A 187,347-nucleotide genomic window follows, 5' to 3' on the forward strand; every position below is an offset into this window, starting at 1 on the left:
GCCCGCCCCAGCACCCGCGCATAAACCTCGCCGACAATCCCGCGCCGAAACACCAGCACGCAGACCATGAAGATAAGCCCGGTGGCGATGGTCACGGGGAAACCGGAGGTGGCCAGCGTGTTTTCCAGGCCGACGACGAGGCTGGCGCCGATGATCGGGCCGACCATGGTGCCGATGCCGCCGAGCAGCGTCATCAGGATCACCTCGCCCGACATCTGCCAGGTGACGTCGGTGAGCGTGGCGAACTGGAAGACGATCGCCTTGAGCGAGCCTGCGAGCCCGGCTAGCGCCGCCGACATGACGAAGGCGCCGAGTTTGTAGCTGGCTACGGAATAGCCGAGCGAAATGGCGCGGTTCTCGTTTTCGCGGATCGAGCGCAGGATCATGCCGAAGGGCGAATTGACGATGCGCCAGATGGCGAAGATGCCGGCCAGGACCACGGCAAGCACGAAATAATAGATGTTCATCGGGGCGTTGAGGTCGAGGACGCCGAACAGGATGCCGCGCGGCACGCCCTGGATGCCGTCCTCGCCTTGCGTGAAGGGCGCCTGCACGCAGAAGAAGAAGAACATCTGCGACAGCGCCAGCGTGATCATGGCGAAATAGATGCCTTGCCGGCGAATGGCGAAGAAGCCCATGACGAGGCCGAGCAGCGCGGCGCCCGCCATGCCGAGCAGGATGCCGGCTTCCGGCGGCCAGCCCCAGACCTTGACGGCGTGCGCGGTGAAATAGGCGGCGCCGCCGAAGAAGGTGGCGTGGCCGAAGGACAGGAGGCCGGTATAGCCGAGCAGGAGGTTGAAGGCGCAGGCAAACAGCGCGAAACACAGCATCTTCATCAGGAAGATCGGGTAGACGAAGAAGGGGGCCGCCAGCAGCGCCAGTATGCCGAGCCCGACCAGCACCCATTCAAGCCGTGCCCAGGGTCTGGCCGATGTCTCACGCAACGAAAGCTCTGCCATGTCGGATGTTTCTTCCGCCATGTCAGGCGTCCCTTCCGAACAGGCCGGCCGGCCGGACCAAAAGCACGATCGCCATGATGACGAAGACCACCAGGTTGGAGGCCTCGGGGTAGAAGACCTTGGTCAGGCCTTCGGCGAGGCCAAGCATGTAGCCGGTGACGATCGCGCCGAGGATGGATCCCATGCCGCCGACCACGACGACCGCGAAGACGACGATGATGAGATCCGATCCCATCAGCGGGCTGACCTGATAGATGGGTGCGGCCAAGATGCCGGCGAGGCCGGCGAGCGCTGAGCCAAGGCCGTAGGTGAGGGTTAAAAGCAACGGCACGTTGACGCCGAAGGCCTGGACGAGACGGGGATTCTCGGTTGCCGCGCGCAGATAGGAACCGAGCCTGGTCTTCTCGATCAGCGCCCAGGTTCCGAAGCAGACGACCAGCGAGGCGACCACGACCCAGCCGCGATAAATAGGCAGGAACATGAAGCCGAGATTGGTGCCGCCCGCCAGCAGCGGCGGCACGGCGTAGGGGTTTCCCGACACGCCGTAATAGTAGCGGAAGATGCCTTCGAGCACGAGCGCGAGGCCGAAGGTGAAGAGCAGGCCGTAGAGCGGATCGGTGTCGTAGAGCCGCGACAGCGCCAGGCGTTCGACCACGACGCCGAACAGCCCGACGATCAGCGGCGCCAGGATCAGCGCCGGCCAATAGCCGATGCCGAGATGGGTGAACAGGAGATAGCCGATGAAGGCGCCCAGCATATATTGCGCGCCATGGGCGAAATTGATGACGCGCAGCAGGCCGAAAATCACGGCCAGGCCGAGGCTCAGCATGGCGTAGAAGGAGCCATTGATCAGGCCGACCAGCAGCTGGCCGAGCAATGCCTGGACGGGGATGCCGAAGATCATCGTCATGGCGCCATCATACACCCAGAATTTCGTGGAGCAGCGTCATGCGGTCCGCCAGTTCGCCGGTGGGGAAACCGGCCACGACCTTGCCGTGCTCCATCAGGTAGAAACGGTCGGCGACACGGCTGGCGAAGCGGAAATTCTGCTCGACCAGCAGGATGGTCATGCCGCGCTGCTTCAACGTCGCCAGCAGCTCGCCGATGCGCTGGACGATGACAGGCGCGAGGCCCTCGGTCGGTTCGTCCAGGAGCAACATCTTGACTCCGGTCCGCAGCATGCGCGCTATCGCCAGCATCTGCTGTTCGCCGCCGGACAGCCGCGTGCCCGGGCTGTTGCGCCGCTCCTTCAGATTGGGGAAGAGATCGAAGATTTCCTCGACGCTCATGCCGCCCGGGGCAACGACAGGCGGCAGCACCAGGTTCTCATCGACAGTGAGTGTCGAGAAGATGCCGCGTTCCTCCGGCACGAAGCCGATGCCCTGGTGCGCGGTGCGGTGCAGCGGCAGCCGCATCAGGTCGGCGCCGTCGAAAACGACCTTCCCGGTTCGCCGGCGGATCAATCCCATGATGGCGCGCAGCGTCGTCGTCTTGCCGACGCCGTTGCGGCCGAGCAAGGTCACCGTTTCGCCGGCAAACACTTCGAGGTCGACGCCGTGCAGCGCATGGCCCTCGCCATACCAGGCGTTGAGACCGCGGACCGCGAGCATGGGCGAAGCACTAGTCATCGGCAGTGCCCATATAGGCCACCTTCACGCGTTCGTCGCGGCTGACGGTGGCGTAGTCGCCGGCCGCGAGCACCTCGCCGCGCTGCATCACCGTTATCCAGTCGCAGAGATCGGCCACCACGGTCAGATTGTGCTCGACCATCATAACCGCGCGGTCGCTCGCCACCGACCGGATGAGGGCGGACACCGTGGCCACGTCCTCATGACCCATGCCGGCCATCGGCTCGTCCAGCAGCAGCACTTTCGGGTCCAGCGCCAGCGTCGTGGCGATCTCGAGCACGCGCTTCCTGCCGTAGGAAAGATCGCCGGCCAGCCTGTTCGTGGCGTCGTCGAGGCCGACGGAACGCAGCAGCTCCATGGCGCGCGGCGTCAACCGGTCGAGCGCCGCCAGCGAGCGCCAGAACTGGACGCCGAGCCCGGCCGGCCGCTGCAGCGCGACGCGCACATTGTCGAGCACGCTGAGGTGCGGAAAGATCGCCGATATCTGGAACGAGCGCACCAGACCCATCCGCGCCACCCTGGCCGGCGAGGTGCGGGTGATGTCGTGCCCGAGCAGCTCGATCCTGCCGCTGGTCGGCGCCAGGAATTTGGTCAGCAGGTTGAAAACGGTCGTCTTGCCGGCGCCGTTGGGTCCGATCAAGGCATGGATGTTGCCATGGAGGACATCCAGGTCGACATTCTTGACGGCGACGAAGCCGGCAAAGTCACGTCGCAGGCCGCGGGCGGAAAGCACGACCCGCGGCTCTTCCGCGTTCAGGTCAGGCGGCACCATGGCCGCGCCGGTCACTGGGCGGCCGTCGGACAGCCGCTGTCCTTCTCGCTGAGGAAGGCCTCCTTGCCGGGAATGGTGGCGAGGTATTTGTAATAGTCCCAATCCTTGGTGCTCTCGCTGGGCGCCTTGACCTGGTAGAGATACATGTCGTGGACCATGTTGCCGTCGGCCTGGACCTTGCCGCCGGTGATGACGGCGTCGTCCACCGGCAGCGAATGGAGCTGCTTGGCGACCGCTTCGGTCTCGTCGGTGCCGGCCTTGTCGATCGCCTTCAAATACTGCGTCACCGCTGAATAGGTCGCGGCCTGGATCATGTTCGGCATGCGGTTGGTGCGCTTGAAGAAGCGCTGCCCGAATTCGCGGCTCTTGTCGTCGCGGTCCCAGTAATAGCCCTCGGTCAGCACGACGCCTTGTGCCGCCTGCAGGCCGAGCCCATGCACTTCGGCCAGCGTGAACAGGAGCGCGGCCAAGCGCTGGCCGCCCTGCACGATGCCGAACTCGGCTGCCTGCTTGATGGAATTGGAGGTGTCGAGGCCGGCATTGGCGAGCCCGATGACCTTGGCGCCCGACGATTGCGCCTGCAGCAGGAAGGACGAATAGTCGGTCGCGCCGAGGGGATAGCGCACCTCGCCCAGCACCTTGCCGCCATGGCTCTCGACGAATTTGGCGGTCTGCTCCTTCAGCGAGTAGCCGAAGGCATAGTCGACGGTGACGAAGAACCAGCTGTCGCCGCCCTGCTGCACGAGGGAGCCGCCGGTGCCCACCGCCTGCGAATGGGTGTCGTAGGCCCAGTGGAAGCCGTAGGGCGAGCACTGCTTGCCGGTGAGGTCCGTGGTCGCCGCACCGGTGACGATGTCGATCTTCTTCTTTTCCTTGGAAATCCCCTGTACGGCGAGCGCGACCGAAGAGGTCGTCAGCTCCATGATGGCATCGACCTGTTCGGTGTCATACCACTGCCGTGCGATGTTGGAGGCGATATCGGGCTTGTTCTGGTGGTCGGCGCTGATGATCTCGACCGGTGCTCCCTGCACCTTGCCGCCGAAATCCTCGACCGCCATTTTGGCTGCCTCGACCGACCATTTGCCGCCGAAATCGGCATAGACGCCGGATTGGTCGTTGAGGATGCCGATCTTGACCTTGCCATCGGAAATCTCGGCGGCCGAGGCGGTGGTGGCCGCAAGGAGCGCGGCGGAAACGACATAGCATAGCTTCATGAGTCTACTTCCTCCCAGTGTGGATGAATCCGGCCGCCCCCTACGGTCGTCATCCGCAAGCACCAAGGAACATTAGGAAAATCAGGCGGAAGGGCAAGGGGCGGCCGCGGATTTCATGACGGCAAGGCCGATCCGATAGCGTGACGCCAGCGGGAAAGCTCAGGACGGGACACGAACATGTGAAGCTCGATCGGAGCACGCCGAGCTTGTTTGAACCACATCCCGGGCAGCTTCAGCCCTCGGTAGCGACGAGATGGCCGTTGCCGACATCGCTCAGCGCCAGTTTCAGCGGTGCCTCGCCGATCCGGCGGGTGGCGCTGGGTATCTCCTGATCGAGGCGGGCAAAACGGCTTCTGCGCTGCGCGGGATCGGGCACCGGCACGGCTTCGATCAGGCGCTTCGTGTAGGGGTGGCGCGGGTTCGAAAAAACCTGGTCGCGCGTGCCCATCTCGACGATCTGGCCGAGATACATGACGGCGACACGGTCGGAGATGTTCTCGACCACGGCCATGTCGTGCGAAATGAAGAGATAGGCGACGCCGAATTCGCGCTGCAATTCCTTCAAGAGGTCAAGCACGCGCGCCTGCACCGAGACATCGAGGGCCGAGACGCTTTCATCGGCGATGATCAGTTTTGGCCTGAGCGCCAATGCCCGGGCGATGCAGACGCGCTGACGCTGGCCGCCGGAGAATTCGTGCGGATAGAGCTCCATCTGGTCTGATGACAGGCCGACGCGGTCGAACAGGGCCGCTACCCGCTCGCGACGCTCTTCCTTCGAGGCGATGCCGTGGATGACCAGCGGTTCGGCGACGAGGTCGCCGACGCGCATGCGCGGGTCGAGCGAGGCGAAAGGATCCTGGAAGATCATCTGCACGTCGCGACGCACCGCCTTGCGCTCGTCGCGGCCGAGACCGGACAAATTGCGGCCGCCAACAACGATGTCGCCGCTATACGGCACCAGCCCGGCCAGCGCCTTGGCGGTGGTCGACTTGCCGCAACCGGATTCGCCGACCAGCGCCAGCGTCTCGTTGGGCGCGATCGAGAAGCTGACGCCCTCGACGGCGTGGACGCGACGTGTGACCCGACCGAGAATGCCGCCGCGCAGGTCGAAGCGGACATGGAGGTCGTTCACCTCTGCGACATTGGCCGGCATTGCGGCTTCGGCGACCTTCTTCAATTGCTGGCGGCCGGCGCCACTGCCGATGCGCGGCACGGCGGCCAACAGCTCGCGCGTGTAGTCGGCTTGCGGGCGGGCGAAAATGTCCGATGTCTTGCCTTCCTCGACCATGCGCCCATGCCGCATGATGATGACGCGGTCGGCCATTTCGGCGACCACGCCCATGTCGTGGGTGATCAGGATGACGCTGGTGCCATGCTTATGCTGCAGGTCGCGCAGCAGTTTCAGCACCTCGCCCTGTACGGTAACGTCGAGCGCCGTGGTCGGCTCGTCGGCGATCAGCACGTCCGGTTCCAGCGCCAGCGCCATGGCGATCATCACGCGCTGGCGCATGCCGCCCGACAGTTCATGCGGAAATTGTCTTAGCCGGCTTTCGGCTTCCGAAATGCGCACCGCCTTCAGCGCCTCGACGGCACGCTGGCGGGCCTGGCTGGGCGACAGGCTGGTATGCGCCTCGATGGATTCGGTGAGCTGGCGGCCGATCGACAGCACCGGGTTGAGCGAGGTCATCGGTTCCTGGAAGATCATGGCGATGCGGTCGCCGCGAATGCGCCGCATCCGGCGTTCGTCGAGGGCGGTCAGCTCGGTCTCGCCCAAATGGACCGTGCCGGCGGAGATGCGCGCTGCGGGCTGCGGCAGGAGCTGCATGATGGCCAGCGCGGTCATCGATTTGCCCGAGCCGGACTCGCCGGCGATGCACAGCGTCTCGCCGCGGGAGAGCGTCAGGGAGAGGTTGGAGACGACCTCGCGGGAGCCCTCCTCGCCGCGCACGGAGACGGAGAGGTTGGTTATGGTGAGGATGCGGTCTGGGGTCATTGCGAGGACAGGATTCTGAGAAGTTTGTTGCGGCACGCCCCCCTCTGTCCTGCCGGACATCTCCCCCTCAAGGGGGGAGATTGGAGGGGGAGATGCCCGGCAGGGCAGAGGGGGGTGCGGCGCTGACCCAACCTCATTCAAACACGCAACGGGGAAAATAGAACGACACCACCCAGTTCGGTATGTCGACAATCTCGCTGATGCGGAGATCGCCGCAGACCGAAGCCAGCATGTAGGCTTCGACCGGGTCGATCTGGTAGTGGCCGGCGAGCAGGTCGACCATCTGGGTAACCGCTTCCTTCGCGCCACTCATCAGGTCCGGACCGATCCCCGTCGTCACCTCATAACCCTTGGCATCAAGATGCCTGGTCACCGGCCCCGGCGTGGTGAAGCGCGGCGTCTTCAGCCGCGCATCTTTCACCAAATCGAGTTTCAGCACGACATCCATCGGACTTTCGATCGCCGTGCCGCAGACCTCGCCGTCGCCTTGCGCGGCATGGGTGTCGCCGACCGAGAACAGCGCGCCCGCCACCTCCACCGGCAGATAGAGCGTGGTGCCGGCGGCGAGATCGCGAATGTCGAGATTGCCGCCGACGCGGCGCGGCGGCACCACCGAGTGGTGGCCCATCTCGGCCAACGCATTGCCGATCGTGCCGGCGAAGGGTTTCAGCGGCACGCGCGCATTTTTGCCGAACAGCGCCGGTTCGAGCGAGACGGCGTCGTATTTCCAGATGTTCAGCGCCGGCTCCTTGAAGTCGTCGGCGAGCAGGCCAAAACCCGGAATGTTCGCCGTCCAGCCGAAGCCGGACGGCTTGAACATGTCGATCGTCACCTTCAGCGCGTCGCCCGGCTCGGCACCCTCGACGAAGATCGGCCCGGTGACCGGATTGATCTGACCAAAGTCGAGCTTGGCAATGTCGGCGGCGGTGCTATCCGGCTTCAGCTGGCCACCGCCGGCATCCAGGCACCGGAACTCGATGGTCGAGCCGGGCGCCACACGCTCAGCCGGGACAAACGAATTGTCCCAGCCGAAATGGTGATGGCGCCCGTGGATGGTGTAGTCGCAGTTATTGCACATCTTTTACGTACACATTGTCGTAGTTGATCGGGATATGGACCGGGTCGACATAGAGATTGTCGGCGCCGCCCATGCGGGCCGATTTCATGGTGAAGCGCTGCTCGTTGAAGACCGGCGCCCAGGGCGCGTCCTCCATCACCTTGTCGTAGATGGCGCTCCACATCCTGTCGCGCTCGGGGGCCTTGGCCGGGTCGACCACCGAGTCGGCCTCGGCCGCCTTGGCATCGAGATCCTTGTTGCAATACCACGACCAGTTCCAGCCGCCGGGAACCGCGCCGGCGCAACCGAGGATCGGGCCGTAGAAGTTGGACGGATCGGGGAAGTCGGCGATCCAGGCCATGCCGCCCGACCAGATCATAGGCGCGCCGGCCTTGTCGCCGCCGGCGGCAATGACATTGGCCTGCGCCAGCGACTGGATGCTGGCCTTGATGCCGATCGCCGCCAGGTCCTGCTGGATCGCCTGGGCGATGCGCGGGTTGGGGTCGGTGTTCATGGCGAACAATTGCGTCTCGAAGCCATCGGGATGGCCGGCCTCGGCCAGCAGCGCCTTGGCCTTGGCGACGTCATAGGGATAGCCTTTGTACTCCTTGTCGTAGCCCGGCATCGACGGCGGCAGCGGCTGGTTGGCCGGCACGGCGCGACCGTTGATGATCTGGATGATGCGCGCCTTGTTGAGCGCCATGTTGACGGCCTGGCGCACCTTCACATTGTCGAACGGTGCCATGGTGGTGTTCATGGTGACGTAGCCGGTGTGCAGCTGGCCGCCTTCGACGACGCGCGCCTTCTGCTCGGGATCGGCCATAACCTCCTGGAATTTTGCCGGCGGAATGCCGTCGCCGGGCACGTCGATCTCGCCCTTCTGCAGGCGCAGCAGCGCCACGATCGGCTCCTGGCCGATCTCGAAGGTGATCTTGTCGAGATGCGGCAGGCCCTTGTGCCAGTAGTCCGGGTTGCGCTCGAAGACGATGCGCTGGCCGAGCGTCCACTCGGCCAGCTTGAAGGCGCCGGTGCCGACAGGGTGCTTGCCGAAATCGGCGCCGTATTTCTCGACCTCCTCCTTCGGCACGACATGCGAGAAGTTGATGGCCATGACGTGCAGGAAGGTGGCGTCCGGGCGGGTCAGTTCGAACTTCACCGTGTAGGGATCCACGACGGTGACGCCGGACAACGTCCCGGCGTTGCCGGCGGCGACATCCTCATAGCCCTTGATCGAGCCGAAGAAGCCGGCGCCGGGGCTCTGCGTCTTCGGATTGGTGACGCGGTCGAGCGAATATTTGACGTCGTCGGCGGTCATCTCGCGGCCATTGTGGAACTTCACGCCATGGCGCAGCTTGAAGGTGAAGGTCTTGCCGTCGGGCGAAATCTCGTAGCCCTCGGCGAGGTCGGGCTTGAGGTTGGTGGTGCCGGGCTCGTAGTCCATCAGCCCGTCGAACAGGCTCTTGATCATCGACCAGTTCTGCCAGTCATAGCCGATCGCCGGATCGAGGGTCGCGACGTCGTCCTTGTAGGTGATGGTGATGGCGCCGCCCTGCTTGGCGTTGGGATCGATCGTGTCCTCGGCCCGGGCGCTCGTCATGCCAAGCATCAGCGCCAGCGCCGATGCGGCCACGGTCGATGCGAGAAACTTTTTCATTGTTATGTTCCCTTTCTCTGTTTGTGTTCTTGGTTTCATCCGAGCCTGATGCTCATCTCAGTTTGATACGGGGATCGATGAAGGGCGCGATGATGTCGGCCAGGAGGTTGCCGAGCACGATGGCGAAGGCCGAGACCAGGGTGACGCCCATGATGATCGGGATGTCGACGCGCTGGATGGCTTGCCACGCCAGCTGACCGATGCCGGGCCAACCGAACACGCTTTCGACGACGACGATGCCGCCCATGAAAATGCCGATGTCGATGCCGATCATGGCGATGACCGGCAGGATGGCGTTGGGCAGAGCATGGCGGAAGATGATGGCGCCGCGCGCGATGCCTTTCGCACGCGCGGTGCGCACATAATCCTGGCGCAGCACGTCGATCATCGACGAGCGCATCATGCGCGCGTACCAGCCGGCGCCGAGAATGCCCATGGTCAGCGAGGGCAGCACGAGGTGGCGCCACGTGCCGTAGCCGCCGATCGGGAACCAGCTGAGCCGCACGGCAAAGACATAGAGCAGCAGCAGACCGACGACGAATTGCGGCGCCGAGACGCCGACGAAAGAGGCGACCATCAAGGTCTGGTCGGTCGCGGTGCCGCGCTTGACGGCGGCGACCAGGCCCATGGATAGGCCGATCAGCAATTCGCACAAAATGGCGCCGAGCATCAGAAGCAGGCTCGCCGGCAGCCGCGAGACGATGAGCTCGGTCACCTCGGAGCGCTGGATATAGGAGCGGCCAAGATCGCCGCTGACGAGCTTGGTCAGGTAATGCCAGTACTGGACGATGAAGGGCTGGTCGAGGCCGAGCTGCTGGCGGATGTTCTCGACCGTCTGCGGCGTGGCGCTGCGGCCGGCGATCTGGCGCACCGGATCGGCGGGCAGGAGATAGAGCAGCGCGAAAGTGATCAGCGAGACGCCGAGCAGGATCAGCAGCGACTGGATCAGGCGGCGGCCGAGATAGGCGATCATGCCCGGCCCCTCTGTGTCGGGTCGAGGATGTCGCGCAGCGCATCGCCGATCAGGTTGAAGGCCAGCGCCAGCGCCAGGATCGCGGCGCCGGGGAAGAACACCAGCCAGGGTGCAGCCTGAAAGTAGGTCTGGTTCTCGAAGATGATGTTGCCCCAGGACGCCGTCGGCGGCTGCACGCCGATGCCGAGGAAGGAGAGCGTGGCTTCGAGCAGCACGGTGGTCGAGATGCCGAGCGTGCCCCAGACGATGATGGTCGGCAGGAGATGCGGCAGGATGTGGCGAAGCAGGATGCGCGGCGCGCTCGCCCCGATGGTACGCTCGGCATCGATGAACTCTCGTTCGGCGAGCGAAGACGTTTCGGTGTAGATGACGCGGGCGGTCTGCACCCAGTTGACCAGGGCGATGACCATCGCAACGATCCACAGGCTGGGCTGGAATACCGCCGCCAGGCAGATGGCGAGCAGAAGCGCGGGAAAGGCCATCATCAAATCGGTGAAGCGCATCAGCGCGCTGCCCATCCAGCCGCGGAAATAGCCCGCGGTGACGCCGACAAGCGTACCGATGAACAGCGCCACGCCATTGGCGACGATGCCGATGATCAGCGAGGTGCGCGCGCCATAGAGAATGCGGGTCAACAGGTCGCGCCCGAGCAGGTCGGTGCCCAGCCAGAATTTTGCGCTCGGCGGCAAGGGCGAGCCCTCTATGGTCAGGCCGTCGAACATCTGTTCGTTGGGATCATAGCCGGTCAGCCACGGCGCCAGGATCGCGCCCGCGACGACGACGGCGACGATGATCAGGCCGAGCAGCGCCAGGCGGCGCTTGACCAGCCGGCGCCAGACGCCGGCGCGCGGCTTGGCCGGCATGCGCCCGGCCGTGAGATCAGGCGCGATGGGACTGGTCATCGCCGCTCTCTTTCCCGGTCTTGGCCTCTCCCGTTACTTCCTCGGTCATCGCCACAATACGGCGCGCGGCGTCCTCGACGCTGATCTGCCAGCTCATCGCCAGCGAGCGCAGCTGCGCATAGGCGCGGTCGTCGTCGCTGCCTTTCGACAAGGCCGAGACAGCCCGCACGATGGTCTGGCGTTCGGCGACTCGCTGGCGCAATGCGGAAATTTCGCCGGCTAAATGTTTTCTCGCCTCGAACCCCTGGCGTGCGATGAGCAGCGCGCTGTAGACGCCGGCATTGCCGACCGGCTTCAGGAGCTGGGCGTCGGCCTTGTGCGACAGCGCCCATTCTATGCGGCCGGGCGCCTCGGAGCCGATCAACGCCACCAGCGGCATCGGCGCCTCGCCCGGCTTCCAGGGGAATTGCTCGTCGAAACCGAGATCGGCGTCGAAGAAGACGAAGTCGGCAGCCAGCGCCTCCGGCGCCAGTTCCGGCCAGCAGTCGACGGTGACCAGGCCGATAGCCGACAATTGCCTGGTGATCGCCTGTACCGTCGGGTGCGGGCGATGCAGGACGAAGGCCCTGGCGCCGCCAAGGTTGGGGATGCGCGGGGTCCGGGTCACGACACCACCCGCAGGCGCGGCCGCCCGAATGTTTTTGCGGGGTCGTAGCGCGACAGATAGGGGTCCGGCGCGACCTCGTCCTCGCGGCTGACGACTTCGAAGAACCCGTCCGCGATCCGGCCGATGATGACAGGCAGCGTGGCGTGCTGGGAATGCGCGTCGATGGCGATCGGGCCGAGCCGGGTGGAGAAGCGCCGCTCGGCGAAGGTTTTTGAAAATTCCGCCGGACCGGCGTCGGGATTACGCGACAGCACATCGGCCATCACTTGCACCGAGGCATAGGCGGAGGCTTCGAATGAGGACGCGAAGGCGGCCGGCCTTGGCGCGAAATAAGGCCCGACCGACAGATGGCCCCTGCCCGTTTCCCCGATCGCCGGCAGTTCACCCTCGGTGAGGTTGCAGGAGATCACCGGGCAAGACTCAGGACTGAAAGCCGCATCCTCGCCCGCCAGATCACGATAGGCCGCCAGGAAGGCATAGGACGAGGTGCCGATCAGATTGTTGAGGATGAAATTGGGGCGCGTCGCCCGGATCTCGGCGATCAGCCGCGACACGTCGGTCTCGCCGATGCGCAGATAGCGCTCGCCCAAAACCTTGCCGCCGGCGTCGGCGATCAGGTCGCGCGCCACGCGGTTCATCTCCCAGCCCCAGATATAGTTCGAGCCGAGCAGAAAACCGTTGGCACCGAAGCGCGGCACGACATGGGCCAGCAGCGGCACCAGATGCTGGTTGGGGCAGGCATGCATGTAGACGACATGCTCGTTGGCCTCGAAGCCTTCATAGGGGCAGGCGTACCAGAGCATGCCGCCGGCCTTTTCCAGCACCGGAATCGTCTCCTTGCGGCTCCAGGAGGTGACGCAGCCGACGACGTGGCGCGCGCTGCTGGTCCTGAAAATGTCCTCGCACAGCGTCGCGTAGCGATCGGCATTGCTTTGCGGGTCGCGCTCAACCGGCACCAACTCGATGCCCGAGCTCCTGTCGGCATTGATGTCGGCGATGGCGCGCATGGCGCCGATGCGGCACGCATCGGAAACGAGCTGATAGCTCCCGGAGCGGGAATAGAGGATGCCGATCTCGATGCGCCGTTTCAAACAGAACCCCAGAAATGACAATGCCCCGCAGCCAGCGCCGGGAAAGGCGAGGCATACGAGGCATGTTTGCCGCCCGGCGATCAGAGCCGGTATTTGCCTTAGCGTATTCGGTCCGGCGGCTCAGTCAAGCCCTCAACGCCATCCGCGTCAAACACCGAGTGTCCGGCCCTCGCTGGTTCCCGCGAAATCCGCTGTCGCTATTTGGCCGCCGGCCTGTGTTGGCGGGCATAGGCCACGCAAGCATCCACGGTGCTGACACAAAGCGCGTCGCGCTTGTTCGGCAGGTTGTTGTCGCCGGCGTAGGCAACTTCGGCGACGCGGCCGTCGACCATGCGGACCTGCGTGTCGCAGTAACCGCCGGGAGCGACATTGACGGAACCGCCGACCGTCGGGATCGCCCCCACGGCCAAGGCAGGAACGACGACGCTGAGATTGCCGCGCTGGACGACACGCTTATAGGTCCAGATCTGCCCGGACTGGCCGACATCCGCGGTGGCGGTCGGAAACCCCGCGCACATTCGAACGTCGGCTTCGCTGAGACCGACCATCTCCTTGCGAGCCGCCGCCGCGGTGGGATCGACCTTGGTCATGCGCGACGTATCGTCGGGAACGACGCAGGAAGACTGGACGACGACGATGAGGCCAGAAAGGGCAAGCTTTCGAATACAGGGAAATGTCATACCGATTAGTTGAGATCGCGTGGCGCCCGGCCGCCCTCTCTACCTAGGCAAGCAGACCGCCGGATCAACCCGCACGCCTTCACGAAAAGGTGGCTGAGCAAACCGCGGAGCTTTTTGCACTTCCGCTCGCCATGGATGAACCCGCCGGACGAAGGACGTCCATCATTTCCGGGCGATGTCCTCGAAGCGCGTCCTGTGCTCCCTTCCCCGGAATTTTTGAGAGAATATTTCCGGCTTCGCCGAGAATGGCGAAACGTGTTCTTTGATAAAATCGATAGGATTTATGACGATGTGATCAAGGCTGGGTAATCCGCCTTGCTGCCATGACTTCACAACCGCAGAGATCAATCATGTCCGACTTCAACACCACTTCGTCTTTTTCCCCCAGGTCAACCCTGAACCGCCGCAGCGGCCTGGCTCTGCTGTTCGCCTCGGCTGTCGCGATCGGCAGCCTGATGGCACCGCATGCGTCGTTCGCCGAGGACAAGAAGGCAATCAAGGTCGGCATCATCAGCGGCGAGGACGAGGATGTCTGGCGCGTCGTGGTCGCCAAAGCCGCCGAGAAGGGCCTGAGCATCGAGACCGTGGTGTTCAACGACTACACCCAGCCCAACGAGGCGCTGGAGCGCGGCGAGATCGACGCCAACGCCTTCCAGCACCAGCCTTATCTCGACAACCAGATCAAGACGCAGGGCTACCATATCGTACGCGTCGGCTATACCGGCGTGTGGCCAATCGGCCTCTACTCAAAGAAGTACAAAAAGGTCGCGGACCTGCCGGAGGGCGCGGTGATCGGCCTGCCGAACGACCCGTCCAACGAAGGCCGGGCGCTGCGCGTGCTGCAGAATGAGGGCGTGATCAAGTTGAAGGACGGCACCGGCATTCTCGCCACCACCGCCGACATCGCCGAAAATCCCAAGAAGGTCGAGATCAAGGAACTCGACGCCGGCATCGTCGGCCGTTCGGTCGAGGACCTCGACGCCGCCGTGGTCAACACCGACTGGGCGCTGAAAAGCGGCCTGACGCCGGAAAACCGCATCGCCCAAGAGCCTATCGCAGGCAATCCCTACCGTAACTTCATCGCGGTGAAGGCCGGCAACGAAAACGAGGCCTGGGTGAAGACGCTGGTGGCATCCTACCAGAACGACGCGGTCAAGGCCGAGTTCGACAAGGTCTACAAAGGCACAGGCCTCAGCGCCTATTAAGACCATCCGGGCACTGATGTGCCTTTGACCGGGACAGCGGCCCGCGCAATGCGCGGGCCGCGATCGTATTTTCAGGATCCGCCTATGAACCAGCATTTCACCGCAACCACCGAGCCCGGGGATCAGGCCGCTACACAGGACGTGCTGCGACTTGTCGACCTGAAGCGCCGTTTCGGCGCGACGGCGGCGCTCGACGGCATTTCCTTGACGGTGCGCAGGGGAGAGATCCTTGGCATTATCGGCCGCAGCGGCGCCGGCAAATCGACGCTGATCCGCTGCCTGAACGGGCTGGAGCGTCCCGATTCCGGCGAGGTCTTCATCGAGGGCCGCGAGATCAGCCGGCTTGGCGAACGCGACCTGCAGCCGCTGCGGCGACACATCGGCATGATCTTCCAGCATTTCAACCTGCTGTCGGCCAAGACGGTCGAGGACAATGTGGCGCTGCCGCTCAAGATCGAGGGCCGGCCGAAGGCGGTGCGGCTGAAGCGAGCGGCAGAACTGCTCGATCTCGTCGGCCTGTCGGAGAAGGCGAAAGCCTATCCGGCGTCGCTGTCCGGTGGCCAGAAGCAGCGTGTCGGCATTGCCAGGGCGCTTGCCGCGCGGCCAGCGCTACTTCTGTCGGACGAGGCGACCTCGGCGCTCGACCCGGAGACGACCCGCTCCATCCTTGCCTTGCTGAAAGATATCAACCGGCGGCTCGGCCTGACGATCGTGCTGATCACCCATGAGATGGAGGTGATCCGCTCGATCGCCGGCCGCGTGGCGGTGATCGACGCCGGGCGCATTGTCGAGGAAGGGCCAGTCTGGTCGGTGTTCGCCGATCCACGTTCCGAGATCACCCGCAGCCTGCTCGGCGCCATCCGCCCGCAGCTTCCGCCGGAGCTGGCGGCGCGGCTGCTGCCGGCGGGCGGCACCGAAACGATCTTGCGCGTCGACGTGGCAGGCGAGGCCGCGCGGGCGCCGCTGCTGTCCGACCTCGCCGCCGCCGTGCCCGGTGCTTTTCGCCTCATCCATGGCGGCATCGACCATATCCAGCAACAGCCGGTCGGAACGCTGTTCCTCTCCATCCCCGGCAATCACGCAAGCCACCTCGCAGAAGTGATCACATTCCTGAAGTCCCGCCAGGCGCGGGTGGAGGTACTTGGCCATGTCGCCGATCCTGTTTGAGCTTCTGTTGCGATCGATCTGGGAGACGGTGCTGATGACGGCCGCCTCCGGCCTGATTTCCCTGGTCTGCGGCCTGCCGCTCGGGCTGGCGCTGATTGCCACCGAACGCGGCGGCATTGCCGAAAGCCCGTGGGTGAACCGCGTGCTCGGCGCCGTCATCAACGGCTTCCGCTCGGTGCCCTTCATAATCCTTCTGGTGGCGCTGATCCCGGTGACACGGCTGATCGTCGGCACGTCGATCGGCACATGGGCGGCGATCGTGCCGCTGTCGATCGCCGCCACGCCCTACTATGCGCGCATCGCCGAAGTGTCGCTGCGCGAGGTTGACCACGGCCTGATCGAGGCGGCGCGCGCCATGGGCGGCAACCGCTGGACGATCATCCGCGAGGTGCTGGTGCCGGAAGCGCTGCCTGGCATCGTCGCCGGCTTCACGGTGACGCTGGTCACACTCATCGGCGCCTCGGCGATGGCGGGCGCCATCGGCGCCGGCGGGCTGGGCGACCTCGCCATCCGCTACGGCTATCAGCGGTTCGAGACGTCGGTGATGATCGCCGTGGTGATCGTGCTGATCATCCTGGTCTGCGGCATCCAGTGGGTGGGTGACCGGCTGGTGGCGAGACTGGATCGGCGGGGGTGATGAGCCGGCTGAACGTTGACCGGAGCCTCCCCAATTTTCGTCATACCAGGGCGGAGCAGCCGCGAAGCGGCGTCGCGGAGACCCTGGTATCCATGCCGGGACCTCGACCGAAAGTGCAGCGGATCAGATTCTGCGCCGTCGCAACGCTCTGAGGTCGCGGGTCTGCGCCGCGTCGCTACGCTCCTTGCTCCGCCCGCGGATGACGAAGACGTTTCGGCTAATCGCCAAGGCAGTCCATCGACGCAACCGGGCTAGCCTCTCAATCTTATCCCTTCCGGGTCGAAGAATGGCATCGGCGCGACGACCGCGCGTACTGGCTTGCCGTCTATGTCGATGCTGAGTCCGGTTCCGACCGAGGTGAACGGCAACCGCAAATGCGCTGTCTTTCCGATCGTCGTCGGAGACGGAAACGACATGTGCTGCGGCGATCACGGCGCGGTGAGGAACCGGCACAAGGATCGACAGTTTTAGCCGGCGCGTTGCTTTTCCGTTGCTTCGCGATCGACGACTCCTGCCGACAGCACGACGCCGAATTTTTCCCAGGCTTGCCGTGGGGTATAGTACCCCAGGGCCACATCGCGCAGCACCTGATCGGCATCGCGCTCACGCGGATCGCCATAGCCGCCACCGCCCGGCGTGCCGACGCGCACGCGGTCCCCGGTCTTCAGCGGAATGTCCTGCTCCTTGGAGAGGTGCGGCGGTATGTGCTGCTCGCCATTGCGGAAGACGATCACCCTGTTGGGCTCGCCATCCCCACCGCCAAGGGCGCCCTGCGGGCCGAAGCGGCCATGGTCCATGACGAAGGAGGCACGCGCCTCGCCGCGCAGGATCTCGACCTCGTAGGCGAGGCCAAAACCGCCGCGATGCTTGCCGGCGCCGCCCGAGCCTTCGCGCAAGGCATAGTGCCGGTAAAGCACCGGAAAGGCCTGCTCCATGATCTCGACCGGCGGCGACTTGGAGATGCCGATGGTCGAGCAGCCATTGGTGAGGCCGTCATGGCCTGAATTGCCGCCATAGCCGCCGCCAGAAATCTGGTACATGACGTAGTCGCGGCCGCGCGCGGGATCGTTGCCGCCGAGCGCGAAATTGCCGCTGGAGCCGGCTGGAGCCGCCGTCACCTTGTCCGGCAACGCCTGCACCATGGCCGCGAACACCGCCTCGGCGATGCGCTGCGACACCTCGGCCGCACAGCCCGATACGGGGCGCGGATACTTCGCGTCGAGGAAGGTGCCTTCCGGCCGCTTGACGATCAGGGGCTCGAAAGCGCCGGCGCTGATCGGCACATCGGGGAAGATGTGGCGCATGGCGAGATAGACCGAGGACAGGGTCGTCGCCAGCACGCTGTTCATCGGCCCCGCACAGGGCTTTGACGACCCTGAAAAGTCGAAAGTCAGCGTGTCGCCCTTCTTGTCGACGGCGAGCGCGATGGTCAGCGGTTCGTTGACCACCCCGTCGGAATCGACAAAGGCCTTGGAGCGATAGGTGCCGTCGGGAATGGCCGCTATGTTGGCGCGCATCTGTTCGGCGGCACGGCGGCGCAGTTCAGCGATCGCTTCGACAACCGTTTCATCCCTGTAACGATCCAGGATTCCATTGAGCCTGTCCTGGCCGATCAGCAGCGCGGCGGCCTGGGCCCGGATGTCGCCGATGCGCTGGTCGGCAACCCGGATGTTGGAGCAGATGATGGCGTAGATTTCGGGATCGAGCACGCCCTTCTTGAACAGCTTTACCGGCGGCAGCCGCAGGCCCTCCTGCTCGACCGCGGTGGCCGAGGCCGAAAAGCCGCCCGGCACCGAACCGCCAATGTCGGGCCAATGGCCTGTGTTCGACAACCAGCAGAAGATCTTTTCACCCCTATAGACCGGCATGACGAAGCGCACATCCATCAGATGCGTGCCGCCGAGATAGGGGTCGTTGACGATATAGATGTCGCCCGGCTCAGGCGGCAGGCAGCGGCCATCGGCGATCATCTCGATCACCGTCCTGGTCGAATATTGCATGACGCCGACAAACACCGGCAGGCCCTGGCTGCCTTGTGCGATCAGCGAGCCATCGACGGCCGAATAGATGCCGTCCGAGCGGTCATTGGCCTCGGCGATCACCGGCGAGAAAGCGGCGCGGGAAAAGGTCAGGTCCATCTCGTCGCAGACCTGCTGCAACGCGGCCTGGAGAACCGAAAGGGTAATGGCGTCGAGCTTCATTTCAGGCCTCGCCAATGTCGATGATGATGTTGCCGTCGGCGTCCGATCGCGCGCGGTCGCCGGGTTCGAGCACGGTCGTCGCGTCCATCTGTTCGAGGATCGCCGGGCCTTCGATGACCGCGTCGAGCGGCAGCTTTTCCCTGATATACACCGGCGTGTCATGCCAGCGCCCGCCATACCAGACCGGCCTGATCTCGCGCCGCGCCTCATCGAGCGTCTTTGCCCGCCCGACCGGATCGATCAGGCGTGACAAGTCGATCGCCGGACGCACGCCGGTGACCGAGGTGTTGAGGTTGACGAGATTGGCGCGGATTTCCGGCAGCTCCACCTTGAAGCGGGCGAAATAGGCTTTTTCGAACAGGGACTGCAATTCGTGCCGGGTAACCGACGAGGACGGCAACGGCACGTTGATGATGTGGGTCTGGCCGACGAATTGCATGTCGGTGGAGTGGGTGACGCGGATCGTTTCCGGCCTCACCGCTTCCTTGGCAATCAGCGCCTCGCCTTCGTTACGGTGCCGTTCCAATGCTCGGTGGAGCTGGCTTTCATCAAGCACGGCCACGGGTTGGTTGATGGTGTTGACGAAGTCATGGCGCAGATCGGCGACGACGCAGCCGAGCGCATTGGTGATGCCGGGACGCGCTGGCACCAGTACTTTGGGCAGGCCGAGTTCGCGCGCGAGCGCCGTCGCATGCAGCGGCCCGGCGCCGCCGAAGGCGAACAGCGCGAAATCGCGGGGATCATGGCCGCGCGATACCGAGACCATGCGGATGGCGCCGGCCATCTTCATATTGCCGAGCCTGAGCACCGCGCCCGCCGCCTCGACACCCGACAGGCCCGTCGCCTTGCCGATCCTGTCCTCGAAGATGCCGGTGACGCGCTCTGATGTGACCGGATTGTCGACGGCGAGCAGCTTCTTCGGCGCCAGCCTGCCGAGTACCAGATTGGCGTCCGTGATCGTCGGCTCGGTCCCGCCGCGCCCGTAGCAGATCGGGCCGGGATTGGCGCCCGCACTTTCCGGACCGACCTGGATTAGGCCGGCCGCGTCGACGCGGGCGATCGAGCCGCCGCCGGCGCCGACCGTGTGCACCGCCACCATCGGCACATGGATCGGCATGGCATATTCGATCTCGATCTCGTTCGAGACCGCCGGTTCGGCGTTGCGGATCAGCGCCACGTCGGTCGAGGTGCCGCCCATGTCGTAGGTGACGAGATTTTCGAAGCCGGCGCGCTTGCCCGTATAGGCGGCGGCGATGACGCCGGAGGCGGGGCCCGACATGACCGTCTTGGCCGATTCACGTGTGACGAAGCGCGCCGAGATCATGCCGCCATTGCCATTCATGATGAGAAAATCGCGGGCATAGCCCTTGTCGGCCAATTCCGTGCGCAGACGCTCGACATAGCGCTCCAGGATCGGCTGCACCGAGGCGTTGACCGAGGCGGTGACGCCGCGCTCGAATTCGCGCGCTTCGGACAACAGCGCGTGGCCCGTGGTGATGTAGCCGTTCGGCCAGAATTCGGCGGCGATTTCGGCGGCGCGGCGCTCATGCGACGGGTTGGCGTAGGAATGCAGAAAATGGATGACGAGGGATTCGCAGCCGGCCGCGATCAGCGCCTTTACCGCCTCGCGCATCTCGGCCTCATCAAGCGGCGTGCGGACGGCGCCTGATGCCTCGACGCGTTCGGACACCTCCAGGCGCAGATTGCGCGGGATGACCGGAACGAACGTGCCCGTCATGCCGTAGGGTTGCGGCCGCGTGCGCCGCCCAAGCTCGATCACGTCGCGAAAACCGCGCGTGGTGATCATGCCGGTTTTGGCCAGCCGGCGCTCCAGCACCGCATTGGTGGTGGTGGTCGTGCCATGCACGATGAGGTCGATGCCGTCGATCGGAAAGCCGGTGGCGCCGAGCGCCGAAACCACGCCAAAGGCCTGGTTGTCGACCGTGGTCGGGGTCTTGGCCAGATACACCTTGCCACCGTCCTTGCCGTCGATCAGGAGCAGGTCGGTGAAAGTTCCGCCGACATCGATACCGGCGACGACGCTGCCCAGGGAATCCGGCGGCTGCACCGAAAAATTCTCTTTCATTGTCGAAACCCGAAATGCTGGGACTACGGATATGCCACAGTTTGGAAAGGTGTTTTACGGCGGCATCTTGACGCAAATATCGTTTGTATACTAATAAATTCCGGACACAAGAGCTTACCGCTTCGGTAGTGTGCATGGCACGCCGGAACCTGAATGGTTCGGGCGCGCACGGGAAAGTTTGGCGCCCGGGTCTGTAACTGGGCGAGAAGGTTGGAATTGATGAACACCACGCCCGCGTTCAATACCGCTGAAGCCCGCCCGCTGCAGTTTCCGATTCCGGCCAATGTCTATGCCGAGACGGTCGTCTCGGTGAAGCACTACACCGACCGGCTGTTCTCGTTCCGCATCACGCGCCCGCAGTCGCTGCGCTTCCGCTCGGGCGAGTTCGTGATGATCGGCCTGCCCAATGCCGAGAAGCCGGTATATCGCGCCTACTCCGTCGCCAGCCCGGCCTGGGACGAAGAGCTGGAATTCTTCTCGATCAAGGTGCCGGACGGCCCGCTGACCTCGGAACTGCAGAAGATCCAGGTCGGCGACACGGTCATCATGCGCCAGAAGTCGACCGGCACGCTGGTTGTCGACGCGCTGACCCCGGCCAAGCGCCTGTTCATGATCTCGACCGGCACCGGCATCGCGCCCTTTGCCAGCCTGCTGCGCGACCCCGACACCTACGAGAAATTCGATCAGCTGATCCTGACCCACACCTGCCGCGACAATGCCGAGCTAATCTACGGCCAGGAGTTGGTGGCGGCACTGGAAAGCGACCCGCTGATCGGCGAGCTGACCGCCGGCCGCGTCACGCTGTACAATTCAACGACCCGCGAGGAGTCGGCATGCATGGGCCGCATCACCGCGCTGATCGGCTCCGGCAAATTCTACAGTGATCTCGGCATTGAGAAGCTCGATCCCGAGACCGACCGCATCATGATCTGCGGCTCGATGCACATGTTGAAGGACGTCAAGGAGCTGGCCGAAAGCCTCGGCTTCCAGGAAGGTTCGCTCAGCCACCCCGCGAGCTTCGTCGTCGAGCGGGCCTTCGTCGGCTGAGACCAGCGCGTCTCCCGGAAACCTGATTTTGACCTTCCGGTCAAAAATCAGCTGCTTTCGCGGCCTTTTTCAGCTATCCCTCGCCTGAGGACTCGTGAAGCGCGGCTTCGCGGGTTATCGTCGTGCGTGTCGCCCAAAAGTGTCTAGGTTTTGGGAGAACGATGCGCACCAAGAGCGCACGCCGCTGAACGAAAGGGCAGGAGATGAGCAGCACAATCCGCGAAGCCGATCTTGGCACCAAGGTGACGCCGCTGCCGGCACGCGCAGCCGCCAATACGCCGGTGCCGCTGGACCATCACATCGCGCGCAATCCGGGCCTGAAACTCGACCTCGGTTTTCTGGAATCGGTGCGTAGCGTCAACCGCTCGGCGCTGGAGCGCCGCGTCGCCAGCCTGACCAAGCGGCGCTCGATCAAGGCCGACAACCAGGCCGCCTGGCTGCTGCGGGCGATCGCCTGCATGGACCTGACGACGCTCAACTCCAACGACACCGAGGAGCGGGTGCGCCGGCTCTGTGCCAAGGCGATCAACCCGCTGCGCCGCGACATCATGGAAGGCCTCGGCATTGCGGGCGAATCCATCCGGCCGGCCGCCGTCTGCGTCTACCATCCCTTCGTCGCCACGGCGGTCGACGCCGTGCGCGGCACCGGCATCCACGTCGCCGCCGTCTCCACCGCGTTCCCGCATGGTCTGGCGCCGCTGTCGACCCGGCTGCAGGAGATCGAGGCCTCGGTGAAGGACGGAGCCGACGAGATCGATGTCGTCATTCCGCGCGGCCTGGTGTTCGGCGCCAAGTGGCGCGAGCTTTACAACGAAATCGTTTCGATGCGCGCCGCCTGCGGTGACGCGCATCTGAAGGTCATTTTGGGAACCGGCGATCTCGCCACGCTGCGCAACGTCATGCTTGCCTCGATGGTGGCGATGATGGCGGGCGCCGATTTCATCAAGACCTCGACCGGCAAGGAAAGTGTCAACGCCACATTGCCCGTCGGGCTTGCCATGGTGCGCGCCATCAGGGCCTATTTCGAGGAGACCGGCTATCTCATCGGCTTCAAGCCGGCCGGCGGCATTTCCACCGCGAAAGTGTCGCTCGACTGGCTGGTGCTGATGAAGGAGGAGCTCGGCCGGCCGTGGCTGGAACCGGAGCTGTTCCGCTTCGGCGCCTCGAGCCTGCTGACCGACATCGAGCGCCAGCTCGAGCATCATCTGACCGGGCATTATTCGGCCAATCATCGCCACGCGATGGCCTGAGGCAAGCGAGGCTTTGAACGTGGAGCCATACGCAACGCCTGCCCTGACAACTATCTGGAGCGCTTCATGAACATTCTCGAACGCTATCACGCCATGGAATACGGCCCGGCGCCGGAAGCTCGTAATGAGGCGGACGCCTGGTTCGCGGCGCGCGATTTCGGCAAGGCGCTGTTCATCGGCGGCGATTGGAAGGCGGCGAGCGGCGGCAAGACCTTCGACACCAGCGAGCCATCTTCCGGCAAGCTGCTGGCCAAAGTCTCCGACGCCAATGCCGCCGATATTGACGCCGCGGTTTCCGCAGCAGCCAAGGCGCTGCCGAAATGGAGCGCCAGCACCGGCTACCAGCGCGCGAAAGCGCTCTACGCCATCGGCCGCGCCATGCAGCGCCACCAGCGCCTGTTCGCGGTGCTGGAGACAATCGACAACGGCAAGCCGATCCGCGAAAGCCGCGACATCGACGTGCCGCTGGCGATCCGCCATTTCATCCATCATGCCGGCTGGGCGCAGGCGCTGGACCGGGATTTTCCCGGCCACAAGGGTGTCGGCGTCGTCGGCCAGATCATCCCGTGGAACTTTCCGCTGCTGATGCTGGCCTGGAAGATCGCGCCGGCGCTTGCGGCGGGCTGTACCGTGGTGCTGAAGCCCGCCGAATTCACGCCACTCACCGCCATCTTGTTCGCCGAGATATGCGAACGCGCCGGTGTGCCGAAGGGCGTCGTCAATATAGTCCAGGGCGGTCCGGAAGCCGGTGCTGCGATCGTCAATCACCCCGGCATCCAGAAGATCGCCTTCACCGGCTCGTCCGAGGTCGGCAAGATCATCCGCAAGGCCACGGCGGGGTCAGGGAAAAAACTGTCGCTGGAACTCGGCGGCAAGTCGGCCTTCATCGTCTTCGAGGACGCCGATCTCGATAGCGCCGTGGAAGGGCTGGTCGACGGCATCTGGTTCAATCAGGGCCAGGTCTGCTGCGCCGGTTCGCGCCTGCTGGTGCAGGAAGGCATCGCCGACGCCTTAATCGCCAAGGTCAAGGTCAGGATGAGCCGACTGCGTGTCGGCAGCCCGCTCGACAAGAACACCGATATCGGCCCGCTGGTCGACCTGACCCAGCTCGACCGCGTCAAGGGACTGATCGCCGAGGGCGCCAGGCAGGGCGCCGTCTGCTGGCAGCCCGATGCAACGCTGCCGTCGTCGGGTTACTATCATCTGCCGACGCTCGCCACTGGCGTTTCGCCGGCTAATATCCTGGCGCGGGAAGAAGTGTTCGGGCCTGTGCTCGCCACCATGACCTTCCGCAACACCGAGGAAGCGATCGAGCTCGCCAACAACACGCGCTATGGCCTGGCGGCCTCGGTGTGGAGCGAGAACGTCAATCTTGCCCTCCATGTCGCACCGCAGCTGAAGGCCGGCGTGGTCTGGGTCAACGGCACCAACATGTTCGACGCCGCCTGCGGCTTCGGCGGCTATCGCGAAAGCGGCTTCGGCCGCGAAGGCGGGCGCGAGGGCATGTTCGAATATCTCGCGGCGAAACTGCCGCTCGGCCCGGTCATCAAACCGGCGACATCCTCCGCGCAGCCCGTCGAGCAGGCCGATGGCGTGGCAATCGACCGCACGGCAAAGCTGTTCATCGGCGGCAAGCAAGTGCGCCCCGACGGCAATTACTCGATTGCCGTCGCGACGGCCAAGGGCAAACTCGCCGGCGAAGTCGGGCTCGGCAGCCGCAAGGATATCCGCGATGCGGTTTCGGCCGCCCGCGCCTGCAAGAGCTGGCCGGAGGCGACCGCTTATAACAGGTCCCAGGTGCTTTATTACCTGGCCGAGAACCTTTCCGGCCGCGCAAGCGAGTTTGCCGCCCGCCTCACCGAACTAACCGGGGCCAATGCCAAGGCCGCGCGCGACGAGGTGGAGCTCTCGATCGAACGGCTGTTTCTCTATGCCGGCCTCGCCGACAAGTTCGAGGGCCGCGTCCACCAGCCGCCGGCCCGAGCCGTGACGCTGGCGCTGCATGAGCCGGTCGGTGTCGTCGGCATCGTCGCGCCGGACAATCAGCCCCTGCTCGGCTTCATCTCGCTGGTCGCGCCGGCGCTGGCCATGGGCAACACGGTGATCGCCGTGCCATCCGAGCGCTATCCGCTGCTCGCCACCGATCTCTATCAGGTCATCGAATATTCCGACGTGCCGGCCGGCGCCATCAACATCGTAACCGGCCGCAGCGCCGAACTTGCCGGCGTGCTGGCCAAGCACGACGACGTCGACGGGCTCTGGCTGTTCACTGACGCCGAGACCTGCGCCAAGGCGGAAGCCGCCTCCATCGGCAACCTCAAGCGCGTCTGGAGCGGCAATGGCCGCAGCCTCGACTGGGCCTCGGAAGAAGCCGCCGGCGATGCCTTGCTGCGCCGCGCCATCGAGGTGAAGAATGTCTGGGTGCCTTACGGGGACTGATGTTTGCGGTTGGTGATCGCGTTCGGGCTTGACGCCCGAACATATGTTCTTTAACGAGAAAAAACATCTTTATCAGTGAACTGGCATAGGCCGGACGATCGCGCCTGACTGGCACATGACGCCTTCGCCGGCCGCCGATAAAGGCAATTGACCCAAGCAGGCGAGGAAAAGATATGGCGAATCTGGCAGGCAAGGTCGTTGTCATCACGGCGGCGGCGCAAGGCATCGGCAAGGCAAGCGCGCTGGCCTTCGCCAAGGCCGGCGCCACCGTCCATGCCACCGACATCAACGAGACGCTGCTGGCGGAACTCGCCAAGGCCTCCGGCATCAAGACCCGCAAGGTCGACGTGCTCAACGACGAGGCGGTCAATGCCGCCTTTGCCGAGATCGGCGCCGTCGATGTGCTGTTCAACTGCGCCGGTTTCGTCCATTCGGGCTCGATCCTGGAGATGAAGGACACCGATCTCGATTTCGCCTTCAATCTCAATGTACGCGCCATGATCCGCACCATCCGGGCGGTACTGCCCGGCATGCTGGAGCGCGGCGACGGATCGATCATCAACATGGCTTCGCTCGCGAGTTCGACCAAGGGCGTGCCGAACCGCTTCGCCTATGGCGTCACCAAGGCGGCGGTCATCGGCCTGACCAAGGCGGTCGCCGCCGACTATGTCGGCAAGGGCATACGCTGCAACGCCATTTGCCCCGGCACCGTCGAAAGCCCGTCGCTGCAGGACCGCATGCACGCCCAGGGCGATTACGACGCCGCCCGCGCCGCCTTCATCGCCCGCCAGCCGATGGGCCGGCTCGGCACGCCGGAGGAAATCGCCGATCTCGCTGTCTACCTGGCCGGAGCCACCTACACATCGGGTCAGGCCTATAATATCGACGGCGGCTGGTCGATCTGAGCGCCGTCTGGAGACAATCGCGGGTAACCGGACGATCGGACTTGATGAAGGATCGGGAAGTCTGAAAATCCCGCTCGCCGGCTGTCAAAACACGCTGTCCACGCTTGTCGTGAAGCAGGCCGGTGGCTACGGTCCGCCCGGTTCCAGAGGGGCTGATGCCTCGGCGGAGAGTTTGTAGAACGGCCACGAGGCCGCAATCAGGAGAAGATGCATGAAACTGCTGCGCTATGGCGAGATGGGGAGCGAACGTCCCGGCCTGCTCGATGCGGATGGAACGATCCGCGATCTCTCCGCCCATGTCGCCGATATTGCCGGCACCACGCTTCATCCGGCCTCGCTGGATATGCTGTCGAAGCTCGACGCGAAGTCGCTGCCGGTGGTTTCCGGCAAGCCGCGCCTTGGCGCCTGCGTTGCCGGCACCGGCAAGTTCATCTGCGTCGGCCTCAACTATTCCGACCATGCCGCAGAAACCGGCGCCACCGTGCCGCCTGAGCCGATCATCTTCATGAAGGCAAGCTCGGCCATCGTCGGCCCGGACGACGACGTGCTGATCCCGCGTGGTTCCGAGAAGACCGACTGGGAAGTCGAGCTCGGCGTGATTATCGGCAGAAAAGCCAAATATGTCAGCGAAGCCGATGCGCTCGACTACGTCGCTGGCTATTGCGTCGCGCACGACGTGTCGGAACGCGCCTTCCAGGCCGAGCGCCAGGGCCAGTGGACGAAAGGCAAGAGCTGCGACACGTTCGGCCCGACCGGCCCGTGGCTGGTGACCAAGGACGAAGTGGCCGACCCGCACAACCTTAAAATGTGGCTGACGGTCAACGGCAAGACGATGCAGAACGGCTCGACCAGGACCATGGTCTATGGCGTTGCCTATCTCGTCTCCTATCTTAGCCAGTTCATGTCGCTGCACCCCGGCGACATTATTTCGACAGGCACCCCGCCCGGCGTCGGCCTCGGCATGAAGCCGCCAGTGTTCTTGAAGGCCGGCGATGTGGTGGAGCTGGGTATCGAGGGGCTGGGACAGCAGAAGCAGACGTTCAGGGCTGACGTTTAAGCGCGCCCTTCCCTTCTCCCACAACAACAAGGGGAGAAGGCAAGAAGCGTTGGCGCGTCCTACTTCAGCACCTTCCCATCCGGCCCAAACCGATACGTCTTCGCCGGATCGGGCGTCGTATAAAGCGTGGCGCCGGGTTCGGCGTCGTAGACACCGAAAATCCGCACGGTGATCAGGCCGGCCTTCTCGCAATCCAGATAAAGATTGGTGTCGGCGCCGAGATGCTCGGCATGGACGACAGTGCCCTTCCAGGCGCCGGATTTCGGATCGACGGTCAGGTGCTCGGGCCGCACGCCGATGGTCTTGGCTGTCTCGCCGAGCCGGGCGCCGTCGACGAAATTCATCTTCGGCGAGCCTATGAAGCCGGCGACAAACTCGTTTGCCGGCGAATTGTAGAGCTCCATCGGGCCGCCGATCTGCTCGATTCGGCCCGCATTGAGCACAACGATTTTGTCGGCGAGCGTCATCGCCTCGACCTGGTCGTGGGTGACATAGATCATCGTCGCCTTGAGCCGGCGATGCAGCTGCGCTATTTCCAGCCGTGTGTTGACGCGCAACGCCGCATCGAGGTTCGACAAGGGCTCGTCGAACAGGAACAGTTTTGGCTCGCGCACCACGGCGCGGCCGATGGCGACGCGCTGGCGCTGGCCGCCGGAGAGTTCCGCCGGCCGTCTTTCGAGATAAGGTTCCAGCGACAGCATGGACGAGGCAACACCGATGCGGCGATCGATTTCCGCCGCCGGCGTGTTCGCCTGCTTGAGGCCGAGGCCCATATTGTTCTTCACCGTCAGATGCGGATAAAGCGCATAGGTCTGGAACACCATGGCGATGCCGCGTTTTGCCGGCGGCGTGACGGAGACGTCGTCGCCATCGATCAGCACCCGGCCCGAGGTCGAATCCTCCAGCCCGGCGATGACGCGGAGCAAGGTCGACTTGCCGCAGCCCGAAGGCCCGACAAAGACAACGAACTCGCCGTCCGTCACTTCGAGGTCGATGCCCTTCAGCACCTCGACCGGCCCAAAGGCCTTCTTCACGTTCTCGATCTTCAACGAGCCCACGGCAGTCCTCCAAATTGATGCGTGGGCGCGAAAGCACCCCCCTCTGGCCTGCCGGCCATCTCCCCCTCAAGGAAGGAGGTTGGCAGCATCGACCCAGGCTTTCTTCTTGCAATGTTGGTGATTGGCGAAGGCAACCGAGACAGTCGATCTCCCCCCTTGAGGGGAAGATGTCCGGTAGGACAGAGGGGGGCGCCGTAGGGCGCTGACGACGACAGCCTGGTCACAGTCGCACCGCCTTGCCGCTGCGCACGCTCTCGTCGGCGGCAAGGCAGACGGCGAGCGACCGCACCGCGTCGTCCATGTGTCTGGTGAGATCGATGTCCTCGCGGATTGCCTTGAGGACAAAAGCCTGTTCGAGATCGCAGAGATCCTGATGACCGGGTTCGCCTTCCATCGACAGCATCTCGTCCGGCTTGGCGAATCTGCCGTCCGGCCCGGTCGCGGCGCTGTGCAGACGGATGGTCGAAGTCTTGGTGTGGGTGTCGATATCGTCGGACCTCACGCCCTCCTTCATGACGATCGACACGCAGCCCTTGGGCGACATGACATCCTTCACGAAGAAGGCTGTCTCGGAAATCATCGGACCCCAGCCGGCCTCGTACCAGCCGACCGAGCCGTCATCGAACAGCACCTGCAGATGGCCGTAATTGTACATGGAGGGCACCACCTCGTCTGTCAGCCGCACGCCCATGCCACGCACCTCGACCGGTTTGGCGTCGGTGATCTGCAGCATGACGTCGAGATAGTGCACGCCGCAATCGACGATCGGCGATGTCGTCCGCATCAACTGCTTGTGCGTCTCCCAGGTATGCCCCGAGGATTGCTGATTGAGGTTCATGCGGAACACGTAAGGACCGCCGAGCTTGCGCGCCTCGGCGATCAGCCTGATCCAGGACGGGTGATGGCGCAGGATGTAGCCGATCACCAGTTTCTTGCCATTGGCCTTGGCTGCGGCGACGACGCGCTTGGCGTCCGCCACCGTCGTTGCCAGCGGCTTTTCGACGAAGACATGGCAGCCGGCCTCGAACGCCTTTACCGCATAATCGGCATGGCTGTCCGAATAGGTGGCGACGCAGGCGACGTCGGGTTTTTCCTCGCGCAGGGCGTCGTCGAATGAGCGCCTGATGCCATAGCCGGACAGCCCTCCAGGCAACGGCACGTCGGAGCGATTGACCAGCGCCGCGATCTGAAAACCCGGATTGGTGTGATAGGCCAGCGCATGGCTGCGGCCCATATTGCCGAGGCCGGCGACGATTACTCGGAGGGGATTTGGGACGCGAAGGGGTGATTCTGAACTCACTTGACGGCTCCGGAAGTAATGCCGCGGATCAGCTGCCGCGAGAAGATGACGTAGAGGATCAGCACCGGCAGGATCGCCAGCGAGAGCGCGGCTAGGATGGCGTTCCAGTTGGTGACGAATTGGCCGAGGAAAAGCTGGGCGCCGAGCGTCACCGTCTTGGTCTCTTCCGACGGCGCCAGGATCAGCGGGAACCACAGATCGTTCCAGATCGGAATCATGGTGAAGACGGCGACCGTCGCCATCGACGGCCGCACCAGCGGCACCACCAGGCGGAAGAAGATGGTGTATTCGGACAGGCCGTCGATGCGGCCGGCGTTCTTCAGGTCGTCGGAGACCTGCTTCATGAATTCGGACAGGATGAAGACGGCCAGCGGCAGGCCTTGCGCGGTGTAGACCAGGATCAGCGCCGTCAGCGTGTTGACCAGCCCGCTCGCTACCATCAATTGCAGGATGGCGACGGTGGCGAGGCGGATCGGGATCATGATGCCGAGCGCCAGGTAAAGCCCCATCAGCGTGTTGCCGCGAAAGCGGTACTCCGACAGCGCGAAGGCAGCCATGGCGCCGAACAGCAGCACGAAGAACAGCGAGCCGACGGTGACGACGAGACTGTTCTGGAAATAATGGATGAAGTCACCCTGGCCGATCACCGTGGTGTAGCCGATCATGTCGAAGGTTTTCGGCGTCGGCGGCGTCAGCGGCGCGCCGAAGATGCCGGCGCGCGACTTGAACGAATTCATGATGACCAGAACCACCGGGAAAAGCGCGATAGCCGTGTAGGTCAGCAGAATCGCGTGGGCGCCGATGGTGCGCGGGAGTGAACGGGTGGCGATGCTCATCTCTTGCCCCTCAGAACTGGTAGCGACGCAGGCGCGTCTGGATGAGGAAGAGGTAGACGCAGACACCGCCGAGGATGATCAGGAACATGATCGTGGCGATGGTCGCGCCCATGTTGGGGTCGCCGACCTGCAACTGGAAGCCGAAGAAGGCGCGGTAGAGGAAGGTGCCGAGGATATCGGTCGAATAGTTCGGCCCGGCGAGCGCGCCTTGCGCGGTGTAGATCAGGTCGAAGGCGTTGAAATTGCCGACGAAGGTGAGGATCGAGATGATGCCAATCGAGGGCAGGATCAGCGGCAACTTGATCTTCCAGAACTGCGACAGGCCGGTGATGCCATCACATTCGGCGGCCTCGATCACCTCTTCGGGGATCGACAGCAGCGCTGCATAGATCAGCATCATCGGGATGCCGATGAACTGCCACACGGAGATCAGGCTGAGCGCGGTCAGCGCGTACTGCTCCTTGCCGAGCCACGGCGTGAACAGGCTCTTCAGGCCGACGAAGTCGAGCAGATGCGGCGCCACGCCCCACAGCGGCGACAGGATCAGCTTCCAGGCGAAGCCGACGATGACGAAGGACAGGATGGTCGGCACGAAGATCGCGGTTCGATAGAAGGCCGAGAACCGGAGCTTCGGGCTGGACAGGAGCGCGGCCAAAAGCACGCCGACCGGGTTTTGCACCAGCATGTGGATGATGAAGAACCAGACGTTGTTGCGCAGCGCGTTCCAGAAATTCACCGACCAGTTCGGGTCGCCGAACAAAGTGCGGAAATTGTCCAGGCCGACGAAGATCTGGGACTGGTCGACGTTGCGGAACAGCGAAAGCTGCAGCGTGCCGGCCAGCGGCAGGATCATGATTGCCGTATAGACCAGCACCGCCGGCGCCAGGAAGACGGCGATATGCCAGCGGAACGGTCTTTTCGGTCGTGTTTGTGCGGCCATGAGTTCGGTCCCCGCCGTCTCTCGGTTCCAGGCGATGTGATGCTAGGTGATGCCTCGATGCATGACCCAACCTTGCCCGGCGCGGCAAGACAAGGCCTGCGACTGATCAGCTAGCCTTCCCCAACAAGAGCAAGGGTAAGGCCGTGAGGCAGAGCCGACAATCGCAATATGGAACAGGATAATCCGGAACCGGCCGGGCACGCGCCCAGCCGGCTCCGTTGCCTGAGCTCTTACTTGGCCGGCTTATACCAGCTGTCGAGGCCGGTCTGCAGCTTCTTGGCCGCGGCTTCGGGCGTATCGGTGCCGTTGATGACGTTGGCCGATTCAACCCAGGTCTCGTTTTCGAGGTTCGGCGTGCCGCGCGACAGGATCTGGTAGGTCGAGCGGATCGTCGACTTGCACTTGCCGCGCCAGGAGACGAATTCCTGTGCCAGCGGGTCCTGCATCTTCACCGGTGCTGAGTTCAGACTGAAGAAGCCCGGCAGCGCGTTGGCGTAGATGGTGGCGAAGTCAGGCGAGGCCACCCAGGACAGGAAGGTCTTGGCCGCGTCCGCATGCTTGGAAGCCGCATTCAAGCCCATGCCGATATCGGTATGGTCGGAGATGTAGCAGGTGTCGCCGGCCTTCTCGACCGGCGGCGGGAAGGCGCCCATCTTGAACTGGGCCTGCGTGTTGAACAGGCCGATTTCCCACGAGCCGGCCGGGTAGATGGCGGCGCGGCCGAGCGTGAACAGGTTCTGGCTGTCCGGATAGGTCTGGGCTTCGAAGCCGTCGCCGAGATAAGGCTTCCACTTGGCCAGTTCCTCAAAGGGAGCGACCCAATCCTTGTCGGTCAGCTTCTGATCGCCCTTGATCAGCGCCTTGCGGCCGTCCTCGCCCTTCCAGTAGTTGGGGCCGATGTTCTGGTAGCCCATGGTCGCGGCTTCCCAGAGGTCCTTGGTGCCCATCGCCATCGGGATGTAGGTGCCGTCGGCCTTGATCTTGTCGAGCGCGGCGAAGAACTCGTCGCGGGTCTGCGGCACCTTGATGCCGAGCTTGTCGAACGCGTCCTTGTTGTAGATGAAGCCGTGGATGACCGACGCCATCGGCACGCAGAAGCTCGCCTTGCCGTCATCGGTCTGCCAGGCGGACTTGGCGACGGGCGAGAAGTTTTCCATGCCGGGCAGCGCGGAGAGATCGGCAAGGTTGCCCTTCTTGAACAGTTCGAGCGATTTGTCGAACGGGCGGCAGGTAATCAGGTCGCCCGCCGAACCGGCGGCGAGCTTGGCGCCAAGCGCGGCGTCATATTCGGTCGGAGCCGAGGGGGCGAACACCACCTTGATGCCGGGGTTCTTGGCTTCGAAGGCCGGGATCAGCTTGTCCTTCCAGATGGCAAGGTCGTCGCCGCGCCAGCTTTCGATGTTGAGCGTTACGTCCTCGGCATGAGCCAATCCGGCCGAGCCGAGAATGCTTGTGCCCAGAAGCAGTGCCGTCAGTAGTTTCGTTGTCATGCTCATTCTCCCTGTTGACCTTTTTCAGGTTCGGTTTTGATGAGAACCTAGGCTTTGGAGCCCTTGTTCCCCTCGATCGCGGAAAGGGCTGGCCGCAGCTTATGGCCCGTCCGTTCCAGTATCTTCTGCGCCGCGTCGGCGCTGTCGGCGCCGGCGGCGAGCAGAATGGCGGTCTTGACCGCGCCGCCGCTCTTTTCGAGCAGGCTGGCGGCCTCTTCGTGGCCGCGGCCGCTGACGGCGGCAACGATGCGCGCCGCCCGGTCGCGCAGCTTCATGTTGTCGGCCATGAGGTTGACCATGTAGCCGTCATGGACATGGCCAAGATGAATGGCGGTGAGCGTCGACAACATGTTGAGAGCGATCTTCTGCGCCGTGCCGGCGCCCATGCGGGTGGAGCCGGCGATGACTTCCGGCGGTGTTTCGAGCAGGATGGCGGTGTCGGCCTGCCGGAGCAGAGCCGAGTCCCTGTTGTTGGCGATGCCGATGGTGGCGGCACCCCGGCGCCGCGCATCCTCGATAGCGCGCACCGCATAAGGCGTCGTGCCGCTGGCGGAAAGAGCGATCAGGCAATCGCCCGCGCCGATGCCGGCATTGGCGACCGCGGTCGACGCCTCCTCGGTATCATCCTCGGGCCCGCCGGCCAGTGTCCTGAAGGCTTCGTCGCCGCCGGCGATCAGAATGGCGATGCGGTCGCGCTGGATGCCGAACGTGCCGGGCAGTTCCAGCGCGTCGGCCAGCGCCATCAGGCCGGAGCTGCCGGCCGCGGCATAGGCAAGCTTGCCGCCGCTGCTCAGGCAGCCGGCAATGATCTCGGCTGCCCTGGCGATGGAGGGAATGGCGTTGCGGACGGCCTTCGCGGCCTCGACCTGGGCATCGGCCAGCGAGCCGAGGATCGCTTCGGGAGCCTGGATATCCAGCCCCTCGGCATTCCCATGCAGCGCTTCGGTGCGCGTTTCGGCCATCCCAGTTCCTCCAATCCACAAAACAATACCAAAAAAATACCACTTGTCCACACGCATTAACGAATTCGTGGACAGGAAATCGCTGAGCCGACGAATTTCCCAGTTTTCTCAATCAAATGCGGCTTAATCTTTTTGAAGCGGAAATTAACCCTTGGCTATTGGTATTTTATTGGTATTATCCGCCCGGAGGAGAAATCGCGTGAAATTCGTGCTCGGCATCGATGGCGGCGGCACCAGCTGCAGGGCCGCACTGGCTACAGCGGAGGGCGTTGTCGTCGGCCGCGCCAAAAGCGGCGCCGCCAATATCCGCACCGACCTCACCGGCGCCCGTTCGAACATCGTCGATGCGGCGCGGCAGGCTTTTATCGCCGCCGGGCAAGATCCCGAGCTCATCCCGCAAACACCGGCCATTCTCGGCCTTGCCGGCGCCAATGTCGGCACCTACCGGCAGCAGCTCGAGGCGATCCTGCCGTTCAGCACCAGCCGCGTCGAGACCGATGCGGAAATCGCGCTCGAAGGCGCGGTCGGTTCGGGTGACGGCGCGATGGCGATCCTTGGCACCGGCACAGCCTATATGGCGCGCAAGGATGGCAGATCTCGTGCCATCGGCGGCTGGGGATTCCAGGTCGGCGACCAGGGCAGCGGCGCCCGCATCGGCCGCGACCTCCTGGAACAGACATTGCTCGCGCATGATGGCGTGCGCCAGGCCTCGCCGCTGACCGACAGCATGATGGCCGTTTTCCGCAACAATCCCGAGGACGTGGTCGAATTCACCACCAACGCCAAACCAGGCGATTTCGGCGGCTTCGCGCCGAAAGTGTTCGAACACGCGCAAAAAGGCGACATCGTCGCCAACTGGATCCTCGACAAGGCGGTCGCCGATGTCGAGGCCTCGCTCGGCGCGCTCGAGCTCGCGGCCGGAGCGCCGCTCTGCCTGCTCGGCGGACTGGCACCGCTCTACGCGCCGCGCCTGTCGGCGCGCTACCGCGCCCTGCTGAAGGAACCGCTCGACGATGCGCTAGGCGGTGCGGTGCAGATGGCGGCGCGTCTGTTCGCCAGGACAGAGGCCGCACGATGAGCGATGCCGCCGACCAGATCTTCGCCGCGCTCAAACAATCCTCGCAAAGCGGTGCGCCGCTTTATCTGCAGCTGCGCAAAAGCATCGAGGACGCCGTCAATCGCGGGCTGATCGGCCCGGGCGACGCGCTGCCTTCCGAGCGCGACATCGCCACCAAGGCCGACATTTCGCGCGTCACCGTGCGCAAGGCGGTGCAGGACCTGGTCAAGGGCGGCATATTGGTGCAGCGGCACGGCTCCGGCACCTTCGTGGCGCCGCGCATGGAACGCGTCGAGCAGTCGCTGTCGCGGCTGACCTCCTTCACCGAGGACATGGCGCGGCGCGGCATGGCGGTGCGCTCGGCCTGGCTCGACCGCGGCCTCTACGCGCCGTCGCCCGACGAGATGATGGTGCTCGGCCTGTCGTCGAACGAGCTGGTGGCACGCGTGGCGCGCCTGCGCATCGCCAACGACACGCCGCTGGCGATCGAACGCGCCTCGCTCTCGGCCAGCGTGCTGCCCGACCCGGCCGGCATTGGCTCCTCGCTCTACGCGGCACTGGAACTGACCGGCAACCGGCCGGTGCGCGCCGTGCAGCGCATCTCCGCCGCCAATCTCGGCGATGGCGATGCGCGCCTGCTCGAAGTGCCGCCAGGCATTGCCGGCCTGCACATCGAGCGTATTTCTTATCTGGCGAGCGGCAAGGTGATCGAGTTCACCCGCTCCATCTACCGGGGCGACGCCTATGATTTCGTCGCCGAGCTGCGGCTGACAGGGCCAAGCGAAGAGGGCCGACCATGATTGCCAACACCACTCATATGCAGCGCGAGATCGAGGAGATCCCGCAGGCGGTGGCTCGCCTGCTCGACGGCTCGGGAGCGGTGCTGGCCGAAGCCGGGCGCGGCATCAGGGAACGCGACCCGCATTTCGTCGTCACCGTGGCACGTGGCTCGTCCGACCATGCCGCCACCTTCATGAAATATGCCGTCGAGCTGACCGCGGGCCTTGCCGTCGCCTCGGTCGGGCCCTCCATCGCCTCGATCTACGGCCGCAAGCTCCGGCTTGACGGCTCGGCTTGCCTGGCGATCTCGCAATCGGGCAAGAGTCCCGACATCGTCGCCATGGCCGAAACCGCCCGGGCCGGCGGCGCGCTGACCATCGCGGTAACCAACACCGCTGATTCGCCGCTCGCACGGGCCTCGGATTTCGCCATCGACATCCTGGCCGGCCCCGAGCGCAGCGTCGCGGCAACCAAGACCTTCATCAACTCCGCCGTTGCCGGGCTCGCCCTGATGGCGCATTCGACCGGCGACGAAGCGCTTCTCGCGGCACTTGCCCGCCTGCCCGAGCATTTCGGCAAGGCGATCGCTTGCGACTGGATGAGCGTTCTGGCCGAAACGATCGAGAAGCAGAAATCGCTGTTCATCCTTGGCCGAGGGCCGTCGGCGGCAATGGCCAACGAAGCGGCGCTGAAGTTCAAGGAGACCTGCGGCATACATGCCGAGGCCTACAGCGCGGCCGAAGTCATGCACGGTCCGCTGGCGCTGATCGGCCCCGACTTTCCGGTGCTGGCGCTGGCCGCGCGCGACGCGTCCGAGCCATCCGTCGCCGAAGCCGCCGACAGCCTGGCGGCCAAGGGCGCGCCGGTGTTCGTCACCTCGGCACTCGCCAATCGTGCCACGCGCCTGCCGCATGTCGCCACCGGTCACCCGCTGACCGATCCGCTGACGCTGATCGTCTCCTTCTACATGTTCGTCGAGGCCTTTGCCCGGCATCGCGGCCTCGATCCGGACGCACCACGGAACCTTCGCAAGGTGACGGAGACCGTATGAGCGATCGTTTTGCCCTGACCGGCGCCCGCATTTTCGACGGCGACGACTGGCACGAAGGCGCAGCCCTTGTCGTGCGCAACGGCCTCGTCGAAGCCATGCTGCCGCAAGGCGCCCTTCCCGGGGATATCCGCGCCATCGACACCGGTGGCGGCATGCTGGTGCCGGGCTTTGTCGATATCCAGGTCAATGGCGGCGGCGGGGTGATGCTCAACGACCATCCCGACGTCGCCTCGATCGAAACCATCTGCCGCGCGCACGCGCCGTTCGGCACGACGGCGCTGCTGCCGACGCTGATCACCGACACGCCCGCAATCACCGCCGCCGCGATCGCCGCCGGCGAAGCGGCAGCGCTGCAGAAGGTGCCGGGTTTTCTCGGCCTGCATCTGGAAGGTCCGCATCTGTCGATCGCCCGCAAGGGCGCTCACGATCCGGCGCTGATCCGGCCGATGACGGACGCCGACCAGGCCATGCTGATCGCGGCACGCCAGAAGCTGCCGGTGCTGCTCACCACGATCGCGCCGGAATCCGTCGACGCGGCCCGCGTCAGGGCGTTGGCCAAGGCCGGGATCATCGTCAGCCTCGGCCATTCGGACACGGGCCATGCCACGGCAAAAGCCTTCGCCGAGGCCGGCGCCAGCGTCGTTACCCACCTCTTCAACGCGATGAGCCAGATCGGCAATCGCGAGCCCGGACTGGCGGGCGCGGCCATCGACATCGGTACCTTGTCGGCCGGGCTGATCGCCGACGGCATCCATGTCCATCCGGCCACGATCAGGATCGCGCTCGATGCCAAGCAGGGACCGGGCAGGATCGTGCTGGTCACCGACGCGATGGCGACCATCGGCACCGATATGAGCTCGTTCACGCTCAACGGCCGCACCATCTACCGCAAGGACGGGAGCCTCAGGCTTGCCGACGGCACGCTGGCTGGCGCCGACCTCGACATGATCTCTGCAATCCGGTTCATGCACCGCACCGTTGGGCTCGAGCTGTCCGAAGCCCTGCGCATGGCCTCGCTCTATCCGGCGCAGGCGATCGACCAGTCGCACCGGCTTGGCCGCTTCGCCAAGGGCACGGCGGCGGACATCGTTGCGCTGTCGGACGATCTTGGCATAGGAAGCGTCTGGATCGGCGGCGACAAGGTGTTCGAGGCTGTCGCTCCCCGCTGAGAGCGAGGCCATGCGGACAATCGATTGTGTCGTCGCCGGAGCAGGCGTCGTCGGGCTGGCCATTGCCAGGGCGCTTGCCTTGCCGGGCCGCGAGGTGGTGGTGATCGAAAAGGCCGACGCGATCGGTACGGTCACCAGTTCACGCAATTCGGAAGTCATCCATGCCGGGCTGCATTATGCGCCTGGCAGCCTGAAGGCCCGGCTGTGCGTCGAAGGCCGCCGGCTCCTCTACGCCTACTGCGCCGAACACGATATCGGCCATCGCCGCGCCGGCAAGCTGATCGTCGCCAGCGAGCCCGGCCAGGCGGACAGGTTGCGGGCGATCGAGGCCAATGCGAAGCGCTGCGGGGTCGACGATCTCCAGCTTTTGACGCGCGGCGAGGCCGAGCGCCTGGAACCGGCGCTGACCTGTGCCTCCGCGCTGCTGTCGCCATCGACCGGCATCATAGACAGCCATACGCTGATGTTGTCGCTGCGCGGCGACGCCGAAGCGGCCGGCGCGTCCTTTGCGTTCCTCACTTGCGTTGCCGGAGCGGCGATCGAAGCCGACGCGATCCGGATCGACACGCGCGATGCCAACGGCGAGACCTTCGCCTTGGAGGCCGGCGCTTTCGTCAACGCCACAGGCCTCGACGCGCAGGCGGTGGCCAGCCGGATCGACGGTTTCCCAAGGAGGCTCGTCCCCCGGCAGTGGCTGGCGCGCGGCAATTATTTCGCGCTTCCGGGGCGGTCGCCGTTTTCGCGCCTGATCTATCCGGTTCCGGTCGAAGGCGGCCTCGGCATCCACCTGACGCTCGACCTCGCCGGCAACGCGCGCTTTGGCCCCGACGTCGAATGGATCGACGGCGTGGATTACACGGTCGACCTCGGCCGAAGCGCCGTCTTCTACAAGGCGATCCGCCGCTATTGGCCCGACCTGGCCAATGACGCCCTGCAACCCGCCTATGCCGGAATCCGGCCGAAGCTTTCGGGCCCCGGACAGCCCGCCACGGACTTCGTGATTCAGGGACCGGCCGATCATGGCGCGGGCCGGATCGTCAATCTGTTCGGCATCGAGAGCCCCGGCCTGACGGCGAGCCTGGCGATCGCCGACCATGTCGTCGAACTCTTGTACCCGACCTGAACCGGCACGTCGCGCCGGGCCGGAGCGGGACATCTGCTTAGCCGATTTTGGTTGAGGCGTAGAGATCCTTGTAGCTGTCGCGAAGCAAGTTCTTCTGCACCTTGCCCATCGTGTTGCGCGGCAGTTCGTCGACGAAGATCACCCGTTTGGGGTGCTTGTACTTCGCCATACGGCCGGTGATGGCGTCGAGGATTTCAGCCGCGGTGATCCGCGACGCGGGCGAGCGCACGACGACAGCGGTGACGCCTTCGCCGAAGTCCGGATGGGCAAGGCCAATGACGGCGCTTTCCAGGACGCCGTCGAGCGCGTCGATCTCGCTTTCGAGTTCCTTCGGATAGACGTTGTAACCGCCTGAGATAATCAGGTCCTTGCCGCGACCGACGATGTGGACATAGCCGTCGGCATCGATCATGCCGAGATCACCGGTGATGAAGAAGCCGTCGGCGCGGAATTCCGCCTTGGTCTTTTCCGGCATGCGCCAGTAGCCGCCGAACACGTTGGGACCCTTGACCTCGATCATGCCGACCTCGCCGTGGCCAACAGGCTTGCCGGAATCGGGATCGGCAATGCGCAGCGATACGCCAGGCAAGGGGAAGCCGACCGTGCCGGCGCGCCGCTCGCCCTCATAGGGGTTGGAAGTGTTCATGTTGGTCTCGGTCATGCCATAGCGCTCGAGGATGGCGTGGCCGGTACGTTCGCTCCAGGCCTTGTGCGTCTCGGCCAGCAGCGGCGCGGAACCGGATACGAACAGGCGGATGTTTTTCGCCGCCTCGCGATCCAGCCCCTCCTGTTGCAGCAGCCTGGTGTAGAAGGTCGGTACGCCCATCAGCGCGGTGGCGCGCGGCAGCAGCGAGACGATGCGGCCAGCGTCGAATTTCTGCTCGAACAGCATCGAGGCGCCGGCCATCAAGACGACATTGGTGGCGACGAACAGGCCGTGCGTATGGAAGATCGGCAGCGCGTGGATCAGCACGTCGTCCCTGGTAAAGCGCCATTGCTCGACCAGCACCCGCGCGTTCGAGGCGAGGTTCTCGTGGCTGAGCATGGCGCCTTTCGAGCGGCCGGTCGTTCCCGACGTGTAGAGGATCGCCGCAAGGTCGTCGCCGCCGCGCTCGACATCGTGGAAATCGGAGGACTGGCGCGATGCCTGGTCCGCAAGGGATCCCCGGCCATTGCGGTCGAGCGTGACCACCACGGCACCGGACGGGTCGACCATCCCACGGATATCCGCCGACCGTGCCGGATCGCAGACGATGACCCGGGGTGCCGCATCGTGGAAGAAATAGCCGAGCTCGGCCAGCGTGTAGGCGGTGTTGAGCGGCAGGAAGACAGCACCGGCGCGCACACAGGCGAGATAGAGCAAAACCATCTCCGGGCTCTTCTCCACCTGCACGGCGACCCGGTCGTCGGGCGCGACGTCCATTTGCAGGAGCGCATGCGCGAACTGCGCCGACCGCGCCAGCATGTCGCCATAGGTGAGCGAGCGTCCATCATCGGTTTCCATCAACAGATGCCCAGGCGCTGGCATCCGGGACCGGAACGCATCGAACAGATGATTGCTCATGAAATCTTCCTGGGTGACGGCAATTGGGGGGTGACGGTAATTGGGGGTGACGGCAATGTCGACGCCGGCTGTGGGTCGGCACGCGGGGAAGCGTTCGCGTTTCCCGGCCCGGCCGTCAAGCCGCAGACGGCTGCCGGCGCCTGGCGAAGAGATCCGTCAGCAGAGCGCGCCGATCAAACAGCCGTCAACGGTGGGCGCGCTGGCTCGGACCGGCGGCGACCTGTGGTGCCTCGCCTTGCTTGAAGCGTTCCATGCACATGGCGGCGGTCAGCTGGTAGTGATCGATCAGGGCCTGGACGGCGCCATCCGCGTTTCCGTCCAGCGCATTTTCAGCAATCAGCCGGTGTTCGGCGAAATCGTCGCGCTGGATCCTCTCGCCGTCATTGGCCATCTGGCGATAGCGGTAGGCGTGATCGGACAGCTGGTCGCAGAAGCCCACCAGCCAGTGCGACCGGCAGGCCGAGATCAGCACCCGATGGAAAGTGCGATGCAATTTCTCCCAGTCCGGATTGAGCGACGAGGTACTTTGCGGCGAAAGCCGTGAGGCGCGCCCCAGGCGATGCAGCGCCAGCACCAATTGTTCTTCCCATTCGGCGGTGCGGTGGGCGATCGATTCGCGCATCGCCCGCTCCTCGAGCCAGCAGCGGGTGCGCGTCAGCTCCTCGAGTTCGGCCGCACTGACCGGCATGATGAAGAAGCCGCGCTGGTCATGGCGGCCGAGGAGACCTTCGGAGGCAAGGCGATTGAGAGCTTCGCGAACCGGAGAGGCACCGGCGCCATATTTGGAAACGACCCACTCGACGCGCAGCTTGCTTTCGGCTTCCAGAGCGCCGCCGAGAAGATCATCACGCAATTGATGATAGACCGTGCTGGCAAGCGTACTCTTGGCGCCCGTGCCGTCGTCGTTCAGATTGGCAGCTCCATATGTCAAAGCGACTCCTTGTCCCCAACTGTCGTGTTGGGCAATTCGAGTCAGAAATTCCCCTCTGTACATGTACCATACAGCGCCACGCTTCCGCCGCTCAAGCAGAAGATCGCGTTATTGTACTTTAGAACAAAGAAATATACCCAATCGGCGCGCCGATCGCGGGAATTCGAATATCTCTACAACCAGCAGAACCTTAAAGCGTTTTGTATGCACGCATGGCCATCTGTTTCTTGTGTCCCCATGCGAGCATCTTTTCTGCCGCGCGCAAAGACAGTCGCGGTTTGGTCGGTTCAGGCCGATCGGGCTGCGTTAGCCGGCGGCTTTTTCGGCCGCGGTCCTGATCGCCTCGATGTTGGCGCGGTACGCTTCGACGCTGCCGCCCCTGAAGATGGCGGCACCGGCCACCAGCACGTCGGCGCCGGCAGATGTGACCAGCGGCGCGGTTTCCGGCGAGACGCCGCCGTCGATCTCGATGCGGATCGGCCGGTCGCCGATCAATGCCTTGACCCTTTTCACCTTGTCGACCATCGCCGGGATGAAGGCCTGCCCGCCGAAGCCCGGATTGACGGTCATGATCAGGATCAGGTCGAGCCGGTCGAGCACATATTCGACGGCGCTTTCCGGCGTCGCCGGATTGAGTGAGACACCGGCCTTCTTACCGAGATTCCTGATGGTCTGCAGCGAGCGGTCGAGATGCGGTCCGGCCTCGGCATGCACCGTCATGCCGTCGCAGCCGGCCTCGGCGAAGGCGGCGAGGTAGGGGTCGGCGGGCGCGATCATCAGGTGGCAGTCGAAAAAGGCCTGGGTGCGGTTGCGGATCGCCTTGATGACAGGCGGGCCGAAGGTGATGTTCGGCACGAAGTGCCCGTCCATCACGTCGAGATGGATCCAGTCGGCACCGGCCGCCGCCACCGCCTCGACCTCGTCACCGAGCTTCGAGAAATCCGATGCCAGCACCGACGGTGCGATCAAGGTTTTTTTGCTCATCTCGCAGCCTTTCCGGGCGCCCTTTCCATACGGACGCCCCGAACCGACTGCCTAAAGCGCTCCCGGCGACTTGTCGAGGGCGCAAGTACAGCGGTTCCACAGGGAGGGTAACGTCGCGGCGCTCGCCGATCCTGTTGCCGTCAATCACCGCCTGACCTGGTCACAAAGAAAAACCCGCCGGATTGCTCCGGCGGGTGGTTCTCGTTTGGCGTCGCGCGGATGGTTACTGCTGCTGGAGTTTCAGGACCCTGTTTGGAACCGGATCCTGTTGCTGGTCGATCTGCTGCCTGCGCCGCGGCAGCAATTGCAGCAGCTGACCCGGATCGATTTCCAGCGACGGCTGCCCGCGTATCGGCCTGCAGTTCGGGTACCGCCCGATCGTACCCTCCGGGCAGTGTCGTCTGAAGATCGGCTGGCACTGGCCGTTGACCATCTGCGAGCCCGGCGCGCATTCGCTCTCTTGCCTGGGCTTGCGGCATGCGCCGTCGATCACCTCGGTCCCACGCGGACAGACGCATTCGCCGCGCTTGTTGTGGACCTGGCCGCGTATGTCGCACTGCTGCATGTCAGGCTGCTTGCGCCGGCAGGCATTGCCTTGCACCTCCGTACCCCTCGGGCAGACGCAATTGCCATCGGAGTCATGGACCTGGCCACGAATGGTGCACTGATCAGGCTGCGGCCGGATCGGACGGCAGGCGCCGTCGCGCACCTCGGTGCCTTGCGGGCAGACGCAGTCCCCGTTCGCGTTGTGGACCTGGCCACGGATGCTGCACTGCTCGGGCTTCGGCCGAGTTGGGCGGCAGGCGCCGTTGCGCACCTCGGTGTCTTGCGGGCAGACACAGTCGCCGTCGGCATTGCGGAACTGGCCAGGGATGCGGCACTGCTGTGGTTTTGGCCGGATCTGACGGCAGGCGCCGTCCCGCACCTCGGTGCCGCGCGGGCAGACACAGTCGCCGTCGGCGTCGTGGACCTGACCACGGATGGTGCACTGCTCGGGCTTGTCGGTCCTGACGCATTTTCCGTTCTCCAGCTCCGTGCCGCGCGGGCAGACGCAATGTCCGTCCTCGGTGCGGATCTGGCCTTCGAGCAGCACGCAGCGCGGCGGCGGTGGCAACGGCAGAACATTGGTGCCGCCGCCCGTGCACTGGCCGTTGCGGAAGGTGGTGCCTTCCGGGCAGGCGCAGCGGCCGGCGTCGTTCATGACAAAGCCCGGCGAGCACTCATTCTTCACCTCATGCGTGATGATGAACGGATGGCACGCATAGGCCTTGCCGCGATCGCCCTCGACGTTGGTTGCATCCTTGGACAGGACGTCGGCGCCGCCCTGTACCCGTGTGTCGGGAGAGAGCACGCCAACGCAGTTCTGGCCATTGACGTTGCCCTGCAGATTGGCAAGACGCCCGTCGTCGGGGATGACCACTGTCACACGGTGCGACTGGCTTTCGCCGGCGCCGAGGGTCAGGTTGGCGATGCAGGAGGCCGGCAAGGTCGTCGGTTCCGGCGAGCAGCCGAAGGGCGGGTCGATCGAGGTGATCGCAACGCCTTCCAGTCGGCCAAGCCCCTCCACCCCGATCGCATCACCGATGCGGACCGGACCCGAGAAGGGGCTCGTCCCGTCATTTGTGACGGTGATGTCGAACGAACAGGGCCGGCCGAGCCTGCATTCGCGGTCGCCGGTCTTCTCGACACGGATGGTCGAGGAGCCGCCGCCCTTGGCGCAGGCCTGGCCGATCGGATAGACGACGTCGTCGCCCTGCGCCGGGCCATAGGAGCCCCGTGCGCAGTTCTCGAACTCGCCATTGGCCGAAACCGTCACATCGAAGTGCCTGGAGGTTCCGGGCGTCATGACGGCGCCGGGAATCTGGCACGACAGAGTGTTGGCCGGGACCGGTCCGCACGCCCATTCCGCACCGTCAGGGGTGACGGTCTGGATCTGCACGGGCGCTCCGCCCGACACCAGAGTGGCGGCATCGTTGACCCGCACCGGACCGGTGGGGGCAGCCGTGCCGACGCTGCTGACGGTGATGCGGCAGGAAACCAGCGCCGCACCAGCCAGCGAGCCGTTGCACACCTTGGTGATGCGCAATGTCGGCTGGCCGCCATTGGGGTGGCGGATGCGTTCCTTGGCGCAGGCCCTGTTGTTGGTGAGATCGACCTCACCGGGGATGGCCTTCACCTCGGCGCAGTTCTCGACCATGTCCGACCGATAGCTGGCCGGCACCACCGCCTTGACGAAGATCGGCGTCGAAGCGCCCGCAGGCAGCGAGATGCCGGCATGGTCGCAGCGGAACTGGCCGGGGCCGTTCGGGCCGCAGGTCCAGGGCGGGCTCGGTCCGAAGGTCGAGGACGTCGGCGCGCCGCTTGGGTAATTGTCGATCACCGTCAGCGGTCCGTTATAGGTCGATGTGCCGTTGTTGATGATGTCGATGATGAAGGTGCAGACGCCATCGGCGGTGCAGACTTCGGTGCGGGCACGCTTCTTGAGGATCAGGTCCACCTTCTTCTCGACCGGCGGCTGGCAATCCGGGTTGCGGTCGCCGCGGCGGCAGATCGGGATCGACGCGCAGCCCCGGTCATTGGCCTGGCTGCCGAAAAGCGGCTTGCCGCTGGCGCCGTAATTATAGGTGGCGCAGTTGCGCAGCACGCTGCCTTGCCAGCCTCCGGCCGGCCTGAAGCCGAGCTTGAGGTCGACAAAGGCCCCCGGATTGAGCGTGGTCACCGGGTAGGTGCACGTCATGGGGGTGGTTCCCGGCGCGCAGACCCAGGGCGGATTGGGCCCTGAACTCAGCGTCGAGCCGGCCGGCAGCGTCACCTCGTCGAGCACGATCTTGCCATTGTAGGGCCCCGTGCCGACATTGGTGACCCGGATGGTGAAGTCGCAGCCGCCGGCCATGGTACAGCGTGTGACGTCGGCATGCTTTTCAACCTTGAGGTCCGGTTCCTTGTCCCTAGGTGGGCACCTCTGGTCACGCGGGATGACGATGTCGATGGTTTGCGTGCAGCACAGGCCCCAGCCCTCCTTCGGTCCGGCATAGGTCTCGATGCCGGTGACGATGAGGTGGATGACGTCGCCGGGTGACGCGCCGACGATCTTCCAGTTGAGCACCCCGCCGCCCGCCGGCACCTTCTGGGTGTCGGGGATGATGGTGATGCCTGATGAGGTCGTCGACACCTGCGCCCACTTGCCGCCCATCTCCGGGCCGACAGGCATGTGATAGATGAAGGCACCACCGCCGGGCACGCAGTCGACCGTGCCGCGCTCGACCTTGAAGCACTCATGGTCGGTTGGGGGCGGAGGTTGCTTGTCGCATTTGGTGAGGTCGATCCGGATCGAGGTCTTTTCGCCGGTCGCGATGTTGCCATCGTCCGGCTTGCCCGGATCCTGCGAGGGGATGATGGTTCCCGTGCCGATGCCGCCGGTGACCTTGATCAGGCCCTGATTGTCGACATTGGCCGGCCCTGGAAACGCGGCGTGGTCGATCTTGGCCGTGATGCGGAAGGTGATGACGCGTTCGTTCAGTGCCCCCGAGCCATCCAGATCGCTGGCGGACATCCGGAAATCGGAAACCGTTGCCGTATCGTTGGGTCCGGCCGAATTGCTGATGGCGGCGGCAGGCAAAGGCCCACCCGACGCATCGGTGCCGTCGCCGGAGACCGTCACGTTGACGATGGAAAGACCGTGCGGAAGCTGGTCCTTGAACTCGAGCTGGGCTTTCTTCAGCGCCGCCTCGAGGCCCGGATCGGCAAAGCCCTGCGGATTGCCGCGCAGGCCGAAGGTCAAGGTGTAGAAGACATAGTCGCAGCTGCGCTGGCCGCCGGTCTTGGTGAAGAACGGCACGACACGTCCGGGCTCCGGATTGATGATGCGCGGATTGTCGAGCTGCAACGGCTGCACATCTGGGCTGGTGACAGCCTGGACGGTCTGGGAGGCGGATGCCGGCAGTGCGGGCGCAAGGGCGACCGCGATACCGGCCGCCATCAACCAGCGCGCACCGCGCCTGGCATATGACAGGGGGTTCATGATCGTCTCCATGACGGCTTTTTGCGTTTGGGTCGCGAGCGGGGATGGGGCAAGACTGTTCATCTTCGCCTCCTCAACGTTCGCAGCTGACGGCTGGGGTCCGGAGCGGCAAGGTCATCTTGCAGCAAGGGTAGTAGCCACCCTTGTCCTTGTCGGACTTCCTGTAGAAGCAAAGTCCAACATCCACTCTGTCGCCCGGATAGTGGCCGGTGATGTCGATCGTGTACGGCTTGCCCGGCGCATGCGACATGGGTGAGGTCACCCCGACGCCTGGCGTCCTGGACTGGGCCTTGATCGAATCGCCGCCGAAGCCGGCATGGTCATGGAGATAGAGATCGGCCTCGAGGCCATGCGGCGTGCAGAAATACCGCACGTCCTCGACATCGAGACACGGAGGCAGATTGCCGGGCGGTGGGAAGTCCGGCGGGTAGAAGGGGGGCTCATAGCCGCCCGGTATTTCCTCATAATAGCCGGCACGGCCCTCGCAGGGGCGCCAGACGGCGACGTCGCCGACATGGCCTTCCACTTCAGGATCCTCGAAATAGCCGTCGAAATCGACGAACCAGGAGCCGAAGGGCGGCACGTTGGCCGGTTTGACGACGTCCTTGGGCGTGATCTGCACGCCATGGACGGCAAGCGGCCCGCCGGCAGCGAGCTTTTCGGCGAGCTCGGGGTTGTCGCGCAATTTGTCGCCGGTGTTGACCAAGGTCTGGGTGCAGACCGAGGTGTCGAGATTGCCGTCGGCGTCGTAGCCGTATTGCAGGTCGAGGCCGCCGGCCGACTGCCTGTTGCCTTGCGGGAAGCCGACCGCATATTCCTGCGGCGCTTCCACCCAGATCGATTCCGTCGAGGGATCGTCGGGGTTTTCCCTGAAGTAGCGGATGACCTCGCCCTTGCCGGAATCGGCGAAGCGGCTGTAGTCGTAGCGGTTTTCGGTCGGGCCGCGTTGCGCAAGGTACATGAAGCCGCTGTTGTCGAAGGCGATGTCGGTGACGGCGTAGTCCTTGTCGGCCTTGACCGTCAGTTCCCAACGCGGATCGCCGGCGAAGGTGCCGTCGCGGGCAATGCCCACCGACCAGATTTCAGACTTTTCGCCGACCGAATAGTAGAGCCGGCCGCCATGATAGGAGACGGCCCAGACGCGGCGCTCGTCCTGGGTGTAGCCCCAGGTCTCGGCGTCTTCGGTGTCGAAGGCGGCGCCCTGTATGTCCATCACCGCGCCATCGTCGGCGACGGGAGCCAGCCCATGCGCCGGTCGCCCTGCGACGCCATGATCGAAGGTGTCGATCGGTCCGCCGTCGGCGTCGATGCGATGGATCAGGCCGGTGTCGAGGTCGGAGGCGAAGAACTGGCGATGGACGGGATCGAAGGTGAGGTTGCCGATGCCGGGACCGCTGTTGGTCTCGATGTCGGCGAATTTGGCGACCTGGCCGGTGATGCCGTCGATCTTCCAGATGGTACCTGGTCCGCCGCCGTTTTCGGTGCCGAACTGGCCCTCCATGAAAGTGGCGCCCGCCGTGCCGCGGCGCTGCCGCTCCGGCCTGCCGTCCTTGTCGGCGTCCGGGGTGACGATCTCGACGCCATGCAGCGAGGTGGCGGCGGCATAGAGGTTGGGAATGCCCGATGGCACACCGTCGCGCACGCCGTCATCATAGGCGAGGCCGAACACCTCGCCGATCTGGCCTGATGTCACCTCGAAAGGCGGCGGCGTGAAGACGAGCTGGCCGGAGGCCGGGCCGCCCAGGTGCGAAGCATCGAACACGCGCAAGCTGGCGCGCGAAGTGTCGATGAAGGTCTCGTCGACCGGATCGACGCCGGGCGGCAGGCCCTCGTCGAAATTCGGGATGATGGTGCCGGGAAAGCCGGTGACCGCCATCGAGCCGGGATAAATGATCTGGGTTTCCTGCGCCTGGGCGGCGCCTCCAAGCCACAGGCTGGCGGCAAGTGCCAGCACCAGCAAGCTGCTGCCTGCATGCGCAGCTCGTCGCAAGCCGCCGGCAAAATGGAGAGAAGACACAAACGTGCCGTGGACGCGAGACATGAAGCTACCCCCGTTAGCCACGGGAGAAACACCCGGCATCGCCGCGCAAATCAGGGCAAGGCGCGGTGGTCCGGCACGTTCTTCCCTGATCGAATTGTCTGCTTTCCTCATAGTCACGATACGCCTGCTCCTGCGCAGGGTCAACGGAATCAGCGGAAAGCCCAGCGCATCGACCCCGTCCCGAAGGCGGTGGTCGCGCCGAGCTCCTGTTGGTCCCGGAGACCATGGAGTCTCTGGGTTGCTGGTCATGGGGGCTTCCTTTCCGGGGCCGCACCGTGCGGCACCTGGACATCAGTCGCGGGCGGAGGTGGAAAGGTTCATGGAAGCCTTGCGCAGAATGCTTGCGCGCGATGCCGCCTGTTCTTATATACGCGCCAAGCCGTGCGGCGCCGGAGGACCGGTGGCCGGACGGGATTTCTTGTGAACAGGGGCTTTCGTCGGAACGCCTTACCGGGTCCTGAGAGCCTGCTTAGCGGAGAGACTAGAAAAATGGCAAAAGTAATCGGTATCGATCTCGGCACCACCAACTCCTGTATCGCCATCATGGATGGCAAGGAGCCGAAGGTAATCGAGAATGCGGAAGGCGCGCGCACGACGCCTTCCATCGTCGCCATCTCGGGCGATGGCGAACGTCTAGTCGGCCAGCCGGCCAAGCGCCAGGCGGTCACCAATCCTGAAAACACCATCTTCGCGGTCAAGCGCCTGATCGGCCGCCGCTATGACGATCCGGTGACGGAGAAGGACAAGAAGCTCGTCCCCTACAAGATCGTCAAGGGCGACAATGGCGATGCCTGGGTCGAGGCCGGCGGCAAGAAGCAGTCGCCCTCGCAGATCTCGGCCATGATCCTGCAGAAGATGAAGGAAACGGCGGAGGCCTATCTCGGCGAGAAGGTCGAGAAGGCGGTCATCACCGTTCCGGCCTATTTCAACGACGCCCAGCGCCAGGCGACCAAGGACGCCGGCAAGATCGCTGGCCTCGAAGTGCTGCGCATCATCAACGAGCCGACCGCGGCAGCACTTGCCTACGGCCTCGACAAGAAGGAAGGCAAGACCATTGCCGTCTATGACCTTGGCGGCGGCACGTTCGACATTTCGGTGCTCGAGATCGGCGACGGCGTGTTCGAGGTGAAGTCGACCAATGGCGACACCTTCCTCGGCGGCGAGGATTTCGACATGCGCCTGGTCGAGTATCTGGCGGCCGAGTTCAAGAAGGAACAGGGCATAGACCTGAAGAACGACAAGCTCGCCCTGCAGCGCCTCAAGGAGGCGGCCGAGAAGGCCAAGATCGAGCTGTCGTCGACGACGCAGACCGAAATCAACCTGCCCTTCATCACGGCCGACGCGACCGGACCGAAGCACCTGACGCTGAAGCTGACGCGCGCCAAGTTCGAAAGCCTGGTCGAGGATCTCGTCCAGCGCACCATCGAGCCGTGCAAGGCGGCGCTCAAGGACGCCGGCCTGAAGGCCGCTGAGATCGACGAAGTGGTCCTGGTCGGCGGCATGACCCGCATGCCCAAGATCCAGGAGATCGTGAAGCAGTTCTTCGGCAAGGAGCCGCACAAGGGCGTCAACCCGGATGAGGTCGTCGCACTCGGCGCCGCCATCCAGGCCGGCGTGCTGCAGGGCGACGTCAAGGACGTGCTGCTGCTCGACGTGACGCCGCTGTCGCTCGGCATCGAGACGCTGGGCGGCGTGTTCACGCGACTGATCGAACGCAACACGACGATCCCGACCAAGAAGAGCCAGGTGTTCTCGACGGCCGAGGATTCGCAGTCGGCCGTGACCATCCGCGTCTTCCAGGGCGAGCGTGAAATGGCCGCCGACAACAAGGCGCTCGGCCAGTTCGATCTGGTCGGCATTCCGCCGGCGCCGCGTGGCGTGCCGCAGATCGAAGTCACCTTCGACATCGACGCCAACGGCATTGTCAACGTCTCGGCCAAGGACAAGGGCACCGGCAAGGAGCACCAGATCCGCATCCAGGCGTCGGGTGGTCTTTCGGACGCCGACATCGAGAAGATGGTCAAGGACGCCGAGGCCAACGCCGACACCGACAAGAAGCGTCGCGCCGTGGTGGAGGCCCGCAACCAGGCCGAAGCCCTGGTGCATTCGTCGGAGAAGTCGCTGAAGGAATATGGCGACAAGGTCTCCGAGGCCGAGCGCACCGCTATATCCGATGCGATCGCGGCGCTGAAGACCGCTGCCGAGGGCGACGATCCGGCCGACATCGAGGCCAAGAGCCAGGTGCTTGCCGAAGCCTCCATGAAGCTTGGCCAGGCCATGTACGAGGCCTCGCAGAAGGAAGCGGCGGAAGCCGATGCCAAGGCGGATGCCGCCAAGGACTCCGATGTGGTCGACGCCGATTTCGAGGAAATCGACGAGGACGACGACAAGAAGAAGTCGGCCTGAACGGTCTGACGGCAAGATAATGCGAAAAGCCCGGCGCAAGGCCGGGCTTTTTTGCAACCCTCGCTGAAAAAAATGCGAGCGCTGCCGAAAAAATCACTGAAAACCACGGACAAGTTCGCGCCGGCCCTAGCATACGGGCAGCACCGCTCCTAAATCGAACAACGTGCCGGCAAACGACGCACACCATGCATCAAGACGTTGATCCGGAACTGCGGGAAAAAATGAAAGCTGATTTCTACGAAACGCTGGGCGTGCAAAAGGGCGCCGACGACAAGGAGCTCAAGAGCGCTTTTCGCAAGCTCGCCATGCAGTTCCATCCCGACCGTAATCCCGGCGATCATTCCTGCGAGCACAAATTCAAGGAAATCAATGAAGCCTACGAGACGCTGAAGGACCCGCAGAAGCGCGCCGCCTATGACCGTTTCGGCCACGCCGCCTTCGAGCAGAGCGGCATGAATGGCGCGCAGGGCTTTGGTGCGGGCGGCTTTGCCGATATCTTCGAGGATATTTTCGGCGACATGATGGGTGGCCGCCAGCGCCGCTCTTCCGGTGGCCGCGAGCGCGGCGCCGACCTGCGCTACAACATGGAGATCTCGCTGGAGGAAGCCTTCGCGGGCAAGACCGCGCAGATTCGCGTGCCGGCTTCGATATCCTGCACGGAATGCTCGGGCAGCGGCGCGAAGCCCGGCACCCAGCCGGTCACCTGCTCGATGTGCAACGGCCACGGCAAGGTGCGCGCCACGCAAGGGTTTTTCTCGATCGAGCGGACCTGCCCGCAATGCCAGGGGCGCGGCCAGACGATCAAGGATCCGTGCCCGAAATGCGCCGGCCAAGGCCGCGTCACCGAGGAACGCTCGCTGTCGGTCAACATCCCGGCCGGCATCGAGGACGGCACCCGCATCCGCCTTGCCAATGAGGGCGAGGCCGGGCTGCGCGGCGGGCCGTCGGGCGACCTCTATATCTTCCTGGCCGTCAAGCCGCACGAATTCTTCCAGCGCGACGGCGCCGATCTCTATTGCAAGGTGCCGATCTCGATGACGACGGCGGCCCTTGGCGGGTCGTTCGAGGTGACGACGCTCGACGGCACACAGACCAAGGTGAAGGTGACCGAAGGCACGCAGAACGGACGCCAGTTCCGCCTCAAGGGCAAAGGCATGCCGGTGTTGCGCCAGCCCAATGTCGGCGACCTCTACATCCAGACCGCGGTCGAGACGCCGCAGAACCTGTCGCGCCGCCAGCGCGAATTGCTGGAGGAGTTCGAACAACTGTCCTCGCAGGACAATTCGCCCCAATCGAGCGGCTTTTTCGCCCGCATGAAGGACTTTTTCGAATCTTTCGGCGAGCGTTGAGACGCGACCAGAGCTATCTTATCCACGACACAGGCAGGGCAGCGCCTTGCCTTGCGTCATCCAGGTGTTAAGTAGCTTCCAAGGGGAGCGCTGAGGAGAGCTTGCATGGCACGTGGTCACGGACTGCGGAAGGCGTTTGCCGAGAAGTTCGACGACGAACTCAAATTCTTCAAGGGCTGGATCGACAAGCCGAAGACGGTCGGCTCCATTGTTCCGACCAGCTCGATCACCGCCCGCAAGATGGCTTCGATCGTCAACCCGAAGTCCGGACTGCCGGTGCTCGAGGTCGGTCCCGGTACCGGGGTCATCACCCGCGCCATCCTCGCCCAGGGCGTGCGGCCTGAAAACCTCTACGCGGTCGAATATTCCACCGATTTCGTGCGCCACCTGCGCCAGCTCTATCCCGGCGTCAACGTCATCGAGGGCGATGCCTTCAACCTCAACGCCACGCTTGGCGAGAGAAGCGGGATGATCTTCGATAGCGTCGTTTCCGGAGTGCCGCTGCTCAACTTCCCGGTCGCCCAGCGCATCGCCTACATCGAAAGCCTGCTCGACCGCATCCCGGCCGGACGGCCGATCGTGCAGCTGACCTATGGTCCGATGTCGCCGATCCCGGCCGGCCGCGGTGACTACACGGTCAAGCATTTCGACTTCATCTTCCGCAATATCCCGCCGACGCAGCTCTGGATCTATAGGCGCGGCAGCGGCGATTGACGCGGATTCTCGCCCGGTATCCCGCCTGCTTCGCCGGGAAAACGAATTTGGTGATTTATCGCCGTTCGGTATCATTTGATATTTAATTGCAGGTATAGAGAAACTGCTGATCGGTATAGCGTGGGCTCCGGATGCATAAGGAGCTACCCCTTGCGCCTCGTATGTTCCCTATTGTTGTTTTTTTCTGGATTTCTGGCAACGGCGCCATTGGCCGCCGAGCCCATCTCGCTTCGAGGACAGTGGCGACAAGTCGCCTCCAATGCCGGGGCTTGTGGCAATTGTCGTGTATCGATCGAGCAGCACGGTAATGCGCTTTTGGTGACAGCGAATAACGGATGGACGGCAACAGTTGTTCCAGATCAGGCTGGCGGTCGATTCGCGAAGGGAGAAGGGCGATGGGGTTCTGACTCTGGTGGTTCCTATAAAGGACAGCCTTTTCAGATTCTTGTTGCCTCGAAAGATGGCGGACGGATGTGGATGGCCATGTCCGTGAGATCGGCAAAAGGTAGGCAAGCAGTCATCCAAGCGGTCTTTGAACTAGAGAACCCCGCCGATACTGAACTTTGAAATCGCCGCGCCTCCAACGTCCATGATGCGCCTCCGTGTCTAGCGACAATATGAGCTCAGCTATTTGATTCAGTCCGTGCATCGCCTATAGCTGCCGCGACAGCATGGGAGACTCGATGCCGATCATCCCGAAAATCCTCGTCTTCGCCGGCTCGGTGCGCAGCGGCGCCTATAGCGGCAGGACCGCCGACGTGGCGCAGAAGGAACTTGCGGTGCAAGGCGCCGAGGTGACCCGCATTTCGCTCGCCGATTATCCCTTGCCGATCCTCGACGAGGACCTGGAAAGGGAAAATGGCATCCCTGAAAACGCCCAGAAGCTGGCGCGATTGATCGCCGTCCATGATGGGCTGCTGATCGCGACGCCTGAATATAACGGCTCCATCCCGCCGTTGCTCAAGAACACGATCGACTGGGTGAGCCGGGTGCGACGGGATGGCGGCCGGTCGGTCAGGCCGCTTGCCGGCAAGGTCGCCGGCCTCTGCTCGTCCTCCAAAGGCCATTTTGCCGGCATCCGCTGCATCAATCATCTGCGCGCCGTGCTGGTGCGCTGCCAGATGGAGGTGGTGACGCCGGAATGCTCGGTGCCGGAGGGCGGCGACGCCTTCGACGGGGACGGCCATTTCCGTGACGAAAGACTGCACAAATCGATGGAGCACCTATGCCGCACGCTGATCGAAACCTCACGCATGCTGTCGACCAGGGTCGAGGCGTGACTGCCGCTACCATGCAGGCTCACCCCATGCAGGCCAAATCCATGCAGGAAAGATTGATCGTCGGCCTCGACGTGCCGACCGTGACGGAGGCCGAGCAGGCGGTGCGCGAGCTCGACGGTGTCGTCTCCTTCTACAAGATCGGCTATCAGCTGGCCTTTGCCGGCGGGCTCGACTTCGCCAGGGAGCTGGCCAGCGGCGGAACGAAGATCTTCCTCGACATGAAGCTGCTCGACATCGACCACACGGTGGCCAAAGGCGTCGAGAACATCGTCAAGATGGGCATGACCATGCTGACCATACATGCTTATCCCAAGGCGATGCAGGCGGCGGTGGAGGCAGCGCGCGGCAGCGAGCTTTGCCTGCTTGCCGTCAGCGTCCTGACCTCGATGGATGAGCAGGACATGATCGATGCCGGCTATGAATATGACCCGCACACGCTGGTGCTGAGGCGCTCGGAACAGGCGCTGCATGCCGGCATGGGCGGCATCGTCTGCTCGGCCGCGGAGGCCGAAGCGGTGCGCCGCCTCGTCGGCCCCGACATGGCGGTGGTGACACCCGGCATACGCCCCGTGGGCAGCGATCATGGCGACCAGAAGCGCGTGATGACACCTGCGCAAGCCATTCGCAGCGGCTCCAGCCATCTGGTCGTCGGGCGCCCGATCGTCGCTGCGGCGGACAGACGCGCGGCGGCTGAAGCCATCCTCGACGAAATGCGCTCGGCATAAGGAATAGGGAGAAGAAGAATGCCCAAGGGATACTGGATCGCCCGCGTCGATGTGCGCGACGCGGAAGGCTACAAGGATTACGTCGCGGCGGCGAAGCCGGCTTTCGAGCGCTTCGGCGCGAAATTTCTGGCGCGTGGCGGCGAACACGAGAAAGCCGAGGGCCTAGGGCGCGCGCGCAATGTGCTCATCGAGTTCGAATCGCTCGCCGTCGCGCATGACTGCTACCATTCGCCGGAATATCAACGCGCAGTGGCGATCCGCCAGAAGGTGGCCGACGGCGAGATCGTGCTGGTGGAAGGGGTCTAGCGAAAGAGCCTGTTCGCCGCGGTTTCCGCCATCGCGTCGACGAGTTCCAGCCCCCATTGCTGGCGGCAATAAGCGCGGAAATCGAAACAGGGCAGGCCGGGGCAGACCTCGAACTCGATGAGATGAACCGTATCGTCGGCCTCGACGCGCGCGTCGACGGAAAACACGTCGCGCAGGCCGAGCCCGTCCATCAACCGTTTGGCAATCGTGCGGATTCTGGCATCGGCCACCGGCTGACTGTTTGCGACCGGAGCGAGTTCGGGTTCGGCATAATGCCCGGCGGCCTTCGCGGCTTCGCCGGTGTCGCCATAAAGCGCCAGGCTGTCGGCCATCGTCTGGAAATCCGCGCCTGACTCGACAAAGGCGATGCCAAGCGCCTCGGCACCGGTTTGCGGCGTCAGCCCGAGGAAGCTGGCGCGCACATTGCGGCCCGCGACATAGGGCTGGACGACGACATCATCGCGATAGGCCGCGAAAACACGCCGGCTAAGCTCCAGCGCGTGACCGAGATCGGTTACGCGCGAATCCGGCCAGATGCCGATCTTGGCGCCGAGCCTGTTGGGCTTGACGAACCAGCCGGCGGCGGAGGCCGGCGGCTCGACCAGCCATTCGCCATTGCGCGCAAAACCCGCCGACGGCACCGGCAGGCCGAGCGCGCCAAGCACGGCGCCGGAACGGAACTTGTCCTGGCAGAGAGCGATCAGCGCATCGTCCGCTCCGATCGTTCTCATTCCGTTGAGCCGCGCCAGCGCGGGTGCGGCGCCGCCACGGAAATAGGCGATGCCGTCGGTCAGCGTCCAGACCAGCGTCGTGGAAGGATCGGCTTTGGGAAGCGCCCTTGCGGCATGGTCCAGCTCCACCGCCGCGAAGATGAGGCCACGCCTGTCACAGGCGGCGGCCAGCGCATCGAATTCGGGGGCGAGGTCGGTCGATTGCGCCAGATAGGACGATATCTCGGCCGCGCGCTGCGGTGCGTGACCGTCGGCGACCAGGCGGTCGAAGCAGGCCTTCTCCGGCTCGTGAACGAGGATCAGCTTTGGCTTGTGACTCGACATGAGACGAACATTCCCGGCCGTGCGATCACCTAGCATCGCACGGTCGACGCAAACGGCTTTCGCGAAACCGACTCAAGCCGGACGCCTGCGTGACAGCACCACGATAGATTGCGCGGAGCCGATCGCCCGGCCTGTTCAGGCGATCAGCACGCGCGGCTCGAAGCGGCCGTTGACGGGAATATCTAGGACGAACGTCATGCCTGCCTGCGGATCGAGCTGGCGCTGCTTGTCGTCCTTGCCTTTCCACGCCGACGTCACCGCCAGCCGGTCGGCGTTCCTGCCGACAAAGGCCGGGCACGAGGGCTGCGTCACCGGCATCGCAACCTCGCGCAGCAATGTTCCGTCGGGCGAATAGGCCTTGACCGCCTTGCCGCCCCAGACGGCGTTCCACAGCACGCCGTCGCGGTCGACGACCGATCCGTCGACATAGCCCTTGGACGAGCGGTGATCGACGAACACTTTTGGTTCTCCAGAGGGGAGGCCGCTCGCCGGATCGCAGGCGACGCGCATCAGCAGGCCGGTCGAGGTGTCGGTATAATAGGCGAGCGCGCCATCGCCGGAGAAACAAATCGAGTTCGACACGGTGATGCCGGAGAACAGCTTGCGCAGTTCACCCCTGAAGAACCAGTAGATCGCACCGGCGCCCTTTGCCTCGCTCTTGCCCATCGTCCCCATCCACAAGGCGCCGCAGGGATGGACACGGGAATCGTTGGACCGGGTAAGGGGGTTGTCCGCCTCGACAGGCGTATGCAGCGTCATCTGGCCGGTCGCGACATCGCGGACGAAGAGGCCGGTCTCGGTGGCGATCAGCTGGCGCTTGTCATCGATGATGGCGATGGCGCTCGCCATCTGGCCAAGCTCATGGATCTTCAGCGCACCACCGGCCACGAGCTTTTCCAGGAGCTGGCCGTTGACGATATCGAACCAGAACAGCGCGTCGGTGGCGGGATCGTAGCTTGGCCCTTCGCCGAGCTCGCAGACATGATCGGAAAAAACCGAAACCTTGTTCATCATGCGTCTCCGAATGCTACGTCCCAGGCAGCGACGGCGGCGTGAGCGCGCGCCGCCACGTCATCGACGCTCATGCCTGGCTTGAACAGGCTGGAGCCAAGCCCGAAGACCGTCACTCCAACCGCCTTGTAACCGGCAAAGTCCTTGTCCGAAACGCCGCCGACCGCGCCGACCAGCATCTGCGCCGGCAGCACGGCCCGGATCGCGGAAATGCCTGATGCGCCGAGCACGCTGGCGGGAAAGAATTTCAGCGCCGAGGCGCCGAGCCGGATCGCCTGGAAGGCTTCCGTGGGGGTAAACACGCCGGGCATGGTGACCATGCCGTATGCCCTGGCACGGCCCATGACCTCGGCATCGATGTTGGGGCTGACCAGCAGCCGGCCGCCGGCCTGGTGAAGATTGTCGACGTCGGCCCCCGTAAGCACCGTGCCGGCGCCGACCAGGGCGGTTTTCGGCAGCACTTCGACAATCCTGGCGATCGACGAGAACGGTTCGGGCGAGTTCAGCGGCACCTCTATGGCCTCGATGCCGGCGTCGAACAGCGCCTGGCCCATGGCTATCGCTTCGGCCGGCTTGAGGCCGCGCAGGATAGCGACCAGGCCGCGCTTGAGTTTTGGAAAGGGTGCGGTCTGGCTCATATGGCGGCTCCACTTCTGGCAATCATGCCATTCTCCCGCGCGGCCTCGATCAGGCCGGCGCGTACAGCCTCGTCCGCATCGACTGTCCGCACACCAAGCCCGGCAAGGCTAAGGGCGGCCTGGTAGAGCCCGGCCAACGCGCCCGAGGCAATCAGCACGACCGATGTCGCGCCGGCGCCATGACGGCGCCGGGCAGAGGCGATCTCGCCGCCGATCAGCAGGCCCGACAGGCAGGCGGCCGCATCATCGGCCTTGAGATCCTGGAGCAAGCCGGCAGCGCGGATGGCAAACAGCCGCGAGGTGACATCACCACCCTCGTCCAGTGCTGTTTCGCACCAGCGGCGGAAGAACGGATTGTCGGGAGCAACCGGGCTGGGATGTTCGCCCATCGAATGGCGCAGGATCGAGTGCGCGGCAAGCACGGAAAACAGCTCGCCCGTCGGCCAGGTGCCGAAGCCGGCGACGGCGCCGTCCTCGACCAGCACCCATTTCGAATGGGTGCCGGGCATGCAGACCAGTTCGCGGCCTCTGGCAGGCAGGCCAGCGCCGGCAAGCTGCGTCTCCTCGCCGCGCATGACGTCGGGCGCGTCGGCCAGGCGCTGGGCAAGGCCGGGGACGATGCGGATGTCGCGTTTCTGATCTGGCACCCGGGCGGCGCCGCCAAGAATGGCGCCGAGCGGCGACGGCACGCTGACATAGGGCGCCTCCAGCCAGCCCTGGCGGGAACCGGCCATGCCGCAGATGATGACGGGCAATGCCTCCGGCGCGCCCATCGCTGCCAGATGGCCCTCCAGGACGTTGGCGAAGCCCTTTTCGCGCGCGGTGATCAGGCCATCGTCGCCGCGACGTTCGGCAAGCACCTTGCCGCCGCCGTCGATCAGCCAGGCCCGAAGCCGGGTCGTGCCCCAATCGAGTGCGGCGACTGCCGGAACGTTGCTGGCAAACCCTGGGCTCACAGGAAGCCTCCATCGACGATCAGCATTTGCGCGGTCAGCATGCGCGAGGCATCTGAGGCCAGGAACAGCACCGTGCCGACCATGTCGTCCGGCCGCATGACGTCCCTGATGCATTGCTTGGCGACATGGGCGGCAAGTGCCTCTTCCGTCACCCAGCGCTCCTGCTGCCGCTCGGTGATCACCCAGCCGGGCGCGACGGCGTTGACGCGGATGCGGTCGGGACCAAGCTTGCCGGCCAACCCCTTAGTGAGGCCGAGTATGCCCGCCTTGGCGGCGGTATAGGCCGGCATGTCTGGATGATTGATCAGGTAGGAGGTCGAGGTGAAATTGATGATCGAGCCGCCGCCGGCCCGCTTCATGCCTGGTGCCACGGCCTGCGCGGTGAAGAAATGCGGTCGCAGGTTGATCGCGAGGTTGTTGTCCCAGAAATCAACGGTAACGTCCTCGACGGCATGGCGTTCATCCCAGGCGGCATTGTTGACCAGCACGGTGACGTCGCCATGCGCGTCGGCGACCCTTGCCGCAGAGGCGCGCAGCGCCTCGACGTCGCGCAGATCGGTCTTGAGGTAGAGCGGTCGGTGGCCGAGCTCCTTCTCGATGCGACCGGCGAGCGCGGCGCTCGGCGCGTCGGCGATGTCGAGGAAGGCGACCTTGGCGCCCTGGCGCATGAACCCTTCGGTCAACGCCGCGCCGATGCCGGAGCCGCCGCCGGTGATCAGCACCGAAGCGCCTTCGAGGTCGGCAAAACGCGCCGATGGCATCATGATTTTCGTCTCCCGGGTCAGCCGGCGCGCATCCTAGCCAGACACGTCCGGCGGGCAAGGGCGAAAAGACGCTATTTCGGCCTTATGTCGGACAAAAAGGCGATGGCGATGGCGCGAGACCGCCAGGCGGCATCGCCGCATGGCCGGCAGCGCCGAATTTCGCCGCTCAGATCGCCTTGGCGCGCAAGGCGCCACGAAAGGAATCGCGGAGGTAGCCCAATGTGGCGTCGGCATCGGCCGGCTTGCCGAAGAGATAGCCCTGCCCGCCGGCGCAACCGAACTGGACCAGCCGGTCGGCCTGCGCCTCCTCTTCGATGCCTTCGGCAACCACGTCCATGGCGAGCCCTTCGCACATGGCGAGAATGGCGCGGATGATGTGTTCGGACGGCCGGTCGTCGAGAATGGAGGAGACGAAGGCGCGGTCGATCTTGAGCTTGTCGAAATGAAACTCGCGCAGGCGGCCGAGCGAGGACTGGCCGGTGCCGAAATCGTCGAGCGAGATGCGGATGCCGACACGGCGCAGATCCTCGACGATCTGCGCGGCCGAGGCAGGGTCGTTCATCAGGCCGGTCTCGGTGATCTCGATCTCCAGCCGGCGCGGATCGAACCCGGTGCGGTCGAGGATCGCCAGTATGTGCAGGCCGGTGTTCTGGTCGACGAGCTGCGAGGGCGACAGGTTGAAGGACAGGAACAGGTCCTTCGGCCAGCTCCTGGCGGCTTCCGTCGCCTTGCGCAGCACCAGCTGCGACAGCGGGCCGATGATGCCGCGCTCCTCGGCGATCGGAATGAAGACGGTCGGCGGCACCGCGCCGAGGTCGCGGTCGGTCCAGCGCGCCAGCGTCTCGAAGCCGATGGTGCGGCGCGTGGTGAGGTCGACGATCGGCTGGAAATGCGGCTCCACCTCGCCGGCGGAGACGGCGCGGCGCAGCGCCTGCTCGATGCGGGTGACGCGCTTGGCGGCCTCTTCCATCTCGCGGGTGTAGACGACGACGCGGCCACGGCCGGAGCGCTTGGCATGGTAAAGCGCCGTTTCGGCCTTGTTGATGAGGATTTCGGTGGTCTCGTCGCCGGAATAGAACAGCGAGCAGCCGACAGAGGCAGAAAGTCTGGCGGTGCGTTCGCCGACATCATAGGGCGCCGACAGGATCTCGATCAGCATGCGGGATTTTTCCGCCGCCGCCTCCTCCGAGAATACCAGGGGATAGAGGAAGGCGAATTCGTCGGCGCCGATGCGGCAGACCGTCGAATGGCCGTCCATCGAGGCGCGCAGCCGCATCGCGACCTGGATCAGGATGTCGTCGCCTGCCTTGTGGCCGAACAGGTCGTTGATCGGCTTGAAGCCGTCAAGGTCGAGAATGCCGACGGTGAAGGGCGCGGGATCGTCGGCGCGGTCGCTGATCAGGCGGTCGACCTTGTCGAAGAAGCGGCGATGATTGCCAAGCCCGGTCAACGGATCGGTGAACGCCAGATCCGTGCTTTCCCTGTTTGCCTGACCGGTGCCAAACGGAGTTTGCATCGGTGTCCCTGCTCGTCCCTGCTTTTGTCGTCGGAATTTATTTCGAGACTGGCAGTAAACCCTTTAGGAAACGTATCGCTTGAATCGATTTTTCGAGACTCGCGAACGATCCCATGACGCTATCTGAAGCGCTGCAGGTGATCGACAAGTGCGCGCAGCTTCGGCGCCATGTTGCGACGGCCTGGATAATAAAGAAAGAAGCCGGCAAAGCGTGGGCAGTAGGTCTCCAGGATGGGCACCAGAACACCGACCGGAAAATCATGGCTCAACCAGCGCAAAGCCATCTCTATGCCGGCATGTGGGTGACAGCCGATGGCCATGTCCGTCACAAGCTGCTTCCAAACGGCCGCTACGACGAAGCGCGTGGGATCCGGGAAAGCGCGTATCGGGGGCGTTACGAAGTTCGGGGGCAATCACATCGACTATTGGGACGATACCGGATTCACCGCCGATGGCACGTTCGTCGACGGCGTGCTGCATCACGGCGGCATGATCCTATATCGGAAGGAGTAGCGGCTGCCGGTCGGATCAGCCGCCGAGCCGGACGCGGTAGAGTTTCAGGGGGCTGCCCCTGGTCTCCGCCACCGGCTCCAGCCATTCCGGCACGTTGCCGCGCATCAGACCGGCCAGAAAACCGTCCGGCGCCCTGGCCGCGAACAGCCGGCTTTCCGGGTTGCCGCGGCAGAGCGCGACAAGGCCGACATGGTGGCTTTCGACGACGGCTTTCGCGTCGGTGGCCGAGCCCAGCAAGGCGTCGAACACGAGCAGGTTACCGGCGACGTTACGATGATAGGGTCCGGCGAACACGCGATGACCGGTAAAGGCGAGGATCGGCGAGCCAAGATTGGAGATGGCAAGCACCGTGGTGGGGGCCATTGCGCCAAGCGCGGCGAACGAAGCCTTGCTGTTGCAGGGCGCATCGATGCCGGCGTCCCTGGCGGGAGCAGCGGCTGCGAAGGCGCTCGATGCCGCTTGAGCTGCGCCCGACCAGATCGCGTTGACCGAGATCAGCCAGGCCGCGGCCATCCTGAGCACGGAACCACTGGACGGGCTGGCTTCTGCCCGCTGCCGCCATTTGGCGATCCAGGCCGAAAGCGGGATCACCGCGAAGACGATGGAGAAGGTCGAGCCGCGCACTTCCCAGGCACTGACCAGAAGCGCCACCACCAGCAGCGCGGTGACGAGGCTGTCCTGCCGCCGCCAGCCGCCATGGCTGAAGCGGAGCGCCATCAGAACGATCGCCACCAATGGCGTGGCAAAGCGCGCCACCGCCCTTGCCGGATCGTCGGCGACAAGCTGGACGATCGACTGCGCCTCCTCGATATAGCCGAGCCACATTTGCTGCAGGCGCGGATCGAGATGAGCATAGGGGGCCGCCAGGCATTGCGGAAACAGGAGCCCCGCGACGAGAGCGAGAGCGACGGCCAGCAGGCCAAGCGACATCAGGCGCCGGGCGGCCGTCGCGTTGGCGGCCTTCCATGAAGCAATGATTGCCAGACCGGCGCCGGCGAGCCCGGTGACGGCGAACTGCACGACCGAGAACGTGTCGCATTGGGCCTGACCCCAGGACGAGACGGGGATGGTTGCGGCGAAGGCGAGAGCCGAGCCGCCGGCGACGCCGAGGCCGAAATCCCTGGCGATCAGCCTTTCACCCTCCCGATTGCCGAGAAACAGCAGCGCGACGACGGCGCCGAGGGATCCGGCATAGGGCGCGCTTTCCATGCCGATGGCCAAGGTCAGCGTGGCGCAGAGGCCCGCGACGAGAGCAGCCGGCCGATGCGTTGGCGCCTCGAGCAGCAAGGCGAGGCTCGCCAGCGTCAGCATCAGTTGGACATTGTGATGATCGAGCGCGCCGGGAGAAAAAATCCCGATGTAATACAAGGCCGCCCCGCCGACGACGGCGGCGGGCAGCACCGCGTGCGGGCCGGCGAAAGCGCGCGCGGCGCGGACGATGAAGAAGATCGCGAGCCAGAACTGCAGCGCGGGCCAAAGTATTTGCACGATTTGTTCGGCCAACGCGGTGCTGCCCGTCAGGGCCGAAACGGCAAGGATGCTCAGTGCCAGCGGCGCGTCGAGCAGCCGCGACCAGTGCATGACGAAGCCGCCTTCGAGACCCATCCTGTACTGGTGCAGGTCGAACCAGCCCTGGCCCGCCAGCAGGTCGCGGACTTCGACCAATTGCAGCAGGCTGTCATTGTCGCCCGCCGGATTGGCCAGTTGCGGGAATCCCTGCTGGGCCTCGAGCGCCAGCAGCAGCAAGGCTGCAAACAACGCAAATGCGATATCGGACTTCCAGGTGGAAGTTCCCCTTGCCGTGCCCATCCCGATCGCCCTTGGCGTGAATGCCGGGCCTTTCCAGGCCAATCGACACTCGTGAAGTCGGTCTTAAACCTAGCCTTAACGGCTTCAATAAATAGTAAAACCGCCTGAACGCGGCCGGTTTCCGGAGCGCGGCCGCATGGTCGACAAGGCATTCGGAGACGAAAATGCCCCAAGACATCAGCCGTGAACCCACCATCGCCGTGCTCCTGCCTTGCTACAATGAGGAGCTGACCATCGCCGAGGTGGTACGGCGGTTCCGCGAGACGCTGCCTGCGGCAACCATCTATGTCTACGACAACAATTCGAAGGATCTGACCGCCCTGCGCGCCCGCGCGGCCGGCGCCATCGTGGTTCGCGAGCCGCGCCAGGGCAAGGGCAATGTGGTGCGGCGCATGTTCGCCGACATCGACGCCGACATCTATCTGATGGCCGATGGCGACGGCACCTACGCGCCCGAAGACGCGCCGCAACTGATCAACACGCTCTTGACCGAACGTTGCGACATGGTGGTGGGCACCAGGCGCGGCGTCAACGACGATGCCGGCCGCGCCGGCCATGCCTTTGGCAACCGTGTCTTCAACAGCCTCTACAAATGGCTGTTCGGCGACGATTTCACCGACATCTTCTCCGGCTACCGCGTCTTCACCAGGCGTTTCGTCAAGAGCTTTCCCGCCGTGTCCGGCGGCTTCGAGATCGAGACCGAAATGTCGGTGCACGCCTCGCAGCTCAAATTGCCGGTCAGCGAAATCGCGCTCGACTACGGACGCCGGCCGGAAGGCTCGTCGTCGAAACTGTCGACCTTCCGCGACGGCGCCAGGATCCTGTGGATGTTCGCCATGCTGATGAAGGAGACGCAGCCGCTGCGCTTCTTCGGCGCCTTTTCGCTGTTCTTCCTGGCCTCAAGCCTGTTCCTGATGGCGCCGGTGCTGGTCGAATTCGCCGAAACCGGTCTCGTTCCGCGCATGCCGACATGGGTGCTGTCGGTCGGGCTGCTGCTTCTGTCCATGCTGGCGGCGGTGACCGGACTGATTCTTGATTCGGTCTCGCGTGGGCGCGCCGAACAGAAGCGGATCTTTTATCTCTCCATGCCTTCGGGCCGTGTCGAGCGCCGCACGGGCGATGTGGTTCAGAAGCCGGAACGGGGGAAGGCCTCGCGCGCGGCCTGAACGATGCAACGCGTCGTCCGCTTTGTCGTCGCAGGCGGCATCGGTTTCGTCGCCGACGCGGCGGCACTCTGGCTGCTGCTCGCCGTCACGCCGCTCGGGCCCTTCGTCAGCCGCATGCTCTCGATCGGCTTTGCGCTCTGCGTCACATGGCAGATCAACCGGCATCTGACCTTCTCGCCGTCGAGCAGGGGATTGACACAGGAAGGCGCCCGCTATGGCGGCGTCGGCCTCGCCACCAGCATCGTCAACTATGCCGTCTACTCGGCCATCCTGCTGGTGCTGCCGGCAGCGCCACCATTGGGCGCGCTTGCCATCGCTTCGCTGGTGGCCATGACGCTGTCCTTCGTGGGTTACTCGCGGCTGGTCTTCGACCGTTAGCGGCGTGGCCCGATTGGCAGAAGGCGCCGCGACCCTTATATCGCATGCGTTGACTGCGTTGGGGATCCACCATGAAGCTGAAAATCGCCGTCCAGATGGACCATGTCTCCACCGTGTCGATCGCCGGCGACACCTCGTTCGCGCTGTCGCTGGAAGCGCAGCGGCGCGGCCATCAATTGTTCCACTACACCCCAGACCGGTTGTCGCTGCGCGACGGCAAGGTGTTTGCCCGCATCGAGGAGATGCAGGTGCGCGATGAGAAGGGCAGCCACTACTCGCTGGGCGAAAAGGTGCGCACCGACCTGTCGGAGATGGACGTCATCCTGCTGCGCCAGGACCCGCCCTTCGACATGAACTACATCACCACGACCCATATCCTCGAGCGCATCCATCCGAAGACGCTGGTCGTCAACGACCCGGCCTGGGTGCGCAACAGCCCGGAAAAGATCTTCGTCACCGAGTTTCCCGACCTGATGCCGGACACGCTGATCACCAAGGATCCGCTTGAGGTGGCCGCCTTCCGCAAGGAGTTCGGCGATATCATCGTCAAGCCGCTCTACGGCAATGGTGGCGCCGGCATCTTCCATCTCTTGGAAGCCGACCGCAACCTCGCCTCGCTGCTCGAAATGTTCGGCCAGCTGTTTCGCGAGCCCTATATCGTGCAGCGCTACCTGAAGGATGTACGCAAGGGTGACAAACGCATCATCCTGATCGACGGCGAGCCGGTCGGCGCCATCAACCGGGTGCCGGCCGAGCACGATTCCCGCTCCAACATGCATGTCGGCGGCCGCGCGGAGAAGACCGAGTTGACCGAACGTGAGCGCGAAATCTGCGCCCGCATCGGACCGTCGCTGAAAGAGCGCGGCTTCATCCTGGTCGGCATCGACGTCATCGGCGACTACATGACCGAGATCAACGTCACCTCGCCGACCGGCGTGCGTGAAGTGCAACGCTTCGGCGGCGCCGACATCGCCAGCCTGTTCTGGGACGCGGTGGAAGCGAAACGGGCATAATCCGTTTCCACTTTGTGTTAACCATGTTCCGCTTTTGCAGCCGGGTACAACCGGGGCGCAACCTGTGCGGCTACCGGGTTCCCCCGATGTTCCTGATTTGACCGAGGACTCTTCAGGCCCCGCGCTGTTCGCGCGCCCTGACATCAGCGGTCTCGGCCAGTACCCAGTCCCTGAACAGCCGGATCTTCGGGGTGTTGCGGCGGCCTTCGGAATGCACGAGCCAATAGCCGTCGCCGTCGGACCCCAGCGCCTCGAACGGCTGGATCAGCTGTCCTGTCGTCAGCAATGAGGAGTAGAGATTGCGGGTGAGGATGGCGACACCCTGGTCCGTCAGCGCCGCCATCGCGTCATAGGCCTGTGTGCCGAGCTCCGGACCGGCTATGATGCGATCCGGCTCGAAGCGGGCACCGGCTGCCTCGAACCAGATCTTCCACCAGGGATCGCTCGAACAGCATAGTGGCAGCTTGTAGAGATCCTGCGGGTGGCGGATGCCTCCCACGCTCCGCACCAGCCTTGGGCTGAGCATCGGCGTGTAGTCTGCCTTGAACAGGTAGTGGGCTCCCAGGCCCGGCCATTTCCCGGTGCCGGTGCGAATGCCGATATCCATGCCGTCGCGCCCAAAATCGGCCAGCCGGGACGATGTATCGACTTTCACGGCAAGGTCCGGATGCATCAGCTGGAATGCTCCAAGGCGCACGGCGAGCCAGGTCGAGGCGAAAGTCTGGACCGTGGTGACGGAGAGCACACCGGTGGCGCCGCCCTTGGTCGCAACCCATGCGTCGGCCAGCGCCGAGAACGCGCCCGATGCGTGCGGCGCCAGCTGCTCGCCGGCCTCGGTCAAGGCGATCTGTCTTGTTTTTCTTGTGAAAAGCGGCGTTCCAGCGCGTTCTTCCAGCACCTTGATCTGATAGCTGGCCGCCGACTGGGTCATGCCGAGTTCTTCGGCCGCCTTGGTAAAGCTGCCCAGCCGCGATGCGGCTTCAAACACCCTGATGGCCCCCAAGGGCGGCAGGTCCCAGCTCATCATGCATCAATCCTGTTGATGCATGATACGCGACGTTCGATTGGAAACCAAGGGCGCACCGGCGCACACTCAAACCATCAAACTAACCCGAAAGGACATGGCAATGAACACCTCGGCTCAGCACGTCACGGTCCGTCATCCGATCCTCGACCTCTTCGTCGCTCCCTTCAGATCGCGGTCGCGCCGCCTGCTCGACCAGCGCGCGCTGTCCGACCATTTCAAGCGCGATATCGGCCTGCTCGACGGCCACGCGCCTTATGGCAGTATCCGCTAGGCGCGATTTGGCGAACAGGGACAGGAGGGAACGATGAAGGTACCTGCAGAGGCCCTGGCGAAGAGCCGCCGGACGATCGAATCGTATGAGGATTATGCGGTCCGTTATGACGAGATTGTCGGGCATATCCCGCATCCGAACGACCGGGCCGCGCTCGAGCGCGCCGCGGCGATCGCCGGGCCGGGCGGCCAAGTCCTGGAGATCGGGTCCGGACCGGGCCGCGATGCGGATTTCCTGGAGGGCCTTGGCGTCAAGGTGCGCCGAACCGACGCCACGCGGCGCTTTCTCGACCTGCAGGCGGCGCGCGGCAAGACCGGCGAACTCCTCGACGTGATCACCGACGAGCTTGGCGGTCCCTACGACGCGGTTGTGGCGCTGGCAGTGCTGATCCATGTGCCTCGCGACCAGATCGACCAGGTCCTGGCGAAGATTGCGCGTTCATTGCGGCCCGGCAGTGCCTTTGTCGTCTCGATGCGCGACGGCGACGGCGAAACGGGCGGCAGATATCTTACGGTCGACTGGCGCAAGGACGCCTTCGCCGCGCGCATCGAGGCCGCCGGCATGGAGCTTCTCAGTCATAGTTTCCGCATCGGCAGGAAGCAGCGAGGATGGAACACCTTCCTGGCGGTGAGGCCGTCGTGATCCGGCGCGGGTTGCCGTGCGTTCGCCCTCATCCCGTGCCGCTCAATCCGGGACGTTGCGAACACCGGAAGACCCTCGCACAAGGCAACAGGTTGAGGCGGACGACAAGTGAGCCCATCCGACCGTATGCACCCGTTTGCCTTTGTTCTTGTATTGTTCTTGCCTAAGCCTGAAATCTGTGGTTGTCTTGAGCTGACGTCGCTCGTGGATTGTTCACAAGGGCTGGGGGCGAGCCGGCATCGGGGGCAGAATATGGTGGCGCGGGTTCGTACGGTCGCTTTCCAGGGCATCGAGGCCGTGCCGGTCGACGTGCAGGTGATGATCGCACCCGGCAAGGTCAACATGCACATCGTCGGCCTGCCGGACAAGGCGGTGGCCGAGAGCCGCGAGCGGGTCCAGGCGGCCCTTCATGCTTCCGGCCTGTCGATGCCGTCGAAAAAAGTAACGATCAATTTGGCGCCCGCGGATTTGCCCAAGGAAGGCAGCCATTACGATCTGCCGATCGCACTCGGCCTGATGGCGGCCCTCGGCGCCATTCCGGGCGACATGCTGGCCGGCTATGTCGTGCTCGGCGAACTGTCGCTTGACGGGACGATCACGGCGGTCGCCGGTGCGCTGCCGGCGGCGATCGGCGCCAATGCCGAGGGCAAGGGCCTGATCTGCCCGTTCGCCTGTGGGCCGGAAGCGGCCTGGGCGGGGCGGGAATTCGACATTCTGGCGCCGCGCAGCCTGATTGCCATAGCCAACCATTTCCGCGGCACGCAGGTGCTGTCGCGCCCGGAGGCCGGCATCCACGCCTCGGCACGCGACCTGCCCGACCTTGCCGACATCAAGGGCCAGGAGACGGCGAAGCGGGCGCTGGAACTGGCGGCCGCGGGCGGCCACAATCTCTTGATGATCGGTCCTCCGGGCTCGGGAAAATCGATGCTGGCGCAGCGTCTTCCCTCGATCCTGCCGCCGCTGGCGCCGAAGGAATTGCTCGAAGTCTCGATGATCGCCTCGGTGGCGGGCGAGCTCGGCGAAGGCAAGCTGACCGACCGGCGGCCATTCCGCGCCCCGCACCATTCGGCCTCGATGGCGGCTATGGTGGGCGGCGGCATACGCGCGCGGCCGGGCGAAGTGTCGCTCGCCCACCACGGCGTGCTGTTCCTCGACGAGTTCCCCGAATTCACGCCGCAGACGCTCGATGCGCTGCGCCAGCCGCTTGAGACCGGTGACTGCATGATCGCGCGCGCCAACCACCGCGTCACTTATCCGGCACGAATCCAGCTGGTGGCGGCGATGAACCCGTGCCGCTGCGGCATGGCCGGGGAACCCGGCTATCGCTGCCTGCGCGGCGAGCGCTGCCGCACCGACTACCAGGCGCGCATCTCTGGCCCGCTGCTCGACCGCATCGATCTTCGCATTGAAGTGCCGGCGGTCTCGGCCAGCGACCTGATCCGGCCCGACCGGGCGGAAAAGAGCGCCGATGTGGCGCTGCGCGTCGGCCGCGCGCGCACCCTCCAGCGCGAGCGCTTCGAACGGCTCGGCGTCAGCAGCGCCACCACCAACGCGCATTGCTCTCCCGCAGTCATCGAAGCGATCGCCATGCCGGACGCCGCCGGCCTGTCGCTGCTCAAGGACGCCAGCGAAAAACTCGCCTTTTCCGCACGGGCCTACCATCGCGTGCTGAAAGTCGCGCGCACGCTCGCCGATCTCGACGCCAGCGAGGCCGTCGGCCGCATCCATCTGGCCGAAGCGATTTCCTACCGCATGAGTTCGGAGCGCATGGCGCAGGCGGCGTAGAGTTCGCCCGGCGGCCGGCATCCCGCCTCGGCACCTGGCCCTGCCGACCTCGCCGGCGGAGAGATGGTCAAGCGGGGAGTTTGAACGGCGGCCGGCGGCCCTGCTCATTGATCCAATTCAGGACAAAGCGGCAAAAGTGACCCTTCAGGTCATGGCCGCAGCCCTCGCCGGAACCAGCTCGATGAGACGCCGCAGGCTCAGGCGCTCTCCCGCGCCTTCAGCTCCAGCCGCCGCTTATGCAGTACGGGCTCGGTGTAACCATTTGGCTGGCTTGTTCCCTTGAACACAAGGTCGCAGGCGGCCTGGAAGGCGATCGAGCTGTCGAAGTCCGGCGCCATCGACCGGTAGAGCGGATCGCCGACATTCTGCAGATCGACGATCGCGGCCATGCGCTGCAGCGAATCCCTGACCTGGATTTCCGAGCAGACCTTGTGACGAAGCCAGTTGGCGATGTGCTGCGAGGAGATGCGAAGCGTGGCGCGGTCTTCCATCAGGCCGACATCGTTGATGTCGGGAACCTTGGAGCAGCCGACGCCCTGGTCGATCCAGCGCACGACATAGCCCAGAATGCCTTGCGCGTTGTTGTCGAGCTCGCGCTGGATTTCGTCGGGCGTCCAGTTGGGCCGCACGGCCACCGGCACCGAGAGGATGTCGTCGAGTTTCGCCTTTGGCCGGCTCTTCAGCGCCGCCTGGACGGCGTGGACATCGACCTTGTGATAGTGCGTGGCGTGCAGCGTCGCCGCTGTCGGCGAGGGCACCCAGGCGGTGTTGGCGCCGGCCTTGGGGTGGGCGATCTTCTCGACCAGCATGGCTGCCATCAGATCGGGCATCGCCCACATGCCCTTGCCGATCTGGGCGTGGCCGGCGAGACCGCATTCGAGCCCGGTGTCGACATTCCAGGCCTCGTAGGCCGAAATCCATGCGGCCTGCTTCATGTCGCCCTTGCGGATCATCGGGCCGGCTTCCATCGAGGTGTGGATCTCGTCGCCGGTGCGGTCGAGGAAGCCGGTGTTGATGAACACCACGCGCTCGCGTGCGGCGCGGATCGCCTCCTTGAGATTGATCGTCGTGCGCCGCTCCTCGTCCATGATGCCCATCTTGATGGTGTTTGGGGCCATGCCGAGCAGCGCTTCGACACGGTCGAAAATCTCGACGGCGAAGGCGACTTCCTCCGGCCCGTGCATCTTGGGCTTCACGACGTACATCGAGCCGGCGCGGGAGTTCATCCGCCGCCCCTTCGGCCCAACGTCGTGAAGCGCGATCAGGGCCGTCATCGCCGCGTCCACGATGCCTTCCGGTACCTCGTTGCCGTCGCGGTCCAGGATCGCCGGATTGGTCATGAGGTGGCCGACATTGCGCACCAGCATCAGCGAGCGGCCGGGCACGGCCAGCGTGCCGCCGGCAGGGATGGTGTAGACGCGGTCGGGGTTGAGCTTGCGGGTAAAAGTCTTGCCGCCCTTGGTGATTTCCTCGGCCAGGTCACCCTTCATCAGGCCGAGCCAGTTGCGGTAGACGACGACCTTGTCCTCAGCATCCACCGCCGCGATCGAATCCTCGCAGTCCTGGATGGTGGTCAGCGCCGATTCCAAGATGACGTCGGCAATGCCAGCCGGATCGGTGCGGCCGATCTGGTTGGCGCGGTCGATGACGATCTCGATATGCAGCCCGTTCCTCACCAGCAACACGGTTTCCGGGTTGGCGGCATCGCCGCGATAGCCAACGAACTGTTTCGGGTCGGCGAGCGTGGTGGAGCCGGCGCCTTCGCCGAGCCGCAACGCGCCGTTGGCCACCGACAGGCCATTCACCCCTGCCCATTTGCCAGAGGTGAGCGGCACCGACTGGTCGAGAAAATCCTTGGCCCAGGCGATCACCTTGGCGCCGCGCGCCGGGTTGAACCCCTTGCCCTTCTGCGCGCCATCGGTTTCGGGAATGGCGTCGGTGCCGTAGAGCGCGTCATAGAGCGAGCCCCAGCGCGCATTGGCGGCATTCAGCGCATAGCGCGCGTTCATCACCGGCACGACAAGCTGCGGCCCGGCGACGACGGCGATTTCCGGGTCGACATTGGCGGTCGAGACGCTGAAGGCCGGCCCTTCCGGAACGAGATAGCCGATCTCCTTCAGGAACGCCTTGTAGGCGTCCATGTCGATTGGCGCGCCATTGTCGCGATACCAGCCGTCGAGCTTTTCCTGCATGGCATCGCGTTTTGCCAGCAGCGCCCGGTTCTTGGGCGCCAAATCATGGACGATGGCCGAAAATCCGTCCCAGAAGCGCGCCGCCTCGATGCCGGTGCCGGGCAACGCTTCGTCGACGACGAAGTCATGCAGCTCGCGGGCAATGCGCAATCCGGCGATCTCGATGCGATCGGTCATCAGGCTACTCCAGATGAAAGGCTTTGCGGGGCGTTTGGCATGTTTGAGGTTGCGGGGTCAATTCAGCTTAGGGTGAAGGTGGGGCATTTTGGGCGGTTGGCCAACCTACCCCCTCGTGGGGGAGACGCCCGGCAGGGCAGAGGGGGGCGCGAAGGATCGCCGACGTTGCCCACTTTTGCCGTGGGACTCATCCCAACCAGAATATAGGAGCGAAGGGAGAACGGAGATGCTGGCGGGACAGCGCCCCCCTCTGGCCTGCCGGCCATCTCCCCAACGAGGGGGGAGATCGCTCTTCTTCCTCAAACCGCGATCCTTGGCCTGCCGGAGGCCACCGCCACGACATGCGCTTCGATGAACATGCGCTGCGCTTCGACAGTCGAGACCCGGAACTCCGTCGCCACGTCGATCTCGGCGCTGTCGGTGCCGGCATCAAGGGCCCGCTGGGCGACAATGGCGCGGACATCCGCCTCGGCGGCTGCTATCGCCGCCGCCTCGTCGAGGAAATCGCGCACCGTTTCACCCGAGGCAAGCCGGAACAGGCCTTCCTTGGGCTGGCTGACGCGCGCCTCGGCCGAGACCCTGACCTGGCCGACGACGGCACCAAGCGCGTTGGCGACATCGGTATCCCGGGGCACCACGCACTCATTGCCGACCAACGGCGCCAGGCCGGCATAGTGCAGGGGGGCCGAAGCGCCGAGCCCGATGACCGGACGGTCGAGCGCGACGCTGAGGCGGGCGATGCCGGGGTGGGCGTCGACGGCGCGCTGGACCAGCGCGTGCGCCACGGTCGCCGCGCCATCGAGCCCGTCCTCGGCAAAGGCGGTTTCCAGGATATATTCGGCCGACCAGCGCGTCAGCGTCACCAGCACTCGTTCCGAGATCGCTTCCGGGGAGGCCGCGATCGCCTGGCCACGGCCATCGCGCCTGCGGGCGAACAGTTCGGCGCCTAAGCGGGCGGCGGCGGCATCCCAGGTCGCCTGCTTGCCGAGCACATGCGCGGCATCCGACGGCGTGAAGCCTGAGACATGCACTAACCCGCGCGAGACCAGCCGGTTCAGCGTGGCATTCTGGGCATTCGAGGTCAGCAGCCTGTCGAGGGCGAGCGGGGTCGCACCGATTGCCTCGTAGAGCTTTGCCTCCGGTGCGGTCAGCCCCGCGGCGAGCCGGTCCGGCACGCCGGTGCGGACCGCGAAGCGGCCGTCCATGCGGCCAGTGTTGGGGGCGCGCAACTGGCGTTCGAGTTCCGCCGTCACCGCCTCGCCATGCGCCATGCCGGCCAGCGCCAGCGGCACCAGGCGGCGCGGCCCAAGCAGGATCTTCGGATTGAGCGCGCCGTCCTCCAGCGTCACTTCGGAATCGCCGCCGAGGCCGAAAGTGCGCATGGCCACCGCCTCGACCATGGTGCGGAAGCCGCCGACGGTGGCGCCTTCCGGATCGAGCCGCGGCCGGCCGCCGTCGAGCACGGCGACATCCGTGGTGGTGCCGCCGATATCGGAGACCACCGCGTTGTCGAGCCCGGTCATGTGGCGGGCGCCGACCAGGCTGGCGGCGGGACCGGAGAGGATCGTCTCGATCGGCCGCTGGCGGGCAAACTCCGCCGAAACCAGCGCCCCATCGCCGCGCACCACCATCAGGGGAGCGGCAATGTTGCGCGCCTGAAGGAACCCCTCGGTCGCCGCCACCAGCCGGTCGATCATCGAGATCAGTCTGGCATTGAGCAGTGTGGTGAGCGCACGGCGTGGCCCGCCGAGCTTGGCCGACAATTCGTGGCTTGATGTGACCGGCAGGCCGGTCCTGTCGCGGATCAGCTCGCGGGCGGCGATCTCATGCGCGGGATTGCGGGTGGCGAAATAGGCGCAGACGGCGAAACCGGACACCGACGCGCCGAGTTCCGGCAGCATCGCCTCCAGCCCGGACAGGTCGAGTTTTGCCGCGTTGCCGTGCACATCATGGCCGCCCGGACAAAACACCACCGGGTCGGTGCCGAGTGCCGTCTTCAGCCCATCACGGGCAAGATCGGCCTCGGAAAAGCCGATCATGACCAGCGCCACCCGGCCGCCCTGCCCCTCGACCAGCGCGTTGGTGGCGAGCGTCGTCGACATCGAGACCAGCTTGATGTGAGCCGGATCGGTGGCCGCCTTTTCCAGGACCGCGTCGACGGCACCCGAAATGCCGACGGCCAGATCATGCCGCGTGGTCAGCGCCTTGGCCTTGGCCAGCACCTTGCCCTTGTTCGGCCCCTCTTGCGGACCTTCGGTCTCGGACCACAGCACGGCATCGGTGTAGGTGCCGCCGGTGTCGATGCCGAGGAAGAGAGGGGCGGGCTTGGTCTTGGCGGTCATTCTTTGGTGGATCCGGGACGGGAGGCGTTCTTTTCACCCGTGCCCTTAGCCGAAACGGGCCGGCCGATAAAGCAGCGTGAGATGGGCCACGGTGTCGTGAACCCACCGGAAGGTCGGTGCGCCGTCCCGCCAACGTATGTGGGGGTTCCTCGTCGCCACGAGGGGGGAAATTGGCAGCGTGGACGCGCCGCCTTATCCGACAAACCCAACCTTCTTATGACTGCCATCGCAGAACGGTTTGTTCGCCGAGTGGCCGCAGCGGCACAGGAAGACCTTCGTGGTGCGATCGACCGTGTGGCCGGTGCCGGTGACGATCTCGACATTGCCTTCGAGCTTGAGCGGGCCGTTGGTGGTAGGCGTCGCCTTCAGCGGGCCGTCACGGGCCTCCAGCGCGGGCGCGTCCTTCAGCGCCGGTTCGCCGGTGGCGGCAAAGCCCGCCTTGATGTGGCTGTTGTCGCAGAACGGCTTGTTCTGCGAGGCGCCGCAGCGGCAGAGCGTGGCGCGGAAGAATGTCTCGTCGCCAAGCACGATCTCGGCATGCACCGCCAGCGGACCGTTTTCGCGCAACCGCACGGTGTTGACCACAGGCGGTTTTTCCTGCGGTCCGCCATCCTTGCGCATATAGGTGATGGCGCCCGAGGGGCAATTCTCGGCCAGCGCGACGATCTTTTCGACGCTGGCCGCCTCGGGATGGATCCATTGTCCCGGCGCGTTGGGCACGAAGACATTTGGGTCGCCGAGCACGCAATTGCGCGAGTGGATGCAGCGTTTGCCGGAAAATCCGACGTCGATTTTGTCGCTTTCGACCATGCCAGCCATTGCCGTGCTCCCTGTGTGCCTGGAGCACACCGCGCCTGATTGCACGCGGCGTGCCTTGGGTGTTTGGGCTATGGTCCCCAGCGGGAAACCCGTCAAGCTGGCAAACCGGTCAGGGGACCAGATCGATCTCCTCGGTCTCGCCGCCGCTGCAGGTATAGCAGCAATCCTCGCATTTTTCCTTGTTGCCGGGGCCGACGCCCCAATAGGTGCCTTCGTCGCCGTCAACCCAGGCGCCGTAGCAGATCGATTCGCCTTCATTGCAGGATATCGGCAGCTGCTTGGTCTCGCCGTCATCGAGATAGAAATCCTTGCCATCGCCCGGCCAGACATAGTCGCGGTCCTGGCTGTAGAGCTCGAGGCGCATGGCGTTGGGGTGGCTGTTCTTGACGGCGAAGGTGACGTCGCCGGCTTGGGCGGTCGATACAAACAGGACGGCAAGCGAAAACGCGGCGGCGAGCCGGCGCGCTGATGTGAAAGACATGAAAACCCCCGATGTAGAATCGGCCCCCACGGCCGATGGGGCATCATGACATGACGCGGGCGGGCACTAAAGGGATGATGCCGGCAATCCCGTCCAAATCATCGCGACATTTCGCCTTATCGCTGCCAGAAGGGCAGTTTGGCGATTTCTTCCTCTACCTGTGGCGTCGTCAAACCGATGTCGTCGATCAGATGTGGGCTGACCTCCGACATTCGCTTGAGGTCCCAGCGAAAGCGTGTCCGCTCGCGCCAGGCCGCGATGGTGTTTCGCAAGACCGCCAGGCGCCGACGCGGCGCTTGCTTGGGACTTGCGGGCTGCCGCACTGCCGGCGGAACCGAAACAAGGATATGGTTCATAACAACCTCCGTGGGGCCGGAGCCCTCGAGCTGAAAGAGGTTGCATTCTGCGGGACGCGAACGCCGCCGTAATTAAGGCCCGCCAAATAGTTCTCAAAAGTTCCAAACGGCGTCTAACTCTTTGTTTTCATCCAATTTCCTCCAGGGAAAGCGCTATGCGCTTCTCCGGGGCACCGCTTCGCACTTTTCCTGGAATTGCTCTATAGATGCGCCATGCAGGGAGAGCGCTTTGCCTTTGGCCCGTTCATGCTCGATGCCGGTGCGGGAACGCTGCTCCGGAACGACGTCCCCGTAGCCATCGGTTATCGCGGGCTGAAGCTGCTCGCGGCGCTGGTCGCAAGGGCCGGCGAAATCCTTGAGAAGGCCGAACTCATGGACGCGGCGTGGCCGGGCACGGCCGTCGAGGAAGGCAACCTCACCGTCCAGATCGCGCAATTGCGCAAGCTGCTCGGTCCACCCGGCATTGCTAGTGAAGGAGGCGGCGAATGGATCGCCACCGTTCCACGCGTCGGCTACCGCTTCACGGGAGCCGTCGAACAGCTCGCCGGCGCCAAGCGAAAACCGTTGCCGCTGCCTGACAAACCATCGATCGCGGTGCTGCCCTTCGTCAATTTCAGCAACGATGCCGGGCAGGACGCTTTCTGCGACGGCTTGACCGAAGACCTGATCACCGACCTGTCGAGGATCTCCGGCCTGTTCGTCATCGCGCGCAATTCGACCTTTGCCTATAAGGGAAGGGCGATGGATGTGCGCGAGATCGCCAGGGAACTTGGCGTCCGCTACCTGCTGGAGGGCAGCGCGCGGCGTGACGCGGGGCGCGTGCGCATCAACGCACAGCTGGTCGACGCGGCGAGCGGCGACCATCTCTGGGCGGAACGCTTCGACCGCGGCCTGGACGATATCTTCGCCGTCCAGGACGAGGTGACCGCCAAGATCGTGGAGGCGTTGCTCGGCCGGCTGCGCGCGCCGCCGCCACGCAACAGGCCCACCAATCTCGATGCCTACGATCTGTGCGTGCGGGCGCGCAAGCTGATCGACGATTCGCCGCAGACGGCACGGGAAGCGCATCTGATGCTGACGCGCGCGGTTGCGCTCGACCCCGACTACGCCGAGGCCTATCGCTGGCTCGCCATGAACCACTGGATGGGATGGGTGCACTGGGGCGAGCCGATCGACCCTAACCGCCGCATTGCCCTGGACCTGGCGCGCAAGGCGGTCGCGATCGATCCGAACGATGCCGGCTGCCACTGGGTGCTCGGCAATTTGCTTGCCTATGAGCATGATTTCGCCGAGTCGGATGCCGAATTCGCCAGGGCGTTCGAACTCGACCCCAACGAGGCCGATGCCTGGGCGACATTGTCCGATATAACGACGCTCGCCGGGCGGGTGGAGGAGGGCCTGCAGCAGATCCGCAAGGCGTTCCGGCTGAACCCGTTTCCGGCAAGCTGGTACTATCTGACGCTCGGCCAGGCGCAATATGCGGCGCGCGACTACGCTGCCGCCGTCGAGACGCTGCGCCGGGACGAGACCTACCGCACCAGCTCACGCCGCTTCCTTGCGGCAAGCCTTGCGCAACTTGGCCGGCTCGACGAGGCGCGCGCGGAGGTCGAGCTGTTCCTCGTCGGCAACCCGCATTTCACGACCCGCCACTGGGTGATGACCGAGCCGTTCCGCGATGACGCGACGCGTGAGCATTTCATCGAGGGCTTCCACAAGGCCGGCCTCCCAGACTGACGCCCGGAATGACTGCCTGGACGGGATCCCCGATCACGGCACCAGGTCGATCGTCTCGGTCGCGTGCTCCACGCAGATGAAACAGCAGGTATCGCAGGGCTGGTCGTTGTCTGGGCCGACGCCGGCGGAAATCTTGTCATTGCCATCGACCCAGGCGCCATAGCAGATGCGTTCGCCCTGGTTGCAGGAGATCGGCACTGATTTCTGCGAGTCCGGATCAACAAGGAACACCTTGTCGTTGCCCGGCCAGACGGTCTCACGGTCGCGGCTGAACAGCTCGACCGCGACCGCCTCCTTGCGCAGGTTCTTGACGAAAAAGGCCATATCGGCGGCATCGGCCGAATTGGCCAGGACCAGTGCCGCCAGCGCAACCATGCGAAACAACGTCACCGCCGACCTCCCCCGAATCATCGCGGGCAGGTTCGCACGGCCGCCCGGAACTAGGAAGACACGCGGCCCTCCGCAGTGATCTCACGCCCCAGCCTCACCGCTTCACGCACCAGCAGATCGAGATCGTCGCGGCGGGTGCGATGATTGGTGATCGCCACACGCAGCCAGTGCTCGCCATGCACGGTGGTGTCGGAGAGTGCCGCGATGCCTTGCTCCTGCAGCCGCAGCATGATCTCGGTGTTGAGCGCCTTCAGCGCTTCGCCCGCCAAACCGGGTTGGTAGCGGAAGCAGACGATGTTGATGGTCGGCGCTGCCGCCAGTTCCAGCGAAGGCTCGGCCTCGATCAGCCTGGCCAGATAGGAGACCTGCGCGATGTTCTGGTCGATCAGGCGGCCTAATTTTTCGATGCCATGCTCCTTCAGCGCCATCCACACTTTCAGCGCGCGAAAGCCGCGCGAGGTCTGCAGGCCATAGTCGTGCAGCCATTCGCCGGATGCGAGGCCGCGCGGCGTCGATTCCAGATATTCCGGCGTCACCGCGAAGGTCCGGCGGTGCGCTGTGGCATCCCTGACCAGGGCACAGCCGACCTCGAACGGCGCGTGCAGCCATTTGTGCGGATCGAGCGCGATCGAATCGGCCCATTCGATGCCGGCGACGCGGTGGGCGTTTTGCGGCGCTATCGCGATCAGCGCGCCAATACAGCCATCGACATGAAACCAGAGTCCTTCCTCGTGCGCGAGTTTGGCAAGCGCCCTGAGATCGTCGATCGCGCCGGTGTTGACCGTACCGGCATTGCCGATGACGCAGGCCGGCGTGACGCCGGCTGCCCGGTCCTCGGCGATCGCCGCGCGCAAGGCCGATATGTCGATGCGCAGCCCGGCATCCGTCGCGATCCGGCGCAGCGCCCGGTTGCCGAGCCCAAGCGCTTCCATCGCCTTGCGATGGCAGGAATGGATCTGGTCCGAGCCGTAGAAGCGCAGCGGTTTTTCGATGGCGGCGACGCCGTGTTCGCGCACATCGATGCCGGCCTTGGCGTTGCGCGCCACGGTCAGCCCGATGATATTGGCCATCGAGCCGCCGCTGACCAGCGTGCCGGAGGCCGATGCCGGAAGGCCCAGCATCTCCTTGCACCAGTTCACCACCTGGTTGTCCATCAGCCCCGCGGCGTGGTTGCCGCCGCCGAGATTGGAGCCCTGGATCGCCGCCAGAAAATCGCCGATCGCGCCGGTGAAGTTGCTCGACCCCATGTACCAGGACCAGAAGCGCGGATGGATGTTGCCCATGGGATAGGACATCACGGTGCGCGAGACCTCGCCGTAGACGGCGGCAAGCGGTGCCGGCGAGCGCGGCAACGGGGCGGTGAAGAAGTCCCGCACATCGGCCGGCATCTCCCGCCACACCGGGCGGTCGCGCACGTCGCGCAGATAATCGACGGCATCGTCGACGACCCGGTGCGACAAGGCCTGCACATCGGCCCAGTCGGCGGGGTCAAGCGTTTCCTCGGCCACCATGCCGACGGTTTCTCGCGCGACGTCCATGACTGCCTCCGTCAAACCGCCGGAAACTGGCAGCCGGGCGTCGAGCGCGACAGCGCCAGCTCGTCGGCATCCATTTCGGCCTCGATGCCGTCGAACAGCGGTGTCGACATGTAGCGCTCGCCAGTGTCGGGCAACATGCACAGGATCACCGATCCCGCCGGCGCCTTCTCCGCGACCTGCCGCGCCACGGCGAAGGTGGCGCCGCCGGAAATGCCGGTGAAGATGCCTTCCTTCTGGGCTAGCGCCCGCGCCCATTTGATGCCCTCTGGCCCTGCGATCGGCATCACCTCGTCATAGAGGCTGGCGTCGATCGCTTCCTGCAGGACATTGGGGATGAAGTCCGGCGTCCAGCCCTGGATCGGGTGCGGCTCGAAGACCGGATGGCTGGCGGCGGGGGCGCCACGGGCACCGCGCAGCTGCGTCTTGCCGCTGCCGATCAGTTGCGCATTGGCCGGCTCGGAGAGCACGATGCGGGTATCGGGCCGTTCGCGGCGCAAGACTCGCGCCACGCCGACGACGGTGCCGCCGGTGCCATAGCCGGTGACGAAGCAGTCGAGCCGCGAGCCGGCGAAATCGTTGATGATTTCGCGCGCCGTCGTCGCCTCGTGGATGGCGGCATTGGCGGCCGTCTCGAACTGGCGGGCGAGGAACCAGCCATTGGCCTCAGCCAGCTCGACCGCCTTCTTGTACATGCCAAAACCCTTTTCGGCGCGCGGCGTCAGCACCACCTTGGCGCCGAGCATGCGCATCAGCTTGCGGCGCTCGACCGAAAAGCTGTCGGCCATGGTGACGACCAGCGGATAGGCTTTTTGCGCACAGACCATGGCGAGGCCGATGCCGGTGTTGCCGCTGGTCGCCTCGACCACGGTCTGGCCCGGCTTCAGCGCGCCGCTGCGTTCCCCCTCCTCGATGATGTTGAGCGCCAGCCGGTCCTTCACCGAGGCGCCCGGGTTGAAGAACTCGGCCTTGACGTAGATGGTCGCATGGGCCGGCGCGAGATTGTTGATGCGCACCGCCGGCGTGTCGCCGACAGTGTCGAGAATGCTGTCGAAAAGGCGGCCGCGCCCAGCGGTGGTCCTGATTTTCTGTTTGTTCAACATCATTGATCTCCTTGATCGTGTTCATCTTCACGGGCCGGTTACGAAGCGGCGGCCCGAGCGGCGAGGTCTCGAGACCTTGCCGCGCTAGGACTGACGTTGTCGGCTATGCGGCATGATCGCTGCCGGCGCGAAATTCGCCGCCGATGCGCCAGATCGTGTTTGGTGATAAAGCAGGGGCCGACAGGCCAGCGTGGGAGCAGGCGTGGGAACGGACGTGGAATCCGCACCATCGAGCCAGGACGGCGGTATGCCGGGCCTGTCCGTGCGCCTGCTCGGCCAATTGGGGATCACGCGCAACGGTGTGCCGATGGCACTGCCGGCCTCGCGCAAGCTGCGGGCGCTGCTTGCCTATCTGGCGCTGGCGCCGCACCCGGTGGGGCGCAGCCGCCTGTGCGAACTTCTGTGGGACGTGCCCAACGATCCGCGAGGCGAGCTGCGCTGGTGCCTGAGCAAGTTGCGCGGCGCTCTCGACACGCCGGACCAGCGCCGTGTCCGTACGCAGGACGATACGGTCGCGCTCGATCTCGGCGGTTGCCTTGTCGATGCGCTGGAGATCAGCCATGCCGCCGCGCACGGGATCGACAAGCTCGATGCCGAGCGGTTGCGAGCGCTGGCAGAACTCTTCGCCGGCGATTTTCTCGACGGGCTGGAACTCGAACGCAATCCGCACTTCAACAGCTGGCTGATCGGCCAGCGCCGCCGTTTCCGGTCCGTCCACGCGGCGGTGCTGGAACGACTCGTCGCGAGCCTGCCCGCTGATTGCGACGAAGCGACCGCCCATCTCGACAGATGGGTGGAACTCGCGCCTTTCGAGGGGCGCGCGCATACGGCGCTGCTGGCGAGCCTCGCCCGGCGCGGCGAGATCGCCGCGGCCGAGAAGCATCTGGCGGTGGCGGCACAGCTGTTCCAGTCGGAAGACCTGGATTTCGTCCCGCTCCGGACAGCCTGGCGGGTGATCCGCGACCAGCAGTCGGCTGCCTCGCCGCGGCCGCAGCCGGCCTGCCAGTTCACAGCATCGCAATTGAGGTCACCTGGTCCGCCCGACTCCGGTCCACTCGGCTCCGGTCCACTCGAGCCGAGCCATGCGTCGCTGGCGGTGATGCCGTTCGTCGAGGAATCCGGCCTGCGCGGCGGGCTGGCCGATGGCCTTACCCACGACATCATCACCCGTCTCGCCAAGCTACGGGATTTCTTCGTCATCGCGCGCGGATCGGTCTTCGCACTGGCCGACAAGGGCATCGCACCCGAGGAGGCCGGTCGCCGGCTGAAGGTCGACTATGTCGCCACCGGCACGGTGCGCAGCATGGCCGGCCGCCTGATCGTCGGCGTCGAACTCGTCGAGGTGCGTACCGCCAGGATCATCTGGGCCGAGACGTTCGAGCACCGTCTGGACGACATTTTTGCCGTGCTCGACGACATCGGCGACAGCATCGTGTCGTCGATCTCGGTGGAGGTCGAGACCGTCGAGCGTAACCGAGCCCTGCTGAAGGCGCCCAACTCGCTCAACGCCTGGGAGGCCTACCACCGCGGCCTCTGGCACATGTATCGCTTCACCCAGGCCGAGAACGAAACGGCGCGGCATTTCTTTGCCAGGGCCTTGCAGCTCGATCCGACCTTCGCCCGCGCCTATGCCGGCCTGTCCTTCACCCATTGGCAGAACGCCTTCCAGCGCTGGGGCGACCGCGACCGGGAAAGCGCGCTGGCGTTCGAGAGCGCCGGCCAGAGCCTGCTGGTCGACGACCACAATCCGGCCGCACACTGGGCAATGGGGCGGGCGCTGTGGCTGCGCGGCGAACAGGAGGGCTCACTCGGCGAACTGGAACAGGCGGTCAAACTCAGTCCCAATTTCGCGCTCGGCCATTACGCGCTGTCCTTCGTCCACTCGCAGTCGGGCGACCCGAAAGCGGCAATAAGCTCCTCAGACCATTCGCGCCACCTCAGCCCTTTCGACCCGCTGCTGTTCGGCATGCTGGGCGCGCGGGCGATGTCGCATGTCCGTCTCGGCCAGTTCGAGGAGGCAGCCGTATGGGCGCTGAAAGCGGCGGCGCGGCCGAACGCGCACGCCATCATCCTGGCGATCGCGGCACATTGCCTGGCGCTGGCGGGGCGGCTCGACGAGGCGCGCGGCTTTGCAGCCGCGATCCGCAAGACGTTGCCGGATTACCGCGCCGACGATTTCATCGGCACGTTCCGCTTCGAGTCCGACGCCGAAGCGTTGTTCCGGCAAGGCGCCAGGCGGATCGGGCTCGGCTGATTTCAGGCTTGAATCGCCTGCGTTAACGAAGTCGGAAGGAGTTGCTTAACCGTTCACGGCTATGTGACCTCGGGGGGCCATGGCAAAGTGAGTATGATGAGCAACAGCCCCGACAAGCGCAGCGAATGGCGCGCCATTCTTCATATACAGGCCCGCGTCGCCGTCCTGTTCGTTCCGGTCGTGGCCAGCCTGCTGCTCATCGCCGCCCTTGCCGGCAACGATCGCAAATCCGTTCCGGATGTCGACCGGACAGTTACCGGTTCGGTGCGATAGATCAGACCGGCCCGCTTTTCCCAGCTCGCCGAAGTACTCAGTAAAATCGCGGGATCGGGCCGTTCTGCGGCGTCGTGCGGTCGCCGAGGTCGAGAAAGATCTCGTCGACATAGCACCAGCCCCAGCCTTCCGGCGGGTCATAGCCCTCTATGACGGGATGGCTGGTGGCATGAAAGTGCTTGGTGGCGTGGCGGTTGGGTGAGTCGTCGCAGCAACCGACATGGCCGCAGGTGCGGCAGAGCCGCAGATGCACCCACCACGAGCCGCTCTTAAGGCATTCCTCGCAGCCGAGCGCGCTCGGCGTCACGTCCTTGATCCCAGCCGCGTGTCTGCACTCGTCCGCCATCACACTCCCCCGACCAGTTGAGGCGCGTCGGCATGGCTGCCTTCCCGCGCAAGAAATGCATGCAATGCCGCCACCACCTGGGCGCCTTCGCCGACAGCCGCCGCGACGCGTTTAACGGAGCCGGAGCGCACGTCACCGATGGCGAACACGCCGCTGCGGCTCGTCTCCATCAGGCCATGCGCCGATCCCATGTCCGATCCGGTGCGGATGAAACCCCTGGCATCCAGCGCCACGTCGGATTGGGCGAGCCAGTCGGTATTCGGGTCGGCACCGATGAACAGGAAGAGATGGCGGATCGGCCGCGTCGTCGAGGCGCCGCTCGAGCGGTCGCGCCAGCGGACCGTGGCGAGATTGCCTTCCTCGCCGTCCAGCGCCTCGACCTCGGTGCCGGTCAGCACCTCGATGTTCGGCTGCGCCCTGATGCGCTCGACGAGGTAACGCGACATCGAGGCTTCGAGACTGCCGCCACGCGCCAGCAGCGCCACTTTCCTGACATGGCTGGCCAAAAAGACGGCCGCCTGCCCAGCCGAATTGCCGGCGCCGACCAGCGCTACGTCCTGGCCGCCGCAAAGCCGTGCTTCGATGGGCGAGGCCCAATAATGCACGCATGTGCCCTCGAACTCGGCGAGATTGGCGACGTCGAGGCGGCGGTAGCGTGCGCCGCTGGCGATCACCACCGAGCGCGTACGCACCGTCTCGTCGTCGCCGACCGCAAGCTGGTAGCGCGCGCCGTCGGTGGCGGCACCGAGCAGCTTCACCTCGTCGGGGATGACCATCTCGACGCCGAATTTCTGCGCCTGGTTATAGGCGCGCGCCATCAGCGCCATGCCGGTAATGCCCGTGGGAAAGCCAAGATAGTTCTCGATGCGCGCGGAAGCGCCCGCCTGGCCGCCGAAGGCACGGCAATCGAGCACGATGGTCGACAGCCCTTCGGAGGCCGCATAGACCGCCGCCGCCAGCCCGGCCGGCCCGGCGCCGACAATGGCGACGTCATAGACCTTGCTGGCGTCGACCGGCCGCAGCAGGCCGATGCAGCGGGCGAGGTCTTTCTCCGCGGGATTGAGCAGCAGTCTGCCGTTCGGGCACAGCACGACCGGCAAGTGGTGGGGATCGACATGGAAGTGTTCAAACAGGGTCTTCGCACAAGGATCGGTTTTGGAATCGAGCACGCGGTGGGGCTGGCCGCTGCGGGCGAGAAACCCCTGAAGGCGCAGGACGTCGCCATTGTCGGCCGGTCCGACGATGATGGGACCGATCGTGCCGCTCTCGAGCAGCCCGACGCGGCGCAGGATCAGCGCCCGCATGATGCGCTCGCCGAGATTGGCCTCCTGCACCATCAGGTCGCGCAGCCTCTGCGAGGAGATGACGAACGCCTGCACTGGCTCGGCGGCCTGCGCATTGACCAGCGAGGGACGGGCCGAAAGCTGCGCCAGCTCGCCGACGAAGCTGCCCGGGCCATGCGTGACGATCGTCTCGCGCCGGCCGAGCTTGCCGTCCTGGGTGATGTCCAGCTTGCCCGACAGGACGACGATCAGCCCCGGGGACACATCGCCGGCCTCGAAAATGTGCTCGCCGGCGGCATAGGCGCTGGCCTCACCGAACCGGCGCATGCGCTCGATGTCGGCCTCGGCCAGGGTTGGGAAGGCCTGGTCGCGGCGGGCGCCGAAGATCGCGGTGGCGGATTGAGACATGGAAGCGAGCGTAGCGAAGCCGGAGCCCGGTTTGAAGCGGTTTGTTGGGGACTGGCCAGGAGGGGAGGTCATCGGGCAAGAAAAAAGCCCGGACGAACCGGGCTTTTCTCTTGAGCTTCTGAACCGATCGAATGGTTCGAAACGGGAATTTGGTGCCCAGAAGAGGACTCGAACCTCCACTCCTTGCGGAACACGGACCTGAACCGTGCGCGTCTACCAATTCCGCCATCTGGGCTGGTGCGGGCTCAATAAGCGGGCAAGCGATTGCTGTCAACGCGCTTTTTGGAACTGGACGCCAAAAGCTGGGAAGTCACTTTAGCAAAGCTGGTGGAGGCCCGCCGCCGCAACTCGCCAGCCGTCAGCCTTCCAGCACTTCCTTCGAGGCTACGGTCGAATCGGCGTTGAGCTGGTAGATCACAGGCACGCCGGTGCCGAGCTCCAGCCTGACGATCTCCTCGCCCGACTTGCCGTCCAGCGCCATGATCAGCGCGCGCAGCGAATTGCCGTGGGCGGCGACCAGCACGGTGCCGCCGCGCAGCACGTGCGGCTGCAGATCGTGCAGGTAGTAGGGCCAGACGCGGGCGCCGGTGTCCTTCAGGCTTTCACCGGCGGGCGGCGGTACGTCGTAGGAGCGACGCCAGACATGCACCTGCTCCTCGCCCCATTTCTGGCGCGCATCGTCCTTGTTGAGGCCGGAAAGGTCGCCATAGTCGCGCTCGTTCAGCGCCTGGTCGCGAATGGTCTTCAGGTCGCTCTGGCCGACGGCGTCGAGAATGTGCTGGCAGGTCTTCTGCGCCCGGACCAGCGCCGAGGTGAAGGCGATGTCGAATTTCAGGCCGCGCGCCTTGAGCTTCTGGCCGGCGGCCTTGGCCTCGGCGTGGCCCTGCTCGGTCAGGTCGACGTCACGCCAGCCGGTGAACAGGTTTTTCAAATTCCATTCGCTCTGGCCGTGACGCACGAGCACGAGAGTTCTCGACATTTTTGCTCCTCTGGGGTCTGAGCATTCCAGGAAAAGTGTGTAGCGGTTTTCTGTCCGGACTTGCGTAAGAACGAAGATGGTTCAGGGTCGTTTCAGGCAAGCCCGAGCACGTCCCGCATTGAGTAAAGGCCCGGCTTCCTGCCGCGCGCCCAAAGTGCGGCCTTGACGGCGCCGCGGGCGAAGATGGCGCGATCCTCGGCATGGTGGGACAGCGTGATGCGCTCGCCGGTGCCGGCCAGGATCACGCTGTGATCGCCGACCACCGAGCCACCGCGCAGCGCGGCGAAACCGATCGAGCCGGTTTGTCGCACACCCGTATGGCCGTCGCGTGAACGCACGTCGTTGCCGGCCAGTGCAATGCCGCGCCCGGCGGCGGCGGCCTCGCCGAGCAGAAGCGCGGTGCCCGAAGGCGCGTCGACCTTGTGCCTGTGGTGCATTTCGAGGATCTCGATGTCGAAATCATCGGCATCGAGCGCGCGCGCCGCCTGCTCGACCAGCACCGCCAGCAGGTTGACGCCGAGGCTCATATTGCCCGACTTGACGATGGTCGCGTGGCGCGCGGCGGCAGCGATTTTCGCATTGTCGTCAGCCGAACAGCCGGTCGTGCCGATGACGTGGACAATGCGCGCCTGCGCCGCGTAACCGGCGAACTCGACCGTCGAGGCCGGGGTGGTGAAATCGAGCACGCCATCGGCCCTGGCGAACACCGGCAGCGGATCGCCGCCGATCGGCACATCGATGCGGCCGACGCCTGCCAGTTCGCCCGCATCCTTGCCCAGGTGAGGCGAATCCGGGCGCTCGACCGCGCCGATGACGCGGGCGCCCGGAATGGCGTGGATGGCGCGGATCAGCGTCTGGCCCATGCGGCCGGCCGCGCCGACCACCACAAGGCCCATATCGCTGGCCGGCTCGCCTGATGTTGTCTCGCTCATGCCGTGCTCCCGGCGATCTTCTGGGTCTCTAATTCCTGAACCGAAGTCTCGACCTGGGCGCTGTCATCGACAAGCCCCAGGCCCTTGACGCCCTGTATCCGGTGGAAACGGGCATAGACGCTGTGCGGGTCGGCCATCAGCGAGGCGTGCGTGCCCTCTTCGACCAGGTGGCCCTGTTCCAGCACGATGATGTGGTCGGCATTGACCACGGTCGACAGGCGGTGCGCGATGACGATGGTGGTGCGCCCTTCCATGACCTTGGTGAGCGCCTGCTGGACCCGGGCTTCGGCCTCGTTGTCGAGCGCCGATGTCGCCTCGTCGAGCAGCAAGATCGGCGCCTGGCGCACGATGGCGCGGGCGATCGACACACGCTGGCGCTGGCCGCCGGAGAGCGTGGCGCCATTCTCGCCGACCGGCGTGTCATAGCCTTGCGGCTGCTGGCGGATGAACTCGTCGGCCGCGGCCAGTCGCGCGGCCTGTTCGATCTCGGCGTCGGTCGCCGAGGGGCGGCCGTAGCGGATGTTGTCGCGGATGGTGCCTTCGAACAGATAGGGCGCCTGCGAGACATAGGCGATCGAGCCGCGCAGCGACTGTTTGGTGACCTTGGAAATGTCCTGGCCGTCGATCTCGATCGTGCCGCTCTCGACGTCATAGAAGCGCTGCAGCAGCGCCACCAACGTCGTCTTGCCGGCGCCGGATGCACCGATGACGGCGGTCATCTTGCCGGCGGCGGCGACGAAGCTCAGACCCTGAAGGACAGGCGCCTCCTCGACATAGCGGAAGGAGACGTTGTTGAAGCGCACTTCACCGGTGGTGAAATGTGCCTGTGTGGCGCCTGGAGCATCGCCCTGCTTGGGCTCGAGGTCGAGCAGTTCGTAGATCATGCGCGCGTTGACCAGCGCCCGTTCCATGCCGACCTGCATGCGCGCCAGGCGCCGCGCCGGATCATAGGCCAGGATCAGCGCGGTGATGAACGAAAAGACCGCGCCCGGCGGCTGGCCCAGAACCAGCGCCCGGTAACCGGAATAGGCGATGACGGAGGTGACGGCGAGACCAGCCAGCATGTCGGAGATCGGCGACAGCCGTTCGGAGACGCGGGCAATCTTGTTGGAGCGCTGTTCGGCGTCGTTGGCGAGCTTGCCGATGCGGCCCGACAGTTCGTCCTCCATGGTGAAGGCCTTGACGATGGCGATGCCTTGCGTGGCTTCCTGAACCGCGCCGATCAGCCGCGAATTGATGAGCACGGATTCCCGGGTTATGCGCCGCACGCGACGGGTGAGGTAGACGACGGCCCAGATCAGCGGCGGCCCGATCAGCAGCGAACTGAGCGACAGGACCGGATCCTGGTAGACCATGACGCCGAGAAGCCCGATCAGCGTCACCGCGTCGCGGGTAATCGAGGTCAGCGTCAACGACAGCAGGTCGCGGATGCCGCCGACGTTTTCGTTGACCTGCGCCGCCAGCCGGCCGGAGCGTGTGTCGTTGAAGAAGCCGACGCCGAGCTTCATCAGGTGATCGAAGATGCGCTTCTGGTAGCGCGCCACCAGATTGTTGCCGATCTTGGCCAGCGCCACCGCCTGGCCATAGCCGGCGAAGCCGCGCAGCAGGAAGGCCGCCATGAAGCCGGCGCAGATCCAGACGATCGCGTCGCCACGCCGTTCGTAGAATATCTGGTTGACCATCGGGGCCATGATCCAGGCCGTGAAGGCGGTGGTGCCCGAAACGATCAGCGAGCAGGTGATGACCATCACATAGGTCCAGCGATAGTCATGGCTGTTCTCAGCCAGAATGCGGCGCAGCACCGCTGTGACCTCGCCGGGCCGGGCTTTCAGCTTGTTTGGAGTTTGAAGTGTCAAATCAGAGGGCTTTGTCGGTTTCCGCTTCCCGTGGCCGGGCAATTCGGCACCCCTATTAACGCCAAGCAGCGGGCTTGCCTATGCCTTGGGGTGACTAACTTCGTCGCGCCAGCGCCGGCCCGATGTCTGGACACCGAACAGCGAGGGGTTCCTGGCATAGGCGGCAAGGCCTAGGAGCGCCGCCAGCGGATGGGTGATGACATAGACCGGCATGGTGCGCATCAGCGCGCTGTGCGGCGCCTTGTCCTCGAAGGCGGCGCGGAAATTGCCCTCCTTCAGCGCCGGCACGATCTTTTGCGCGATGCCGCCGGTGAGGAAAACCCCGCCCCGGCTCATGAACACCAAGGCAAGGTCGCCGGCGGTGCGGCCCAGGCAGGTGACAAAGGTCTCCAGCGCTTCCTGCGCCACAGGATCGGTCTTGGCCAGCGCCGCAGCGGTGACCTCGGCCGGCGTGGTGAAGGGCGATGGCTTGCCGTCGGCCCTGGCCACCGCCCGGTAGACATTGACGAGGCCTCGCCCGGACAGGATCTGCTCGCCCGAAATGCGGCCGTCGAGCTTCTCGATGTGCGGGAACACCTCGAAATCGCGGGCCGAACGCGGCCCGATGTCCATATGGCCGCCTTCGCCGGGCACCGGTATCCAGTGATGAAGCGCGTGGACCAGCCCGGCGACGCCGAGCCCGGTTCCCGGTCCCAGCACGACGCGGCCGGCATTGGGCTCCGGCGTGCTGCCGCCGATCTTTTCCATCTGCTCTTCGCCGAGTGCGACGACGGCCAGCGCCTGCGCCTCGAAGTCGTTGAGCACGACGATGTCGCTCAGGCCGAGGCTGGCGAACATCTGCCGGGGCTTGACGATCCACGGGCAGTTGGTGAGTTCGATCTCGTCGCCATCGACCGGACCCGCCACCGCCAGCACAGCCGAATTGGGCCGGACCGAGGAGCGATCGAGCACGGCCGACTGGATCGCCTCGTCGATGGTGCTGTAATTGGCGGTCTGGACGATGGTCGGCTCGCCGGCCTCGGAATTGGCGTCGAGCACGATCGAAAAGCGCGCATTGGTGCCGCCGATATCGCCGATCAGGATCGGAAACCGCAGCAAAGTCTCGTCATCGCCTGTGCCTGGCATGCTCTTGTCCGTCCCCCGGCGCCCTCGATGGCGTTTCGCCGTTCTTCCGTTGACTAGCGCATGAGTTTGAAAAGGGAAACGGTTTTCGGACCCGGCGATGCGCAGGAAGAGGTTCTGCGGCCAAACGGCCACTGTTTCATGAAAGCAGGCAGCTAAACCGATTGAGCTTGCCGACGGCGCCCGACAATCACTTCGCGGGCGGGCGTGGACGCGGCACCGGCACGCCGACCTCGGGTGTCGCCGTGAAGGCGTTCAACGCGCTTGGCAGGCCTGCCGTGCTGCTGGCCGTGACGGCGGGCAGCGATGGCGTTTCGGGTACGGGCGCGGGCGCCGCCACCGCTATCGGCATCGTGTCGCCGTGATAGGTCGCCGCCTCGGCCGAGGCAGGCCCCGGCGCGTCGAGCACCGCGCGGCATTCCTTGGGCAGGTTGGCCATCGTCATCAGGTCGCGGGCCTTCGGCGCATCCGGGTTCTTGTTGGGCCGCCACGGCTCCTGCGTGAACCACCAGGCCAGCGGCTTGCCGCAACCGTCATCATCCGGCGTCGCTTCCTGCGCCTTGCAATTGGGCGAGCCCGGCTGACAGCCGATGCGCATGTGGAAATGATAGTCGTGGCCCCAGAACGGCCTGATCTTGCGCAGCCAGGAGCGGTCGCCCTTGACGGTGTCGCAGAGCTTCTTCTTGATGCCCGGATTGACCAGGATGCGCTCGACCTGCGGATAGCTCGCGGCCCGCTTTAGCAACGCCGTATGCCGCGGCGTCCACAGGGCATCCTTCACCAGATGCGTCTTCTCGTCGACCATCAGCGTGGCGCTCATGGTCTCGCGCTGCGCCCTGCTCATCGTGCGGTCGGGCATCGGCGTCAGCCAGATGTCGGCGTCGAGCCCGATCTGGTGCGAGGCATGGCCGGTCAGCATCGGGCCGCCGCGCGGCTGCGCGATGTCGCCGATCAGCAGGCCGGGCCAACCGTCGGCGACCGCATCGCGCGACAATCTCTCGATCAGCGCGATCAGCGCCGGATGGCCCCAGCGGCGGTTGCGCGATGGCCGCATTACCTGCCAGGTCGGACCATCCATGGGGATGGCGACGCCGCCGGAAAAGCAGCCCTTGGAATAGAAGCCGAAGGATTGCGCCGCGGTAGCCGTCGGCAGTTTCTCGGCGCCGAACAGGTCTTTTGCCCGTTCCTCGGCCGCTGCGGGCTGCGCGGCGAGACCTGCCAGGGCCAGCGCCGCCGCCAATACCGAATTTCTGGCGCCAGGCGATCGCGTCGATGATTTCATGAACCGCACCCCCGTGCCTCCAACGCCGAATCATACCACGCCAAGCGCCGCGCTTCGATCATCCTAACCCCTTCGCGGCCTTCATCGGACTGCGCGGCGCGCCGTCGCGCCAGTCGCCGCTTGCCCACATATGGTCGAAGGCGGCGCGATAGTCCGGAAAGCGAAACCGATAGCCCGCCGCCTTGATCGCCGCATTGGCGACCCGCTTGTTCTCGCCATAGAAGGACCGCGCCATGGGCGAAAGTTGGGCGGTCTCGAACGGAATTTCGGGCGGCGGCGCGATACCCATCAGCGAAGCGGCATAGGCAACGACATCCTGCGGCGGCGCCGGCTCATCGTCGGTGACGTTGAAGATGCCGCCGGTATTGCCGCCGATCAGATGCCAGAGCGCGCCCGATATGTCGTCGCAATGGATGCGGTTGAAGACCTGGTCCGGCTTGACCAGCCGCCTGGCCGTGCCGTTTTCCAGATTGACCAGCGCGTTGCGGCCCGGACCGTAGATGCCCGACAGCCGCAGGATCGCCACCGGCCGGTCGATGTCCTCGCCAAGCTTCAACCAGTCCTGCTCGGCCTCGACCCGCATCGTCGAGCGCTTCGAAACCGGCCGGCACGCGGCCGTTTCATCGACCCAGGCACCGCCATGATCGCCATAGACCCCGACGGTCGAGAGATAGCCGATCCATTTCAGGTCAGGCATCCCTGCGATCGCCTCGCGGGCGGCATTCAGCACGGGATCGCCGGCTTCCTCCGGAGCGACGGAAATCACCAGATTGGTGGTTTTCTCGAGCGCTTCGCCGATTTCGCCGGTTAGCGCGCCATCGAACAGCAGCGGGCCGATGCCGGCTTGGCGCAGCGCTTCGAATTTTTCCTCGGAGCGTGTCGTGCCGAAGATCGGGGCGGCTCCCCTGTTGGCGCGGCCAAAGGCCTTGCCCGAATAGCCGGCGCCGAAGAGGAAGATCCACTTTTCGTTCATGCATGCGTCCTGTTTGGCCGTGCCAAGCGCCATTCCTCGCGGACGGCGCCATCGCCCTCGCTCTTCAGGCCGTTCGCGGCCCGTTCGGCATATTCGGTTTCTGGCACCAGCCGCGCCAGCGCCCATATTGCCGCGCCCCGCACCAGCGGCGAGGCGTCGCCGAGCAGGTCCCGGACGCTATCGGCAAGCGCGGCCTCGCCGGAATTGCCGGCGGCGATCAGCACGTTGCGGACAAAGCGGTCGCGACCGATGCGTTTGATCGGCGAACCGGAGAAGAAGCTGCGGAAGGCAGCATCGTCGAGGGCCAAAAGGTCGGCAAGTTCAGGCTCGCGCAAATCGTCGCGCGCGGCGAGCTTGGCCTCCGAAGCCGCGCTTGCGAACTTGTTCCATGGGCAAGCCGCGAGGCAGTCGTCGCAGCCATAGATGCGGTTGCCGATCGCCTCGCGGAATTCATGCGGTATCGGCCCCTTGTTCTCGATGGTGAGATAGGAGATGCAGCGCCGCGCATCGAGCCGATAAGGCGCCGGAAAGGCGTCGGTCGGGCAGGCGTCGAGGCAGGCGCGGCAGGAGCCGCAATGGTCGATCTCGGCGCTATCCGGCACCAGTTCGGCCGTGGTGAAGATGGTGCCGAGGAACAGCCAGGAGCCGTGCTCGCGGCTGACCAGATTGGTGTGCTTGCCTTGCCAGCCCAGGCCCGCTGCTTCCGCCAGCGGCTTTTCCATGACAGGTGCGGTGTCGACGAATACTTTGACGTCGCCGCCCGCCCGCGCGACGATCTTGCCGGCGATTTCCTTCAGCCGACCTTTCATCACCTCGTGATAGTCGCGGTTTTTCGCGTAGACCGAGATCGCGCCGCGGTCGCGCCGGGCCAGCACGTCGCGCGGATCATGGTCAGGCCCATAATTCATCGCCAGCACGACGATCGAGCGCACGTCGGGCCACAGCGTGGAAGGCTCGCTGCGGCGCGCAATCGTCTCGGCGATCCAGTCCATGGAGCCGTGAAAGCCGTCGGCGACGAATTCGGCCAGGCGCGCTGGCGCCAGCGGGATGGCATCGGGAGTGGTGACTGCGACGGCGTCGAAGCCGGCGCGCCGCGCCTCCGCGTCGATCAGCGCACGCAGTTTTGCCGGATCAGAAGTCGAGATCCGCATAGTGCGATACCGGCGACAGGCCGCGCACGCGGTCGGTCAGGAGCGGCCGGAATGAAGGCCGCGATTTCACCCGCGTGTACCATTCGCGCGCGGCGGGGTGTTCGCGCCAGTCGATCTCGCCGAGATAGTCGAGCACCGACAGCGTCGCGGCGGCCGCCAGATCGGCATAGGTGACCCTGCCGCCGGCCAGCCAGTGACGGGTGCCGGCCAGCCAGTTGGTGTATTTCATGTGCTGGCGGATGTTGGCGCGCGCGGCGCGGATGGCGCCCGAATCGGGCGAGCCGCCGCCCGCCGTTTCCGGCATCACCGGCTTCAGCACGCGCTCGCGCACCAGATGGCGCGTCACTTCGCTTTCGGCCTTGTTGAGATACCAGTCGATCAGCCTGCGGATTTCAGCGCGCTGCATCGGGTCCTCGGCGAACAGCCGCTTGTCGCGCTTGAGCACACCGCGCGTCTCGTCGAGATATTCCGAGATCACCGTCGCACCGATGATCGGCACGTCGCCCTCGGCCAGCAGGATCGGCAGCGTGCCGGCCGGATTCAGCGCCAAGAATTCCTTGCGCCGCGTCCACGGCTTTTCCTCGATCAGCGCCAGCTCCTCGCCATACTCGCCAAAGGCGAGGCGGACGAAGCGGCAGGTTGCGAACATGGGATGGTGGAAAAGCGTCAGCATGGTTCCGCGATGATAAAGCGCACTAATGTGGTTTGGATTTGAAGTTCCTGCCCCTCAATGGCATCCGCGTTCAGGAACTTCAAATCCAAACCACATTAGAACTCAAAGTTGACAGTGTGGCTCAGAATCCGGAATTCGCGCATCGCGCTCGTCCCGGGTGTGGCGAATTCCGGATTGCCACACTGGCGAATCGCAGGGCGCACCGGTAAGTCTTGGCCGCCCGGTTAGCGGGCCGTCAGGGGTGTTGCGACCTATAGGGGGACTTCGGCGCCATGACAAGCAAGCCATTCTGTTAGCCGTCACGCCAACGCCGAGGTAGAAATGGAAAGCCAGACCATCGTCGAAGCCCTGCTGCTTGGCCTGCTGGAAGGGTTGACCGAATTCATACCGGTGTCTTCGACCGGCCATATCCTGCTCGCCGGCCATTTCCTCGGCTTCCAGTCGACCGGCAAGGCCTTCGAGATCCTGATCCAGCTCGGCGCCATCCTGGCGATCCTCAGCGTCTATTTCCGGCGCCTGTGGCAGATGCTGCTCGACCTGCCGCATGACCGGCTGACGCGGCATTTCGTCATCGGCATCCTCATCGCCTTCCTGCCGGCCGCGATCATCGGCGCGCTGGCGCACGACTTCATTAAGACGGTGCTGTTCGAATCGCCCCGGCTGATCTGCATCATGCTGATCATCGGCGGCGTGGTGCTGCTGGTCGTCGACCGCATGAACCTCAAGCCGGTCTACCGCGACGTCGAGCGGTTCCCGACCAGGCTTTACCTGCAGATCGGGCTTTTCCAGTGCCTGTCGCTGATCCCCGGCACGTCGCGCTCCGGCTCGACCATCGTCGGCGCGCTGCTCCTGGGTGTCGACAAGCGGGCGGCGGCGGAATTTTCCTTCTTCCTCGCCATTCCGACCATGGTCGGCGCGTTCGCCTTCGACCTGTTCAAGAACCGCAACGTGCTGACCTCGGCCGACCTGCCGATCATCGCCATCGGCTTCGTCGCCGCCTTCGTCACGGCGTTGTTCGTGGTGCGCTTCCTGCTCGATTACGTCTCGCGCAACGGCTACTCGCTGTTCGGCTGGTGGCGGCTGGTGGTGGGTGTTGTCGGGCTGGTGACGTTGATGATCTGGGGGTGAGGAGCGGTCCGCACCTCCGCGCCTTCGTCATCCACGGGCGGAGCAAGGAATGCCCCGCCTCAACTCCTCCCATAAAACGCATTCGGGACATGCACGGGCCAGCGCCAGGGCAGCACGGCGACCATGTCGAAGCGCATCGACAGCCTGCCATAGTCCGGCTGGCGCGACAGCCAGATGTCGGCCGCACCCTCGATGCGACGCTCCGATTCGTGACCGATCGCTTCCATGGCTTCGATCAGCGTGCGGCGCGCCTTGACCTCGACGAACAGCACCAGGTCGCCGCGCCGCGCGATCAGGTCGATCTCGCCAAAGCGCGTGCGGTGGCGGCGCGCCAGGATGCGGTAGCCTTTCAGCATCAGCGCGACAGCCGCCAGCCATTCGCCGCGATGGCCGCGCCGGTAGGCTTTTTGGCGGCTGGCGCTCGGGCGCTCAGCCACTGCCGGCTCCGGAACTTTGCTCGACCATGATCTCTGGACAAACGAAACCGTTTGTCCGAGAAAACCGGCTTCCACTTTTCGGGATCATGGTCTGTCCTTGAGCTCGAGCAGCCGCCGATAGAGCGCCTGCTTCTGGCCGCCGGTCATTTTAGCGGCTTCCGCCGCCGCCTTGGAGGCCGGCATTTCGGCAGCGAGCGACAAAAGCAGACGATCGATGTCTTCGGGTTCGTCGGCCTTGGCCTCGGCCGGGCCGATACAGACGACGATCTCGCCCTTCGGCGTATCGGCCGCCGCATAATGGTCGGCCAGCGCTTGCAGCGTGCCGGTGCGCATTTCCTCGTACGTCTTGGTCAATTCCCGGCCGATCGCAGCTTTGCGTTCGCCGCCCAGCGCCTCGACCATGGCGCCGAGCGACTCAGCCAGCCGGCGCGGTGACTCGAAGAAGATCAAGGTCGCCGGCACCGCCTTCAGTGCCTCCAGCCGTGACAGCCGCTGGCCAACCTTGACCGGCAAAAAGCCGGCGAACAGGAAGGCGTCGGACGGCAGGCCCGACGCCGTCAGCGCGGCAAGCGGCGCCGACGGGCCGGGGATCGGCACGACGCGAATGCCCTGGTCGAGCGCTTCGCCGACCAGCCTGTAGCCGGGATCGGAGACCAGCGGCGTGCCGGCATCCGAAATCAGCGCCACGCTCTGGCCGGCTTCGAGTGCCGCGATCAGCTTCGGCCCGGCCTGGTCGGCATTGTGTTCGTGATAGGCGGTGGTGCGGCGGCGAATGCCGTACCGGTCGAGCAGCACGCGCGACACACGCGTATCCTCGCAGGCGACGATGTCGGCGGCGGCCAGCGTCTCCAACGCGCGCAGCGTGATGTCGGCGAGGTTGCCGATCGGCGTCGCCACCAGATAGAGCGCCGGATCGAGCGGACGAGCCGCGATCTCGGCCTGCCCGACCACATAGCTGCGCTTGCCTGTCTCGCCAGTCACCAATGCCGTCTCCGTTCAGGCCTATCTGGCCCGCCAAATCTTGTTTGGCATGGCTGGCGCCGGCTTGCAAAACTCGCACCGGTGTAAGGCAATCGCCATTCCTTCGCCACAGTAGGGAACGAAACCGGGTTTGGCAGATTTAGCCCCTGATTCCCAAGGGAGGACAGGATGGACAGCCTGACGATACAGGACGCTTTCGAGCCTTACTATGCCGGCCGCAGCCGGAGTGCCGCACGCCAGGACAAACGGCTGCCAGCCCGGAACGACACCAGCCTGACCAAGCAGGCCGCGAGTGCCTTGCCAACAGACGTCAGGCTTTCCGACAACAAACCCGACAGCACGACGGAGCACTGACCGGACGATGCCCAATCGCTTCGATATCTTCATCACCCGTCTTGAAACGAAAACCGCCCGCAACGGCGTACCGCAATCTCCGATAGGCGACCAGCACCGTGGCCGCCGCGACAAAGACGGCGCCAAGCCGGTCCGGAGCGGCGAGACGCATGCAGAGAAGGAGCGCGGAAAGCACCGCCACAAACACGACGCCTGATCTGGCTCAGATCGGCAAGGCGGCCGCCGAAGGCGGAGGGGCGAAGGCCGGCCAGGCGCTCAGTCCAGATATCGTGAAACGCGCGCCTTCAGGAGCGCTATCAGCTCCGGGTCCATAAATTCGTAGTCGTCCGGGATGTCGAGGCAGATCACCTTGGCCGCCTCCAGGCTGGCCTTGAATTTCTTCTGCAGTTTCGTCCGGTGGATTTTCTCCATGACAAAGATGATGTCGGCCCAGGCGACAAGTTCGTGCGTCAGCGGAGTGTAGGCATCATGATTGGTGCCGGCCGAGGCGACTTCGATGTCGCGCCGCGTGGAAAACACCTGCTCGGCGGTAGGGCTGCGCAAGCGGTTCTGGCTGCAGATGAAGAGGACGTTTTTCAAGGGTTTAGCGCGCCAGGTCCGCCACCACGGCGTCGAGCACGATCATGCCGGCCGGCGTGGCGCGCAGCCGCGCATTGCCGATCGGCGCCACCAGCCCCTCACCCTGCAGCACCGACAGCCGCGCGCTCGATAGGCCGCGTCCGGAAAACGCCTCGTAGCGGGAGAGGTCAATGCCTTCGGCGAGCCTGAGCCCCATCAAAAGAAACTCGTCGGCCTCTTCGGAGCGCGTCAGGAGTTCGCCGCCGGTGATGCCATGGCCCTTGGCCTCGACCAGATTGGCCCAGGTCTCCGGCATTCTTTCGGCAATCGTCACCACCCGATGGCCGTTCTCGACGAAGCGGCCATGCGCGCCTGGACCGACGCCGACATATTCGCCGTAGCGCCAGTAGGTCAGATTGTGCCGGCTCTCGGCGCCCGGCCTGGCGTGGTTGGAAATCTCGTAGGCCGGCAGGCCCTGCGCCGATGTGATTTCCTGCGTCAACGCGTAGAGATCGGCGGCGTGATCGTTGTCGGGAATGACGAATTTCTTTGCCGCGTGCAGCGCATGGAAGGGCGTGCCTTCCTCGATAGTCAGCTGGTAAAGCGACAGATGGTCGGCGGCATGGCCGATCGCCTGTTCGAGTTCCGCCTGCCAATCCTGTGGCGTCTGCCCGGGGCGCGCATAGATCAGGTCGAAGGACAGGCGCGGAAAGATTTCGCGCGCGAGCCCGATGGCGTGCAAGGCTTCCTCGACATTGTGCAGCCTGCCGAGAAAGCGCAAATCCTTGTCGTTCAGCGCCTGCACGCCGAGCGAGACGCGGTTGACCCCCGCCGCCCGGTAGCCACGGAAACGCTCCGCCTCGACCGAGGACGGGTTGGCCTCGAGCGTCACCTCGATGCCATCGGGCACCGTCCAGTTCCTGGCCACCGCGTCCAGAACCCTGGCCACCGTTTCCGGCTTCATCAGCGACGGCGTGCCGCCGCCGAGAAAAATGCTGGTCACGTCGCGCGGCCCGGTGCGCTGGCGCATCGTCGCCAACTCGGCCTCGAAGGCGGCGGCAAAGCGCTCCTGGTCGACCTCCTGGTGGCGGACATGGCTGTTGAAGTCGCAATAGGGGCACTTGGCCGCGCAGAATGGCCAATGCACGTAGACGCCAAAGCCGGGACTGCGGTCGAGCGCCATGGTGGTTGCGGGTCCGATCATGCGGAGCCAAGCCTGACCGAATCAAGCCGAGCTTGGGCGAATTTCTGGAAGGCGCGGGCGCGGTGCGACAGCGCCGTCGCCTGGCCTGGCTTCCAGCCGTGCTTTTCCTCGGCACTCATCTCGCCGAAGGTTTTGTCGAAGCCATTGGGCAAGAACACCGGATCGTAGCCGAAGCCGAGCTCGCCGCGCGGCGGCCAGACCAGCGTGCCCTCGGCCTCGCCGCGATAATATTCGGCCTCGCCGTCGGGAAAGGCGAGGCAGATGACGGCGACGAAGCGGCCCGTGCGCCGCTCGGGCGTGGCCGCGCCGACTTCCTGCAACGCGACTTCGGTGCGCTGCATGGCCATGGCGAAATCGCGCGATCCCTCCGGCGTCTCGGCCCAGTTGGCGGTATAGACGCCGGGCGCGCCGTCGAGCGCGTCGACGCAGAGGCCGGAATCGTCCGACAGCGCCGGCAGGCCGGTCGCCTTCGCGGCGGCGAAGGCCTTGATGTAGGCGTTTTCCTCGAAGGTGGTGCCGGTTTCGTCCGGTTCGGGCAGGCCATACTCCTTGGCCGACTTCGCCTCGAAGCCGAATGGACCCATCAGGTCGGCGAATTCGCGCAGCTTGCCGGCGTTGTGGCTGGCAACGACGATCTTCTTGCCATCGAGTGTATGGAGGTTTGGTGAATGCATCAAAGGCCCCAGATTCTTGGCTCGGCGAACTCGATCGAATTGCCCGACGGGTCGCGTATATAGATCGAACGGCCACCTTGCGGCCATTCGAATTCGCTTTCGATGGCGATTTTCTTCGCTTGGAGATGTGTTCTCCAGCCGTCGATTTCAGCGGCGCTGGCGGCAAAGCACAGATGACCCTCGCCGACCGCGCCGTGCGGCGGCACTTTCAGCTTCGCGTCCGGTGCGGGCGGAATTTTGGTCGCTTCGGCGTTGAAGACGAGCAGGACGCCTGGGCCGCAGCGGAAGAAAAGGTGGCGGCCGTCGACCTTGCCGAGGAGGATGAGGCCAAGGATGTCGGTGTAGAAGTGCTCAGCGGCGTCAAGGTCGGTGACGTAGAGGGCCGATTCCAGGATGGCGGAGGGAGTCACGAGGCACCCCCCTCTGCCCTGCCGGGCATCTCCCCCTCAAGGGGGGAGATTGGCAATTTCGATGTTGTCGCACACCCAGCAACGCTGAAAACCAGCGAAGGCCGAGACGGTATCCGATCTCCCTCCTCGAGGGGGAGATGGCCGGCAGGCCAGAGGGGGACGTTCAAGCTCGGCATTAAACCCTACGCGACCGCCATCTGCTGCAGGCTGACCAGTCGGGAAATGCCCTTCTTGGCCAGGCCCATAAGCGTCGCGAACTGGTCTTCGGAGAAAGGTTCGCCCTCGGCGGTGCCCTGAATCTCGACGATGCCGCCCTTGCCGGTCATGACGAAATTGGCGTCGGTGCCGGCCGAGGAATCCTCGACATAGTCGAGGTCGATGACCGGCTGGCCGTCATGGATGCCGCAGGAAATCGCCGCGACATGGTCTTTCAGCACTTTCGAAACGCTGGCCATCTGCCGGGCTTCCATCCAGCGCAGGCAATCATAGAGCGCCACCCAGCCGCCGGTGATCGAAGCGGTGCGGGTGCCGCCGTCGGCCTGGATGACATCGCAGTCGACGGTGATCTGCTGTTCACCCAGCGCCTGCAGGTCGACCACGGCGCGCAAGGAGCGGCCGATCAGGCGCTGGATCTCCAGCGTGCGGCCGCCCTGCTTGCCGGCGGAGGCCTCGCGGCGCATGCGCTCGCCTGTCGAGCGCGGCAGCATGCCGTATTCCGCCGTGACCCAGCCCTTGCCGGAATTGCGCATCCAGCCCGGCACCTTTTCCTCGAGGCTCGCGGTGCACAGGACGTGCGTGTCGCCGAACTTCACCAGGCAGGAGCCTTCGGCGTGTTTGGAGACGCCGCGCTCGAAGGAGATGGCGCGCATTTCGTCGAATTGGCGTTTGGAGGGGCGCATTCGGCCTGCTTTCTTGTCAGTTTCTTGAAATCGTGGCCGGCTTTTAGACGCAAGGGGGGCAGCGCGCAAAGGAAAACGGACCGGCGATCTGACACAGACACCCGGGGCGATCTGACACAGACACCCCGGGGTGATCTGGCACAGACACCGAGGTGATCCGACACAGACAGCCGGGGTGATCTGGTACAGACACCGAGGTGATCCGACACAGACACCGGTTGCGCGCGCCCCACCGAAGTCTATATCCTTGAACCGGAGGTTTTTGGCCAAATGACCAAGCCAGTCGATCCCGCGTCGCAGGCGCCCGCGCTTCAATCGCTCGACATGCGCTCGCGCGACATCTTCCGGCGCATCGTCGATTCCTACCTGAGGGACGGCGAGCCCGTGGGCTCGCGCAGCTTGTCGCGCATCCTGCCGTCCTCGCTGTCGCCGGCTACCATCCGCAACGTGATGAGCGACCTCGAACATCTCGGGCTGATCTACGCGCCGCATATTTCGGCCGGCCGTCTGCCGACGCAGGCTGGCCTGCGTTTCTTCGTCGATGCCTTCATGGAGCTTGGCGACCTCTCCGACGAGGAGCGCCGCGCCATCGAGGCGCAGGTGCGGGCCTCCGGCTCGGGGGCGACGCTGGAGCACATGCTGACCGAGGCCAGCCAGATGCTGTCGGGCATGTCGCGCGGCGCCGGTCTGGTGCTGGCCGCCAAGAACGAGGTGGCGCTGAAGCATATCGAGTTCATCCAGCTCGAGCCGACCAAGGCGCTTGCCGTGCTGGTGTCGCAGAATGGCGACGTCGAGAACCGCGTCGTCGAGCTGCCCGCCGGCATCACCGTCTCGCAGCTGCACGAAGCCTCCAATTTCCTCAATGCGCATATTCGCGGCCGCACGCTGGCCGAGGCGCGCACCGAGATCGCCCGCATCAAGGAAGAGACGAGGGCGGCGCTCGACACGCTGTCGCAGGACCTCGTCGAGAAGGGGCTGGCTGTATGGGCGGGCGCCGAAAGCGGCCTGCCAGCCCGGCTCATCGTGCGCGGCCGCGCCAATCTGCTGGAAAACGTCACCGCCCAGGCCGACATCGAATTGCTGCGGCATCTGTTCGAGGACATGGAGACGCAGGATGGTTTGATCCAGCTGCTCGACCTTGCCGAAGAGGGATCGGGCGTGCGCATCTTCATCGGTTCGGAAAACAAGCTGTTCTCGCTTTCGGGCTCGTCGCTGGTGGTGGCGCCCTATCGCGACAAGGACGCCCGCGTCGTCGGCGCGCTCGGCGTCATCGGCCCGACCCGGCTCAACTATGCCCGCATCGTGCCGATGGTGGATTATACGGCGCAGCTGATATCGCGCATGCTGCGCTAGGTGTACTGATATTCGGGTGAAGCCGGCCTGCAAACGGCTGATAACCTGCGCTTCCGGTGCCACCGTTTTCGACTCGGCCTGACCCGAATCTCGACATACCTTTGGTGCGACACCGAAGGACCGGCTGCAAAGGAGAAAAAGAATGGCGCTGGAATCATTCAAGGCCCAGATCAGCCTGCTGCTCGAAGAAATGGTCAACCAGCCGGAGGACCAGCACGAAATTCAGGAACAGCTGCGCGAAAAACTGCGGGAAATGCGCGCCATGGGCCTGCCGTTGCCGGCCGATCTCGTGGAACTGGAAAAGCGCCTGGACGACGATTTCTACGCTGCCGGGACCTGATCCCGGAAGTTTGCTCACCGCGCGTGACGGAACCCACGGACAAGCCGATCGTTAATTTCCTTCACGACCGGGTGGAGGAAGTGATGCGATTGGCCGGACTGGCGATGTCGGCACTGTTTCTCACGACCGCGGCTCTCGCCCAGCAGGCCGACCGGCCCGTGCTCAAAGGCCCGGCGGCCTTGGGCGACTGGCGCGCGGATAAGCCCGGCGTGCGCCGGTTGATCAAGCCGGAAGACCTGCCGAGACCCTATGTCACCAAATCCGCCTCGAACGGCGCCGGCCTCACGGAGAGACCGCAAGGCGCCAAGCCACAACTGCCGCCCGGCTTTTCGGCGGAACTCGTTGCGTCCGGCATCGACAATCCGCGTGTCGTGCGTGTCGCGCCGAACGGCGACCTGTTCGTCGCCGACAGCGAAGCCAACCAGGTCCGTGTCTATCGGCTGACGAACGGAAGCGCGAAAGCCGCGGAGAAAAGCATCTTCGCCGGCGGCCTCAACCAGCCCTATGGCATCGCCTTCCATCCACCCGGCAATGACCCGCAATGGGTCTATGTCGCCAACAGCGACAGCATCGTGCGCTTTGCTACCGCAATGGCGATCTGAAGGCCTCGGGGGAACCGCAAACCATTGTCGACGACATCCCCTCGAGCCACCACTGGACCCGCGACATCGCCTTTTCCCCCGACGGCAAGACACTTTACCTCTCCGTCGGCTCCGGCTCGAATATCGCGGAGGACATGGGCAAAAGACCCAGAGGCGGGCTCGACGCCTGGGTCAAGTCGAAGCCGCTCGGCGCCAGTTGGGGTGCCGAGGCGGGCCGGGCCGAGGTGCGGGCTTTCGACCCCGACGGCAGGAATGGGCGCATCGTCGCCACCGGGCTGCGCAATTGTTCGGGCATGACCGTGCAGCCGGCGACCGGCGCGCTGTGGTGCGTCGTCAACGAGCGCGACGCACTTGGCGACAATACGCCGGCGGAATACGCGACGACGGTCAGGGAAGGTGCCTTCTATGGCTGGCCGTGGTATTACATCGGCAACAATGAGGACCCGCGCCACAAGGGCGAGCGTCCCGACCTCGCCGGCAAGACTGATATTCCCGACGTGCTGATGCAGGCGCATTCGGCGCCGCTCAACATCGCTTTCTACGATGGCAAAAGCTTTCCGGCCGAGTACCAAGGCGACGCCTTCGTGGCCCTGCATGGCTCCTGGAACCGCGGCAACAGGACCGGCTACAAGGTGGTGCGGCTCAAGTTCAAGGACGGCAAGCCGACCGGTGAATATGAGGACTTCATGACCGGCTTTGTCGTCTCCAACGGCGAGGTCTGGGGCCGGCCGGTTGGCGTCGCGGTGGCCAAGGACGGGGCGCTGATCGTCACCGAAGACGGCAACGGCACAATCTGGCGCGTGACCTATAGTGACGGCCGGTCCTGATCCGTCTATTGGCAGCGCCGGCCCCCTCACCAGGTCTCACAGGGAGCTGGTGCAATCGAATCCAGTCCTCAGTAAATTCAATTCCATTCAGATATATGCGATGAAGCGCCCTCATCCGAGACCGAATCCATGACCCTCACCGGATTTCTTGCCTACAGCGCCGCGCTTGGCGTCGCCGCCGCCATCCCGGGCCCCGGCGTCACGGCGCTCGTCGCACGTGCGCTGGGCTCGGGCTTTCGCTCGTCGCTCGCCATGTCCTTCGGCCTGATGCTTGGCGATCTCACTTATTTGACCGCCGTGGTGCTGGGCCTGGCCTTCGTCGCGCAGGAGTTCGGCATGGTTTTCCTGGCGATCAAATGGGCCGGCGTCGCCTATCTCGCTTTCCTCGGCTGGCGCTTCTGGACCGCCGGCATAACGCCCGAAACCATCGAAGCCAGGAAGGGCAAGGGCGGCTTGCTGTCGAGCTTCATCGCCGGCCTCACCGTGACGCTCGGCAATCCAAAGACGATGATCTTCTATCTCGCCATCACGCCGACCATCGTCGACCTGAAGACCATCACGCTTGCCGATTACGGCATTCTCGTCGCGCTGACGTTCGTCGTCCTGTTCGTCGTGCTGGTGCCTTACCTGGCGCTGGCGGCCAAGGCGCGCTGGTTCCTGAAGTCGCCGCGCGCGCTCAAGGTGCTGAACCGCACCGCCGGCGCCTTCATGGTTGGCGCGGCGGCGGCGATCGCTGCTCGCCAGTAGGTCGTTTCGACCAAACCATTCCCTGGCCCGGCTGTTTCGAGGAATGCTTTTCCGGGGTCCAGGCGTTTTCAGCACAGGCCCCACTCGGATATTTTCCAGCCGCAGCCTATCTTGCGCGGCTGAAAGCCCTATTCTGTCGGCTACTGCCAATTGCCTGAAATCCAGGGAGCGAAACCAATGAACAAGCCCGTCACTTCAGCCCGCGTGCCCGGCCGCGGCCGTATCTACGATTCCATCACCGACACGATCGGCGATACGCCCTTGGTACGGCTCGACAAGTTCGCCAAGGAGAAGGGCATCGTCGCCAATCTGGTCGCCAAGCTCGAATTCTTCAATCCGATCGCCTCAGTCAAGGACCGTATCGGCGTGTCGATGATCGAGGCGCTGGAGGCAGCCGGCAAGATTACGCCCGGCAAGACCACGTTGATCGAACCGACATCCGGCAATACCGGCATTGCGCTTGCCTTCGCCGCCGCCGCCAAGGGCTACAAGCTGATCCTGACAATGCCGGAGACGATGTCGGTCGAACGCCGCAAGATGCTGGCGCTGCTCGGCGCCGAGCTGGTGCTGACCGAGGGGCCGAAAGGCATGAAGGGCGCCATCGCCAAGGCCGACGAACTGGCCGCGACTATCCCCAACGCCATCATTCCGCAGCAGTTCGAAAACCCGGCCAATCCGGAAATCCACCGCAAGACGACAGCGGAGGAAATCTGGAACGATACCCAAGGCGAGATCGACATCTTCGTCGCCGGCATCGGCACCGGCGGGACGATCACCGGCGTCGGCCAGGTCTTGAAGAAGCGTAAGCCCGTGCTGCATGTCGTCGCCGTCGAGCCGGATGCCTCGCCGGTGCTGTCGGGCGGCCAGCCCGGCCCGCACAAGATCCAGGGCATCGGCGCCGGCTTCGCGCCCAAGATCCTCGATACCACGGTCTATGACGAGATCGTCAAGGTCTCCAACGAGGATTCGGTCGCCAATGCGCGCCTGATTGCCCGCCTCGAGGGCGTGCCGGTCGGCATCTCGTCGGGCGCGGCCCTGCAGGCGGCAATCGTCGTCGGCTCGCGGCCCGAAAACAAGGGCAAGACGCTGGTGGTGGTCATCCCCGACTTCGCCGAGCGGTATTTGTCGACGATCCTGTTCGAGGGGCTGGGGGCTTAACCCTCGCATTCTTCCCGCGAGCGCCTGGCCCGCTGAAAAACTCCTCGTGGCCGCCTGCGCGCAGCTTGAGCCGACCCCTGCTTCCGGTTCATATCACCCCCGGCCCGCGCACGACTGGCCGGGGAGGATTCCATGTACAAGCTTTATACACGTCCCGGCAGCGGCGGCTTCGTCGTCGAGGCGGCGCTGGCGCTGATCGATGTGCATTTCGAACAGATCGACGTGCCGAAGACCGAGGCGCCCGATCCGGCCTTCCTCGCCATCAGCCCGTTGAACCAGGTGCCGGTGCTGATCTTGCCGGACGGACGCTCGATCACCGAATCGGCGGCGATCTGCATCCTGCTCGCCGAGCGCCACCCGCGGGCCGGTCTGGCGCCGGCGGCCGATGAACCGGCGCGCGCCGAGTTCCTGCGCTGGATGGCGTTCATGTCGTCGGCCCTCTATCCGGCGATCCTGCGGTTCTACTATGCCCATCGCTACACGGCGGATGCCGAAGGTACGAAGGCGGTGAAACAGGCGGCGGTCGCCGAGATGGATCGCGGTTTTGCCGTCGTCGATGCCGCCTTGCGCGGCCGTGACTGGCTCGCCGGCGACAAGATGTCGGTGGCCGACATCTATCTCGTCATGCTGGTGGCCTGGCATCCCGACATCGACATGGCGCGGGCGGCCTGGCCCGGTATCGAACGCCTGTGGGCGCGGTTGCGCGAGCATCCGCTCATGAAGACGCTCAACACGTCGCACGAGATGTGGCCGGCCTGAGCGGGATGGTCCGGAAAGTCGCCCGCGCTCTGACAGCTCACTGTCTGAGCGCGGCGCGTTTTGCCTGCAGGAACCGGCGTACCGCCGGATCGCGCTCGAGGCCGATCGCCCGATCATAGGCTTCGACCGCCTGCGGTCCCTGGCCGAGCCTGGCTAGCAGGCCGGCACGCGCGGCCCAGTAGGGTTGGTAGTCATCGAGTCGCTTGTCGTCGCCCAGCACGTAAAGAGCCGCCAACCCCGCCACCGCGCCCTCGGTCTCGGCGATCGCCACCGCGCGATTGATCGCCACGACCGGCGACCCGACGATCGAAAACAGAGCTTCGTAGAGCCCGCGGATCGCCTCCCAGTCGGTGCGGCCACTCAGCCGTCGCGCGGCATGCGCCGACTGTACCGCCGCCTCGAGCTGATAGCGGCCGATCGTGCCCATGGTGGCGGCGCGGCCGAGCAGGGCTTCCGCCTCGTCGACCAGGGCATGATCCCACAATGCATGATCCTGCTCGGCGAGCGGCACATACTCTCCGGCCGGGTCGCGCCGCGCCGCGCGGCGCGCCTCGGCGAACAGCATCAGAGCCAGCAGGCCCAGCGCTTCCGGCTCGCCCGGCAGCAGCGAGGCCATCAGCCGGCCGAGCCAGATCCCTTCGGTGGCGAGGTTTCGGCGTCGCGTCTCGGTACCGGCCGGGTCGGACCAGCCCTCGGCGAAAGCGGCGTAGATCGCCTCCAGCACCGCGTCCAGCCTTTCGCCGAGTTCGGCTCGCTCCGGTACGCGGAACGGGATGCCGGTCTCGCGGATGCGGCTCTTGGCGCGCACCAGGCGCTGGCCCATCGTTGACGGCGAGAGCAGGAAAGCGGAAGCGATCGTCGCGGCATCGAAGCCGAGGATGGTCTGCAGGATCAGCGGTGCCCGCACGCCGGATTCGATCGCCGGATGGGCGCAGGCGAACATCAGCCGCAATCGTTCGTCCGGCAGGTCCTCGTCGGTCATGCGTGCCTCCGCTTCCTCGGCAATCAGCTTGAGATGGTCACGGCCGGCTTCGCTGGTCAGCCGCCGCCGCACCGCATCGACACGCCGCCGCCTGGCTACGGCGAGCAACCAGGCTTCCGGCTTTTCCGGCACGCCGGTGCGCGGCCAGCGTTCGAGCGCCGCCGCGAAGGCGTCGGCCAGCGCATCCTCCGCGGCGGCGACGTCGCGCGTGCGCGCGGCGAGCCAGGCGACCAGCTTGCCATAGCTTTCCCGGGCGGCGGCCTCGGCGGCCGCCCGGGCGATATCCGGGCGACTGTCCATCACGCCGTCACTTGGGCATATAGTCGGCCATTTCCCAGATCGGCCGCAACTCGACCGTGCCGGTGCTGGCCGCCGGACAGCGCGCCGCCCAGTCGATGGCGGTATCGATATCGGCCGCCTCGATCATGTAGAAGCCGGCAAGCTGCTCCTTGGTGTCGGCATAGGGACCGTCGATAACGTTGGTTTTGCCATCGGCGATCCGCACCGAGGTCGTCGCCTGGGTCGGGCGCAGCCTTTCGCCGGCCAGCCACGCACCGGACTTCTTCAACGCTTCGGTATAGGCGGCGTAGGCCGCGCTCATCTGCTGGGCTTTCTCGACCGGCGTGTTCGCCAGCGCGGCTTCATCGTTGTTGATCAAAAGCATGTATCGCATGGGTCTTCTCCCGTGGTTTGGAAGGCCGCTTCGTTGCGGGCCGAACGTATGTCGCGCGTCGGCGACCGATTTCGACAGGTTGCGGAAAAAACTTTCGGCTCCGGCCGCGCCTTGCGCAAGCGGGTATGTGTTTGGCGACCTCTCAACCATTCGTCTAACGCGTGGAATTGCGGGTTGGCATTTCCCTTTCGCTGTCTAAACTCGCCTCTCTTCGCATCAGGGAGGTGATGCGGCCACTATTTCAGGGAGGAAACCAGATGTTGAATTTCAGAACGAAATTCGTTGCTGCCGGCGCGATGGCGCTTTCACTTGTCCTTGGTGCGGCGTCGGCCAAGGCGCAGGAATTCATCAATGTGCTGACCGGCGGCACTTCGGGCGTTTACTATCCGCTCGGCGTAGCGCTGTCGGAAATCTACGGCAAGGGCATCGAGGGTGCCCGCACGCAGGTGCAGGCGACCAAGGCGTCGGTCGAGAACCTCAACCTCCTGCAGCAAGGCAAGGGCGAGATCGCGTTCGCGCTCGGCGATTCCGTCAAGATGGCCGCCGAAGGCAACGCCGAGGCCGGCTTCCCCGGCAAGCTCGACAAGCTGCGCGGCATCGCCGCCATCTATCCCAACTATATCCAGATCGTCGCCAGCCAGGAGTCCGGCATCAAGACGCTCGCCGACCTCAAGGGCAAGAGCCTGTCGGTCGGCGCGCCGGCCTCCGGCACCGAGCTCAACGCGCGCGCCATCTTCGCCGCCGCCGGGCTGAAATATGAGGACCTCGGCCGCGTCGAATACCTGCCCTTCGCCGAATCGGTGGAGCTGATCAAGAACCGCCAGCTCGATGCCACGCTGCAATCGGCCGGGCTGGGTGTCGCCTCGATCCGCGACCTCGCCACCTCCGTGCCGATCAATGTCGTTGCCGTGCCGCCCGAAGACGTCGCCAGGATCGGCTCGCCCTATCTGTCGGTGGTAATCCCCAAGGGCACCTATGAAGGCCAGGGCGAGGATGTCGCCACGGCCGCCGTCGGCAATTTCCTCATCACCCGTGCCGATGTCTCGGATGAGACCGCCTACCAGATGACCAAGCAGCTGTTCGAGCATCTCGACCAGCTCGCCGCCGCGCACGCCGCCGCCAAGGCGATCGATCCGGCCAAGGCGCTCGACGGCATGCCGGTGCCGCTGCATCCGGGAGCCGAGCGCTATTACAAGGAAAAGGGGCTGTTGAAGTAAGGTATCGCGGCAATCCGACATGTCTTCGCGAGGCACTGCAATTCGCCTGCTAGGGAGCGCATCCAATGAGCGAAACACCGTCTGGAGGGATAGCCGACGGCAAATCGTCCCTCGCCCATCTCCCCCCGGGCGAAGAGCAGGTCGAAGGGTTGCCGCCGGGCTTCGGCGACGGCATCGCCGGCAAGGCGGCCTTCGCCATCGCGGTCGCCTTTTCCGCCTTCCAGATCTACATCGCCGCCTATGGCAGCCTTCCGAGCCAGGTGGTGCGGGCCATGCATGTCGGCTTCCTGCTGCTGCTCGGTTTCGCCCTGATCGCCAATCTGCGCGCCACCAGCCTGCCGGCAAAAGCCTTCTTCTGGGCACTCGGCCTGCTCGGCTTCGGCACCGGCCTCTATAACTGGGTGTTCTATACCGACCTCATCCGGCGCTCCGGCTTTCTGACCACGCCGGACCTGATCGTCGGCGCGGGGCTGGTGGTGCTGGTGTTCGAGGCGGCCAGGCGGCTGATGGGGCTGCCGCTGGCGGTCATCGCCTTCATCTTTCTCGCCTATTGCTTCGTCGGCAATCATCTGCCGCCGCCCTTCATTCATCGCGGCTATGATTTCGCCCAGCTCGTCGACACCTTCGCCTACGGCACCGAAGGCATTTACGGCACGCCGATCTACGTTTCGGCCGCCTATATCTTTATCTTCGTCGTCTTCGCCGCCTTCCTCGAACGCGCCGGCATGATCGCGCTGTTCAACGATTTCGCTCTCGGGCTGGTCGGCACCTGGCGCGGCGGCCCGGCGCAGGTCTGCGTGCTGTCTTCGGCGCTGATGGGCACCATTTCCGGATCCGGCGTCGCCAATGTGGTGGCGAGCGGCCAGTTCACCATCCCGCTGATGAAGCGCTTCGGCTTCCGCTCGGCCTTTGCCGGCGCCGTCGAAGCGACGTCCTCGATGGGTGGCCAGATCATGCCGCCGGTGATGGGCGCGGTCGCCTTCATCATGGCCGAGACGCTGAACATCCCCTATGCCGACGTGGTCAAGGCGGCGATCATCCCGGCGCTGCTCTATTTCGGCGCCTGCTTCTGGCAGGTGCATCTGGAGGCCGGCAAGGCAGGCCTGCGCGGCATGGCCAAGGCGGACCTGCCAAACCCCTGGGACGCGGTGCGACAACACTGGCCGCTGGTGCTGCCGCTCGCGGCACTGATCTACCTGTTGTTCGCCGGCTACACGCCGGTCTTCGCCGGCACGATGGGCCTCGCGCTGACCATCGTGCTGATCCTCGGTACGCCGCTGGCGGCGCTGATCGGGCCGCTCGCCTTCCGCGTCGTCTTCTGGCTGGCGCTCGGGCTTGCCGCCGCCTCCTTCATGAAATTCGGCGTCAACATCCTTAGCCTTGTCATCGCGGCCCTCGTCATTGCCTGCCTTGCCTTCAAGGGCGGCCGCGAGACGCTGCAAATCTGCATCGACTCTCTTGCTGAAGGCGCAAAGAACGCGCTGCCGGTGGGCATCGCCTGCGCGATCGTCGGCATCGTCATCGGTACGCTGACGCTGACCGGCGTGGCCTCCACCTTTATCGGCTGGATCATCTCGATCGGCGAGAACAATCTGTTTCTGTCCCTGGTGTTGACCATGTTGACCTGCCTGGTGCTGGGCATGGGCATCCCGACCATCCCCAACTACATCATCACCTCGTCGCTGGCCGGGCCGGCGCTGCTGTCGCTCGGCGTGCCGCTGGTCGTCAGCCACATGTTCGTCTTCTATTTCGGCATCATGGCCGACCTGACGCCACCGGTGGCGCTGGCCGCCTTCGCCGCAGCGCCGATGGCCAGGGAGAGCGGCCTCAAGATCGGCATCCAGGCGACCAAGCTTGCCATTGCCGGCTTCGTCGTGCCGTTCATGGCGGTCTATACGCCGGCTTTGATGCTGCAGGACGCCGGACCGATCGCCGCGCAGTTCGGCTATCCCGTCGAGGTCGCCTACATCGTTCTCAAGGCGTGCATGGGCATCGTGCTGTGGGGCGCTGCCGCGGTCGGCTTCCTTGCCGCGCGCATGGCCTGGTGGGAGCGGCTCGTCGCCTTCGCCGCCGGCGTGCTGCTGGTGGCGGCGGTGCCGCTGACCGACGAGACCGGCTGGGCGCTGTCGCTGGCCTGGATCGGCTGGCATGTCTGGCGTGCGCGGCAGGCGCCGGCCAGGGCATGATCCCGAACCAAAGGTCAGCGAACGCAAAAAACGGGACCCGGTTTTCGCAGGAGATCCTGCTCAAACGAGGAACCGCATGAGCCTGTGCATCCTCGCCGCCGGCAAGACGGTGACGCTTGGCGTAGCCGCCTTCACGCTGGCCTGGACCCATTCGGTGGAACGGACGCGCTGGGAGGAGGACTGGAGGGTGACACCGTCCGGCCTGCAGGTGATAGAAGCCCGCATCAAGGGCTCGGGGGCCGGCATGGAGCCGCCTGACGGTGCGATATTGAAAAACGGCTGGTGGCTCTATGCGCCCAAGATGGGCGCGCAGCGTCGAATCCTGCTCGCCGCCTCCGGCGCGACCGGCGATGGCTGGACGCTGTGCACGGTTCAGGGCTGCCTGGAACTCGGCAAGACGGCGGGCGACACGATCTCGCTCGAGCCCTGTGAACCCACCGGCTTCAGCCAGCCGCGATAGCGCACGATCAGGCCGGTGAGCGGGTGTGAAATCTCGACATGGAAGCGGAATTTTCCGTCCTCGACGGTCTCGAAGGAGGTCGAGCGCGGGCAGAGCCACATCGGCAATGGCAGGCCGAGAATGCTCCAGCGCCGCAGGATCAGCCTCAGCTGGCCGCCTTCGGCCACGATTGGACGCCCAATGCATCAGCGGGGCGAGCGGCGACAGCGAGCGGACCATGCCGATGCGCGCCAGCCAGGCAAGGCCGCTCAGGGCGCGGTTCAGGATTTGGGGAACAGGCTGTGCAAGCCGTGACCAAGCCTTTGATGGGGTCGCTGCCCAAAAGCGGACCTCGTGAGATACCGTTCGGGGTGGAAAGCCGCCATTGCCCACAAAGTCTCCGGCCTGATCAACCGAGCTCCCGTGAGCTGGGCGGGAAGAAGCTGCTATAAGTCAGCGCGCGCGCCGGTAATGCATGGCGACCGCGCCGTTGCGGAGCGGCTTGGCCGAGATCAGTTCGAGCCGTCGTGTGCTGGGCAGCCCGCTCTGGTAGAGGGTCGGACCGTGGCCGGCTATGCTAGGGTGGACGAGGAGCTTGTACTCGTCGATTAGATCCAGCCGGTCCAGCTCGGTCGCAAGCTTGCCGCTACCGAGGAGCACGCCCGCCGGGGTCGCGTCCTTGAGCCTCTGCACGCCCCTGCGGAGGTCGCCGGCGATGTGGTGGCTGTTGGTCCACGGGAAGGACTTTCGCGTCGACGACACTACGTACTTCGGCTTGGCCTCCAGCTTGACCGCCCACTCGCGTATCGCCGGCGGCGCCTCCTCGTCGCCGCGGGCGACTGCCGGCCAGTAGCTCTCCATCATCTCGTAGGTGACGCGACCCCACAGCATCGCCCCGACCTCGTCCATAAGGCGGGTAAAGAAGGCGTGCGTCTCGTCGTCGGCAATGCCCTCCTTGTGGTCGACGCAGCCATCCAGGGTAACGTTGATGCTGAAGGTCAATAGTCCCATGCGGCGAGTCTAAGCCATACAATGGAGAACACCTAGGCCGATTGCTCGCGGTTGATGTTGAATTCCGCAATGGTCGAAACCGCCTTTATGTTCGTGCCCGCAAGCGGACATAGGTCAAGCGGCTCGTAATGTCCGCTCTCCGGAAGTGAGCCAAGTTCGCTTTACGACCCGTTGTGGACATACCAAGTTCACGACAGGTTAGGCCCATCGCGCATGCTAGAGCGCGCTTGCGTGCGGGACCCGCCGTCTGTCGGTGAAAGTCGGGCGATAGGCGGTGGCGCGGGTCTCGATGCCCGGCCTGCAGATGCGGCTGTTGTGGCGGCTTTCGAAAGTCATGGTCAGTGCGCACCCAGCGACGTGCCGCGACGGGCGCAGGCCGGACCGGGGCCGCGCATGTAATAGCGCTCGGGCCGATAGGTCGGCGCGACGAATTCGCGGATGGCGGCGACATAGCCGATGAGGTGCGTGAGGAAGTTCATTTTACCTGGTCCCTGTCCCGATTTTCGGATGTCCCTTCCGAATTGCGGGAACGATAGCATCGAGGCGTGAATACTCAGTGAACGTGATGTTAATTTCTGGTCGGAAACCCGTCGCTTCGTGGCCGGAATGCGGCTGATTCGGGGTGTTTCGGTGCCTTTTGTCGCCATTTCGTCCGGTGTGACTTTTGCATCACATATGTTTCGTTTGAATGTCGCCTTGGCGCGCTTGTGTTTCAGCTTTCGTGCCGCCCTTGGAATTTCCTTGCCGGATGGCCGGTAGGCCGGAACCGCCCCGCGCAGCGGACGTTGGGATCCTAGGACCGGCATTGCCGGCTCAGAGGCATTGCCACTGACGAGCCGCAATTCTCGACACAAGCAAGAGCAATGGAAAGGTTGAAATCATGGGTTTCTTTTCGAAGGACATCAAAACGCTGGACGATCTCTTCGTGCACACGCTGCGCGACATCTATTATGCCGAGAAGCAGATCGAGAAGGCGCTGCCGAAGATGGTCGGCAAGGCAACCGATCCGCAGTTGAAGGCCGGGTTCGAAAAACACCTCGAACAAACCAAGGGCCATATCGAACGCGTCGAAGAGGTGTTCGAGCTGCATGGCGTAAAGGCCAAGCAGGTTAACTGCCCGGCCATCGACGGCATTCTCGAGGAGGCCGACGACGTCAGTGGCGATGTCGACGACAAGGATGTTCTCGACGCCGCGCTGATCGCATCCGCGCAGGCCGTCGAGCACTATGAGATGACCCGCTATGGCACCCTGATCGCTTGGGCCAAGCAGCTCGGCCGCAGCGACTGCGCCAATGTGCTGGCCAAGAACCTCAGGGAAGAGCAGGCGACGGATCGCAAGCTGACCGAAATCGCGGAAAGCAAGATCAACCTGCAAGCCGCCGAATAGGGGCTGACAGCCGGGGCCGGCGGCAACCGCGCCGGCTCCAGCCGGTTGGAACCCATCGGGGTGGTCGTCCGTTGCAGCTGATCTTTGTCAAGGGAAATCATCATGGCGCCGCGCCCGGCCTGGAAAGGCTATCTGAAGCTCTCGCTGGTCACCTGCGCCATCGAACTGACCAATGTCGTCACCCATGCCGATAAGGTCTCGTTCCACATCCTGAACCGCAAGACCGGCAACACGGTGAAGCGTATCTATGTCGACGCCGAGACCGGCAAGCCGATCGAGGAGGGCGACGAGATCAAGGGGTACGAGATCGACAAGGGCGATTTCGTCCATATAGAGGAGGACGAGATCGAGGCGGTGCAGATCGAAACCTCGCACACGATGAGCCTCGACGGCTTCGTCGACAAATCCTCGATCCGGCAGATCTATCTCGACACGCCCTACTATGTCGCGCCGGCCGACAAGGTTTCGCAAGATGCCTTCGCCGTCATCCGCGACGCCATGGCGGGCAAGAAGATGGCCGGGCTGGCGCGCATCGTCCTCTACCGCCGTGAGCGTCCGGTGGTCATCGAGCCGCTCGGCAAGGGCATGGTGCTGACCACGCTGCGCTACGACAATACGGTGCGCCAGCCAGAGACCGTCTTCGGCGACATCGAGGCGGTGAAGCCCGATCAGGAGATGACCGACCTTGCCGAGCTCATCATCGACAAGAAGAAGACGAAGTTCGATCCCTCGAAATTCGAGGACAAATATGAGGAAGCCCTGCTCGAACTGATCCGCGCCAAGAAGGCAGGGCACAAGGCGCCGAAAGCCAAGGCGGCGCCCAAACCCTCCAATGTCGTCAACCTGTTCGACGCGCTGAAGAAGAGCCTGTCGTCGGATTCAGGATCAACGAAGCCATCCTCGGCGAAAGCCAAGCCGGCGGCCAAACGCGTCAAGGCGAAAAGCGTCGCGCCGAAGCGCAAATCGGCCTGAGGATACGAGATGGCCAGCAGCCTCGAACAGTACCATTCGAAGCGGGACTTCAGGAAGACGGCCGAGCCGGCCGGCAAGGTTGCGCGCGGGAAGAAGCACGGCGGCATCTTCGTCATTCAGAAGCATGCCGCTACAAGGTTGCATTACGATTTTCGCCTTGAGCATGACGGCGTGCTGTGGAGCTGGGCGGTGACGCGCGGTCCCAGCCTCGACCCGCACGAAAAGCGGCTGGCCGTGCATGTCGAGGATCACCCCATCGACTATGCCGGCTTCGAAGGCACCATCCCCAAGGGCGAGTATGGCGGCGGCTCGGTCCTCGTCTGGGACGAGGGCACCTGGATGCCCGAGGGCGATCCGGCCAAGATGATGGCGAAGGGCCACATCAACTTCGAGCTCGAGGGCCACAAGCTGCGTGGCAAATGGCATCTGGTGCGGCTGCGGCCGCGCCCAGGCGAAAAACGGGACAACTGGCTGCTGATCAAGTCCGACGATGCTGCCGCACGCCCCGGCGAGGATATTCTGCAAGACGAGCCGAAATCGGTGAAGTCAGGCCTGACGATCGAGGAGGTCGGTGAGGGCAAGGCGGCCAAGGGCGAGAAGCCGAAGGTCTGGCATTCGAACAAGCCGGCCGCCAGCAAGGCCAAAACCGGCAAGAAGCTCGATTTCATTGAGCCGCAGCTCGCCACGCTGGAGCGCGACGCACCCTCGGGCCAGGACTGGCTGCATGAGGTGAAGTTCGACGGCTACCGCATGCAGGCGCAGATCGCCGGCACCGACGTTCGGCTCCTGACCCGCACCGGGCTGGACTGGACCGAAAAATTCGGCGGCGAGATCACGGCCGAACTCGCCGGGCTGAAATGCAGCGATGCCATCATCGACGGCGAGATCGTTGTGCTGGCCGACAGCGGCGTGTCGTCCTTCGCGCTGCTGCAGCAGGATCTGTCGGCGAAGCGGACAAACCGCTTCCTCTACTATATTTTCGACCTGATGCGGCTCGACGGCAAGGATTTGCGCCGTGAACCCCTGGTCGAGCGCAAGCACACCTTGCAGGACCTGCTCGGCGAGCAGGCCGACAATGCGGCGGTGCGCTTCTCCGACCATTTTACCGAACCCGGCAAGATCATGCTGGAACATGCCTGTCGCATGGGGCTGGAAGGCGTCGTCTCGAAACGCGCCGACGCGCCCTACCGCAGCGGGCGCGGTCCGACATGGGTCAAATCGAAATGCACGGCACGGCAGGAATTCGTCATCGGCGGCTATCTGCCGTCGGACAAGACCGGACGCGGCCTGCGCTCGCTGCTGGTCGGCTATTTCGAAGACGGCAGCTTGCACTATGCCGGCCGTGTCGGCACCGGCTTCTCCACCAAGGGCGCCAACGACCTGAAGAAGAAGCTCGATGCGCTGAAGACAGACGCCTCGCCCTTCGATGCGGCCGTGCCGAAGGGCAAGGGCCTGGTCTGGGTCAAGCCGGAACTGGTTGGCGAAGTGGAATTTCGCAGCTGGACGTCGGACCGGATAATACGCCATGCTTCGTTCCAGGGGCTGCGCGAGGACAAGCCGGCGGAGGAAGTCGTGCAGGAAAAGCCGAAGCCAGCGACAGATAAGGCGGCGACAGGCAAGGGCCCGGCCAAGGCCAAGCCGGCGGCAAACGCCAATACGGCAGGAACGGCGGCGAAAACCACTGTGAAGCTGTCCCACCCGGACAAGCTTCTGTGGCCCGACGAAAAGATCTCGAAGCGGGCCCTGCTCGATCATTACGCGCTGGTATGGCCGCGCATGAAGCAGTTCGTTGTCGAGCGGCCGCTCAGCCTGGTCAGGGCGCCGGATGGCGTCGGCGGCCAGCGCTTCTTCCAGAAGCATGCCTCGGCCGGCATGCATGCGAAGATCGAGAAGACCAGGGATCCCACGGATGGCGAGGAAATCCTGTTCATCCGCGATTTCGACGGCATCGCGGCGCTGGTCCAGCTCGGCGTGGTCGAGATCCACATCTGGGGCTGCACGATCGACAAGCTTGAACAGCCGGACCAGATCGTCTTCGATCTCGACCCCGACGAAGGCGTCGATGTGAAAGCGGTGCGCGAGGCGGCGCTCGACATCAGGGCCAAGCTCGATGAGCTGTCGCTGCCCAATTTCGTCAAGACATCGGGCGGCAAGGGCTTTCATGTCGTCGTGCCGCTGAAACCGTCGGCGGATTGGGCCGAGGTCAAAGGCTTCGCCCATGATTTCGCCAGGGCGCTTGAGCAAGGCGCGCCGGACCGCTACACGGCGACGCTGTCGAAGAAGGCGCGCACGGGAAAGATCTTCGTCGACTATCTGCGCAACGGCAGCGGCGCGACCACCGTCGCACCGTACTCGTCGCGGGCCAAGAAGGGCGCGACGGTGTCGATGCCGGTGACCTGGGCCGAGATCGAGGCCGGCTTGCCGCCAAACGCCTTCCCGATCGGCGACAAGACGACGCTGAAACGGCTTTCGGAAGCCGATCCGTGGGCGGATTTCTTCAAGAAGGGCAAGGTGTTGAAGCGGGGCTAACTCGACTTTCGACGCCCTGGGGCACCACCCCCCTCTGGCCTGCCGGAGGGGGGCGCTGTTCCGCCGAGGTCTCCGCAATCCATCACGCCAGAAACACCCTCTCGAACGCCTGCTTGCCGGGCGGCGAGAAAATCACCGCCCGGCTGTCCTTCTCGCGGCGCGCCCATTTCTCGGCAAGGATCTTGTCGAGGATGGCGGCGCCCAGCGTCCCGGCGAGGTGCGAGCGCCGCACGCTCCAGTCGAGGCAGGCGCGGCACACCGGCCGCCGCGGCTTGGTGTAGACGTCGATGCCTATCGCCGCGAAGTGCGATGCGGCGGAGGGCCCGAGCCTGATCTCCTTGTCGTCGCGGACCAGGATGTTTTTCTCGACAAGGCGATCCAGCATCGCAACGGCCTGCTCGCCGGCAAGGTGATCGTAGCAGACGCGCGCGATGCGCATCGCGCCGTCGCGAGGACCCGGCCGCACGCGTTTGGGGCCAACAGCTTCGGCCACGCCGGTGATGGCTTCGATCATGCCGGCCACTTGCGGGCCGGCCAGCCCGTAATAACGATGCCGGCCCTGGCTGGCCAAGGTCAGCAACCCGCCCTCCATCAGTTTGGACAGATGCGAGGAGGCGGTCGGCAGCGACACGCCGGCCTCCAGCGCCAGTTCGCTCGCGGTCAATGCCGTGCCGCCCATCAGGGCGTTCAGCATGTTGGCGCGGGCCGGATCGCCGACCAGGCTGGCGATGCGGGCAATATCGGGTCCTTCACGCATGGTTTGATCCTCATCGAAGCATTCTTGTCAGGTAAACATTATTCTCCGACCAGATCAAGGAGACGACGATGGCCGCACGAATCGCTTTCACCCCCGCACCGTTGCCCCGCCGCCAATCGTTCCCGTTCATCAGCTGGGTCCGCTCGCGGCTGCCGGCCCGCTGGTATGACCGCCATTTGCAGCGCCGCGACCTCCGCGAGATCGACGACCATCTGCTGCGCGACCTTGGCCTGACACGGGAAGATGTGCGCCGCGAATGCGCGAAGTCCTTCTGGCAGGCTTGAGGTCAGGACATTTGCCTAGCAGATCGGACGATACAACGGTTCGACGCCGCTCGAATTATCGACGCGAAAACACTCTTCAAGGAGAGACCGAGATGACCATCACGTGCTTTATCCGCTATGAGATCGACCCGTTCGGCAAGGCCGCCTTCGAGGAGTATGCCCGCAACTGGGGCCAGGCCATTCCGCGCTGCGGCGCCGATCTGATCGGTTATTTCGCACCGCATGAGGGCTCGGCCACGACGGCCTATGCCGCCTACAACATCGAGAATCTGGCCGCCTACGAAGCCTATCGCGCCCGGCTTGCCGCCGACCCCGCCGGCAAGGCAAACTACGAGTTCGCCCGCCGTGAACGCTTCATCCTTAGGGAGGACCGCATGTTCCTGAAACTGGCTTCCGGCCCGCACGCGCCATTGGTGAAGCTATGATCGCCGTCATCTTCGAGGTGCAGCCCGCACAGGGCCGGCGCGAGGCTTATCTGAGCATCGCCGCCGATCTGCGGCCGCTGCTCGACGGCATCGATGGGTTCATCTCCGTCGAGCGCTTCCAGAGCCTGGCCGACCCGAACCGGATCCTGTCGCTGTCGTTCTGGCGTGACGAGGAGGCGGTCAAGGCCTGGCGCAATACCGAAGAACACCGACAGGCACAAAAGGCAGGGCGGGGCGGCATCTTTGCCGGCTATAGATTGCGGATCGCGCATGTGGTGCGGGATTATGGGCTGACGGAAAGAGACGAGGCGCCGGCGGACAGCCGGGCGGTGAATGGGTGAGAGGTTAGCGCGACGCTTTTCCCTTCTCCCCTTGTGGGGCCCGAAGGGCGGGCGAGGACCGTGACTCGCCCAGGGCGGTGGATCGGCGCGCAGCGCCGAGACGGTCGAGGGGTGTTCCAGCGGAGTGAGACGCTGGCTTTCCCTGGAGCACCCCTCATCCGACCTCGCTGCGCGAGGCCACCTTCCGCCACGAGGGGGAAGGAAGAGGCGTTCTACGCATTCCCGATCAGCACACCCGCCGCGAACACCAGGGCACCGCCGAGAACCACCTGGAAGGCGGCGCGCAGGAACGGAGTCTGCATGTAGCGGTTCTGGACGAAGGCGATCGCCCACAATTCGAAGAACACCACCACGGCGGCAACGCCGGTCGCCGTCCAGAAATGCGGGATGAGGTAGGGCAGCGCGTGGCCGAGGCCGCCCAGCGTAGTCATGACGCCGACGGTCAGGCCGCGCTTGATCGGCGAGCCCCTGCCCGACAGTTTGCCGTCGTCGGAGGCCACTTCGGTGAACCCCATCGAGATGCCGGCGCCGATCGAGGCGGCGAGACCGACCAGAAGCGTCTGCCACGTGTCATGCGTGGCAAAGGCGGCGGCGAAGATCGGCGCCAGCGTCGATACCGATCCGTCCATCAGCCCGGCCAGGCCCGGCTGCACATAGGTGAGAATGAACTGGCGCTGCTCGGCGGTCGCCTCCTCGACCCTGACTTCGCCCGGGACATGTTTCTGCTCCAGCGCATGCGCCGAGCTTTCATGGCCCTGTTCGGCCGCGGCCAGGTCGTTGAGCAGTTTTCGCGTCGAGGCATCGGTGGTGCGCTTGGCCGCCTCGACATAGAACAGGTAGGCCTGCCGCTCCATCGCCTCGGCCTGGGTACGCACGGCCTCGATGCCGAGCGGCCGCACCAGCCAGTCGGGCTTGCGCTCATAATAGCCTTTCACATGTTCACGGCGGATCAGCGGAATGCGCTCGCCGAAACGCTTGCGATGGAGCTCGATCAGCGAGTCGCGATGGCCGTCCTCCTCCTTGGCCATCGCCTCGAACAGTTTGGCCGATCGCGGGAAAGTCTCGGCCAGTCCATCCGCGTAGGCGCGGTAGATGCGGCCATCATCTTCTTCCGATGAAATGGCCAGCGCCAGGATCTCTTGTTCGGAGAGCGATTCGAAGGAGCGGCGGCCGAAGCCGAAAACACGGGAAAGCATGAGGAAATCACCCTAGTTTAGAATTGTTCTAAACTAGGGTTTACGGCGTCGGTGGTCAATCGCGCGCTTGGCCGCGGTCAACAATAGTTGAAGCCCGGCCTTGGTATCGTCCTTCATTATTGCCGAATGTTCACCTATATGTGGCACCAAGCCATAAAAAGGAACGAGCTGATGACGGCAAAGACGCCTCCGCACGCCTATGACCCGAAACCGGTCCTCGATCTCATCGCCAGCATTGAGGCCGACCTGCAGCGCCTGAAAGGCCTTGTCGAACAGCAGGTCGAGAAATTCGACCCTGCCAATCCGCACAACAAGGCGCCGGACGGCAAGCTGACCGAGGAAGGCGTCGAGTGCTGCTACCGCATGTTCGACGAAGGCAAGTCGCGCTATTCGGTGGCCCAGCAGATGAAGATCTCGTTCGCCGCCGCCACGCATCGGTTCAACAGCTGGCGCAAGCTGGGCGGGACAAAAAGGCAGCGGACGTTGCTGGGGTGAAGTGCGATACGCTGGCGGCCGCAACGCGGGCTATATTTGTATCTTGATCACAATCGCAAATTGTCCCGGTCACATCTTTTCGTTGGCATCGCGCGAGCCTTTCCGTGCACCATGGCCGGATCGCATCACCACAGGACCTGCCATGACCACCCCTCCCGGCATTGCCGACATCCACGCCGCCGCCGCGCGCCTTTCGGGGCTGATCGTCGAGACCCCGCTGATCGAATCGCAGGAGCTGAACAGGCGCTTCGGCGGCCGCATCCTGTTCAAGCCGGAGACACTGCAGCGCACCGGCTCGTTCAAGTTCCGCGGCGCCTACAACAAGCTGTCCTCGCTGAGCGAGGCGGAACGCAGCCGTGGCGTCGTCGCTTTCTCCTCGGGCAACCATGCGCAAGGCGTGGCGGCTTCGGCCGCCATGTTCGGCGTCAAAGCGGTCATCGCCATGCCAGCGGATGCACCTGACATGAAGATCGCCAATGTCCGCAAGATGGGCGCCGAGGTGGTGCCCTTCGACCGTTTCAAGGACGACCGCATGACGGTGGTTCGCCCTTACCTCGACAGGGGCATGGCGTTGGTGCCGCCCTTCGACGACCCGGCTATCATCGCCGGCCAGGGCACGATCGGACTGGAGCTGGTGAAGCAGACGCGGGCGCTCGGTGTATCGCTCGACGCGGTCGTCATCCCCTGTGGCGGCGGCGGCCTGACCAGCGGCATTTCCGTCGCGGTCAAGGATGCCTCGCCCGGCACCGCGATCTGGGCGGTCGAACCCGAGCATTTCGACGACACTCGCCGCTCGCTGGCGGCGGGCGCCAGGGTTTCGAACGAGCCGGGCCACAGTTCGATCTGCGACGCCATCCTGACCGCCGAGCCGGGCGTCATCACCTTCGAAATCAACCGCCGCAACCTCGCCGGCGCCATCGCCGTTTCCGACAAGGCGACCGCACAGGCGATGCGCGACGCCATGGCCCATCTCAAGCTGGTGGTCGAGCCCGGCGGCTGCGTTGCGCTCGCGGCGCTGTCATCGGGCGAGATCGAACTGTCCGGCAAATGCGTTGCCGTGATGCTGTCCGGCGGCAATGTCGATTTCGGCACCTATGCGGAAATCATGGGGGCCGCATAAAGGTTGCAATTGATCTGCGGGATCATGCGCTGGCCAATTGGACGCGCGGCACTCTGGGTCAAAGCCAAATCAGTTGGCTGCCGCAAATGGCGCCGGCGCTGCAGGCCGGCGCTCTTGTCCAACTGTCACAGCCAGCGGCGCACGCGGGCCTTGTAGCCCCGATAGATGTCGCCGAACCGCCTTTCCAGGTAAGCCTCCTCGCGCGCGACGACGCCATAGCGGACCATGAACACAAGCGGCAGTGTTAGGATCAGAACCCACGAGCTTTGTGTCGCGACGCCGATGCCGCCGTACATGAGAAAAAACCCAAGATAGATGGGATTGCGGGTCCAGCGGTAAATGCCTGTCGTCACGAGCACGCGGGCGGGCTGGTTCGTGGGCAAAGGCGTCGCAGCGCTGGAGAAGCGGCGGACCCCCGCGGCAAAAAGCGCCAAACCTATCAGGATCAGCGACCCGCCGACGATCCGGTGGACCAGGTCGATCCCCGGCACCGGGAACGGCAAAGGCAGCACCCGATCCAAGCTGAGACCGACCAGAACAGCGGCAGGAAAGAAAAGGATCGGTCGCCCAGCGACGCCTGCTGTCGCGGCCACTTGTTGCCCATCTGTGTCCATACCCGTGGCTGCTCCTGCAGGTCCTGGAGGCTACGTAGGGGAGGTCGCCTTCAAATGACAACTAAGGTGTCATTCTATACTTGACAATCGGCGTGTCAATCAGGAAACAGGCGAGGTCAGCGGAATGGATGCGCATGGCAGCGGCATGACACAGGACCGAGGCATGCCGAAGGACGGGATCGGACCAATCGTCGACAGCAAGGGCGAGGCAATCGCCGAGCTGATGCTCGAAGTGGCCCAGTGCTTCTTCAGAATACGGGCCCTGGGTCAGAAGACGGGGCTCATCACCAGCTGGGGCGGCGGTGCGTTCGGCTTCATGCGAAGTCTCGCGCTGCTTGGTCCCCTGACCGTGCCGCAGATCGCTCAGATGAGACCCACCAGCCGCCAGCGGATGCAGCGGCTGGCGGATGAGCTTGCGGCCGAGGGGCTCGTCAAATTCGTCCACAATCCGAAGCACCGGCGCTCCAAGCTCGTGCAGCTGACGCCCATAGGCGACGCGCGCTACCGCGAACTCAACACCCAGCTCCTTTCGATCGCAACCACCATGGGCGTCGCGCTCAGCGAACCGGATATTCGCAGGACGACCGAGATCGTGCGGCGGCTGAGCGATGATGTGAGAGGGCGCTCGAAACTTTAGTCCAACGTGCGCCTGAACCGTACCAGCGCCACGCCGGCGAACAGCGCCACGAACGCCGCCAGCCAGCCGATCTCGGTCGCCACCGCCGGCAGCTGGGCGCTCTTCAACATCACCGCGCGGGTGATGCGCAGGAAATGCGTCAGCGGAAAAATCTCGCCGAAGGTCTGCGCCCAGCCCGGCATGCCGCGATAGGGAAACATGAAGCCCGACAGCATGATTGAGGGCAGGAAGAAGAAGAAGGTGAGCTGAAGCGCCTGCATCTGCGTGCGCGCGATCGTCGAGATCGTGTAGCCGAGCAGCACCAGGGACAGCACGAACACCAGCACCGCCGACAAAAGCAGCGTCATCGAGCCGGTGAAAGGGATGGCGAACAGAAGCTTCGACGCCGCCAGCACCACCACCACCTGCACCGCGCCGACCGCCAGATAGGGCAGCACCTTGCCCATCATGATCTCCAGCGGGCTCGATGGCATCGCCAGGAGATTCTCCATCGTGCCACGCTCGGTCTCGCGCGTCAGCGCGATCGAGGTCATCATCACCATGGTCATCTGCAGGATGACGCCGAGCAGGCCGGGCACGATGTTGTATTGCGAGATGCCTTCGGGATTGTAGCGCCGGTGCACGACGACATCGAGTTGGCCCCTGGCGGCCTCGGCGGCGGCTTCCTGCATGCCCTGCGCTCTCAGCAGCGCCTGGCCGGCGATGGTGCCGAGCGTCGATATCGCGCCGCTGGCGACCGCCGGATCGGTGGCGTCGGCCTCGATCAGGATCTGCGGCTTGTCACCGCGCTCGACGCGCCGGGCGAAATCGGCGGGGATGGTGACGACGAAGGCGACGTCGCCGCGCGCCATCAGGAACTCGGCCTCGTCAGCGCTTTGCGCGACATTGTCGAAGCGGTAGTAGCCGGTGGTCTGCAACGCCGAGACCATGGCGCGGGTGTAGGGGTCGCTGCTGGTCGCCACCAGCGCCGCCGGCAGGCTTTTCGGGTCGTTGTTGATGGCGTAGCCGAACAGGACGAGCTGTATCAGCGGCACGCCCAGCATCATGGCGAAGGTGATGCGGTCGCGCCGCATCTGGATGAACTCCTTGATCAGCAGGGCGCCGAGCCTGGCGAAGGAAAAGACGTTGTTCATGCCATATTGTCCTTCGATCCCGACATGAACTGAATGAAGACGTCCTCCAGGCTGGTTTCGCCGGGTTTCATGGTCACCCCTTTGTGCTCTCTCTCAACATCGGCAAGGGCAGCCTCAAGCTTCTTGCGGTCGGAACCGACGACATGCAGCGTCGCGCCGAACGGTGCCACTTGGTCGACGCCGGGACGGCCTTGCAGCGTTTGCGCCACCTCGTCGAGCCGCGGACCCTGCAGCACGAAAGTGGCCAGGCCCGCATTCTTCACCACCTCGGCGACGGTACCGGTGGCTAGCATCTTGCCGTAGGAAATGTAGCTGATGCGGTGGCAGCGCTCGGCCTCGTCCATGTAATGAGTGGAAACCAGCACGGTGAGCCCGCCGCTGGCCAGGCGATGGATCTCGTCCCAGAACTCGCGCCGCGCCTTCGGGTCGACGCCGGCCGTCGGCTCGTCGAGCAGAAGCAGTTTCGGCTTGTGCATGATACAGGCGGCCAGCGCCAGACGCTGCTTCCAGCCGCCGGACAAGGTGCCGGCCAGCTGGTTGCGGCGCGTCGCCAGGCCGAGATCCTCCAGCGTGCGCGAGACATATTCCTCGACCGGCTTCAGCCGGTAGAGCCGCGCCACGAATTCCAGGTTCTCGCCGATCGTCAGGTCCTCGTAGAACGAGAATTTCTGCGTCATGTAGCCGACTTCACGCTTGATCCTGAGCGCATCGGTGCGGATGTTGAAGCCCAGCACCGTGCCTTCGCCCTCGTCCGGCGTCAGCAGGCCGCACATGATGCGGATGGTGGTGGTCTTGCCCGAGCCGTTGGGGCCGAGGAAGCCGATGATCTCGCCCTCGGCGACCGACATCGTCACATGATCGACGACGGTCTTGTCGCCGAAGCGCTTGACCAGGCCGTGAACGTCGATGGCGTTCATTTTCCCATATCCGCGAGATCGACATCGACGATCTGGCCGGGCTGAAGCGGCCCCGCATCGCCCTCCGGCCGCGCCTCGACGAGGTAGACCAGCTTCTGCCGGTTCTCGAGCGAATAGATCACCGGCGGGGTGAATTCGGGATCAGGCGAAACGTAACTGACGCGCGCCTTCACGTCCGGGCCGCAGCCGTCGCAACGGACGCTGAGCAGGCTGCCGACCTTGACCGAGGAGAACGCGCTTTCCGGAATATAGACGCTGAGCTTCACCGCGCCGTCGGGAAGCACCGAGATGACAGGCGCGGTCGGGCCCGCCGTGTCGCCGGGATTGCGGATGACGTCGTTAACGCGGCCGGGCGAAGGGGCTGCGAGCGTGCGCTTGGACAGGCGCCATCGCGCCTGTTCCAGTTCCGCCTGCGCCTGCTTGACCTGGTTGTCGGCGGCCTTGATCGTCTCGGGCCGCGCCGGCAGGCCGCCGACGGCGAGATTGGCCTCGGCCTGGCCAACCTGGGCATTGGCGGTTTCCAGCGTCGCCGAGGCGGTGTCATAGTCCGCTTGGGTGCCGGTACCGCGCTTGAACAGATCGGAGGCGCGGTCGTTTTTTCGCTTGGCGTCGGCGGCCTGTGCCTTGGCCATGTCGACCTCGGCCTTCAGCACGGCGATCTCTTCCGGCCGTTTGCCGACCTGGAGGTCGGCAAACTGCGCCTGCGCCTGTGCAAGGGCCGCCTGCGCTTGCGCCACCGCGATCTTGGCGTCGGCATTTTCGAGTGTCACCACGGTGGCTCCCGGCGTGACGCGATCGCCGCGCTTCACGGTCACCGTCTCGACCTGCGCCACTTCGATCGGCGCCAGGAGCACATAATCGCCCTCGACATAGCCGACGGCGAGCGGTGCCGCCGGGGCGCAGGCAGCGAACAGTTGGGCAGCGAGCGGCAGCGAACACAAAATGCTCATTGTCTTGATCCCTTCATCCCTGCCTCTTTCGGGTGGCGAGTATGGCGCCGAGGTTGTCCGTGGTGACCGCCACCACCTTGGCGGCCTCGGCGGCACCGATTTCGTGCCAGCCCATGCGGCGCATCACCGCCTCGCGGCCGATGCGGAAATAGATGACCTGGCCGATCAACGTGAACACGGTGAGCCGGGTCCGTTCGCTCTCGGCCGGCTCGCCGGTGGCCTGCTCCCAGAGCAGACACAAACGACGATGCGCCGGATCGAAGACGCCTTCATAGATGCGGTCGAGCGCCGCCGTCGGATACGACAGCTCGCGCAACACGAACTGCACGATCTCTCCGGCCTGCGGACTGGCAACGACAAAGCCGACCATCCGTTCCAGGGCCGCGAAGAGCTGCGCGCGCGCCGCCTCCGGATCGCCAGCCGTCGCGGCCTGTTCATTGAGCGCCTGACCGGCGACGGCCTGAATGGTCTCGACGATAAAGTCGGCGGCAGCTGCGCGAAGACCTTCCTTGCCGCCGAAATGATAGGCGATCGAGCCGATATTGGCCCCCGCCTCGGCCGCGATCTCGCGCGTCGAGGTGCCGTCGAAGCCTTGCCGCCCGAACAGTTTCAGCGCCGCCCGGACGAGCGCGGAGCGCGTCAGCTCTGCCGGGGATGTCTCGCGGCGGGGCGTCTTGGCATCTGGCGATTTGATCATGTTGAAGATCTTAATCAATCGATTGATTAAAGTCAACTTCCGCGCGCTCCGTCTTGCCATCGCGCGCGGCAAACGCTTTAGTGCGCGGCCATGGGCAAGGAAGTCGAGCGTAAGTTCCTGGTCTCCAGCACAGCATGGCGGGATCTGGTGGAAGCGGATATTCGCATTCTCCAGTTCTATCTCGCCATGGCACCCGGACGAACCGTCCGCATCCGCATCAGCGACGGAGCCTCGGCCAAGCTGACGCTCAAATTCGGCAGCAGCGCGCGCGAGCGCGACGAGTTCGAATATCCGATCCCGCTCGCGGAGGCGGTGGAGATGCTGGACTTCGCCATCGGACGTGTCATCGAGAAGACACGTCACCATGTTAGACATCGCGGCTATCTCTATGAAGTCGATGTCTTTGGCGGTGCACTGGCGGGACTTGTGGTGGCCGAACTCGAGACTCCGGAAGACGTTCCGGATGAAATGCTGCCGGACTGGCTCGGCCATGAAGTCACCGGCGATCAGAAGTTCTACAACGCGTCGCTCGCCCTCGGAGGGATACCGGAGATCGCCGCATGAGCTTTCGCATAGACCCGCGCATGCCGCTGACCGGCGAGGTCAGACGCATCCTTGCCGAGGAGATCGGCAAGGCCCTGTTGCATCTGGATGCGGCACGCGCCCGGCCGGAACAGGGCCTGCATAAGTGCCGCAAGCGGCTGAAGAGCGCGCGTGCCTTGCTGCGCCTCGTTCGTTCCGGAGACGAAACATTCTGCGCGACCGAGAATCAGTGCTACCGCAACGTGGCAGCGCTGCTAGCCGGCCCGCGTGAGGCGACGGCGCTGATCGAGACCATCGACCGGCTGGCGGCGCGTTTCGCGAAGGAGAGCGCCGATGGCGGGCTCGATGCCGTGCGCGACAGGCTGATCGCGCGCCAGCATGATTTGCACGAAGGCGCCGGGCTGCAGGCGGCGATCGGCGCGGCGACCGCCGCGTGCGAAGACGGCATGAAGCGCATCGAAGCCCTTGCCTTGCCCGACCAGCCGGAACAGGCCGCAGACGTGCTCGCCGAGGGCGCCCGCGTCACCTTGCGCCGTGCCAGGAAGGCGCTCGACAAGGCTGGCGCCCACGGCAAGGCCGACGATTTCCACGACCTGCGCAAGGCGGCCAAGACGCATGGCATGCACCTGTCGCTGCTGGGCAGGCTGTGGCCGACCCCGATCAAGGCGCGGCGCAAGGCTGTCGATGAACTGGGCGAGCAGCTCGGCGAACTGCATGACGTGTTCGTCATGCGCGCGCTGCTCGAGGCGGACAGCGAGCCGCTTGGGCCGCCCGAGGACACGGAACTTATCGGCAAGCTGCTCAAGCGCTCGGAAAAGAGCCTGAGGAAGGCGTGCCTTGCCGACGCGGCCGAACTGTTCGGCGACAGCCCGAAGCGCTCGACGAAGAGGCTTGCCCGCAAGGCCCGCGACGATCTCGCCGGCGCCTCGCCCGCCGACGATCTGGCCGCCGCGGCCGGTTGACGGCGGAAGACCTCGCCGATCGCCATTGCGCTAAGCGGGTAGCGGCGGTCGCCTTTTTGCCTCGGACGCCTGATCCTTCACCCGCGCGCCGGCGTCGCGCGGGTGTGGGCCAATCGGCATGATCGCCTCGAACGGCGTCGCGCCAAAGGCAAACGTCCATTTGTAGCCGACCAGTCCGTCCTCGGGCGTGGTGTGCTGGTCGTGATGGGCCAGCAGTTTCGCGCGGTCGGCAAGCTCCTCCGCCTCGCGCCGCACCATCTCCGCCGTCTCCGGCCGCATCCGCCTGGAGAAGCTGACGAAGGTCGCCTCCCGCTCGAGATGGGTGATCGCCCAGCCGATGAAATTCTTGTTGGTCATCTCGAACAGCGGCCTGAGCGGCCCCTCGAAATTCCACTGGATGGGCGTTTCGACCAGCAATTTCGCCGACAGGCCACGACCGAGCGCGATCAGGCCGAGTTCCTCGAGGTCGCGCAGATAGAGGAACATCGAGGCCTCGCTCAGTCCCTGCGAGCGCATGACGCCTTGCGGCGTGAACTTTTCCGACAGCATGACGAAGACGAAGAGCAGCGCCGGCCGGCCGGCGAGCCTGCGCTCGATCTCCGGCGCGATGTGGTTGACCGGCCCCGGCCCCCGGTTCATCGAGCCGAGCACGTTTTCCAGCTCGACGCCGGCGGCGGCGCAGATCTCCACCAGCCGATCGAGCTTGCAGTTCTTCTCGTGGAAGATGCGCTTCACCGTCGGCTCGGAAACGCCCATCCGCTCGCCAAGCTCGCGATAGGTGACCCCCTTCGCCTTCAGTGTCCGTTTCAGCGCCTCGAAGATCGGGCCGTTCATGGCATGCACCTCATTCCGGCAGTTTCGTATCGATATTCGATACTAGGGCCAATCGCTCTTCCCGAAAAGTATCGAAAACCATAGGTCTCCGCCGTCATCACAGGAGACCGGACATGAAACGCCTCATCACCTCAGCCTTCATCGCCGCCATCGGCATCGCGGCTCCCGCCCAGGCCGGCGAGCTCTGGCGCGCAAGGGGCCTCGAGCAGCCGGAATCGGCGCTGTTCGACGCCGCCAATAACCGCATCATCGTTTCCAACATCGTCGGCAATCCGGGCGACGCCGACGGCAATGGTTATCTCAGCGTGCTGTCCCTCGACGGCGAGATCGTAACGCAACACTGGACCGACGGTATGGACGCGCCCAAGGGCATGGCGATATCGGGCGGCAAGCTCTATGTCGCCGACATCACCAAGGTCCGTGTCGTCGACCTCGCCAGCGGCAAGCTCATCGCAAGCATCGCCGTGCCGAAGGCGGTCTTCCTGAACGACATGACATCGGACCAGTCCGGCAAGGTCTATGTCACCGACATGCTGGCCGACACGATCTATCGCATCGATGGCGACAGGCCGGAGCTGTTCGTGAAGGATGCGTTGCTCGCTTCGCCCAACGGCGTCTTCGCCGATGGCACCAGGCTGATCGTCGCCTCATGGGGTAAGGGAATCAAGGCCGACTTCAGCACCGCCGAGCCGGGCGGGCTGCTGGCGGTCGACCTCGCCAGCAAGGCGGTGACGCCGTTGGCGGGCGCCCAAAGGTTCGCCGATCTCGACGGCGTCGTCGCCATTGGCGACACCATCTATGCCACCGCCTACATGGCCGGCACGCTCTACCGATACAGGACCGGCGGCACGCCGGAAGCGGTGGCGCGGTTCAAGCCCGGCAGCGCCGACATCGGTACCGACGGCAAGTCGATCCTCTATGTGCCGCTGATGAACGAGGGCGAAGTGGCGGCGCTGAAGCTCGACTGAGAGCCGGCGTCCCGACGCCGATCCGCGCGACCTTCGCTGACAGCCGTGGATGGACCGTGGTAGGACGGTCCACACGGCGATGGTCAAGGAGGTTTGCCATGGACGACCGGGAGATCAGAGCGGCCCTGGATCGCCACTGGGCCGCCTCCGACGCCAGCGACTTCGAGATGGAGCACCAGATCTACCGGGAGGATGCGGTGCTCCACTATCCGCAATCGGGCGAGCGCATAAATGGGCGGCGCAAGATCAAGTCATCGCGCGCCGCGCAGCCGAACCGCAAGCGCTTCACCGTGCGCCGCATCACCGGCACCGGTGACCTCTGGGTCACCGAATATGTCCTGACCTATGACGGCCGGCCATCCTATACCGTCAGCATCATGGAGTTCCTCGACGGCAAGGTGGCCCGCGAGACCCAGTATTTCGGCGATCCGTTCGAACCCGGACCTTCGCGCGCGCAATGGGTCGAGCGGATATCGTGAGCCACAGCGACGATCATCCGCCGCTCGCGCGAGAAGAACTGCCCGACGATACGGCCGCCCTCGCCCGCTATCTCATCGGCAAGCTGGTGGTGCGTGACTTGCCTGAAGGCAGGGTCAGCGGCCGCATCGTCGAGACCGAGGCCTATGTCGTCGGCGATGCCGCCGGGCATGGCTTTCGGGGAATGACGCCGCGCAACCGGTCGCTGTTTCTCGAGCGCGGGCACGCCTATGTCTATCTCGCCTATGGCATCTCGTTCATGCTGAACGTTTCGAGCGACACGCAAGGCACCGGGACCGGCGTGCTGATCCGGGCGCTGGAGCCGCTGGAAGGCATCGCAATCATGCGGCTGAACCGTGGCGTCGAGCGCCTGCGCGACCTGGCGCGCGGGCCGGGACGGCTGGCCGCGGCATTGCGGATCGATCGATCGATCGACGGGCTCGACCTTTGCCGGGAAGGCCCGCTATGGCTCGCTCGGGATGACACTGAAACCGGCGCGATCGGGCAGAGCATCAGGATCGGCATTTCGAAGGATGCCGAGCGCCTGCTGCGATTTTATCTCGTGGGAAGCCGGTTCGTCAGCGGCCCGGCATCGCTCAACCGGTGAGGGACGGCTGCTCCACCTCTTGTTTTCCCGCCAGCTGCGCCCGAGCGTCGCGGATCGAAGCGGCATAGGTCACCAGCGGCCGCTTGACGCCGTGGTTGATCAGCATGCGCCGTATCCGCGGCGAGGCGCCCGAAATGATGAAGCGCACGCCGGCGCGCCTCGCCTTGCGGGCCGCGCTTTCGATGACATTGGCCGCCGTCGAATCAAAAAGCGGCACGGCCGAACAGTCGAGGATGAAGTTGCGGCGCTGGTCGGCGATGCGGTCGAGCACGCTGCCGACGGTGGAGGCGGCGCCGAAGAAGAAGGCGCCCGAGATGCGGTAGACGACGGTGTCGGCGTCGGCGGCCTCGCTGGAATCATAGGCACGGGCGCCGTCGACGCTGTCGGCGACATCGTCCTGCGCCAGATCCGCCTCGACGGCGACGGACTTCGCCATGCGGTCGATGAACAGGATCGAGCCGAGCGCGAAGCCGACGACGATGCCTTCGGTCAGGTCGCGGAAGACGACGATCAGGAAGGTCGCCAGCAGCACCAGCGCATCGCCGCGCGATGCCCTGAGCAGCGTGGCGAACGCCTGTTTCTCGAACATGTTCCAGCAGACCACCGCCAGCACGCCGGCAAGGGCCGAGAGCGGGATGTAGCTGGCTAACGGCGCCGCCACCAGCATCAGCACCAGCAGGATGGCCGAATGGACGATGCCCGAAACCGGGCCGTGCGCGCCGGCCCGCACGTTGGTGGCGGTGCGGGCGATGGTGCCGGTGGCGCAGATGCCGCCGAACAGGGCGGACGCGATGTTGGCGAAGCCTTGCGCCACCAGCTCGCAATTCGAGCGGTGCCGCCGGCCAGTCATGCCGTCGGCGACAACGGCCGACAGCAGCGATTCGATGGCGCCGAGCAGCGCGAAGGCGATCGCGTCCGGCAAGACGTCGAGCATCCTGCCGAAGCTGACCGGTGGCAGGCCAGGCCATTGCAGGCTGCGCGGGATGCCGCCGTAGCGCGTGCCGATCGTCTCGGCCGGCAGCGCAAACAGCGCCACGACGAGCGAGGCTAGCCCGATGGCGATCAGCATGGAAGGCCATTTCGGCCGCCAGCGCTTCAGGAAAACGATGGTTGCGATGGTCAGCACCGCCACCAAGGTCGCGGCGGGGTTGATCGTGCCGGCCGCTTCGCCAAGCGCGATCAACTTGGGCACGAACGGTCCGGGTTCCCTGCCCGGCAGGGTCAGCCCGAACAGTTCGACGATCTGGCCGGAGAAGATGATGACGGCAATGCCGGCGGTGAAGCCGACGGTCACCGGATAGGGAATGAATTTGATGTAGGTGCCGAGGCGGAGGTACCCGATCGCAAGCAGGAAGAAGCCCGCCATCATCGTCGCCAGCAGCAGGCCGTCGACGCCGACGCGGGCGACCGTCGCCGCCACCAGCACGATGAAGGCGCCGGCCGGGCCGCCGATCTGGAAGCGGCTGCCGCCCAAGGCCGAGATAATGAAGCCGCCGACGATGGAGGTGTAGAGGCCGCGTTCCGGCGTCACCCCCGACGCGATCGCGATTGCCATCGACAGCGGCAGCGCGACGATGGCGACGGTCAGGCCGGACATGAAGTCGGCCTTGAATTGCGGCAGGTGATAGCCCTCGCGCCAGACTGTCGCCAGCTTCGGCGTGAACAATTCGGAAAATGTCGGCTTCACCGGCTGATGGGCCGGTTGATGCACTGCCTGACGCGCTTGATCCATGGGCTGCCTTCCGCACCTGCAAAGGCGGCGGGATCGTCGGCAGGACTGTCGGCGGTCGCCGTCGCGACTTATGCCGGCTCAGCCTAGGGATCCGGCGGCACGGCGGGCTTGAGGCGCACGCCCCTGCCGCCGCGCTCGCTGGGCTGGTTCTCGCCGATCAGTTCCACCCCGGCACCATCGAGAGCCTGGATGACCTTCATCAGCGTATCGACCACGCCCCTGACCACGCCGTCGCTCGCTTCCATGCGCTGGATGGTCGGAAGCGAGACGCCGGCGCGCTCGGCGAGCGTCTTCTGGTCGATGCCGGCCAACGCCCTTGCGGCACGCATTTGCGCGGCAGTGATCATCGGCCGGAACCCATATCTGAGTCTGCGGAGATAATGTGTAATACCATCATTGTGATGTTTCAAGCATCATTGTAAATGCGTTAGACATAATCGTTGTCGCCTGATTGCCCATTTTCTTCGATACTCCGCGAGGATTTCAAGCTAGGGTGGCGTGCATCCGGGACAGGGGTAGACGCAGTTGACCGTTTTCAAGACTTTGATGACATCGGCGTGCTTGCTGTCGATGGTTTTGGCGCTGGCGGGCTGTGGTGGGCACCTCATCAACAGATTGATCTGACAGCGAGGTCAGGTGTCGTCGCTCACGGCCTGGCGCCGTTGCAGAAGCCTCGCCACCAACCAGCATAGCATCGCCCAGGCGAAACCGGCGCACCAGCCCGCCAGCACGTCCGACGGCCAGTGGACGCCGAGATAGACGCGGCTGACGCCGACCAGCACCGTCGTGAGCACTGCCAAGAATAAGACGTAGACCTTGGTCGTCCGGCCCGGCAGGAAGCGCGCCGCGAGCGAACCGAGCGTGAGATAGGTCACCGCCGACAGCATGGCATGGCCGCTCGGGAAGGAAAGCGAGGTCTCGTTGACCAGATGCGAAACCAGTTCCGGGCGTGGCCGGTCGACGCCGACTTTCAGCAGGCTCGACAGCACTTGGCCGCCCGCTACCGCAACGAAGATGAGAAGCGCCGTCGCCGGGCGGCGGATCAACAGCAGATAGATGATCGTCGCCGTGGTGATCAGCACCAGCACGCTGGTACTGCCAAGGCTGGTGATGTCGCGCATCGCCCCTTCCAGCCATGGCGAGCCGATGGGAACGCCGGGCTGGCCCGGCTGGCGGAAGGCAAGCAGGATTTCGGTATCGAAGGCGTGCGGCGTGGTGGCCCGTGCCACCTCCATCAATTCCTCGAACGCCCACAGCCCACCGGCGATGACCAGGCCGGCCAGCAGCACCGGGAATTCGACCCGGTTGAGCATAGCTTTCGCAGCGTTCTTCATCGGCACCGTTACAACCGCCCTTGCAGATAGGGTCCAAGGGTGATCAGCGCCACGGCGGCGATCGCCAGCGCGATGCCGGCGGCCTGCAGCGCGTTGACGCGCTCGCCGAAGAACACCAGCGCCACGACGTTGACCGAGACCAGCTGGATCACCGCCGAGAGGCTGAAAGACACCGACATGCCGAACTCGCGGATCAGCCGCAGCATGATCAGATTGCCCAGCGAATAGAGCGCGAGCGTCAGCAGGATCTTGCCCAGGCTCGGTGCCAGGCCCCATTGCTTGGCGGCGGTCGCCGCCAGCAGGAAGATCACCGTCGAAAGGCCAAGCTGCAGCAGTCCCGAAAAACTCAACGTCCGTCCCCCTCGAAGCGGCTTTCGCCTGATGTCGCGGACCATGTTTCCGAAGCGCGTCGGGACGTCAAGCGACGTCGTCTCCAACGAAGGTCTTGGCAACGGCGAGACTGAAGCTCAATGTGCTGGAATCGCCCGGCATGTCGATAGAAGGGCGGTCAGGGGACCATGATTCGTATTCTTCAGAACTTAGCGCGGCGCTGGAGCGAGCTTTCCCTTGCCCTGCAATTCGTCGTTGCCGGCGGCTTTGGGCTTCTGGTCGTCATGCTGGTCGTAGGGACCTGGGTGACGACGCAGATCCGGGACGGCATCACTCGCAATTCGGCTGCCACGACGGCCCTTTATGTCGACAGCGTGATTGCGCCGCTACTGCCCGACCTGCGCAAGAGCGAGGAGCTTAGCGCATCTGTCAAACAGGCGCTCGACGAGACGCTCGGCCAGGGCGCTCTCGGCAAACGCCTGGCATCGTTCAGGCTCTGGCGTCGCGACGGCACGGTGCTCTACGCGAAGGACGCGGATTTGATCGGCCGCCGCTTCGACCTGAACAAAAATCTGCGTTCCGCCTTCCAGGGCAGTGTCGTTGCCCAGTTCGATACGTTCGACGAGAACGAAGAGAAGGAGCGGGCCGCGGGCGTGCCGTTGCTCGAGATCTACAATCCCGTGCGCGAACCCTGGTCCGGCGACGTGGTCGCCGTCACCGAATTCTACGAGATCGCCAGCGATTTCAAAGCCACCCTGGCTTCCGCCCTGCTGTCGAGCTGGCTGGTGGTGGCCGGCACCACCTTGACGGCATTCCTGCTTCTGTCGAGCATCGTCCTGCGCGCCAGCCGCACCATCGACGACCAGCGCGGGGCGCTGCGCCGCCAGGTGTCGGAGCTGCAAGGGCTGGTGACGCAGAACAGCGCCTTGCGGCAACGCGTGCAGCGGGCGTCCCGCCGCGCCACCGCACTCAACGAAAGATACCTGCGCCGGATCGGCGCCGACCTGCATGACGGCCCGGCCCAGCTCGTGGCCCTGGCGGCGCTGCGCATGGACAGTCCGGTGTTCACCGGCGACGGCCATGGCAGCGAAGGCCGCTCGACCGAGGTCGCCATGATCCGCAAGACGCTGGAGGACGCGATGCGCGAAATACGCGGCATCTGCACAGGCCTGGTGCTGCCGCAGATAGAAACGGCGGCGGCCGCGGACGTGTTGCGGCTGGCCGTCGAGGAACATGAGCACCGGACGGGCACGTCGGTGAGGCTCACCCTGCCCGGACATTTGCCCGAACCCGGCGCTTCTGAGAAGATCAGCATCTATCGCTTCGTGCAGGAGGGGCTGAACAATGCCTACCGCCACGGGCGAGGCAAGGATCAGGCGGTGCATGCAGGAATGAAAAACGGCAGGCTTTTCGTTGAGGTGTCGGATGGCGGGCCGGGCTTCGATCCGGCGCGGGCCGAGGGGTTGGGGCTGGCCGGCCTCAGGGAGCGCGTTGAAAGCATCGGCGGACAGTTCGAAACCCTGACCGGGCCGAAAGGCACAAAGCTGGTGATCCGTCTTTCAGTCGAGGAGCAAGCATAATGGACGCCATTCGCATCGCCATTGTCGACGACCATCCGCTGTTCCGCGAAGGCGTGACCCGCAGCCTGTCGGAGATCGGAGGCTTCGAGATAGCCGGAGAAGGTGCGACCGCGCAGGACGCGGAACGCATCGTCTCGACCATGCAGCCCGACATATTGCTGCTCGATATTTCGATGCCGGGCGGCGGCCTGGCCGCGGTTGCAAGCATCCTTGCCGACCATCCCGCCCAGAAGATCGTCCTATTGACCGTTTCAGAGGCCAATGGCGATGTCACCAAGGCCCTGAATGCTGGCGTGCGCGGCTATGTCCTCAAAGGCGTTGGGTCGCGCTCGCTTGCCGATATCCTGCGCAACGTGGCGGCCGGCGAAAGCTATCTTTCGCCGATGTTGTCGGCCCGGCTGCTTTCCGATGTGCAGTCCCTGCAGCCTGCCAACGGCGTGGCGGACCGGCTGCGGCAACTCACCGGCCGGCAGACCGAAATCCTGCGGCTGGTGGCGGAGGGACTGAGCAACAAGGAAGTTGCCTTGCGCCTGGAACTGCAGGAGAAGACCGTGAAGCACCACATGACGGGGGTGCTGTCGAAACTCAGCGTGCGAAACCGCACGGAAGCAGCCCTCATGATGCGCGAGTTTCGCGACCGCGAGACGGACCGCTCATAGAGCGGTTCGGCGTCTGCGTAATTCCGCCAGGAGAAAGCGCTGCGCTTTTCGCGGGAAAACCGTTTTTTCCTGGAATAAGCCCTCGGGGCATTTGGAACGCCACGCAAAGGAGGTCACCTCCGCCGGGGCCCGGCGGAGGTGACGTGTGAAACTGGTCGTTGCCTGTTGACCAGCTTCACAAGGCCGAAATTCATAAGGCCGAATTCACAGGGCCGAAATTCACAGCGCCTTGAGACGGCTGACATCGGCCGGTGTGGCCGGGCGGTCGATGATGGTGCGGCCGAGCGCATCCTTCATCCTGAAACGGCCGTTCTCGATGTTTTCCGTCATACCGTCCGGGTGCTGAACTGTAATCTTGTTGCCGTCCACGTCGACCTCGTCGCCGGTGGTGGCGTTGACATGGCTGCTCTTGTCGCTGCTCTTGTCGCGCTGGCCCTTGCCATTTCCGTTGTTCCCGCCGCCGCTATTCCCGTTACTGTTCCCGCTATTCCCACTATTCCCGCTGCCACCACCGTTGCCACCATTGCCGCCGTTGCCGCCGTTGCCGCCACCATTGCCACCGTCTCCGCCACCCTTGGCATGTGCGGTCGCGGCATCGATTCCAGGCACGAATCCATGGAAGGCAATTCCATAGGGAGCGACGGTCAGCGCCAGAAGCGCCGCCGATCTCAGAGCCAGGCGACAACAACGGGCCATAATCGATCCGTGCATACTGATCTCCGTCGATTGAGCCGGCGCGCTCACCCCAACGTTGCAGTGCAACCAACATCGCCGAAAGACGTGGTGACCGAAAGCAGCCTCCGACCGTTGCGTTTGTCCCCCAGGACCTTTGCAGGCGCAAGATTGGACTAAAGTCCCAAGGCCCCGGCGTGAAAACCGGTATCGTGAGGGAGCGGCAGCGCGCATACGATGTCACGAAAATGTGATCGGTCGACTGTAAGGCGGTCGAACAGGCAACAAAATCCAGCCAAATCCAGCCAGAGGCTCCCATGACCGAACATCGCTCCACTGATGCCCGATTCCGCACCAGCCTGCTCGAGGAAAACGAAGGCCCAGCCAACAATCCCAGCGAAAACCGCACGATGGGCGAGATTATCGCCGCGCGGTTCTCGCGCCGTGGCTTCCTCAAGGGCTCGCTTGCCGTCTCGGCGATCGCCGCCACCGTCAGCCCGCTGGCGATGATCGCCGCCGACGATGCTCGCGCCGCGGAAGGCTCGGCCTTCACATTCGACGAGCTGGAGGCCGGTATCGACGACAAGCACCATGTCGCGCCGGGCTACGACGCCGACGTGTTGTTGCGCTGGGGCGATCCGCTGTTTGCCGATTCGCCGGAATTCGACCCGACCAGGCAGTCGGCGCAAGCCCAGGCCAGGCAGTTCGGCTATAACAACGACTATGTCGGCTATGTCGCGATCGACGGCTCGGCGGAACACGGCCTGCTGGTCGTGAACCACGAATACACCAACCCGCATCTGATGTTCCCGGGCATCGTCAAGATCGTCGAGAAGGACGGCAAGAAGTCGGCCGAGGTGGCGCCGCTCTCGAAGGAGCAGGTCGATGTCGAGATGGCCGCCCATGGCGGCACCATCGTCGAGATCCGCAAGGACGGCGGCAAATGGCAGGTGGTGCGTGACGGCAAGCTCAACCGCCGCATCACCTCCAACACCGAGATGGCGCTGTCCGGCCCGGTCGCCGGCCATGACCGCGTCAAGACCAATGCCGATCCGTCCGGAACGAAAGTCTTCGGCACGATCAACAACTGCGCCGGCGGCGTCACGCCCTGGGGCACCTATGTTATGGCCGAGGAGAACATCCACGGCTATTTCTCCGGCGAGCTGCCGGAGGGCCACAAGGAAGCCGCCAACTACAAGCGCCTCGGCATACCGGAAGGCGCCTATGAATGGGGCGCGCATTATGACCGCTTCAACCTCGCCAAGGAGCCGAACGAGCCCAACCGCTTCGGCTGGATCGTCGAGGTCGATGTCAACGACCCGAATTCGGTACCGCGCAAGCGTACTGCCATGGGCCGTTTCAAGCATGAGGGTGCAGAATCGATCGTCGCCAAGGACGGCCGCGTCGTCTTCTATCTCGGCGACGACGAGCGCTTCGACTATGTCTACAAGTTCGTCACCAAGGGCACGTTCAACGCCGGCGACCGCGCGGCCAACAAGGACCTGCTCGACGACGGCACGCTGCATGTCGCCAAATTCGCCGAGGACGGCTCGGTCGAATGGATGCCGATCGTGTTCGGGCAGGGTCCGCTGACGGCGGAAAACGGTTTTGCCGGCCAGGCTGACGTGCTGATCGAGACGCGCCGCGCCGCCGACCTGCTTGGCGCCACCAAAATGGACCGGCCGGAAGACATCCAGCCCAATGCCGGCAACGGCAAGGTCTATGTCATGCTGACCAACAATTCCAAGCGCAAGGCCGATCAGGTCGACGCCGCCAACCCGCGCGCCGGGAATGCCTTCGGCCACATCATCGAGATCGTCGAGGACGGCGGCGATTTCGCCGCCACGAAGGGCAAGTGGGAAGTGCTGCTGAAATGCGGCGATCCGGCGGTGGCCGATGTCGGCGCCACCTTCTCCACCGCGACGACGGCCCATGGCTGGTTCGGCATGCCCGACAATTGCGCGATCGATTCGGCCGGGCGCCTGTGGGTCGCCACCGACGGCCAGGGCCCGAAGGCCACCGGCCGCACCGACGGCCTGTGGGCGGTGGACACGGAAGGATCGGCGCGGGCGACCTCGAAACTGTTCTTCCGGGTGCCGATCGGCGCCGAAATGTGCGGCCCGCTGTTCGCGCCGGACGACCAGACCGCTTTCGTCGCCGTCCAGCATCCGGGTGACGGCGGCGAGGACTGGGATGCGTTCGGCCGGCCCTCCTACTACGAGGACCCGTCGACCCGCTGGCCCGATTTCAAGCCGGACATGCCGGTGCGGCCGGCGGTCGTGGCGATCACCAAACAGGGCGGCGGCAAGATCGCCATCTGACGTCGGGCGAGACAAACGAGAGAGGCTCCGGGCATCCGAAGTCCCTCTTTTTGTGTGGCATTGTATTCAAGCCTCGGGAAAGATTGGCAATTTACACGTGGCGCCCTAGATCGCGACCAGGAGATCACCGCCATGCCCAAGTCGATCTACGACCGTGGCCTGCTCAAACCTGACGAAGTGGCCACCTTGCAACGTGTCTTCGATGAGGCCTGCCGCCGACGCGAAGCGCATCCCGAATCCGCCAAGGCGCGTGAATTGGCTCTCACCTTGCTCGCCCTCTACAATGCCGGCATGGTCGACGAGGAGATGCTGACCGAGGCTGTCGGTTTCCGGCGGCTGGAGCCGAAATCAGCGTGAGGTGCCCGGCTGACCGGGACCGGCGATCCGCCCGGCTATCGCCCTGGCCAATATGGCGGCATTGGCGAAGCAGCCGCGGATGCTCGGCCGCATGCCGGTGAACCACAGGCCGGGCCATTTCGGGTCGGCCTGGCCGCCGTTGAAGAGCGGAACGCCCTTTTCATCGAGCACGCCGAGATCGCCGACCATGCGCTCCAGCCCGGTACGGTAGCCCGTCGCGGCTATGACGATGTCGGGAGCAACCATGCTGCCATTGGCCAGGATGACGCCATCGCGGGTGAACTCCCGTATCGCCGGCACGACCACGATCCTGCCCGATTTGATGGCATCGACGGCGCCGTCGTCCGCGGCGATCGCGGTATAGTCCGAAGTCAGGCGGCTGGCGCCGCCGGCGGGTGCCGGCGGCATGCCGAATTTGGTGAGATCGCCGAAAACCAGGCGCTGCGTCACCGCCATAACCGCATCGGCGACGCGCAGCGGCAAGCGAGCCATGAGCGGCGAGAGGCGGTGTACGGCGATCTTGCCGACGCGCTTGGGCAAAAGGGCGGGACCGTTGCGAGCCGACAGCCAGACAGCGGCGGTGTCGACGCCCGCCAGGTGATTGAGGGCGTCGAAGCCCGAATTGCCGGCGCCGACAACCAGGACCTTCTTGCCTGCATAGGCCCGGGCGTCGCCAAAATCCGCCGAATGGATGATGCGGCCCGCGAACGCCCGCATGCCCTTCCATTGCGGCGTGTAGGGCTCCCTGTCGCGGCCGGTGGCGACAACGACGTGACGCGCCAGGCGCGAGCCGGCGCTGGTGCGCACGATCCAGTGGTCGCCCGCGAACATGATGGCCTCGGCGGAAACGCCAAACTCGACCGGCAAACGGTTCGCCTCATGGAAATCGTTCATATGGCGGATGACGACATCCCGGTGCGGAAAGGCGGGGGTCCCCTTGGGATAGGCAAGGCCGGGCAGCGCCGAGAGATCGCGGTGGGTGTTGAGGTGCAGCTGCTCGTGGCGCCGGCGCCAGGGCTCGGCGAGCCGGCTTTCCTTCTCGAGGACCGCCGCCGCCACGCCGGCCTTCATCAAAGCCCGCGCGACAGCCAGCCCGGCGACGCCGGCGCCAATGACGATCGCCGGCTCGATCGCTACCATCTGCTCCATCATCGTCCCGGGTGTCGTATCAGCCATTCACTCTCGAATCCCGTTCGCCCTTGCGGCAACCCCGAAAGGCTCGCAGGCCGTTGTAACAGTTTGATCGCGTGCAGGTCCCGAACGGCAACTCGATGCCGATCTTCGAAGGCCCCGCGCCGAGGCGCGATCTCGCTCCGGAGCATTCCACCGCCCGGTGGAAACTGCCGGTCGCGGTACCGCGGCCAAAACAACGACAGGAGCGGATTACCCGCTTCTGTCCGAATACATCCAGCCCTATATGGCATATCGGCGGCATCGGCGATAATCAGGTCGCGGCAAAGTGATTGATTCGAGGTCCGGGGGCTGGGGATCTCGTCACGGACGTGGGCATTCGAAACCGGCAATCGATTTCGGCTACCCGCGAGAAATCAAGACGCCGTGGCGCGTCTTGCGTGTCGACCGACACGTCGCGCCACAAACGGCACGCGGAATCTCGACCATGCCCTCCTTGCGGATCTATTTCGACAACATCCTCGAGGGGGCCTCGCCCAAGGTCGAGCGCCAGGCGCTGGCGCATGTCGAGCGGCTGGCGCTGGTTCGCCGCCATGGCGACTTCTCGCTCGCCTATTCCACCGCCGTGCAGCACAAGCTTTCCTATTTTGGCGACGCCGACGGCTACATCGCCTTCGGCACCAAGATGAAGCATCATTTCGCGCTCGGCGATCCGGTGGCGGCGCCGGCGCAGCGGCCCGGTTATATCAGACGCTTCGTCGAGAGTGCCGGCGGCCCATGGTTCGTGCAGATCGGCGAACAGACCGCCCAGGTCCTTGCCGGCCTCGGCTACAAGGTCAACCGGCTGGGCATCGATACCCGCCTGCCGCTGCCCGACCATGATTTCTCCGGCAAGCGAAACGAGACGGTGCGCTATTCCGAGCGCTGGCTGCTGAAGAAAGGCTTTTCGTTCGAGGAGGACAAACGCACGATCAACCTCGACGAGATCTCCCGGCTCTCCCAGAATTGGCGCGGCGACCGCATCGTCAAGCGATGGGAGATGGGTTTCCTCAACCGTCCGTTTTACAATCAGCTCGGCAGCGACATGCGCCGTTTCGTGCTGCACGGTCCCGATGGCGACCTGGTCGCCCTGCTCGACTTCGATCCGATGTTCGCTGGCGGCAAGGTGATCGGCTACACCACCGCCTTCAAGCGCAAGCATATCGATGCCTCGCCGCATGCCGAGATCGGCCTGACCAAATTCGCCGTCGACCGGTTTCGCGAGGAAGGCATTTCGGTGGTGACACTCGGCCTGTCGCCGCTCGTCGATGTGGGTCCCAGCGGATTTGCCGAAAGCGACTTCTGGCGCAACACCTTCCAGCGCGCCTACGATTCGCCCTGGGTCAACCGCCGCCGGTTCAACCTGCAGGGCCAGGCGGCATTCAAGCGCCGCTTCCACGGCGTCGAGGAGCCGGTCTACATCGCCTTTCGCGAGGGGACCTACATCGAGATGCTGGGATTGCTGCGGCTGGTCAAGGCGATTTGAGATCTGCCCTTTCCTCGCCCCGCGGAGCGGGGAGAGGAACCAAGTCCCAGCCGATCAGTTCCGCAGCCGGTAGCCGGTCCGGAAGATCCAGGCGACGATCGCGATGCAGACGGCCAGGAACACCAGCGTCATGCCGAGGCTGATGCCGACCGAGACGTCGGCCTTGCCGTAGAAACTCCAGCGGAAACCGCTGATCAGGTAGACCACCGGGTTGAACAGCGTGATCGTCTTCCAGATGCCGGGCAGCATGTGGATCGAATAGAAGCTGCCGCCGAGGAAGGTCAGCGGGGTGACGATCAGCAGCGGCACCAACTGCAGCTGCTCGAAGCTTTTCGCCCAGATGCCGATGATGAAGCCGAACAGGCTGAAGGTCACCGCCGTCAGGATTAGGAAGGCGAGCATCCAGAACGGATGTTCGATGTGCAGCGGCACGAACAGCGAGGCCGTGGCCAGGATGATCAGGCCGAGGATGATCGACTTGGTGGCCGCGCCGCCGACATAGGCGATGACGATCTCCAGATAGGAGACCGGCGCCGACAGAAGCTCGTAGATCGAGCCGACGAATTTCGGGAAATAGATGGCGAAGGAGGCGTTGGAGATCGACTGGGTCAAGAGCGACAGCATGATCAGTCCCGGCACGATGAAGGCGCCGTAGCTGATGCCGTCGATCTCGGTGATGCGCGAGCCGATGGCCGAGCCGAAGACGACGAAATAAAGCGATGTCGAGATGACCGGCGAGATGATGCTCTGCAGCACGGTGCGGAACGCACGCGCCATCTCGACCCGATAGATCGCCCACACCGCACGTAGATTCATGGCCGCGCGCGGGTTCATGGCTCTTGCCTCAGGAGATTGACGAAGATCTCTTCGAGCGAACTGTTCTTGGTGTCGAGATCGCGGAATTGAATGCCGGCCGCCTCGAGATCGCGGATCAGCGAGGCGACGCCCGGCCGGTCGCTCTGGTTGTCATAGGTATAGGTGAGCTGGTTGCCGTCCGGCGACAGTTCGAGCGCGTAGTTCGAGAGGCCCTCGGGCACGCTGCCGAGTGGCGCGCGCAGCTCCAGCCTCATCTCCTTGCGGCCGAGCTTGAGCATCAGTTCGGCCTTGTCCTCGACCAGGATGATCTCGCCGCGGTTGATGACGCCGACGCGGTCGGCCATGGCCTCGGCTTCCTCGATATAGTGCGTGGTGAGGATAATGGTGACGCCATCCTCGCGCAGCCGGCGCACCATCGCCCACATGTCCTGGCGCAGTTCGACGTCGACGCCGGCGGTCGGCTCGTCAAGGAACAGGACGCGCGGCTCGTGCGACAGCGCCTTGGCGATCATCAGCCGCCGCTTCATGCCGCCCGAAAGCGTGATCGCCTTGGCGTCCTTCTTGTCCCACAGCGACAGATCGCGCAGCACCTTCTCGACAAAGGCCGGATTGGCCGGCCTGCCGAACAGGCCGCGGCTGTAATTGACGGTTGCCCAGACGCTCTCGAAGGCGTCGATGGTGAGTTCCTGCGGCACCAGCCCGATCAGGCTGCGCGCGGCGCGATAGTCCTTGTTTATGTCGTGGCCGTCGACGGTGACGGTGCCCGACGAGCGGTTGACGATGCCGCAGACGATCGAGATCAGCGTCGTCTTGCCGGCGCCGTTGGGACCGAGCAGCGCGAAGATCTCGCCGCGCGCTATGTCGAGGCTGACTTCCTTGAGCGCGGTGAAGCCGGTGGCGTAGGTCTTGGAGACCCCGGAAATGGAAAGAATGGAGGGCATGGCTGAAAACGGCTGCTTGAAAGAGGTGACTTGATATAGGCCTGTTGTCGCCCAGTGCAACTGCAAGTCAATGCCCTGCTGCCAGTTCTCGACATTGAAGCCGGGGGCCGGTTGGAAATGGGTGGCTTCTATTCGGTAAAATTGTCCTGTGGCGTTCAGCCTCGCGGCGGGACGCCGCTTTGACCTGACCCAGCTTCGGGCTTATCCTTCGCCAGTATTGGAGCAATTCCAGGAAAAGTGTGAAGCGGTTTTCCCGGGAAAGGCGCATAACGCTTTCCCTAGGGAATTGCGGCAAAATAAATAATAGCAGCCGGAGCCCGCCATGGACCCGCTTATTCTCTCGCGCATGCAGTTCGGCGCGAATATCTCGTTCCATATCCTGTTTCCGACGATCACCATTGCCCTTGGCTGGGTGCTGCTGTTCTTCAAGCTTCGCTACAACGCGACCAATGATTCCGCCTGGATGCGCGCCTATTTCACCTGGGTGAAGGTGTTCGCGCTGTCCTTTGCCATGGGCGTGGTTTCGGGCGTCACCATGAGCTTCCAGTTCGGCACCAACTGGCCGGGCTATATGCAGCATGTCGGCAACATCGCGGGACCGCTGCTCGCCTACGAGATACTCACCGCCTTCTTCCTTGAAGCGGCCTTCCTCGGCATTATGCTGTTCGGCTTCCGCCGCGTTTCCAACCGCGTCCACACGCTGGCGACGGTGCTGGTCGCCGGCGGCACCACCCTATCGGCCTTCTGGATCATCGCGCTCAATTCCTGGATGCAGACCCCGGCGGGTTTCGAAATGCGCGACGGCGTCGCGCACGCCGTCGACTGGTGGGCCATCGTCTTCAACCCGTCCATGCCCTATCGGCTGGTGCACATGCTGCTCGCCTCGGGGCTGACGGTGTCGTTCCTGATCGCTGGCCTGTCGGCGCTGCGCTACCTCAAGGGCGACCGTTCGGAATCAATGTGGAAGGCGCTGCGCACCGGCGTCTTCACCGCCGCCATCCTGATCCCGATCCAAATCCTGGCCGGCGACCAGCATGGGCTGAACACGCTGGAGCATCAGCCGCAGAAGATCGCCGCCATGGAGGCCAACTGGAACACCGGCCCCAACGTGCCGCTGGTGCTGTTCGCGCTGCCCGACGAGGCGGCCAGGGAAAACAAGTTCGAGGTCGCGATTCCCGACGGCGCCAGCCTTATCCTGCGGCACAGCATCGACGGTGTCGTGCCGGGGCTGAACGATTTTCCGGGCAACCACCCGCCGGTCTTTCCGCTCTTCTGGAGTTTTCGCATCATGGTCGGCACCGGGCTTTTTATGCTCGCCATCTCGTGGTCGGCCGCCTTCTTCCTCAAGCGCCGGCATTCGCTGCCCAAGCCGCTCGCGCTGCTGATGGTGCCGATGGCGCTGTCGGGCTGGCTGGCGACACTGGCCGGCTGGTACACGACCGAGATCGGCCGCCAGCCCTGGCTGGTGACCGGCGTGCTGAAGACCGCCGACGCCGTCGGTCCGGTGGCCGGCAGCCATGTCGCGCTGACGCTCGCCGTCTACCTTCTCCTCTACGTGCTTTTGCTGATCGCCTATCTCGGCGTGCTGGTGCACCTGGCGCTGAAGGCGGCCAAGGATGGCGACACCTCGCCGCTGCCGGGTGTGATGAAGACGGCCATGTCGCAACCGGCGGCGGGGGAGTGAAAAGATGAGCTACGACTGGCCAACCCTGCTCCCCCTCATCTTCGCCGGCCTGATGGGCCTCGCCATTCTGATCTACGTCATCCTCGACGGCTTCGACCTCGGCATCGGCATGCTGTTCGCCGCCGCCGAAGACACCGAGCAGGACACGATGATCGCCGCGATCGGCCCGTTCTGGGACGCCAACGAGACCTGGCTGGTGCTGGCCGTCGGCCTGCTCCTAGTCGCCTTTCCGCTGGCGCATGGCGTCATCCTCACCGCGCTCTACATTCCGGTCTTCGTGCTGCTGGTCGGACTGATCCTGCGCGGCGTCGCCTTCGATTTCCGCGCCAAGGTGCCGGCCGGCCGCAAGCACCGCTGGAACCGTATTTTCTTCCTGGGCTCACTCACCGCCTCGCTGGCACAAGGCTACATGCTGGGCGTCTACGTGCTCGGCCTCGATGTCGGGCCAGGCGGCATGGCGTTCGGCGTGCTGGTGGCGTTCTGTCTTGCTGCGGCTTATGCCGCGATGGGCGCTGCCTGGGTGATCTACAAGACCGAGGGCGAGTTGCAGAAGAAGGCGGTGCTCTGGCTGCGCACGGCGCTGGTGCTGACCGCGCTCGGCATGGCCGCCGTGTCGCTGGCGACACCCTTCGCCAGCCCGCGCATCTTCGCCAAATGGTTCGATTGGCCGCGGATGCTCTATCTGTCGCCGCTGCCGATCCTGTCGGCGCTGCTGTTCCTCTGGCTGTGGCGGCAGACCTTCCACCTGCCGCGGCCCAACGACCGCCATTCGCTGACGCCGTTCCTGACGCTGGCCGCCATCTTCGCGCTCGGCTTTGCCGGCCTTGCCTGGTCGTTCTATCCCTATGTGGTGCCCGATCGCCTGACCATCTGGCAGGCGGCGTCGGCGACCGAAAGCCTGGCCATCATCCTGGCCGGCACCGTGGTGGTGCTGCCGGTGATCATCTTCTATTCGTTCTACGCCTACCGCGTGTTCGGCGGCAAGGCGACGGATTTGACGTATGATTGAGGCTCTGACCTACGAGTAGGACGGGCGGCGGATCAAACTGCCGGTTCAGATCAGCCCGCTGTCTCGCGCGGCGGCGGTGGCCTCACCGCGCGACACGGCCTCGAGCTTGCCCAGCACCGCCGAGACATGGTGGTCGACCGTTTTGGGCGAAATGGCGAGATGCGCGGCGATGCGCTTGTTGGACAAGCCGCGCTCGATCAGCTGCAACACTTCCATCTGGCGCTCTGTCAGGCCAGCGCGGTTGGCGCGCGTGGAGCGGCGCGGGCCACGGGCGACGTGAATGACGCCGCTTCGGCGCATGATGTCGCGCACGTGCTGGGCGACCGGCCGGGCACCGAGCGCCTCGAATGTCTCCAGTGCTACCCGCTGCGCGGCCTCGTCGCCCTGGGCAAGCGCCAATGCCCGTTCGTAAGGTGCGTCGAGCTCGGCCCAGGCCGAGGCCGCGCCACGCCAGTCACCGGTGAGCAGCATCTTGTACGGCAAGGCCATGCCGGCCGTGTCTCCGGGATCGACATCCGGTGCCAGCATCTGCCGCCAGACGGCCAGTTCGGCAAAGACCGCCCGCGTCGGTGACAGACCTTCGGCAAGCCCGATGAACCGCAGCGCCTCATCCTTGTCCGCCTGCCCGAGCCAGGCTTGTTCGGCAACCACCGCCGCGTAGGGCAGCAGCCGCTGCAGCTCGATCCCCTTTTCCAGAAACCGCTTCATCTCCGCCAGAAGCGGCTCGGCCGACGGGTCGCCGCGCCGAAGGCGAAGTTTGGCCAGCGCAACCAAGGCGGGATAGCGCACCAGGGCCGTGGCCTGATCGTTGCCGATCACGTCCAGCGCCTCGGAAGCCGCCTCATCCCAGCATCCCTGACGCAGCCGCAACTGTGCGCGCACGCCGTGCATGTAGTCGCGCCATGTCGCCAGATCGTTCTCGACGCAATAGTCGATGCCGCGATCGAGGAAGGATTGAGCCTCGCGGTAGTCGAGCTGGTTCATGCCGCCACAAGCGCAATTGGTGAATGCGCGTGCCGCGTGCTCCTGAAAATTCTCCTGCAGCGCGATTTCGAGGCTGCGGGCAAGATGCCGCCGGCTGCTGGCCAGATCCAGCCACTGCTCGGCGGCGCCGACATTGTTGAGCGCGTGGCAGACGACATCCGCCCGGTTCAACCGTTCGGCGAGCTCTATCGCCCTGGAGCCCAGCGACAATGCCTCGTGCAGTCTTTCGGCCAGCATCGCCAGCTGCGAAAGGTTAGAATAGGCCATGGCAAGTTCGGCACTGGGCCCAACGGCCTCCAGCAACGCGACCGCCTGGGCGCCGAACCGGTCGGCGGCCTGTCGGTCGCCCAGGAGATAGGCGAAGCGGGACAGCCATCTGAGGCTGTCGCCTTCCTTCAGACTATCGCCGAGCGCCTGCCGCAGTGCGCGCGCCTGCTCCTGCGCCTTGATGGCCTCGTCGATGCGCGCGATCAAATGGCACTCGAAGGCATACTGCTCGTAAAGCCCGGCGCGCTCTTGCGCGGGCAAGGTGTCGGCCTGGCGCAAGGCGACCTCGTAATAGCCGGCGGCGTCGCGATGAGCGCCAACCCGGGAGGCCTCGCGTGCGGCGACCGGCGCCAGTGCGCGCACCGTCTCAAGATTGTGTGCCTCCACCGCGTGATGGACCAGCCGCGCGGTGGCGACGTCGCCCCTTTCGAGCAGCGCCGACAGAGCGCGCTGGTTGAACGCCCGCCGGTGGCTGGTCGTCAGCATGGTCTCGATGGCGTGGCGGGCGATCTCGTGGCGAAACGCATAGGCGTCGCCCAGATCGTCCAGCAAACCGTTGGATACGCATTCCGCCAGCTGGCCGGCGCTGGCCACGCCGCACAGGCCCGCCAGGGCCCAGGCGTCGGCGCGCCGGGGAAATACCGAGACGGCGTCGAGCATCGAACGGGCACCGGCCGACAGACGTTCGGCGCGCGCGAGCACCGCGTCGCGCACGCTGGCCGGCAGCGCCGTTTCGCATTCGCAGCTCAACAGTTCGGTGACGAAAAAGGCGTTGCCGGCGGTCGCCCGGTAGATGGCATCGCCGTCTCGGCCGGCGGCACCGGCGAGCGACAGCACCGCCGCTTCGCTCAAAAGCGGCACGTCGATGCGTGCAACGCTTGCGGCCGGGATTTCACCCAGCGCGCGGCGCACGCGCATCTGGCCCTCGCTGCGATCCGTGCGCGCCGTCAGCAGCAGCAGGATGTGGGTGTTGGCGATGCGGCGGCCGAGAAAGCGGACGAAGTCGAGCGTCGCGTCATCGGCCCAGTGCAGGTCCTCGATCACCAGAAGGGTCGCGCCCGTTCTCGCCTCGAAGACATCCAGTGCATCGGAAAACAGCGGCAGCCGCTCTCCCCGCCGCGCGTCGACCGCCTGCGGCATTGCCCATTGCGCCTCGCGTGCAAGGTCGTAGAGCGGCCCGAGCGGATCGGGAATCGACAGGTCTTCGCAGGCGCTGCGGAAGATCTGGGCCCGCGCACCGGTTTCGCCGATGAAGGCTTCGACAAGGGCCGACTTGCCGGCGCCCGCTTCGCCCGACAACGCCGCCACGTGACCGCGGCCGCGACCTGCCTGCGCCAGCAAGCCGTCCAATTGCGCCAGCTGTTCCTGCCGTTCCAGAAGCATCGTCATTGGCTCATGTGATCCTGGCTGCGGCCGCCGCACCCCAGCCCGGCCGCCAGGGTAGCCGGGCTCGGTATCTGCTGTGTGGCTCCTGGACTAAACGCCGTTAACATGGGGAATCGTCCCGCCAAACATAGGGAAAGGTTCCGATGCGCGCCGTTGACGGGCGTGATCATGTCCAGCCGCGCTCAATTCGAGCGTGTCCAATGGAAAAGGGAACCTCGATATGCCCCGCTATGTGGTTGAACGTACATTTCCTGACGGCCTCAGCGTGCCGATGAACGATGCCGGCGCCGATGCACTGGCCGGAGTGATCATGCGCAATGCGGAGAAGGGCGTCACCTGGGTGCAGTCCTTCGTGTCGCCCGACAAGAAGCAGAGCTTCTGCATCTATGACGCGCCTTCGCCGGAGGCGATCCGCAGCACTGCCCAGAAGAACTCCCTGCCTGTCGACAAGATCACGGAGGTACGGGTTCTTGACCCTTACTTTTACCGCCCATGAAAGTCCGATCAGCCAGCGCAACGGCAACATGTCCGACATGCCGGCCAGCGACACGACACCTGCCATGGGAGATGGCCGCCGGGCGTGGGGCTTGCCCCGCCGCCTGTGGCGGATCGTGTCGGCGCTTTCCGCGCAATTGCCGGGCAGGCGCCGGCCACCGGAAGGCGACTATCTGAGGCGCGACATCGGCCTGCCGGAGCGCGAGGAGCTGCCCCACTACTGGGACTTCACCCGGCTATAGCCACCGATACGTCCGGCCGTCCGGCTTCGCTGCGAGGAGCGGCTGCTCCCGCGCACATCAAAACGAGGAGAGAATATGAACATCCATCTATGGACCAAACATCTCATCAACCTGTCGATCCTGTCGATCGCGGCCACGGCGGCGAATGCCCATGATACCGGCGCGCTGGACGAGAAGGTGCGGGCAGCCAATGGCCGCTTCGAGAATGTGGCGATGGCGACCGCTGAAGGCTATGCGCCGATCCCGTGCGCCAGCGGCATTACCGGAGGCGCCATGGGCATCCACTACGTCAATGCCGCCTATCTGAAAGACGACGCGGTCGATGTCGCCAAGCCGGAGGCGGTGATGTACGAGCCGACGGCCGACGGCAAGCTCAGGCTTGTTGCCGTCGAATACATCACCTCGAAAGGTCCGGCCTCGCTGGCAGGGCAGCTGTTCAACTTCAACAGCGCTCCCAACCGCTATGGTTTGGGAGCTTTCTACGAACTGCATGTCTGGGCGTGGAAGAAGAACCCGACCGGGACCTTTGCCGACATGAACCCTGACGTGTCGTGCGATGCAATGAAGGCCGACGGCATGTAGCCGGCCTTCACCCCGGGGCCAACGCATCCAGTGCCCACCCAGGCGGGGCGGGCCGGAGCCGATTGGTCCCGGGGGACACTCGCCCGCGGGACGTTGCGGCAAGGTCAGTTCGAAGCCGACAGCACCAGCACCGGCTTTTCGCTGTACAGCGACGGGAACAGCGTCTTCAAATTCGCCACCTTGGGCAAGTCGTTGTAGACGATGTAGGGGTAGGTCGGGTTCAGCGTCAGGAAATCCTGGTGGTAGTTTTCGGCCGGGTAGAAGGTCTTGCCGGTCTCCAGCGTGGTGACGATGGGTTCGGAAAACACCTTGGCCTTGTCGAGCTGGGCGATATAGCTCTGCGCGATCTTCTTCTGGGCGTCGTTTTCGGCAAAGATCGTCGAGCGGTACTGCGTGCCGGAGTCCGGACCCTGGTAGTTGAGCTGGGTCGGATTGTGGGCGACCGAGAAATAGACCTGCAGCAGCTGGCCATAGGTCACCTTGGACGGATCATAGGTGATCTCGACGGATTCGGCGTGGCCGGTGCGGCCGGTGCCGACCGTCTCGTAGACGGCGTCGTCCTTGGCGCCGCCTGTATAGCCCGAGACCGCCTTGCTGACGCCCTTGACGTGCTGGAACACGCCCTGCACGCCCCAGAAGCAGCCGCCGGCGAAGATGGCCTTCTCGCTGCCTGGAGCCGCCTTTTCGTCGATTGCCGGCGGCGGGATTTTCACCGCGTCCTCGGCGGAGATGGCCGGCGTCAGCCAGAAGGCGGCGCCCGCGACGGCAAGGGCGAGTGCGGCGAGCCCGCCGCGGACAAAGCCGGTCGAACGATTCTTGATATTGGTCATGGTTGCACTCCTCATGGTTTCCCCTGGGATCGGTCCATTGGGGATCAGTCTATTGGATCGGCTACCGTGGCGCGATGCGCGAGTTGCGGCGGAGGCTCACATTCGCGTGCGGCCCGGACTTTTTGCCTTGACGTCATTCCCGACGCATAACCGCTTCAAGCTTTCCGGGATTGCTCCGGCAACTGTCCCCGGCTGGACAGGGAGCCCGCCAGGGACAGAAGGCCACGCGCCAATCTCAATTGGCTATCAATTGGCCGTGGCATCCGTTGCCGGCTTCATCGCATCGGTCGCCGGTTTCATCGCGTCCGTCGCGGGCTTCATGGCATCGGCGGCGGGCTTCATGGAGTTGGTGGCCATCGGGTCGGCCGGCTTCATCGCATCGGTTGCCGGTTTCATGGCGTCCGCGGCCGGCGCCATGGCGTTGGCGGCGGGCTTCATCGTGTTGGTGGCGTCATCGGCGCGCGCGATGCCGCCGGCAGACAGCGCCGTCGAGCAGAGAGCGAGCGCGAGCGCCGGCAGCGTCAGGCGGGAGAAATTGGTCATGATAGGCTTCCTTGCTGGGTTGATGGCACGCCCTTTCCGGGCGGCCGGGCTCTTGCGCCGCTGTCCGTGCGGCGGCGCAAATCTCTGCTTGGCAAATCTCTGCTCGGCAAATCTCTACTTGGACGCGATCTAGTTGGCGGCGGCGGCCAGGATCGGCCCGCCGCCGGGCGACTGCACCAGCACGGCGGTGCTGAGGCCGCCCGAGGCTGCCGGCAAATCGAGCGTCTTGGCCTCGCCGCTCCAGCTGCCGAGTTTTGTCAGCGCATGCACGACATTGGCGTGCGGCAAGGTGCGGCCGGTGTTTTCGCCGCGCGCCACCGGCACCTCGACGACACCCTTGGTGTAGTGCACCAGCCAGACATCGGCCTTGCCGCCCGGTGCCGCACCGGCGCCGATCGCGACCTTGCCGCCCTCGAGCGACAGCGAGGGACCGCCGGTCTTGGCCGTCGCGGCGATCAGATGTTCGATCTGGCCGGGCGCGGCGCCGACGACATCGGCATGGCCGTTGACCACCACTTGCGGCGTGAACGGTCCGTCATGGCCGAGCGGGCGCTCGTAGGAAACCTGGCGCTGGGTGAACTCCTGCTTGCCGAACGTGTCCTTCCAGCCGAGATAGTCCCAATAGGTGACGTTGAAGGACAGCGCCAGCACGCCGGGCCGGTCCTTGACCTTGATGAGATTGGCATTGGCCGGCGGGCAGGACGAGCAGCCCTGGCTGGTGAACAGCTCGACCACGGTGAGCGGCTGGGCGGCTGCCGCGCCGAGCGAGGCGGCGAGCGCCAGCGCGGCGAAGCCGGACAGTGCGAGAAACCTGCTGGATATGACTGGCGACATCGGTGTGCTCCGTGGGGACGGCGCCACGATGCGCCCGTCATGTCCCCACTTCGCCGCCACCACGAGCTTCGTTACAGCGCTCACCGCTTTGTGATTGAAGAGCGCCAGCGCTTTTTCCCTTCTCCCCCGTGGGAGAAGGAAGACGCGTCTACATCACTGCGTCAGCGCAGTGTCCGAGGGGCGCTTGTTGAAGTCGCATTTGCCGGTGACGTTGTAGAAGAAGTCGGCGTTGCCGACAAGCGCCGGAACCGAGTTGCCGCCGTCTTCCCAGGCCTGATAGGCTGTCGAGCCGCAAGGTACGAGGCCGAAGATGTCGACGACCTGGCCGGTCGCGGTTTCTGTGTAGTTGGTATTGCCGGTCTGTGGATCCTTGATCCCGCTGTAGAGCCGGTTGGAGGTGGCCGGATCATTCGACTTGAGGTATTGCGGGTTCCCTGATGGCACATACATCTGCAAACTGAGGCCACCCATCTGGCTGACATCGATGGACGCGCCGGTGCCATTGGCGGGATACATCGTGTCGACACAGTAAAATTTCGTCAGAAACTTGTCGGTCTGGATCACCGCACCGGCGGGCGGGTTGGAGCCGGCGAGCTTGCAGACCTGCGTCTGGGCCACCGTGCTGACGGTCTTGCCGGTTGAATCAGTCGTAAGGATGCTGGTGGTGGTGGTGCCATACCCCTTCGGGTCTCCGGTCTTGCCATAGACGTAGTCGATCGTCATCAGCGGCTTGGCCACCGTGGCGCCGAATTGCGTGCCGTAGAGCGTCATCGTCTTGTTCCAGTAGCCCGACACTCCGGTGACCTTGAAGTCCGCCTTGACCAGCGCCGGCGGCTTGCTGACCGCCGAGGCCACGGCGATCGGTACGGTGTCAATCCTGGCGATGGTCATGAAGACGGTCGGCATGGCGAAACTTGCCGTGGCCCGCGCGGTGGTGGCGCTGGTGGCGGTGCCACCCACGAAATTGGTCAGCGTCGCGGTGCCTTGTCCGCCATTGGCTATGAAGGAATCCTGCAGCATCGTCTGGCGCTGCGAAAGTGTCGCCGTGGTGTCCATGGTGGTGATCGTCAGGATCGCGGCATCCAGCGCCTGCTGCTGGTTGGACTTGGTCTGGACCGCGCTTGTATAGTCGACCGAGAAGCCGACGGCCGCGATCAGCGGCATCAGCATCACCAGGAAGAGCGGCATCATCGACCCGCTGCGGGAGCGGGCAAAGCCGCGCAAAACCCTGAACATTCCGACCCCCAACAGACATTAGCGTTCGAGCATTTACCATACCGCCGGCAAACCAAGGTCTAATGTGATCGATCAAAGTTTACGCATTCTTCGCCCGCGGGCCGGTTTTCCCGGTTTTTTGGCCGATGTCACCGCTTTGTGACCCGCAAGGCAGCCCTTGCGCCGCAAGCCTTGCCGCCGATTGCCGCCCCTGCTAAAGCGCGCGGCATGAGCACGCCCCTCGACCACATCCGCAATTTTTCCATCGTCGCCCATATCGACCATGGCAAATCCACGCTTGCCGACCGCCTGATCCAGTCCACCGGCGGGCTGGAGCTGCGCGACATGAAGGAGCAGGTGCTGGACTCGATGGACATCGAGCGCGAGCGCGGCATCACCATCAAGGCGCAGACGGTGCGGCTGAAATACCGCGCCAACAATGGCGAGGACTATATCCTCAACCTGATCGACACGCCCGGCCATGTCGACTTCGCCTATGAAGTGTCGCGGTCGCTCGCCGCCTGCGAGGGCTCGCTGCTGGTCGTCGATGCCTCCCAGGGTGTCGAGGCGCAGACGCTCGCCAATGTCTACCAGGCGATCGACAACAACCACGAGATCGTCGTGGTGCTGAACAAGGTCGACCTGCCCGCCGCCGAGCCCGAGCGCATCCGCGAGCAGGTCGAGGAGGTGATCGGCATCGACGCCTCCAACGCCGTGCTGATCTCGGCCAAGACCGGCCTCGGCATTCCCGACGTGCTCGAAGCCATCGTCCACCAATTGCCGCCGCCGCGCGAGGGCGATGCCGCAGCCCCCCTGAAAGCGATGCTGGTCGACAGCTGGTACGACGCCTATCTCGGCGTCATCGTGCTGGTGCGCATCATCGACGGCGTGCTGAAGAAGGGCCAGACCATCCGCATGATGGGCACGGGCGCGAAATACCTGGTCGAGCGCACCGGCGTGTTCACGCCCGCCCGCATCAATGTCGAGGAGCTCGGCCCTGGCGAGTTCGGTTTCTTCACCGGCTCGATCAAGGAAGTGGCCGACACCCGCGTCGGCGACACCATCACCGAGGACAAGCGGCAGACCGCGCATGCCCTGCCCGGCTTCAAGCCGGCGCAGCCGGTGGTGTTCTGCGGCCTGTTCCCGGTCGACGCCGCCGATTTCGAGGATTTGCGCGCCGCCGTCGGCAAACTGCGCCTCAACGATGCCTCTTTCTCTTATGAGATGGAAACCAGTGCGGCGCTCGGTTTCGGCTATCGCTGCGGCTTCCTGGGCCTCTTGCATCTGGAAATCATCCAGGAGCGGCTGGAGCGTGAGTTCAACCTCGACCTGATCGCCACCGCGCCATCGGTCGTCTACCGGCTGCTGCTCAATGACGGCTCGGTGAAGGAACTGCACAACCCGGCCGACATGCCCGACGTGGTGAAGATCTCCGCGATCGAGGAGCCGTGGATCCGCGCCACCATACTGACCCCCGACGACTATCTCGGCGGCATATTGAAACTCTGCCAGGACCGGCGCGGCATCCAGGCCGACCTGTCCTATGTCGGCAAACGCGCCATGCTGACCTACGACCTGCCGCTCAACGAAGTCGTCTTCGATTTCTATGACCGGCTGAAGTCGATCTCAAAAGGCTATGCCTCGTTCGACTATCACCTGACCGACTACCGCGAGGGCGACCTGGTGAAAATGTCGATCCTGGTCAACGAGGAGCCGGTCGACGCGCTGTCGATGCTGGTGCACCGCACGGCGGCGGAAAAGCGCGGCCGGCAGATGTGCGAAAAGCTGAAGGAGCTGATCCCGCACCACCTGTTCAAGATCCCGATCCAGGCCGCGATCGGCGGCAAGGTCATCGCGCGCGAAACCATCTCCGCCCTGCGCAAGGACGTCACGGCGAAGTGCTACGGCGGCGACGTCTCGCGCAAACGCAAGCTGCTGGACAAGCAGAAAGAAGGCAAGAAGCGGATGCGCCAGTTTGGGAAGGTCGATATTCCGCAGGAGGCGTTTATTCAAGCGCTGAAGATGGGCGATTGAGTTGCGAACTCTTCGTTAATCCATCGGCTCATTATGTCTTGGTCTATGAAGTTTTCGCTGTTCTTCATTAGAGCGACGTACTCCGGATACTCCAGGACTTCAGTAGACGATATGTTAAGAGAAATAGCCGTGGGAAATGGAACGCCACTTTCCTCAAAAGATTGGTAGTCCTTAGAGAAAAACCACATGGGCAGACGCCCGCATAATATACTGTAGTCCAAATTTGATATGCTTATTTCACTTGCGATATCTTGCGTCGCCAGCAGAACCTGAGGAAGTGTAAACTCGGCGGCGCGCAGAAAGTTCAACCCAACATCGATCTCAGTTTGGAATTTTAGCGGATCGGATGATCGGCTGAGTTCTTCCAGAAATTCCTTTATCGATGACGAAGATCGAAGCCGGTTCGCATAGAAGGCAGCTTGTCGTCCTGATCGTATATTGTGTTTAGAAAACTCCAGATGTCTCCAGATTAGATCGAATGTTGCCTCCATCTCCTCAAACGATCCCTGGCCGCTCCAGGCGATAAGCGGGTCTTGGTTCCTATCAGCTAGTTCCTCCGCAAGATTATTTAGGCCATCTATCCCGTAGCGCGCCCATCTGCGGAATAGATCTGGAGAAAGGCTGCTCCTCCTAAGAAGACTCTCGCGGCGCCTCCGCGCGCTAGGTCCGAGAGCTTCTATTGGCATACTGGCGATTATCTCATCCGGAGCATTGTCGAACCCATTGAAAAGCGGGATCTCGACTTCAAGGTCCTCACCCAGAGGCGCGTCTCCGAACAAAAAGACCTTTCCAATAAAGTGCTGGAACATCCGCCCAGCTCGTCCTTTGATGTTGTCAAATGTAAACCTGTCCAGTTTATCAGAGCTTATGTAATTGTCGTAGATAATTACATTTTTCGCTTTTGTGTTGACGCCCTCAATCATCGACGATGTGCAAAGAATCGTATCTATTAGGCCATCGTTGAAGAGCGCGATCTGATATTGCGCTAGGGCGCGGGGTATCCGCCCGTGGTGAATGCCGACACCCTTTTCGAGGCAATCGGCAAGTATCCATTGGGAATGATAGTTTTGGCGCACCCACATCGCCAGCTCCAACGCATGCTTGCGCCCCTTGAGCCCTGAGAGGCCTATCGCCTCGATGCCACATTTGTAGGTTGAGCGCGGTGATCGCAGATAGACTAGGGTTTGTTGGCTTCTAACGGTGTCCAACACGTCCAGCAGGCGAGCGGGTTTCGGTTCCTCTTTGGTCAGATGTACGCGCTCTATATCAACTGCCACCGGCGAAAATTCCGATCGCATGAACGGCAATGAGGTCTCTACGTCCCCTTGTTCGTTCACGGAGGATATTGATGGACCAAGCAAGTAAACTTGCTTGGATCGCTTAGAATACATAGACATGACATTATTCAAAGACGCGGACCGCTCGTCACCGCGTTTCAAGTCAAGCTTATAAAACTCGTCAATTACAAAAAGATCTACGTCGCCTATATCTTCTCTCTGTTCAATTCTCTCTTGGGTGCCTAAGAAAATAACGCGACCATGACCTCGTACTTCGGTTCCCTTGGTGATGACCTGATATTCTCGAAAAGCTGGTTTTATGCGGCGCCTGTATTCGTCTAGGAGTGCCAGAGTAGGCACCACTATGACAACCACTTGAGGGTGGCGGAGGCGAATTGTTACGTCGACAAGAAGACTTTTTCCAAAGCTGGTTGGCGCAGACAATATAAGGGAGTTCCCCTTTAACAGATATCCAAGAGCGCCGACTTGTGCTCTGTGAAAGACAATGTTCGGAAACTCGGGCAAGCTCATACAATTTCGAATAAGAGCGTTGGTCCCGTCACTTCTCGAGTCAATGTAAGGATAGAGCCCGGCGAACCGTAAAACGTCGTCAATCATATCGCTGGACCCGCTAAGCGAACGTACAAGGTAATCTCGCCTCGCTACGAGCCGGACGATTAGATCAAGGGCGTCTATCTGCGCTGGCGAATTGTGCCAAAATTTGTGGGCAAAATCGATCAGTTCAAATGCATCCGCGCCTGTGATGGTATCTCCCTGTAGCAAGGATCGCGCTTCGGCCAAATTCATGCGAAAGCCGCCAGCTTCGCGGCCCAGACACCATCTAGTGTGGCCTTGTCGTTCAAAGGGACATAGAGGAAAACAAAGTCGAGATAGGTCCCATGCGCGGCCTGAATTTTTGAACAGATGTCATCTAGCTCGCTGGTCACTGAAGTGAGATATTGGGCGGGAAGTTCCCCAGGCGTTGAAACCTTCGTATTCGCTGCGATAAATATAGGTACAACCATGCGCGAGATTATTTCGTCCAAATTGGTGTCTTCATGGAAGATCCATTGTAGCTTATCGAAATGAGGACTAGATCTCGAAATCTTAGGGCCAATGAGGGATTTGCGCTCTGTTAATATTCCGCTATCCAAGTGGTCGTTTAGGCTGGCGATCGCTTTTTGGATAGCGTTAGACCGATTTGAAAAGAATTTAGACTCTCCTAGCCACAGTTCCAGTTCTCCCGAGCTATCGAGTCGAAAATGAACGATATCAAAGCCCGTGACGGCATCACGGCTTCGCATCTTATAGTGAAGCCGCTTTACGAGCTGCGCCGTATCAAAGTCGCGACTTAAAATCTTGTGAGCCAAAAGCTCACCTATTTCTCCGCCGGAAGATGGATTAGTCGGACTCGTGAAAAATGGGATCGATTTTTCTAGAGTGGAATAAGGCGAAAGAACATTAAGTTCTGCTATCTCCTCTTCTGTAAGAACGAATTCAGGCAGGCTATCAAAAATAAATTTAACGAGCTTCCCGGCCCGCCATTTCGACATTTCGTAGCCGATACAGCATGCGACCGCAGGCAGCGCCTCGTGTCGATTGTCAACAATTATTGGTAGTAAGGATGACGCCACGAACTCCCCCCAGAGCAAACGGCTAACGCATAGATTGCTTATATATACATCCCTTCTTTGTGAGTCGCGCAACCGATCCTAACAAACAACGGCTTCGACGGGCTCAGCGATCGCTATCGGTGAGGATTCGGTTCTCATGGACGCCGCCCTTTAGGAGCCTGCCCTTCGAAGGTATTCTCTCGGCTCGGGAGGACATCACATGCGCACCAACACTTCAGACACCATCGCCTCTCTCGGCCTCGTCATCGGCGGCATCTTCGGCCTTGCCGGCACCTTCGTCGCCAGCGCGCCGCTCCGCGAATCCCTCTGGGCGATCGACGGCGTTGCGCTGGTGGTGGCGGCGGCCTTGCTCACCATGAAATACCAGCGCCTCGGCAATGGTTGCGTCGCCGCGGGCTTCCTGACCTTCCTCGCCGGCGAAAGCCTGCTGCTGGCCGGCAATGCGGCGGGGCTCGAGGCCAGCGTGCCTTCCTATGTCGGCGGTATCTCGCTCTGGGCGGCGGCTCTCATCATGGTCAGCGTGCCCAGCACTTTCGCGCTGTGGATGCGGTTCACCGCGTTCGTCGCCGCCGCGCTGTTCTTCGCCTCTGTGGGCATGGTGCTGTGGGGCACGCCCCTGCTGCCGACCTCGGCGCCACTGCCCGCCGCCGGCTATCCCTTCCTGGTGCTGACCTTCGCCGGCTGGATCTGGACGCTGCTGAGGCCGGCGCGATGAGCGCTTTCGGGCGCAGCGCCGAGACGGTTGAGGGGTGCTGCACGGAGTGAGAGGATGGTGTTTTTCTGCTTTGACTAAGTGGCTTTGACGTCTCGCCAAGCTGGAACACCCCTCATCCGACCTCGCTTCGCGAGGCCACCGCCCTGGGCGAGTCACGGGCCTCGCCCGCCCTTCGGGCCCCACAAGGGGAGAAGGGAAGAACGCTCTTCACCGCCACGAAGCGTGTCCGCTCCGTATTGACATCAGTTGCACACACGCGCCATTGGGCGCTGAACAGGCGCGAGAGACTTTCGGCCGTGACGGCTGTCGCGTGTCCAGTGTCGGTCTGCCCACACTAGAGACGTTCGCCGTTTCCCGGGACGGGTAGGCCTGTCGCCGCCGGTCGCGCGATAAATCCCGGATTGGTACGAATTCATACCAACTGCCCGGCTCGGTTGATCGCGCGGCATAGGCCCGGTACACAAATCGGGCGGCGGACCTTCATCAGGTCGCTAGTGGCCGGCGCGGGGCTCAGGCAATTGTCTCACCGGCATGCGCGCCGGCCATCTTCCCCGGACGATAGGTGAACCAAGGGCGCTCCGCATCGCTCGGGATTCCCGGTGCTGACCTTCGCCGTTGGATCTGGCGCCAGTTGGATCTGGACGCTGCCGAGGGCCGGGCGGCAGCTGATACGTCGAGATCAGCCCCCGTCCGCGACAGGAAGAACTGCGTCGGCGCCGCCCCTCACCTGCCTGCCGGCATCCTCTCCCCGTAAACGGGGCGAGGGACGCTGTCATCGCGGCTTTCGCCAATCGCCAAAGCTTGCAGAAATAGCGCCGGCGTTGCGACCAGCCCCTCTCGCCCCGTTTACTGGGAGTTGAGGAGCGGTCCGCATAGCGGACGAAAAGCCAACTGCTTGGCTTTTCGAGCGACGAACGCCGGCAGGACAGTGAGGGGCGGCGCGACGTTGGCGCAGCGCTCAGCCTCAGCTTTCAATCCAAACCTTCTCGAAATGCTGTTCGAGCGCTTGGTGCTGTTCGCAGCCTTCTATGCCTTTGCGGTAGGTGCGGTAGACCGAGCGCCAGTAGGGCTGGATGATGATGCCTGAGTCGCGCAAATTCTGCTCGATCTTGGCCATGATCTCCTTGCGGGCCTTGGGGTCGGGCATGGCCAGCGCCTTGTCGAGCAGCTCGTCGAATTCCTTGTTGGCATAGGCGCTTTCGTTCCAGGCCGCGCCGGATTTATAAGCCAGCGCCAGCACCTGGACACCGAGCGGGCGGCCGAGCCATTCGGTGCAGGAATAGGGGAACTTGCTCCAGTCGTTCCAGAAGGTGGCGGCGGGCAGCACGGTGCGCTTGATCTTGAGGCCGGCCTCGCGCATCTGCGCGGCGATCGCGTCACCAGTGGTCTTCTGCCATTCGACATCGACCGAGATCAGATCGTATTCATGGTCCGCCTTGCCGGATTCGGCGAGCAGCTTCTTGGCCTCCGCCACATCGCGCTTGGCCGGGCCGATATCGGCATATTCGGGGTGCATGGGGCCGACATGGTGGTTGTCGGCGGGCTTGCCGCGGCCGCTGAGGCCGAGCGCCAGCACGGCCGAATTGTCGACGGCGAGTTGGGCGGCGCGGCGGACCTTGACGTCGTCATAGGGCGGATTGCCGACATTGAAGCGGGCGACGATGGTGGACCCCGTGGCGATCTCGGAATTCTTCAGCCCCATCTTGTCGGTCTGCGAGACGGCATCGGAGGCGGTTTCGTGATCGGTGTCGATCTCGCCGGATTCGAAGGCCGACAGCATGGCGTTGGGGTCGGAGCCGTAGTCGATCCACTGGATGCCGTCGAGGTAGAACTCGCCCTTCCACCACGGCTTGTCCTTGCGCTTCACCTCCGCTCCGGTCTCGGCGTCCCATTTGACCAGCTCGCAGGGACCCGTGGTGATCGCCAGAGCCTTCAGGGGATCGCCGTCGCCATCATAGGAGCGGTGCATGATCAGCGCGGGATAGTCGGCCATGCCGGCGATCAGCGAGATGTCGGGTTTTGGCAAATTCAGCTTTATGGTGAAGTCGTCGACCTTCTCGATGCCGCCATCGACCACCTTCTTGGTGTCGGCATTGACCAGCGCGCCCATGCGTGCGGCGACCGAATTGCCGGCAACGCCGGCCTCGCACCAGCGGGTGAGGTTGTGGACGACATCGTCGGCATTGAAGGCATCCCCGTTTGACCAGGTGATGCCCTTGCGCACATGCAGCGTCAGCGTCCTGGCGTCGTCGCTCATCTCCCATTTTTCCAGCAGCCAGGGCTCGAACGAAAAATCGGTGTTCCAGCGCACCAGATATTCGTTGCAGTGGCGCGCGACGTTGGACATTTCGACGCCATCGAAGGTGCGCGGGTCCTTGAAGCCCTTGACGTTCATGGCGACGCGCAAGGTTCCGCCCTTCTTCGGTTCGGCGGCGCGGGCCGGGGTCGCGGCGATGCCGCCCAGGGCAAAAGCGCCGGCGGCGCTGACGCCGAGCCCGGCCATCAGCGCCAGATATTCGCGGCGGCTGATGCCGCCGGTCCTGAAATCGTCGGCGACGGGTTTGGCCCGCGGGTGAAGCTTGCGGTCGGTCAGCATGAATTTCATCGTCGTTCCCTCTTTTGTTGGTGCATGCCGCCCAAGGTGCCCGGCGGTCATCACAGGCTCGCCAATGCGGGGGCGGCTGCGACCGCCGGGGCGCCATTGCCGAGAGGGAATGATAAAGCGGGGTAACGTGGCGAAATGTTCTGGAATCCGCAGGAGTTGTGCGGCGCTCCGCAGGACTGGCAGGGGACGCTCCACGGCCTCTCCTTCGTCATCCACGGGCGAAGCGGACGCGCAGACCCGAGGATCCATGCCGCGACCTCAGCCGTGGAGTGCAGCGGAGCAGCTTCTGGACCGTGGCAACGCTCGGGAGTCCCGGCATGGATCCTATGGTCTGCGCCGCGTCGCTTCGCTCCTTGCTCCGCCATAGGATGACGAAGAGAGAGGCGGTGGCGCCAGGGCGACGCCAAGCCTACGCCAACAAAAAAACCCGGCGCGAGGCCGGGTTTTTCAAGGTATCCTGTCAGCCGAGCCTCAGCTCACCTTGGTCTGCGATGCGGCCTGGTCCTCGGCGATCTTCTGCTGGAACATCTGCGCGAAATCGATCGGGTCGAGCATCAGCGGCGGGAAGCCGCCATTGCGCGTCGCCTCGGCAATGATCTGGCGGGCGAAGGGGAACAGAAGGCGCGGGCATTCGATGAACAGGATCGGCAGCATGTGCTCCTGCGGGAAGCCCGAAATGGCGAAGACGCCGCCATAGACCAGCTCGACGTTGAACAGCACTTCCTGGTCGAAGGAAGCCTTGGCGTTCAGCGTCAGGTTGACGTCGAACTGCTTGTCGGAGAGCGGGTTGGCGTTGACGTTGACGTTGATGGCGATGCCGGGCGCCTTGTCGCGGCCGCGCAGCGAATTCGGCGCGCCGGGGCTTTCGAAGGACAGGTCCTTGACATACTGGGCCAGGACGTTGAGCGAGGGCTGCGTCGCGTTGCCGTTGCCGTTGGCGCCGACCGGCGCGTCATCATTGCTGGCCATGAGCCGATATCCTTTTTCCCCTGTGCAGTCTCGCTCACCGAATAATCGGGGCTGACCGAATTGAAATCGGGCGTTCGCTACCATGGCCGGCATGACAAGACAAGGTTTGCCGCCTTGCTTGTCGCGTCGTCATTCCCGGGCGAAGCAGGCGCGTCGCTCCGCTCCTTGCTCCGCCCCAGGATGACGAAGAGAAGCCTCAGTCGTCCTTCAGCCGCCGCCACGGCGAGTTGTGGTCCGGGCCGCGCTTGAGATCGTCCTCGCGCGAATAGTCGCCGTCTTCGAGGTCGATGACCTTGTCGCGCTGGCGGCGGAAGCCGCCGGTGGAGAAATCGGTGGCCACGACGATGCGGCCTTTCAGCCTGCTCCAGGCAAGGTCGCGCACCGGCGGCAGGAACAGGAGCAGGCCGATGATGTCGGTGATGAAGCCGGGGATGATCAAAAGGATCGCCGCGACCACGATCATGGCGCCATGGGCGAGCTGGCCGCTGGGGTCCCGGCCGGCAGCCATCTCGGCGCGGATGCGGGTCATGACGCCGAAACCCTGGTGGCGCAGCAAAAGCACGCCGGCGAAGCTCGATGCCAGCACCAGGCCGACCGTGGCCAGCGCGCCGACCTCACGGCCGACGACGACGAAACCGGCGATTTCCAGCAACGGCAGCGCGAGGAGAAAGAAGGGAAGCAGCGAAATGCGCAAGTCTTTACCGACCATTCGATTGTTTTGTCCCGCCGGCGACCAATCGCCGCTGGCACGGAGGCTGTTAGATAGGTATGCCTGCCTTTGATTTGAATGATTGCGCCTTGCGTTCTATATGCTTTGAATGGTGAACGCTATGCGACCGCGGCCTGTCGGCTGGGACGGTCCGGCCTAGAGGCAGGGATTGATTGGCGGAAAATATGGGCTTCTTCGACTTCGGCACGATTTTCTTCCTGATCGCGGCGGTGGTGATCTTCTTCCAGCTGCGCAACGTGCTGGGCCGTCGGACCGGTAGCGAGCGGCCGCCCTTCGATCCCTATACGGCGGCGCGCACCGACAAGGACGCCACGCAGAAGCCCGAAAACGTGGTTTCGCTGCCGCGCAAGCGGGCGCCCGGGGAGCCGGTGCCGGCAGACACCTATACGGCCATCGACGCCTTCGCCAAGCCCGACACCGATCTCAACAAAGGCCTGCGCGCGATCAAGGACAATGATCCGTCCTTCGACCCCAAGGGGTTCGTCGACGGCGCCAAGATGGCCTATGAGATGATCGTCATGGCCTATGCCGACGGCGACCGCAAAACGCTGAAGAACCTTCTGTCGCGCGAGGTTTATGACGGCTTCGTCGCGGCGATCGGCGAGCGCGAGGCCAAGTCGGAAAAAATCCAGTCCTCCTTCGTCGGCATCGACAAGGCCGACATCGTCTCGGCCGAGATGAAGGGCGGCGAGGCGCATGTGACGCTGCGCATCATCAGCGAACTGATCTCGGCGACGCGCGACCAGGCCGGCACGGTCATCGACGGCGACCCCGAAACGGTGGCCGAGGTCAAGGATGTCTGGACTTTCGCCCGCGACACGCGCTCACGCGATCCGAACTGGAAGCTCGTCGCCACCGAAGAAGAAGACTGAGTCCGGAACAGGCGGGCTCCGGTGTCGCTGTCGCCCCTCCTTGTTGAAAGGTCCTTCGGCGACCTGCCCGGTTGGGGTGACGACGACCATCTGCCGGCCTTCGAGGCCTTTGCCCGCTCCGCCTTCCATGTGCCGGTAAAAGCCTATCGCAGCGGTGCGCTGGGTGTCGATTTCGGCGCCTTCGCCGAGGCCTATGCGCAAGCGCGCGGCGCCGCGCCGGCGAACCGATCCGAGGCCCGCGCCTTCTTCGAGCGCCATTTCGTGCCCATGCTGGTCCGGCCGGAGACCGGCGCCGGCCTCGTCACCGGCTTCTACGAGCCTCAAGTCGAGGCCTCGCCGGTACGGAGCGAGCATTTTGCCGTGCCGCTGCTGTCGCGTCCGGCCGACCTCGTCGATGTCGACGACGCCAACCGGCCCGCCGGGATGGATCCTTACCTTGCCTTCGCCCGCCGGACCGCCGACGGGCTGACCGAACATCCCGACCGTGGCGCGATCGAGCGCGGCGCGCTCGCCGGCCAGGGACTGGAGATCGCCTGGCTGGCCGACAAGGTCGATGCCTTCTTCATCCATGTGCAAGGCGCGGCGCGGCTTGCCATGACCGATGGCCGGCTTTGCCGCGTCACCTACGCCGCCAAATCCGGCCAACGTTTCACCGGTCCGGGCAAAATCCTGAGCGAGCTGCGCGAAATTCCGCTCGCCGACGTGACGATGCAGTCGATCCGCGCCTGGTTCAAGGCGCATCCGGAGCGGGTCGACGAGATCCTGTGGCAGAACCGCTCCTATATCTTCTTTCGCGAGGCCCCGGTGGACGACGCCGCGCTGGGGCCGATCGCGGCCGCCAAGGTGCCGCTGACGCCGGGCCGCTCGGTGGCCGTCGACCGGCTGCTGCACACATTCGGCACGCCTTTTTACATCGACGCGCCGACGCTTGCCGCCTTCGACAAACGACCGTTCCGCCGGCTGATGATCGCGCAGGACACCGGCTCGGCCATCACCGGGCCGGCGCGCGGCGACCTGTTCGCCGGCTCGGGCGATGCCGCTGGCGAGATCGCCGGGGTGGTGCGCAACGCCGCCGATTTTTACGCGCTGGTGCCACGCGCGCTGGCCGGGGGCGCAAAATGAGCAGGCGCCCGGATAAACTCAGCGAGGATGACCGGGTGCTGTGGAGCCTGGTGGCGCGCACCGCCAAGCCGCTCAAGGGTCGTGCCGCCGTCGACATTCCAGATTTGGCCGTCGATGCCAGGCCGACGCCGTCGCAACCGGCTCAGCCCGTTGCCAACGCGTCGGGCGCGGCAAAGCCGAAGGTCCAGCATGTCACGCACCGGCTCGATGAGCCGACGCTGGACAAGTTGCAAAAAGGCCGGCTGCCGATCGAGGGCCGCGTCGACCTGCATGGCATGACGCAGGACGAGGCCTATTCGCTGCTGTTCTCGTTCCTGCACCGGGCGCATGCCGGCGGCGTCCGCTATGTGCTGGTCATCACCGGCAAGGGGTCGTCCTCCGGCGGCGATGGCGTCCTGCGGCGCGCCGTGCCGGCCTGGCTGTCGACACCGGCGTTCCGGCCGCTGGTCTCCAGCCACGACCATGCCGCCCGCAACCATGGCGGCTCGGGCGCGCTCTATATCAGGCTGCGGCGGGCACGCTCATGAGGGCTCTCAGGAGGCCGGGCGCATGACGCCGTTCGGCGAGAAGCTGCGCGCGCTGAGGGCCGAACGCGGCGTCAGCCAGAAAGACATGGCGGCGGCGATCGGCGTCAGCGCCGCCTATCTGTCGGCGCTCGAGCATGGCAGGCGCGGCGCGCCGACCTGGACGCTGATCCAGAAGATCATCGGCTATTTCAACATCATCTGGGACGACGCCGAGGAACTGGCGCGGCTGGCCGAAACCTCGCATCCGCGCGTGAAACTCGATACGTCGGGTCTTTCCCCCGCCGCCACCGAACTTGCCAATCTTCTGGCCGAGAACATCGAAAAGCTGGATGAGGCCGCGCTTCTGCGCATCACTGCGTCGATCCGCGCGGCACTCGGCCGGCGATCCTAGAAGCGGGTTTCCGCCCGGACTTTACGGCGGCCGGGCGATCGCCCGATCGCAAGACAGCGCCCGCCGGCGAGCAGCCGGCGAGCAGCCGTGGTGAGATCATTTCTTGCCGGCCGTGCTGCCGCCATTGCCGCCACGGCCATGATCGCCATGATCCTGGCCGCCATGTCCGCCGCCTAGGCAGTCCGATGCGCCGGCGGCGCCGCAACAGCGGCCGGCCCACAGGTCGTTGAGGTTGCTGTTGGCGCAGCTTGGAATGGTCTGGCCGGCCAGAGCGGATCCGGTCAGGGCCGAAACGGCAGCGGCGGCGAGAAGGGTGTTGCGCAGAAAAGCAGTCATTCGAGGTCTCCATGGTTGGGTTTCTATCGTCCACGGCTGTGTGTCGCCGGGCGAACGGAAATGGTTCACGGAGAGGTGCGAATTTTTTGGACGGAGGTGCGCGGCGGAGCCTCCTCGTCTTCGTCATCCGCGGGCGGAGCGGCAACGAAGCGGACGCGTAGACCCGAGGATGACGAAGCGCTGAGAGTGCGCAGCCCTAACCGGACGGCTTTCCCCTACTGTACCGAGCCCACCAGAACCTGCTGGCCGCCGCGGATCGAGACCCAGCGGCCGGTGTTGTCGATCGCCTGGCGCTTGAGGAAGCGGTAGCCGGTCTCGTCCCAGGGCTTGACCTTGTCGGTCAGATTGTCGAGCACATAGTCGCCGCCGTCGGTGCGCACGGTCAGCACGGCGTGGCCTTCCCCGTCGGGCTTGCGCACCACGGTCATCAAGAGATCGGCGAGCGACATGCCCATGCGGGACAGCTGGCGCCGCTTCTCCAGCACGTAATCCTCGCAGTCGCCGACGCCCTTGTCGGGATAGGCCCAGACCTCGTCCTTGCCGTAGATGTCCATGTCGCTCATCGGCTTGACGGCGGCATTGACCCTTGCGGTGACGTTGACCAGCTTGCGCATCAACCCGTCGGTCAGGACCGCCGGCGCGAGGTTGGCAGGGCGGATCGAGCATTCACCCGGCCGCTGCTTGCAGAAATCGTAATGGCCGATCGGTTGTGAGGTGAGGCCCCCGGTCGCCATCGCGTCCGAAGCCCAGGCCGGTGTCATCCAGCCCCCCGTTAACGCCAGCCCGGCTGCCGCGCATACGCGCAGCCTTCGCGTGATTGAGGAATTCATTGTCCCCGCTCGCCCTGTTGTTAACGAAACGTTAAGGGCGATTTACACTCCGTGTCAATTAAGACATCGAGTTGATTTGCGGCATGGTTACCCGCGGGGAGGGACAGCGGCACTTACGCAACAGAATCGGATCCGCGGCCGGCCCTGTTTCAAAACGCCTACCGCTTGGCGGTGCGGACCAGTTTCGGCTTCACCGCCACCCGGGTCTGGCGGCCATAGCTGGTGATGAAGTCGACGATGCGCGGCACGATCTCCGAGCGGAAGCGCGAGCCGTTGAAGACGCCGTAATGGCCGACCGCCGGCTGCACATAGTGCGCCTTCTTGTCGGCGGGGATGTTGACGCACAGGTCCTGCGCCGCCTTGGTCTGGCCAAGGCCCGAAATGTCGTCGTTCTCGCCCTCGACCGTGAACAGGGCGACGTTGCGGATAACCGACGGATCGATCCTGGTGCCGCGATGCGTCATCTCGCCCTTGGGCAGGGCATGGCGCACGAAGACGGTGTCGACGGTCTGCAGGTAGAACTCCGCCGTCAGGTCCATCACCGCCAGATATTCGTCATAGAAGTCACGGTGCTTTTCGGCGTTGTCGCCATCGTGCTTCACAAGGTGCATGAAGAACTCCTTGTGAGCGATGATGTGGCGGTCGAGATTCATGCTCATGAAACCCGAAAGCTGCAGGAAACCGGGATAAACCTCGCGGCCGAAGCCCGGCACCGGCCAAGGCGCGCGCATGACGACGTTGTCGCGGAACCAGTCGATGCCCTTTTCCTTGGCCAGCAGATTGACGGCGGTCGGGTTGCGGCGGGTGTCGATCGGCCCGCCCATCAGGGTCATCGTCGAAGGGACGAAAGGGTCGCCCTTCGCCTCCATCAGCGCCACGGCCGCAAGCACCGGCACGGAAGGCTGGCACACGCCCATCACATGCGTGTCCGGACCCAGCGTGTGCAGCATGTCGATGAGGTAGTCGATATAGTCGTCGAGATCGAAGCTGCCATCGGCCAGCGGCACCATGCGAGCATCGACCCAGTCGGTGATATGGACATCGGCATAGGGCAGCATCGCCTCGACCGTGCCGCGCAGCAGCGTCGCGTAATGGCCCGACATCGGCGCCACGATCAAAAGCTTCGGGTCGGCCTTGCGTCCGGCTGGAACGGCGCGCTCGAAACGGACGAGATTGCAGAACGGCTTCGACCAGACTGTCTTTTCGGTGACAGCGACGCTCTTCCAGTCGACCACGGTCTTGTCCAGGCCGAATTGCGGCTTGCTGTAGCGGCGCGTGGTGCGCTCGAACAGTTCGGCGCCTGCCGCGACCGAACGGCCCCAATGCGTGTGCGAAACCGGGTTGAGCGGATTGGAGTAGAACAACCGGACCGCGTCGGCATAGAGCCGCGCCGGCTGCAGGGCGGCATGGTTCATCTCGTAGAGCTGGTAGAACATCCGTTACCCCGCGACCGAAGGGACGACGAACAGCGCCGATCCCTAGATGTCTCGCGGGGAAGTTAACAACTAATTGCTGCGATGCAATACGTCACGTGGCGTGACTAATGCTAATTTCGTCCAAAGCCTTGAAAACCAGCGCCGGACGGCACAGCCGGCTCAATGTGCAGTGCCGAAATGTGTAGGATATGTGTCAGGCCTTCGCACCGGACACCGACCATGATCCCGAAAGTTCCCGTTTTGCTCCGCTGGCCTGCGGTGCGGGAGAGATCATGGTCAGGAGACGATCAGATCAGACGCGCGCCATGCAGACGGAAGTCTGACCGGAGCCGATGAAGCCGAGCTGGCCGGCGGCGCCCTTCGACAGGTCGAGCACGCGGCCCTTGATGAAGGGACCACGATCGTTGATGCGCACCACGACGCTGCGGCCGTTGTTCTTGTTGGTGACCCGCAATTTGGTGCCGAAAGGCAGCGTGCGATGGGCGGCGGTCAGCCCCGAGGGGTTCATACGCTCGCCCGATGCGGTTTTCGAGTGCAGCGCGTACCAGGAAGCGCGGCCACACTGACCGGTGGCGGCGGTTGCCGAAGTGGCGGAGGCGCCGACCATCAGGCCAACAGCGATCGTTACCGCGACAAGCGCAGTCTGTTTTGGGGTCTTCATATTTGGGGGATGGCTCCGTTTTTTGACAGACCCCAGCCGTTAGGAAAAGAATAAGGCACGAAATGCGGCGGTGATTTGGCGGTTCCATGGCAAGATCACACGTTTGGAGTCATCGGGTAACAGTCTGTCAGGGACTTTTTGGCGCGCCGAAACCAGTTTCGATCATGTTTTGATCGGCACGAAGGACTTTTATGACAAGATCCAGCGTTGATCTCCAAATAGAAGTCTGCACGATCTGGCCACTTCCTTCGGCTCTTTCATCACGGCGATAGCGCCGCAATCGATCGACTTGAAAAACGGGATCCGACAATGAGACTGACCAAAAATCTGCTGGCCATGATCGTTCTGGCCATGGGCGCCCTGTGGTCGCTGCAAGGCAACGGCGTGGTCGGCGGCAGCTTCATGACCGGCCAGTCGCAATGGCTCTATATCGGTCTCGCCGCCATGCTGGCCGGCCTGGCCGGGCTGGTGTGGGCGAACCGTTCGCCCTGAAACTCTTGTTTGGCGCGATCCCGGACGGAAAAGTCGTTTCATACTTTTCCGAAATGACCTTAACCGAACAGCTGGTCGAGAATCCTGCCTTCGAGACGGGCAAGCTCGGCGGAACCGCGGCGGCGCGGTCGTTCCACCGGCACATCCAGATCGAGCGCGATCTTGCCGCCGCTGACCACCACCACCCGGTCGGCGAGCGCAACCGCTTCGGCGACATCATGCGTGACCAGCACGGCGGTGAATTTCTGGGCAATCCAGATACGCTCAAGCAATTGCTGCATCTCGATACGGGTCAGCGCGTCGAGCGCCCCGAGCGGCTCGTCGAGCGCCAGGACCTGCGGGTAACCGACCAGCCCGCGGGCCAGCGCCACGCGCTGCTTCTGGCCGCCGGACAGCACCGAGGGCCATTCATCGGCTCGGTCGGCGAGGCCAACCTCGCCTAGAATGCCGAGCGCGCGTTGCCTTGCTTCCGAGCCGGAGGCGATCCCGGTCAACCCGACCTGAACGAGAATTCCGATTTGGCACCTCCTCCAGCAAATCGATGCTTCAAATGGGGGAGAATTTAAAATCACGTTCCGCGCGCCGATGATTAAGTATAGTAACCTTATCGACATAGAGTGATCGACGATGACGGGCTACACCCCGCCTATCGGGCAATCGCCGGCGTCGTCGGATCCCGGCTGCAAGCCTCCGTGCAGGCAAGCCACGCTTCTGTGTCCCTGGCGTCACAAGGCGGGTCTAAAGTCATCGCAACGGCTTGAAAACCAAACAAGATCAACCGCAATTGGCTTGTATATCATGTCGCTAGAATTTATGTGTGATGGATGCTTCGGCGCGGCGGGGAGGCACGCCAGGCGTTTCGCAACGGATGGCCTAGGGCCATCGCATGACAGAGAAACGTTCGGTTCATGCTCACCAAAAAAGGCAAGTACGGCCTCAAGGCGCTCGTCCATCTCGCGCGGATGCCGGCAGGACAGCTCGCCTTCGTCGGCGATATCGCGACCGGCAACAACATCCCGAAGAAGTTTCTCGACGCCATTCTCGGCGAGCTGCGCAATGCCGGCTTCGTCCAGAGCCGCAAGGGCAAGGAGGGCGGCTACCGCCTGGCGCGGCCCGCCGACGAGATCAGGGTCGGCCACGTCGTGCGCGTCCTCGACGGGCCGCTGGCCCCGATCCCCTGCGCCAGCCGCACACAATATCAGCGCTGTGAAGACTGCAACGAGGCGACATGCCAAGTCCGACATCTGATGCTCGAGGTCCGGCAGGCGATCGCCGAGGTCCTCGACCAGCGCAGCCTCGCCGAGATGCGCGACATCGCCGACGATCTTACGATCGCGAGGGACGCCGACGATCTTACGATCGCGAGGGACGCCGACGATCTTACGATCGCGAGGGATGCCGACGATCTTACGATCGCGTCGGGCGCCGACGATCTTACGATCGCGTCGGGCATGAGCGACCTCCCGGTCGCGCGGGACGACCTGCCGGTCGTGGTGAAGGTCCAGGCCTGAAGCCGGCGCCTGGCACGGGGCTCGCTTGCGCATGACCGGGCGGACCGTTTCCATCACCCCCAGTTCCATCATCATCGTCGGCGGCGGCGCCAGCGGCGTCGTGCTGGCCGCCCATCTGCTCAAATCGCCCAATCCGGACCTGCGCGTCACACTGATCGAAAAGCGCCCGCATTTCGGCCAGGGCATCGCCTATTCGACGCTGCTGTCGGCGCATGTGCTGAATGTCAGTGCGGCCGGCATGAGCGCCTATGCCGACGATCCCGGCAATTTCTGGCGCTGGCTGCTGGAACGGGGGCTGGCGACACCGGAGCAGGCTCCGGTCTACGCGCCGCGCAGCCTCTATGCGCGCTATCTCAAGGAATTGCTCGACGATCTGGAGACGCGCGAGCGCGAGACCGGCCGGCTGCGCCTGATCCGCGAGGAGAGCCTGTCGATTTCGCCCACCGGATCCGGCGTCGAGGTTGCGCTCGCCAACGGCACCAGCGTGGTTGCCCATCTTGCCGTGCTGGCCACCGGCCATGACGAACAGCCCGCGCAGGGCCATGCGATCCGGATGGGCTCGGAGGCCGATACCGCGCTCGATCCGGACAGCCGGATCGTGGTGCTGGGCACCGGGCTCAGCATGGTCGATGCCTTACTTTCCCTGGAGCAGCGCGGCCATCGCGGCGACATCATCGCGGTGTCGCGGCGCGGCCTGCTGCCCTCGCCGCACCGCAAGGGCAATCCGATCAAGCTCGACGTCGCCGACATCCCGCTCGGCACCCAGCTCTCCTATTTCGTCGGCTGGTTCCGCGACCTCATCCGCGAGAACCAGAAGGCCGGCGTCGACTGGCGCGACGTCGTCGACGGCCTGCGCCCCTTCAACCAGAAGATCTGGCAGAACTGGCCCGCCTCGGCCAAGCGCCGCTTCGTCGAACACACCAAGGCCTGGTGGGACATCCATCGCCATCGCATGGCACCCGAGGTCTACGCCAAGGTGACGGAGGCCGTGCAATCGGGACGCATCCGGCCGATCGCCGGGCGCGTCGTCGGCGTCACGCCGGGCGACGGCTTCGCGGTCGAGGTCCAGTCGCGCCACACACAGCGTCTCGAAACATTCGACGTCGCCCGCATCTATGATTGCTCCGGCATCGTGCGCGACATCTCGACCTCGTCGAACAGCGTGGTGCGCTCGCTGGTCGACCGCGGCCTGGCGCGTCCCGATCCGCTGCGCATCGGCCTCGACGTCTCGGCCAATTGCGAGATTATCGCCGCCGACGGCACCGTCTCGCGAAAAATCCTCGCCGTCGGGCCGTTGACGCGCGGCACCTTCTTCGAGATCGACGCCATTCCCGATATCCGCGTCCAGTGCGCCAGGCTGAGCAAGCTGTTGCTGGGATAGAGCAATTCCGGCGGCGATCGTATATTCGGCAGACCCGCATCCGGCTCAACCCGAAAGCGTCTTCCGCGATCGCACCATAGTCGGCTGAGTGCAGTCTGGTATTTAGCCCAGGTGGCCCTATCTGGGCCGAACAACTTCCGTTCTTAGCTATAAGACGGCAGGACTAAAGTCTTGCGCACCGGTAGGCCTTGGTCCGAGGGGCCTTCAAACGTTCCGGACTTGTCCATTGGACGTTCCGCACTTTAGCCAATTAAGATATTCACGGCTTGACGCAGACCTCTTGCAAAGGGAGCGCGATGCTCCCGCCTTCGACTGGATTTCCCCCCCGAAATGCCGACATCGCGCCCCCCAGGTTGCGATTTCAAGCTGGCCATGGGCTACCCCACGAAAAAGAATGGCCGGTGCGGGGATGCTTGGGTTGAAAGCGGGTCGCACCGGCCATTGCGGGTTAGGCTTCGATTTGGGATCGTCTCCCGCATGACCAAGCTATATGTATATTAGCTATTGCTCAACTAAGACTGAAGTCCCTTCCGCTGTCCGCCGGACGAGACGGTTCAGCCGCCCAATACCTCACGCACGGCGCGCGCGGTCTCGGCGCCGGAAAAGTTCTGCTGGCCGGTGATCAGGTTGCCGTCGCGCACTGCAAAGGCGCGCCACAGGCCGGCCTGGATGTAGTTGGCGCCGATCGCCTTGAGCTCATCCTCGATCCGCCATGGCATCAAATGTTTTCCGCGCTCCAGCGCGTCCATCCGCCAGGTCGCATTGTCGGCAAAATCCTCCTCGATATTGGCGAACCCGGTCACCGTCTTGCCGGCGGTGAGCAGCGATCCATCGGCGCGCCTAGCATAGCGCAGCAGCGCCGTGCCATGGCAAAGAGCTGCCGCCACCTTGCCCGCTTCATGGAAGGCAACGAAGGTTCGCTGCAGCGTTTCCGCCCGGTCATAGGTGAACATCGGAGCCTGGCCGCCGGCGACGACGATCGCGTCGAAACTGTCGAGCTCGATCTCCGCCACCGGCCTTGTGTTGTCGACCAGGCTCGCCAGTTTCGGGCTCGAGATGAAGCCGAGCGAGATGAGGTCGGTTTCGGAATAGCCCGAGGGATCGCGCGGATCGCTCAGCGCGTCGGCCTCGCATCTGCCGCCATCGGGCGAGAAGATCTCGACATCATAACCACGCTCGGTGAAAGCGAACCACGGGTGCGTCAGCTCGCTCCACCAAAAGCCGACCGGCCAGCCGGTCGTGGTCGAGACGGCTGGATTGGCGATGACGATCGCCACGGGTTTCGGCTTGCGCGCATTGACCGAATTGGCGTCCCGTACACTCATCGTAGCTCTCCTCTATGAAGCTGTCGCCGATAAAGCCTGATGCTGCAATCTGGCCATATGGCCGGGCAAAATCTGCTTCCGTCGCCGCCGGGCGTTGCCTACGATGGCGGCATGGCGCAACGCGGAAGACTTTACGGCTGTCCGGTCGAGTTCGCGCTCGACGCACTCGGCGGCAAATGGAAGACGGTGATCCTGGCCCGGATCAAGCAAGGACCGCTGCGCTATTCCGAGTTGCGCCGATCGATCCCCTCGCTTTCCGACAAGATGCTGACGCAGCGCCTTGCCGATCTCGTCGAGATCGGGTTTGTCGCGCTGGAAGCGTCGCCGGACGGAAAGGGACGCTATGTCTTGATCGAGCGTGGCCGCGATCTGGCCGCGGCGCTTGAGGCGCTCTATGACTGGGGCAATGTGCACGGGCGCGCGGACGGCGTCCGCTTCCGCACCGATATCGAGACCCGACAAGGCGCCTAGCTCCCGGCGCCAAGCGCACCGCGGAAACCCGCGACATCGGTGATGACAGCCTCGCCGAGGAAGCCAAGCGTGGCCATCGAGCGGTCGCGGGCCTGCCGGTTGCCGAAGCCGCAGGCATCCTCGATCACCACGGCCACAAAACCATTGTCGGTCGCCTGGCGAACGGTCGGCTCGATGCCGATCTCCATCGCCACGCCGGCGAGCGCGATGGCGCGGATACCGCAATCGCGCAAGGCAAAGCTCAACGCCGTGGAATCGAAGGCCGACATGGTCAGCTTGTCGAACACCGCCTCGTCGGCGCGTGGCGCGAGTTCGGTAACGATCTCCGTTGCCTCGGCATCGCGCGGGAACCAGGGCTCGACCGTATCGGGACTGTCGCGCCGCTGCCAGGCCATTGCGGTGCGCAGCTGGGTGGCGCCCATCCACTTGCACGGCAAGGAGAGATGGCGCGTGAACGCCACCCGCATGCCGGCCGAGCGGGCGGCTTCGAGGACGCTGCCGGTGGCCTCGACAATGTCGGCCGCGCCGGCGATCTGGCGGCAGATGCCGACCTGCATGTCGTAGACCACCAGCGCCGTGCGGCGCGGATTGCACCACTCCGCCAGGCTGGTCGGTATCTCTATCCCTTCGTTCGACCGGATCATGCCGCCGACCGGTCCCACGGCTTGGCGATGTCGACCGTTGGATCGAAGAGGTATTCGAGCGGCAACGGCGCGGAATCGAAGGCAAGAAAATGCCATTCCAGCAGCCCGGCCTTCGACAGCGGGAAGTCGTCGGTGTAGTTTCTGGCTTGTTCGACAGTGTCGAGCTCGAAAACGATGATAACGCCGCCGACATCGGCGCGCGCATAGTTTTCGCGCACAATGCCCGCCTTCCACAGCCGCCAGACATTCGAGACTTCATCGCGCAGATAGGGCTTCAAGTCGTCGAGGGTGACGCCGGGTTTGAAGTTGTCATAGGCGAGGATCTTCATCGGCCGTCTCCTTGTGCTGGTATGGCGTATGTTCGGCTAGCATGGCGAAATCGGCGGCTTCAACGAACGAGATGGTTCGTTGAACGGGCCTGAGGGCGCGGCGCTTGGGCGTTAAGGGGGGCGCCGTCCCGCCGGCGTCTCGATCCGGCATCGCACCGCTTCGCCCTGATGGGCCGCTGGAATTTCATTCCCCGTCTGGCCGCCGGATTGGCACGATCTATCTTCTTTCCAACTGCGATCGGCTGGAAAAGACGCTAGGTTGATCCATGGAGGCTCCGACATGAACGAGCACAGAAAAGCCACTGCCGACAGCGCCCCGTCGGACACCGCAACATCCCGCCTGCGCCCGCCCTATGCGTCGGTGCTCGATCTCATTGGCCAGACGCCCATCGTCGAGCTGACCAAGTTCGACACGGGAAAATGCCGGCTGTTCATCAAGCTCGAGAGCCAGAATCCGGGCGGCTCGATCAAGGACCGCATAGCGCTGTCGATGATCGCGGCGGCCGAGAAGGATGGCAGGCTGAAGCCCGGCGGCTCCATCGTCGAGGCGACCGCCGGCAATACCGGCCTTGGCCTCGCCCAGGTCGGCATCCCCAAGGGCTACCGCATCATCCTGGTGGTTCCAGACAAGATGTCGCGCGAAAAGATCCAGCATCTGCGCGCGCTCGGCGCCGAAGTGCACATGACGCGCTCCGATGTCGGCAAGGGTCATGCCGAATATTACCAGGACATGGCGGAGAAGATCGCTGCTGAACTGCCCGGCGCCTTCTATGCCAACCAGTTCGCCAACCCGGCCAACCCGCTGGCGCATGAGACGACCACCGGCCCGGAGATTTTCGCGCAGCTTGACGGTGATGTCGACGCGGTGGTGGTCGGCGTCGGCTCGGGCGGCACGCTGACCGGGCTTGGCCGCTTTTTCGCCAAGGCGTCGCCGAAGACGGAGATGGTACTGGCCGATCCGGTCGGCTCGGTGCTGGCGCCGCTGATCAAGACCGGCAAGATGGAAGAGGCGGGAAGCTGGACCGTCGAAGGCATCGGTGAGGATTTCGTGCCGCCCAACGCCGACTTGTCGCTGGTCAGGAAAGCCTATTCCATCACGGACAAGCAGAGCATGCTGGCCGTGCGGGATCTGTTGTCCCGGGAAGGCATCCTGGCCGGCTCTTCCTCCGGCACGCTGCTGTCGACGGCCTTGCGCTATTGCCGCGAACAGACGATGCCCAAGCGCGTCGTCACCTTCGTCTGCGACAGCGGCAACAAGTACCTGTCAAAAGTGTTCGACGATTTCTGGCTGGCCGAGCAGGGGCTGGCCGAACACGAGCAGCATGGCGACCTGCGCGACCTCGTCATGCGCACCCACCGCACCGGCGATACGGTCTATGTCGGCCCGGACGAAAGCCTGCTCAACGCCTATGGCCGCATGCGCCGCTCCGACGTCTCGCAACTGCCGGTGCTCGACAATGGCAAGCTGGTCGGCATCGTCGACGAAAGCGACATCCTGGCCCATGTCGACGGGCCCTATGACAGACGCTGGGAGCGCTTCAGCGGCCCGGTGAGAACGGCCATGACCTCCAACCTGCACACGCTGCAGGCCAGCCAGACGCTGGACGCGCTGCTGCCGGTGTTCGACCGCAACGAGGTCGCTATCATCTTCGACGGCGACGAGTTCGTCGGCCTGATTACCCGTATCGACCTGATCAACCATCTGAGGCGCCGCGCAAAATGACCACATCCGGCAAGAACCGTCTGGCCTTCTCCACCCGCACCATCCATGGCGGCCAGAGCCACGATCCGCTGACAGGTGCTGTGATGGTGCCGATCTACGCCACCTCGACCTACGGCCAGCAATCGCCCGGCGTGCACAAGGGGTTCGAATATGCCCGCAGCCAGAACCCGACGCGCTTCGCCTTCGAGCGCGCCGTGGCGGACCTGGAAAGCGGCTCGGCAGCCTTCGCTTTTGCTTCCGGCCTGGCGTCGATCGCCACCGTGCTGGAACTGCTCGATTCCGGCGCCCATATCGTCGCCACCGACGACATCTATGGCGGCTCGTTCCGGCTGATGGAGCGGGTGCGCAAGCGCTCGGCCAATCTGCAGGTGAGCTTCGTCGACTTCACCGACCTTGCGGCGGTCGAGGCGGCGATCCGGCCGGAGACCAAGATGCTGTGGGTCGAGACGCCGACCAATCCACTGCTGCGCATCGTCGACCTCGAAGGCGTCGCGGCGCTCGCCAGGCGCAAGGGGATATTGTCGGTCGCCGACAACACCTTCTGCAGCCCCTATATCCAGCGGCCGCTGGAGCTCGGCATCGACATCGTGGTCCACTCGACGACCAAATATCTGAACGGCCATTCCGACATGGTCGGCGGTGTCGCTGTCGTCGGCGACAACAAGGATCTCGCCGACCGGCTGAAATTCCTGCAGAACGCCATCGGCGCCATATCGGGTCCGTTCGACAGTTTCCTGGCGCTGCGCGGTTTGAAGACCCTGGCGCTCAGGATGGAGCGCCATTGCGCCAACGGCCTGAAAATCGCGCAATGGCTGGAAGCCCGCAGGGATGTGCGCCGCGTCATCTATCCCGGCCTTGCCAGCCATCCGCAGCACGCCATAGCAGTCCAGCAGATGCATGCCTTCGGCGGCATGATATCAGCGGTGCTCGATCGCGATCTTGCCGGCACGAAGCGCTTCCTCGAACGCACGCAGCTGTTCACGCTGGCCGAAAGCCTCGGCGGGGTGGAGAGCCTGATCGAACACCCGGCGCTGATGACGCATGGCTCGATCCCCGCCGGGAAGCGGGCGGAGATCGGCATATCGGATTCGCTGGTGCGGTTGTCGGCGGGCATCGAGGACGGCGATGATCTTATCGCGGACCTGGATCAGGCACTGGAGGGCTGAGTGGCTCCGCTGAGGCTATAGTAGAAGCTGGCGCCGCCAACGTTTCGGATAGGCAATTGACCCCAACCGCCATTCGCCCGAGATGTAGCGCCCATGGCCACGCGCGAACCACCCACAGACGCACCCCTCACCTTCGCGGTGCTGGTGTTCCCCGGCTTTCCGATGATGGCGTTCAGCTCCGTCATCGAGCCGCTGCGCGCCGCCAACATACTGGCGAAGCGGGAATGCTACCGCTGGATCATCGTCGGGGCGACGCAGGATCCGGTCGAGGCTTCCAATGGCGTCGTCATCCAGCCGGGGTTTTACGCCGAGGCCGCACCCAAGGTCGACCGCATCGTGGTCTGCTCGGGAGGCGATGCCGATCACCTCGTGGCGGAGGACGCGGCGAGCTGGATCCGCCGCAGCCTGCGCGCCGGCGCCCATATCGGCGCGGTGGCGGACGCGGCGTTCTTCCTGGCGCGCGCGGGCCTGCTCGACGGCCATGCCTGCACCTTGCACTGGACCAGCCAGGCGGCCTTCACCGAAGCCTTCCCCAACATCGAGCTTAGACGCGACCTCTATGTCATCGACCGCAAGCGCTTCACTTCGGCCGGCGGCGTCGGCAGCCTCGACATGATGCTGGAGATCATCACCCGTGACTACGGCGCCGAGCTGGCCGCCGGCGTCGCCGAGTGGTTCGTGCACAGTCCCTTGCGATCGAGCGTCGACCGCAAGCTGATGCCGCTGCGCCTGCGTACCGGGGTGCAAAACGAGCTTGTGCTGTCCGCCATCGCCATCATGGAGGATGCGGTGGAGGAACGGCTCGGCATGGCGGAGCTGACCGCGCGGCTTGGCGTGTCGTCCGACAAGCTCGAACGCAGCTTCCGCTCCGAACTCGCCATCTCGCCCAACGGCTACTACCGGCGGCTCCGGTTGAAGCGCGCCGCCGACCTGCTGGCGCATTCGACATTGGCCGTGCGCGACGTGGCGCTGGCCTGCGGCTTTGCCTCGATGTCGAGCTTTGCCCGGGCGTTTCGCGAGGAGCATGGGCATCCGCCGAAGCTGGCGAGGAGGCATTAGGGCTAGAACTCAACCTGCTGGTTGTAGCCAACGGGGCGGAGAGGGGTTCGCTTAGTTCTCGACGACAAAGGTGCCGTCTGTGTCTTGGTAGACGAACAACTCGACGGCATCGTGTTTTTGGCGGTCGATCGAAATCGCGACGAAGTCATCCCCACCCAAGTGGAGCGTAATCCTTTCATCGGTGGATGTAACGCGTTCGATACACGAACCGCCGGCTTCGTCACTCAAGCGCAGCGACACTTCTGTATAAACGGTAAGCCCAGTGCCGTCGGAGAAAAGAACGCTGATCCCGAACCCCGGCTCGCTCCTCTCAACGGAGCGGATCGATTTGCCGATCATTCTTTCTCTGAAGGTTTGCACAGCACTCTTCCCGATCTGTTGTTAGCGGATAACAGGATCAATTGGTGGCAGGCGAACGTTGGCTCGGGTAATCATCCATTGGACCACTTCAACAGGCACTTCAGCCTGATATAAGTTATGGTCATCTTCCCATCGACATCTGAGAGGAAAATCTCACCGACTATGTGATTTTCTTGGTCAACAAGCTCCAGATACATGCCATCACGTTGGACATCGCTGCCAATAGTGGCTTCATAGCTTCGTCCGGCCAATTCAATTATGCAACCAGTATCCGCGAATGATGCATGGCCCGCAATGGGCGGTTAGCAGTAGTTCAATCGATGGCCGCCAGCTAAAGATCGAACTCAATCGTTTGGTTGATGATTCTGGCCTAAGGTGTAGCGGCATTCCGCACAACCCACGCGGTTTTCCGCACAATCCCTCCGCGCCTGCTGCGCCATGGTCACGCCTTGCAACCCACCCCAGGCCAGGCACCCCCATGAGCATCGTCGTATTCGACCCCGACAGCACCGAGGACGTCGACTTCAAGGACCGCATGCGCCACCCGGCCGCCGCCGATCCGGCGGGCGGCATGTGGCTGTCGGATACGGAACCGTCCTTCATCGATGCCGACGCCTTGCGCAAAGGCCGACTGGCGAAACTGCGCGGCTGGATGCGCGAGGCCGGCTATGGCGGCGTGGTGCTGTTCGACCCCTATAACCAGCGTTATGCCACCGGCTCGCGCAACATGTTCGGCTACTTCCTGCGCAACTCGACCCGCTATTTCTTCATTCCGGCCGACGGGCCGATCGTGCTGTTCGAATATCCGCAGAGCTACCATGTCTCCATGGTGCTCGACACGATCGACGAGGCGCGGCCTTCCAAGCTTGTCTGGTCTTCCGTGTCGGGCCGCGACGACGAAACCGCCGGTCCGTTCGCCGACGAGATCGCCGAGCTGTTGAAGAGGCATGGCGGCGGCTCGATGAAGCTCGGGCTCGACCGCTGCAGCCATCTGCAGGCCCTGGCGCTTGAAAAGCGCGGCTGCGAGGTTCGGGATTGCCAGGGCGAGATTTTGGCCGTGCGCGCGGTGAAGACGCCTGAGGAGGTGAAATGCCTGCAGGTGTCGATGGCCGGCGCCGAGGCTGCGGTCTATGCGGTGCGCGAGGCGATCAAGCCCGGCGTTTCCGAAAACGAGCTGTTCGCCATCATGTATGGCGAGGTTATCCGCCAGGGCGGCGAGTTCATCGAGACCCGGCTGCTGACCTCGGGCCAGCGCACCAATCCGTGGTTCAACGAGGCCAGCGGCCGCAAGATCAGGCCCGGCGAGTTGCTGGCGCTCGATACCGACACGATCGGCTGCTATGGCTATTACTCGGACTTCTCGCGTACCTTCCGCTGCGGGCCGGGCAAGCCGACCCCCTATCAGAAGTCGCTCTACCGCATGGCGCACGACCAGGTTCAGCACAACATTTCGATCGTCAAACCCGGCATGGCCTTCCGCGAAATCGCCGAGAAGGCGTGGAAGATTCCGGACCGCTTCGTCGACCAGCGCTACACCTCGGTCATGCATGGCGTCGGCATGCATGGCGAGACACCGTTCATCGCGCATGCCATGGATTACGAGACCTATGGCCGCGACGGCCATATCGTGCCAGGCATGGTGGTGAGCGTGGAAAGCTATATTGGCGAGAAGGGCGGCCGCGAGGGCGTCAAGCTGGAGGACGAGATCCTGATCACCGACACCGGCACCGAGCTTCTGTCGCGCTTCCCCTACGAGGACGAGTTTTTGGAGAAAGAGGTTTGACCTCCGCTGCCGCACTCGGTGACGTCGCCTTTTCGGGTGGCGCAAACGCCCATCGCTTCGTCATCCTAGGGAGGAGCAAGGCGCGCGGCGACGCGGCACAGACCTCTGGAGCTGCTCCGCAGCCCAAGGGATCCATGCCGGGACTGCCGAGCGTCGCAACGGTCCATATTCTGCCCCGCTCCGCCCTCTGGCCAGCGTCACGGCATGGATCCCTTGGGCTGCGGAGCAGCTCCAGGGGTCTCCGCGACGGAGCTTCGCTCCTGCTTCGCCCCGTGGATGACGAGGAGCCGCCGGTCAATCGCCACCGGCTGCGCCAACTCGCGTTGGCCGACCGCTGCCCAGGCGCATCCGCATGAAAGCCCCTATCTCGATCAAGCGCGGCACGGTGGCCGCCATCTTCATCGACCTGCAGGAAGAGCACCGGCAGGACCCGCGCTATCTCATCGAGGACTACGAAAACATCCTCGCCAATGTGCAGCGCCTGCAGGCGACGGCGCGGCAGAACCATGTGCCGCTTCAGCACTGGGCCTATATTGTCGATCTCGACAACCAGGACCGGCCCTTTCATCCGGTCGGCGAAGACGGCAAGTCGGCCTTTTCCGACAAGAGCGACCCGCTGACCGAAATCTGCCGCGAGGTGGCGCCGGCGGATGGCGAGGCGCTGCTGATCAAGGCGGAGGCCAGCGCCTTCCGCTCCGGTCCGGCGGGCGCCCGGCTCAAGGCTTCCGGCATCGAATGGCTGGTCATCGCTGGCGTGTGGACCGAGGCCTGCATCGACGCGTCGGTCAAGGACGCGGTGGCGAAGGGCTTTCGCGTGCTGCTGGTCAAGGATGCCTGCGGCAGCGGCAGCGCGGCCATGCACCAGACCGGCATCCTCAACCTTGCCAATCGGCTCTATGGCGGCGCCGTCACCGACACCGACGGCGCCTGCCGGCTGCTGGCCGGCGAGACGGTCACCGTCTGGCAGGTCCAGGGCTCCGTACCCCTGCGCTTCACCTTTGAAAACGCCGCCCGCCTCTATGCCGAGCTTTGACGTGCCCCTCGGAGTGAAATGACCAGCCGCGGCAAATACGGACCTTGGCTCGATCCGGCACTTTGGGCCTATATCGACAGCATCAACGCTTGGTATCCGCCCGAAATCGCCGGCCTGCCGGTCGAAAAGCAGCGCGCGGTCTATGCCAGGATGTGCCGGGCTTTCCACCAGCGCCGTCCACCCGGGGTCAAGGCCAGCGACAGCCTGATCGCCGCTTCGAAGAATGGCATCCCGGTCCGCCGCTACCAGCTCGCCGGCGCGGCGCCGCGTGCGAGGGTGCTCTATTTCCACGGCGGCGGCTTCATCCTCGGCGGGCTCGAAAGCCATGACGACATCTGCGCCGAAATCTGCGCCGGCACCGGCTTCGACGTGCTGTCGGTCGATTACCGGCTCGCACCCGAGCACCTTCACCCCGCCGCCTTCGACGATGCGCTGGCGGCTTTCGAATGGGCGGCTGCAAGCGATCTGCCGCTCGTACTCTGCGGCGAAAGTGCCGGCGGCAACCTGGCGGCGGCGGTGGCACAGGCCATGCGTCACCATCCGCGCGCCGCGATCGGCCAGGTGCTGATCTATCCCGATCTCGGCGGCAACGAGGCGATGGACTCCTATGTCGAACACGCTGACGCGCCGCTGCTGTCGACAGGCGATGCCGCCTTCTACCGCGACGTCAGGTCAGCCAGGAAGCAATCGCCCGACGATCCGACCTTCTCGCCGTTGCGCGACCGCGATTTCTCCGGCCTGCCGCCTACGGTGATCATCACGGCGGAGTGCGATCCGCTATCGTCGGACGGCGAGGCCTATCGCGACCGTATCCTGGACGCCGGCGGCAAGGCCTGGTGGGATGAGGAACCCCGCCTCGTGCACAGTTTCCTGCGCGCCCGCACGACCGTGCCGGCGGCGGCGGAAGCCTTTGCGCGCATCGTCGCGGCGGTCGCCGCGCTGGGCCGGGGGGAGTGGCCCTACTGAGGCCGCTCGCCGGACGGTTTTTTTATGAGGACAGCGCCTGGGCTGCTTCCTGGGGGGAGGCTTTCAGCCACAGCGCCTTGTCGCCGAGCGTTGCAACCATGGCTGCATGCGCCGCGCGCTCTGCTTCAGTGAGACGCGGCAGCAGTGGCGCCGGCCGTTCGGCGACGATGATCTCGATCTGGCGGACGTTGTCGCCGCCCCGCGCCGGTGCGCTTGCGCTGTCGAGGATCAGCGCCGCCTGCTTGCCGCCGATCAGTTCGATATAGACCTCTGCCAGCAATTCGGAATCGAGCAGGGCGCCGTGCTTGGTGCGCTTCGTGTTGTCGATGCCGTAGCGCCGGCACAGCGCGTCGAGCGAATTGGGACCCATCGGGTGCTTGCGGCGCGCCAGGGCCAGCGTGTCGACGACAAGCCCGTTGTCGACAGGGGGGTGGCCGAGCCGGCCGAATTCGACATTGAGGAAGCCGATATCGAACGTGGCGTTGTGGGCGACCAGCTTGGCGCCTTCCGTGAATTTCAGCCATTCCTCGGCAATTTCGGCGAAGCTCGGCTTGCCCGCGAGGTCAGCCGCGCTGATGCCGTGCACGGACTGCGCCTCGGCGTGGATCGCGCGGCCTTGCGGGTTGATATAGTGATGGAAGGTCCTGCCGGTCGGAAAACGATTGACCAACTCGACGCCGCCAAGCTCGATCACGCGGTCGTCGCGCGAATCGAGGCCGGTGGTTTCCGTATCGAAAATAATCTCACGCATCGAATCAGGTCGCTCCTGGGAGCAGAATCGTCAGACCGGAACAAAATGGCAATGGGCAATGCCTCTTTTCCTTCTCCCCTTGTGAGGCCTTTGCACGGAACCGGGTTGGTGATTCCGTGCGTAAGGAATGAAGAGGGATGATTCG

At 64.4% G+C, this 187,347-nt stretch carries 178 protein-coding genes, 1 tRNA gene and 5 pseudogenes; 82 read left to right on the top strand and 102 right to left on the bottom strand.

From position 1 onward, the window contains the following. The 13 genes from FJ434_RS18710 to FJ434_RS18770 form a co-directional block, all read right to left on the bottom strand. Window positions 1-959 (bottom strand): branched-chain amino acid ABC transporter permease (locus FJ434_RS18710; protein ID WP_140796815.1); only part of this gene is annotated, 959 nt, incomplete at its 3' end. A gap of 22 nt (window positions 960-981) precedes the next feature. Continuing rightward, window positions 982-1,869, bottom strand: a complete 888-nt coding sequence (locus tag FJ434_RS18715; protein ID WP_140750041.1) for a branched-chain amino acid ABC transporter permease — start codon at window positions 1,867-1,869, stop codon at window positions 982-984. Window positions 1,870-1,876: 7 nt separating this feature from the next. Continuing rightward, window positions 1,877-2,587 (bottom strand): ABC transporter ATP-binding protein, encoded by a 711-nt coding sequence (locus tag FJ434_RS18720; protein ID WP_140750039.1) that lies wholly within the window; start codon window positions 2,585-2,587, stop codon window positions 1,877-1,879. Beyond that, complete coding sequence (locus FJ434_RS18725) at window positions 2,580-3,359, bottom strand: ABC transporter ATP-binding protein (RefSeq protein ID WP_140750037.1); 780 nt, start codon at window positions 3,357-3,359, stop codon at window positions 2,580-2,582. Before FJ434_RS18725 ends, FJ434_RS18720 begins: the two co-directional genes overlap by 8 nt. 11 nt (window positions 3,360-3,370) lie before the next feature. Continuing rightward, entirely contained in the window at window positions 3,371-4,573 is a 1,203-nt protein-coding gene (locus tag FJ434_RS18730) for an ABC transporter substrate-binding protein (RefSeq protein ID WP_027142472.1), read from the bottom strand. A gap of 232 nt (window positions 4,574-4,805) precedes the next feature. Continuing rightward, on the bottom strand, window positions 4,806-6,566 hold the full coding sequence (locus FJ434_RS18735) for an ABC transporter ATP-binding protein (protein WP_140750035.1): 1,761 nt from the start codon (window positions 6,564-6,566) through the stop codon (window positions 4,806-4,808). A 133-nt stretch (window positions 6,567-6,699) separates the two neighbouring features. Continuing rightward, window positions 6,700-7,644: an acetamidase/formamidase family protein gene (locus FJ434_RS18740; RefSeq protein ID WP_140506899.1), complete on the bottom strand. Its 945-nt coding sequence runs from the start codon at window positions 7,642-7,644 to the stop codon at window positions 6,700-6,702. After that, a complete protein-coding gene (locus FJ434_RS18745) occupies window positions 7,634-9,277 on the bottom strand; it encodes an ABC transporter substrate-binding protein (RefSeq protein ID WP_140750033.1) in 1,644 nt (547 codons plus the stop codon). The genes FJ434_RS18740 and FJ434_RS18745 overlap by 11 nt, the downstream gene beginning before the upstream one ends. 52 nt (window positions 9,278-9,329) lie before the next feature. Continuing rightward, window positions 9,330-10,250 (bottom strand): ABC transporter permease, encoded by a 921-nt coding sequence (locus tag FJ434_RS18750; RefSeq protein ID WP_140750031.1) that lies wholly within the window; start codon window positions 10,248-10,250, stop codon window positions 9,330-9,332. Next, window positions 10,247-11,152 carry an ABC transporter permease gene (locus tag FJ434_RS18755; RefSeq protein ID WP_140750029.1) on the bottom strand — a complete coding sequence of 302 codons (906 nt, stop codon included), beginning with the start codon at window positions 11,150-11,152 and terminating at the stop codon, window positions 10,247-10,249. The genes FJ434_RS18750 and FJ434_RS18755 overlap by 4 nt, the downstream gene beginning before the upstream one ends. Then, window positions 11,130-11,759: an ANTAR domain-containing protein gene (locus FJ434_RS18760; protein ID WP_140750027.1), complete on the bottom strand. Its 630-nt coding sequence runs from the start codon at window positions 11,757-11,759 to the stop codon at window positions 11,130-11,132. The genes FJ434_RS18755 and FJ434_RS18760 overlap by 23 nt, the downstream gene beginning before the upstream one ends. After that, on the bottom strand, window positions 11,756-12,850 hold the full coding sequence (locus FJ434_RS18765; protein WP_140750025.1) for a transporter substrate-binding protein: 1,095 nt from the start codon (window positions 12,848-12,850) through the stop codon (window positions 11,756-11,758). Before FJ434_RS18765 ends, FJ434_RS18760 begins: the two co-directional genes overlap by 4 nt. A 197-nt stretch (window positions 12,851-13,047) precedes the next feature. Continuing rightward, entirely contained in the window at window positions 13,048-13,440 is a 393-nt protein-coding gene (locus FJ434_RS18770; protein ID WP_246672862.1) for a hypothetical protein, read from the bottom strand. A gap of 440 nt (window positions 13,441-13,880) precedes the next feature. On the opposite strand from FJ434_RS18770, the gene FJ434_RS18775 reads away from it, so the two are divergent. The 3 genes from FJ434_RS18775 to FJ434_RS18785 all read left to right on the top strand — a co-directional run bounded on the left by FJ434_RS18775 (window position 13,881) and on the right by FJ434_RS18785 (window position 16,539). Next, complete coding sequence (locus FJ434_RS18775) at window positions 13,881-14,735, top strand: MetQ/NlpA family lipoprotein (RefSeq protein ID WP_140750022.1); 855 nt, start codon at window positions 13,881-13,883, stop codon at window positions 14,733-14,735. 84 nt (window positions 14,736-14,819) lie between these two features. Continuing rightward, window positions 14,820-15,902 carry a methionine ABC transporter ATP-binding protein gene (locus FJ434_RS18780; protein ID WP_140750020.1) on the top strand — a complete coding sequence of 361 codons (1,083 nt, stop codon included), beginning with the start codon at window positions 14,820-14,822 and terminating at the stop codon, window positions 15,900-15,902. Continuing rightward, window positions 15,883-16,539 carry a methionine ABC transporter permease gene (locus FJ434_RS18785; RefSeq protein WP_140715543.1) on the top strand — a complete coding sequence of 219 codons (657 nt, stop codon included), beginning with the start codon at window positions 15,883-15,885 and terminating at the stop codon, window positions 16,537-16,539. Before FJ434_RS18780 ends, FJ434_RS18785 begins: the two co-directional genes overlap by 20 nt. 467 nt (window positions 16,540-17,006) lie before the next feature. Here FJ434_RS18785 and FJ434_RS18795 read toward each other — a convergent pair whose 3' ends face one another. Together FJ434_RS18795 and FJ434_RS18800 are read right to left on the bottom strand one after the other, a co-directional pair. Beyond that, window positions 17,007-18,740: a hydantoinase B/oxoprolinase family protein gene (locus FJ434_RS18795; RefSeq protein WP_140750018.1), complete on the bottom strand. Its 1,734-nt coding sequence runs from the start codon at window positions 18,738-18,740 to the stop codon at window positions 17,007-17,009. 1 nt (window position 18,741) lies between these two features. After that, on the bottom strand, window positions 18,742-20,826 hold the full coding sequence (locus tag FJ434_RS18800) for a hydantoinase/oxoprolinase family protein (protein ID WP_140750015.1): 2,085 nt from the start codon (window positions 20,824-20,826) through the stop codon (window positions 18,742-18,744). Window positions 20,827-21,045: 219 nt separating this feature from the next. On the opposite strand from FJ434_RS18800, the gene FJ434_RS18805 reads away from it, so the two are divergent. The 5 genes from FJ434_RS18805 to FJ434_RS18825 all read left to right on the top strand — a co-directional run bounded on the left by FJ434_RS18805 (window position 21,046) and on the right by FJ434_RS18825 (window position 27,524). Beyond that, window positions 21,046-21,873 (top strand): ferredoxin--NADP reductase, encoded by an 828-nt coding sequence (locus FJ434_RS18805; protein WP_140506921.1) that lies wholly within the window; start codon window positions 21,046-21,048, stop codon window positions 21,871-21,873. A gap of 203 nt (window positions 21,874-22,076) precedes the next feature. Next, window positions 22,077-23,123: a deoxyribose-phosphate aldolase gene (gene deoC, locus FJ434_RS18810; RefSeq protein ID WP_140506923.1), complete on the top strand. Its 1,047-nt coding sequence runs from the start codon at window positions 22,077-22,079 to the stop codon at window positions 23,121-23,123. Between the two features lie 66 nt (window positions 23,124-23,189). Beyond that, window positions 23,190-25,562: an aldehyde dehydrogenase family protein gene (locus FJ434_RS18815; protein ID WP_140750012.1), complete on the top strand. Its 2,373-nt coding sequence runs from the start codon at window positions 23,190-23,192 to the stop codon at window positions 25,560-25,562. A gap of 173 nt (window positions 25,563-25,735) precedes the next feature. Continuing rightward, complete coding sequence (locus tag FJ434_RS18820; RefSeq protein ID WP_140715555.1) at window positions 25,736-26,467, top strand: SDR family oxidoreductase; 732 nt, start codon at window positions 25,736-25,738, stop codon at window positions 26,465-26,467. A gap of 211 nt (window positions 26,468-26,678) precedes the next feature. Continuing rightward, the gene (locus FJ434_RS18825; RefSeq protein WP_140506928.1) at window positions 26,679-27,524 is read left to right on the top strand and encodes a fumarylacetoacetate hydrolase family protein; all 846 of its coding nucleotides are present in this window, start codon (window positions 26,679-26,681) and stop codon (window positions 27,522-27,524) included. Between the two features lie 59 nt (window positions 27,525-27,583). On the opposite strand, the gene FJ434_RS18830 is transcribed toward FJ434_RS18825, so the two are convergent. The 6 genes from FJ434_RS18830 to FJ434_RS18860 all read right to left on the bottom strand — a co-directional run bounded on the left by FJ434_RS18830 (window position 27,584) and on the right by FJ434_RS18860 (window position 34,110). Next, a complete protein-coding gene (locus FJ434_RS18830; RefSeq protein ID WP_140506929.1) occupies window positions 27,584-28,582 on the bottom strand; it encodes an ABC transporter ATP-binding protein in 999 nt (332 codons plus the stop codon). Between the two features lie 220 nt (window positions 28,583-28,802). After that, entirely contained in the window at window positions 28,803-29,882 is a 1,080-nt protein-coding gene (locus tag FJ434_RS18840) for a Gfo/Idh/MocA family oxidoreductase (protein WP_281406453.1), read from the bottom strand. Beyond that, the gene (locus FJ434_RS18845) at window positions 29,879-30,718 is read right to left on the bottom strand and encodes a carbohydrate ABC transporter permease (RefSeq protein WP_027142496.1); all 840 of its coding nucleotides are present in this window, start codon (window positions 30,716-30,718) and stop codon (window positions 29,879-29,881) included. The genes FJ434_RS18840 and FJ434_RS18845 overlap by 4 nt, the downstream gene beginning before the upstream one ends. A gap of 10 nt (window positions 30,719-30,728) precedes the next feature. Beyond that, window positions 30,729-31,658, bottom strand: a complete 930-nt coding sequence (locus FJ434_RS18850) for a sugar ABC transporter permease (protein WP_140506933.1) — start codon at window positions 31,656-31,658, stop codon at window positions 30,729-30,731. Between the two features lie 230 nt (window positions 31,659-31,888). After that, window positions 31,889-33,148 carry an ABC transporter substrate-binding protein gene (locus tag FJ434_RS18855; protein WP_140750009.1) on the bottom strand — a complete coding sequence of 420 codons (1,260 nt, stop codon included), beginning with the start codon at window positions 33,146-33,148 and terminating at the stop codon, window positions 31,889-31,891. Between the two features lie 47 nt (window positions 33,149-33,195). Continuing rightward, window positions 33,196-34,110 carry an N-acetylmuramic acid 6-phosphate etherase gene (locus FJ434_RS18860; RefSeq protein WP_140715563.1) on the bottom strand — a complete coding sequence of 305 codons (915 nt, stop codon included), beginning with the start codon at window positions 34,108-34,110 and terminating at the stop codon, window positions 33,196-33,198. A 199-nt stretch (window positions 34,111-34,309) separates the two neighbouring features. Here FJ434_RS18860 and FJ434_RS18865 point away from each other — a divergent pair, with 199 nt between their 5' ends. From FJ434_RS18865 to FJ434_RS18885, 5 genes are read left to right on the top strand one after another with little or no spacing between them, the layout of a single operon-like run. Further along, the gene (locus tag FJ434_RS18865; RefSeq protein ID WP_140750006.1) at window positions 34,310-35,188 is read left to right on the top strand and encodes an N-acetylglucosamine kinase; all 879 of its coding nucleotides are present in this window, start codon (window positions 34,310-34,312) and stop codon (window positions 35,186-35,188) included. Beyond that, window positions 35,185-35,967: a GntR family transcriptional regulator gene (locus tag FJ434_RS18870; protein ID WP_027142499.1), complete on the top strand. Its 783-nt coding sequence runs from the start codon at window positions 35,185-35,187 to the stop codon at window positions 35,965-35,967. The genes FJ434_RS18865 and FJ434_RS18870 overlap by 4 nt, the downstream gene beginning before the upstream one ends. Continuing rightward, a complete protein-coding gene (locus FJ434_RS18875; protein WP_140715569.1) occupies window positions 35,964-36,998 on the top strand; it encodes an SIS domain-containing protein in 1,035 nt (344 codons plus the stop codon). Before FJ434_RS18870 ends, FJ434_RS18875 begins: the two co-directional genes overlap by 4 nt. Beyond that, window positions 36,995-38,167 (top strand): N-acetylglucosamine-6-phosphate deacetylase, encoded by a 1,173-nt coding sequence (gene nagA / locus FJ434_RS18880; RefSeq protein ID WP_140715571.1) that lies wholly within the window; start codon window positions 36,995-36,997, stop codon window positions 38,165-38,167. Before FJ434_RS18875 ends, nagA begins: the two co-directional genes overlap by 4 nt. Before the next feature lie 10 nt (window positions 38,168-38,177). After that, on the top strand, window positions 38,178-39,290 hold the full coding sequence (locus tag FJ434_RS18885) for an NAD(P)/FAD-dependent oxidoreductase (protein WP_140750003.1): 1,113 nt from the start codon (window positions 38,178-38,180) through the stop codon (window positions 39,288-39,290). A 37-nt stretch (window positions 39,291-39,327) separates the two neighbouring features. Here the strand turns inward: FJ434_RS18885 and FJ434_RS18890 are convergent, their stop codons facing one another. The 5 genes from FJ434_RS18890 to FJ434_RS18910 form a co-directional block, all read right to left on the bottom strand. Beyond that, the gene (locus FJ434_RS18890) at window positions 39,328-40,854 is read right to left on the bottom strand and encodes a malonyl-CoA synthase (RefSeq protein ID WP_140750000.1); all 1,527 of its coding nucleotides are present in this window, start codon (window positions 40,852-40,854) and stop codon (window positions 39,328-39,330) included. Between the two features lie 184 nt (window positions 40,855-41,038). Next, window positions 41,039-41,785, bottom strand: a complete 747-nt coding sequence (locus FJ434_RS18895; RefSeq protein WP_140749997.1) for a GntR family transcriptional regulator — start codon at window positions 41,783-41,785, stop codon at window positions 41,039-41,041. 306 nt (window positions 41,786-42,091) lie between these two features. After that, window positions 42,092-42,769 (bottom strand): ribulose-phosphate 3-epimerase, encoded by a 678-nt coding sequence (rpe, locus tag FJ434_RS18900; protein ID WP_140749994.1) that lies wholly within the window; start codon window positions 42,767-42,769, stop codon window positions 42,092-42,094. A gap of 223 nt (window positions 42,770-42,992) precedes the next feature. After that, window positions 42,993-46,853, bottom strand: a complete 3,861-nt coding sequence (locus FJ434_RS18905) for a hypothetical protein (protein WP_140749991.1) — start codon at window positions 46,851-46,853, stop codon at window positions 42,993-42,995. Window positions 46,854-46,863: 10 nt separating this feature from the next. After that, on the bottom strand, window positions 46,864-48,831 hold the full coding sequence (locus FJ434_RS18910) for a hypothetical protein (RefSeq protein WP_140749988.1): 1,968 nt from the start codon (window positions 48,829-48,831) through the stop codon (window positions 46,864-46,866). A 489-nt stretch (window positions 48,832-49,320) separates the two neighbouring features. On the opposite strand from FJ434_RS18910, the gene dnaK reads away from it, so the two are divergent. From dnaK to FJ434_RS18940, 6 genes are all read left to right on the top strand, one after another. Further along, window positions 49,321-51,237 (top strand): molecular chaperone DnaK, encoded by a 1,917-nt coding sequence (gene dnaK / locus FJ434_RS18915; RefSeq protein WP_140506953.1) that lies wholly within the window; start codon window positions 49,321-49,323, stop codon window positions 51,235-51,237. A gap of 221 nt (window positions 51,238-51,458) precedes the next feature. Then, window positions 51,459-52,586, top strand: a complete 1,128-nt coding sequence (gene dnaJ, locus FJ434_RS18920) for a molecular chaperone DnaJ (RefSeq protein ID WP_140749985.1) — start codon at window positions 51,459-51,461, stop codon at window positions 52,584-52,586. 105 nt (window positions 52,587-52,691) lie between these two features. After that, on the top strand, window positions 52,692-53,300 hold the full coding sequence (gene pmtA / locus FJ434_RS18925) for a phospholipid N-methyltransferase PmtA (protein WP_027142509.1): 609 nt from the start codon (window positions 52,692-52,694) through the stop codon (window positions 53,298-53,300). Between the two features lie 683 nt (window positions 53,301-53,983). Next, a complete protein-coding gene (locus FJ434_RS18930) occupies window positions 53,984-54,580 on the top strand; it encodes an NADPH-dependent FMN reductase (RefSeq protein ID WP_140749982.1) in 597 nt (198 codons plus the stop codon). 11 nt (window positions 54,581-54,591) lie between these two features. After that, entirely contained in the window at window positions 54,592-55,305 is a 714-nt protein-coding gene (pyrF, locus tag FJ434_RS18935; protein WP_181165994.1) for an orotidine-5'-phosphate decarboxylase, read from the top strand. Window positions 55,306-55,323: 18 nt separating this feature from the next. Next, window positions 55,324-55,611, top strand: coding sequence for a DUF1330 domain-containing protein (locus FJ434_RS18940; protein ID WP_140749979.1), 288 nt, complete (start codon window positions 55,324-55,326; stop codon window positions 55,609-55,611). On the opposite strand, the gene FJ434_RS18945 is transcribed toward FJ434_RS18940, so the two are convergent. The 7 genes and pseudogenes from FJ434_RS18945 to FJ434_RS18975 all read right to left on the bottom strand — a co-directional run. Continuing rightward, window positions 55,608-56,666: a D-alanine:D-lactate ligase-like protein gene (locus FJ434_RS18945; protein ID WP_140749976.1), complete on the bottom strand. Its 1,059-nt coding sequence runs from the start codon at window positions 56,664-56,666 to the stop codon at window positions 55,608-55,610. The genes FJ434_RS18940 and FJ434_RS18945 overlap by 4 nt on opposite strands. A gap of 135 nt (window positions 56,667-56,801) precedes the next feature. Continuing rightward, window positions 56,802-57,677: an SMP-30/gluconolactonase/LRE family protein gene (locus FJ434_RS18950; RefSeq protein ID WP_140715583.1), complete on the bottom strand. Its 876-nt coding sequence runs from the start codon at window positions 57,675-57,677 to the stop codon at window positions 56,802-56,804. After that, a complete protein-coding gene (locus FJ434_RS18955) occupies window positions 57,677-58,315 on the bottom strand; it encodes a 2-dehydro-3-deoxy-6-phosphogalactonate aldolase (RefSeq protein WP_140749973.1) in 639 nt (212 codons plus the stop codon). The genes FJ434_RS18950 and FJ434_RS18955 overlap by 1 nt, the downstream gene beginning before the upstream one ends. Further along, window positions 58,312-59,271 carry a 2-dehydro-3-deoxygalactonokinase gene (locus FJ434_RS18960; RefSeq protein ID WP_140749970.1) on the bottom strand — a complete coding sequence of 320 codons (960 nt, stop codon included), beginning with the start codon at window positions 59,269-59,271 and terminating at the stop codon, window positions 58,312-58,314. The genes FJ434_RS18955 and FJ434_RS18960 overlap by 4 nt, the downstream gene beginning before the upstream one ends. Beyond that, on the bottom strand, window positions 59,268-60,035 hold the full coding sequence (locus FJ434_RS18965) for an SDR family oxidoreductase (protein ID WP_140749967.1): 768 nt from the start codon (window positions 60,033-60,035) through the stop codon (window positions 59,268-59,270). The genes FJ434_RS18960 and FJ434_RS18965 overlap by 4 nt, the downstream gene beginning before the upstream one ends. Before the next feature lie 166 nt (window positions 60,036-60,201). Continuing rightward, on the bottom strand, window positions 60,202-61,551 hold the full coding sequence (locus tag FJ434_RS18970) for an EAL domain-containing protein (RefSeq protein WP_140749964.1): 1,350 nt from the start codon (window positions 61,549-61,551) through the stop codon (window positions 60,202-60,204). 119 nt (window positions 61,552-61,670) lie between these two features. After that, window positions 61,671-61,799 (bottom strand): annotated as a pseudogene (locus FJ434_RS18975) (LysR family transcriptional regulator); the annotation flags it as partial. On the opposite strand from FJ434_RS18975, the pseudogene FJ434_RS18980 reads away from it, so the two are divergent. Next, window positions 61,740-62,064: pseudogene (locus FJ434_RS18980) on the top strand (Atu4866 domain-containing protein). The pseudogenes FJ434_RS18975 and FJ434_RS18980 overlap by 60 nt on opposite strands. 15 nt (window positions 62,065-62,079) lie before the next feature. On the opposite strand, the gene FJ434_RS18985 reads toward FJ434_RS18980, so the two are convergent. Then, the gene (locus FJ434_RS18985; RefSeq protein ID WP_246678319.1) at window positions 62,080-63,915 is read right to left on the bottom strand and encodes a GtrA family protein; all 1,836 of its coding nucleotides are present in this window, start codon (window positions 63,913-63,915) and stop codon (window positions 62,080-62,082) included. A gap of 122 nt (window positions 63,916-64,037) precedes the next feature. Here FJ434_RS18985 and FJ434_RS18990 point away from each other — a divergent pair, with 122 nt between their 5' ends. The 3 genes from FJ434_RS18990 (at window position 64,038) to gshB (ending at window position 66,430) form a co-directional block, all read left to right on the top strand. Beyond that, window positions 64,038-65,039 (top strand): glycosyltransferase, encoded by a 1,002-nt coding sequence (locus FJ434_RS18990; RefSeq protein ID WP_140715629.1) that lies wholly within the window; start codon window positions 64,038-64,040, stop codon window positions 65,037-65,039. 3 nt (window positions 65,040-65,042) lie between these two features. Further along, entirely contained in the window at window positions 65,043-65,417 is a 375-nt protein-coding gene (locus tag FJ434_RS18995) for a GtrA family protein (protein ID WP_140749961.1), read from the top strand. A 71-nt stretch (window positions 65,418-65,488) separates the two neighbouring features. Beyond that, the gene (gene gshB, locus FJ434_RS19000; protein WP_140715633.1) at window positions 65,489-66,430 is read left to right on the top strand and encodes a glutathione synthase; all 942 of its coding nucleotides are present in this window, start codon (window positions 65,489-65,491) and stop codon (window positions 66,428-66,430) included. Between the two features lie 112 nt (window positions 66,431-66,542). On the opposite strand, the gene FJ434_RS19005 is transcribed toward gshB, so the two are convergent. Further along, window positions 66,543-67,454: a LysR substrate-binding domain-containing protein gene (locus FJ434_RS19005; RefSeq protein WP_140750052.1), complete on the bottom strand. Its 912-nt coding sequence runs from the start codon at window positions 67,452-67,454 to the stop codon at window positions 66,543-66,545. 103 nt (window positions 67,455-67,557) lie between these two features. Here FJ434_RS19005 and FJ434_RS29830 point away from each other — a divergent pair, with 103 nt between their 5' ends. The 3 genes from FJ434_RS29830 to FJ434_RS19015 all read left to right on the top strand — a co-directional run bounded on the left by FJ434_RS29830 (window position 67,558) and on the right by FJ434_RS19015 (window position 70,155). Beyond that, window positions 67,558-67,728, top strand: a complete 171-nt coding sequence (locus FJ434_RS29830; protein ID WP_181165992.1) for a hypothetical protein — start codon at window positions 67,558-67,560, stop codon at window positions 67,726-67,728. A gap of 33 nt (window positions 67,729-67,761) precedes the next feature. Continuing rightward, on the top strand, window positions 67,762-68,370 hold the full coding sequence (locus FJ434_RS19010; RefSeq protein ID WP_140749958.1) for a class I SAM-dependent methyltransferase: 609 nt from the start codon (window positions 67,762-67,764) through the stop codon (window positions 68,368-68,370). A 252-nt stretch (window positions 68,371-68,622) separates the two neighbouring features. After that, window positions 68,623-70,155 carry a YifB family Mg chelatase-like AAA ATPase gene (locus FJ434_RS19015; RefSeq protein ID WP_140506979.1) on the top strand — a complete coding sequence of 511 codons (1,533 nt, stop codon included), beginning with the start codon at window positions 68,623-68,625 and terminating at the stop codon, window positions 70,153-70,155. A 197-nt stretch (window positions 70,156-70,352) separates the two neighbouring features. Here FJ434_RS19015 and FJ434_RS19020 read toward each other — a convergent pair whose 3' ends face one another. The 5 genes from FJ434_RS19020 to FJ434_RS19040 all read right to left on the bottom strand — a co-directional run bounded on the left by FJ434_RS19020 (window position 70,353) and on the right by FJ434_RS19040 (window position 76,522). After that, window positions 70,353-72,524: a malate synthase G gene (locus tag FJ434_RS19020; protein WP_140749955.1), complete on the bottom strand. Its 2,172-nt coding sequence runs from the start codon at window positions 72,522-72,524 to the stop codon at window positions 70,353-70,355. A gap of 299 nt (window positions 72,525-72,823) precedes the next feature. Next, complete coding sequence (locus FJ434_RS19025) at window positions 72,824-74,866, bottom strand: hydantoinase/oxoprolinase family protein (protein ID WP_140749952.1); 2,043 nt, start codon at window positions 74,864-74,866, stop codon at window positions 72,824-72,826. Between the two features lie 192 nt (window positions 74,867-75,058). Beyond that, window positions 75,059-75,685, bottom strand: a complete 627-nt coding sequence (locus FJ434_RS19030; RefSeq protein ID WP_140506984.1) for a CDGSH iron-sulfur domain-containing protein — start codon at window positions 75,683-75,685, stop codon at window positions 75,059-75,061. Window positions 75,686-75,794: 109 nt separating this feature from the next. Beyond that, the gene (locus FJ434_RS19035) at window positions 75,795-76,166 is read right to left on the bottom strand and encodes a hypothetical protein (RefSeq protein ID WP_140715639.1); all 372 of its coding nucleotides are present in this window, start codon (window positions 76,164-76,166) and stop codon (window positions 75,795-75,797) included. Window positions 76,167-76,282: 116 nt separating this feature from the next. Further along, entirely contained in the window at window positions 76,283-76,522 is a 240-nt protein-coding gene (locus FJ434_RS19040; RefSeq protein WP_140506988.1) for a DUF1127 domain-containing protein, read from the bottom strand. Between the two features lie 213 nt (window positions 76,523-76,735). On the opposite strand from FJ434_RS19040, the gene FJ434_RS19045 reads away from it, so the two are divergent. After that, complete coding sequence (locus FJ434_RS19045) at window positions 76,736-78,256, top strand: winged helix-turn-helix domain-containing protein (RefSeq protein WP_140749948.1); 1,521 nt, start codon at window positions 76,736-76,738, stop codon at window positions 78,254-78,256. A gap of 33 nt (window positions 78,257-78,289) precedes the next feature. Here FJ434_RS19045 and FJ434_RS19050 read toward each other — a convergent pair whose 3' ends face one another. The 3 genes from FJ434_RS19050 to FJ434_RS19060 are packed head-to-tail and all read right to left on the bottom strand — an operon-like array spanning window position 78,290 to window position 81,284. After that, window positions 78,290-78,646: a hypothetical protein gene (locus tag FJ434_RS19050; protein WP_140506991.1), complete on the bottom strand. Its 357-nt coding sequence runs from the start codon at window positions 78,644-78,646 to the stop codon at window positions 78,290-78,292. A gap of 50 nt (window positions 78,647-78,696) precedes the next feature. After that, entirely contained in the window at window positions 78,697-80,184 is a 1,488-nt protein-coding gene (locus FJ434_RS19055) for an aspartate aminotransferase family protein (RefSeq protein WP_140749945.1), read from the bottom strand. 11 nt (window positions 80,185-80,195) lie between these two features. Next, window positions 80,196-81,284, bottom strand: coding sequence for a pyridoxal-phosphate dependent enzyme (locus tag FJ434_RS19060; RefSeq protein WP_140749942.1), 1,089 nt, complete (start codon window positions 81,282-81,284; stop codon window positions 80,196-80,198). 247 nt (window positions 81,285-81,531) lie between these two features. On the opposite strand from FJ434_RS19060, the gene FJ434_RS19065 reads away from it, so the two are divergent. Both FJ434_RS19065 and FJ434_RS19070 read left to right on the top strand, forming a co-directional pair. Continuing rightward, window positions 81,532-83,538: a BTAD domain-containing putative transcriptional regulator gene (locus tag FJ434_RS19065; protein ID WP_140749939.1), complete on the top strand. Its 2,007-nt coding sequence runs from the start codon at window positions 81,532-81,534 to the stop codon at window positions 83,536-83,538. Between the two features lie 96 nt (window positions 83,539-83,634). Continuing rightward, on the top strand, window positions 83,635-83,811 hold the full coding sequence (locus tag FJ434_RS19070) for a hypothetical protein (protein WP_181165991.1): 177 nt from the start codon (window positions 83,635-83,637) through the stop codon (window positions 83,809-83,811). A gap of 37 nt (window positions 83,812-83,848) precedes the next feature. On the opposite strand, the gene FJ434_RS19075 is transcribed toward FJ434_RS19070, so the two are convergent. The 11 genes from FJ434_RS19075 to FJ434_RS19125 all read right to left on the bottom strand — a co-directional run bounded on the left by FJ434_RS19075 (window position 83,849) and on the right by FJ434_RS19125 (window position 94,816). Continuing rightward, a complete protein-coding gene (locus FJ434_RS19075) occupies window positions 83,849-84,157 on the bottom strand; it encodes a UBP-type zinc finger domain-containing protein (protein ID WP_140507000.1) in 309 nt (102 codons plus the stop codon). Beyond that, entirely contained in the window at window positions 84,157-85,848 is a 1,692-nt protein-coding gene (locus FJ434_RS19080) for an FAD-dependent oxidoreductase (RefSeq protein WP_140749936.1), read from the bottom strand. The genes FJ434_RS19075 and FJ434_RS19080 overlap by 1 nt, the downstream gene beginning before the upstream one ends. Window positions 85,849-85,998: 150 nt before the next feature. After that, window positions 85,999-86,083: transfer RNA gene (locus tag FJ434_RS19085), tRNA-Leu, on the bottom strand. A gap of 123 nt (window positions 86,084-86,206) precedes the next feature. After that, window positions 86,207-86,827, bottom strand: a complete 621-nt coding sequence (locus FJ434_RS19090) for a 2,3-bisphosphoglycerate-dependent phosphoglycerate mutase (RefSeq protein ID WP_140507004.1) — start codon at window positions 86,825-86,827, stop codon at window positions 86,207-86,209. A gap of 92 nt (window positions 86,828-86,919) precedes the next feature. Next, on the bottom strand, window positions 86,920-87,759 hold the full coding sequence (dapB, locus tag FJ434_RS19095) for a 4-hydroxy-tetrahydrodipicolinate reductase (protein WP_140749933.1): 840 nt from the start codon (window positions 87,757-87,759) through the stop codon (window positions 86,920-86,922). Beyond that, window positions 87,756-89,615: an ABC transporter ATP-binding protein gene (locus tag FJ434_RS19100; protein ID WP_140749930.1), complete on the bottom strand. Its 1,860-nt coding sequence runs from the start codon at window positions 89,613-89,615 to the stop codon at window positions 87,756-87,758. Before FJ434_RS19100 ends, dapB begins: the two co-directional genes overlap by 4 nt. A 78-nt stretch (window positions 89,616-89,693) precedes the next feature. Further along, window positions 89,694-90,740, bottom strand: coding sequence for a glucokinase (locus FJ434_RS19105; RefSeq protein ID WP_140507010.1), 1,047 nt, complete (start codon window positions 90,738-90,740; stop codon window positions 89,694-89,696). A 187-nt stretch (window positions 90,741-90,927) separates the two neighbouring features. Continuing rightward, window positions 90,928-92,019, bottom strand: coding sequence for a penicillin-insensitive murein endopeptidase (gene mepA / locus FJ434_RS19110; RefSeq protein ID WP_140749927.1), 1,092 nt, complete (start codon window positions 92,017-92,019; stop codon window positions 90,928-90,930). Window positions 92,020-92,077: 58 nt separating this feature from the next. Further along, the gene (locus FJ434_RS19115; protein WP_140749924.1) at window positions 92,078-92,992 is read right to left on the bottom strand and encodes an SDR family oxidoreductase; all 915 of its coding nucleotides are present in this window, start codon (window positions 92,990-92,992) and stop codon (window positions 92,078-92,080) included. Further along, window positions 92,989-94,143 carry a tRNA epoxyqueuosine(34) reductase QueG gene (gene queG, locus FJ434_RS19120; protein ID WP_140749921.1) on the bottom strand — a complete coding sequence of 385 codons (1,155 nt, stop codon included), beginning with the start codon at window positions 94,141-94,143 and terminating at the stop codon, window positions 92,989-92,991. Before queG ends, FJ434_RS19115 begins: the two co-directional genes overlap by 4 nt. Then, a complete protein-coding gene (locus FJ434_RS19125) occupies window positions 94,124-94,816 on the bottom strand; it encodes a glutathione S-transferase family protein (RefSeq protein WP_015314714.1) in 693 nt (230 codons plus the stop codon). Before FJ434_RS19125 ends, queG begins: the two co-directional genes overlap by 20 nt. A 321-nt stretch (window positions 94,817-95,137) precedes the next feature. Here FJ434_RS19125 and FJ434_RS19130 point away from each other — a divergent pair, with 321 nt between their 5' ends. Further along, window positions 95,138-95,944: an undecaprenyl-diphosphate phosphatase gene (locus tag FJ434_RS19130; protein WP_140749918.1), complete on the top strand. Its 807-nt coding sequence runs from the start codon at window positions 95,138-95,140 to the stop codon at window positions 95,942-95,944. A 59-nt stretch (window positions 95,945-96,003) separates the two neighbouring features. On the opposite strand, the gene FJ434_RS19135 is transcribed toward FJ434_RS19130, so the two are convergent. Both FJ434_RS19135 and rsmI read right to left on the bottom strand, forming a co-directional pair. Further along, window positions 96,004-96,381 (bottom strand): YraN family protein, encoded by a 378-nt coding sequence (locus FJ434_RS19135; RefSeq protein ID WP_140507018.1) that lies wholly within the window; start codon window positions 96,379-96,381, stop codon window positions 96,004-96,006. Window positions 96,382-96,465: 84 nt separating this feature from the next. After that, complete coding sequence (rsmI, locus tag FJ434_RS19140) at window positions 96,466-97,362, bottom strand: 16S rRNA (cytidine(1402)-2'-O)-methyltransferase (protein WP_140749916.1); 897 nt, start codon at window positions 97,360-97,362, stop codon at window positions 96,466-96,468. A gap of 168 nt (window positions 97,363-97,530) precedes the next feature. Between rsmI and FJ434_RS19145 the strand changes: the two genes are divergently transcribed. After that, window positions 97,531-97,716, top strand: a complete 186-nt coding sequence (locus tag FJ434_RS19145) for a hypothetical protein (protein ID WP_027142552.1) — start codon at window positions 97,531-97,533, stop codon at window positions 97,714-97,716. 7 nt (window positions 97,717-97,723) lie between these two features. Next, window positions 97,724-97,912 (top strand): hypothetical protein, encoded by a 189-nt coding sequence (locus tag FJ434_RS19150; RefSeq protein ID WP_027142553.1) that lies wholly within the window; start codon window positions 97,724-97,726, stop codon window positions 97,910-97,912. A 59-nt stretch (window positions 97,913-97,971) separates the two neighbouring features. On the opposite strand, the gene FJ434_RS19155 is transcribed toward FJ434_RS19150, so the two are convergent. From FJ434_RS19155 to rph, 5 genes are all read right to left on the bottom strand, one after another. Beyond that, a complete protein-coding gene (locus tag FJ434_RS19155) occupies window positions 97,972-98,295 on the bottom strand; it encodes a low molecular weight protein tyrosine phosphatase family protein (RefSeq protein ID WP_140749913.1) in 324 nt (107 codons plus the stop codon). A gap of 4 nt (window positions 98,296-98,299) precedes the next feature. Beyond that, on the bottom strand, window positions 98,300-99,478 hold the full coding sequence (gene hemW, locus FJ434_RS19160) for a radical SAM family heme chaperone HemW (RefSeq protein ID WP_140749910.1): 1,179 nt from the start codon (window positions 99,476-99,478) through the stop codon (window positions 98,300-98,302). Continuing rightward, window positions 99,475-100,152, bottom strand: coding sequence for an RdgB/HAM1 family non-canonical purine NTP pyrophosphatase (gene rdgB, locus FJ434_RS19165; RefSeq protein ID WP_027142556.1), 678 nt, complete (start codon window positions 100,150-100,152; stop codon window positions 99,475-99,477). The genes hemW and rdgB overlap by 4 nt, the downstream gene beginning before the upstream one ends. Then, the gene (locus tag FJ434_RS19170; protein WP_140749907.1) at window positions 100,152-100,562 is read right to left on the bottom strand and encodes a VOC family protein; all 411 of its coding nucleotides are present in this window, start codon (window positions 100,560-100,562) and stop codon (window positions 100,152-100,154) included. Before FJ434_RS19170 ends, rdgB begins: the two co-directional genes overlap by 1 nt. A 182-nt stretch (window positions 100,563-100,744) precedes the next feature. Next, window positions 100,745-101,461 carry a ribonuclease PH gene (rph, locus tag FJ434_RS19180; protein ID WP_027142558.1) on the bottom strand — a complete coding sequence of 239 codons (717 nt, stop codon included), beginning with the start codon at window positions 101,459-101,461 and terminating at the stop codon, window positions 100,745-100,747. Window positions 101,462-101,731: 270 nt separating this feature from the next. Here rph and hrcA point away from each other — a divergent pair, with 270 nt between their 5' ends. From hrcA to FJ434_RS19210, 6 genes and pseudogenes are all read left to right on the top strand, one after another. Then, on the top strand, window positions 101,732-102,814 hold the full coding sequence (hrcA, locus tag FJ434_RS19185) for a heat-inducible transcriptional repressor HrcA (protein ID WP_140749902.1): 1,083 nt from the start codon (window positions 101,732-101,734) through the stop codon (window positions 102,812-102,814). A 142-nt stretch (window positions 102,815-102,956) separates the two neighbouring features. Continuing rightward, complete coding sequence (locus FJ434_RS19190) at window positions 102,957-103,154, top strand: hypothetical protein (protein ID WP_015314792.1); 198 nt, start codon at window positions 102,957-102,959, stop codon at window positions 103,152-103,154. Between the two features lie 83 nt (window positions 103,155-103,237). Continuing rightward, window positions 103,238-104,583, top strand: a pseudogene (locus FJ434_RS19195) (sorbosone dehydrogenase family protein). Between the two features lie 129 nt (window positions 104,584-104,712). Continuing rightward, entirely contained in the window at window positions 104,713-105,330 is a 618-nt protein-coding gene (locus FJ434_RS19200; RefSeq protein WP_140749900.1) for a LysE family translocator, read from the top strand. 177 nt (window positions 105,331-105,507) lie between these two features. After that, window positions 105,508-106,488, top strand: coding sequence for a cysteine synthase A (cysK, locus tag FJ434_RS19205; RefSeq protein ID WP_140507035.1), 981 nt, complete (start codon window positions 105,508-105,510; stop codon window positions 106,486-106,488). A 132-nt stretch (window positions 106,489-106,620) separates the two neighbouring features. Continuing rightward, window positions 106,621-107,247, top strand: a complete 627-nt coding sequence (locus FJ434_RS19210; protein WP_140507036.1) for a glutathione S-transferase family protein — start codon at window positions 106,621-106,623, stop codon at window positions 107,245-107,247. A gap of 37 nt (window positions 107,248-107,284) precedes the next feature. On the opposite strand, the gene FJ434_RS19215 is transcribed toward FJ434_RS19210, so the two are convergent. Further along, window positions 107,285-108,529 (bottom strand): RNA polymerase sigma factor, encoded by a 1,245-nt coding sequence (locus FJ434_RS19215; protein ID WP_140507038.1) that lies wholly within the window; start codon window positions 108,527-108,529, stop codon window positions 107,285-107,287. Window positions 108,530-108,536: 7 nt separating this feature from the next. After that, window positions 108,537-108,902 (bottom strand): YciI family protein, encoded by a 366-nt coding sequence (locus FJ434_RS19220; protein ID WP_140749897.1) that lies wholly within the window; start codon window positions 108,900-108,902, stop codon window positions 108,537-108,539. Between the two features lie 257 nt (window positions 108,903-109,159). On the opposite strand from FJ434_RS19220, the gene FJ434_RS19225 reads away from it, so the two are divergent. From FJ434_RS19225 to FJ434_RS19235, 3 genes are all read left to right on the top strand, one after another. Beyond that, window positions 109,160-110,119, top strand: a complete 960-nt coding sequence (locus FJ434_RS19225) for a TAXI family TRAP transporter solute-binding subunit (protein ID WP_140749894.1) — start codon at window positions 109,160-109,162, stop codon at window positions 110,117-110,119. A 65-nt stretch (window positions 110,120-110,184) separates the two neighbouring features. Then, a complete protein-coding gene (locus FJ434_RS19230; RefSeq protein ID WP_140749891.1) occupies window positions 110,185-112,305 on the top strand; it encodes a TRAP transporter permease in 2,121 nt (706 codons plus the stop codon). Between the two features lie 76 nt (window positions 112,306-112,381). Beyond that, window positions 112,382-112,765 (top strand): DUF1850 domain-containing protein, encoded by a 384-nt coding sequence (locus FJ434_RS19235; RefSeq protein ID WP_140749888.1) that lies wholly within the window; start codon window positions 112,382-112,384, stop codon window positions 112,763-112,765. Here FJ434_RS19235 and FJ434_RS19240 read toward each other — a convergent pair. From FJ434_RS19240 to FJ434_RS19250, 3 genes are all read right to left on the bottom strand, one after another. Beyond that, a complete protein-coding gene (locus tag FJ434_RS19240; protein ID WP_246673849.1) occupies window positions 112,678-112,866 on the bottom strand; it encodes a DUF4166 domain-containing protein in 189 nt (62 codons plus the stop codon). The genes FJ434_RS19235 and FJ434_RS19240 overlap by 88 nt on opposite strands. Before the next feature lie 331 nt (window positions 112,867-113,197). Further along, on the bottom strand, window positions 113,198-113,755 hold the full coding sequence (locus FJ434_RS19245; protein ID WP_140749882.1) for a dihydrofolate reductase family protein: 558 nt from the start codon (window positions 113,753-113,755) through the stop codon (window positions 113,198-113,200). 338 nt (window positions 113,756-114,093) lie between these two features. Continuing rightward, window positions 114,094-114,234, bottom strand: coding sequence for a hypothetical protein (locus tag FJ434_RS19250; RefSeq protein WP_084636462.1), 141 nt, complete (start codon window positions 114,232-114,234; stop codon window positions 114,094-114,096). Between the two features lie 401 nt (window positions 114,235-114,635). On the opposite strand from FJ434_RS19250, the gene FJ434_RS19255 reads away from it, so the two are divergent. The 3 genes from FJ434_RS19255 to ligD all read left to right on the top strand — a co-directional run bounded on the left by FJ434_RS19255 (window position 114,636) and on the right by ligD (window position 118,643). After that, entirely contained in the window at window positions 114,636-115,142 is a 507-nt protein-coding gene (locus tag FJ434_RS19255) for a ferritin-like domain-containing protein (RefSeq protein ID WP_027142569.1), read from the top strand. A 102-nt stretch (window positions 115,143-115,244) separates the two neighbouring features. Continuing rightward, window positions 115,245-116,114, top strand: coding sequence for a Ku protein (locus tag FJ434_RS19260; protein ID WP_140507046.1), 870 nt, complete (start codon window positions 115,245-115,247; stop codon window positions 116,112-116,114). A 9-nt stretch (window positions 116,115-116,123) separates the two neighbouring features. Then, entirely contained in the window at window positions 116,124-118,643 is a 2,520-nt protein-coding gene (gene ligD, locus FJ434_RS19265) for a DNA ligase D (RefSeq protein WP_140749879.1), read from the top strand. A gap of 82 nt (window positions 118,644-118,725) precedes the next feature. Here ligD and FJ434_RS19270 read toward each other — a convergent pair whose 3' ends face one another. Then, window positions 118,726-119,400: a winged helix-turn-helix domain-containing protein gene (locus tag FJ434_RS19270; RefSeq protein WP_140507050.1), complete on the bottom strand. Its 675-nt coding sequence runs from the start codon at window positions 119,398-119,400 to the stop codon at window positions 118,726-118,728. A 68-nt stretch (window positions 119,401-119,468) separates the two neighbouring features. On the opposite strand from FJ434_RS19270, the gene FJ434_RS19275 reads away from it, so the two are divergent. The 3 genes from FJ434_RS19275 (at window position 119,469) to FJ434_RS19285 (ending at window position 120,450) form a co-directional block, all read left to right on the top strand. Further along, a complete protein-coding gene (locus FJ434_RS19275) occupies window positions 119,469-119,684 on the top strand; it encodes a DUF1127 domain-containing protein (protein WP_140715693.1) in 216 nt (71 codons plus the stop codon). 92 nt (window positions 119,685-119,776) lie between these two features. Next, the gene (locus FJ434_RS19280; RefSeq protein WP_140749876.1) at window positions 119,777-120,109 is read left to right on the top strand and encodes an NIPSNAP family protein; all 333 of its coding nucleotides are present in this window, start codon (window positions 119,777-119,779) and stop codon (window positions 120,107-120,109) included. Next, window positions 120,106-120,450: an antibiotic biosynthesis monooxygenase gene (locus tag FJ434_RS19285; RefSeq protein WP_140749873.1), complete on the top strand. Its 345-nt coding sequence runs from the start codon at window positions 120,106-120,108 to the stop codon at window positions 120,448-120,450. Before FJ434_RS19280 ends, FJ434_RS19285 begins: the two co-directional genes overlap by 4 nt. A gap of 212 nt (window positions 120,451-120,662) precedes the next feature. Here FJ434_RS19285 and mbfA read toward each other — a convergent pair whose 3' ends face one another. Then, window positions 120,663-121,646, bottom strand: a complete 984-nt coding sequence (gene mbfA / locus FJ434_RS19290; RefSeq protein WP_140749870.1) for an iron exporter MbfA — start codon at window positions 121,644-121,646, stop codon at window positions 120,663-120,665. Window positions 121,647-121,817: 171 nt separating this feature from the next. Between mbfA and FJ434_RS19295 the strand changes: the two genes are divergently transcribed. Together FJ434_RS19295 and FJ434_RS19300 are read left to right on the top strand one after the other, a co-directional pair. Beyond that, complete coding sequence (locus FJ434_RS19295) at window positions 121,818-122,141, top strand: hypothetical protein (RefSeq protein WP_027146459.1); 324 nt, start codon at window positions 121,818-121,820, stop codon at window positions 122,139-122,141. 142 nt (window positions 122,142-122,283) lie between these two features. Further along, window positions 122,284-123,261: a threonine/serine dehydratase gene (locus FJ434_RS19300; protein WP_140749867.1), complete on the top strand. Its 978-nt coding sequence runs from the start codon at window positions 122,284-122,286 to the stop codon at window positions 123,259-123,261. 125 nt (window positions 123,262-123,386) lie between these two features. On the opposite strand, the gene FJ434_RS19305 is transcribed toward FJ434_RS19300, so the two are convergent. After that, window positions 123,387-123,875 carry an isoprenylcysteine carboxylmethyltransferase family protein gene (locus FJ434_RS19305; RefSeq protein ID WP_140749863.1) on the bottom strand — a complete coding sequence of 163 codons (489 nt, stop codon included), beginning with the start codon at window positions 123,873-123,875 and terminating at the stop codon, window positions 123,387-123,389. 124 nt (window positions 123,876-123,999) lie between these two features. On the opposite strand from FJ434_RS19305, the gene FJ434_RS19310 reads away from it, so the two are divergent. Next, window positions 124,000-124,512 carry a MarR family transcriptional regulator gene (locus FJ434_RS19310; protein ID WP_140749858.1) on the top strand — a complete coding sequence of 171 codons (513 nt, stop codon included), beginning with the start codon at window positions 124,000-124,002 and terminating at the stop codon, window positions 124,510-124,512. Here FJ434_RS19310 and FJ434_RS19315 read toward each other — a convergent pair. Genes FJ434_RS19315 through FJ434_RS19330 form a run of 4 tightly spaced genes read right to left on the bottom strand, consistent with a single transcriptional unit; the run spans window position 124,509 to window position 128,209 of the window. After that, window positions 124,509-125,645 carry an ABC transporter permease gene (locus FJ434_RS19315; RefSeq protein ID WP_140507066.1) on the bottom strand — a complete coding sequence of 379 codons (1,137 nt, stop codon included), beginning with the start codon at window positions 125,643-125,645 and terminating at the stop codon, window positions 124,509-124,511. The two genes, FJ434_RS19310 and FJ434_RS19315, sit on opposite strands and share 4 nt — an antisense overlap. After that, the gene (locus FJ434_RS19320) at window positions 125,642-126,562 is read right to left on the bottom strand and encodes an ABC transporter ATP-binding protein (RefSeq protein ID WP_140749854.1); all 921 of its coding nucleotides are present in this window, start codon (window positions 126,560-126,562) and stop codon (window positions 125,642-125,644) included. Before FJ434_RS19320 ends, FJ434_RS19315 begins: the two co-directional genes overlap by 4 nt. Further along, the gene (locus FJ434_RS19325) at window positions 126,559-127,512 is read right to left on the bottom strand and encodes an HlyD family efflux transporter periplasmic adaptor subunit (protein WP_140507070.1); all 954 of its coding nucleotides are present in this window, start codon (window positions 127,510-127,512) and stop codon (window positions 126,559-126,561) included. The genes FJ434_RS19320 and FJ434_RS19325 overlap by 4 nt, the downstream gene beginning before the upstream one ends. 13 nt (window positions 127,513-127,525) lie before the next feature. Continuing rightward, complete coding sequence (locus FJ434_RS19330) at window positions 127,526-128,209, bottom strand: CerR family C-terminal domain-containing protein (protein WP_140750049.1); 684 nt, start codon at window positions 128,207-128,209, stop codon at window positions 127,526-127,528. Between the two features lie 90 nt (window positions 128,210-128,299). On the opposite strand from FJ434_RS19330, the gene FJ434_RS19335 reads away from it, so the two are divergent. Then, window positions 128,300-128,773, top strand: a complete 474-nt coding sequence (locus FJ434_RS19335; RefSeq protein ID WP_140749851.1) for a CYTH domain-containing protein — start codon at window positions 128,300-128,302, stop codon at window positions 128,771-128,773. Further along, complete coding sequence (locus FJ434_RS19340; protein ID WP_140749848.1) at window positions 128,770-129,714, top strand: CHAD domain-containing protein; 945 nt, start codon at window positions 128,770-128,772, stop codon at window positions 129,712-129,714. Before FJ434_RS19335 ends, FJ434_RS19340 begins: the two co-directional genes overlap by 4 nt. 30 nt (window positions 129,715-129,744) lie before the next feature. Here the strand turns inward: FJ434_RS19340 and FJ434_RS19345 are convergent, their stop codons facing one another. Next, window positions 129,745-130,548, bottom strand: coding sequence for a helix-turn-helix transcriptional regulator (locus FJ434_RS19345; protein ID WP_140749845.1), 804 nt, complete (start codon window positions 130,546-130,548; stop codon window positions 129,745-129,747). 113 nt (window positions 130,549-130,661) lie between these two features. Between FJ434_RS19345 and FJ434_RS19350 the strand changes: the two genes are divergently transcribed. The 3 genes from FJ434_RS19350 to FJ434_RS19360 all read left to right on the top strand — a co-directional run bounded on the left by FJ434_RS19350 (window position 130,662) and on the right by FJ434_RS19360 (window position 132,600). Next, a complete protein-coding gene (locus FJ434_RS19350; RefSeq protein WP_140749842.1) occupies window positions 130,662-131,516 on the top strand; it encodes an ATP/GTP-binding protein in 855 nt (284 codons plus the stop codon). 98 nt (window positions 131,517-131,614) lie between these two features. Then, on the top strand, window positions 131,615-131,995 hold the full coding sequence (locus FJ434_RS19355; protein ID WP_140749839.1) for a nuclear transport factor 2 family protein: 381 nt from the start codon (window positions 131,615-131,617) through the stop codon (window positions 131,993-131,995). Continuing rightward, a complete protein-coding gene (locus FJ434_RS19360; protein WP_140749836.1) occupies window positions 131,974-132,600 on the top strand; it encodes a DNA-3-methyladenine glycosylase in 627 nt (208 codons plus the stop codon). Before FJ434_RS19355 ends, FJ434_RS19360 begins: the two co-directional genes overlap by 22 nt. Here the strand turns inward: FJ434_RS19360 and FJ434_RS19365 are convergent. From FJ434_RS19365 to FJ434_RS19380, 4 genes are all read right to left on the bottom strand, one after another. Further along, entirely contained in the window at window positions 132,590-134,332 is a 1,743-nt protein-coding gene (locus tag FJ434_RS19365) for a SulP family inorganic anion transporter (protein WP_140507084.1), read from the bottom strand. The genes FJ434_RS19360 and FJ434_RS19365 overlap by 11 nt on opposite strands. A gap of 83 nt (window positions 134,333-134,415) precedes the next feature. Further along, complete coding sequence (locus tag FJ434_RS19370) at window positions 134,416-134,679, bottom strand: helix-turn-helix transcriptional regulator (protein WP_140715716.1); 264 nt, start codon at window positions 134,677-134,679, stop codon at window positions 134,416-134,418. A gap of 285 nt (window positions 134,680-134,964) precedes the next feature. Further along, window positions 134,965-135,666 (bottom strand): phosphatase PAP2 family protein, encoded by a 702-nt coding sequence (locus FJ434_RS19375; protein WP_140749832.1) that lies wholly within the window; start codon window positions 135,664-135,666, stop codon window positions 134,965-134,967. A gap of 8 nt (window positions 135,667-135,674) precedes the next feature. Beyond that, window positions 135,675-136,016: a hypothetical protein gene (locus FJ434_RS19380; protein ID WP_027146446.1), complete on the bottom strand. Its 342-nt coding sequence runs from the start codon at window positions 136,014-136,016 to the stop codon at window positions 135,675-135,677. A 168-nt stretch (window positions 136,017-136,184) separates the two neighbouring features. Here FJ434_RS19380 and FJ434_RS19385 point away from each other — a divergent pair, with 168 nt between their 5' ends. Both FJ434_RS19385 and FJ434_RS19390 read left to right on the top strand, forming a co-directional pair. Then, the gene (locus FJ434_RS19385) at window positions 136,185-137,576 is read left to right on the top strand and encodes a sensor histidine kinase (protein WP_140715720.1); all 1,392 of its coding nucleotides are present in this window, start codon (window positions 136,185-136,187) and stop codon (window positions 137,574-137,576) included. Next, entirely contained in the window at window positions 137,573-138,235 is a 663-nt protein-coding gene (locus tag FJ434_RS19390) for a response regulator transcription factor (RefSeq protein ID WP_140715722.1), read from the top strand. Before FJ434_RS19385 ends, FJ434_RS19390 begins: the two co-directional genes overlap by 4 nt. A gap of 219 nt (window positions 138,236-138,454) precedes the next feature. On the opposite strand, the gene FJ434_RS19395 is transcribed toward FJ434_RS19390, so the two are convergent. Beyond that, on the bottom strand, window positions 138,455-138,946 hold the full coding sequence (locus FJ434_RS19395; protein WP_140749829.1) for a hypothetical protein: 492 nt from the start codon (window positions 138,944-138,946) through the stop codon (window positions 138,455-138,457). 278 nt (window positions 138,947-139,224) lie between these two features. On the opposite strand from FJ434_RS19395, the gene FJ434_RS19400 reads away from it, so the two are divergent. Both FJ434_RS19400 and FJ434_RS19405 read left to right on the top strand, forming a co-directional pair. After that, a complete protein-coding gene (locus FJ434_RS19400) occupies window positions 139,225-141,228 on the top strand; it encodes a PhoX family phosphatase (protein ID WP_140749826.1) in 2,004 nt (667 codons plus the stop codon). Between the two features lie 132 nt (window positions 141,229-141,360). Beyond that, window positions 141,361-141,585 carry a hypothetical protein gene (locus FJ434_RS19405; RefSeq protein ID WP_140507098.1) on the top strand — a complete coding sequence of 75 codons (225 nt, stop codon included), beginning with the start codon at window positions 141,361-141,363 and terminating at the stop codon, window positions 141,583-141,585. On the opposite strand, the gene FJ434_RS19410 is transcribed toward FJ434_RS19405, so the two are convergent. Then, the gene (locus FJ434_RS19410) at window positions 141,577-142,761 is read right to left on the bottom strand and encodes an NAD(P)/FAD-dependent oxidoreductase (protein WP_140749823.1); all 1,185 of its coding nucleotides are present in this window, start codon (window positions 142,759-142,761) and stop codon (window positions 141,577-141,579) included. The genes FJ434_RS19405 and FJ434_RS19410 overlap by 9 nt on opposite strands. A gap of 95 nt (window positions 142,762-142,856) precedes the next feature. Here FJ434_RS19410 and FJ434_RS19415 point away from each other — a divergent pair, with 95 nt between their 5' ends. Together FJ434_RS19415 and FJ434_RS19420 are read left to right on the top strand one after the other, a co-directional pair. Continuing rightward, window positions 142,857-143,048: a hypothetical protein gene (locus FJ434_RS19415; RefSeq protein ID WP_140507102.1), complete on the top strand. Its 192-nt coding sequence runs from the start codon at window positions 142,857-142,859 to the stop codon at window positions 143,046-143,048. A 155-nt stretch (window positions 143,049-143,203) separates the two neighbouring features. Beyond that, a complete protein-coding gene (locus FJ434_RS19420; protein ID WP_140749820.1) occupies window positions 143,204-144,241 on the top strand; it encodes a phosphatidylglycerol lysyltransferase domain-containing protein in 1,038 nt (345 codons plus the stop codon). A 54-nt stretch (window positions 144,242-144,295) separates the two neighbouring features. Here the strand turns inward: FJ434_RS19420 and FJ434_RS19425 are convergent, their stop codons facing one another. Both FJ434_RS19425 and FJ434_RS19430 read right to left on the bottom strand, forming a co-directional pair. Next, window positions 144,296-145,057, bottom strand: coding sequence for an ABC transporter permease (locus tag FJ434_RS19425; RefSeq protein ID WP_027146438.1), 762 nt, complete (start codon window positions 145,055-145,057; stop codon window positions 144,296-144,298). Window positions 145,058-145,071: 14 nt separating this feature from the next. Further along, the gene (locus FJ434_RS19430; RefSeq protein WP_140715732.1) at window positions 145,072-145,998 is read right to left on the bottom strand and encodes an ABC transporter ATP-binding protein; all 927 of its coding nucleotides are present in this window, start codon (window positions 145,996-145,998) and stop codon (window positions 145,072-145,074) included. A gap of 322 nt (window positions 145,999-146,320) precedes the next feature. Here FJ434_RS19430 and FJ434_RS19435 point away from each other — a divergent pair, with 322 nt between their 5' ends. Both FJ434_RS19435 and FJ434_RS19440 read left to right on the top strand, forming a co-directional pair. Continuing rightward, window positions 146,321-147,682: a cytochrome ubiquinol oxidase subunit I gene (locus tag FJ434_RS19435; RefSeq protein ID WP_140749817.1), complete on the top strand. Its 1,362-nt coding sequence runs from the start codon at window positions 146,321-146,323 to the stop codon at window positions 147,680-147,682. Between the two features lie 4 nt (window positions 147,683-147,686). Beyond that, the gene (locus tag FJ434_RS19440) at window positions 147,687-148,691 is read left to right on the top strand and encodes a cytochrome d ubiquinol oxidase subunit II (protein WP_140715736.1); all 1,005 of its coding nucleotides are present in this window, start codon (window positions 147,687-147,689) and stop codon (window positions 148,689-148,691) included. Window positions 148,692-148,736: 45 nt separating this feature from the next. On the opposite strand, the gene FJ434_RS19445 is transcribed toward FJ434_RS19440, so the two are convergent. After that, window positions 148,737-151,325, bottom strand: coding sequence for an AAA family ATPase (locus FJ434_RS19445; RefSeq protein WP_140750047.1), 2,589 nt, complete (start codon window positions 151,323-151,325; stop codon window positions 148,737-148,739). Window positions 151,326-151,548: 223 nt separating this feature from the next. Between FJ434_RS19445 and FJ434_RS19450 the strand changes: the two genes are divergently transcribed. From FJ434_RS19450 to FJ434_RS19460, 3 genes are all read left to right on the top strand, one after another. Continuing rightward, on the top strand, window positions 151,549-151,824 hold the full coding sequence (locus tag FJ434_RS19450; protein WP_140507112.1) for a DUF4242 domain-containing protein: 276 nt from the start codon (window positions 151,549-151,551) through the stop codon (window positions 151,822-151,824). Continuing rightward, window positions 151,799-152,065, top strand: a complete 267-nt coding sequence (locus FJ434_RS19455) for a hypothetical protein (RefSeq protein WP_140749814.1) — start codon at window positions 151,799-151,801, stop codon at window positions 152,063-152,065. The genes FJ434_RS19450 and FJ434_RS19455 overlap by 26 nt, the downstream gene beginning before the upstream one ends. A gap of 75 nt (window positions 152,066-152,140) precedes the next feature. Beyond that, window positions 152,141-152,647 (top strand): hypothetical protein, encoded by a 507-nt coding sequence (locus FJ434_RS19460; RefSeq protein ID WP_140749811.1) that lies wholly within the window; start codon window positions 152,141-152,143, stop codon window positions 152,645-152,647. Window positions 152,648-152,751: 104 nt separating this feature from the next. On the opposite strand, the gene msrA is transcribed toward FJ434_RS19460, so the two are convergent. From msrA to FJ434_RS19480, 4 genes are all read right to left on the bottom strand, one after another. Further along, window positions 152,752-153,477, bottom strand: a complete 726-nt coding sequence (msrA, locus tag FJ434_RS19465) for a peptide-methionine (S)-S-oxide reductase MsrA (protein ID WP_140715742.1) — start codon at window positions 153,475-153,477, stop codon at window positions 152,752-152,754. Between the two features lie 246 nt (window positions 153,478-153,723). Next, entirely contained in the window at window positions 153,724-154,020 is a 297-nt protein-coding gene (locus tag FJ434_RS19470) for a hypothetical protein (protein WP_140715744.1), read from the bottom strand. Window positions 154,021-154,149: 129 nt separating this feature from the next. After that, window positions 154,150-154,854 carry a DUF1223 domain-containing protein gene (locus tag FJ434_RS19475; protein WP_140715746.1) on the bottom strand — a complete coding sequence of 235 codons (705 nt, stop codon included), beginning with the start codon at window positions 154,852-154,854 and terminating at the stop codon, window positions 154,150-154,152. A gap of 153 nt (window positions 154,855-155,007) precedes the next feature. Further along, window positions 155,008-156,090, bottom strand: coding sequence for a TadE/TadG family type IV pilus assembly protein (locus tag FJ434_RS19480; RefSeq protein ID WP_140749808.1), 1,083 nt, complete (start codon window positions 156,088-156,090; stop codon window positions 155,008-155,010). 207 nt (window positions 156,091-156,297) lie between these two features. Here FJ434_RS19480 and lepA point away from each other — a divergent pair, with 207 nt between their 5' ends. Then, window positions 156,298-158,103 (top strand): translation elongation factor 4, encoded by a 1,806-nt coding sequence (gene lepA, locus FJ434_RS19485; protein ID WP_140749805.1) that lies wholly within the window; start codon window positions 156,298-156,300, stop codon window positions 158,101-158,103. Here the strand turns inward: lepA and FJ434_RS19490 are convergent. Both FJ434_RS19490 and FJ434_RS19495 read right to left on the bottom strand, forming a co-directional pair. Beyond that, window positions 158,079-160,187: a DEAD/DEAH box helicase gene (locus FJ434_RS19490; RefSeq protein WP_140749802.1), complete on the bottom strand. Its 2,109-nt coding sequence runs from the start codon at window positions 160,185-160,187 to the stop codon at window positions 158,079-158,081. The two genes, lepA and FJ434_RS19490, sit on opposite strands and share 25 nt — an antisense overlap. Beyond that, a complete protein-coding gene (locus FJ434_RS19495; RefSeq protein WP_140749799.1) occupies window positions 160,184-161,014 on the bottom strand; it encodes a DUF1837 domain-containing protein in 831 nt (276 codons plus the stop codon). Before FJ434_RS19495 ends, FJ434_RS19490 begins: the two co-directional genes overlap by 4 nt. Before the next feature lie 199 nt (window positions 161,015-161,213). Here FJ434_RS19495 and FJ434_RS29835 point away from each other — a divergent pair, with 199 nt between their 5' ends. After that, a complete protein-coding gene (locus FJ434_RS29835; RefSeq protein WP_181165990.1) occupies window positions 161,214-161,729 on the top strand; it encodes a hypothetical protein in 516 nt (171 codons plus the stop codon). Window positions 161,730-162,693: 964 nt separating this feature from the next. Here the strand turns inward: FJ434_RS29835 and FJ434_RS19510 are convergent. The 3 genes from FJ434_RS19510 to FJ434_RS19520 form a co-directional block, all read right to left on the bottom strand. After that, window positions 162,694-164,334: an ABC transporter substrate-binding protein gene (locus FJ434_RS19510; RefSeq protein ID WP_140749796.1), complete on the bottom strand. Its 1,641-nt coding sequence runs from the start codon at window positions 164,332-164,334 to the stop codon at window positions 162,694-162,696. A gap of 471 nt (window positions 164,335-164,805) precedes the next feature. Further along, entirely contained in the window at window positions 164,806-165,303 is a 498-nt protein-coding gene (gene secB / locus FJ434_RS19515; protein ID WP_027145705.1) for a protein-export chaperone SecB, read from the bottom strand. A gap of 196 nt (window positions 165,304-165,499) precedes the next feature. Next, complete coding sequence (locus FJ434_RS19520) at window positions 165,500-165,997, bottom strand: FxsA family protein (RefSeq protein ID WP_027145706.1); 498 nt, start codon at window positions 165,995-165,997, stop codon at window positions 165,500-165,502. A 200-nt stretch (window positions 165,998-166,197) separates the two neighbouring features. Here FJ434_RS19520 and FJ434_RS19525 point away from each other — a divergent pair, with 200 nt between their 5' ends. The 4 genes from FJ434_RS19525 to FJ434_RS19540 are packed head-to-tail and all read left to right on the top strand — an operon-like array spanning window position 166,198 to window position 168,945. Further along, the gene (locus tag FJ434_RS19525) at window positions 166,198-166,905 is read left to right on the top strand and encodes a Tim44/TimA family putative adaptor protein (protein WP_140507136.1); all 708 of its coding nucleotides are present in this window, start codon (window positions 166,198-166,200) and stop codon (window positions 166,903-166,905) included. 21 nt (window positions 166,906-166,926) lie between these two features. Then, window positions 166,927-168,027, top strand: coding sequence for a murein transglycosylase A (locus tag FJ434_RS19530; RefSeq protein ID WP_140749793.1), 1,101 nt, complete (start codon window positions 166,927-166,929; stop codon window positions 168,025-168,027). Beyond that, window positions 168,024-168,554 (top strand): Smr/MutS family protein, encoded by a 531-nt coding sequence (locus FJ434_RS19535; RefSeq protein WP_140715760.1) that lies wholly within the window; start codon window positions 168,024-168,026, stop codon window positions 168,552-168,554. Before FJ434_RS19530 ends, FJ434_RS19535 begins: the two co-directional genes overlap by 4 nt. 22 nt (window positions 168,555-168,576) lie before the next feature. Continuing rightward, window positions 168,577-168,945, top strand: coding sequence for a helix-turn-helix transcriptional regulator (locus FJ434_RS19540; RefSeq protein WP_140507142.1), 369 nt, complete (start codon window positions 168,577-168,579; stop codon window positions 168,943-168,945). A gap of 96 nt (window positions 168,946-169,041) precedes the next feature. Here FJ434_RS19540 and FJ434_RS19545 read toward each other — a convergent pair whose 3' ends face one another. From FJ434_RS19545 to FJ434_RS19560, 4 genes are all read right to left on the bottom strand, one after another. After that, the gene (locus tag FJ434_RS19545; protein ID WP_140749790.1) at window positions 169,042-169,281 is read right to left on the bottom strand and encodes a hypothetical protein; all 240 of its coding nucleotides are present in this window, start codon (window positions 169,279-169,281) and stop codon (window positions 169,042-169,044) included. A 215-nt stretch (window positions 169,282-169,496) separates the two neighbouring features. Continuing rightward, window positions 169,497-170,111 (bottom strand): transglutaminase-like cysteine peptidase, encoded by a 615-nt coding sequence (locus FJ434_RS19550; protein WP_140749787.1) that lies wholly within the window; start codon window positions 170,109-170,111, stop codon window positions 169,497-169,499. A 158-nt stretch (window positions 170,112-170,269) separates the two neighbouring features. Beyond that, complete coding sequence (locus FJ434_RS19555; RefSeq protein ID WP_140749784.1) at window positions 170,270-171,547, bottom strand: polyhydroxyalkanoate depolymerase; 1,278 nt, start codon at window positions 171,545-171,547, stop codon at window positions 170,270-170,272. A 292-nt stretch (window positions 171,548-171,839) separates the two neighbouring features. Continuing rightward, a complete protein-coding gene (locus FJ434_RS19560) occupies window positions 171,840-172,208 on the bottom strand; it encodes a septal ring lytic transglycosylase RlpA family protein (RefSeq protein WP_140507150.1) in 369 nt (122 codons plus the stop codon). 309 nt (window positions 172,209-172,517) lie between these two features. Here FJ434_RS19560 and FJ434_RS29840 point away from each other — a divergent pair, with 309 nt between their 5' ends. Next, on the top strand, window positions 172,518-172,700 hold the full coding sequence (locus FJ434_RS29840; RefSeq protein ID WP_181165989.1) for a hypothetical protein: 183 nt from the start codon (window positions 172,518-172,520) through the stop codon (window positions 172,698-172,700). 59 nt (window positions 172,701-172,759) lie between these two features. On the opposite strand, the pseudogene FJ434_RS19570 reads toward FJ434_RS29840, so the two are convergent. Next, window positions 172,760-173,206 (bottom strand): annotated as a pseudogene (locus tag FJ434_RS19570) (ATP-binding cassette domain-containing protein); the annotation flags it as partial. Window positions 173,207-173,608: 402 nt separating this feature from the next. Here FJ434_RS19570 and FJ434_RS19575 point away from each other — a divergent pair. Together FJ434_RS19575 and FJ434_RS19580 are read left to right on the top strand one after the other, a co-directional pair. After that, window positions 173,609-174,013 (top strand): annotated as a pseudogene (locus FJ434_RS19575) (Rrf2 family transcriptional regulator); the annotation flags it as partial. 229 nt (window positions 174,014-174,242) lie between these two features. After that, window positions 174,243-175,592 carry an FAD/NAD(P)-binding protein gene (locus FJ434_RS19580; protein ID WP_140749781.1) on the top strand — a complete coding sequence of 450 codons (1,350 nt, stop codon included), beginning with the start codon at window positions 174,243-174,245 and terminating at the stop codon, window positions 175,590-175,592. A gap of 554 nt (window positions 175,593-176,146) precedes the next feature. On the opposite strand, the gene FJ434_RS19585 is transcribed toward FJ434_RS19580, so the two are convergent. Next, window positions 176,147-176,917: a type 1 glutamine amidotransferase domain-containing protein gene (locus tag FJ434_RS19585; protein WP_140749778.1), complete on the bottom strand. Its 771-nt coding sequence runs from the start codon at window positions 176,915-176,917 to the stop codon at window positions 176,147-176,149. Window positions 176,918-176,956: 39 nt separating this feature from the next. On the opposite strand from FJ434_RS19585, the gene FJ434_RS19590 reads away from it, so the two are divergent. Then, window positions 176,957-177,388, top strand: a complete 432-nt coding sequence (locus FJ434_RS19590; protein ID WP_246678317.1) for a helix-turn-helix domain-containing protein — start codon at window positions 176,957-176,959, stop codon at window positions 177,386-177,388. Here the strand turns inward: FJ434_RS19590 and FJ434_RS19595 are convergent. Together FJ434_RS19595 and FJ434_RS19600 are read right to left on the bottom strand one after the other, a co-directional pair. Next, window positions 177,385-178,032, bottom strand: a complete 648-nt coding sequence (locus tag FJ434_RS19595) for a cysteine hydrolase (protein WP_140749776.1) — start codon at window positions 178,030-178,032, stop codon at window positions 177,385-177,387. The genes FJ434_RS19590 and FJ434_RS19595 overlap by 4 nt on opposite strands. Then, a complete protein-coding gene (locus tag FJ434_RS19600) occupies window positions 178,029-178,361 on the bottom strand; it encodes a hypothetical protein (RefSeq protein ID WP_140749773.1) in 333 nt (110 codons plus the stop codon). The genes FJ434_RS19595 and FJ434_RS19600 overlap by 4 nt, the downstream gene beginning before the upstream one ends. A 280-nt stretch (window positions 178,362-178,641) precedes the next feature. On the opposite strand from FJ434_RS19600, the gene FJ434_RS19605 reads away from it, so the two are divergent. The 3 genes from FJ434_RS19605 (at window position 178,642) to FJ434_RS19615 (ending at window position 182,309) form a co-directional block, all read left to right on the top strand. Beyond that, window positions 178,642-180,084: a pyridoxal-phosphate dependent enzyme gene (locus FJ434_RS19605; protein ID WP_140749770.1), complete on the top strand. Its 1,443-nt coding sequence runs from the start codon at window positions 178,642-178,644 to the stop codon at window positions 180,082-180,084. Further along, window positions 180,081-181,250, top strand: a complete 1,170-nt coding sequence (locus tag FJ434_RS19610; protein WP_140749767.1) for a PLP-dependent aspartate aminotransferase family protein — start codon at window positions 180,081-180,083, stop codon at window positions 181,248-181,250. The genes FJ434_RS19605 and FJ434_RS19610 overlap by 4 nt, the downstream gene beginning before the upstream one ends. Window positions 181,251-181,343: 93 nt before the next feature. Beyond that, entirely contained in the window at window positions 181,344-182,309 is a 966-nt protein-coding gene (locus FJ434_RS19615; protein ID WP_140507162.1) for a GlxA family transcriptional regulator, read from the top strand. A 51-nt stretch (window positions 182,310-182,360) separates the two neighbouring features. Here FJ434_RS19615 and FJ434_RS19620 read toward each other — a convergent pair whose 3' ends face one another. After that, on the bottom strand, window positions 182,361-182,648 hold the full coding sequence (locus FJ434_RS19620) for a hypothetical protein (protein WP_140507164.1): 288 nt from the start codon (window positions 182,646-182,648) through the stop codon (window positions 182,361-182,363). Between the two features lie 499 nt (window positions 182,649-183,147). On the opposite strand from FJ434_RS19620, the gene FJ434_RS19625 reads away from it, so the two are divergent. From FJ434_RS19625 to FJ434_RS19635, 3 genes are all read left to right on the top strand, one after another. Next, entirely contained in the window at window positions 183,148-184,452 is a 1,305-nt protein-coding gene (locus FJ434_RS19625; RefSeq protein WP_140715780.1) for a Xaa-Pro peptidase family protein, read from the top strand. A gap of 352 nt (window positions 184,453-184,804) precedes the next feature. Then, entirely contained in the window at window positions 184,805-185,485 is a 681-nt protein-coding gene (locus tag FJ434_RS19630; RefSeq protein WP_140749764.1) for an isochorismatase family protein, read from the top strand. An 18-nt stretch (window positions 185,486-185,503) separates the two neighbouring features. After that, window positions 185,504-186,451 (top strand): alpha/beta hydrolase, encoded by a 948-nt coding sequence (locus tag FJ434_RS19635; protein ID WP_140749761.1) that lies wholly within the window; start codon window positions 185,504-185,506, stop codon window positions 186,449-186,451. A 22-nt stretch (window positions 186,452-186,473) separates the two neighbouring features. Here the strand turns inward: FJ434_RS19635 and dnaQ are convergent, their stop codons facing one another. Next, window positions 186,474-187,202 carry a DNA polymerase III subunit epsilon gene (dnaQ, locus tag FJ434_RS19640; protein ID WP_140715786.1) on the bottom strand — a complete coding sequence of 243 codons (729 nt, stop codon included), beginning with the start codon at window positions 187,200-187,202 and terminating at the stop codon, window positions 186,474-186,476. Between the last annotated feature and the right edge of the window lie 145 nt (window positions 187,203-187,347).

Source organism: Mesorhizobium sp. B2-5-13 (assembly GCF_006440535.1).
In the GTDB taxonomy this organism is placed as follows: Bacteria; Pseudomonadota; Alphaproteobacteria; order Rhizobiales; family Rhizobiaceae; genus Mesorhizobium; species Mesorhizobium salmacidum.

Excerpts from the sequence above, each read along its gene's own strand:
- rdgB (WP_027142556.1), bottom strand. The coding sequence starts at position 100,152 with ATGCATTCACCAAACCTCCATACACTCGATGGCAAGAAGATCGTCGTT.
- FJ434_RS19330 (WP_140750049.1), bottom strand. The coding sequence starts at position 128,209 with ATGATCAAATCGCCAGATGCCAAGACGCCCCGCCGCGAGACATCCCCG.
- FJ434_RS18800 (WP_140750015.1), bottom strand. The coding sequence starts at position 20,826 with ATGAAAGAGAATTTTTCGGTGCAGCCGCCGGATTCCCTGGGCAGCGTC.
- FJ434_RS18725 (WP_140750037.1), bottom strand. The coding sequence starts at position 3,359 with ATGGTGCCGCCTGACCTGAACGCGGAAGAGCCGCGGGTCGTGCTTTCC.
- FJ434_RS19595 (WP_140749776.1), bottom strand. The coding sequence starts at position 178,032 with ATGATCCGGTCGAACGAAGGGATAGAGATACCGACCAGCCTGGCGGAG.
- FJ434_RS19510 (WP_140749796.1), bottom strand. The coding sequence starts at position 164,334 with ATGAAATTCATGCTGACCGACCGCAAGCTTCACCCGCGGGCCAAACCC.
- FJ434_RS18965 (WP_140749967.1), bottom strand. The coding sequence starts at position 60,035 with ATGATGCCATCGGCGCGTTTTGCCGACCTCGAAGGCGCTTCGGTGCTG.
- ligD (WP_140749879.1), top strand. The coding sequence starts at position 116,124 with ATGGCCAGCAGCCTCGAACAGTACCATTCGAAGCGGGACTTCAGGAAG.
- FJ434_RS19080 (WP_140749936.1), bottom strand. The coding sequence starts at position 85,848 with ATGTCTCAATCCGCCACCGCGATCTTCGGCGCCCGCCGCGACCAGGCC.
- FJ434_RS18930 (WP_140749982.1), top strand. The coding sequence starts at position 53,984 with ATGCCGATCATCCCGAAAATCCTCGTCTTCGCCGGCTCGGTGCGCAGC.
- pyrF (WP_181165994.1), top strand. The coding sequence starts at position 54,592 with ATGCAGGCTCACCCCATGCAGGCCAAATCCATGCAGGAAAGATTGATC.
- FJ434_RS19440 (WP_140715736.1), top strand. The coding sequence starts at position 147,687 with ATGAGCTACGACTGGCCAACCCTGCTCCCCCTCATCTTCGCCGGCCTG.
- FJ434_RS19600 (WP_140749773.1), bottom strand. The coding sequence starts at position 178,361 with ATGAAGATCCTCGCCTATGACAACTTCAAACCCGGCGTCACCCTCGAC.
- queG (WP_140749921.1), bottom strand. The coding sequence starts at position 94,143 with ATGCGGATCTCGACTTCTGATCCGGCAAAACTGCGTGCGCTGATCGAC.
- FJ434_RS19325 (WP_140507070.1), bottom strand. The coding sequence starts at position 127,512 with ATGAGCATTTTGTGTTCGCTGCCGCTCGCTGCCCAACTGTTCGCTGCC.
- FJ434_RS18820 (WP_140715555.1), top strand. The coding sequence starts at position 25,736 with ATGGCGAATCTGGCAGGCAAGGTCGTTGTCATCACGGCGGCGGCGCAA.
- FJ434_RS19220 (WP_140749897.1), bottom strand. The coding sequence starts at position 108,902 with ATGCGATACATGCTTTTGATCAACAACGATGAAGCCGCGCTGGCGAAC.
- FJ434_RS18785 (WP_140715543.1), top strand. The coding sequence starts at position 15,883 with ATGTCGCCGATCCTGTTTGAGCTTCTGTTGCGATCGATCTGGGAGACG.
- FJ434_RS19635 (WP_140749761.1), top strand. The coding sequence starts at position 185,504 with ATGACCAGCCGCGGCAAATACGGACCTTGGCTCGATCCGGCACTTTGG.
- FJ434_RS18775 (WP_140750022.1), top strand. The coding sequence starts at position 13,881 with ATGTCCGACTTCAACACCACTTCGTCTTTTTCCCCCAGGTCAACCCTG.
- FJ434_RS19150 (WP_027142553.1), top strand. The coding sequence starts at position 97,724 with ATGCCCAATCGCTTCGATATCTTCATCACCCGTCTTGAAACGAAAACC.
- FJ434_RS18945 (WP_140749976.1), bottom strand. The coding sequence starts at position 56,666 with ATGTCGAGTCACAAGCCAAAGCTGATCCTCGTTCACGAGCCGGAGAAG.
- FJ434_RS19450 (WP_140507112.1), top strand. The coding sequence starts at position 151,549 with ATGCCCCGCTATGTGGTTGAACGTACATTTCCTGACGGCCTCAGCGTG.
- FJ434_RS19115 (WP_140749924.1), bottom strand. The coding sequence starts at position 92,992 with ATGAACGAAAAGTGGATCTTCCTCTTCGGCGCCGGCTATTCGGGCAAG.
- FJ434_RS19430 (WP_140715732.1), bottom strand. The coding sequence starts at position 145,998 with ATGCCCTCCATTCTTTCCATTTCCGGGGTCTCCAAGACCTACGCCACC.
- FJ434_RS19035 (WP_140715639.1), bottom strand. The coding sequence starts at position 76,166 with ATGTCTTTCACATCAGCGCGCCGGCTCGCCGCCGCGTTTTCGCTTGCC.
- FJ434_RS19320 (WP_140749854.1), bottom strand. The coding sequence starts at position 126,562 with ATGAACGCCATCGACGTTCACGGCCTGGTCAAGCGCTTCGGCGACAAG.
- FJ434_RS19545 (WP_140749790.1), bottom strand. The coding sequence starts at position 169,281 with ATGACTGCTTTTCTGCGCAACACCCTTCTCGCCGCCGCTGCCGTTTCG.
- FJ434_RS18720 (WP_140750039.1), bottom strand. The coding sequence starts at position 2,587 with ATGACTAGTGCTTCGCCCATGCTCGCGGTCCGCGGTCTCAACGCCTGG.
- dnaJ (WP_140749985.1), top strand. The coding sequence starts at position 51,459 with ATGAAAGCTGATTTCTACGAAACGCTGGGCGTGCAAAAGGGCGCCGAC.
- FJ434_RS19225 (WP_140749894.1), top strand. The coding sequence starts at position 109,160 with ATGTTGAATTTCAGAACGAAATTCGTTGCTGCCGGCGCGATGGCGCTT.
- FJ434_RS19360 (WP_140749836.1), top strand. The coding sequence starts at position 131,974 with ATGGGTCGAGCGGATATCGTGAGCCACAGCGACGATCATCCGCCGCTC.
- FJ434_RS19130 (WP_140749918.1), top strand. The coding sequence starts at position 95,138 with ATGGAAAGCCAGACCATCGTCGAAGCCCTGCTGCTTGGCCTGCTGGAA.
- FJ434_RS18940 (WP_140749979.1), top strand. The coding sequence starts at position 55,324 with ATGCCCAAGGGATACTGGATCGCCCGCGTCGATGTGCGCGACGCGGAA.
- FJ434_RS19200 (WP_140749900.1), top strand. The coding sequence starts at position 104,713 with ATGACCCTCACCGGATTTCTTGCCTACAGCGCCGCGCTTGGCGTCGCC.
- mepA (WP_140749927.1), bottom strand. The coding sequence starts at position 92,019 with ATGAAATCATCGACGCGATCGCCTGGCGCCAGAAATTCGGTATTGGCG.
- dnaK (WP_140506953.1), top strand. The coding sequence starts at position 49,321 with ATGGCAAAAGTAATCGGTATCGATCTCGGCACCACCAACTCCTGTATC.
- FJ434_RS19355 (WP_140749839.1), top strand. The coding sequence starts at position 131,615 with ATGGACGACCGGGAGATCAGAGCGGCCCTGGATCGCCACTGGGCCGCC.
- FJ434_RS19615 (WP_140507162.1), top strand. The coding sequence starts at position 181,344 with ATGGCCACGCGCGAACCACCCACAGACGCACCCCTCACCTTCGCGGTG.
- FJ434_RS19125 (WP_015314714.1), bottom strand. The coding sequence starts at position 94,816 with ATGCTGACGCTTTTCCACCATCCCATGTTCGCAACCTGCCGCTTCGTC.
- FJ434_RS19470 (WP_140715744.1), bottom strand. The coding sequence starts at position 154,020 with ATGACCAATTTCTCCCGCCTGACGCTGCCGGCGCTCGCGCTCGCTCTC.
- FJ434_RS19580 (WP_140749781.1), top strand. The coding sequence starts at position 174,243 with ATGACCGGGCGGACCGTTTCCATCACCCCCAGTTCCATCATCATCGTC.
- FJ434_RS19045 (WP_140749948.1), top strand. The coding sequence starts at position 76,736 with ATGCAGGGAGAGCGCTTTGCCTTTGGCCCGTTCATGCTCGATGCCGGT.
- FJ434_RS18825 (WP_140506928.1), top strand. The coding sequence starts at position 26,679 with ATGAAACTGCTGCGCTATGGCGAGATGGGGAGCGAACGTCCCGGCCTG.
- FJ434_RS18780 (WP_140750020.1), top strand. The coding sequence starts at position 14,820 with ATGAACCAGCATTTCACCGCAACCACCGAGCCCGGGGATCAGGCCGCT.
- FJ434_RS19280 (WP_140749876.1), top strand. The coding sequence starts at position 119,777 with ATGACCATCACGTGCTTTATCCGCTATGAGATCGACCCGTTCGGCAAG.
- FJ434_RS18755 (WP_140750029.1), bottom strand. The coding sequence starts at position 11,152 with ATGACCAGTCCCATCGCGCCTGATCTCACGGCCGGGCGCATGCCGGCC.
- FJ434_RS19480 (WP_140749808.1), bottom strand. The coding sequence starts at position 156,090 with ATGTTCAGGGTTTTGCGCGGCTTTGCCCGCTCCCGCAGCGGGTCGATG.
- FJ434_RS19055 (WP_140749945.1), bottom strand. The coding sequence starts at position 80,184 with ATGGACGTCGCGCGAGAAACCGTCGGCATGGTGGCCGAGGAAACGCTT.
- FJ434_RS19435 (WP_140749817.1), top strand. The coding sequence starts at position 146,321 with ATGGACCCGCTTATTCTCTCGCGCATGCAGTTCGGCGCGAATATCTCG.
- gshB (WP_140715633.1), top strand. The coding sequence starts at position 65,489 with ATGAAGCTGAAAATCGCCGTCCAGATGGACCATGTCTCCACCGTGTCG.
- FJ434_RS18850 (WP_140506933.1), bottom strand. The coding sequence starts at position 31,658 with ATGGCCGCACAAACACGACCGAAAAGACCGTTCCGCTGGCATATCGCC.
- FJ434_RS18870 (WP_027142499.1), top strand. The coding sequence starts at position 35,185 with ATGAGCGATGCCGCCGACCAGATCTTCGCCGCGCTCAAACAATCCTCG.
- FJ434_RS18955 (WP_140749973.1), bottom strand. The coding sequence starts at position 58,315 with ATGAGCCAGACCGCACCCTTTCCAAAACTCAAGCGCGGCCTGGTCGCT.
- FJ434_RS18860 (WP_140715563.1), bottom strand. The coding sequence starts at position 34,110 with ATGGCCGAAACGCGCACCGAAGCGCTGCATGGGAATGCCGAGGGGCTG.
- FJ434_RS18730 (WP_027142472.1), bottom strand. The coding sequence starts at position 4,573 with ATGAAGCTATGCTATGTCGTTTCCGCCGCGCTCCTTGCGGCCACCACC.
- FJ434_RS19420 (WP_140749820.1), top strand. The coding sequence starts at position 143,204 with ATGCCCTCCTTGCGGATCTATTTCGACAACATCCTCGAGGGGGCCTCG.
- FJ434_RS18875 (WP_140715569.1), top strand. The coding sequence starts at position 35,964 with ATGATTGCCAACACCACTCATATGCAGCGCGAGATCGAGGAGATCCCG.
- FJ434_RS18950 (WP_140715583.1), bottom strand. The coding sequence starts at position 57,677 with ATGAACAAGGTTTCGGTTTTTTCCGATCATGTCTGCGAGCTCGGCGAA.
- FJ434_RS19145 (WP_027142552.1), top strand. The coding sequence starts at position 97,531 with ATGGACAGCCTGACGATACAGGACGCTTTCGAGCCTTACTATGCCGGC.
- FJ434_RS19490 (WP_140749802.1), bottom strand. The coding sequence starts at position 160,187 with ATGAATTTGGCCGAAGCGCGATCCTTGCTACAGGGAGATACCATCACA.
- FJ434_RS18910 (WP_140749988.1), bottom strand. The coding sequence starts at position 48,831 with ATGTCTCGCGTCCACGGCACGTTTGTGTCTTCTCTCCATTTTGCCGGC.
- FJ434_RS19015 (WP_140506979.1), top strand. The coding sequence starts at position 68,623 with ATGGTGGCGCGGGTTCGTACGGTCGCTTTCCAGGGCATCGAGGCCGTG.
- FJ434_RS19060 (WP_140749942.1), bottom strand. The coding sequence starts at position 81,284 with ATGTTGAACAAACAGAAAATCAGGACCACCGCTGGGCGCGGCCGCCTT.
- FJ434_RS18745 (WP_140750033.1), bottom strand. The coding sequence starts at position 9,277 with ATGAAAAAGTTTCTCGCATCGACCGTGGCCGCATCGGCGCTGGCGCTG.
- FJ434_RS18715 (WP_140750041.1), bottom strand. The coding sequence starts at position 1,869 with ATGACGATGATCTTCGGCATCCCCGTCCAGGCATTGCTCGGCCAGCTG.
- FJ434_RS29835 (WP_181165990.1), top strand. The coding sequence starts at position 161,214 with ATGCGCACCAACACTTCAGACACCATCGCCTCTCTCGGCCTCGTCATC.
- FJ434_RS29830 (WP_181165992.1), top strand. The coding sequence starts at position 67,558 with ATGAACACCTCGGCTCAGCACGTCACGGTCCGTCATCCGATCCTCGAC.
- FJ434_RS18815 (WP_140750012.1), top strand. The coding sequence starts at position 23,190 with ATGAACATTCTCGAACGCTATCACGCCATGGAATACGGCCCGGCGCCG.
- FJ434_RS19555 (WP_140749784.1), bottom strand. The coding sequence starts at position 171,547 with ATGTTCTACCAGCTCTACGAGATGAACCATGCCGCCCTGCAGCCGGCG.
- hemW (WP_140749910.1), bottom strand. The coding sequence starts at position 99,478 with ATGATCGGACCCGCAACCACCATGGCGCTCGACCGCAGTCCCGGCTTT.
- FJ434_RS18970 (WP_140749964.1), bottom strand. The coding sequence starts at position 61,551 with ATGCAAACTCCGTTTGGCACCGGTCAGGCAAACAGGGAAAGCACGGAT.
- FJ434_RS19385 (WP_140715720.1), top strand. The coding sequence starts at position 136,185 with ATGATTCGTATTCTTCAGAACTTAGCGCGGCGCTGGAGCGAGCTTTCC.
- FJ434_RS19415 (WP_140507102.1), top strand. The coding sequence starts at position 142,857 with ATGCCGATCTTCGAAGGCCCCGCGCCGAGGCGCGATCTCGCTCCGGAG.
- lepA (WP_140749805.1), top strand. The coding sequence starts at position 156,298 with ATGAGCACGCCCCTCGACCACATCCGCAATTTTTCCATCGTCGCCCAT.
- dnaQ (WP_140715786.1), bottom strand. The coding sequence starts at position 187,202 with ATGCGTGAGATTATTTTCGATACGGAAACCACCGGCCTCGATTCGCGC.
- FJ434_RS18750 (WP_140750031.1), bottom strand. The coding sequence starts at position 10,250 with ATGATCGCCTATCTCGGCCGCCGCCTGATCCAGTCGCTGCTGATCCTG.
- FJ434_RS19535 (WP_140715760.1), top strand. The coding sequence starts at position 168,024 with ATGAGCAGGCGCCCGGATAAACTCAGCGAGGATGACCGGGTGCTGTGG.
- rpe (WP_140749994.1), bottom strand. The coding sequence starts at position 42,769 with ATGAGCAAAAAAACCTTGATCGCACCGTCGGTGCTGGCATCGGATTTC.
- FJ434_RS19395 (WP_140749829.1), bottom strand. The coding sequence starts at position 138,946 with ATGCACGGATCGATTATGGCCCGTTGTTGTCGCCTGGCTCTGAGATCG.
- FJ434_RS19275 (WP_140715693.1), top strand. The coding sequence starts at position 119,469 with ATGGCCGCACGAATCGCTTTCACCCCCGCACCGTTGCCCCGCCGCCAA.
- FJ434_RS18990 (WP_140715629.1), top strand. The coding sequence starts at position 64,038 with ATGCCCCAAGACATCAGCCGTGAACCCACCATCGCCGTGCTCCTGCCT.
- FJ434_RS18740 (WP_140506899.1), bottom strand. The coding sequence starts at position 7,644 with ATGTGCAATAACTGCGACTACACCATCCACGGGCGCCATCACCATTTC.
- FJ434_RS18770 (WP_246672862.1), bottom strand. The coding sequence starts at position 13,440 with ATGACCAAGGTCGATCCCACCGCGGCGGCGGCTCGCAAGGAGATGGTC.
- FJ434_RS19285 (WP_140749873.1), top strand. The coding sequence starts at position 120,106 with ATGATCGCCGTCATCTTCGAGGTGCAGCCCGCACAGGGCCGGCGCGAG.
- dapB (WP_140749933.1), bottom strand. The coding sequence starts at position 87,759 with ATGAGCGAGACAACATCAGGCGAGCCGGCCAGCGATATGGGCCTTGTG.
- FJ434_RS19075 (WP_140507000.1), bottom strand. The coding sequence starts at position 84,157 with ATGGCGGACGAGTGCAGACACGCGGCTGGGATCAAGGACGTGACGCCG.
- FJ434_RS18855 (WP_140750009.1), bottom strand. The coding sequence starts at position 33,148 with ATGACAACGAAACTACTGACGGCACTGCTTCTGGGCACAAGCATTCTC.
- FJ434_RS19025 (WP_140749952.1), bottom strand. The coding sequence starts at position 74,866 with ATGACCGCCAAGACCAAGCCCGCCCCTCTCTTCCTCGGCATCGACACC.
- FJ434_RS18735 (WP_140750035.1), bottom strand. The coding sequence starts at position 6,566 with ATGACCCCAGACCGCATCCTCACCATAACCAACCTCTCCGTCTCCGTG.
- FJ434_RS18885 (WP_140750003.1), top strand. The coding sequence starts at position 38,178 with ATGCGGACAATCGATTGTGTCGTCGCCGGAGCAGGCGTCGTCGGGCTG.
- deoC (WP_140506923.1), top strand. The coding sequence starts at position 22,077 with ATGAGCAGCACAATCCGCGAAGCCGATCTTGGCACCAAGGTGACGCCG.
- FJ434_RS19370 (WP_140715716.1), bottom strand. The coding sequence starts at position 134,679 with ATGATCACTGCCGCGCAAATGCGTGCCGCAAGGGCGTTGGCCGGCATC.
- FJ434_RS19300 (WP_140749867.1), top strand. The coding sequence starts at position 122,284 with ATGACCACCCCTCCCGGCATTGCCGACATCCACGCCGCCGCCGCGCGC.
- msrA (WP_140715742.1), bottom strand. The coding sequence starts at position 153,477 with ATGACCAATATCAAGAATCGTTCGACCGGCTTTGTCCGCGGCGGGCTC.
- FJ434_RS19190 (WP_015314792.1), top strand. The coding sequence starts at position 102,957 with ATGGCGCTGGAATCATTCAAGGCCCAGATCAGCCTGCTGCTCGAAGAA.
- FJ434_RS19010 (WP_140749958.1), top strand. The coding sequence starts at position 67,762 with ATGAAGGTACCTGCAGAGGCCCTGGCGAAGAGCCGCCGGACGATCGAA.
- FJ434_RS19400 (WP_140749826.1), top strand. The coding sequence starts at position 139,225 with ATGACCGAACATCGCTCCACTGATGCCCGATTCCGCACCAGCCTGCTC.
- FJ434_RS19475 (WP_140715746.1), bottom strand. The coding sequence starts at position 154,854 with ATGTCGCCAGTCATATCCAGCAGGTTTCTCGCACTGTCCGGCTTCGCC.
- FJ434_RS19310 (WP_140749858.1), top strand. The coding sequence starts at position 124,000 with ATGGATGCGCATGGCAGCGGCATGACACAGGACCGAGGCATGCCGAAG.
- FJ434_RS19215 (WP_140507038.1), bottom strand. The coding sequence starts at position 108,529 with ATGGACAGTCGCCCGGATATCGCCCGGGCGGCCGCCGAGGCCGCCGCC.
- FJ434_RS19365 (WP_140507084.1), bottom strand. The coding sequence starts at position 134,332 with ATGGATCAAGCGCGTCAGGCAGTGCATCAACCGGCCCATCAGCCGGTG.
- mbfA (WP_140749870.1), bottom strand. The coding sequence starts at position 121,646 with ATGCTTTCCCGTGTTTTCGGCTTCGGCCGCCGCTCCTTCGAATCGCTC.
- FJ434_RS18845 (WP_027142496.1), bottom strand. The coding sequence starts at position 30,718 with ATGAGCATCGCCACCCGTTCACTCCCGCGCACCATCGGCGCCCACGCG.
- FJ434_RS19305 (WP_140749863.1), bottom strand. The coding sequence starts at position 123,875 with ATGGACACAGATGGGCAACAAGTGGCCGCGACAGCAGGCGTCGCTGGG.
- FJ434_RS18805 (WP_140506921.1), top strand. The coding sequence starts at position 21,046 with ATGAACACCACGCCCGCGTTCAATACCGCTGAAGCCCGCCCGCTGCAG.
- FJ434_RS19405 (WP_140507098.1), top strand. The coding sequence starts at position 141,361 with ATGCCCAAGTCGATCTACGACCGTGGCCTGCTCAAACCTGACGAAGTG.
- FJ434_RS19105 (WP_140507010.1), bottom strand. The coding sequence starts at position 90,740 with ATGCCAGGCACAGGCGATGACGAGACTTTGCTGCGGTTTCCGATCCTG.
- FJ434_RS19410 (WP_140749823.1), bottom strand. The coding sequence starts at position 142,761 with ATGGCTGATACGACACCCGGGACGATGATGGAGCAGATGGTAGCGATC.
- cysK (WP_140507035.1), top strand. The coding sequence starts at position 105,508 with ATGAACAAGCCCGTCACTTCAGCCCGCGTGCCCGGCCGCGGCCGTATC.
- FJ434_RS19425 (WP_027146438.1), bottom strand. The coding sequence starts at position 145,057 with ATGAATCTACGTGCGGTGTGGGCGATCTATCGGGTCGAGATGGCGCGT.
- FJ434_RS19020 (WP_140749955.1), bottom strand. The coding sequence starts at position 72,524 with ATGACCGATCGCATCGAGATCGCCGGATTGCGCATTGCCCGCGAGCTG.
- FJ434_RS19350 (WP_140749842.1), top strand. The coding sequence starts at position 130,662 with ATGAAACGCCTCATCACCTCAGCCTTCATCGCCGCCATCGGCATCGCG.
- FJ434_RS18995 (WP_140749961.1), top strand. The coding sequence starts at position 65,043 with ATGCAACGCGTCGTCCGCTTTGTCGTCGCAGGCGGCATCGGTTTCGTC.
- FJ434_RS19630 (WP_140749764.1), top strand. The coding sequence starts at position 184,805 with ATGAAAGCCCCTATCTCGATCAAGCGCGGCACGGTGGCCGCCATCTTC.
- FJ434_RS19270 (WP_140507050.1), bottom strand. The coding sequence starts at position 119,400 with ATGCGTGAAGGACCCGATATTGCCCGCATCGCCAGCCTGGTCGGCGAT.
- FJ434_RS19235 (WP_140749888.1), top strand. The coding sequence starts at position 112,382 with ATGAGCCTGTGCATCCTCGCCGCCGGCAAGACGGTGACGCTTGGCGTA.
- FJ434_RS19605 (WP_140749770.1), top strand. The coding sequence starts at position 178,642 with ATGAACGAGCACAGAAAAGCCACTGCCGACAGCGCCCCGTCGGACACC.
- FJ434_RS18905 (WP_140749991.1), bottom strand. The coding sequence starts at position 46,853 with ATGAACAGTCTTGCCCCATCCCCGCTCGCGACCCAAACGCAAAAAGCC.
- FJ434_RS19210 (WP_140507036.1), top strand. The coding sequence starts at position 106,621 with ATGTACAAGCTTTATACACGTCCCGGCAGCGGCGGCTTCGTCGTCGAG.
- FJ434_RS19295 (WP_027146459.1), top strand. The coding sequence starts at position 121,818 with ATGACGGCAAAGACGCCTCCGCACGCCTATGACCCGAAACCGGTCCTC.
- FJ434_RS19005 (WP_140750052.1), bottom strand. The coding sequence starts at position 67,454 with ATGAGCTGGGACCTGCCGCCCTTGGGGGCCATCAGGGTGTTTGAAGCC.
- FJ434_RS19255 (WP_027142569.1), top strand. The coding sequence starts at position 114,636 with ATGGGTTTCTTTTCGAAGGACATCAAAACGCTGGACGATCTCTTCGTG.
- FJ434_RS18795 (WP_140750018.1), bottom strand. The coding sequence starts at position 18,740 with ATGAAGCTCGACGCCATTACCCTTTCGGTTCTCCAGGCCGCGTTGCAG.
- FJ434_RS19625 (WP_140715780.1), top strand. The coding sequence starts at position 183,148 with ATGAGCATCGTCGTATTCGACCCCGACAGCACCGAGGACGTCGACTTC.
- FJ434_RS19560 (WP_140507150.1), bottom strand. The coding sequence starts at position 172,208 with ATGAAGACCCCAAAACAGACTGCGCTTGTCGCGGTAACGATCGCTGTT.
- FJ434_RS19260 (WP_140507046.1), top strand. The coding sequence starts at position 115,245 with ATGGCGCCGCGCCCGGCCTGGAAAGGCTATCTGAAGCTCTCGCTGGTC.
- FJ434_RS19335 (WP_140749851.1), top strand. The coding sequence starts at position 128,300 with ATGGGCAAGGAAGTCGAGCGTAAGTTCCTGGTCTCCAGCACAGCATGG.
- FJ434_RS19040 (WP_140506988.1), bottom strand. The coding sequence starts at position 76,522 with ATGAACCATATCCTTGTTTCGGTTCCGCCGGCAGTGCGGCAGCCCGCA.
- FJ434_RS19610 (WP_140749767.1), top strand. The coding sequence starts at position 180,081 with ATGACCACATCCGGCAAGAACCGTCTGGCCTTCTCCACCCGCACCATC.
- FJ434_RS19445 (WP_140750047.1), bottom strand. The coding sequence starts at position 151,325 with ATGCTTCTGGAACGGCAGGAACAGCTGGCGCAATTGGACGGCTTGCTG.
- FJ434_RS29840 (WP_181165989.1), top strand. The coding sequence starts at position 172,518 with ATGAGACTGACCAAAAATCTGCTGGCCATGATCGTTCTGGCCATGGGC.
- FJ434_RS19030 (WP_140506984.1), bottom strand. The coding sequence starts at position 75,685 with ATGGCTGGCATGGTCGAAAGCGACAAAATCGACGTCGGATTTTCCGGC.
- FJ434_RS19250 (WP_084636462.1), bottom strand. The coding sequence starts at position 114,234 with ATGAACTTCCTCACGCACCTCATCGGCTATGTCGCCGCCATCCGCGAA.
- FJ434_RS19540 (WP_140507142.1), top strand. The coding sequence starts at position 168,577 with ATGACGCCGTTCGGCGAGAAGCTGCGCGCGCTGAGGGCCGAACGCGGC.
- FJ434_RS18890 (WP_140750000.1), bottom strand. The coding sequence starts at position 40,854 with ATGAGCAATCATCTGTTCGATGCGTTCCGGTCCCGGATGCCAGCGCCT.
- FJ434_RS19375 (WP_140749832.1), bottom strand. The coding sequence starts at position 135,666 with ATGAAGAACGCTGCGAAAGCTATGCTCAACCGGGTCGAATTCCCGGTG.
- pmtA (WP_027142509.1), top strand. The coding sequence starts at position 52,692 with ATGGCACGTGGTCACGGACTGCGGAAGGCGTTTGCCGAGAAGTTCGAC.
- hrcA (WP_140749902.1), top strand. The coding sequence starts at position 101,732 with ATGACCAAGCCAGTCGATCCCGCGTCGCAGGCGCCCGCGCTTCAATCG.
- FJ434_RS19585 (WP_140749778.1), bottom strand. The coding sequence starts at position 176,917 with ATGAGTGTACGGGACGCCAATTCGGTCAATGCGCGCAAGCCGAAACCC.
- FJ434_RS19620 (WP_140507164.1), bottom strand. The coding sequence starts at position 182,648 with ATGATCGGCAAATCGATCCGCTCCGTTGAGAGGAGCGAGCCGGGGTTC.
- nagA (WP_140715571.1), top strand. The coding sequence starts at position 36,995 with ATGAGCGATCGTTTTGCCCTGACCGGCGCCCGCATTTTCGACGGCGAC.
- FJ434_RS19070 (WP_181165991.1), top strand. The coding sequence starts at position 83,635 with ATGAGCAACAGCCCCGACAAGCGCAGCGAATGGCGCGCCATTCTTCAT.
- FJ434_RS19240 (WP_246673849.1), bottom strand. The coding sequence starts at position 112,866 with ATGTGGCTCTGCCCGCGCTCGACCTCCTTCGAGACCGTCGAGGACGGA.
- FJ434_RS19340 (WP_140749848.1), top strand. The coding sequence starts at position 128,770 with ATGAGCTTTCGCATAGACCCGCGCATGCCGCTGACCGGCGAGGTCAGA.
- FJ434_RS19525 (WP_140507136.1), top strand. The coding sequence starts at position 166,198 with ATGGGCTTCTTCGACTTCGGCACGATTTTCTTCCTGATCGCGGCGGTG.
- FJ434_RS19230 (WP_140749891.1), top strand. The coding sequence starts at position 110,185 with ATGAGCGAAACACCGTCTGGAGGGATAGCCGACGGCAAATCGTCCCTC.
- FJ434_RS19345 (WP_140749845.1), bottom strand. The coding sequence starts at position 130,548 with ATGAACGGCCCGATCTTCGAGGCGCTGAAACGGACACTGAAGGCGAAG.
- rph (WP_027142558.1), bottom strand. The coding sequence starts at position 101,461 with ATGCGCCCCTCCAAACGCCAATTCGACGAAATGCGCGCCATCTCCTTC.
- FJ434_RS19590 (WP_246678317.1), top strand. The coding sequence starts at position 176,957 with ATGCTGCAATCTGGCCATATGGCCGGGCAAAATCTGCTTCCGTCGCCG.
- FJ434_RS19460 (WP_140749811.1), top strand. The coding sequence starts at position 152,141 with ATGAACATCCATCTATGGACCAAACATCTCATCAACCTGTCGATCCTG.
- FJ434_RS19090 (WP_140507004.1), bottom strand. The coding sequence starts at position 86,827 with ATGTCGAGAACTCTCGTGCTCGTGCGTCACGGCCAGAGCGAATGGAAT.
- FJ434_RS19550 (WP_140749787.1), bottom strand. The coding sequence starts at position 170,111 with ATGAATTCCTCAATCACGCGAAGGCTGCGCGTATGCGCGGCAGCCGGG.
- secB (WP_027145705.1), bottom strand. The coding sequence starts at position 165,303 with ATGGCCAGCAATGATGACGCGCCGGTCGGCGCCAACGGCAACGGCAAC.
- FJ434_RS19245 (WP_140749882.1), bottom strand. The coding sequence starts at position 113,755 with ATGGGACTATTGACCTTCAGCATCAACGTTACCCTGGATGGCTGCGTC.
- FJ434_RS19065 (WP_140749939.1), top strand. The coding sequence starts at position 81,532 with ATGCCGGGCCTGTCCGTGCGCCTGCTCGGCCAATTGGGGATCACGCGC.
- FJ434_RS19315 (WP_140507066.1), bottom strand. The coding sequence starts at position 125,645 with ATGAACAACGTCTTTTCCTTCGCCAGGCTCGGCGCCCTGCTGATCAAG.